Source organism: Halomonas sp. QHL1, assembly GCF_001882345.1.
GTDB lineage: Bacteria > Pseudomonadota > Gammaproteobacteria > Pseudomonadales > Halomonadaceae > Vreelandella.
Window position 1 is genome coordinate 313,944 of the sequence record NZ_MINL01000001.1, and the last position, 230,686, is coordinate 544,629.

General features: G+C 54.0%; 204 protein-coding genes, 1 tRNA gene, 1 other RNA gene and 5 pseudogenes (1 of these 211 running past the window's edge). 135 read left to right on the top strand and 76 right to left on the bottom strand.

Features of this window, described 5'->3' with window-relative positions:
* From QHL1GM_RS19600 to QHL1GM_RS01500, 12 genes are all read left to right on the top strand, one after another.
* A partial coding sequence (locus QHL1GM_RS19600) for an electron transfer flavoprotein subunit alpha/FixB family protein (RefSeq protein ID WP_254795235.1) occupies positions 1-208 on the top strand: 208 nt, incomplete at its 5' end.
* A gap of 200 nt (positions 209-408) precedes the next feature.
* Positions 409-1,020, top strand: a complete 612-nt coding sequence (locus QHL1GM_RS01450; protein ID WP_035578576.1) for a superoxide dismutase — start codon at positions 409-411, stop codon at positions 1,018-1,020.
* A 250-nt stretch (positions 1,021-1,270) separates the two neighbouring features.
* A complete protein-coding gene (nrdH, locus tag QHL1GM_RS01455) occupies positions 1,271-1,492 on the top strand; it encodes a glutaredoxin-like protein NrdH (protein WP_008956787.1) in 222 nt (73 codons plus the stop codon).
* Between the two features lie 9 nt (positions 1,493-1,501).
* A complete protein-coding gene (gene nrdI, locus QHL1GM_RS01460) occupies positions 1,502-1,936 on the top strand; it encodes a class Ib ribonucleoside-diphosphate reductase assembly flavoprotein NrdI (protein WP_071692893.1) in 435 nt (144 codons plus the stop codon).
* 98 nt (positions 1,937-2,034) lie between these two features.
* Positions 2,035-4,140 carry a class 1b ribonucleoside-diphosphate reductase subunit alpha gene (gene nrdE / locus QHL1GM_RS01465; RefSeq protein ID WP_217648556.1) on the top strand — a complete coding sequence of 702 codons (2,106 nt, stop codon included), beginning with the start codon at positions 2,035-2,037 and terminating at the stop codon, positions 4,138-4,140.
* A gap of 134 nt (positions 4,141-4,274) precedes the next feature.
* Positions 4,275-5,246 (top strand): class 1b ribonucleoside-diphosphate reductase subunit beta, encoded by a 972-nt coding sequence (gene nrdF, locus QHL1GM_RS01470; protein ID WP_007114779.1) that lies wholly within the window; start codon positions 4,275-4,277, stop codon positions 5,244-5,246.
* A 256-nt stretch (positions 5,247-5,502) separates the two neighbouring features.
* Positions 5,503-6,285 carry a DUF3450 domain-containing protein gene (locus QHL1GM_RS01475; RefSeq protein WP_071692895.1) on the top strand — a complete coding sequence of 261 codons (783 nt, stop codon included), beginning with the start codon at positions 5,503-5,505 and terminating at the stop codon, positions 6,283-6,285.
* Entirely contained in the window at positions 6,282-7,628 is a 1,347-nt protein-coding gene (locus tag QHL1GM_RS01480) for a MotA/TolQ/ExbB proton channel family protein (protein WP_071692896.1), read from the top strand. Before QHL1GM_RS01475 ends, QHL1GM_RS01480 begins: the two co-directional genes overlap by 4 nt.
* A gap of 1 nt (position 7,629) precedes the next feature.
* Entirely contained in the window at positions 7,630-8,172 is a 543-nt protein-coding gene (locus tag QHL1GM_RS01485) for a MotA/TolQ/ExbB proton channel family protein (RefSeq protein WP_071692897.1), read from the top strand.
* Positions 8,165-8,572 carry a biopolymer transporter ExbD gene (locus QHL1GM_RS01490; RefSeq protein ID WP_071692898.1) on the top strand — a complete coding sequence of 136 codons (408 nt, stop codon included), beginning with the start codon at positions 8,165-8,167 and terminating at the stop codon, positions 8,570-8,572. The genes QHL1GM_RS01485 and QHL1GM_RS01490 overlap by 8 nt, the downstream gene beginning before the upstream one ends.
* Entirely contained in the window at positions 8,569-9,330 is a 762-nt protein-coding gene (locus QHL1GM_RS01495) for an energy transducer TonB (RefSeq protein WP_071692899.1), read from the top strand. Before QHL1GM_RS01490 ends, QHL1GM_RS01495 begins: the two co-directional genes overlap by 4 nt.
* 4 nt (positions 9,331-9,334) lie before the next feature.
* The gene (locus QHL1GM_RS01500; protein WP_071692900.1) at positions 9,335-10,414 is read left to right on the top strand and encodes a hypothetical protein; all 1,080 of its coding nucleotides are present in this window, start codon (positions 9,335-9,337) and stop codon (positions 10,412-10,414) included.
* A 34-nt stretch (positions 10,415-10,448) separates the two neighbouring features.
* On the opposite strand, the gene xthA is transcribed toward QHL1GM_RS01500, so the two are convergent.
* Both xthA and QHL1GM_RS01510 read right to left on the bottom strand, forming a co-directional pair.
* A complete protein-coding gene (gene xthA, locus QHL1GM_RS01505) occupies positions 10,449-11,276 on the bottom strand; it encodes an exodeoxyribonuclease III (protein WP_071692901.1) in 828 nt (275 codons plus the stop codon).
* Positions 11,276-11,533, bottom strand: coding sequence for a hypothetical protein (locus QHL1GM_RS01510; RefSeq protein WP_071692902.1), 258 nt, complete (start codon positions 11,531-11,533; stop codon positions 11,276-11,278). Before QHL1GM_RS01510 ends, xthA begins: the two co-directional genes overlap by 1 nt.
* Before the next feature lie 144 nt (positions 11,534-11,677).
* Here QHL1GM_RS01510 and rhlB point away from each other — a divergent pair, with 144 nt between their 5' ends.
* The gene (rhlB, locus tag QHL1GM_RS01515; RefSeq protein WP_071692903.1) at positions 11,678-12,952 is read left to right on the top strand and encodes an ATP-dependent RNA helicase RhlB; all 1,275 of its coding nucleotides are present in this window, start codon (positions 11,678-11,680) and stop codon (positions 12,950-12,952) included.
* Between the two features lie 5 nt (positions 12,953-12,957).
* On the top strand, positions 12,958-15,087 hold the full coding sequence (dinG, locus tag QHL1GM_RS01520; RefSeq protein ID WP_071692904.1) for an ATP-dependent DNA helicase DinG: 2,130 nt from the start codon (positions 12,958-12,960) through the stop codon (positions 15,085-15,087).
* Positions 15,088-15,176: 89 nt separating this feature from the next.
* Here dinG and QHL1GM_RS01525 read toward each other — a convergent pair whose 3' ends face one another.
* On the bottom strand, positions 15,177-16,253 hold the full coding sequence (locus QHL1GM_RS01525) for a 3-deoxy-7-phosphoheptulonate synthase (RefSeq protein ID WP_071692905.1): 1,077 nt from the start codon (positions 16,251-16,253) through the stop codon (positions 15,177-15,179).
* 393 nt (positions 16,254-16,646) lie between these two features.
* Between QHL1GM_RS01525 and rpoE the strand changes: the two genes are divergently transcribed.
* The 12 genes from rpoE (at position 16,647) to acpS (ending at position 27,877) form a co-directional block, all read left to right on the top strand.
* Positions 16,647-17,246, top strand: coding sequence for an RNA polymerase sigma factor RpoE (gene rpoE / locus QHL1GM_RS01530; protein WP_071692906.1), 600 nt, complete (start codon positions 16,647-16,649; stop codon positions 17,244-17,246).
* Between the two features lie 313 nt (positions 17,247-17,559).
* The gene (locus QHL1GM_RS01535; protein WP_071692907.1) at positions 17,560-18,294 is read left to right on the top strand and encodes a sigma-E factor negative regulatory protein; all 735 of its coding nucleotides are present in this window, start codon (positions 17,560-17,562) and stop codon (positions 18,292-18,294) included.
* Positions 18,295-18,371: 77 nt separating this feature from the next.
* Positions 18,372-19,400 carry a MucB/RseB C-terminal domain-containing protein gene (locus QHL1GM_RS01540; RefSeq protein ID WP_071692908.1) on the top strand — a complete coding sequence of 343 codons (1,029 nt, stop codon included), beginning with the start codon at positions 18,372-18,374 and terminating at the stop codon, positions 19,398-19,400.
* A gap of 31 nt (positions 19,401-19,431) precedes the next feature.
* Entirely contained in the window at positions 19,432-19,899 is a 468-nt protein-coding gene (locus tag QHL1GM_RS01545; protein WP_071692909.1) for a SoxR reducing system RseC family protein, read from the top strand.
* Positions 19,900-19,971: 72 nt separating this feature from the next.
* Positions 19,972-21,384: a DegQ family serine endoprotease gene (locus QHL1GM_RS01550; RefSeq protein WP_071692910.1), complete on the top strand. Its 1,413-nt coding sequence runs from the start codon at positions 19,972-19,974 to the stop codon at positions 21,382-21,384.
* A gap of 195 nt (positions 21,385-21,579) precedes the next feature.
* Positions 21,580-23,397: a translation elongation factor 4 gene (gene lepA / locus QHL1GM_RS01555; RefSeq protein WP_071692911.1), complete on the top strand. Its 1,818-nt coding sequence runs from the start codon at positions 21,580-21,582 to the stop codon at positions 23,395-23,397.
* Positions 23,398-23,412: 15 nt separating this feature from the next.
* Positions 23,413-24,216 carry a signal peptidase I gene (gene lepB / locus QHL1GM_RS01560; protein ID WP_071692912.1) on the top strand — a complete coding sequence of 268 codons (804 nt, stop codon included), beginning with the start codon at positions 23,413-23,415 and terminating at the stop codon, positions 24,214-24,216.
* Between the two features lie 67 nt (positions 24,217-24,283).
* Positions 24,284-24,976 carry a ribonuclease III gene (rnc, locus tag QHL1GM_RS01565; RefSeq protein WP_071692913.1) on the top strand — a complete coding sequence of 231 codons (693 nt, stop codon included), beginning with the start codon at positions 24,284-24,286 and terminating at the stop codon, positions 24,974-24,976.
* Positions 24,973-25,872, top strand: coding sequence for a GTPase Era (gene era, locus QHL1GM_RS01570; protein WP_071692914.1), 900 nt, complete (start codon positions 24,973-24,975; stop codon positions 25,870-25,872). The genes rnc and era overlap by 4 nt, the downstream gene beginning before the upstream one ends.
* An 8-nt stretch (positions 25,873-25,880) precedes the next feature.
* Entirely contained in the window at positions 25,881-26,576 is a 696-nt protein-coding gene (gene recO, locus QHL1GM_RS01575) for a DNA repair protein RecO (protein WP_071692915.1), read from the top strand.
* Between the two features lie 54 nt (positions 26,577-26,630).
* The gene (pdxJ, locus tag QHL1GM_RS01580) at positions 26,631-27,455 is read left to right on the top strand and encodes a pyridoxine 5'-phosphate synthase (protein ID WP_071692916.1); all 825 of its coding nucleotides are present in this window, start codon (positions 26,631-26,633) and stop codon (positions 27,453-27,455) included.
* A 32-nt stretch (positions 27,456-27,487) separates the two neighbouring features.
* Entirely contained in the window at positions 27,488-27,877 is a 390-nt protein-coding gene (gene acpS / locus QHL1GM_RS01585) for a holo-ACP synthase (protein ID WP_071692917.1), read from the top strand.
* Positions 27,878-27,906: 29 nt separating this feature from the next.
* Here the strand turns inward: acpS and QHL1GM_RS01590 are convergent, their stop codons facing one another.
* Positions 27,907-30,675 carry an ATP-binding protein gene (locus tag QHL1GM_RS01590; protein WP_071692918.1) on the bottom strand — a complete coding sequence of 923 codons (2,769 nt, stop codon included), beginning with the start codon at positions 30,673-30,675 and terminating at the stop codon, positions 27,907-27,909.
* Positions 30,676-30,765: 90 nt separating this feature from the next.
* On the opposite strand from QHL1GM_RS01590, the gene cysM reads away from it, so the two are divergent.
* The 8 genes from cysM (at position 30,766) to QHL1GM_RS01630 (ending at position 40,927) form a co-directional block, all read left to right on the top strand.
* Positions 30,766-31,674, top strand: coding sequence for a cysteine synthase CysM (gene cysM, locus QHL1GM_RS01595; RefSeq protein ID WP_071692919.1), 909 nt, complete (start codon positions 30,766-30,768; stop codon positions 31,672-31,674).
* Positions 31,675-31,676: 2 nt separating this feature from the next.
* Positions 31,677-33,074: a TRAM domain-containing protein gene (locus QHL1GM_RS01600; RefSeq protein ID WP_071692920.1), complete on the top strand. Its 1,398-nt coding sequence runs from the start codon at positions 31,677-31,679 to the stop codon at positions 33,072-33,074.
* Positions 33,075-33,146: 72 nt separating this feature from the next.
* On the top strand, positions 33,147-35,423 hold the full coding sequence (relA, locus tag QHL1GM_RS01605) for a GTP diphosphokinase (RefSeq protein ID WP_071692921.1): 2,277 nt from the start codon (positions 33,147-33,149) through the stop codon (positions 35,421-35,423).
* Entirely contained in the window at positions 35,423-36,262 is an 840-nt protein-coding gene (gene mazG / locus QHL1GM_RS01610) for a nucleoside triphosphate pyrophosphohydrolase (RefSeq protein ID WP_071692922.1), read from the top strand. Before relA ends, mazG begins: the two co-directional genes overlap by 1 nt.
* Before the next feature lie 38 nt (positions 36,263-36,300).
* Positions 36,301-38,949, top strand: a complete 2,649-nt coding sequence (gene ppc, locus QHL1GM_RS01615) for a phosphoenolpyruvate carboxylase (protein ID WP_071692923.1) — start codon at positions 36,301-36,303, stop codon at positions 38,947-38,949.
* Positions 38,950-38,981: 32 nt separating this feature from the next.
* Complete coding sequence (locus QHL1GM_RS01620; protein WP_071692924.1) at positions 38,982-39,527, top strand: DUF924 family protein; 546 nt, start codon at positions 38,982-38,984, stop codon at positions 39,525-39,527.
* Positions 39,528-39,563: 36 nt separating this feature from the next.
* Entirely contained in the window at positions 39,564-40,625 is a 1,062-nt protein-coding gene (rluF, locus tag QHL1GM_RS01625) for a 23S rRNA pseudouridine(2604) synthase RluF (RefSeq protein ID WP_071692925.1), read from the top strand.
* A 26-nt stretch (positions 40,626-40,651) separates the two neighbouring features.
* On the top strand, positions 40,652-40,927 hold the full coding sequence (locus QHL1GM_RS01630) for a DUF1294 domain-containing protein (protein WP_071692926.1): 276 nt from the start codon (positions 40,652-40,654) through the stop codon (positions 40,925-40,927).
* A gap of 30 nt (positions 40,928-40,957) precedes the next feature.
* Here the strand turns inward: QHL1GM_RS01630 and QHL1GM_RS01635 are convergent, their stop codons facing one another.
* The 3 genes from QHL1GM_RS01635 to QHL1GM_RS01645 are packed head-to-tail and all read right to left on the bottom strand — an operon-like array spanning position 40,958 to position 43,331.
* Positions 40,958-41,638: an aminodeoxychorismate/anthranilate synthase component II gene (locus QHL1GM_RS01635; RefSeq protein WP_071692927.1), complete on the bottom strand. Its 681-nt coding sequence runs from the start codon at positions 41,636-41,638 to the stop codon at positions 40,958-40,960.
* On the bottom strand, positions 41,635-43,056 hold the full coding sequence (locus tag QHL1GM_RS01640) for an anthranilate synthase component I family protein (protein WP_071692928.1): 1,422 nt from the start codon (positions 43,054-43,056) through the stop codon (positions 41,635-41,637). The genes QHL1GM_RS01635 and QHL1GM_RS01640 overlap by 4 nt, the downstream gene beginning before the upstream one ends.
* Positions 43,053-43,331, bottom strand: a complete 279-nt coding sequence (locus QHL1GM_RS01645) for a Trp family transcriptional regulator (RefSeq protein ID WP_027959142.1) — start codon at positions 43,329-43,331, stop codon at positions 43,053-43,055. The genes QHL1GM_RS01640 and QHL1GM_RS01645 overlap by 4 nt, the downstream gene beginning before the upstream one ends.
* A gap of 97 nt (positions 43,332-43,428) precedes the next feature.
* On the opposite strand from QHL1GM_RS01645, the gene QHL1GM_RS01650 reads away from it, so the two are divergent.
* Positions 43,429-45,321, top strand: a complete 1,893-nt coding sequence (locus tag QHL1GM_RS01650; protein ID WP_071692929.1) for a monovalent cation:proton antiporter-2 (CPA2) family protein — start codon at positions 43,429-43,431, stop codon at positions 45,319-45,321.
* Here the strand turns inward: QHL1GM_RS01650 and QHL1GM_RS01655 are convergent.
* From QHL1GM_RS01655 to QHL1GM_RS01695, 9 genes are all read right to left on the bottom strand, one after another.
* Positions 45,318-45,881 carry a hypothetical protein gene (locus QHL1GM_RS01655; protein ID WP_071692930.1) on the bottom strand — a complete coding sequence of 188 codons (564 nt, stop codon included), beginning with the start codon at positions 45,879-45,881 and terminating at the stop codon, positions 45,318-45,320. The genes QHL1GM_RS01650 and QHL1GM_RS01655 overlap by 4 nt on opposite strands.
* A gap of 75 nt (positions 45,882-45,956) precedes the next feature.
* Positions 45,957-46,781 carry a class I SAM-dependent methyltransferase gene (locus QHL1GM_RS01660; RefSeq protein WP_071692931.1) on the bottom strand — a complete coding sequence of 275 codons (825 nt, stop codon included), beginning with the start codon at positions 46,779-46,781 and terminating at the stop codon, positions 45,957-45,959.
* A 6-nt stretch (positions 46,782-46,787) separates the two neighbouring features.
* Positions 46,788-48,491 (bottom strand): AMP-binding protein, encoded by a 1,704-nt coding sequence (locus tag QHL1GM_RS01665; protein WP_071692932.1) that lies wholly within the window; start codon positions 48,489-48,491, stop codon positions 46,788-46,790.
* 87 nt (positions 48,492-48,578) lie between these two features.
* A complete protein-coding gene (locus QHL1GM_RS01670; protein WP_071692933.1) occupies positions 48,579-49,484 on the bottom strand; it encodes a hydroxymethylglutaryl-CoA lyase in 906 nt (301 codons plus the stop codon).
* A gap of 12 nt (positions 49,485-49,496) precedes the next feature.
* Positions 49,497-51,578, bottom strand: a complete 2,082-nt coding sequence (locus QHL1GM_RS01675) for an acetyl/propionyl/methylcrotonyl-CoA carboxylase subunit alpha (protein WP_071692934.1) — start codon at positions 51,576-51,578, stop codon at positions 49,497-49,499.
* The gene (locus QHL1GM_RS01680) at positions 51,575-52,399 is read right to left on the bottom strand and encodes an enoyl-CoA hydratase/isomerase family protein (RefSeq protein WP_071692935.1); all 825 of its coding nucleotides are present in this window, start codon (positions 52,397-52,399) and stop codon (positions 51,575-51,577) included. The genes QHL1GM_RS01675 and QHL1GM_RS01680 overlap by 4 nt, the downstream gene beginning before the upstream one ends.
* A gap of 13 nt (positions 52,400-52,412) precedes the next feature.
* Positions 52,413-54,020, bottom strand: a complete 1,608-nt coding sequence (locus QHL1GM_RS01685) for a carboxyl transferase domain-containing protein (protein ID WP_071692936.1) — start codon at positions 54,018-54,020, stop codon at positions 52,413-52,415.
* Between the two features lie 22 nt (positions 54,021-54,042).
* The gene (locus QHL1GM_RS01690; RefSeq protein ID WP_071692937.1) at positions 54,043-55,212 is read right to left on the bottom strand and encodes an isovaleryl-CoA dehydrogenase; all 1,170 of its coding nucleotides are present in this window, start codon (positions 55,210-55,212) and stop codon (positions 54,043-54,045) included.
* A gap of 87 nt (positions 55,213-55,299) precedes the next feature.
* Positions 55,300-55,767, bottom strand: coding sequence for a MerR family DNA-binding transcriptional regulator (locus tag QHL1GM_RS01695; protein ID WP_071692938.1), 468 nt, complete (start codon positions 55,765-55,767; stop codon positions 55,300-55,302).
* Positions 55,768-56,093: 326 nt separating this feature from the next.
* Between QHL1GM_RS01695 and QHL1GM_RS01700 the strand changes: the two genes are divergently transcribed.
* The 9 genes from QHL1GM_RS01700 to QHL1GM_RS01740 all read left to right on the top strand — a co-directional run bounded on the left by QHL1GM_RS01700 (position 56,094) and on the right by QHL1GM_RS01740 (position 65,215).
* Positions 56,094-56,900, top strand: coding sequence for an ABC transporter ATP-binding protein (locus QHL1GM_RS01700; RefSeq protein ID WP_071692939.1), 807 nt, complete (start codon positions 56,094-56,096; stop codon positions 56,898-56,900).
* Positions 56,897-57,640, top strand: coding sequence for an ABC transporter ATP-binding protein (locus QHL1GM_RS01705; RefSeq protein ID WP_071692940.1), 744 nt, complete (start codon positions 56,897-56,899; stop codon positions 57,638-57,640). The genes QHL1GM_RS01700 and QHL1GM_RS01705 overlap by 4 nt, the downstream gene beginning before the upstream one ends.
* Positions 57,641-57,788: 148 nt before the next feature.
* Positions 57,789-59,012 (top strand): ABC transporter substrate-binding protein, encoded by a 1,224-nt coding sequence (locus tag QHL1GM_RS01710; RefSeq protein ID WP_071692941.1) that lies wholly within the window; start codon positions 57,789-57,791, stop codon positions 59,010-59,012.
* 100 nt (positions 59,013-59,112) lie between these two features.
* Positions 59,113-60,000: a branched-chain amino acid ABC transporter permease gene (locus tag QHL1GM_RS01715; RefSeq protein ID WP_071692942.1), complete on the top strand. Its 888-nt coding sequence runs from the start codon at positions 59,113-59,115 to the stop codon at positions 59,998-60,000.
* A 2-nt stretch (positions 60,001-60,002) separates the two neighbouring features.
* The gene (locus tag QHL1GM_RS01720) at positions 60,003-60,995 is read left to right on the top strand and encodes a branched-chain amino acid ABC transporter permease (protein WP_071692943.1); all 993 of its coding nucleotides are present in this window, start codon (positions 60,003-60,005) and stop codon (positions 60,993-60,995) included.
* A 224-nt stretch (positions 60,996-61,219) separates the two neighbouring features.
* Positions 61,220-62,374, top strand: coding sequence for an acyl-CoA dehydrogenase family protein (locus QHL1GM_RS01725; RefSeq protein ID WP_071692944.1), 1,155 nt, complete (start codon positions 61,220-61,222; stop codon positions 62,372-62,374).
* A 17-nt stretch (positions 62,375-62,391) separates the two neighbouring features.
* Positions 62,392-63,507 carry an enoyl-CoA hydratase/isomerase family protein gene (locus QHL1GM_RS01730; protein WP_071692945.1) on the top strand — a complete coding sequence of 372 codons (1,116 nt, stop codon included), beginning with the start codon at positions 62,392-62,394 and terminating at the stop codon, positions 63,505-63,507.
* A gap of 30 nt (positions 63,508-63,537) precedes the next feature.
* Positions 63,538-64,440, top strand: coding sequence for a 3-hydroxyisobutyrate dehydrogenase (gene mmsB / locus QHL1GM_RS01735; protein WP_302847890.1), 903 nt, complete (start codon positions 63,538-63,540; stop codon positions 64,438-64,440).
* 148 nt (positions 64,441-64,588) lie between these two features.
* The gene (locus QHL1GM_RS01740) at positions 64,589-65,215 is read left to right on the top strand and encodes a glutathione S-transferase family protein (RefSeq protein ID WP_071692947.1); all 627 of its coding nucleotides are present in this window, start codon (positions 64,589-64,591) and stop codon (positions 65,213-65,215) included.
* Here QHL1GM_RS01740 and QHL1GM_RS01745 read toward each other — a convergent pair.
* The gene (locus QHL1GM_RS01745; protein WP_071695872.1) at positions 65,212-66,138 is read right to left on the bottom strand and encodes a ketopantoate reductase family protein; all 927 of its coding nucleotides are present in this window, start codon (positions 66,136-66,138) and stop codon (positions 65,212-65,214) included. The genes QHL1GM_RS01740 and QHL1GM_RS01745 overlap by 4 nt on opposite strands.
* Positions 66,139-67,140: 1,002 nt before the next feature.
* Between QHL1GM_RS01745 and QHL1GM_RS01750 the strand changes: the two genes are divergently transcribed.
* The 5 genes from QHL1GM_RS01750 (at position 67,141) to QHL1GM_RS01770 (ending at position 74,458) form a co-directional block, all read left to right on the top strand.
* Positions 67,141-67,767: a LysE family translocator gene (locus QHL1GM_RS01750; RefSeq protein ID WP_071692948.1), complete on the top strand. Its 627-nt coding sequence runs from the start codon at positions 67,141-67,143 to the stop codon at positions 67,765-67,767.
* A gap of 53 nt (positions 67,768-67,820) precedes the next feature.
* Positions 67,821-68,411: an O-methyltransferase gene (locus QHL1GM_RS01755; RefSeq protein WP_071692949.1), complete on the top strand. Its 591-nt coding sequence runs from the start codon at positions 67,821-67,823 to the stop codon at positions 68,409-68,411.
* A 119-nt stretch (positions 68,412-68,530) separates the two neighbouring features.
* A complete protein-coding gene (locus QHL1GM_RS01760; RefSeq protein ID WP_071692950.1) occupies positions 68,531-69,022 on the top strand; it encodes an arsinothricin resistance N-acetyltransferase ArsN1 family B in 492 nt (163 codons plus the stop codon).
* A 331-nt stretch (positions 69,023-69,353) separates the two neighbouring features.
* Complete coding sequence (locus QHL1GM_RS01765; protein WP_071692951.1) at positions 69,354-69,848, top strand: hypothetical protein; 495 nt, start codon at positions 69,354-69,356, stop codon at positions 69,846-69,848.
* A 41-nt stretch (positions 69,849-69,889) separates the two neighbouring features.
* Positions 69,890-74,458, top strand: coding sequence for a hypothetical protein (locus tag QHL1GM_RS01770; RefSeq protein WP_071692952.1), 4,569 nt, complete (start codon positions 69,890-69,892; stop codon positions 74,456-74,458).
* A gap of 361 nt (positions 74,459-74,819) precedes the next feature.
* Here QHL1GM_RS01770 and QHL1GM_RS01775 read toward each other — a convergent pair whose 3' ends face one another.
* Positions 74,820-76,688 carry a bifunctional diguanylate cyclase/phosphodiesterase gene (locus tag QHL1GM_RS01775; protein ID WP_254795236.1) on the bottom strand — a complete coding sequence of 623 codons (1,869 nt, stop codon included), beginning with the start codon at positions 76,686-76,688 and terminating at the stop codon, positions 74,820-74,822.
* A gap of 263 nt (positions 76,689-76,951) precedes the next feature.
* Here QHL1GM_RS01775 and QHL1GM_RS01780 point away from each other — a divergent pair, with 263 nt between their 5' ends.
* The 4 genes from QHL1GM_RS01780 (at position 76,952) to QHL1GM_RS19495 (ending at position 79,006) form a co-directional block, all read left to right on the top strand.
* Complete coding sequence (locus QHL1GM_RS01780; protein ID WP_071692953.1) at positions 76,952-77,746, top strand: 2OG-Fe dioxygenase family protein; 795 nt, start codon at positions 76,952-76,954, stop codon at positions 77,744-77,746.
* A gap of 94 nt (positions 77,747-77,840) precedes the next feature.
* Positions 77,841-78,053, top strand: a complete 213-nt coding sequence (locus QHL1GM_RS01785; protein WP_083571069.1) for a group II intron maturase-specific domain-containing protein — start codon at positions 77,841-77,843, stop codon at positions 78,051-78,053.
* A gap of 152 nt (positions 78,054-78,205) precedes the next feature.
* The gene (locus tag QHL1GM_RS19490) at positions 78,206-78,505 is read left to right on the top strand and encodes a hypothetical protein (RefSeq protein ID WP_217648524.1); all 300 of its coding nucleotides are present in this window, start codon (positions 78,206-78,208) and stop codon (positions 78,503-78,505) included.
* 51 nt (positions 78,506-78,556) lie between these two features.
* Positions 78,557-79,006 carry a CPBP family glutamic-type intramembrane protease gene (locus QHL1GM_RS19495; protein WP_217648525.1) on the top strand — a complete coding sequence of 150 codons (450 nt, stop codon included), beginning with the start codon at positions 78,557-78,559 and terminating at the stop codon, positions 79,004-79,006.
* A gap of 129 nt (positions 79,007-79,135) precedes the next feature.
* Here the strand turns inward: QHL1GM_RS19495 and QHL1GM_RS01795 are convergent, their stop codons facing one another.
* The gene (locus QHL1GM_RS01795; RefSeq protein ID WP_139245590.1) at positions 79,136-79,858 is read right to left on the bottom strand and encodes a Crp/Fnr family transcriptional regulator; all 723 of its coding nucleotides are present in this window, start codon (positions 79,856-79,858) and stop codon (positions 79,136-79,138) included.
* A 519-nt stretch (positions 79,859-80,377) separates the two neighbouring features.
* Here QHL1GM_RS01795 and QHL1GM_RS01800 point away from each other — a divergent pair.
* Complete coding sequence (locus QHL1GM_RS01800) at positions 80,378-80,878, top strand: ferritin-like domain-containing protein (protein ID WP_071692954.1); 501 nt, start codon at positions 80,378-80,380, stop codon at positions 80,876-80,878.
* Between the two features lie 232 nt (positions 80,879-81,110).
* Here QHL1GM_RS01800 and QHL1GM_RS01805 read toward each other — a convergent pair whose 3' ends face one another.
* Entirely contained in the window at positions 81,111-82,235 is a 1,125-nt protein-coding gene (locus QHL1GM_RS01805; protein WP_071692955.1) for a patatin-like phospholipase family protein, read from the bottom strand.
* A gap of 185 nt (positions 82,236-82,420) precedes the next feature.
* Between QHL1GM_RS01805 and QHL1GM_RS01810 the strand changes: the two genes are divergently transcribed.
* From QHL1GM_RS01810 to QHL1GM_RS01835, 6 genes are all read left to right on the top strand, one after another.
* On the top strand, positions 82,421-82,906 hold the full coding sequence (locus QHL1GM_RS01810) for a DUF2243 domain-containing protein (RefSeq protein ID WP_071692956.1): 486 nt from the start codon (positions 82,421-82,423) through the stop codon (positions 82,904-82,906).
* A 1,022-nt stretch (positions 82,907-83,928) separates the two neighbouring features.
* A complete protein-coding gene (locus tag QHL1GM_RS01815; protein WP_071692957.1) occupies positions 83,929-84,384 on the top strand; it encodes a hemerythrin domain-containing protein in 456 nt (151 codons plus the stop codon).
* A 718-nt stretch (positions 84,385-85,102) separates the two neighbouring features.
* Entirely contained in the window at positions 85,103-86,479 is a 1,377-nt protein-coding gene (locus QHL1GM_RS01820) for a hemolysin family protein (RefSeq protein WP_071692958.1), read from the top strand.
* Entirely contained in the window at positions 86,476-87,504 is a 1,029-nt protein-coding gene (locus QHL1GM_RS01825) for a CNNM domain-containing protein (RefSeq protein ID WP_071692959.1), read from the top strand. Before QHL1GM_RS01820 ends, QHL1GM_RS01825 begins: the two co-directional genes overlap by 4 nt.
* A gap of 195 nt (positions 87,505-87,699) precedes the next feature.
* Complete coding sequence (locus tag QHL1GM_RS01830; RefSeq protein ID WP_071692960.1) at positions 87,700-88,182, top strand: AAA family ATPase; 483 nt, start codon at positions 87,700-87,702, stop codon at positions 88,180-88,182.
* Positions 88,183-88,794: 612 nt separating this feature from the next.
* Positions 88,795-89,367 (top strand): DUF4760 domain-containing protein, encoded by a 573-nt coding sequence (locus QHL1GM_RS01835; RefSeq protein WP_071692961.1) that lies wholly within the window; start codon positions 88,795-88,797, stop codon positions 89,365-89,367.
* A gap of 327 nt (positions 89,368-89,694) precedes the next feature.
* Here the strand turns inward: QHL1GM_RS01835 and QHL1GM_RS01840 are convergent, their stop codons facing one another.
* Together QHL1GM_RS01840 and QHL1GM_RS01845 are read right to left on the bottom strand one after the other, a co-directional pair.
* Positions 89,695-90,228: an invasion associated locus B family protein gene (locus tag QHL1GM_RS01840; RefSeq protein WP_071692962.1), complete on the bottom strand. Its 534-nt coding sequence runs from the start codon at positions 90,226-90,228 to the stop codon at positions 89,695-89,697.
* Positions 90,229-90,355: 127 nt separating this feature from the next.
* A complete protein-coding gene (locus QHL1GM_RS01845) occupies positions 90,356-91,111 on the bottom strand; it encodes a phosphatase PAP2 family protein (RefSeq protein ID WP_071692963.1) in 756 nt (251 codons plus the stop codon).
* Between the two features lie 397 nt (positions 91,112-91,508).
* Here QHL1GM_RS01845 and QHL1GM_RS01850 point away from each other — a divergent pair, with 397 nt between their 5' ends.
* Positions 91,509-92,261, top strand: a complete 753-nt coding sequence (locus QHL1GM_RS01850) for a Crp/Fnr family transcriptional regulator (protein WP_083570947.1) — start codon at positions 91,509-91,511, stop codon at positions 92,259-92,261.
* A gap of 26 nt (positions 92,262-92,287) precedes the next feature.
* Here QHL1GM_RS01850 and QHL1GM_RS01855 read toward each other — a convergent pair whose 3' ends face one another.
* Together QHL1GM_RS01855 and QHL1GM_RS01860 are read right to left on the bottom strand one after the other, a co-directional pair.
* Positions 92,288-92,887 carry a cysteine hydrolase family protein gene (locus QHL1GM_RS01855; RefSeq protein WP_071692964.1) on the bottom strand — a complete coding sequence of 200 codons (600 nt, stop codon included), beginning with the start codon at positions 92,885-92,887 and terminating at the stop codon, positions 92,288-92,290.
* 281 nt (positions 92,888-93,168) lie between these two features.
* Entirely contained in the window at positions 93,169-93,591 is a 423-nt protein-coding gene (locus QHL1GM_RS01860; protein WP_071692965.1) for a hypothetical protein, read from the bottom strand.
* Positions 93,592-94,130: 539 nt separating this feature from the next.
* On the opposite strand from QHL1GM_RS01860, the gene QHL1GM_RS01865 reads away from it, so the two are divergent.
* Positions 94,131-95,543, top strand: a complete 1,413-nt coding sequence (locus QHL1GM_RS01865; protein WP_175540333.1) for a hypothetical protein — start codon at positions 94,131-94,133, stop codon at positions 95,541-95,543.
* 112 nt (positions 95,544-95,655) lie between these two features.
* Here the strand turns inward: QHL1GM_RS01865 and QHL1GM_RS01870 are convergent, their stop codons facing one another.
* Positions 95,656-96,711: a pentapeptide repeat-containing protein gene (locus tag QHL1GM_RS01870; RefSeq protein WP_175540334.1), complete on the bottom strand. Its 1,056-nt coding sequence runs from the start codon at positions 96,709-96,711 to the stop codon at positions 95,656-95,658.
* Complete coding sequence (locus QHL1GM_RS01875; RefSeq protein ID WP_071692968.1) at positions 96,708-97,469, bottom strand: HAD family hydrolase; 762 nt, start codon at positions 97,467-97,469, stop codon at positions 96,708-96,710. Before QHL1GM_RS01875 ends, QHL1GM_RS01870 begins: the two co-directional genes overlap by 4 nt.
* A gap of 437 nt (positions 97,470-97,906) precedes the next feature.
* Here QHL1GM_RS01875 and QHL1GM_RS01880 point away from each other — a divergent pair, with 437 nt between their 5' ends.
* The 5 genes from QHL1GM_RS01880 (at position 97,907) to QHL1GM_RS19285 (ending at position 109,899) form a co-directional block, all read left to right on the top strand.
* Positions 97,907-103,891 (top strand): peroxidase family protein, encoded by a 5,985-nt coding sequence (locus tag QHL1GM_RS01880; RefSeq protein WP_071692969.1) that lies wholly within the window; start codon positions 97,907-97,909, stop codon positions 103,889-103,891.
* A gap of 95 nt (positions 103,892-103,986) precedes the next feature.
* Positions 103,987-105,735, top strand: coding sequence for a type I secretion system permease/ATPase (locus QHL1GM_RS01885; RefSeq protein WP_071692970.1), 1,749 nt, complete (start codon positions 103,987-103,989; stop codon positions 105,733-105,735).
* 2 nt (positions 105,736-105,737) lie between these two features.
* Complete coding sequence (locus tag QHL1GM_RS01890; protein ID WP_175540335.1) at positions 105,738-107,681, top strand: calcium-binding protein; 1,944 nt, start codon at positions 105,738-105,740, stop codon at positions 107,679-107,681.
* 9 nt (positions 107,682-107,690) lie between these two features.
* On the top strand, positions 107,691-109,034 hold the full coding sequence (locus QHL1GM_RS01895; RefSeq protein ID WP_071692972.1) for an HlyD family type I secretion periplasmic adaptor subunit: 1,344 nt from the start codon (positions 107,691-107,693) through the stop codon (positions 109,032-109,034).
* Positions 109,035-109,728: 694 nt separating this feature from the next.
* On the top strand, positions 109,729-109,899 hold the full coding sequence (locus QHL1GM_RS19285) for a hypothetical protein (RefSeq protein ID WP_175540336.1): 171 nt from the start codon (positions 109,729-109,731) through the stop codon (positions 109,897-109,899).
* Between the two features lie 283 nt (positions 109,900-110,182).
* On the opposite strand, the gene QHL1GM_RS01900 is transcribed toward QHL1GM_RS19285, so the two are convergent.
* On the bottom strand, positions 110,183-111,016 hold the full coding sequence (locus QHL1GM_RS01900) for an ion transporter (RefSeq protein WP_071692973.1): 834 nt from the start codon (positions 111,014-111,016) through the stop codon (positions 110,183-110,185).
* 438 nt (positions 111,017-111,454) lie between these two features.
* On the opposite strand from QHL1GM_RS01900, the gene QHL1GM_RS01905 reads away from it, so the two are divergent.
* The 13 genes from QHL1GM_RS01905 to QHL1GM_RS01965 all read left to right on the top strand — a co-directional run bounded on the left by QHL1GM_RS01905 (position 111,455) and on the right by QHL1GM_RS01965 (position 121,278).
* Positions 111,455-112,147, top strand: coding sequence for a hypothetical protein (locus QHL1GM_RS01905; protein ID WP_071692974.1), 693 nt, complete (start codon positions 111,455-111,457; stop codon positions 112,145-112,147).
* A gap of 154 nt (positions 112,148-112,301) precedes the next feature.
* Complete coding sequence (locus QHL1GM_RS01910; protein ID WP_071692975.1) at positions 112,302-113,099, top strand: M48 family metallopeptidase; 798 nt, start codon at positions 112,302-112,304, stop codon at positions 113,097-113,099.
* A 66-nt stretch (positions 113,100-113,165) separates the two neighbouring features.
* Positions 113,166-114,374 (top strand): GGDEF domain-containing protein, encoded by a 1,209-nt coding sequence (locus tag QHL1GM_RS01915; protein ID WP_071692976.1) that lies wholly within the window; start codon positions 113,166-113,168, stop codon positions 114,372-114,374.
* Positions 114,375-114,383: 9 nt separating this feature from the next.
* Positions 114,384-114,785, top strand: coding sequence for a DUF2784 domain-containing protein (locus QHL1GM_RS01920; RefSeq protein WP_071692977.1), 402 nt, complete (start codon positions 114,384-114,386; stop codon positions 114,783-114,785).
* A 52-nt stretch (positions 114,786-114,837) separates the two neighbouring features.
* The gene (locus QHL1GM_RS01925; protein WP_071692978.1) at positions 114,838-116,214 is read left to right on the top strand and encodes a CHAD domain-containing protein; all 1,377 of its coding nucleotides are present in this window, start codon (positions 114,838-114,840) and stop codon (positions 116,212-116,214) included.
* 72 nt (positions 116,215-116,286) lie between these two features.
* On the top strand, positions 116,287-116,493 hold the full coding sequence (locus QHL1GM_RS01930; RefSeq protein ID WP_071692979.1) for a ParD-like family protein: 207 nt from the start codon (positions 116,287-116,289) through the stop codon (positions 116,491-116,493).
* Complete coding sequence (gene map, locus QHL1GM_RS01935) at positions 116,486-117,277, top strand: type I methionyl aminopeptidase (RefSeq protein WP_071692980.1); 792 nt, start codon at positions 116,486-116,488, stop codon at positions 117,275-117,277. The genes QHL1GM_RS01930 and map overlap by 8 nt, the downstream gene beginning before the upstream one ends.
* Before the next feature lie 193 nt (positions 117,278-117,470).
* Positions 117,471-118,784: a S8 family serine peptidase gene (locus QHL1GM_RS01940; protein WP_071692981.1), complete on the top strand. Its 1,314-nt coding sequence runs from the start codon at positions 117,471-117,473 to the stop codon at positions 118,782-118,784.
* A gap of 71 nt (positions 118,785-118,855) precedes the next feature.
* The gene (locus QHL1GM_RS01945) at positions 118,856-119,095 is read left to right on the top strand and encodes a hypothetical protein (protein ID WP_071692982.1); all 240 of its coding nucleotides are present in this window, start codon (positions 118,856-118,858) and stop codon (positions 119,093-119,095) included.
* Positions 119,096-119,152: 57 nt separating this feature from the next.
* Positions 119,153-119,638: a VOC family protein gene (locus QHL1GM_RS01950; protein ID WP_071692983.1), complete on the top strand. Its 486-nt coding sequence runs from the start codon at positions 119,153-119,155 to the stop codon at positions 119,636-119,638.
* Between the two features lie 43 nt (positions 119,639-119,681).
* Positions 119,682-120,155, top strand: a complete 474-nt coding sequence (locus QHL1GM_RS01955; protein WP_071692984.1) for an AAC(3)-I family aminoglycoside N-acetyltransferase — start codon at positions 119,682-119,684, stop codon at positions 120,153-120,155.
* An 80-nt stretch (positions 120,156-120,235) separates the two neighbouring features.
* Positions 120,236-120,871, top strand: coding sequence for a LysE family translocator (locus QHL1GM_RS01960; RefSeq protein WP_071692985.1), 636 nt, complete (start codon positions 120,236-120,238; stop codon positions 120,869-120,871).
* Between the two features lie 86 nt (positions 120,872-120,957).
* A complete protein-coding gene (locus tag QHL1GM_RS01965) occupies positions 120,958-121,278 on the top strand; it encodes a DUF1330 domain-containing protein (protein WP_071692986.1) in 321 nt (106 codons plus the stop codon).
* Between the two features lie 53 nt (positions 121,279-121,331).
* Here QHL1GM_RS01965 and QHL1GM_RS01970 read toward each other — a convergent pair whose 3' ends face one another.
* Positions 121,332-122,033, bottom strand: a complete 702-nt coding sequence (locus tag QHL1GM_RS01970; RefSeq protein WP_071692987.1) for an FMN-dependent NADH-azoreductase — start codon at positions 122,031-122,033, stop codon at positions 121,332-121,334.
* Positions 122,034-122,151: 118 nt separating this feature from the next.
* Between QHL1GM_RS01970 and QHL1GM_RS01975 the strand changes: the two genes are divergently transcribed.
* Positions 122,152-123,057, top strand: a complete 906-nt coding sequence (locus QHL1GM_RS01975; protein WP_071692988.1) for a LysR substrate-binding domain-containing protein — start codon at positions 122,152-122,154, stop codon at positions 123,055-123,057.
* A 90-nt stretch (positions 123,058-123,147) separates the two neighbouring features.
* On the opposite strand, the gene QHL1GM_RS01980 is transcribed toward QHL1GM_RS01975, so the two are convergent.
* Positions 123,148-125,064: a DNA topoisomerase III gene (locus QHL1GM_RS01980; RefSeq protein WP_071692989.1), complete on the bottom strand. Its 1,917-nt coding sequence runs from the start codon at positions 125,062-125,064 to the stop codon at positions 123,148-123,150.
* A 190-nt stretch (positions 125,065-125,254) separates the two neighbouring features.
* Here QHL1GM_RS01980 and QHL1GM_RS01985 point away from each other — a divergent pair, with 190 nt between their 5' ends.
* Together QHL1GM_RS01985 and QHL1GM_RS01990 are read left to right on the top strand one after the other, a co-directional pair.
* Complete coding sequence (locus QHL1GM_RS01985; protein WP_071692990.1) at positions 125,255-126,496, top strand: AarF/ABC1/UbiB kinase family protein; 1,242 nt, start codon at positions 125,255-125,257, stop codon at positions 126,494-126,496.
* Between the two features lie 137 nt (positions 126,497-126,633).
* Positions 126,634-128,451, top strand: coding sequence for an SEC-C domain-containing protein (locus tag QHL1GM_RS01990; protein WP_071692991.1), 1,818 nt, complete (start codon positions 126,634-126,636; stop codon positions 128,449-128,451).
* A 16-nt stretch (positions 128,452-128,467) separates the two neighbouring features.
* On the opposite strand, the gene QHL1GM_RS01995 is transcribed toward QHL1GM_RS01990, so the two are convergent.
* Positions 128,468-129,829, bottom strand: coding sequence for an MFS transporter (locus QHL1GM_RS01995; protein ID WP_071692992.1), 1,362 nt, complete (start codon positions 129,827-129,829; stop codon positions 128,468-128,470).
* Between the two features lie 127 nt (positions 129,830-129,956).
* Between QHL1GM_RS01995 and QHL1GM_RS02000 the strand changes: the two genes are divergently transcribed.
* The 4 genes from QHL1GM_RS02000 to QHL1GM_RS02010 all read left to right on the top strand — a co-directional run bounded on the left by QHL1GM_RS02000 (position 129,957) and on the right by QHL1GM_RS02010 (position 132,603).
* A complete protein-coding gene (locus tag QHL1GM_RS02000; protein ID WP_071692993.1) occupies positions 129,957-130,475 on the top strand; it encodes a peptidylprolyl isomerase in 519 nt (172 codons plus the stop codon).
* Between the two features lie 109 nt (positions 130,476-130,584).
* Positions 130,585-130,740: a cytochrome c oxidase subunit CcoM gene (ccoM, locus tag QHL1GM_RS19290; protein WP_175540329.1), complete on the top strand. Its 156-nt coding sequence runs from the start codon at positions 130,585-130,587 to the stop codon at positions 130,738-130,740.
* A 217-nt stretch (positions 130,741-130,957) separates the two neighbouring features.
* On the top strand, positions 130,958-131,458 hold the full coding sequence (locus tag QHL1GM_RS02005; protein WP_071692994.1) for a hypothetical protein: 501 nt from the start codon (positions 130,958-130,960) through the stop codon (positions 131,456-131,458).
* Between the two features lie 92 nt (positions 131,459-131,550).
* Positions 131,551-132,603 (top strand): diguanylate cyclase, encoded by a 1,053-nt coding sequence (locus QHL1GM_RS02010; protein WP_071695876.1) that lies wholly within the window; start codon positions 131,551-131,553, stop codon positions 132,601-132,603.
* Here QHL1GM_RS02010 and QHL1GM_RS02015 read toward each other — a convergent pair.
* From QHL1GM_RS02015 to QHL1GM_RS02040, 6 genes are all read right to left on the bottom strand, one after another.
* Positions 132,587-133,048 (bottom strand): group 1 truncated hemoglobin, encoded by a 462-nt coding sequence (locus QHL1GM_RS02015; protein WP_083570949.1) that lies wholly within the window; start codon positions 133,046-133,048, stop codon positions 132,587-132,589. The genes QHL1GM_RS02010 and QHL1GM_RS02015 overlap by 17 nt on opposite strands.
* 10 nt (positions 133,049-133,058) lie before the next feature.
* Entirely contained in the window at positions 133,059-133,937 is an 879-nt protein-coding gene (locus QHL1GM_RS02020; protein ID WP_254795237.1) for a DUF3034 family protein, read from the bottom strand.
* Complete coding sequence (locus tag QHL1GM_RS02025) at positions 133,934-136,303, bottom strand: EAL domain-containing protein (RefSeq protein ID WP_071692995.1); 2,370 nt, start codon at positions 136,301-136,303, stop codon at positions 133,934-133,936. The genes QHL1GM_RS02020 and QHL1GM_RS02025 overlap by 4 nt, the downstream gene beginning before the upstream one ends.
* A gap of 50 nt (positions 136,304-136,353) precedes the next feature.
* Entirely contained in the window at positions 136,354-137,043 is a 690-nt protein-coding gene (locus tag QHL1GM_RS02030) for a Cupredoxin (protein WP_083570950.1), read from the bottom strand.
* A 188-nt stretch (positions 137,044-137,231) separates the two neighbouring features.
* A complete protein-coding gene (locus tag QHL1GM_RS02035; protein WP_254795238.1) occupies positions 137,232-137,762 on the bottom strand; it encodes a transglycosylase SLT domain-containing protein in 531 nt (176 codons plus the stop codon).
* Positions 137,763-137,808: 46 nt separating this feature from the next.
* Complete coding sequence (locus tag QHL1GM_RS02040; RefSeq protein ID WP_071692997.1) at positions 137,809-139,527, bottom strand: proline--tRNA ligase; 1,719 nt, start codon at positions 139,525-139,527, stop codon at positions 137,809-137,811.
* Between the two features lie 271 nt (positions 139,528-139,798).
* Here QHL1GM_RS02040 and QHL1GM_RS02045 point away from each other — a divergent pair, with 271 nt between their 5' ends.
* Complete coding sequence (locus tag QHL1GM_RS02045) at positions 139,799-140,233, top strand: hypothetical protein (RefSeq protein WP_071692998.1); 435 nt, start codon at positions 139,799-139,801, stop codon at positions 140,231-140,233.
* A 69-nt stretch (positions 140,234-140,302) separates the two neighbouring features.
* Here QHL1GM_RS02045 and QHL1GM_RS02050 read toward each other — a convergent pair whose 3' ends face one another.
* The 3 genes from QHL1GM_RS02050 to QHL1GM_RS02060 form a co-directional block, all read right to left on the bottom strand.
* Positions 140,303-141,718, bottom strand: a complete 1,416-nt coding sequence (locus QHL1GM_RS02050; protein ID WP_071692999.1) for an amidase — start codon at positions 141,716-141,718, stop codon at positions 140,303-140,305.
* A 111-nt stretch (positions 141,719-141,829) separates the two neighbouring features.
* Positions 141,830-142,672, bottom strand: coding sequence for a deoxyribonuclease IV (gene nfo / locus QHL1GM_RS02055; protein ID WP_071693000.1), 843 nt, complete (start codon positions 142,670-142,672; stop codon positions 141,830-141,832).
* A gap of 43 nt (positions 142,673-142,715) precedes the next feature.
* Entirely contained in the window at positions 142,716-143,474 is a 759-nt protein-coding gene (locus QHL1GM_RS02060; RefSeq protein WP_071693001.1) for a glycerophosphodiester phosphodiesterase family protein, read from the bottom strand.
* Positions 143,475-143,701: 227 nt separating this feature from the next.
* On the opposite strand from QHL1GM_RS02060, the gene QHL1GM_RS02065 reads away from it, so the two are divergent.
* From QHL1GM_RS02065 to glpK, 4 genes are all read left to right on the top strand, one after another.
* The gene (locus tag QHL1GM_RS02065) at positions 143,702-144,679 is read left to right on the top strand and encodes an NADPH:quinone reductase (RefSeq protein WP_071693002.1); all 978 of its coding nucleotides are present in this window, start codon (positions 143,702-143,704) and stop codon (positions 144,677-144,679) included.
* A 317-nt stretch (positions 144,680-144,996) separates the two neighbouring features.
* The gene (locus QHL1GM_RS02070) at positions 144,997-146,955 is read left to right on the top strand and encodes an SLC13 family permease (RefSeq protein WP_071693003.1); all 1,959 of its coding nucleotides are present in this window, start codon (positions 144,997-144,999) and stop codon (positions 146,953-146,955) included.
* Positions 146,956-147,080: 125 nt separating this feature from the next.
* The gene (locus QHL1GM_RS02075; RefSeq protein WP_071693004.1) at positions 147,081-147,839 is read left to right on the top strand and encodes a DeoR/GlpR family transcriptional regulator; all 759 of its coding nucleotides are present in this window, start codon (positions 147,081-147,083) and stop codon (positions 147,837-147,839) included.
* Positions 147,840-147,949: 110 nt separating this feature from the next.
* On the top strand, positions 147,950-149,434 hold the full coding sequence (gene glpK, locus QHL1GM_RS02080; RefSeq protein WP_071693005.1) for a glycerol kinase GlpK: 1,485 nt from the start codon (positions 147,950-147,952) through the stop codon (positions 149,432-149,434).
* Between the two features lie 73 nt (positions 149,435-149,507).
* Here the strand turns inward: glpK and QHL1GM_RS02085 are convergent, their stop codons facing one another.
* The 11 genes from QHL1GM_RS02085 to betI form a co-directional block, all read right to left on the bottom strand.
* Positions 149,508-151,151 (bottom strand): glycerol-3-phosphate dehydrogenase/oxidase, encoded by a 1,644-nt coding sequence (locus tag QHL1GM_RS02085; RefSeq protein WP_071693006.1) that lies wholly within the window; start codon positions 151,149-151,151, stop codon positions 149,508-149,510.
* 122 nt (positions 151,152-151,273) lie between these two features.
* Positions 151,274-153,040 carry an ABC transporter substrate-binding protein gene (locus tag QHL1GM_RS02090; RefSeq protein WP_071693007.1) on the bottom strand — a complete coding sequence of 589 codons (1,767 nt, stop codon included), beginning with the start codon at positions 153,038-153,040 and terminating at the stop codon, positions 151,274-151,276.
* A 91-nt stretch (positions 153,041-153,131) separates the two neighbouring features.
* Positions 153,132-153,404, bottom strand: coding sequence for a DUF2160 domain-containing protein (locus QHL1GM_RS02095; RefSeq protein ID WP_035578838.1), 273 nt, complete (start codon positions 153,402-153,404; stop codon positions 153,132-153,134).
* A gap of 12 nt (positions 153,405-153,416) precedes the next feature.
* Complete coding sequence (locus QHL1GM_RS02100; protein ID WP_071693008.1) at positions 153,417-154,313, bottom strand: carbohydrate ABC transporter permease; 897 nt, start codon at positions 154,311-154,313, stop codon at positions 153,417-153,419.
* 1 nt (position 154,314) lies between these two features.
* A complete protein-coding gene (locus QHL1GM_RS02105) occupies positions 154,315-155,202 on the bottom strand; it encodes a carbohydrate ABC transporter permease (protein WP_022523708.1) in 888 nt (295 codons plus the stop codon).
* Positions 155,195-156,295, bottom strand: coding sequence for an ABC transporter ATP-binding protein (locus tag QHL1GM_RS02110; protein WP_071693009.1), 1,101 nt, complete (start codon positions 156,293-156,295; stop codon positions 155,195-155,197). Before QHL1GM_RS02110 ends, QHL1GM_RS02105 begins: the two co-directional genes overlap by 8 nt.
* A complete protein-coding gene (locus tag QHL1GM_RS02115; RefSeq protein ID WP_071693010.1) occupies positions 156,288-157,385 on the bottom strand; it encodes an ABC transporter ATP-binding protein in 1,098 nt (365 codons plus the stop codon). Before QHL1GM_RS02115 ends, QHL1GM_RS02110 begins: the two co-directional genes overlap by 8 nt.
* Before the next feature lie 237 nt (positions 157,386-157,622).
* Positions 157,623-160,109, bottom strand: a complete 2,487-nt coding sequence (locus QHL1GM_RS02120) for an acyl-CoA dehydrogenase (RefSeq protein ID WP_071693011.1) — start codon at positions 160,107-160,109, stop codon at positions 157,623-157,625.
* Between the two features lie 227 nt (positions 160,110-160,336).
* On the bottom strand, positions 160,337-162,010 hold the full coding sequence (gene betA / locus QHL1GM_RS02125; protein WP_071693012.1) for a choline dehydrogenase: 1,674 nt from the start codon (positions 162,008-162,010) through the stop codon (positions 160,337-160,339).
* Between the two features lie 9 nt (positions 162,011-162,019).
* Positions 162,020-163,489 (bottom strand): betaine-aldehyde dehydrogenase, encoded by a 1,470-nt coding sequence (betB, locus tag QHL1GM_RS02130; protein WP_071693013.1) that lies wholly within the window; start codon positions 163,487-163,489, stop codon positions 162,020-162,022.
* 23 nt (positions 163,490-163,512) lie between these two features.
* Entirely contained in the window at positions 163,513-164,133 is a 621-nt protein-coding gene (gene betI / locus QHL1GM_RS02135; RefSeq protein ID WP_175540337.1) for a transcriptional regulator BetI, read from the bottom strand.
* Between the two features lie 203 nt (positions 164,134-164,336).
* Between betI and QHL1GM_RS02140 the strand changes: the two genes are divergently transcribed.
* From QHL1GM_RS02140 to ffs, 3 genes are all read left to right on the top strand, one after another.
* On the top strand, positions 164,337-165,275 hold the full coding sequence (locus QHL1GM_RS02140; RefSeq protein ID WP_083570951.1) for a choline ABC transporter substrate-binding protein: 939 nt from the start codon (positions 164,337-164,339) through the stop codon (positions 165,273-165,275).
* A gap of 100 nt (positions 165,276-165,375) precedes the next feature.
* Positions 165,376-165,452, top strand: a tRNA-Met gene (locus QHL1GM_RS02145).
* 52 nt (positions 165,453-165,504) lie between these two features.
* Positions 165,505-165,601: signal recognition particle sRNA small type (gene ffs / locus QHL1GM_RS02150), an RNA gene on the top strand.
* Positions 165,602-166,012: 411 nt separating this feature from the next.
* Here the strand turns inward: ffs and QHL1GM_RS02155 are convergent.
* The 4 genes from QHL1GM_RS02155 to QHL1GM_RS02170 form a co-directional block, all read right to left on the bottom strand.
* The gene (locus tag QHL1GM_RS02155) at positions 166,013-166,201 is read right to left on the bottom strand and encodes a DUF2892 domain-containing protein (RefSeq protein ID WP_071693015.1); all 189 of its coding nucleotides are present in this window, start codon (positions 166,199-166,201) and stop codon (positions 166,013-166,015) included.
* Between the two features lie 28 nt (positions 166,202-166,229).
* Positions 166,230-166,832, bottom strand: coding sequence for a hypothetical protein (locus QHL1GM_RS02160; protein ID WP_254795239.1), 603 nt, complete (start codon positions 166,830-166,832; stop codon positions 166,230-166,232).
* Positions 166,792-167,382, bottom strand: a complete 591-nt coding sequence (locus QHL1GM_RS02165) for a rhodanese-like domain-containing protein (protein ID WP_254795240.1) — start codon at positions 167,380-167,382, stop codon at positions 166,792-166,794. The genes QHL1GM_RS02160 and QHL1GM_RS02165 overlap by 41 nt, the downstream gene beginning before the upstream one ends.
* Before the next feature lie 438 nt (positions 167,383-167,820).
* Complete coding sequence (locus QHL1GM_RS02170; protein WP_071693016.1) at positions 167,821-168,306, bottom strand: Lrp/AsnC family transcriptional regulator; 486 nt, start codon at positions 168,304-168,306, stop codon at positions 167,821-167,823.
* Between the two features lie 142 nt (positions 168,307-168,448).
* Here QHL1GM_RS02170 and QHL1GM_RS02175 point away from each other — a divergent pair, with 142 nt between their 5' ends.
* Entirely contained in the window at positions 168,449-169,060 is a 612-nt protein-coding gene (locus QHL1GM_RS02175; protein WP_071693017.1) for a LysE family translocator, read from the top strand.
* A gap of 287 nt (positions 169,061-169,347) precedes the next feature.
* Here QHL1GM_RS02175 and QHL1GM_RS02180 read toward each other — a convergent pair whose 3' ends face one another.
* From QHL1GM_RS02180 to QHL1GM_RS19605, 6 genes and pseudogenes are all read right to left on the bottom strand, one after another.
* Positions 169,348-170,814: a dihydrolipoyl dehydrogenase gene (locus QHL1GM_RS02180; protein WP_071693018.1), complete on the bottom strand. Its 1,467-nt coding sequence runs from the start codon at positions 170,812-170,814 to the stop codon at positions 169,348-169,350.
* Positions 170,790-172,571, bottom strand: a complete 1,782-nt coding sequence (locus QHL1GM_RS02185; RefSeq protein WP_071693019.1) for a SulP family inorganic anion transporter — start codon at positions 172,569-172,571, stop codon at positions 170,790-170,792. The genes QHL1GM_RS02180 and QHL1GM_RS02185 overlap by 25 nt, the downstream gene beginning before the upstream one ends.
* 128 nt (positions 172,572-172,699) lie before the next feature.
* Complete coding sequence (locus QHL1GM_RS02190; protein WP_254795241.1) at positions 172,700-173,053, bottom strand: sulfur transferase domain-containing protein; 354 nt, start codon at positions 173,051-173,053, stop codon at positions 172,700-172,702.
* Positions 173,054-173,099: 46 nt separating this feature from the next.
* Positions 173,100-174,008 carry an MBL fold metallo-hydrolase gene (locus QHL1GM_RS02195; protein ID WP_071693020.1) on the bottom strand — a complete coding sequence of 303 codons (909 nt, stop codon included), beginning with the start codon at positions 174,006-174,008 and terminating at the stop codon, positions 173,100-173,102.
* An 83-nt stretch (positions 174,009-174,091) separates the two neighbouring features.
* Complete coding sequence (locus QHL1GM_RS19860; protein ID WP_217648526.1) at positions 174,092-174,193, bottom strand: hypothetical protein; 102 nt, start codon at positions 174,191-174,193, stop codon at positions 174,092-174,094.
* A 53-nt stretch (positions 174,194-174,246) separates the two neighbouring features.
* Positions 174,247-174,690 (bottom strand): annotated as a pseudogene (locus QHL1GM_RS19605) (redoxin domain-containing protein).
* Between the two features lie 577 nt (positions 174,691-175,267).
* Between QHL1GM_RS19605 and QHL1GM_RS02205 the strand changes: the two are divergent.
* The 3 genes from QHL1GM_RS02205 (at position 175,268) to QHL1GM_RS02215 (ending at position 177,766) form a co-directional block, all read left to right on the top strand.
* Positions 175,268-175,630, top strand: coding sequence for a hypothetical protein (locus tag QHL1GM_RS02205; protein WP_254795242.1), 363 nt, complete (start codon positions 175,268-175,270; stop codon positions 175,628-175,630).
* A 178-nt stretch (positions 175,631-175,808) separates the two neighbouring features.
* A complete protein-coding gene (locus QHL1GM_RS02210; protein WP_071693021.1) occupies positions 175,809-177,203 on the top strand; it encodes an ethylbenzene dehydrogenase-related protein in 1,395 nt (464 codons plus the stop codon).
* Complete coding sequence (locus tag QHL1GM_RS02215) at positions 177,200-177,766, top strand: DUF2231 domain-containing protein (protein WP_071693022.1); 567 nt, start codon at positions 177,200-177,202, stop codon at positions 177,764-177,766. Before QHL1GM_RS02210 ends, QHL1GM_RS02215 begins: the two co-directional genes overlap by 4 nt.
* 66 nt (positions 177,767-177,832) lie before the next feature.
* On the opposite strand, the gene QHL1GM_RS02220 is transcribed toward QHL1GM_RS02215, so the two are convergent.
* Entirely contained in the window at positions 177,833-178,585 is a 753-nt protein-coding gene (locus QHL1GM_RS02220; protein ID WP_071693023.1) for a VIT1/CCC1 transporter family protein, read from the bottom strand.
* Positions 178,586-179,025: 440 nt separating this feature from the next.
* On the opposite strand from QHL1GM_RS02220, the gene QHL1GM_RS02225 reads away from it, so the two are divergent.
* Positions 179,026-179,676 carry a BON domain-containing protein gene (locus tag QHL1GM_RS02225; protein ID WP_071693024.1) on the top strand — a complete coding sequence of 217 codons (651 nt, stop codon included), beginning with the start codon at positions 179,026-179,028 and terminating at the stop codon, positions 179,674-179,676.
* Positions 179,677-179,831: 155 nt separating this feature from the next.
* Here the strand turns inward: QHL1GM_RS02225 and QHL1GM_RS02230 are convergent, their stop codons facing one another.
* Positions 179,832-180,290, bottom strand: coding sequence for a hypothetical protein (locus tag QHL1GM_RS02230; protein WP_083570953.1), 459 nt, complete (start codon positions 180,288-180,290; stop codon positions 179,832-179,834).
* 556 nt (positions 180,291-180,846) lie between these two features.
* Between QHL1GM_RS02230 and QHL1GM_RS02235 the strand changes: the two genes are divergently transcribed.
* From QHL1GM_RS02235 to QHL1GM_RS02255, 6 genes are all read left to right on the top strand, one after another.
* Positions 180,847-181,350: an Hsp20/alpha crystallin family protein gene (locus QHL1GM_RS02235; RefSeq protein WP_071693025.1), complete on the top strand. Its 504-nt coding sequence runs from the start codon at positions 180,847-180,849 to the stop codon at positions 181,348-181,350.
* Between the two features lie 181 nt (positions 181,351-181,531).
* Positions 181,532-182,518, top strand: a complete 987-nt coding sequence (locus QHL1GM_RS02240) for a zinc-dependent alcohol dehydrogenase family protein (protein ID WP_071693026.1) — start codon at positions 181,532-181,534, stop codon at positions 182,516-182,518.
* Between the two features lie 113 nt (positions 182,519-182,631).
* Positions 182,632-182,778, top strand: coding sequence for a hypothetical protein (locus QHL1GM_RS19295; RefSeq protein ID WP_175540338.1), 147 nt, complete (start codon positions 182,632-182,634; stop codon positions 182,776-182,778).
* Positions 182,779-182,787: 9 nt separating this feature from the next.
* Positions 182,788-183,096, top strand: a complete 309-nt coding sequence (locus tag QHL1GM_RS02245) for a GNAT family N-acetyltransferase (protein WP_071693027.1) — start codon at positions 182,788-182,790, stop codon at positions 183,094-183,096.
* A gap of 46 nt (positions 183,097-183,142) precedes the next feature.
* A complete protein-coding gene (locus QHL1GM_RS02250) occupies positions 183,143-185,878 on the top strand; it encodes an HAD-IC family P-type ATPase (protein ID WP_083570954.1) in 2,736 nt (911 codons plus the stop codon).
* 16 nt (positions 185,879-185,894) lie between these two features.
* Positions 185,895-186,551, top strand: coding sequence for a DUF2238 domain-containing protein (locus QHL1GM_RS02255; RefSeq protein ID WP_071693028.1), 657 nt, complete (start codon positions 185,895-185,897; stop codon positions 186,549-186,551).
* Between the two features lie 66 nt (positions 186,552-186,617).
* Here QHL1GM_RS02255 and QHL1GM_RS02260 read toward each other — a convergent pair whose 3' ends face one another.
* Entirely contained in the window at positions 186,618-186,962 is a 345-nt protein-coding gene (locus tag QHL1GM_RS02260; protein WP_071693029.1) for a TraR/DksA family transcriptional regulator, read from the bottom strand.
* Between the two features lie 89 nt (positions 186,963-187,051).
* A complete protein-coding gene (locus tag QHL1GM_RS02265; RefSeq protein ID WP_071693030.1) occupies positions 187,052-188,779 on the bottom strand; it encodes an alpha/beta hydrolase in 1,728 nt (575 codons plus the stop codon).
* A 346-nt stretch (positions 188,780-189,125) separates the two neighbouring features.
* Between QHL1GM_RS02265 and QHL1GM_RS02270 the strand changes: the two genes are divergently transcribed.
* Together QHL1GM_RS02270 and QHL1GM_RS02275 are read left to right on the top strand one after the other, a co-directional pair.
* A complete protein-coding gene (locus tag QHL1GM_RS02270) occupies positions 189,126-190,067 on the top strand; it encodes a DnaJ C-terminal domain-containing protein (RefSeq protein ID WP_071693031.1) in 942 nt (313 codons plus the stop codon).
* 3 nt (positions 190,068-190,070) lie between these two features.
* Entirely contained in the window at positions 190,071-190,388 is a 318-nt protein-coding gene (locus QHL1GM_RS02275) for a chaperone modulator CbpM (protein WP_071693032.1), read from the top strand.
* Between the two features lie 1,573 nt (positions 190,389-191,961).
* Here the strand turns inward: QHL1GM_RS02275 and QHL1GM_RS02280 are convergent.
* Positions 191,962-193,197 carry a serine hydrolase gene (locus tag QHL1GM_RS02280; protein ID WP_071693033.1) on the bottom strand — a complete coding sequence of 412 codons (1,236 nt, stop codon included), beginning with the start codon at positions 193,195-193,197 and terminating at the stop codon, positions 191,962-191,964.
* Complete coding sequence (locus QHL1GM_RS02285; protein WP_071693034.1) at positions 193,190-193,633, bottom strand: transposase; 444 nt, start codon at positions 193,631-193,633, stop codon at positions 193,190-193,192. Before QHL1GM_RS02285 ends, QHL1GM_RS02280 begins: the two co-directional genes overlap by 8 nt.
* 182 nt (positions 193,634-193,815) lie before the next feature.
* On the opposite strand from QHL1GM_RS02285, the pseudogene QHL1GM_RS19865 reads away from it, so the two are divergent.
* The 6 genes and pseudogenes from QHL1GM_RS19865 to QHL1GM_RS02315 all read left to right on the top strand — a co-directional run.
* A pseudogene (locus QHL1GM_RS19865) lies at positions 193,816-193,929 on the top strand (mannonate dehydratase); the annotation flags it as partial.
* A gap of 90 nt (positions 193,930-194,019) precedes the next feature.
* Positions 194,020-195,216 (top strand): hypothetical protein, encoded by a 1,197-nt coding sequence (locus QHL1GM_RS02295; protein WP_071693035.1) that lies wholly within the window; start codon positions 194,020-194,022, stop codon positions 195,214-195,216.
* A 295-nt stretch (positions 195,217-195,511) separates the two neighbouring features.
* A complete protein-coding gene (locus tag QHL1GM_RS02300) occupies positions 195,512-196,405 on the top strand; it encodes a LysR substrate-binding domain-containing protein (RefSeq protein ID WP_254795244.1) in 894 nt (297 codons plus the stop codon).
* A 2-nt stretch (positions 196,406-196,407) separates the two neighbouring features.
* Positions 196,408-197,316 (top strand): LysR family transcriptional regulator, encoded by a 909-nt coding sequence (locus QHL1GM_RS02305; RefSeq protein ID WP_071693037.1) that lies wholly within the window; start codon positions 196,408-196,410, stop codon positions 197,314-197,316.
* Between the two features lie 127 nt (positions 197,317-197,443).
* Positions 197,444-198,067 carry a glutathione S-transferase family protein gene (locus QHL1GM_RS02310; RefSeq protein ID WP_071693038.1) on the top strand — a complete coding sequence of 208 codons (624 nt, stop codon included), beginning with the start codon at positions 197,444-197,446 and terminating at the stop codon, positions 198,065-198,067.
* A gap of 58 nt (positions 198,068-198,125) precedes the next feature.
* Positions 198,126-200,093, top strand: coding sequence for a 2Fe-2S iron-sulfur cluster-binding protein (locus QHL1GM_RS02315; RefSeq protein ID WP_071693039.1), 1,968 nt, complete (start codon positions 198,126-198,128; stop codon positions 200,091-200,093).
* 47 nt (positions 200,094-200,140) lie between these two features.
* On the opposite strand, the gene QHL1GM_RS02320 is transcribed toward QHL1GM_RS02315, so the two are convergent.
* Complete coding sequence (locus tag QHL1GM_RS02320; RefSeq protein ID WP_071693040.1) at positions 200,141-200,770, bottom strand: LysE family translocator; 630 nt, start codon at positions 200,768-200,770, stop codon at positions 200,141-200,143.
* Positions 200,771-200,871: 101 nt separating this feature from the next.
* On the opposite strand from QHL1GM_RS02320, the gene QHL1GM_RS02325 reads away from it, so the two are divergent.
* Positions 200,872-202,116, top strand: a complete 1,245-nt coding sequence (locus QHL1GM_RS02325; protein ID WP_083570956.1) for a PLP-dependent aminotransferase family protein — start codon at positions 200,872-200,874, stop codon at positions 202,114-202,116.
* A gap of 347 nt (positions 202,117-202,463) precedes the next feature.
* Here the strand turns inward: QHL1GM_RS02325 and QHL1GM_RS02330 are convergent, their stop codons facing one another.
* From QHL1GM_RS02330 to QHL1GM_RS02340, 3 genes are all read right to left on the bottom strand, one after another.
* A complete protein-coding gene (locus QHL1GM_RS02330; RefSeq protein WP_217648528.1) occupies positions 202,464-203,144 on the bottom strand; it encodes a hypothetical protein in 681 nt (226 codons plus the stop codon).
* Positions 203,141-203,668 (bottom strand): TetR/AcrR family transcriptional regulator, encoded by a 528-nt coding sequence (locus QHL1GM_RS02335; RefSeq protein ID WP_071693041.1) that lies wholly within the window; start codon positions 203,666-203,668, stop codon positions 203,141-203,143. Before QHL1GM_RS02335 ends, QHL1GM_RS02330 begins: the two co-directional genes overlap by 4 nt.
* Positions 203,669-203,735: 67 nt before the next feature.
* Positions 203,736-204,479 carry an SDR family oxidoreductase gene (locus tag QHL1GM_RS02340; RefSeq protein WP_071693042.1) on the bottom strand — a complete coding sequence of 248 codons (744 nt, stop codon included), beginning with the start codon at positions 204,477-204,479 and terminating at the stop codon, positions 203,736-203,738.
* A 166-nt stretch (positions 204,480-204,645) separates the two neighbouring features.
* Between QHL1GM_RS02340 and QHL1GM_RS02345 the strand changes: the two genes are divergently transcribed.
* From QHL1GM_RS02345 to QHL1GM_RS02385, 9 genes are all read left to right on the top strand, one after another.
* Positions 204,646-205,560 (top strand): AraC family transcriptional regulator, encoded by a 915-nt coding sequence (locus tag QHL1GM_RS02345; protein WP_071693043.1) that lies wholly within the window; start codon positions 204,646-204,648, stop codon positions 205,558-205,560.
* 233 nt (positions 205,561-205,793) lie between these two features.
* Entirely contained in the window at positions 205,794-206,615 is an 822-nt protein-coding gene (locus tag QHL1GM_RS02350) for an alpha/beta fold hydrolase (RefSeq protein ID WP_071693044.1), read from the top strand.
* A gap of 315 nt (positions 206,616-206,930) precedes the next feature.
* Positions 206,931-207,509, top strand: coding sequence for an antibiotic biosynthesis monooxygenase (locus QHL1GM_RS02355; RefSeq protein WP_139245592.1), 579 nt, complete (start codon positions 206,931-206,933; stop codon positions 207,507-207,509).
* 140 nt (positions 207,510-207,649) lie between these two features.
* Positions 207,650-208,426 (top strand): alpha/beta fold hydrolase, encoded by a 777-nt coding sequence (locus QHL1GM_RS02360; RefSeq protein ID WP_071695885.1) that lies wholly within the window; start codon positions 207,650-207,652, stop codon positions 208,424-208,426.
* Positions 208,427-208,602: 176 nt separating this feature from the next.
* Positions 208,603-211,500: a sensor histidine kinase gene (locus tag QHL1GM_RS02365; RefSeq protein WP_175540339.1), complete on the top strand. Its 2,898-nt coding sequence runs from the start codon at positions 208,603-208,605 to the stop codon at positions 211,498-211,500.
* Positions 211,451-212,140: a response regulator transcription factor gene (locus tag QHL1GM_RS02370; protein WP_254795245.1), complete on the top strand. Its 690-nt coding sequence runs from the start codon at positions 211,451-211,453 to the stop codon at positions 212,138-212,140. The genes QHL1GM_RS02365 and QHL1GM_RS02370 overlap by 50 nt, the downstream gene beginning before the upstream one ends.
* Positions 212,141-212,275: 135 nt before the next feature.
* Positions 212,276-212,890: an AraC family transcriptional regulator gene (locus QHL1GM_RS02375; protein ID WP_071693048.1), complete on the top strand. Its 615-nt coding sequence runs from the start codon at positions 212,276-212,278 to the stop codon at positions 212,888-212,890.
* 55 nt (positions 212,891-212,945) lie between these two features.
* Entirely contained in the window at positions 212,946-213,041 is a 96-nt protein-coding gene (locus tag QHL1GM_RS19870; protein ID WP_368087067.1) for a hypothetical protein, read from the top strand.
* Between the two features lie 187 nt (positions 213,042-213,228).
* Positions 213,229-214,824, top strand: coding sequence for an endo-1,4-beta-xylanase (locus QHL1GM_RS02385; RefSeq protein WP_071693049.1), 1,596 nt, complete (start codon positions 213,229-213,231; stop codon positions 214,822-214,824).
* A 46-nt stretch (positions 214,825-214,870) separates the two neighbouring features.
* Here QHL1GM_RS02385 and QHL1GM_RS02390 read toward each other — a convergent pair whose 3' ends face one another.
* The 3 genes and pseudogenes from QHL1GM_RS02390 to QHL1GM_RS19880 form a co-directional block, all read right to left on the bottom strand.
* Entirely contained in the window at positions 214,871-216,061 is a 1,191-nt protein-coding gene (locus QHL1GM_RS02390) for a low temperature requirement protein A (protein ID WP_071693050.1), read from the bottom strand.
* A gap of 92 nt (positions 216,062-216,153) precedes the next feature.
* Positions 216,154-216,288 (bottom strand): annotated as a pseudogene (locus QHL1GM_RS19875) (aldehyde dehydrogenase family protein); the annotation flags it as partial.
* A gap of 116 nt (positions 216,289-216,404) precedes the next feature.
* Positions 216,405-216,533: pseudogene (locus QHL1GM_RS19880) on the bottom strand (thiamine pyrophosphate-dependent enzyme); the annotation flags it as partial.
* A 508-nt stretch (positions 216,534-217,041) separates the two neighbouring features.
* Between QHL1GM_RS19880 and QHL1GM_RS02400 the strand changes: the two are divergent.
* The 3 genes from QHL1GM_RS02400 to QHL1GM_RS02410 all read left to right on the top strand — a co-directional run bounded on the left by QHL1GM_RS02400 (position 217,042) and on the right by QHL1GM_RS02410 (position 219,127).
* Complete coding sequence (locus tag QHL1GM_RS02400; RefSeq protein ID WP_071693051.1) at positions 217,042-217,251, top strand: hypothetical protein; 210 nt, start codon at positions 217,042-217,044, stop codon at positions 217,249-217,251.
* Between the two features lie 205 nt (positions 217,252-217,456).
* On the top strand, positions 217,457-218,833 hold the full coding sequence (locus QHL1GM_RS02405; protein ID WP_083570958.1) for an NAD(P)/FAD-dependent oxidoreductase: 1,377 nt from the start codon (positions 217,457-217,459) through the stop codon (positions 218,831-218,833).
* Between the two features lie 78 nt (positions 218,834-218,911).
* A complete protein-coding gene (locus QHL1GM_RS02410; RefSeq protein ID WP_071693052.1) occupies positions 218,912-219,127 on the top strand; it encodes a hypothetical protein in 216 nt (71 codons plus the stop codon).
* Between the two features lie 102 nt (positions 219,128-219,229).
* On the opposite strand, the gene QHL1GM_RS02415 is transcribed toward QHL1GM_RS02410, so the two are convergent.
* On the bottom strand, positions 219,230-220,156 hold the full coding sequence (locus QHL1GM_RS02415) for a LysR family transcriptional regulator (RefSeq protein ID WP_071693053.1): 927 nt from the start codon (positions 220,154-220,156) through the stop codon (positions 219,230-219,232).
* A gap of 436 nt (positions 220,157-220,592) precedes the next feature.
* Between QHL1GM_RS02415 and QHL1GM_RS02420 the strand changes: the two genes are divergently transcribed.
* The 7 genes from QHL1GM_RS02420 to QHL1GM_RS02450 all read left to right on the top strand — a co-directional run bounded on the left by QHL1GM_RS02420 (position 220,593) and on the right by QHL1GM_RS02450 (position 228,742).
* Entirely contained in the window at positions 220,593-221,246 is a 654-nt protein-coding gene (locus QHL1GM_RS02420; protein ID WP_071693054.1) for a hydrolase, read from the top strand.
* 253 nt (positions 221,247-221,499) lie between these two features.
* Positions 221,500-222,186, top strand: coding sequence for a hydrolase (locus QHL1GM_RS02425; RefSeq protein WP_071693055.1), 687 nt, complete (start codon positions 221,500-221,502; stop codon positions 222,184-222,186).
* A gap of 111 nt (positions 222,187-222,297) precedes the next feature.
* Entirely contained in the window at positions 222,298-224,193 is a 1,896-nt protein-coding gene (locus QHL1GM_RS02430; protein ID WP_071693056.1) for an amidohydrolase, read from the top strand.
* 69 nt (positions 224,194-224,262) lie between these two features.
* Positions 224,263-225,885: an MFS transporter gene (locus tag QHL1GM_RS02435; RefSeq protein WP_071693057.1), complete on the top strand. Its 1,623-nt coding sequence runs from the start codon at positions 224,263-224,265 to the stop codon at positions 225,883-225,885.
* Positions 225,886-226,015: 130 nt separating this feature from the next.
* A complete protein-coding gene (locus tag QHL1GM_RS02440) occupies positions 226,016-227,272 on the top strand; it encodes an ISL3 family transposase (protein WP_071693058.1) in 1,257 nt (418 codons plus the stop codon).
* A 175-nt stretch (positions 227,273-227,447) separates the two neighbouring features.
* On the top strand, positions 227,448-227,750 hold the full coding sequence (locus QHL1GM_RS02445; RefSeq protein WP_071693059.1) for a GNAT family N-acetyltransferase: 303 nt from the start codon (positions 227,448-227,450) through the stop codon (positions 227,748-227,750).
* 44 nt (positions 227,751-227,794) lie between these two features.
* A complete protein-coding gene (locus tag QHL1GM_RS02450; RefSeq protein WP_071693060.1) occupies positions 227,795-228,742 on the top strand; it encodes a pirin family protein in 948 nt (315 codons plus the stop codon).
* Between the two features lie 151 nt (positions 228,743-228,893).
* Here QHL1GM_RS02450 and QHL1GM_RS02455 read toward each other — a convergent pair whose 3' ends face one another.
* Positions 228,894-229,721: a hypothetical protein gene (locus tag QHL1GM_RS02455; protein ID WP_071693061.1), complete on the bottom strand. Its 828-nt coding sequence runs from the start codon at positions 229,719-229,721 to the stop codon at positions 228,894-228,896.
* A gap of 99 nt (positions 229,722-229,820) precedes the next feature.
* Between QHL1GM_RS02455 and QHL1GM_RS19615 the strand changes: the two are divergent.
* A pseudogene (locus QHL1GM_RS19615) lies at positions 229,821-229,978 on the top strand (transposase); the annotation flags it as partial.
* A gap of 79 nt (positions 229,979-230,057) precedes the next feature.
* Here the strand turns inward: QHL1GM_RS19615 and QHL1GM_RS02460 are convergent.
* Positions 230,058-230,686, bottom strand: partial view of an NAD(P)H-dependent oxidoreductase gene (locus tag QHL1GM_RS02460; protein WP_071693062.1) — the final stretch only. The gene runs 928 nt beyond the window's last position; 629 of the gene's 1,557 nt are visible here — the last part of the coding sequence; its start codon lies off the right edge, out of view; it ends in the stop codon at positions 230,058-230,060.

The window sequence follows — 230,686 nt, forward strand, 5'->3', positions numbered from 1 at the left end:
GGTCGGCCAGACCGGTAAGATCGTTGCGCCGGATCTGTATATCGCGGTGGGTATTTCTGGTGCCATCCAGCACCTGGCGGGCATGAAGGACTCCAAGGTGATCGTCGCGATCAACAAAGACGACGAAGCGCCGATCTTCCAGGTGGCGGACTACGGCCTGGTAGGGGATCTGTTTGAGATCCTGCCGGAGCTCGAGAGCAAGCTGTAAGCGGTTGAACAACTAAGTCCTAAAAGCCGACTTCGCCAGAAGTCGGCTTTTTTGTGCCGGGTCTATTAGGTAAACTGGCAATAGTTGACTAAAGTACTGGGGCAAAAGGTAAGAAAATCCACCCCGGTGGTTGAAAAAGCTGCGGGCCGACCGCACATAGGTAAGTGAAAGCAACGAAAGCCACTCAAGGAGATGATGATATGGCACATACATTACCCGAATTGCCGTACGCATATGATGCTCTCGAACCAAACATCGATGCGATGACGATGGAAATTCACCACTCTCGTCACCATCAAACCTACATCAACAACCTGAACGCCACGCTGGAAGGCACGGGTCTTGAAGATGTACCTGTTGAAGAGCTGGTCGCCAATCTAGATCGCGTTCCAGAAGCCAAGCGTCAAGCCGTTATCAATAACGGTGGCGGTCATGCCAACCACTCCATGTTTTGGCAAATGATGTCGCCTAACGGCGGTGGCAACCCTCAGGGCGATGTTGCAAAAGCGATCGATTCTGAGCTGGGCGGTCTGGAAGCCTTTAAAGAAGAGTTCAAAAAAGCCGCCGTTGGCCGTTTCGGCAGTGGTTGGGCATGGCTATCCATTACCCCTGAAAAGAAATTGGTGGTAGAAAATACCCTGAACCAAGATAGCCCGCTAATGCACGGCAACACGCCGTTGCTTGGTCTGGATGTGTGGGAGCATGCCTACTACCTGAAGTACCAGAATAAGCGTCCTGACTACATTGCAGCGTTCTTCAACGTTGTAAACTGGGAAGACGTTGAGCGTCGTTACCAAGCTGCGATTAGCTAAAATTGCTATGACCCGCTAGACGCGCCGGTTCATGGCGCTGTTAAAAACCGCCCACTTTTTAGTGGGCGGTTTTTTTGTTGCCTGGGATAGAGTGGGGCATTAGCTGTCAATATCCTGTGGATGAAAAATACCACATATGCTTGAATTGATTTTCACATGGTCTATATATAGTATGCGTTGTGTCTTCTAGAGGGGTCGGGCACTAGATGTGCTCTACCCGAAAAATGCCGCTATGAAAAGGGGATCATCCATGGAAATTCAAATTTATAGCAAACCAGCATGTGTTCAGTGCACCGCCACTTACCGTGCGCTAGACAAGCAGGGGCTCGATTACACCGTTATTGATATTACCGCTGAATCCGGCGCCCAAGAAGAAGTGGAAGCGCTGGGCTATCGGCAGCTTCCCGTCGTAGTCGTCGGCGAGGATCACTGGTCGGGTTTCCGCCCAGACCGCATTCAAGCGCTGGCGTAAGTCATCCAAATGCTGGCAAGTTGCGCACCTACACCCGTAGTCGGCACGTTGGTGTACTTCTCTACTAAATCAGGTAATACCCATCGTTTTGTAGAAAAGCTTGGTTTTACCGCAAAGCGACTGCCGCTGAATCGAGAAGAGCCTGTTCCACGTGTCACCCAGCCGTATATTTTAGTTACCCCCACTTACGGTGGGGGAAGTGAGCAGGGTGCGGTGCCCAAGCAGGTGATCCATTTTCTTAACGACACACATAATCGAAGCCTCCTGCGGGGGGTAATTGCAGCGGGAAATACCAATTTTGGCGAAGCGTATGGCCTTGCAGGCCGCATTATCGCGAAAAAGTGCAACGTGCCGCTGCTGTATCGATTCGAACTGTTTGGCACCGACGACGACGTGACCAACGTCCGCAAAGGAGTAGAAGAGTTTTGGAAACGACAAACCTAGCGCCGAAAGACTCAGCGCCGAAAGACTCAGTCTCGAACGACGTATCCACTAAAAGCGGCGAGGCCAAACGGCCAGCAGCGAAGACAGAAGCGCGCACGCTGGACTATCACGCTCTTAACGCCATGCTCAACCTGTACGGTGCCAATGGCGAGCTGCAGCTGGATAAAGATCGCGAAGCAGCACGCCAGTACTTTTTGCAGCACGTTAACCAGAACACGGTGTTTTTCCACTCGTTAGAAGAAAAGCTCGATTACCTGGTCGAAGAGCAGTATTACGAAGCCGAGATGCTGGCCCAGTACAGCTTCGCCTTTATCAAGGCGTTGTTCGAGCAGGCCTATGCGTATAAGTTTCGTTTCCCAAGCTTTTTGGGCGCCTTTAAGTACTACACCAGCTACACGCTGAAGACGTTCGACGGCAAACGCTATCTAGAGCGTTACGAAGACCGCGTCTGCATGGTCGCGCTAACCCTGGCGCGGGGCGACGAAACGCTGGCGAAGTCGCTGGTGGATGAAATCATTAGTGGCCGCTTTCAGCCTGCGACCCCCACCTTTTTGAACTGTGGCAAGCAGCAGCGCGGCGAGCTTGTGTCGTGCTTCCTGCTGCGTATCGAAGACAATATGGAGTCGATTGGGCGCTCCATTAATTCGGCTCTTCAGCTCTCCAAACGCGGCGGCGGCGTGGCGTTTCTGCTCAGTAATATTCGTGAGTCGGGTGCGCCCATCAAGCGTATCGAAAACCAGTCTTCGGGCATCATCCCGATTATGAAACTGCTGGAAGATGCCTTCTCCTATGCTAACCAGCTGGGGGCTCGCCAGGGGGCAGGGGCGGTGTATCTTAACGCTCACCACCCGGATATTCTGCGCTTTTTGGATACCAAGCGGGAAAACGCCGACGAGAAAATCCGTATCAAAACGCTCTCTCTGGGCGTGACGATTCCGGATATTACCTTTGAGCTTGCCAAGCGCAACGACGACATGTACCTGTTCTCGCCCTACGATGTAGAGCGTGTTTACGGCGTGCCATTTGGCGACATCAGCGTTACCGAGAAGTACCAAGAGATGGTCGCCGATGCACGCATCCGCAAGCACAAGATTAACGCCCGGGCGTTTTTCCAGGTGCTGGCCGAGCTGCAGTTTGAGTCGGGCTACCCATACATCATGTTCGAAGACACGGTTAATCGCGCCAACCCGATTGCTGGCCGTATCAACATGAGTAACCTGTGCTCTGAAATTCTTCAGGTCAATACGCCTACCGAGTATGACGACGACCTGGGTTATCGCCAAATCGGACAGGACATCTCCTGTAACCTGGGCTCCATGAACATTGCCAAGGTGATGGACGCAGGTGATATCGGTACCAGTGTGGAAATCGCTATTCGTGGTCTCACCGCTGTGTCTGAAATGAGTAACCTGCGCAGTGTGCCCTCTATTGCCGAAGGTAATGCCAAGTCGCGGGCGATTGGCTTGGGCCAGATGAACCTACACGGCTATCTGGCGCGGGAGCACATTTACTACGGCTCTGACGAAGGTTTGGATTTTACCAATCTCTACTTCTACTGCGTTGCCTTCCATGCGATTCGTGCGTCGAACCGTTTGGCGATTGAGCACAAAGAGTCGTTTGCGGGCTTTGCCGACTCTACCTACGCCTCGGGGACCTTCTTCGATAAGTACACCGACCAGGCGTGGCTGCCGCGCACCGATAAAGTACGCGGGCTGTTTGAGCGCAGCGGTATCGCGCTGCCGACCCAGGACGATTGGCGGGAACTGAAAGCGTCGGTGATGGCCCACGGTTTGTATAACCGTAACCTGCAGGCGGTACCGCCGACAGGGTCGATCTCTTACATCAATAACTCTACCTCCAGTATTCACCCGGTGGCGGCGAGAATCGAGATTCGTAAAGAGGGCAAGCTGGGGCGTGTTTATTACCCGGCGCCTTTCCTGGATGAAGCCAATTTTGACTACTTCCAGGACGCCTACGAAATCGGCCCAGAAAAGATCATCGATACCTACGCGGAAGCCTCGCAGCACGTTGACCAGGGCTTATCGCTAACGCTGTTCTTCCCAGACACCGCAAGCACACGCGATATCAATAAAGCGCAGATTTACGCCTGGCGCAAAGGCATCAAAACGCTTTACTACATTCGCCTGCGCCAGAGCGCGTTAGAAGGTACCGAGGTAGAAGGCTGCGTTTCCTGCACGCTGTAATGGGACTGCTTACTGCAGCTACGCCTTGTGTCTGTTATTGAGCATTCGTTTTTATAACCCAGCTTTTTATAAACAAGCTTTGCTAGCCCGGCTGTCATAGCCAGGCTCTCATAGCCGGGCTTTGAGAGAGTGATATGAACACCATGCAACGTTTATCGCGGGTTGATGCGATTAACTGGAACCGGCTTCAGGATGATAAAGACCTGGAAGTTTGGAACCGCTTGACCAGTAATTTCTGGCTGCCGGAAAAAGTCCCGCTGTCTAACGATATTCAGTCCTGGAACACTCTAACCGAAAAAGAAAAGCAGCTGACGATCCGCGTATTCACGGGCCTCACACTGCTGGACACCATCCAAAGCAGCGTGGGGGCACCGGTATTAATGGAGGATGCTCGTACTCCCCACGAAGAAGCGGTTTACACCAACATCGCCTTTATGGAATCGGTGCACGCGCGCTCCTACAGCTCGATTTTCTCGACGCTCTGTACCACCCGTGATGTGGACGATGCCTTTCGCTGGAGTGAAGAGAACCCCACGCTGCAGGCAAAATCCCAGCTGATTTTAGAGCGCTACCGCTCGGATGACCCGCTTATGCGCAAAGTCGCCAGCGTCTTCCTTGAGTCGTTTCTGTTCTACTCCGGCTTCTACCTGCCGATGTACTGGTCAAGCCATGCCAAATTGACCAATACCGCCGACCTGATTCGCTTGATCATTCGCGACGAAGCGGTACATGGCTACTACATCGGCTATAAATTCCAGCAGGCAATGGCGGAAGCGACGCCAGCGCGCCAGCAGGAGGTCAAAGATTATGCCTACGAGCTGCTGCTGGAGCTCTACGACAACGAAGTGCGCTACACCGAGTCACTGTATGACGAGGTAGGCCTAAGTGAAGACGTGAAAAAATTCCTTCACTACAACGCCAATAAAGCGCTGATGAACCTTGGCTTCGAGCCGCTGTTCCCCAGCAGCGTCACCGATGTGGATCCCACTATCATGGCGGCACTTTCACCCAACGCCGACGAGAACCACGACTTCTTCTCCGGCTCTGGCTCCTCTTATGTGATCGGCAAAGCCGTTGCCACCGAAGACGACGACTGGGCTTTCTAAAGAGAAGCTAATGCGGGTTTATGGCTAAGAAAGCAGTGCTGCTTGAAGCAGTCATTAAAAGCGGTAGTTCGAAAGAGCTGCCGCTTTTTTGTGTCTAAACGCGTACAGTTATATGAATCTTAATGATAAATATTGTCATTTATTATATTAGTGGTAGGCTAGGCAGCGTAAAAGTTAAACGCAAATCGTTCTAATACCCAATTAGTTTCTAGTAGGGCGGTGCCCGCCGCCCGCTACTCAGTGACGGAGAGTCGACGTGCTGAACAGGCCTTTCTTTGCCTTGCGTGGATGGTGGCTAGCGGGAGTGCTGGCCAGTGGCGCGCTGTTGGCAAGTGAACAAGCAGTGGCTCAAGCGGCCGAAAGTGTCGAAGCCCAGCAAACCCAAGCAGCGCTTCAGGAGCAGATTGATGCTGCTGATGAGCAGACCCGTGAACAGCTTGAAGAACTGCGCCGTCTGGAGCGTGAAACCCGCCAGCTGAAGGCTGATAACGCCTCACTTTCCGGGCGCTTGGCGGAAGAGGCCGAGCGTCAGCAGCGGTTGGCGACGGCGCTGGATACGCTGGAAGAGACCCGCGCAGCGCTGCCCGTGATCGAACAGAATATGGCCGAGCAGCTTAGCAGCTGGATTGAGCGTGACCTGCCGTTTTTACGTGAGGAGCGGTTGGCGCGGGTTGAGCGTCAACCCGATGAGCAGGGTCAAAACACCATTGAGCGTATTAATGGACTGCTAGAGGCTTGGCGCGTTGAGCTCGACTATGGGCAGGAGATGGATAGCTGGCGAGGGCGTTTAAGTCAGGATGGCCGCGAACGCGAAGTGGATTTCCTGCGCATCGGGCGTATCGGCTTTTATTACCTAACCCCCGATGGCCGTGAGGGCGGTGTGTGGAGCGCTGAGAACGGCGCATGGCAGCCGCTGGATGACGAGTACCTGCGTGAAGTGCGCAGTGGACTGCGTATGGCGGAAGATCAGCGCGCCCCGGATCTATTAACCTTGCCGCTCTCGATCAGTGCCAATGACCAGCAGGGGGAGCAACCATGAGTCGGCTAACACTTCGTCAATTGGGCTATGCCTGCGTTGTATTGGGACTGGTAGCGGTAAGTGGCGTATCAATGGCGCAAACCGAAAGCGCGACTTCTCTGCGTGAAGCCCGTGAGGCGGCTGAAGCGCGTGACCAGCAGCGGCTAATGAACTTTTTGGATGACCAGCAGGCGCTAGAGTCCGCGCTGGAAGAAGCGCGCGCCGAGCATGAAGATGCTCAGCAGCAGCATGAAGCACTACAGGCGCGGCAGGCAGAGCAAGCAGGTCAAGCCAGCGAGCTGAGCGAACGCCAGGCAGAGCAGGGCGAAGCGCTTTCGGGTCTGCTGGCCAATCTTGCCCGCCATAGCTCTGAGGTTCGCAACACGCTTGGCGAAGAGAGTCTATTAACCCTGGAGGAGGGTTCACTGCCGCCGCGTCTGGATGACGTGGAAGTGCTTGAGCGCCATCAGCTGGAATACGTGGTGGATCGCTTGGCAGCGTTAACCGCCCGCACCGGTCGTGCCGAGCGGCTTTCAATGCCAGTCGCCGATGCTAATGGCGAGGTGGCTGAACGTGAATTGATGCGGCTGGGCGATTTTGCGGCCTTTACCGAGAACGAGCTATTAGAGCGCGGTGAAAATGATGGCAACCTCGTGGTTCTACCGCGCACCCCCGATGCCATTGACGGGTTGCTGACGGATTACTACCAAGGCGAAAGCAGCGTCTTTGCCATTGATCCTACCCAGGGCAGCGTGCTCGAAGCCTTGGCCCAACAGCCCAGCCTTTGGGAGCGTTTCCAGCAGGGTGGCTATGTTGGCTACGTTGTCGTGGCGCTGGGTATTCTGGGCATGATCATCGGCCTAGGGCAGTATCTCTATCTAGTGCTGGTTAGTCTGCGCGTAAAACGTCAGCGGCAATCCCTTGATCAACTGCAGGACAATAACCCGCTTGGGCGGGTACTGCTACGCTTTGAAGGCATGGATAAACATCAAACCCCGGAGGCGCTGGAAGCGCGCTTGGATGAAGCGGTGTTGGCCGAGTTGCCCAGGTTAGAACGCAGCCAGCCGATGGTGAAGCTGCTTGCCGCGATTGCGCCGTTGCTCGGCTTGCTGGGCACGGTAACCGGCATGATCGTGACTTTTCAGGCGATTACCGTGTTTGGCACCGGCGACCCGCAGCTAATGGCGGGCGGCATCAGTCAGGCGCTAGTGACCACCGTACTGGGTCTGATTACCGCTGTGCCGCTGTTGTTTGTGCAGACCGCTCTGGCAGGCCGTAGCCGTTACCTAACCCATGTGATTGAAGGGCAGGCGAGCGCAACATTAGCAGATCATCTGGAATCTCACACACCCGTGGTGAATTGACATGTCCACTCTCCCTCTCTGGCTCGAACCCGTTGAGCGTTTAGTGGAGGCGGGTGGCGCGGTATTAGTGGTTCTCGCAATCGTGGCTGTATTGGTATTTGCCATGGCCATGGAGCGCTGGTGGTACTACCGGATTACTTGGCGTATAGCGCGTCGTCAGCTGCTGCGCCGCTGGGCGGCGCGCAGCGATCACACCAGTTGGAGTGCCCGAACACTGCGTCAAGTGTGGGCGGAGGCGCTGGTCGCCAGGCTGCGCAAACCCTTGCCATGGTTAAAACTATTAGTCGCGCTATGTCCGTTACTCGGGTTGTTAGGCACGGTGACGGGCATGATTAGCGTATTCGATAGCCTTTCATTAAGCGAGACCCATCAAGCCCGCGCCATGGCAGACGGCGTCGCCAGGGCGACGCTGCCGACCTTGACCGGCATGGCCATTGCCGTGGTGGGGCTGCTATTTATTAGTCGTTTAGAGCACGTCATCCGTCGTGAAGACCAGCGGCTGCATGATCGCTTGGCGCGGGCACTGGAGGAGAGTGATGCGTAGACGTCGTTCCATTGCTGCCACTGCTGAGAGTAATGAGGTGAATCTCACCCCCATGCTCGACGTGGTATTTATCATGCTGATTTTCTTTATCGTCACCACCAGCTTTGTCAAAGAGAGCGGTGTCGAGATTGAGCGGCCGGAATCCAGCGCCGCCACCCCGCGCCCGGACGCCCAGGTGCTTGTGGCGATTTCCCCGGAAGGCTCGGTGTGGGTAGATGGCAGTCCCGTGGATGCCCACCGGGTCGGCCAACAGGTCGCCGATATGCTGAGTGACGATGGTTCGGTGGTTATCCAGGCGGACCGTGAATCCACCACGGGCTTGCTGATCGAGGTAATGGATCGCCTGCGTGAGGCGGGCGTTGACCAAGTGGCGGTGGCGGCGAGTCGGAGCGGGTCATGATGCGCCACCTGCTGTCGTTGTTGGGAGGCGTGGTGCTAGCGGTGGGCTTGTTCTGGCTGCTGGCGCAGCTGGTTGCACCCCCCGAGCGGGAGCCCGAAGAGCTGACCATGAGCATGGCGATGACGATGGTTGAAGCGCCGGAGGTCGCCCCTGAACAGGAAGCGCCTACGCCTCAACCTGTAGAAGCCGCGCCACAGCAAGCGCCGCCGCCTATGCCCGCACCCGAGCCGCCTCCGGTAGCGGAAAGCACGATTAGTTTACCGGAAGCAGAACTGCCGGATGAGCCCGTTGAGCCTGTCGAAATGGACAGTGAGCTCCCCGAGCTTACCGAAGTTGAGCCGGAACCTGAGCCACAGCCTGAACCTGCTCCAGAACCAGCGCCGGAGCCTGCGCCGCGAGAGCCAGCGCCCGCCGCTACAACGGCTGAGCAGAGTCAAACTGCTGAGCGTGAAGCAGCCCCAGCGGCTGAGCCCTCTCCCTCTAACGAACCAGTGAGTGTTGGCCAAGCCACACCGACCAGTCGGGTGAATCCTAACTACCCTGCGCGCGCGCAACGGCGGGGTATGGAGGGTTTTGTGGAAGTGGCGTTTACGATTCGCCGCGATGGCAGTGTTGAGGCTTCCTCTATTCGCGTCACCAATGCGCAGCCGCGTCGTGTTTTTGACGATGCCGCACGGGATGCAATTAGCCAGTGGCAATTTGACCCCAGTGATCGGTTACGCAATGCCACCCAGCGGATCGAGTTTCAGTTGAGGTAGCGGAATGAAGCGTCTTTTATGCCTTTTATTATTAAGCATTTGGTCTCTCTCATCACAGGCCGCTCCTGCGCTGCAAGGCGATGTCATTGCTGACCTCAATGCATTGCAAAGCCAGTTAAAAGAGAGTCAGTCCCAAGAGGACGCGTTGGCTCAAGTCGTCGAGCGGGCCACTGCCCAGGCAGAGCGGTTGGCATCCGGCAATCAATCGGATCAATGGGCCAGCGCGCTCTATCAGCAGTTGGCGGCAGGTGCCTTGGCGCGTCAGGATCAGCACGCTGCGGCAGCGGATCGGCTGGCGATTGCCCGTGGCTTAAACGGTGTCGATAGTGCCCAAGCAGCCCGCTGGCTACGTGAGGAGGCCTCACTGCGCCGTGCTGCCGGTCAGCGTGATCAGGCCATTGAGTTGCTCAGTGAGTGGTTGTCCAATCAGCAGGACATTGATGCTGTTTGGCAGTTAACCCGCCTACTGGCACAGCAGGAGCGTTGGGAGGAAGCTGCCGATTGGCTTGAGCAGGCGCTTAATGAAACGCCAGCGCTAACTGAAGCGCAGCAGGCTCTGGCGCTTGCTGTGTTTCGCAATGCAGGGCAGGGTGATCAGGCATTGGGCTGGCTGCTGGGTGGTTTGAGTGCGCAAAGCGACGCCGCCGATTGGCGCCAAGCCGCCGGGCTTGCCCAGCAGGCTGGTCAGGCTGGGGTAGCTGCTGGCCTGTGGGAGACGGCGTGGCAATTAGGCAAGCTAACCGAACAGGAAGATTTCTGGCTGTTGATTCAGCTCCATCTAGCGGGCGGAACCCCCGCTAGAGCGGCAGAGCATTTAGAGCAGGCGCTGGATGAGGGTGATATTGTCAGCGATGAATCCCATCTGCGTTTGCTTGCCAACGCCTGGCGGCAGGCTAAAGATGTTGAAAAGGCCCTGAATGCCTGGCACACCTTAGCGCTGCATACTCAAGCTGCCGCCGACTGGCGAGCCTATGGCCAGCTCGCTTACGCCTGGGGTGAGGATGGGCAAGCGAAACAAGCCTTTGCCCGCGCCTCGTCGCTAGGTGACGAGGAGGCGGAGCAGTGGCTGTCCAGCTTTAACTAGAAAAGACTAGGTAGGTAGGGCTGTGTAGCAAGGACTACGGCTTAAGCGTGAGAGCGAAGTCGCTCCAGGTAGGCGCGTGATCAGAGGGTCGTTCCATGCCGCGCAGGTCGTAGTCGATGCCCGCGGCAGTAACCTGATCGGCTAGCGCTTTGGAGACTAAAATATAGTCGATACGCAGGCCGCGCTTGGGATCCTGGTTAAACCCTTTTGAGCGGTAGTCGAACCAGCTAAAGCGGTCATCGCTTTGTGGATAGCAGAGGCGATAGCTGTCGGTAAGCCCCCAGGCTTTAATGCCTTCGAGCCATTCGCGCTCAATGGGTTGAAAGCTGGTTTTGCCTTCGCGCAGCCAGCGCTTGCGGTTAGCGTCGCCAATGCCAATGTCCTGGTCTTCCGGCGAAATATTAAAATCGCCCATGATCGCCAGTCGCTCGTCAGGACGGTGCTGCTCGTTGAGCAATCGCGCTAGTTGGCCGTAAAAGCGCTCTTTATGGGGAAATTTGGTCGGGTGAGTAATGTTTTCTCCCTGAGGAAAGTAGCCGTTCCACACCGTTACTGGGTCGCCATCATCCGCCAGCAAGCGGACGCCAATCATGCGGCGCTGGGCGTCTTCCTCATCGTCGGGGAAGCCGTAAAAAACTTCAGTGGGCGCCTGGCGGCACATCAAGGCAACGCCGTAGTGGCCTTTTTGACCGTGATAAAAAACGTGGTAACCCATGGCTTCCACGTCGGCGATGGGGAACTCACTATCCTGCACCTTGGTTTCCTGAAGCCCAATCACGTCCGGCTGCTGAGTGTCGATCAACGCCTGTAACTGGTGAAGCCGTGCTCGGATGCCATTAATATTGAACGAAACCAAGCGCATTACGAGTCGTCCCCCTGAGGCTTGTTAGTGCCGCTATCAGTTTTATCAGGATGAATGGCAATATCCTGCCCGTTCTGCTGCCGGGCGAGTTTTCTCACCGCCTGAAGCTTGCGCTGCTGCTGTTTTTTAGCCACAAAACGGCGCGAAGGGGCGACTTGATCAGGGTTGTCATGGCGCCACTTTTTATAATCTTTACGCCGGCCGGTACGGATTGTCACCTTATCAGCCAGTGAACGAGTTTTTTTCTTACGCGTCATGTCGCGCTCCTTACGTCGATTTGACGGCTATTCTAACAGGCCTTGGGACTCCTTCGACAGCAGGACGCGCTCTTATCGCCAAGCCCTGGTACAATGCGCACTTCGTAATGCCAACTTCCACAGCAATGGACAGATAGACAGCCTATGAGCGAGTCGGAACAGACCACAGCACCGGCCCAGAACCGCAAGCCAAAACGCCGCCGTCGTAAACCGCGTCGTCGCCAGTCGAGCTGGGATCTTCGTCAGTTTCAGGTGCCCGCCGTGGCCGGCAAGTGGCGCTTTCATGACTTTGATCTGCCGCTGCCCTTAATGCGCGCTATTCATGCCCAAGGGTTTGAGTACTGTACGCCTATTCAAGCCGAGGCCCTGCGCCAAACGCTATTGGGTGGCGACATTGTCGGCAAAGCGCAAACGGGAACCGGTAAAACCGCAGCCTTTTTGATCTCTGTGATGGCCTACTTCCTGGAAGAGCCAACACCCAATGGTCAAAAGCCAGGCGCACCGCGAGCCTTGATTATTGCGCCCACCCGCGAGCTGGCACTGCAGATCGAAAAAGATGCTAAAGCTTTAGCACGCTTCACCCAGCTCAACGTGGCGAGTGTGGTCGGCGGTATGGACTACCAGAAGCAGCGTGAAAGCCTGGGCAGTAAGATCGATATTCTGGTGGCAACACCTGGGCGCCTGTTGGATTTTCATCAGAAGCGCGATATCGACCTCAATGAAGTCGAAGTATTGGTGTTAGATGAAGCCGACCGAATGTTGTCGATGGGCTTTATCCCCGACGTGAAGCGAATCATTCGCTACACGCCGAAGAAAGAGGAGCGTCAAACCTTCCTCTTCTCGGCCACCTTTACCGACGACATCTTGAATCTTGCCAGTCAGTGGACGCTGGATCCTGCCCACGTTGAGATCGAAGTGACCGTCGAAAATCAGGCGGACATCGATCAGCGCGTGTATTTGGTGTCTGATGACGACAAGCAGCGCTTGCTGGTTAATCTACTCCAGCAAGAGAGCTTTGAGCGTGTGATGGTCTTTGGTAACCGCCGTGATTTAGTGCGCAAGCTTGACGACCTGCTCAAAAAAGCCGGTGTCAGTGCTGCGATGTTGTCGGGGGATGTACCTCAGAATCAGCGTATCAAAACACTGGAAAGCTTTCGCGAAGGCGAAATTCAGGTGTTGGTCGCAACCGACGTTGCTGGCCGTGGGATCCACATTGAAGACGTCAGTCACGTCATCAACTACACCCTCCCGGAAGACCCGGAAGACTACGTGCACCGTATCGGTCGTACCGGTCGCGCTGGTGCCAAGGGTGTGTCGATTAGCTTCGTCGGTGAAGAGGATGCCTTCTCGCTGCCGGAAATCGAACGCTATATCAACGACAAGCTGCCCTGCGTACATCCGCCTGAAGGTATGCTCTAAGCCGCATGCTCGATACAGCCCTCAAAAGCGAGATTCAAGACGCTTACCGTCGCGTGGTGGACACACTTGAGCTGACCCCACGCTACGGACAGCGCATGATGATCGCCGAAATTGCCCGGACGCTGGGTAATATAGAGAGCGATGGCGAGGGTAAGCGAACCAGCGATACCCATGTCTGTGTACTCGAAGCAGGTACTGGTACCGGCAAAACGCTGGCTTATCTGATCGCCGCCTTGCCGATAGCGAAAGCGCGCGGCAAGCGGCTGATCATTTCCACGGCTACTGTTGCTCTTCAAGAGCAGGTGCTTAATCAGGATTTACCCTCTCTCGCAAGCCACAGCGGCATCGCCTTTCGCTATGCATTAGCCAAAGGGCGAGGTCGCTATGTGTGTGTGGCGCGTTTGGATCAGGCGCTCGAAGGTACTGAACCCAACCCGACGCTCTCGCTGTTTGAGCAGTCGCTGCAAACGCAAAGCAGTGACTTTACGGTCATTGCCAGCGATATGGCGCAAGCTTACGGCCAGGGCGAATGGGAAGGGGATCGTGATAACTGGCCAGAAGCGATTGACGATGCCCACTGGCGGCGGCTGACGGTTGATCATCGCCAATGCACGGGTAGGCGCTGCGGGCACTTTGGTGCCTGCGCGTTTTTTCGTTCCCGTCGTGAGCTTGAAAACGCTGATGTGATCGTCGCCAATCATGACCTTGTGTTGGCCGATCTAGCCTTGGGCGGTGGCGCTATTCTGCCTGACCCGGCGGACTGCATTTTTATCTTCGACGAAGGCCACCATCTGCCCGAGAAGGCGCTTTCCCATTTCGCCCACCGCTTTGCAGTACACGGCTGCTTGCGCTGGCTGAAAACGCTGAAAAGCAGTTTAACCGACCTTCACCAGGCGTTAGCCATTCAACCAACGGTGTCGCGGCTGTTAGTGAGCTTGCCGGAGCTGATTCATAACCTGGAACCCGCGCTGGGCGATGTGTTTAGCATGGGGCATCAACTGGCGGACCGGCCAAACGGCTTGGCCGACGAAGAGGCCACTCATCAATCGCGTTTTGAGAAGGGGCAAGTGCCCGATGCTCTTCGTGAGCAGGCGCAGCAGCTGTTGGTGATGTTTGCTTCACTGTCGCGCTGCTTGGAAAGCATTAGCGATATTCTGCGCGAAAGCCTTGATCCCGATAAGCAGACCGGCCTTGATCGAGAGCAGGCAGAAACCTGGCTGCCGCTCGTCGCGTTGCTTCATGGCCGAGCGCTAGAAGCGCATGCGTTGTGGCAGGCGTTTAGCGAACAGGATGTTGCTAACGAGGCGCCCAGCGCCCGTTGGATTACCCTAAGCCGTGTAGCGGGAGAGCCGGAAGTTGAGTTTTCGGCTAGCCCCGTTTCAGCCGCACATACCCTGGCCAAACATTTATGGGGTCGCTGTCACGGTGCGGTGGTTACTTCGGCTACCCTGACCGCTTTAGGACGCTTTGAGCGTCTACAGGAGCGTGCAGGTTTGGCGAATCGTTACCGCTATCAGGCGCTACCGAGCCCTTTTGATTACGCCAATGCGGTGCTGCGGGTTCCCAAAGAGGCCACCGACCCTGGTGACAGGGAGGCCCACGAGCGGGCGATTGTGACTTTTGTTTCGCAGTTGGCCGACAAAGAGGCGGCGCTGGTGCTGTTCTCTTCCCGCGCTCAGCTGCGGGCGGTCGATAAAGCCCTGCCCGCGAGTGTGAAGGAGCGCGTGCTCGCTCAGGATGCGCTACCTAAACGTGAGCTTATCGAGCGCCATCGGGCGGCGGTGGATAGGGGCGAGGGGAGTATCATTTTTGGTTTGGCGAGCTTTGCCGAGGGGATCGATCTTCCCGGCGACTATTTGACGCACGTGGTGATTACGCGGCTACCCTTTGCGGTACCCGATGACCCGGTGGGCGCTACGTTAGCGGAGTGGATAGAGAGCCAGGGCGGTAATGCGTTTATGCGCATTAGCGTGCCTGATGCGTCTATTAAGCTGGTGCAGGCCTGCGGGCGCTTGATTCGTAAAGAGAGTGATCGTGGGACAATCACCTTGCTGGATAAACGGGTGATTACCCGCCGTTACGGGCAAGCACTGCTGGACGCACTGCCGCCATTTCGGCGCGAAATTAGTCGCTAGCCGTTTACTCAATGTTCTGGGAAACAATCAAAAACCCCCGCCGAGGCGGGGATTTTATAGCAGCTTATATAGCTGCAACGGCGTAGGTGTTACTTAGCGATGCGCTTGGCCAGCGTGGCGGCAAGTTTGTCGTTCATCCGGTTAAACGTTTCCACCGTAGTATCCCAGTCGATGCAGGCATCGGTGATGGAAACGCCATACTGCAGTTGGCTAAGGTCTTGGGTCAGTTTTTGATTGCCCCAGCCAATGTTGGATTCAACCATCAGGCCAATAATGGAGGTGTTGCCTTCCAAAATCTGGTTGGTGACGTTCTCCAGCACCAACGGCTGTAGCGCGGCGTCTTTGTTGGAGTTGGCGTGGGAGCAGTCGATCATGATGTTGGGCGATAGCTTGGCTTTCTCAAGCTCTTTCTCCGACAGGGCAACGCTTACGCTGTCGTAGTTGGGCTTGCCGTTACCGCCGCGTAGAACGACATGGCCGTAAGCATTGCCGCGGGTGCGAATAATCGCCACCTGGCCCGCCTGGTTAATGCCCAGGAAGTTGTGCGGGCTGGCTACGGACTGAAGCGCGTTAATCGCCACGTCCAGGCTGCCGTCGGTACCGTTTTTAAAGCCGACCGGGCAGGAGAGTCCAGAAGCCATTTCCCGGTGGGTCTGGGACTCGGTGGTGCGGGCGCCAATCGCCGACCAGCTAATGCAGTCTTGCAGATACTGGGGCGAGATAGGGTCGAGGGCTTCGGTAGCAAGCGGTAAGCCCATTTCGGCCAGATCAACCAGCAATTTGCGGGCGATATGTAGGCCCTCATCGATCTCAAAGGAGTCATTGAGGTGCGGGTCGTTGATCAGGCCTTTCCAGCCGACCGTTGTGCGCGGCTTTTCAAAATAGACGCGCATCACGATATACAGGCTGTCGCTGACTTGGTCAGCCAGCGCACGCAGGCGGCGGGCGTAATCGAGGGCGGCTTCCACATCGTGGATTGAGCATGGACCGACTACTACCAGCAGTCGCGGGTCGTTACCATCCAGGATGTTCTGAATGGTTTGGCGGCCTTCGATCACGGTGCGCTCCGCCGCTTCGGTTAACGGCACGGCGTTCTTGAGCGCTTCTGGCGTGGTGAGAACGTCTTGAGCGAGGACGTTAAGGTTATTAACCTGCTGTTCTGACATCTTGCTACCTGTGCTTGCACTATTTGTGAGAAAAAGTGACGGGGCGATAAAAGTGGCACCTACTATCGCTTGCCGAGCAGGTAAAAATCAATTGTTGTGGAACTACGGCGGCATTAAAAGTGTCAGCCGCAGGGTTTTGCGAAAGGGGGTAAGCGCTTGATGCGCTGCGCGGAACGCGTAACACTGGGGCCTGTATTGTTAGAATTTAGGTCGTTAAAATTCAGTACCGTTATAAAATGCAGCAACATATTCGGGCGAGGTTTTCGCTCTTTTATTCACTCTATGATTAATCAATGCCCAAGGGACGCTATGCTGCTTGCTGTGAACGCCCACTTGTCAGGGCTAATAGGAATGGGGCTCGGCGCGCGCCGTACGAGCTGGAGGAGCGTGTGAATGGGCACTCGGGAAACAGACCAACAGCTTGTTGAACGTGCCCAAAAAGGTGATACGCGCGCTTTCGATCTGCTGGTAAAGAAATACCAGCACAAAATTATCGGCCTGATTGGTCGTTATGTTCATGATCACTCTGAAGTTCAGGATGTGGCCCAGGAGGCATTTATCAAGGCGTATCGCGCCTTGGGCAAGTTTCGCTCAGAAAGTGCGTTCTACACCTGGATGTATCGCATCGCGATTAACACGGCGAAAAATTATCTGGTCTCGCGGGGAAGGCGCCCGCCGGGAAGCGATATGGATATTGTCGACGCGGAAATCATTGATCAAAGCGGACGATTAGCTGACTCCGAGTCACCGGAAGCGGCCATTGCCAGAGACCAGCTCGAAGCCGCGGTTTATCAGGCGATCGAAAACCTGCCCGATGACCTGCGCACGGCAATTACTTTGCGCGAGCTGGACGGCCTTGCTTACGAAGATATTGCGCAGGTCATGCAGTGCCCTGTAGGCACCGTTCGGTCGCGAATTTTCCGTGCTCGTGAAGCGGTTGATGAACATATTCGCCCATTAGTATCGACGGCGCGGAACAGTCGCGATGAGTAGCGGTCAGTAGTGGAAGGCAATATTGTCGCCAAAGAATGCCAGTATAAAAAATGAAGGTTTTATTTTTTTTGTGAACTGTCTGGCATGTAAGGCGTCATAAAACCTGACTATCTTGATGAGCACGTGGGATATGTCATTCGGTGGCATATCAATGTGCGAAGCGTCATGAGCTTAGCATTGCAAACTAATTAGCTTTGTCAATTTAATTAGCTTGCAAAGGAGTCTTGGCCTTGGAAGTCGTCGGAATGATGGGTGCATATCACTACATGCCATCATCCCAGTACTTCTTTTAAACAGTGTGAGGGTGTGAAGTATGAGTCAAAACACACGGGAATCACTTTCGGTGTTAATGGATGGCGAGAGTGATGAGCTTGAGCTTCGCCGAGTGTTGAAGGCACTGCCAAATGATGAAGATGCCGCAGATACATGGCGCCGATATCATCTTGCCCGCAGTATGATGCAGCGCGAGCAGGGCGTAGATGTGAGCGTCGATCTTTCTGCGGGCATTATGGCCCGTCTGCGCGAAGAGCCTGCTCCAGTGGTGGAAGCTGCTGAACCTGTGGCTCATCGCTCAGGTGGCATATCGTTCGCCCGCGGTGCTGGCGTTGCCGCTGCGGTATCCCTAATGGTGATCACTGGCGTTCAGTTCTTCGGCAATGACTCATCCGTTCGCCAGGGCAGTAGTGACGTTGCGACGACTGCGCCCGGTGCAAACGGAGCTACCCAGGTGGAGCCCGTTAATTTAGCTTCTCAGTCTGCTTCTGCAGTAGCTACTCGATCTGACATGCCCATGTTTGAGCCTACGCCGTTTCGGCTTAGCGGCCAGTCGGGTCAGAGTGGTTTAATGAATATTAGCGAAGCTGGTTTTTCGGCCCAGACACCTCAGGGAGTGACCGCTTCCCAAGGTACTAATATTGATCTCGATCAGATTGGCTTATTGCAGTCTTATTTAGAGCAACATACTCAGAGCGCCGCTTACGGCAGTGGTGACAGCTGGATGCCGTTAATGCGTTCATCGACAGTCGCAGAGCCATTAGGCCAGCGTTAAAACGCTAAACTAAATGTCGTTCTTTTTTGATGGTGCATGTTAGGTAAGCTGGGTGTGCGCGGGATAGGGGGTGCAACATGATAAGTCCCCGGCGAGTTAAGCGCGCATGGGTATTGGCGGTAGGGGTGGTTACGCTCCCGCTTCAAGCATATGCGGAAATCGCCAATAGCTCTTCCGACGTTAGCCAACCGGATCGCCATGCAGGCTATGAGTGTGCGGTAGAATCTGAAGCAGCTCCTGACAGTGCAACGCAGTGGCTTGAGCGCGGTTTATGGGCTAGCCACTGTTATGCGTTTCAAGCTAGAGCGGTGGCTATTGATGCTGTCGATGTACGCACGCTAGCATTATCACACCGCATTCAGGACGGTATTCGGCAGCAGGTGGTGCAGTATTTAGATGGCCCCTCTGTCAGCATTGAGCGTCGCTCTCCGGTGGGCAGGTTGGCCTGGACTCAAGAACACAGCAACGGTGAGCTACCCTCACCTGCAAGATGGGCGGCTCATCTTGAGAAATATTACGCTCTTGAACTTGAGGATAATGCCCGGGTAGCTGGTCGCGATGCCGTTAAATTGATTTTTGAGCCCCTTGACCAATGGCGTTTTTCTCGTGAATGGTGGTTAGACCGAGATACCGGTTTGCTACTTAAGCATGTACTCAGTGATCAGCAGGATAGGATCATTGAAACCTTCCAAATTACCCAGCTCCAATCGCCTCAAAAGTACACCGGTAACGTGCGAGGGAGCACGCCTAGCGTTGTTATTAATACCCCTTGGCGCAGCACTTGGCTACCCGATGGTTTTGTAGCGCAACCGGTTACTTTCGCGGGTGATGATTTACACAAACGTGTCTACAGCGATGGTTTAGCCACCGTGAGTATCTTTGTGGAACCCTTAGCGTCTGGAGAAACAACTGCCTTGCAGGAAGGTGTTAAGCAGCTGGGCGTGTCAGCCGTGGCCATTGAACATACTATCACCGCTGAAGGGCGCTGGCAGATGGTGGCCATTGGTGAGCTGCCAGTAGCCACGCTGCAACGTATCGTTCGCTCAATTACTTTCGACTCTGCTGAAGGTCAAGTTCTTGAGAGTGGCGATGAGGTTGAGCCATAGTGTTAGACATGTGTGCATGGCAGGGCAATAAATGATGACTTCCGCTCCCTATCGCTCCTTACTTGGTATGCCACTACTTCGCTCTGGCAAGGTTGTCGACCATGTCCAACAGGGTCTTATCGTAGAAGTTTCAGCCCAACAGGGCTGCGAGCAGTGTGCTCAGGGGCGAGGTTGTGGGGTCGGGTTGTTGGCGCGCCAGCGCAGCCAGCGAATTGCCGTAGCGCTTCCCCCAAAAACGCACAGTGCTGAACGAAACTACCCGCTAGGAAGCCAAGTCAACATTAGCCTGCCGCGCGCCTCTGTCACGCTGCTGGCTTTTTTTGTTTATGGGCTGCCACTACTACTTGCACTATTGTTATCCGGACTTATTTCGCTCATCAGTACTACGATTTGGCTGGCGCCACTGGTCTTTTTTATCGCCTTGGTGAGCGGTGCGCTAAGTATTAAATGCCTAATGCGTGGGCGAGGGGAACGCTTTCGCCCACGTTTGGTCAATTAGTTCTCCGGCATCTCGCTGTGAGTTGTTGATCTGCCTTAGATTACTATCACATTAATAAGTAGGAGCTCTTGCATGAAGCGCTTGATTCTCCCTTCCACGCTATGGGTTTGTGTGGTGGCATTACTAACGTTTGGCCAGGCCGCCAGCGCACAGGGTTTACCTGATTTCACCGAGTTGGTTGAAGATGCCGCCCCTGGAGTGGTGAATATATCGACCAGCAGAACGGTTCAGCGTAACAGCGCGCCAGGGTTTGGCGGGTTCGGTGGTCAGGAAATCCCAGAGATTTTCCGTCACTTCTTCGGTGATAGTTTTCCAGCGCCACCTAGTAGTGGTCAGGGGCGAACGGAGGAGCGTCAGTCATTAGGCTCGGGTTTCGTCATCAGTGACGATGGCTATGTGATGACCAACGCGCATGTCGTGCAGGATGCTGACGAGATTCTTGTGCGGCTCAATGATCGGCGGGAATTGAGCGCGGAAGTGATTGGCAGTGATCCTCAAACCGATGTCGCGCTACTCAAAATCGATGCCAGTGACTTGCCCACGCTTACCTTGGGTAATTCTGATGAGCTCAAAGTAGGCGAGTGGGTGGCCGCCATTGGCTCTCCCTTCGGTTTTGATCACTCGGTCACCGCGGGTATCGTCAGCGCGATTAACCGTACTTTACCCCGCGATGCGTATGTGCCGTTTATTCAGACCGATGTGGCAATCAACCCTGGTAATTCCGGTGGCCCGCTATTTAACCTAGACGGTGAAGTGGTGGGTATCAACTCGCAAATCTTTACCCGCAGTGGCGGTTTTATGGGCGTCTCATTTGCCATTCCTATCAATGTTGCCATGGATGTTGCGGATCAGCTGCGTGAAGGCGGCCGGGTGGATCGCGGCTGGCTAGGCGTTATGATTCAGCCCGTGTCTGAAGATCTGGCCGAATCTTTTGGGATGGAAAATGCGATTGGCGCCTTGATTGCGGATCTTGATCCCGAAGGCCCTGCGGCCCAGGGAGGACTTCAGGCTGGCGATGTCATTCTTGAAGTCAATGGCGAAGAGGTTGAGCGTTCAAGCTCACTGCCGCGTCTGATTGGCAAAGGTGCGCCAGGCACCGAGGTAGAGCTCACCTTAATGCGTGATGGCGAAGAGCTGACCGAGTCAGTCGAATTGGGTAGTTGGCCAAATGCCGAGCAACCGCCGGACCAGCCCAGCAGCAATAATCAAGCCCGTCTTGGTGTGATGGTCGCTGAACTTGATGAGGCAATGCGCGAGCAACTGAATATTCCGGGCGGCGTGATCGTTCGCCAAGTAGAGTCTGGCAGCGTGGCCGCTGAAGCGGGTATTCGCTCTGGAGATGTGTTGGTGAGCATCGATCACCGCAGCGTTTCCTCTTCTGATGAGCTGGTAGAGATCGTCGAGGCGTTGCCAACTGACCGCGCTATCCCCGTGCGTCTTTTCCGCGACGGCCGTTCACTATTCGTCGCGCTGCGTCTGGAATAACCCGCCTATTTTCACTCCTGGTCCGGCGGTTCTCGCCGGACCGCTGTTCCTAGCCTGCGCATATCGCTACAATAGCGGATATCTTTTTGTCGGAAATGGCCCTTATTTGTAAACGGCAGCTGTTTTCGAGCTTTGAACTCTCGAAGCGGCCTGCCAATGCGGCCGCTTGCGTACCACTAAGGCAGAACAGACTCGATGTCCCAAGACGTTCCCAACGGAAAGCTTAAGCACATACGCAATTTCTCGATAATCGCCCACATTGACCACGGTAAATCGACGCTCTCTGATCGTCTGATCCAGACTTGCGAAGGGTTAACCGAGCGTGAGCTTAAAGAGCAAGTGCTCGACTCCATGGATATAGAGCGCGAGCGTGGCATTACCATCAAGGCGCAGTCGGTCACGCTGGATTACACGGCTGCCGACGGTCAGGTTTACCAGCTGAACTTTATCGATACGCCTGGCCATGTCGACTTTTCCTACGAAGTATCGCGCTCGCTCTACGCCTGTGAAGGTGCACTGCTGGTGGTCGATGCAGCGCAAGGCGTGGAAGCCCAGTCGGTCGCCAACTGCTATACCGCGATCGAACAAGGCCTGGAAGTTCTGCCGGTGCTTAACAAAATCGATTTACCCCAGGCTGACTGTGACAAGGTTTCTCAGGAAATCGAGGAGATCATCGGCCTGGATGCGACCGATGCCTGTCGAGTGTCGGCTAAAAGCGGTATTGGAATCGATGCCCTGCTTGAACGACTGGTGCGTGATATTCCGCCACCCAAAGGCGATCCGGATGCACCCTTACAAGCGCTTATTATCGACTCCTGGTTTGATAACTATCTCGGCGTAGTGTCGCTAGTGCGTCTATTTGATGGCACTCTGCGCAAAGGCGATAAGATCCGTATTAAATCGACGGGCCGCGATTGGGGTACCACGGAGGTGGGTATTTTTACCCCCCAGCGTAAACAGACCAATATCCTGCGTGCCGGTGAAGTCGGTTTTATTGTCGCTGGCATCAAGGAGATTCACGGGGCACCGGTGGGCGATACAATTACCCATACTAAAACCCCCGACGTAGCGCGTCTGCCCGGTTTCCAAAAAGTGAAGCCGCAGGTCTATGCCGGTATGTTCCCGGTCAGCGCGGATGATTACGAAGACTTCCGCGATGCGCTCGAAAAACTGGCGCTTAACGATGCCTCGCTTGAATATGTGCCAGAGAATTCCGACGCCCTTGGCTTCGGTTTCCGTGTGGGCTTTCTTGGCACGCTGCACATGGAGATTGTCCAGGAGCGCCTGGAGCGTGAGTATAATATTGACCTGCTCACCACCGCGCCTACGGTGGTTTACGAATTAGCGATGAAGAATGGCGAGGTTAACTACGTTTCCAACCCCTCCAAACTGCCCGATATGGCCGACGTAGATGAAATGCGCGAGCCGGTTGTCCGCGCCAGCATCCTGGTCCCCCAGGAGTATGTCGGCAACGTTATTACCGAGTGTGAACAGCGCCGCGGTACACAGCGGGATATGCAGTTCTTGGGCAACCAGATTCAACTGGCCTACGAACTGCCCATGTCGGAAGTGGTCATGGACTTCTTTGATCGCCTGAAGTCCATCTCGAAGGGGTATGCGTCGCTTGAGTACAACTTCGAACGCTTTGAAGAGGCCAAATTGGTGCGTTTAGACGTACTGATTAACGGCGATAAAGTCGATGCATTAGCCGTCATTATCCACCGCGACCATGCCCACACTCGCGGCCGTTTGCTGGTGGAAAAAATGAAGGAGCTGATCCCACGGCAGATGTTTGATGTAGCGATTCAGGCTGCCATCGGTGGCCAGGTGGTAGCTCGTTCCACCGTGAAGGCGCTGCGCAAGAACGTTACGGCTAAGTGTTACGGCGGCGATGTCAGCCGTAAGAAAAAACTGCTCGAGAAACAGAAAGCGGGTAAGAAACGCATGAAACAAGTGGGGCGTGTGGAAATTCCCCAAGATGCCTTCCTTGCTGTGCTCAAGGTTAACGACTAGGAAAGAACGCCACTCATGGATTTTTCATTATTACTGGTACTTGCCGTTGCGCTCTCGGGCATTATTTACCTGTTGGACGTGTGGTTATTAAAGCCCAAGCGCCGCCAACGCTTCGCCGCAGCGGAGGCCAATACCCAGGAGGGGCTGGATCCAGTTACCAGCGAAAAACTGCTTAAAGAGCCTTGGCCGGTCGACTACGCGCGCTCGTTTTTCCCAGTGCTACTGGTGGTGCTGGTGGTGCGTAGTTTTATCATTGAACCCTTTCAGATTCCTTCGGGTTCAATGCGGCCTACGCTTGAAGTGGGTGACTTTATCCTGGTCAACAAGTTTGCCTATGGCCTACGCTTGCCGGTGGTGAATACGCGCTTTATCGAAGTAGATGACCCAGAGCGTGGCGATGTAATGGTGTTTCGCTTTCCTGAAGAACCCTCGGTGAATTTCATCAAGCGTGTGGTCGGGATGCCTGGGGATCGTATCCGTTATGAGGGCAAGCAGCTCTATGTTAACGGTGAGCCAGTGACCAAAGAGCTGATCGAAGAGGGCCCAGAAGGTTCGCCCCAGCAGCTACTGTTAGAAGAACGCCTTGGCGACGCCGAGCACTTTATTTATAACAACCCGCGCGACCCTGGCCCGCAAATGCGTGAAGTGGAGGTCCCAGAAGGCCACTATTTCACGATGGGTGATAACCGTGACCATTCCAACGACAGCCGCTATTGGGGCTTCGTGCCCGAAGAGAATATTGTTGGTCGAGCGTTTGCAGTGTGGATGCATTGGGATGGCGGGTTGCCAAGTTTTACCAGCGTGCGGCGCATTGAATGAAGACGCCGCTTACGCTGAATTTAGTTAGTTATGTCACTTTAGTTAACGTCAATGACGTAGGAGAGCTGTGAGTAATTCCTTGAACGCTTTTTGCCGACGAATCGGCCATACCTTTGGCGATGATTCGCTATTGGAATTGGCCTTGACCCACCGTAGCTTCGGTGGTCGCAACAATGAGCGCCTGGAGTTTCTAGGTGACTCCATCGTCAACTTTGTCATTGCCGAGGCGCTGTTTCAGCGCTTTCCCCAGGCCCGAGAAGGGCAACTCTCACGCCTGCGTGCGCGCCTGGTAAAGGGGCAAACTCTGGCGGAGCTGGCCCGAGAAATGGAGTATGGCGAATGCTTGCGGTTAGGCTCTGGCGAGATGAAAAGCGGTGGACATCGGCGTGAATCTATCCTGGCGGATGCGGTAGAAGCCATTATTGGCGCCATCTATCTGGATGCTGGGATGGACGTGGTGCGTGAGCGTGTGTTGGATTGGTATGCAGAAAGGCTGGATAATATCTCGTTGCAAGATACTCAGAAAGACCCCAAAACGCGGCTGCAGGAATTTTTGCAGTCGCGCCAAGCCGCGTTGCCGCGGTATGAAGTTGTCTGCGTGAAGGGAGAGGCGCATGCCCAGACCTTTACCGTGGAGTGCTACATTGATCTTTTAGCAGAGCATACCACTGGTAAAGGTCCTAGCCGCCGCCATGCTGAACAGCAAGCGGCAGAAGAAGCGTTGTCGTACCTCGAAAAAAGCCCTGGAGATAAATCATGAGCCAAACCTGCGGATTCGTTGCCATTGTCGGCCGACCCAACGTGGGCAAATCGACCCTCATGAACCGTATTCTGGGGCAGAAAATATCGATTACCTCACGGCGCCCTCAAACCACGCGCCATAAGGTCATGGGTATTAAAACGGTCGATGAGACCCAGTTTATTTATGTAGATACTCCTGGCATGCATATTATGTCCAAGGATCGCAATAAAGCCATCAATCGCTTTATGAATCAGGCAGCTACGCAGGCGCTGCGCGACGTCGATTGTGTGGTGTTTATTATTGACCGCACCCGTTGGACAGAAGAGGACCAGGCCGTATTAAAGCGCCTGGAGCACGTTAAAGCGCCGGTAATTCTGGCGGTCAATAAAGTCGACCGTTTAGGTGAAAAGGGCGATTTATTGCCTTGGCTAGCGGAGGTCGGTGCTCGCCGGGACTTCGCCGCCATCGTGCCGATTTCAGCCAAACACGGCACTCAGGTAGATACCCTTGAAGAGGAGGTGGCCAAACATCTGCCTGAAAGCGTTCACTTCTTCCCTGAAGACCAAATTACCGATAAAAGCCTACGCTTTATGGCCGCCGAGCTGGTACGTGAAAAAGTCATGCGCCAGTTGGGCGATGAGTTGCCCTACCAGATGACCGTTGAAATTGAAGAGTTCCGCGAGACCGAACGTGTCACGCATATCAGTGCGCTCATTCTTGTTGAACGCCAGGGACAGAAAGTCATTTTGATTGGTGAAAATGGTGACCGCCTCAAGAGTATTGGCCGTGAAGCGCGCCTGGATATGGAGCGCGCGCTAGGCACGAAAGTGATGCTCAATTTATGGGTGAAAGTGAAGCGTGGCTGGTCAGATGACGAGCGCGCCCTGAAAAGCTTGGGTTACGACCTCGATTGAGTGTAGCGATGGCGCCAGAGCCGGCTTTTTTACTCCATCGTCGGCCATATCGCGAAACCAGTGCGCTGGTGGATCTATTAACGCTTGATTACGGCAGGGTACGAGCCGTTGCTCATGGAGGTCAGCGGCCTGGCTCAAAATCGCGACAGCGTCTCCAGCCGTTCACACCGCTATTCGTGAGTTGGCAGGGCAGTCGTGATTTAAAGCGGCTTACGCTTATGGAATCTCGCGGACAGACGGCGCTGCTGGCCGGTGAAGGTCTTTTATGTGGGCTCTATGCCAATGAGATCGCCACACGGCTACTGCCGTTAGAGCTTCCAGCCCCCGAGGTTTTCGCGTTTTATACCGCGCTACTCGAAGCACTACCAGTGCCCGCGGAACGCGCATTGGCACTGCGCCGCTATGAGTGGGCGCTGCTAGAAACGCTTGAGGCAACGCCGCAGTTTACGACGCCAGAGGGTGGCGTTCTGGATCCCCAGCTCCGCTACCGTTTTGACGCCGCCAGCCGCGCATTTATGCCTGCTGAGCGTGGGCTCGACGGCAGAACGCTGCGCTACATTGAGCAGGGTGATTGGCAGCATGAAGGCCTTGCCAACGCATTGAAGGCAGTAATGCGAGCGGCGCTGGCGCCCCATCTTGGCTCCACCGTTTTGCGTTCACGAGAGCTGATGCTCGATTTAGCGCGGCGTCGCCATCGTCCTTAATTTTTTGAATGTCCTGTTCACACACTCTTATTTTATCGTTGCGCTGGAGGCATTATGCACCCCCCTCGGATTCTGTTAGGCGTCAATATTGACCATATTGCGACACTTCGCCAAGCCCGAGGTACCCGCTATCCGGACCCCGTGCAAGCCGCGCTAATGGCCGAAGAGGCGGGTGCCGATGGTATTACGGTGCATCTGCGTGAAGACCGTCGCCATATTCAACCTCGGGATGTGCGCATTCTGGCCGAAGTACTTAATACGCGCATGAATCTGGAAATGGCGGTTACCGAAGAGATGCTGGCGCTGGCCGAAGAAGTGCGCCCAGCCCATGTCTGTTTAGTGCCGGAAAAACGCGAAGAGCTGACCACCGAAGGCGGTCTCGATGTTGTCGGCGGCTTCGACGCTATAGCCAGCGCCTGCCAGCGGCTAAGTGCGGCGGGTTGCGATGTGTCCTTGTTTATCGACCCAGATGTGGAGCAGATCGATGCTGCCCAGCGCGCCGGGGCACCAACTATTGAACTGCACACGGGCGCTTACGCAGAAGCTCGCCCCGGCAGCGATGCCGCGAACGCGGAGTATCACCGCTTAACCGCCGCCGCGACTCACGCTATTTCATTGGGGTTGGTCGTCAACGCCGGTCATGGCCTGCACTACCATAACGTTGAGGCGATTGCGGCGCTGCCAGGGGTTAACGAGCTCAATATCGGCCACGCCATTATTGCCCGTGCGCTGTTTGTTGGCCTGAAAGAGGCCGTGCAGGAGATGAAGCGCTTGATCATCGCAGGCCAGGAAGCAGGTTTAATGGCGGCACTAGACGCCCACGACCATGACCATGAAGACCACCCTGAGCATGTGCATAATGGCTGCTGTGGGCACTAATTAGAGGTTTCTATTCAGAGGTTTTTTAGGCGATGATTGTGGGAATTGGCTCGGATATTGCCCGCGTTGAGCGCTTTGCACGGGCCATGCAACGACACGGCCCGCGCTTTGCGCTTCGCATTTTAGGCCCTGAAGAGCATACGCTTTGGCAGCAGAAATCCCAACCCGCCGCGTTTCTAGCCAAACGCTTTGCCGCCAAAGAAGCGTTCGTTAAAGCGCTGGGGTTAGGCCTACGCCAGGGGTTGCAGTGGTGTGATATCCAGGTACTGAACGATGCCTTGGGTAAGCCCTATTTCCTGCTTAACGGGGAAGCTGAGCGGCTCCTGCAAGCTGCAGGAGTCACCGCCAGCCACGTTACTTTGAGCGATGAAGCCGAGTATGCGGTGGCTTTTGTTGTATTAGAGCGTGAAGCCCAAGACTAACGTTAAGTTTTGATTAATGCTCATTTAATTTAATGTCTGAGCAGCAGCGGGCGGTGCGAACGTAGCCTTGCCATTGCCCGATATAAATCTTCCAATAGCCCCTCAACATGGTCTAAGCCGCTGGTGCGTAGGCGGGTTTCCAGAGTCTCTACCAGCAAGGCGAGCTCTGGCGCACCGCAGTAGCGGCTGGCGCCATTGAGTCCATGTACCCAATCGAGCAGCGTGGGTAAGTTTTTTTGCGCAAAAGCAGTGCGCATATGCTGTTCACTCTCATCGAAACTGTCGATCAGGCGTTTTAGCTGCTCTCGCGCCAAATACTCTTTACCCCCCGCGAGGCGGGCGCCCATTTCAAGATCAACGACGGGTAGCGTGGCGGGTGCCGTGTGGCTAAAGCGTGGCTTATTGACGGTGTTACTGCCGCGCTGTGAATAAAACGTCGTTGCGCTACTTGTGGTCAGCCGATGGGTAACCCCCAAAAAGCGATTTAGCAACTGATCTAACTGTACCTCGTCAATCGGTTTTATCAGCACGTCATCAAGGCCTTCCGCGAGCCACTGCTGGCGCTCGCTGCTCAGCACGTGGGCGGTAACAGCAATAATGGGGCAGCGGGCCCAGGTACTGCTGAGTCGGCGCAGCGCCTGGGTGGTCTGCACGCCGTCCATCCCCGGCATACGTATGTCCATTAACACCATGTCAGCAGTATGGGAACGCGCGAATTCTAGCGCCTGATGCCCGCTATCTACCGTAATGACATGTAGCGTTGGGTCTTCAAGCATGTTTTTGAGCAGGTCTCGGTTCGGCGCATTATCGTCGACAATGAGTAGTTTGAGTGGTTGGGATAACGCAGGTGATGCTAATAGTTCCTGATCGCCTTTATATGGCATAAGTTCAGGTAGTAGCAGTTGTTTAAGCGATGCCAGCAGCTGAGCGCGGGAAAAGGGTTTGTAGAGTGTTTCACCGCCATGGGTTAAGTGCAGCGGCGGCAGGTCAAAGCTATTGCCGTTGGCTAAAATCAATGTGGGGCAGGGCGTTTGATCAATCACCGTTTGCCAGTGGGAGTGCCATTCAGGGGTAAAGTCGATGTGTTCTAACCCTAATATCATCAGTTTCGCTGGCTCAGAGGCGTCAAACGCGATCGGCTGTGCTTCCCAGCGCTCCAGTAGATGCTCAAGTACATGACGGGTAGGCGCGTGAGTTTCATATAAGCGAATAGTTGGGTTGGCCAGGCTGATTTCCGGTGGCCGTTCGTTCGCCTTGTGAGCAAGCATGGGCAGCGTGAAAGAGAAGGTGGTGCCTTTACCCAGCTCGCTTTCGACCTCAATCTCTCCGCCCATGCGCTCAATCAATTGTCGGCAGATTGTAAGACCCAGGCCGCTGCCACCAAATTGCCGCGAATGGCTGGGTTCTGCTTGGGAAAAGGCGCTGAAGAGGGCCTCCTGGTGGGCGTCGCTTAGGCCAATTCCCGTGTCACTGACACTGAGATTGAGCACCACATGCTGACCTTCCAGGTTGTCCAGCATGACGCGAACGATCACGTCGCCTTCATGGGTAAATTTGAGCGCATTGCCAATTAAGTTATTCAATACCTGATGAATACGTAGCGGGTCGCCGGTCAGCGGTGTAGGGACGTCGTCATACACCATAGCCACCAAATGTAGCTGCTTGCGCTGGGCTTCTGGAGCATGCAACCCAACAACTTCGTCAACCAGTGCGACAATATCGATATCGGCTTCTTCCAGGGTGAGGCGATTAGCTTCAAGCTTGGAAAAGTCGAGTACGTCGTTAACCAGCATGAGCAGATTGTCGCAAGCGCGGTGCACGTGCTGCAGCCATTCCTGCTGTCGTGTATCCATTGACGAGCGCCCCAGTAATCGGCAGAAGCCGATAATCCCGTTCAGCGGCGTGCGGATTTCATGGCTCATATTGGCTAAAAATTCAGACTTCACCGCGTTAGCTCGCAGCGCGCTGCGATGGGCCAAATCGAGCTTGATATTCTGCTCTTCAATGGTTTCCATTGACTCTTGCAGCTCGCTGGTGGCCTGTTCGATTTGCGTTTGCATATCCCGCTGGGCCTGCTGAAAGTGCTCGGCCAGGGCGTTAATATGGCTACTCAGATGGTGAAGCTCTGTCGCATTAGAGGGCGCCAAACGTAGTCGGTAATCACCGCGGGATAGGCGATAAAGCGCTTGGTTGGCTTCTTCGATAGGGCGGGTGGCATAGCGGCTGATGGCGAAAGCGACTAAAAACAGCAGCAGGCCTAGCAACATGCCGCCTAAACTGAGACTGGCAATCAGCTTATAGCGCACTAGGGTAAGTCCCCGGGGATCCATTTCGATGTCTAACCAGCCAACGCTACTATCGCTTGCTCGAACCTGGTCTGGGTTGGCTTGTCTTGTATTGATCTGGCTTGTACTGAACTGAGGCGTAACTAGCGGCAAACGCAGCCGCCAAACATCCTCCTTCATGATGAGTTGGTGATCAGTTGGGGCATCGAGCAGCGGTGAGTTGGAATGACCCAATAATAAGAGGCGATCGCCTTGTTGATTAAATAGCGCAACCGATCGCAGTCCTTTCGCATTGAGGAGTTGGCGAGCCAAGGCCTCCTGGCGCTGAGCATCAGCCGTTGCAACCGCGGTAGCAAGGCTTGGGGCTAATAACTCAACGGCACTTTCCAAGCGTGCTTGCTGTGCTGCGCGAGCTTCCGTATCACTCTGTATGACCAGCAGTACGGCCATCATGGCGTATACCAGCAGCGGAAAACCGAGTAAGGCAAAGAGAAGACGGGTGTTCAAAGACATGAAAAGAGCTCGTTGATTCAATGAGGTTGCCTGTCCAGCCCAAGGCAGCACCGATATAATGCAGCATAACGGTGACGATAAGGAACATTCATGAAAGATCTTAAGGGCTATCCCACGTTAGAAGATGTGGTTGGCAACACGCCCCTGGTACGTCTGAAGCGTATTAGCGCTGGGCGTAATAATACCCTATTGGCTAAGCTCGAAGGCAATAACCCCGCTGGCTCGGTCAAAGACCGCCCCGCGCTCTCCATGATCAATGAGGCAGAAGCCCGGGGTGATATTACCCCCGGCGATACGCTGATTGAGGCAACCTCAGGCAATACCGGTATTGCGCTAGCCATGGCGGCGGCGATTAAAGGCTATCAGATGGTGCTGGTAATGCCCGAAAATGCCTCGGAAGAGCGTAAGCAGGCGATGGCCGCCTATGGCGCTAAATTGATTTCTGCCAGCAAAGCGGGCGGCATGGAAGAGGCACGGGATATTGCGGATGGCATGATCGCCAGTGGGGAGGGTAAACCGCTGAATCAGTTCGCCAACCCAGATAACCCGTTAGCGCACTACCGCACCACAGGGCCAGAAGTGTGGCAACAAACCGGCGGCGAGGTGACGCACTTCGTCAGCTCCATGGGGACGACGGGTACCATCATGGGCGTGTCGCGCTATTTAAAAGAGCAAAACCCAGCCATTCAAATTGTCGGTTTACAGCCCGCTGATGGCGCCAGTATTCCCGGCATACGGCGTTGGCCAGAAGCGTACCTGCCGGCTATTTTCGAAGCACCACGGGTGGATGTCACCCTCGATATTGGTCAGCAAGAGGCCGAAGAGCATATGCGCCGTCTCGCCCGTGAAGAGGGTATTCTGGCTGGGGTTTCATCGGGGGGCAGCTTAGCCGGTGCGTTACGCATCGCTGAGCAAACCGAAAATGCGGTGATTGTGTTTATCGTCTGCGACCGTGGTGACCGCTATCTTTCCACTGGCCTATTTGCCCCAGGAGTATAACTATGGCCATGTTGGGAAAACGGCGGCCGCCTAGGCCCGCTTCAGGTCACTCTGGGCTAGCGCGTACGCTGGGTGGTAAGGCTCCGCATTCCGCTGTAGAGGATGCATCGCCGCTGGTCATTGAACGTTTGGCTCATGATGGGCGCGGCGTGGCCCACTCCGCCAATGGTAAAACGGTGTTTGTTGATCAGGCGCTGCCCGGTGAGCAAGTGGACGTGGCGATTCATACCACCCGCAAACGCTTTGACGAAGCGCATATCAAATCGCTGCTGACGACATCGGAGCAGCGCGTCACACCGCCTTGCCCGCATTTCGGCCACTGCGGCGGCTGTGATCTGCAGCACCTCAGTGTCGAAGCCCAGCGCGACCATAAACGTGAAGTGGTGCGCGATCTGTTTTCTCGCCAGGGTATAACGCTAGGCGAGATCGGCTCGATTCAAGGCAGCGATCAGGGCTATCGGCGCCGCGCGCGGCTGGGGGTCAAAGTCGACAGCCAGGGCACTACGCGCCTTGGCTTTCGTGCCGCCCATAGCCACCGCCTGGTAGATATTGAACGCTGCCTGGTGTTGGTTGATCCCTTACAGCGTCTGTTAACACCTCTGCGTGAGCTGCTGGGAACGTTAGAGGCGCCGCGCCAGGTAGGGCATATCGAACTATTGGCAACGGCGACTGCCCAGGTCGTGTTGGTTCGTCAGTTAAAAGAGCACGCCGGGGACGCCGAGCGCTGGCAAGCCTTTGCGCAGCAGCAGGGTGTGGCGCTGGGCACCTGGTTGGGGCGTGAAACCCCCACTCTGCACTGGCATGGCGCAGCGCCGGCGCTTGAAGAGTCGCTAACCGTTACCGGCCAACCACCGCTTAGCTTAAGTTTTGCACCGGGAGATTTTTTACAGGTCAACGCCCCGGTTAACCAGCAAATGGTCGACCAGGTCATCCAGTGGTTAGCGCCGAAGTCAGGACAAAAACTGCTCGATCTGTTTGCCGGTATCGGTAATTTCAGCCTACCCATAGCGGCAGCGGGTGCTGAGGTCCATGCAGTGGAAGGTAACCCCGCCATGGTGGCGCGGATTGCCATTAATGCTAAGCGTAACCAACTGATGGTCAGCGGCCAGCAGGCTGATTTAAGCAACGCTGTTGGCGTTAATGAGCTGTTAACTGTTCATGGTGATAGTGATGCGCTGGTGCTCGATCCGCCGCGTAGTGGCGCTGATATTATTTGTCAGGCGCTGGCGCATCATCCGGTGCCCAGGGTGGTCTATATTTCCTGTGATCCGGCGACGCTTGCCCGGGATGCGGCACACCTTGTGCATGCGGGGTACCGGGTCAAGCAAGTAGTAGTGGCGGATATGTTCCTTCACACTGCGCATATGGAAACGCTGATGCTGTTCGAGTACAGGGACTAGATATTTCCCATCGCATCAAGCCACGGTGACGGCCGTGTAGAGACCGTCTCCCTGAAAGGATGAGTGATTGTCATGGTGAAAGTGCGTGAAGACCAGCCGCTAACTGCGAGCGGAAAGGTGGACATACAACAATGGTTAACGCGCCTGCAGGAGGATGTGCGCTTACGTGAGCCGGAGCGTTTAGTCGACGCCTGTGAACTCGCCGAGAAGCTGGAGCTTGAGGCCCCGCGCACTCATCGCGTATGGCTATCGCCAGGTTCTAGCTTTCGCATGGGTCTGGAAATGGCCGATATACTTGGCGAGTTAAAGCTGGACCAAGCCACGCTTGAGGCCGCCGTTCTCTACCGCGCGGTGCGGGAAGGGCTGCTAAGCCTTGAGTCCGTGACAAAGCGCTTTGGCGAAGAAGTGGCCAGCCTGATTGATGGCGTGCTGCAAATGGCCGCTATCAGCTACCCGCTGGCACCAGACCACGGCATGGGCCAACACAATCAGCAGGAAAACCTGCGCAAGATGCTGGTCAATATGGTCGGCGATGTGCGCGTGGCGCTGATAAAAATTGCCGAACGCACCTGCGCACTACGCCAGGTAAAAGACGCTCCCCGGGAAAAAAGTTTACAGGTGGCTCGGGAAGTCGCCGATATTTACGCGCCGCTGGCCCACCGCTTGGGTATCGGTCAGCTCAAGTGGGAGCTGGAAGATCTATCGTTTCGCTACTTGCATGAAGATGAGTACAAAGCGATTGCCAAGCTGTTGGCAGAAAAGCGCCTTGACCGCGACCGCTATATCCACGATGTGGTCGAAACCATCAAAGGCTTGATGGAAGCCCAGCATATTCACCGCTACGACGTGGATGGGCGGGCCAAGCATATCTACTCGATCTGGCGCAAAATGAAGCGTAAGCGGATCGATTTTTCGCAAGTTCATGACGTGCGTGCGGTGCGTATTCTGGTGCCGGAAGTGGCGGACTGCTACACCGTGCTGGGGATTATTCACTCGCGCTGGCACCACGTGCCGAATGAGTTTGACGACTATATCGCCAACCCCAAAAAGAACGGCTATCAGTCGCTGCATACCGCCGTGATGGGTCCAGAGAACAAGGTGCTCGAAATTCAGATTCGCACCTTCGCCATGCACGACGAAGCGGAACTGGGCGTTTGCGCCCACTGGCGTTACAAAGGCCATGATACCAACGCCAAAAGCCGTAGCTACGAAGAGAAAATTGCCTGGTTGCGTCAGGTACTGGAGTGGCAGGACGAAGTGGGCGGCTTTGGCGATCTGCGCGAAGGGCTCTCTAGCGATGTGGCGCCTGACCGTATTTACGTCTTCACCCCCGACGGCCACGTGATCGATCTGCCGCGGATCGCGACCCCAATCGACTTCGCCTACCGGGTGCATACCGAAATTGGCCACCGCTGCCGAGGCGCCAAGATTAATGGGCGCATTGTGCCGCTCACCTACAAGTTAAAGACCGGCCAGCAGATAGAAATTCTTACCGCCACCAAGGGTGGGCCAAGCCGCGACTGGTTAAACCCCAGCCTGGGCTATGTGCGCACTTCGAGGGCGCGGGCCAAAATTCAGGCGTGGTTCAAACATCAGGCACGGGATCAAAACCTGGACGAGGGGCGTGTGCTGTTTGACCGTGAAATGCGCCGCCTGGATGTCGGGGGTCTCGATTTGCCCAAGCTGGCTAAGGCGGTCAACTACCAAAACGCCGAGGACATGTACGCCGCCATCGGCGCCGGTGACCTGCGTATCGGCCAGGTGCTGCACCAGGCTCAGCAGCTGTTTGGTGAAACCGATGACCAAGACCAGCTCGATCGCCTGCTCGCCAAGCCTAAGCGCCAATCCAGCAAAGCCACCAAAAGCGATATCACGGTGCTCGGCGTCGGCAACCTTAAAACCAGTATGGCCAACTGCTGCCGTCCGGTGCCCGGCGAGCCAATTATCGGCTTTATCACCCAGGGTCGTGGCGTCACCGTTCACCGCCAGGACTGCAGTAATATTCTGCAATTGCGCCTGGACGAACCCCAGCGCATTATCGAAGTGGAGTGGGGCGAGCGCGCACAAACCCGCTATCCGGTGACCATCGAGATTCAGGCCTGGGATCGCTCCGGGCTCCTGCGCGATGTTACGGGCCTGCTGGGTAATGAAAAAGTCAACGTGCTTGCTGTTAATACGCTCACCGATACCGATGAAGGCATTGCCCGGCTGCGTATTACTCTGGAAGTCGACGGCCTTGAGTCCCTGGGGCGGTTGTTCTCGCGCATCCAGCAGTTGCCCAACGTCACTGAAGTGCGCCGCTTGCGCAATGCCGACCCGGATCAACAAGCTCGCAAGGGAGGAGCATAATGCGCCATGGTATCGATGACCTGTTGACCCTGATGCAGGTGCTGCGCGACCGGGAGCAGGGCTGCCCCTGGGATCTCCGGCAGAATTGGGACAGCATTGTGCCCCATACCCTGGAAGAGGCCTACGAGGTGGCCGATGCCATTGAGCGACGCGCTTTTGACGAACTGCCCGGCGAGCTGGGCGATCTGCTCTTTCAAGTGGTCTACTACGCACAGTTCGGTGCGGAAGAGCAGCGCTTCGATTTTGCCGATATCGTCGATACGCTAACCGCCAAGATGCTGCGCCGCCATCCGCACGTCTTCCCAGATGGCACCCTGGCCTCGCGGCGCCCGCCGGGGGTGAGCGCCGAAGAAGTGCAAACCCAGCAGGTCAACAGCCGCTGGGAGGTTCTTAAAGCTGAAGAGCGTGCCGAAAGGGCAGTTGATACCCCATCAGTGCTCGACGATGTGCCGCGCACCTTGCCTGCGCTCAGCCGCGCCGCCAAGCTGTCCAAACGTGCGGCGCGGGTAGGCTTTGACTGGCCTGATGCTCGCGGCGTGGTGGCTAAAATTCGTGAAGAGCTGGCGGAAGTGGAAGAAGCGCTCGCCGCCGGTGATCAACAGCATGCCCAGGAAGAAGTTGGCGATCTGCTGTTTGCGGTGACCAACCTTGCCCGCACGCTAAATGCCGACCCTGAACAGTGCCTGCGCGCTACCAATGCCAAGTTCGAGCGCCGTTTTCGTTTTGTCGAGCGCGAGCTTAGCGCTGCCCAGCGACCATTAACAGAGGCTTCCCTAGACGAAATGGAAGCCCACTGGCAGGCAGCCAAAGCAGAAGAAAAACAATCTACCCATTCCTGACCTAATAATGATGCGACCCCTGCAAGGAGGCCATGCCAATGAGTCACGACCTACACGAATCTCTGCGCGATAACGTGCGTATTCTAGGCGACAGCCTGGGGCGAACCATTGCCGATGATTTGGGCCAAGCATTTGTCGATAAAATTGAAACCATTCGCGCCCACGCCAAGCGCGGGCGGCAAGGAGATTCGCTGCAGCAGCGCGAATTGATCGAGTACCTGCGTGAGCTGCCCGAGCAAGATCTACTGCCGGTCACCCGGGCATTTAACCAGTTTTTAAACCTCGCTAACATTGCCGAACAGCACTACCGGGCGCGCTTTCGCCGGGTAGAGGACTACAAGCCCGGCTCCCAGCCGGTACTGGGGGAGCTTCTTCAGCGCGCCGAGCAGGCGGGCAACTCACCGCGTAAACTGGTCGAGACCCTCGCCAATATGCGCGTCGAGCTGGTGCTAACCGCCCACCCCACCGAAGTTATCCGCCGCACCTTGATCCAAAAATATGACGCTATCGATGAGTGCTTAACCGCCATTGAGAGCTCCGAAGATTACCCGGAGCGTGGCACCCGTGCCCAGGGGCGCCTGGAAGAGCTGATTAGCCAGGCGTGGCATACCGACGAGATCCGCCACGAGCGGCCCACCCCGGTGGACGAGGCCAAGTGGGGCTTTGCGGTAATTGAAAACTCCCTGTGGCAGGCGGTGCCAGATTTCCATAGAGATTTGGATAACCTGCTGCTGGATACCGCCGGTGAACGCCTGCCCCTGGACGCCGCGCCGATACGCTACGCCTCCTGGATGGGCGGTGACCGCGACGGTAACCCCAACGTGACCGCCCGGGTGACCCGTGAAGTGTTGCTGCTTGGCCGCTGGATGGCCGCCGACCTCTATCTGCGTGATCTTGAACAGCTCAAAACCGAGCTCTCCATGTGGAAGGCCAATAGCGCGCTCAAGGCCGAAGCGGGCGATGTAGCGGAGCCGTACCGCGAAGTGCTGAAGCGGCTGCTGGCGAAGATGGAATCAACCCGTGATTGGGCCAAGGCCGAGCTTGAAGGGCGTAACTACGATGGCGGGCCGATTATTGAAACCCGCGATCAGCTCTACTCACCGCTGCTCGCCTGTTACCGCTCGCTGTGTGATGTGGGTCTCGACACCATTGCCAACGGCGCGCTGCTGGATACGCTGCGTCGGGTAGCGGTGTTTGGCGTTACGCTGACCAAGCTCGACCTACGCCAAGAAGCCAGCCGTCATGCCCAGGTCATTGAAGAGCTGACCAGCGCCCTGGGCCTGGGCCACTACCAGGAGTGGGACGAAGCCAAACGTCAGGAATTTCTACTTGCCGAACTGGCCTCACGCCGCCCGCTGATTCCGCGCCGCTGGGAGTGCTCTGCCGAGTCCCGCGAAGTGCTGGATACGTTTAAAGTCATCGCCCAGGAGCATTCCGAAGCACTGGGGACTTACATTATTTCCATGGCCGCTGAGCCCTCTGACGTGCTTACCGTGGCACTGCTAATGAAAGAGGTGGGAGGGCAGGTAACGCTACCTATCGCACCGCTGTTTGAAACCCTTAACGACCTGGATCACGCAGGCGATGTGGTGGATCAGCTGCTGGCGATACCGGGCTACCGTTCGCTGATCGATGACCGTCAGGAGGTCATGATTGGCTACTCGGATTCGGCAAAAGATGCCGGCCAGCTGGCCGCTGCCTGGGCGCAGTATCGCGCTCAGGAGTCGCTGGTGAATGTGTGTAACCGACACGGCGTCGATTTAACCCTATTCCACGGCCGCGGCGGCACCGTTGGCCGTGGCGGCGGCCCGGCCCACGCGGCGATACTCTCCCAGCCCCCCGGCTCGGTAAACGGCAGCCTGCGGGTGACCGAGCAGGGTGAGATGATTCGCTTCAAGTTTGGCCAGCCCGATATTGCTCTACGCTCCATGGAGATCTATGCCTGTGCGGTGCTGGAAGCCACGCTGCTGCCACCGCGTGCGCCAGAACCGCACTGGCGTGAAGAGATGGATCAGCTTGCCAAGGTAGCGCATGGTGCCTATGTGGGCGTGGTGCGTGAAGACCCGGACTTCGTGCCTTATTTCCGCGCGGTCACACCAGAAGGCGCATTGGGTAGGCTGCCGTTGGGTTCACGCCCCACCAAGCGGCGCCAGGATGGCGGGGTGGAAACCCTGCGCGCCATTCCATGGATTTTCGCCTGGACACAGATTCGCCTGATGCTACCCGCATGGCTGGGCAGCGGCGAAGCCTTCTCGCGGCGTTTAGAGCAGCCCGGCGGTCGCGATGTGCTGCAAGAGATGCGCAATGAATGGCCGTTCTTTGGCACCTACCTGGACATGCTGGAGATGCTGCTGGCCAAAGCCGATGTCGCCATTGCCGCTTACTACGAGCACCGCTTGGTCGACGAGCCCTCGCTGAAGGCATTGGGTAAAAAGTTACGCCAGCGCTTCGCGTCCCTAGAAGAAGCCGTGCTGGATATTCTTCAGCAGGAGAAGCTGCTGGAGAACACGCCGCTGATTCGCCAGGCAATCGATGTGCGCAACCCCTACATCGATCCGCTGCATGGTTTGCAGGCGGAGCTGCTGCAGCGAAACCGCGACGCCGATGGGGCGATCAGCGCCGATCTTTCCCGGGCGTTGATGGTGACCATGGCAGGCATTGCGGCGGGATTGCGTAATACCGGCTAGACATAACCATATTTAATGACTAGGAGGCGTCAATGTCCTCAGATGCTCAAGCGGTACTCGACTTTTGGTTTGAAGCCTTGACGCCTGCTCAGTGGTTTAAAAAAGACCCTGAAATGGATCGTACAATCTCGCAGCGGTTTGGCGCACTGCATGCCCAAGCCGCGCGGTGCGAATGTTACGCATGGCGTGAAACCGTCCAAGGGCGGCTTGCGGAAATCATTGTGCTGGATCAGTTCTCGCGCAACATCTACCGCGACGACGCCCGCGCCTTTGCCACCGATGCCTTAGCGCTAGTACTAGCCCAGGAGGCGGTGTCCGCTAGTGCTGACGCCGAACTAACTAGTCAGCAGCGGGCATTTGTGTATATGCCCTATATGCATAGCGAGTCAGCGGCCATCCATGAAGTGGCGATGGAGCTGTTTAACCAGCCGGGGTTAGAGAATAACTACGACTTTGAAGTGCGCCATAAGGCGATTATTGATCGCTTTGGGCGCTACCCGCACCGCAATGCTTTGTTGGGTCGGGACTCTACCGACGAGGAGCTGGCCTTCTTAAAGGAGCCCGGCTCCTCTTTTTAACTGTTTGCTTATCCTCTTTTAGCCACGTGGCGTTTTATGTCGTTTCGAAAATCTACCCGTATCAATAAATACATTAGCGAGAGCGGGATGTGCTCTCGTCGTGAAGCCGACCGTTTTGTGGAGCAGGGCAACGTGTGGATTAACGGTCGCCGCGCGACCACCGGTGATCAGGTGGTGGCGGGTGACTTAGTTAAGGTCAACGGTCAGGAGATCGAGCCTCAGGAAGAGGAAGATTTAGTTCTTATTGCGCTGAACAAACCGGTGGGCATTGTCAGTACCACCGAATCCAGCGAAAAGGACAATATCGTTGAGTTTGTGAAGCATGGCGTGCGTATTTTTCCCATTGGGCGGCTCGATAAAGACTCCCAGGGGCTGATTTTTTTAACCAATAACGGCGATCTGGTTAATAAGATTCTGCGCGCCAATAACAACCACGAAAAAGAGTACCAGGTGACGGTGAACAAGCCGATCACCGACGAATTTATTGACGGCATGCAGAGCGGCGTGCCGATTCTTGGCAAGGTGACCAAACGCTGCAAGGTACAAAAAGAGTCCACCTTTGTGTTCACCATCACGCTGGTGCAGGGGCTCAATCGGCAAATTCGCCGTATGTGCGAATACTTCGGCTACGAGGTTACCCAGCTTATTCGTACGCGCATTATGAATGTGCCGCTCAAAGGCTTGGCCCTGGGCGACTGGCGCGATCTGACTGCCAAAGAGATCGATACCATTATCGCGCTAACGGAACGCTCAGAGGCTGCACCCGAGAAGAAAAGTAAAGCTAAGCCGGAAAGACCCAACTACAGCTCGGGCGCAGGAAAGGCAAAGCCGCCCGCTGCGAAAGGGCGCCCGGCCAAAGTCGGCGCGAAGTCGGCTGGTGCCAAGGCCGCCGGAGCTAAACCGCTTCCCAAAGGTAAAAAAGCTGCCAGCGGAAAAGTCAGTACCGGCCCGAAGGGCAGTGCCGGTAAACCGCACCCCAAAGGTAAAGCCCCCGGCAAGCCCGGTGTTAAAAGCAAGCCTGGTGCTAAAGGTAAGCCCGTGGGTAAAGGCCGCGGCAAGCCAGCGGTGGGCGGCAAACCTTCTCAGCGACGCAAGTAGCTCCTAACCCTTCAAGAGTCTTCACTGTGATTCCAATCGTCGCCTTTTACGCTTTGATTAGCGTTATCGCTTATATCACTTACGCTATCGACAAAAAGGCGGCCATTAAAAACCGCCGTCGGGTAAGTGAAAAGTCGCTACATCTGCTTGGGTTAGTAGGGGGCTGGCCGGGTGCGCTACTGGCCCAACAGCAACTGCGGCATAAAACCCAGAAAACCGCCTTTCAAGTTACGTTCTGGCTGACGGTTGTCGTAAATCTGGCCTGTGCAGGGTGGCTAACGGTTTCATTGAGTCTCATTTAGCCACACGTTTAGCCACCCTATGCTTGGTGCCTACGCTGTGGTGTGATCGTTGGGCGCGAAAAGAAAATTAGCGATTAGCTCTTTACCGCCCTCGGTGGCAAACGATTCCGGGTGGAACTGGATGCCGTGAATCGGGTACTCCCGATGCTTAACCCCCATCAGTTCGAATTCACCCAACGCCTGCCAGCGGCTGCGCTGCTCAAAGTTATTCGCCTCAAGTGCGCCCACGGTAGCGGTCACTTCCAGGCAATCGGGCAGGGTGGTCGCATCGGCGATTAGCGAGTGGTAGCGCATGACCTCAAGCTGGTCGGGCACGCCATTAAACACCGATGCGTTATTATGGTTGATGGGGCTGATTTTGCCGTGCATCGGCAGCGGCGCCTTCACTACCTTGCCGCCAAACACATGCACAATGCCCTGCATACCCAGGCACACTCCCAGCAGCGGTGTGGTTTTGCCTAGCTTCTCGATGACTTCGGCACACACGCCAAAGTAGCGCGGGTCATCCGGCGAGCCGGGGCCGGGAGAGATAATAATGCGATCCGGTGCCATGGCTTCGATGGCGTTGAAATCGATCTGATTATTGCGCTTAACGATAATCTCAAAATTGGCCAGCCCGCCGCGATTCTTCTCCGTGGTCAGAATCTCACCAATAAACTGGTAGAGGTTATAAGTGAAGGAGTCGTAATTATCGATAATAAGTACCTTCATGCTGGGCTCTCCATGTCCGTCTCCATAAAGGGGGCAAGGGCTTTGCGCGTACCGGCAAACTTGCGGCGAATCTCTTCATACTCATCTTCAGCGTTGCTATCAAACACATTGCCACCACAGGTTTGCACATAGGCGCGCTCGCCATTCACAAACACGGTGCGAATGGGAATCGCAAAGGTGCAGTCGCCGTTAAACGAGAATTGGCCCACTGCGCCGCCGTAGGGGCCGCGGCCGTCGGTTTCAAGATCATCGATGATTTTCATCGCTTCGATTTTGGGTGCGCCGGTGAGGGTGCCCGCGGGGAAGTTGCTGGCCAGCGCGGTAAACATATCTTCGCCTTCTGCGATAATGCCGACGATCTCGCTGGAAATATGCTGCACGTGGCTAAAGCGCTTGATATCCATCAGGCTGCGCACTTTCACCGTGCCAAACTGCGCCACCCGGCCAATATCGTTGCGGTGTAGATCCACGATCATATTGTGCTCGGCGATCTCTTTGGGGTCGTTGAGCAGCGCCCGGGCGAGTTGGGTATCTTCTTGGGGCGTCTGACCCCGGGTAGTGGTACCCGCCAGAGGGAAGGTTTCCATCTCGCCCTGGCGTAGCCGGAACAAAAGCTCCGGGCTTGCGCCGATCAGCTTCTGTTCGCCAAATTTGACGTAGTACATCTGCGGCGACGGGTTGATGGTGCGTAGCTGGTCATAGAGCGCCAGGGAATCGCCTTTAATACTGAAGCGTTTTTTAAAGCCGACTTCGCACTGGAACACTTTGCCGTCGATAATATCCTGCTTCACCTTGGCCACCGCCTCAGCGTGTTCTGCCTGGCTCATGGTGTCGCCAAGGGCGGTTATCTGCAGTGGGCCTGCTGGCTCATCGTCGGCGTCGATCAGCGTCTGCAGAAACTCGTAGCGGCTGTTGTCGTAGTAGAAGTAGGTGACTTCCCCGGTCATCTTGTCGAGGATCAGGCCATCTTTGTAAAGCCCAAAGCGGAAGGTGTCGAAATCATCGCTGGCTTTTAAGGTAAGCGATGGCTCGAAGTACTGCATGGCATCGTAACCGAGATAACCGCTTAGCCCGCCAGCGTATTTACGCGAAATAATATTCTGCGGGATCAGGCTGCGTAGAAGCTCATAAGGGTTATCGCTCGGGTAATGGTTGGTATTCCCGTCGCGGTCTTCAATGGTCAGCGTGTTGCCGTTGGCGTAGAGCGTGTACTCGGGGTCGAAGCCAATGATCGAGTGGCGCGCCATATGGCTATCTTCGCCCAGAGACTCCAGCATGTAGCAGGTATCAAACCGACGCTCGATTTTTTGAAACAGGGCAAAGAAGTCGCAGTCCGCCGCCAAGGTCACATAGTGAGGTTTGCGTGGCAGCGTAAATGGCTGCGGGCCTGACGAGGCATGTGTATTGGCAGTGGTCATGATGCATCATTCCGTGAAGAAGGGCTTGAAGAGGGTAACGTGGTCAGCGCGCGGGAACCCCGCGAAACCGTAGCGATGCCCACGCCCAGGGTTTCGGCAATTTTGCGGTGGGGCACACCTTCACGCAGCAGCTTAAAAATTTGTAGGCGTTTACTGATTTCTTGGTACTCTGCTGGCGTTAGCAGGCTCGCCAGCGCTCTATCCATTGCTTCAGGTGAATCAATGGAGAGTAGGTGGTCGATTAGCTCAGCCTGATAGTGGCCGTTTGAAGGCATAGTTCGCTACCGAGTAATTAGTGATGTACTAACGTACTAGTACGCTACCTGATTGCTCTGGGAAGTCAAGCAGCGCCTGTCAATTTAAGGGAAACCGATGACTAGTTATTTCATTCAAGCCTTTATTTATCTTGTTGCCGCGGTGATCGCGGTACCTCTGGCCAAGCGTTTTGGCCTGGGGTCGGTGCTGGGTTACTTGGTCGCCGGGGTAGTGATTGGGCCAATCCTGGGGCTGGTGGGGCAGGAGACCACCACCATTCAGCACTTTGCCGAGTTTGGCGTAGTGATGATGCTATTTTTGGTTGGCATGGAGCTTGATCCCAAGGGGCTCTGGGCGATGCGGGTTCGGCTGATTGGGCTAGGTGGGCTTCAGGTTGTGCTAACGGCGGCCGCTGGTACTGCTATTGCCTGGTGGCTGGGGCTTGTGTGGCAAACCGCCCTGGCGGTGGGGCTGATTTTTGCGCTCTCTTCCACGGCGATTGTGCTGCAAACACTGAATGAAAAGGGGCTCGCCAAAACGGAGGGTGGGCGCAGCGCTTTCTCGGTGCTGCTGTTTCAGGATATTGCGGTGATCCCCATGCTGGCGCTGATCCCGCTGCTGGCGCTGCCTGAATTAATGGGGGCGGGCGGTGATGATGGCCACGCCAGCTTAAGCCTGGTAGCCCACTTGCCCGGCTGGGCGCACGCCTTAGTGGTCGTGGGTGCCATCGTGAGTGTTATCGCTGGCGGCTACTACTTAATGCCGCTGCTGTTTCGCTATGTAATTGGCTCTGGCCTGCGTGAAGTGTTTACCGCTACAGCGTTGATGCTGGTGATTGGCATCGCCGCCCTGATGAGTGTGGTCAATTTATCCCCCGCCCTGGGGGCCTTCCTGGCGGGCGTGGTGCTCGCCAACAGTGAATTTAAGCACGAGCTGGAAGCCAATATTGAGCCCTTTAAAGGACTGCTGCTGGGGCTGTTTTTTATTACCGTAGGGGCAGGTATCAACTTCTCGGTGTTAGCCGCGGAATGGGGCACGGTGCTATCGCTAGGCTTGGCGGTTATCGTTGTTAAAGGTGTGATTCTGCTGGGCTTAGCGCTGCTGTTTCGAGTGCATGGTAGTAACGGCTGGCTATTCACTTTAAGCCTTGCCCAAGCCGGTGAATTCGGCTTTGTGCTGCTGACCTACAGCGTTCAAAGCAATGTGATTCCTACCGATATCTCCCAGGTGCTTTCGTTAGTCGTGGCGCTATCGATGTTTTTAACCCCGCTGCTGTTTATAGCCTATGATCGGCTGGTTCTGCCGCGCTACCTTATTGCTAAAAACGATGATCGCGAAGCCGATGCTATTGAGGAGCAGGCACCCGTCATCGTTGCGGGCGTAGGGCGGTTTGGACAAATTATCTGCCGCTTGCTGCGCGCCAATAATATTCCCATCGTGGCGCTGGATCTGGAGATCGAGCAGATCGAGAACCTGCGCAAAATTAACATCAAAAGCTACTTTGGCGATGCCAGTCGCTCCGACTTGCTAGAGACCGCAGGGATCGAGCACGCCCGACTACTGGTTATCGCGCTAGACGACCGTGAGCGTGCCGTGCAGATGGTTAAGCATGTTAAGCATGCCTACCCACAAGTGTGGGTGCTGGCCCGTGCATTCGACCGTGGGCATGGCTATCAGCTACGTGACGCGGGTGCCGACGACGTGATCAGTGAAACCTATCATTCAGCGCTGGAGCTGGGCGGGCACGCGCTCACAGCCATGGGCGTGCACCCCATGCGAGCTAAGCAGATGACCTGGGCGTTTGTACAGAATGAAGATGCCCATGAGGATGAACTGTTTGAGGCCTGGAAAGAGATCGAAGAGGGCATCAGCTTCAGCCCACGCTACGGTGAGCTGTTTATGAAGCTGGAAGAGTCATTGAATAGCGCCATGCAGCAGGATTGGCCCGAGCCGCAACGGGAAGATGTGCCGATCTGGACACCGCCAGAGCAGGATCGCGATAACGTTTAAAAGGGAATATGCAACGAGGCGCTTAGCATATTGAGATGGCTAAGCGTTGGGGCGTCGATGCGTTCGTACTCTAGGCGGCTGACAAGTCGGTTGATCGTCACCGTGGCGCCGAAACCTTGCAGAAATGCAGTGCCACTCTCATCGGCGCCTTCCAGGTCGCTTTCACCACGCCATTCCGTGATGCCGGACTTCGCATAGACGCTGAAGGCGCCCATGCGAACACCTGCAACAAGGGCACCGCCCAAACTCAGCGTATCCATAATCAACGGATTGACACTGGAGGAAGTGGGAATTTCGTCGCTTTCCCGGTAGGCGATTTCAGCGCCGATATCGAGCTGGGGGAGTCGCCAGGGGCTGAATCCAGCGGTCACTCGAAAGCCGCTGGTATAGTTATCAAGGCTTTGGAGATCGCTGCCTTCCAGGATAACGCCGTTATCCAACTGCATGAGTTCGCTATTGGGTGCGGTATAGGCCATTACCGGCGGGGTATCGTCGGCGTAGCTGCTAAACCAAGGAACAGAGCAGCAGAGCAGGGTGCTTGCCAAGCGTTTGATTGGCATTTTGCATACACCTATTGTCGTCTACCCATAGATAGGGCGAACATGGATAGGGAGAAAAAAGCTATCCCATTCAGACTAGCAACTGGCTTGGATTTCCACCACTTTAATTGCGCCCTGAGCTAGGTTGTCGACTAAATTTTTACCCATGTTAATAAAGCGTTCGCCAAATACCCATTGGGGTGACAGCACCGCTTGTCGGGGCGTCTGCTCTTTTTGTCGCTGTCGCTGGCGCCACTCCAAAGCTATTTTGCTCCAGTCTTCCATGTGTTCAAGTCGAAAACCGGCTGTTTCCAGCAATCGAGTCAGCTCCGCAGTGGTCATTAGATGAGAGTGCTCGGAAGAGGATGCCCACGGCACCGGGTAGCGAAGTTGCGCCATGTTGGGGCCGCTGACGACTTCATGCATCACTAGCTGCCCACCAGGGCGCAGAACTCGGCGGCTCTCTGCGATGACCCTGGCAGCATCGGGCATATTGAGTAGGCTATGCTGAAATAGCACGGCATCAAAGCCGTTATCGGCAAAGGGCAGAGCGCTCGCGTTACCCGTTACCCAGGTTAGAGGTATCGAGTCAGGCTGGGTAACCCTTGAGCTCAGCGCTTTGTTCAGTGCACTGAAGCCGTGGGTAATATCCAGCCCTGTCATCTGAAAGCCAAGTGAGGCCCCCAGGCGCATCAGCCCACCTAGCCCAGCGCCGATATCAAGCACTTTGCAGTGGGCGTCAGGGTTAAGCCGTTCAAGCAGCCGACTGGAGGCCGCCACGCCGCCGATATGTAGCTGATCCAAGGGGGCCAGTTGATGCAGCGTGGGGCCAGCGGGGTAGTGGGCGTCAATTTGCGCCAATACTTCATCAGCGCGCAGGGCGCGCTGATAGTGATCCGCTAAACGGTTGGGGTTGGTCATTGTGCGTTATGACTCTTGATCTAAACCTAGCTCCTGAATGGAAATCTCGCGCATTTTGAATTTCTGAATTTTGCCGGTGACGGTCATCGGGAATTCGTCAACAAACTTAAAGTAACGCGGAATTTTGAAGTGAGTAATCTTGCCTTTGCAGTACTCGCGCAGCTCTTCACCCGTCACTTCACCCGCGGTGCTGTTGAGTTTTACCCAGGCAATCAGCTCTTCACCGTACTTCTTATCCGGCACGCCGGTGACCTGTACTTCTGAAATCGCCGGGTGGGCGTAAAGAAACTCCTCGATCTCCTTGGGATAAACGTTCTCACCACCGCGTATCACCATATCTTTAATCCGGCCCACTATCTGGATGTAGCCCTCTTCATCCATGGTGGCCAAGTCGCCGGTGTGCATCCAGCCCGCTTCATCAATGGCTTCAGCGGTAGCTTTATCGTTGTTCCAGTACTTCAGCATGACGCTATAGCCGCGGGTACACAGCTCGCCAATTTCACCGCGGGGGAGAATGCCGCCGTTGCCGGGGTCGACGATTTTATTTTCCAGATGCGGTTGGGTGCGACCCACGGTGGAAACGCGCTTCTCAATGCTGTCGTCGGCGCCGGTCTGGGTAGATACCGGGCTGGTTTCCGTCATGCCGTAGGCAATCTGCACGCCCTTCATGTTCATCTTACTGATGACCTGCTTCATGATTTCAGCGGGGCAGATCGAGCCCGCCATAATGCCGGTGCGCAGTGAAGAGAGATCGGTGCCAGGGAAATCTGGGTGATCAAGCTCGGCGATAAACATGGTGGGTACGCCGTAAAGCGAGGTGGCTTTCTGCTCGTGCACCGCCTTGAGCACTTTGCCGGGATCAAAGCCTTCATCCGGGTAGATCATGGTCGCGCCGTGGGTCATACAGCCCAGGTTTCCCATGACCATTCCAAAGCAGTGGTAAAGCGGCACTGGAATGACCAAACGGTCTTCGCTGGTAAAGCCCATGCTCTCCGCCACAAAAAAGCCGTTATTGAGAATATTGTGGTGGGAAAGGGTCGCGCCTTTAGGAAAGCCTGTGGTGCCAGAGGTGTACTGAATATTGATCGCGTCATCAAACTGCAGCGTTGCTTGCAAGTCATCAACGTCGGTTTGGCTAACCTTGCTGGCTTCGTTCATCAGGTCAGACCAGCGCCACATCCCGCTCAGTTTTTCACTGCTCAAGTTAATAATGCACTCAAGATCGGGCAGTTTTGGCGACTTGAGTTCGCCTTCAGTGCAAGTGTTAAGTTCTGGCGCCAATTCATACAGCATAGCGCTGTAATCGGAGCTTTTGAAACTATTAGCGGTGACCAGGAAACGCGCGCCGGATTGGTTTAGCGCGTACTCCAGCTCATGGGTACGGTAAGAGGGATTAATGTTGACCAGGATGGCACCGATTTTGGCGGTGGCAAACTGCGTTAACGTCCATTCGCTGCAGTTGGGAGCCCAAATGGCCACTCGGTCGCCTTTGTTAACGCCGATGGAGAGCAGGGCACGGGCGCAGCGGTTGACCTCTTCCTGGAGCTGACGATAGCTCCAGTGAATGTTCTGATGCAGCACAATTAACGCATCGTTATCGGCATATTGCGTCGCTATCTGGTCGAATTTATCGCCAATCGTCATGCCAAGAAGCGGCTTGTCCGCCATGCTGCTGGAGTAGCTGGGTTGGGTAAGAGCAGGTGATGCCATGGTGTATCTCTCCAATATTTTTTCTTGTCCGAGCGGGAAGGCAGAGGATAATTAGCTGTTTTTAATTTTTATTATTCACTTCTGATTTCAATGACTAGGGCCTTTTGCCAGGGCCACTTTGGAACTTGGCTTGCGGCCTAGCTCGTTGGTGATCCAGTAGCCGGTATCAATCACCGCCTGCAGGTCAATGCCCGTTTCAATGCCTAGCCCTTCAAGCAGATAGAGCACGTCTTCAGTGGCTACATTGCCGGAAGCGCCCTTGGCGTAGGGGCAGCCGCCCAAACCTGCGGCGGCAGCGTCGATAACGCTAACACCCTCTTCCATCACAGCGTATAAATTAGCCAGCGCCATGCCGTAGGTGTCATGGAAGTGGGCGGCCAAAAACTCAACGGGTACCTGCTGGCGAGTTGCCTCAATCATGCGTTTAGTGGCCAGCGGCGTGCCCACGCCAATGGTGTCGCCCAGGGACACCTCATAGCAGCCCATCTCATAAAGCGCCTTGGCCACTTCAGCCACTTTGGCTGGCGCGATTTCGCCTTCGTAGGGGCAGCCCAATACGCACGAAACATAGCCGCGCACGCGTACGCCGGCATCCCCGGCGCGCTTTAGCACAGGCTCAAAGCGAGCCAGTGACTCGGCAATCGAGCAATTGATGTTCTTTTGCGAGAAGGCTTCAGACGCCGCACCAAATACCGCGACCTCTTCAACCCCCACGGTTAGGGCGTTTTCCAGCCCTTTTAGATTGGGCGTTAATGCCGAATAGACCACGCCAGGCTGGCGGTTAATGCCACCCATTACCTCAACGGCGTCGCCCATTTGTGGCACCCACTTGGGTGATACAAAGCTGGCGGCTTCAATATAGCTGATACCCGCTTTGGCAAGCCGCTCAATCAGGGCAATTTTGGTCGCCGTGGGTACTATTCCCCCCGGCTCGTTTTGCAAGCCGTCGCGAGGGGCCATTTCAAACAGCTTAACGGAGCTAGGCAGTGGCATGAGCAGTGACTCCTATTCGTTGGCTGCAAAGTCGAGCAGTACGGCGCCTTGGCTAACGGTGTCGCCGGCCTGGAAGTGGAACGTCTCCACGCTGCCATCGGCGGGGGCGTTCATGGTGTGCTCCATTTTCATGGCTTCCATCACCATCAGCGGCATGCCTTTTTCGACGACAACCCCTGGCTCCACCAGCAGAGCAACCACCGTGCCGTTCATGGGGGCCGTGAGGGTCGACTCAGCTTCGTGGTGGCCGTGATCGATAGCATCTATGCGCCGCCAGAATAAGCGGGTTTCGCCGCTTGGGTCGGCCATTACGACCACATGACCATCGCGGCGCGCCTGCAGGCGGCGTCGGTGGCCATTCAAGGTAACGGCGACTGCATCGCCAGTAAGCGGCTGCAGGCTGGCGGTTAGCGTTTCGTCGCCAATGGTGAGGTTCCACAGCGATTCACCCGCGCTGCGTTTACCTTCAACGATCACTACCGCTTCATCGCTATCCGGCGCTTGCGCACTTGAAGGGTCGCAGAGCGCAATGCGAATGGTATGCGGCGCGTTGAGGCGGAAGCCGTCGTGGCGATCCCAGGGCGAGTCGCTTTCGCACTCCTGAGCAAGTTGATTCAGGCCAATCAGCGCGGCACTCGCGTACGCTTCCATGCTGTAAGTGCGGGCGGCAAACAGCGTCGCTTCGTTGCGCTCGATAAAGCGCGTATCCAGCTCCACGTTCTTAAAGCCGGGATGTGTTGCCAGTCGCATTAAGAAGGCGCGGTTGGTGACCACACCCTGTACATCCAACGCCGCTAAGGCACGGTTAAGCGTGGCCAGCGCTGCATCGCGGTCGGCACCGTGAACGATCAGCTTGGCGAGCATGGGGTCGTAGTGCATCGACACCGTGTCGCCGCTCTCCACGCCGCTGTCCAAGCGCACCTGATCGCCGCTTAGACCAGCACCTTCTAAGTCGAGTGCGAAGCGGGTGAGCAGGCCGGTAGCGGGTAGGAAATCCTGGTCCGGGTCTTCGGCGTAAATACGCGCTTCAAAGCTATGGCCGGTAATCGTCAGCTCATCTTGGGTGTAAGGGAGCGGTTCGCCCATGGCCACGCGTAGCTGCCACTCGACCAAATCCTGGCCAGTGATCATCTCGGTGACCGGGTGCTCGACCTGGAGGCGCGTGTTCATCTCCATAAAGTAGAACGAACCATCAATGTCTAAAAGAAACTCGACGGTTCCCGCGCCCACGTAGCCGATCTCCTGGGCGGCGCGTACCGCGGCATCGCCCATAGCGCTACGTAGCTCCGCCGTCATGCCGGGGGCGGGGGCTTCTTCAATGACTTTTTGGTGGCGGCGCTGAACGCTGCAATCCCGCTCAAACAAATAAACGCCGTTGCCGTGGCGGTCGCAGAATACCTGCACTTCCACATGGCGCGGCTGCACCAGGTATTTCTCGATCAGCATGCGATCGTCGCCGAAGGCGGCTTTAGACTCACGGCGGCAGCCGTCTAGCGCGGCCTGGAAACCATCACCTGATTCGACAACGCGCATGCCTTTACCACCGCCACCCGCGCTGGCTTTGAGCATGACCGGGTAGCCAATTTTGTCGGCTTCATCGCGGAGCAGAGCGTCGTCCTGATTATCACCGTGATAGCCAGGCACCAGCGGTACACCGGCGTTGGCCATACGCGCTTTGGCGGCGGATTTGTCGCCCATGGCGGCAATCGCCGACGCAGGCGGGCCGACAAAGGTAATGCCCGCTTCTTCAAGGGCTTTGACGAAGGTGCCGTTTTCGGAAAGAAAACCGTAGCCGGGGTGAATAGCGCCGGTGCCGGTACGCTTGGCAGCTTCGATCACCGCATCGATATTAAGATAGCTTTCCCGCGCGGCGGCAGGGCCTAGGCGCACGGCCTCGTCGGCTTCACGTACGTGGCGTGCACTGGCATCAGCGTCGGAGTAAACCGCGACGGTTTTCAGTCCCATGCGGCGGGCAGTGCGCATAACGCGGCAGGCGATTTCACCGCGGTTGGCGACCAGCAGGGTGTCAAAAGGCGTCGTGCGAGCGGCGTTTTCGGCTCTTTCGTTTTTTTCAATAGGGGGTGAATGACTCATGAGCGACGCTCCGAAGCGTGGGGTGTGTTATTAGAATCGGCCCAAACGGGGCGGCGCTTTTCAAAGAAGCTGGATAAACCCTCTTGGCCCTCTTGGCTTACCCGCAGCTTGGCGATAACTTGGCAGGTATGCTCGCGAGTGGCGTCACTGTCAGGGGCTTGAGCGACCGTGGCCATTAGCGACTTGGTGGTACGTTGGGCTTGGGGCGAGCCGGCTAATAGGGTAGCCAGCATGGCGTCCACCTCGTCGTCTAACTTATCGTGCTCCACCACCAGATGGACTAAACCCAGCGCGAGCGCTATTTCGGCGTCCATTACTTCAGCGGTTAACGCATAGCGGCGCATCTGTCTCTCGCCCAGGGCACGCTGCACGTAAGGGCTGATGACCGCGGGCGAAAGGCCAATTTTGACTTCCGAAAGGCAGAATTTGGCTTTACCCGAGGCGATTACCACATCGCAGCAAGCGGCCAAGCCCACTGCGCCGCCAAAGGCTGCGCCTTGCACACGGCAGACGGTAGGGCAGGGCAGCGTATCCAGGCCGTGCATCAGCGCGGCAAGCTTACGGGAATCGGCGAGGTTATCTTCCAGGTCGTAATCGACCATACGCTTCATCCAGTTTAAATCGGCACCCGCGGAGAAGCTCTTGCCTTCCGAACCCAGCACCACCACGCGCACGTCTCCCGCTTCAGCCAGGGTGTGCAACTGGTTGAGGTGTTCATTCAGCTCGGCGATCAAACTATCGTCAAAGGCGTTATGTACGTCGGGGCGGTTTAGCGTCAGACGCGCTACGCCCTCTTCTATCATCAGCGTTGAGTAAGCCATGGTGATTGCCCCCTTACATCCGGAACACGCCGAAGCGTGTCTCTTCAACTTCGGCATTCATCGCAGCGGCTAGAGAAAGCCCCAGCACATCGCGGGTTTGCAGCGGATCAATCACGCCGTCGTCCCACAAGCGGGCGCTGGCGTAGTAGGGGTGGCCCTGATGCTCGTACTGCTCGCGGGTGGGCTGCTTAAAGGCTTCTTCTTCCTCTTTACTCCACTCACGGCCCTCGCGCTCATGCTGCTCGCGCTTAACCTGGGCCAGAACGCCCGCCGCCTGTTCGCCACCCATGACGGAAATACGCGCGTTGGGCCACATAAACAGCAGGTTGGGATCATAAGCACGACCACACATACCGTAGTTGCCCGCGCCAAAGCTGCCGCCGATCAGTACGGTATATTTGGGCACCTTGGCACAGGCTACGGCGGTGACCAGTTTGGCGCCGTGCTTGGCAATGCCTTCGTGCTCGTACTTGGAGCCAACCATAAAGCCGGTGATGTTCTGCAGGAAGATCAGCGGAATCTTGCGCTGGGCGCATAGCTCAATAAAGTGTGCGCCTTTCACGGCACTTTCGGAAAACAGCACGCCGTTGTTGGCCACGATGCCCACTGGATAGCCATGAATATGGGCAAAGCCAGTGACCAGGGTTTCGCCGTAGTAGCGCTTAAATTCGTCAAAGTCGGAGTCGTCGACGATACGGCCGATGACTTCGCGCACGTCGTAGGGCTTTTTCAGGTCGGTGCCGACAATGCCATACAGCTCGGAAGGATCGAGTTTGGGCGGCTTAGGCGCCTGCATGGCGAGCTTCCCGCGCTTCTGCCAGTTCAGCCGCGATACGCAGGCGCGGGCAAGCTGGAGCGCATGAGCGTCATTTTCTGCGTAGTGGTCGGCAACGCCGCTGACTTTGGCATGCACATCCGCACCGCCCAGGTCTTCAGCGCTGATGCTTTCACCGGTGGCAGCTTTTACCAACGGCGGGCCACCGAGAAAAATCGTGCCCTGCTCTTTAACGATGATGGATTCATCCGCCATGGCAGGCACGTAGGCGCCGCCCGCGGTGCAGGAGCCCATCACCACGGCAATTTGCGGAATGCCTTCGGCCGACATGGTCGCCTGATTGTAGAAGATACGCCCGAAGTGATAACGGTCGGGAAACACGTCATCTTGCATAGGCAAAAAGGCGCCGCCGGAATCGACCAGATAAATGCACGGCAGACGATGCTTGCGGGCAATCTCCTGGGCGCGAATATGCTTTTTAACCGTTAGCGGAAAGTAAGTGCCGCCTTTGACCGTTGCATCGTTAGCGACAATCACGCACTCGACGCCGGACACGCGGCCAATGCCGGTGACCACGCCAGCGGCAGGGATCTCGCTATCGTATATGTTGTGGGCCGCAAGGGCGGAAAACTCTAAAAACGGCGAACCTTCATCGATCAAGTGATCGATGCGGTCGCGTACAAACAGCTTGCCGCGGCTTTCGTGGCGCTCGCGGGCTTTGCTGCCGCCGCCTTGGGCGACGGCAGCGGTCAGCTTACGCAGTTTGTTCACTTCACCCAGCATTGAGGCTTCATTGGCTTGAAACACATCGCTGCGCGGATTGACTTGGCTATTAACAGTGCTCATGGCGCGACCTTGCTGATTTTTGTTAAAGGGTTTCAGTGAACAGTTCGCGGCCAATCAGCATCCGCCGAATCTCGCTGGTGCCCGCGCCGATCTCATACAGCTTGGCGTCGCGCAGCAGGCGCCCGGTGGGGTATTCATTGATGTACCCGTTGCCGCCGAGCAGCTGAATGGAATCCAGCGCTACTTGAGTGGCTTTTTCGGCGCAGTAGAGAATCACACCGGCGGCGTCTTTACGTGAAGTTTGGCCACGATCACAGGCACCCGCCACAGCATAAAGATAGGCACGGCAAGCGTTCAGGGTGGTGTACATATCCGCCACTTTGCCCTGCACCAGTTGGAACTCACCAATCGACTGGTTGAACTGCTTACGCTCATGGATATAGGGCATCACCACATCCATGGCGGCCTGCATAATGCCGATTGGGCCAGCGGCTAGCACGGTGCGCTCGTAATCCAAGCCACTCATGAGTACGCGTACCCCTTTGCCTTCCCCACCGAGAATATTTTCAGCGGGAACGGCGCAATCCTGGAATACCAGTTCACAGGTGTTGGAACCGCGCATGCCGAGCTTGTCGAGCTTTTGGGCGGTAGAGAAACCGGGCATACCTTTTTCGATAATAAAGGCGGTGATGCCTTTGGAACCGGCGTCGGGATCGGTCTTGGCGTAGACCACCAGCACATCCGCATCCGGGCCGTTGGTGATCCACATTTTATTGCCGTTAAGAATGTAGTGGTCGCCATTCTGCTTGGCGCGCAGCTGCATCGAGACCACATCGGAGCCAGCGCCGGGCTCCGACATTGCCAAAGCGCCCACGTGGTCGCCGCTGATCAGCTTGGGGAGATACTTGGCTTTCTGTTCAGGAGTGGCGTTGATCTTGATCTGGTTAACACACAGATTGGAGTGGGCGCCGTAAGAGAGCGCTACCGATGCACTGGCCCGAGAGATCTCTTCCATGGCGATACAGTGGGCAAGATAGCCCATACCGCTGCCGCCATCCTCTTCAGAAACGGTAATGCCTAATAGACCCATATCGCCAAATTTCTTCCAAAGGTCGTTGGGGAATTCGTTGTTGCGGTCGATTTCGGCAGCGCGTGGGGCAATCTCGCTGGCCGCAAAGGCGTTGACCTGCTCACGCAGCATGTTCAGCTCGTCATCGAGGCCAAAATTAAGTTCTGAGTAGTGTGAAAACATGGTCAATCACCTGTTGCAGATTTTTGTATTAGCTTGTGTTAGCTATTTATGTCGGCGAGTCGAGCTGGCGGTAGGTCGCGCGACGCGTCAGTGCATAGTGGCGGAAGAGGCGGCAGAGGCTTTGTCGGTCGAACCTGCACGCTCCTCTTCGTCCTGTTTCTCTTGGGGCTCTTTTTCGAGTAGTTCTTCGAGCGCCTGGCGGCAGCGGATTTCAGCGCTTTCAAGCTCAAGCTGCACCATGGTGATGTCTTTCATTTGTTGATCTAGCGCTGCACGGCGCTCGCCAATTTTGCTCAGCATTAGATACAGCTGCTTTTTGCTGCCGCTGCGGGTTTCGTCCCAGAGCTCAAATAGCTCGCGAATTTCAGCCAGCGAAAACCCCAGCCGCTTGCCGCGAATGGTTAACTTAAGCCGCACCCGATCTTTGCTGCTATATACCCGGGTTTGACCGCGGCGGGTGGGATGAAGCAACTCCTGATCTTCATAAAAGCGGATGCTGCGGGTGGTTAAATCAAACTCGCTGGCCAGTTCACTGATCGAGTAAGTTTTGCTCATGGTGACGTTCTCTCACAAAGTCGTTGTTCCCAATATATGACGCCTATGGAACACTGCCACTGAGGCTAAAACAAGTTTACGTTAACGTAAAGCTATAGTTGTTGGCAGTTGAAAAGCGTTGAAATCAGCTAAGTGACTGATATTTATGTTTTGAATGCGGTTATTAATTCACGAAAAAATCATCAATAGACCAAAGTTGTAATTGTATTGCCATAGCGAGAGTTGCTAGTTTGCACATACACCTTACGTTCAGGTAAGGCATTAGCAGCCGCTTCTGCCATGCCTGTAAAGATTTAGCACAACAACAATAAGAGGCTTGCCACTCTATGAGTGCAAACGATGTCCTTCAGGGACCTGTCCTCGAAACCCGAGGGCTGACCAAAGAGTTTCGCGGCTTTACTGCCGTAGACGACGTCAATCTTCAGGTGCAGGAAGGGCACATTCACGCGCTGATAGGCCCTAACGGTGCCGGTAAAACCACCGTATTTAACTTATTGACCAAATTTCTGCCGCCTACCCACGGCGATATTTTGTATCGCGGCAAGTCGATTACCAGTAAAAAATCAAACGAAATTGCCCAGTTAGGATTAGTGCGCTCATTTCAGATTTCTGCAGTGTTTGCCCATATGACGGCGCTGGAGAATGTGCGGGTAGCGCTACAGCGAAAACTGGGCACCTCGTTTCATTTCTGGAAGTCCGAGAAATCCCTGGATCACCTTAATGAGCGTGCGCTTGAGCTGCTGGAAGAAGTGGGGCTACGCGAGTACGCCGATACGCTAACGGTAGAGATGCCCTACGGGCGTAAACGAGCGCTTGAACTGGCCACCACGCTAGCGCTTGATCCCACCATGATGCTGCTGGATGAACCTACCCAAGGTATGGGCGCAGAAGACGTTGACCGCATCGTGGCGCTTATTAAGCGTGTCTCCCAGGGGCGTACTGTATTAATGGTGGAACATAACCTAAGTGTTGTTAGTCGCCTGTGTGATCGCATCACCGTGTTGGCGCGAGGTGCTGTTTTGGCCGAGGGCGATTACGATGCTGTCTCTCGGAACCCATTGGTACGAGAAGCCTATATGGGCAGCGACGCCGCGGAAGAGGATGGTTCTGAAAAAGAGGGAGCTGCCGTATGAACATCGCTGAGACCGAAGCGCCTGTTGAAAACACTCAAAACCTGGAAATGCTGCGCGTGCAGGATCTGCATGCCTTTTATGGCGAGTCGCATATCCTGCACGGCGTCAATTTTGATGTGAAGCGTGGCGAGCTGGTAACGCTGCTGGGGCGCAACGGTGCAGGCCGTAGCACCACGTTGAAATCGATTATGAACATGGTGGGACGCCGCACCGGTTCTATCGTGATTAACGGCAATGAAACCCTGCATATGAAGCCGCACCATATTCCGCGGTTAGGGATTGGCTACTGCCCAGAAGAGCGCGGCATTTTTGCCAGCTTAGATGTGCATGAAAACCTACTGCTTCCTCCCACTGTGCGTTCCGGCGGCATGAGTCTCGATGAAATCTACGCCATGTTTCCGAACCTCTATGAGCGGCGTAAAAGCCAGGGTACGCGGCTTTCCGGGGGCGAGCAGCAGATGTTAGCCATGGCGCGCATCTTGCGTACCGGGGCACGCATGCTACTGCTGGATGAAATTACCGAAGGGCTCGCGCCCGTGATTGTGCAGAAACTTGCCGAAGTGCTGGTAAAGCTTAAGGAGCGGGGGATGACCATTGTGCTTGTGGAGCAGAACTTCCGTTTTGCGGCGCCGCTTGCGGATCGCCACTTCGTGATGGATCACGGTCAGATTGTCGAAGAAATCAGCGCCGCGCAGCTGCCATCGCGTCGGGAACATCTCAACTCAATGTTAGGGGTATAACACACGGTTTATAGACACTTAAATGTTCATTACGCCAACAGTTTCGCTGATCACAAAACAACAACATTAATCAGTAATTTGCAGTACGCACTTCCACAACAGCTCAAAGACTACACAACAACAAAGGCCTCCGGGCCAGGAGACGAATATGACCTTTATGAAAAAAACGCTGGCCGCCAGCATCGCCGTTGCAGCAGCTTCAAGCCTCGCTGTGTCCACTGCCCAGGCTGATATGAGCGATGGTGAAGTCCGCATTGGTTACCTGGCCGATATGTCAGGTACCTATCGTGACCTGGCTGGCCCAGGCGGGCAAACCGCGCTAGAAATGGCGGTTGAAGATTTTGGCGGCAGCGTTAACGGTAGCCCGATTGTAGTGTTCAGTGCGGATGACCGTAACAGCGCTGACGTCGGCGCTAATACCGTGCGTGGTTGGATCGACCAGGACAACGTCGATATGGTGGGCGGCCTGGTCGCGTCTTCTGTGTCCATTGCGGTGACCAAAGTGCTTGAAGAGAACAACGGCCTGGGCATCGTTTCCGGCTCGGCGGCTTCTAGCATTACCAACGAGCACTGCACCCCAAACCATATTCACTGGGTGTATGACACCTATCCGCTCGCTAACGGTACCGCCAAAGCAGTTGTAGAGCAGGGCGGCGATAGCTGGTTTATGCTGACCGCTGACTACGCTTTCGGCCACGCCCTGGAAGCCGACGTAACCAGCGTTGTGGAAGCTAGCGGCGGTGAAATTGTGGGCGGCGTTCGTCATCCATTCCCGACTAACGACTTCTCGTCTTACATTCTTCAGGCGCAAGGCTCCGGCGCGAAAATTGTTGGCTTGGCGAACGCCGGTGCTGACACCGTTAACGCGATTACCACGGCCAGCCAGTTTGGCTTGACTCAATCCGGCCAGCAGCTAGCAGGTCTGTTGATTTTCTTGAATGACGTTCACGCGCTTGGCCTGGAAGCTACCCAGAACCTGCTGCTAACTACCGGCTGGTACTGGGATATGGATGAGCAGTCCCGAGAATGGGCGCAGCGCTACTTTGATGAAGTGGGTCGCATGCCGACCATGGTTCAAGCGGGCATTTACTCCAGCACCATGCACTACCTGAAAGCCGTTGAAGCCGCTGGCACCGACGACCCTGAAACGGTGCGCGCGCAAATGGCCGAGATGCCTATTGAAGACTTCTTTGCCCGCAACGGCACCATTCGTGAAGATGGCCGCATGATCCACGATATGTACCTGGCCCAGGTGAAAACACCGGATGAGTCCACCGGTGAGTGGGATCTTTACGAAATCCTCAGCACCATTCCCGCCGAAGAAGCCTACCGCCCGCTATCTGAAAGCCAGTGCAAATTGGTGCAAAACTAATTTCCAAGCTGGCTTGGATCAGATAGCAATCGCAAGTGACGTGTAGAACCGGTTGGCGGCAAGTTGCCGCCAACTGCTTGACGGCGAGGAGAGTCGCGTTATGACGATGATATTCGGCGTGCCAATGGCCGTCTTCATGGGCCAGCTAACGCTGGGCCTTGTGAATGGCGCCTTTTACGCACTGCTTAGCCTGGGCCTGGCGGTCATCTTCGGCCTGTTGAAGATCGTCAACTTTGCCCATGGGGCGCAATACATGCTGGGGGCCTTCGCCGCGCTGTTAGGCTTTCGCTATTTAGGTATTAATTACTGGCTGGCGCTGCTGCTGGTGCCGATAGTCGTCGGTGGTTTTGGGGTGCTGCTGGAGCGCTTTTTACTGCGTCGTATTGCCCATTTAGACCACCTCTACGGGCTGTTGTTAACCTTCGGTTTAGCGCTGATTTTTGAGGGCACGCTGGTCAACTTCTTCGGTGTTTCCGGCGCGCGCTACGCTACGCCAGAAATCCTCCAGGGTGGTTTGAACCTGGGCTTTATGTTCCTACCCACTTACCGCGCCTGGGTGCTGGTGGCGGCACTGGCGATGTGCCTGTTTACCTGGTTTATGATCGAGCGAACGCGGTTGGGCGCTTACCTGCGCGCGGGCACTGAAAACTCGCAGCTAATGCAGGCGTTTGGCGTCAACGTGCCGCTGCTGATCACGCTCACCTATGGGTTTGGGGTTGGTCTGGCTGCCTTTGCCGGCGTGTTGGCAGCGCCGCTCTATCCGGTATCACCGACCATGGGTTCAAGCTTGCTGATCGTGGTATTTGCGGTGGTGGTCATTGGCGGTATGGGCTCTATTCTAGGCGCCATTATTACCGGTCTCTCCATGGGCATTATCGAAGGGCTAACTAAGGTGTACTACCCCGAAGCCTCTAATACGGTGATCTTCCTTGTCATGATCCTCGTGCTCATGTTGCGCCCCGTTGGGCTGTTCGGTAAGGAGGCATAAACATGGCAGAATCTCAAACAATGGCGGTGCCATCGGCGGTGCTGGAGCGTCAAAAGCGGGCGAAGTTTCGCCGCAATATGTTCTATCTGGCGCTGATTGTGGTGGGGCTGGTAGCGCCGTTTTTGGCCTACCCCGTGTTCTTGATGAAAGTGCTCTGTTTTGCGCTGTTTGCCTGCGCGTTTAACCTTTTGCTTGGCTATGCCGGGCTATTGTCTTTTGGCCATGCGGCATTCTTGGCCACCGGGGGCTACGTAACCGGCTACCTGTTGGCAAGCTACCCAGGATTAACCCCAGAGCTGGGTATTATCGCTGGTACTCTGTTGGCAACCCTGCTTGGGGTGGTGTTTGGGGTGCTGTCCATTCGTCGTCAGGGGATCTATTTTGCCATGGTGACGTTGGCGATCGCACAACTGGTCTACTTCATGTTTGTGCAGTCGCCGTTTACCGGCGGTGAGGATGGCCTGCACGGCGTCCCTCGCGGCGAGCTGTTTGGGGTCATCAGCCTGAGCAGCAATCTGGCGATGTACTATTTTGTGTTCGCGATTTTTATCTTCGGCTTCGCGCTGATTCAGCGCACGGTGCACTCGCCGTTTGGCCAGGTGCTAAAAGCGATTCGTGAAAACGAGCCTCGTGCGGTTTCGCTGGGCTACAACACCGACGCCTATAAACTCGTAGCGTTTGTAATCTCCGCTGGTTTGGCGGGCTTGGCGGGTTCGACCAAAACCGTGGTCTTCCAGTTGGCCTCGCTGACCGATGCGCATTGGCACATGTCGGGTGAGGTGATTTTGATGACCCTGCTGGGCGGCGTGGGCACCTTGCTGGGCCCGTTGATGGGCGCAGGTATTGTGGTCAGCTTGCAGCATATCCTGGCGCAGTCGCCGCTGGGTAACTGGGTTAGCGTTATTCTCGGCATCATCTTTGTGGTCTGTGTACTTAGCTTCCGTAGCGGAATAATCGGTGAACTGGACAAGATGTATCGCAAGAACTTTAAGTAGATCGTTTTTAAACAGCTTCTCTGTCCCATGCTTATTGTTCCTTACCGTTGGGCGCCGTTAGGCGCCCTTTTTTTCTATCTATTTATTTATCTATCAATCGCACGCCTACGCCTAAGGTCGCAAGCATGGGTATGTTGCTTGTGGTCGGGTAAATAGATAAGTTAACGTAAACGTCAATTACAACGACAACAGCCAGTGTGTACGCACATTAGCGGAGATACGCCATGAATTTTGAGCTCAACGAAGACCAGGTCGCCTTTGCCGATATGGCGCGGGCGTTTGCCCAAAACGAGCTAGAGCCCCACGCCGCCGAATGGGATCAAACCTCATTCTTCCCCGTCGATGTAATTCGTAAAGCCGGCGAGCTGGGCTTTTGCTCACTCTATGCGCCGGAAAGCGTGGGCGGGTTAGGCCTTTCGCGGTTGGATGCCAGCATCATTTTCGAACAGCTCTCCATGGGCTGTACCTCTACCACCGCCTATCTGACCATTCACAATATGGTTACCTGGATGCTGGCAGATTTTGGCACGCCGGAAGCAGTAGAGCAGTGGGGCGCAAGGTTGGCCACAGGCGAGCTGCTTGGCTCTTACTGTTTAACCGAGCCCAATTCAGGCTCTGATGCGGCCTCGCTCAAAACCACCGCCAAGTGCGATGGTGACGACTATGTCATCAATGGCAGCAAAATGTTTATCTCCGGCGCTGGCAGCACCGATTTTCTGGTTGTGATGGCGCGCACCGGTGGAGAGGGCGCCAGCGGCGTCTCGGCGTTTGCAGTGGATGCCAAGAGTGACGGCATTAGCTATGGGCGCAAGGAAGAGAAGATGGGCTGGAACAGCCAGCCAACCCGTATGATCACCTTTGAAGACGTCCGGGTGCCCGCCAATCATTTACTCGGCAATGAAGGCGACGGTTTTAAAATCGCTATGAAGGGCCTAGACGGCGGTCGAATCAACATTGCTACCTGCTCTATCGGCACCGCCCAGCAGGCAATCAACAAAGCGCGCGAATATATGCTCGAGCGTAAACAGTTTGGTAAACGTCTAGCCGAGTTTCAGGCGCTGCAGTTCCGCTTAGCCGATATGGTCACCGAGTTGGTCGCTGCGCGGCAGCTGGTGCGTATGGCTGCTACCAAGCTGGACGCTGGCCACGCCGACGCACCGACCTACTGTGCCATGGCCAAACGCTTTGCTACCGATGTGGGCTTCAAGGTGTGCGACGAAGCGCTTCAGTTTTACGGTGGCAATGGCTATATCAAGGAGTACCCCATGGAGCGCTATGTGCGCGATACCCGGGTACACCGGATTCTTGAAGGCACCAACGAAATCATGCGGCTGATCATCTCACGCCGGGTACTGGCAGATAGCGCCACCGAGCTGTAAGAGGATAAGGAATAACAATGAGCAGCGTAGTGTTTACCGAACACCCCACCCAAGATGGCCACGTTATTGCTGAGGTTAAGCTCAATGCCGAGCGCTCGCTCAATGCCTTAACGCTTGAGATGTGTGAAGAGATGTTGCCCCGCCTGCACGCCTGGGCCAGCGACGAACGGGTGGTGGCGATTGTGCTGGATAGCGCAGGCGAAAAAGCGTTTTGTGCCGGTGGTGATGTGGTGAATCTGTATAAAACGATTACCGGCGAAGGCGACCCCAGCTTTCCTGAGCGCTTTTTCGAGACCGAGTATCGGCTCGATTTCCTCTTGCACACCTACCCCAAACCGGTGATCTGCTGGGGCAATGGCATTGTGATGGGCGGTGGCATGGGGCTGTTAAGCGCCAGTAACCACCGCGTTGTGACCGAGACATCGCGCTTGGCAATGCCAGAAGTCACCATCGGCCTCTACCCGGATGTTGGCGCCAGCTGGTTTTTGAACCGCCTGCCCAACGGCGCGGGACGCTTTTTAGCCATGACCGGCTGTCAAATCAATGCGCCTGATGCCGTACACCTTGGCCTAGCTGACCGCTGTATCGCTAGCCACCACCGTGATTCCCTGCTGCAGCAATTAACCGACGCACAATGGGGCGCAGGTGAAAATACCGATGCCAACGGTGTGGTTAACCGCATCATGCGTGAGCTTGAGCAAACATCGCAGCCTGTATTCGCCGAGTTGGAAGCGCCCGTTTACCAGCACTCCCCATTGATTCGCGAGTTGATGGATCACGACAGCGTGGAGCAAATTGTCGCCGCTATTACGGCGGTAAAAAGCGACAATAAGTGGTTTAGCAAAGCGCAGAAAACGCTCGCTCACGGCAGCCCGGTGTCGGTCAAATTGATTGATGAGCAGCTAAAGCGCGCCAAACATATGTCGCTAGCGGAAGTGTTTCAGTCCGAAATGGCCCTGTCGGTGCAGTGCTGCCGCCACCGCGAGTTTCCCGAGGGCGTGCGTGCGCTACTGGTCGATAAAGATGGCCAACCGGCATGGACTTACCCGGATGTGGCCTCGGTGGAGGAGAGCTTTATCAACGAACTATTGGCCTCTCCCTGGTTGCAAAATCCCCTCTCGGATCTGCGCTAACTTAATTTCCCAAACACGCTAACAAGGACAATAAAGATGACGACTGTAGCATTTATCGGTTTAGGCAATATGGGTGGCCCAATGGCCGCCAACTTATCAAAAGCGGGTTTTAACGTTCGCGCTTTTGATCTCTCTCAAGAGGCACTGGAGACCGCCAAATCCAATGGCTGCGAAGTGGCTTTTTCAGCCCAAGAAGCCGCCACCGGTGCGGATTATGTCATCTCCATGTTACCAGCAGGCAAGCACGTGCGCGGGCTCTACGTAGAAGGCGATACACCGCTTTTTGAAGTGATCAAAAAAAGTGCTTTGGTGATCGACTGCTCCACCATTGATGCCGACACTGCTCGTAGCGTTGCCGCTGAAGGCGAGAAGCTAGGTATTGGCTTTGTGGATGCACCGGTTTCAGGTGGGGTTGGCGGCGCCCAAGCGGGCACGCTGACGTTTATCGTCGGTGGCTCAGAAGCCCAGTTCGAACAGGCCAAGTTGGTGCTGGACGTAATGGGCAAAAACATCTTCCACGCCGGTGACCACGGCGCAGGGCAAGTGGCCAAGGTTTGCAACAACATGCTGCTGTCTATCCTGATGGCGGGCAGCTGCGAAGCGATCAATATGGGCGTCAAAAACGGCCTGGACCCCGCGGTGCTGTCTGAAATCATGAAGCAGAGCTCGGGCGGTAATTGGGCGCTAAATGTTTATAACCCCTACCCAGGCGTAATGGAAAACGCACCGGCCTCCAAAAATTATCAGGGCGGTTTCCAAGTCGACCTGATGATCAAAGACCTTGGCCTTGCCATGGATGTCAGCCAGCAAAGCGCCTCCGCAGTACCCATGGGCTCCGCCGCTCGCTCACTGTTCACCCTGCATAAAGCCAAAGGCAACGGTAAACTCGACTTCTCAAGCCTGATGCAGTTTTACCAGGATAAAGAGGGGTAGTCTTAAATGGTAAATGGAGAGGATTGGGTGATTTTGTAGAGCGTGGTAAAGCGTTTCGCGATAGGGCGGTTCCGCCGCCCCATCTTGTCTCTGACCACAAGGGCGGGCAAACTCAACTTCCTCTCTGTGCGCAAACAAAAGGACTACCATGATTACGCTTTGGGGCCGCAACAACTCCACCAATGTCAAAAAAGTGCTGTGGGTGCTAGAAGAGCTGGAACTGCCTTTTGAGCAGATCCAGGCCGGTCTTCAACACGGGGTTAACAACACGCCGGACTACCTGGCCATGAACCCCAATGGCCTTGTGCCGCTACTTAAAGACGATGCCACTGATAGTCTATTGTGGGAGTCCAACGCCATTGTTCGCTACTTGGCCGCCCAATATGGCCAGAGCAAACTATGGATTGAAGAACCCGCCAAGCGCGCCCAAATGGAAAAGTGGATGGAGTGGGCCAACAGTACGCTGACCCCAAACCATCGCAAAATATTGATGGGGTTTGTCAGAACGCCGCCTGAAAAACGCGATAACGCCGCCATCGAAGCAGCGGTTAAAGAGAGCGAAGCACTCTTTGCAATAATGGATAACGCGCTGGGAGTTCAGACCTGGTTTTCCGGAGAGGCCTTTGGGCTGGCCGACATCGCCATTGCGCCTTTCGTTTACAACATGCTCAACAGCGGCCTAACCTGGCAAACCCACCCGAACCTGGAACGCTGGTACCAACAGCTCACCGAAATGCCCAGCTTCCAAAAGGTCGTGATGATCCCTGTGACTTAACGGTTAAAGCTCTTTTCCAGCGTCGCTAGCTCATCATCCAACCCGCGCAACACCTCGCACGCCAACCCGTGGCGCTGGGCGCTCTCAATCAACGGCCCTAAAATCGCTCCGCGCTCGGTAGGGCGATTGGCCTCCACGTCCTGCAGCATCGACGCCTTATTGTTCGCGGTGTTCTCCACCACTTGCCATACCAAGGCCAGCCACGCTTCCTCTCCCTGACCGTTATTGGGTGGCGTAATACCCTCGGCCAGCATAATCGCTGCAACTTCCTTTACCAGGGCTATCACACGACCCGTGTAAGCTTCTCTGCGCAACTCACCATTACGAACGCCATGTAACGCCACCAGTGGGTTAATAGCGGCGTTCACCGCCAGCTTTTGCCACAGGCGTTGGCGAATATCAGCCACCTGGGTGGCGGCAAGCCCAGCTTGGGTTAATGTCTGCGACAGTGTTTCCGTCAACTCGCCGTGTTGATTATTCAAATCTCCAACAAAGGTATGTCCGCGCCCCGCATGTACCACGCCATCATCACCGGTTAGGTAAGCCCCATCAGTAGTTGTTGCGCATAACACCGGCCCCGGCCACGACTGGGTAATACGCGGCTGCGCCAAAAATCCGTTTTGCCACAGCACCAGCGGAGTAGAGGCGGGAATCGCGTTAGCGAGACTTTCAAGCGCCGCCTCAGCGGCCATCGCTTTAGTGGTGATATGCACAAAGGCAGGGGGCTTATGCGTTTCAGAAGCCAGCTGGGTAACTGTGAGTACATTAAGAGGCAGCGTCCGTGGTTCGCCTTCAGGCGTGGTAAACGTTTGCCGCTCAGGCAGCGCTCGGCAACCGATTAGCGTGGTAGCCGCTATAGGTGCAAGCGAGTGCGCAAGCAAGCGGCCAATGGCACCAGGGCCGAGTATCCAGTGGGAAGCCATCATTGAGTACGTTAATCCTCAGTGGTATTGGCACCAAGCATACCGTGTTCACTAATGCTGGGTAAGATGACAAAGGCCAGTAGAACACTTTGCTACTTTGCGGTCTCGCAAAAAAAGGGAGGTATGCTTTTTTTCTAAAAGTGAGCCTGCATTAAACTGAAAGGCTAAAGCGGAAAGTAAAAGTTTAAAGTTGCTATAGGTGATGAAGTTGTTCGCTTATTAACATCGGTGCCTAGACAATGTCGTATTTTCGATATTAGGCTTGGCAGGGCACCGTAGTAATTTGCTAACTAGGCGTTGATTAATGCCCTAGCACATTGGTTTCATTTTTCTTTGTTGATTTTGCAGCTTTCTTTTCTTTTGCAGTTAGAAGTGGTTTTTTCTTGGTGTTTTTTTTACTGTCTTGACCTTTGCTCATGATATTTACCTTTATTAATCCACAGATTGACCAAAATTAAGCTGCTTAATGCCAGCTTTTGAGAATTGATATTAGCGCACAAATCGTCACTGCGCATTGTTATATAATGATGACCCTACTAAAAATAGATGAAAGAAATTGTTGAACCTGACAGGTACCTGGCCACATCAGTAATGTTGATCTATAAAATCCGATTCTGCGCATAAAAAAGCGTGGCCATACAATGCTTTCAAGGAAGAGTAGGTTATTGATTTACTGCCTTAATAATCACTTTTTTCTAACAGCCAAACGCTGTTGACCCTAAAGCAAAAAGTAGCGCATAAGTTTCAGAGCTTTGTCATGGGCATGCCATGAGCAGTGCGACCGGTTAGCGTGGTAAGCAGTTAGTGCAGAAAACGAGTCCGCAAGAAAACGGCCAATGGCACCAGGGCCGATAATCCAGTGTGAGGTCATTATGAGAGTTTTGATCTTGGTGATGGCAAAAAACAGAATGACAGAAAACGTTAGTAAACGACTAGTGGAATACTCCACCCGTGGTAAAGCTTATGCTAACTTAGCGTTAACCACTTGCTAGGAAGCGGCCCATGTCTATTGAAATCTGGTTTGCCTTTGCCCTCGCATCCGTGGCCTTACTCGCGATTCCTGGGCCTACAATATTAACCGTGGTCAGCTACTCCATTGCCCAAGGCAGGCGCGCCAATATTCCGCTTGTCGTTGCGGTGGCCTTGGGTGATTCAACGGCGCTGCTCTTTTCATTACTTGGCCTGGGTGCGGTGTTAGCTACCTCGGCCTTTTGGTTCACTGTTATCAAATGGATCGGCGGTTTATACCTGCTCTATATGGGCTTACAGCTGTTGCGTGCCGGTATATCGTCGGTGCAGCCGGTAACACCGGCCGTATCAGGTTCGCGCTGGAAGCTTTTCACCAATACCTACCTCGTTACAGCACTCAACCCGAAGGGCATTATCTTCTTCGTCGCCTTTTTACCGCAATTCGTCAGCCCGAACGCCGATGCGGGGCAGCAGCTATGGGTTCTTGCGGTCACGTTCGTAGCCTTGGCAACACTGAATGCCACCCTCTACGCCGTATTCGCGACATCGGTGCGCAAGATGCTTGCATCGCGCCGTGCCCAGCGGCGCTTTAACTTGGTTGGTGGAACGTTACTCTCTTCAGCGGGTATCTGGGCGCTACTGGCTAAGCGGCCCGCGTAAGCAAAGGGTGGTAAATTTGGCTACGGCAACACTGTTCGTATCGGGAGACAAATGTGAGTGAGCCCCTTCAAAAGCTGCTGACGGAACTGGAGCACTTTGGCCAACAAAACGATGCCGCCATTTCTGAACGCCCACGACGAATGTTGAATATCACCCGTGATACGGGGGAATTTCTATCGGTACTTGTTCAATCAACCAACGCGCAGCGAGTGCTGGAAATAGGCACATCGAATGGCTACTCAACCTTGTGGCTGGCCCAGGCGGCGCAGTTGATTGGTGGGCACGTTACTACGGTTGAACTTTCCGAATACAAGCTTGAGATGGCCGCGTGGAATTTCGAGCGCTCGGGCCTTTCTGATGTCATCACCCAGCATCCAGGGGAGGCGGGTGGTCTGCTTGAGAGGCTGGACGATGCCTGTTTTGATCTGGTCTTTTTAGACTCGAAACGCTCTGATTATGTGCACTGGTGGCCGAATATTCAGCGCGTTTTACGCAAGGGTGGGCTTCTTGTGGTGGATAACGCCACTTCCCATGCGAATGAAATGGCTGCATTTATAGCGCTGGTATCGGCCGACCCCAATTTCACCACGTGCACTGTACCCGTCGGTAATGGCGAGTTTCTGGCAACGCGGTGCGGTGGTTAAAGGGCAGCCTTTATTTCGGTTTGGCATAGTCTAGCAGGCACTCTAGCCGACCTCTCAAGCGTAGGCTGAATGTTGCTACTCGATAAACTTAACTCGTCAGAATATAAACGGAAATAACTATGATCAGAGATGCCGAAAAGGGCGATTCGGAAGCCATAGCGCACATATACAATTATTACATTGAAAATACCGCTATTTCATTTGAAGAAACGCCAGTGTCGGGTAGCGATATCGAGCGCAGGATAGAGAGTATTCAGGGGGTGGGTTTACCCTGGATGGTGGCAATGGAAGATGATGCCGTGGTGGGCTACGCCTACGCGACTAAATGGAAGGAGAGAAGCGCCTACCGGTTTTCAGTCGAAGCCAGCGTTTATCTTTCCCATCACATGCAAGGCAGGGGCTTAGGCGCAAAACTGTATGAAACGATCTTTTCCAAGCTCAAAGAGGGCGGGATCCATACGGTGATTGGCGGCATTACGCTTCCCAATTCCGCCAGTGTCGCGCTGCATGAAAAAATGGGCATGAGAAAAGTAGCCCATTTTGAAAAGGTAGGGTTCAAATTCAATCAGTGGCATGACGTAGGCTACTGGCAGCTAAGCTTGAATAGCTGATCGTAACGCAAACGCCTATTCATGGCGTTCTCAATCAACGACTCTGAAACCGCCCCGCTCTCCCAGCACGGTATGCGTGCAGGGGACGATGGTGAAAGCAGTACTGTAAGCGACTAATTTCTAATGACGGCAGTCAGCATAGTCTGGTAGCGTTGAAGCTAAGAAAATTTGGCCAATTACATGCGGATTGAAAAAATAAATGCAATCGATTACGGCTATGAGACTCCTTATCAGGAGTTCACTTTCGACCCAAAACTGACATGTCTTAAGTGTCATGTTTGCAACTTGGCCCTAAATTATATACAGCCCATTTACCCTGAAGAAGAAAATTATGTCAGACGGATATCAGGCTTTAAAAGGATTTGAATATCAAGCTACTGTTAACCTTGATCTTATTATTAAACACTTCAATCAATCAAACGAAAACATAAGCCTTCGCCCTGAAGGAGAAGATGATCTGGTCATCATTCCCGATAAAGAAGGCGTCTCACATTTTTTTCAAATTAAAAAGCCAAAAGAAAGCGAAGATGGTTTTTTGAAAAGTGAGCCTTGGACATTAACCGAGGCAATTAATGGTCTCCTGGTCGGTACTCTTGAAAGGTTGCGGAACAATCAACATAGACAAACATGGATACTTGGTGATGAAGTGGATGCTGATGTTTACAAGTTATTGTCTTACAAGTCTAAAGGAGATAGTAAAAATTCAGCTGAATATATCCGTGCCTTACATATTTTGGCTAAGAAACAATCAAAGGTAATTCCCCAAAAACATAGTGATAGTCGTAGTCTAAATCGATGGAAACCTGAATCGATAGTCGTAGTCTAAATCGATGGAAACCTGAATCGATAGTCACGCCGCTATCACTGATGGATGGCTTTCAAAAAAGATTGAAAATTTCAGGTATACCGGAACATAAAATCAACCAATATAAGAAAGAGGTAAATAGCCTACACGAAGATTTGCCTAGCATATTACTGAGAACTTCTGTTGAGGTGGTTTACGGTACAGACGAAGAAGTAAGGAATCGCATACAGCACGAACTTAAAGAGAAGTATAAGCTGGACTGGGAAGTATCTAAAAAAACTCTTCTTCCATGTTTAAGGAATTATGTCAGTACAGTTTCATCACAGCGAGAGAGGACAATAAGGAAATGTGAATTTGAGGCTGAAGTAAGAAATATATGGCCTCGAATGTCAATGGTATGTTGTCCACAAAGCTTACAAGAAACGGACATCCGAAGAACAAAATTGGTTGATGAGGTGCTCAATTCTGTCGAGTCAGGACCCCTTGAAATTACAGGCATTTCTGGCTCTGGAAAAACTACACTTGCAAGTGAAATTCTTGAACGAATTGAATCGACAAATACCCGAACAAAACCTATTTATATGGCCGTCAGGTCTGATAAAGATTTCCGAGACGTGATTTCTGGGGTCGCTTTTAATCTTCGTAGCTACGGGATAGATGATCTATTGCCAATAGCGGTAAATTATCGATCCTCTGATGAAAGTTCACTCTTGGATTCAGCAAAGTTTTTATCGTCTGTTGATATAGATTTGCTATGCATAATTGACCTTGTTGATGGACAATGCAGCAATACCTTTTCAAGAGAATTGGCAGGCTTTATTGAGAACCTTTCTGGCAATAAAAGTAAGTTTATAGTCATGGGGCAAAGTAGTTCATTTTATTACCTATCAGCCCTGCAAAAAAAGAAGCTAAAGCTACCAAGAACGATAAATATGGCAGGTTTCAGTTTTGATGATTTTTTAGAGCTTTCTGACAAGCTATGCCCTCATTTGAACGGTGAAAGAACTGCTTTGTTTGAGGTCTACAATACTCTTACAGCAAACCGATCCTCAATGCTCTATGCCCGACTAGCAAACTTGGTAGCAAGTTGCAGCTCTTTGGAAGAAATGCAGAGATTAGCCAAACTTCCAGCAGACGAAATTCTGCAGGAAGCAGACAGATCAAAATATAACCTTCTAAGTGATGACTTGAAACAGACTACTGATAAGCTATTTTGCTTCATGCTTCCTTTTCAGGTGGAGCAGGCATCAAGAGTTTTTAGTTCTGATAGAGTTAGAGAAGCCATCATTGAACTTGTAAAATGTGGGCTTTTAAGAAAATTGGAAAACAACCATTACGAGTTTCACGAAACCACTCGAAAAGGGATGGAGTCGCTTACGCCTGCTGATATTAAAATATCAACGCATAAAACCCTATCTGATTACTATGAAAGCATAGGTGATACCGTCGCAACTGTATATCATCTTGATCAGTCTTGCCAACATGAAAAGGCTGAAAAGTTAGCGAAAGAGGCATTCCTTTCAGGGAAAAGCAGGACAGGACTGGAAGCTTATGTGAAGAAGCATGCCCTTGTTTCTTCCTGTGAAATTATCAATCTAATATTTGAAACTACAGATGTAGGAAGCTCCTATATGCTTCCTAAGATGCTGGATGGTCTAGGGAATGAAGATGCCGCAGGTCTAATACTAGAACGGCTTAAAGAAGACCCTAATGTCCTGAGTTCTGAATTTCAAAAGACATGGCAGATAACAGAAGCTATTCAATTATGTGATCCTTTTAAAGTCTATGAGCTACTAAAAATTGCGCTCACACAGCCTATCTATACCGATAAGCCGGACGCTCTTGAGCATGTTGTCCAAGGTGTTCGCAACCCTAAAAAACCAATAATTTCTCCTGAGTTAAAAGAGCTTTTCAAAAACCAAAATGATGAGGTAAAGGCCAAGATACTTCCATTATTTCTGCTGGATAAGCGCCGTGAGATCTTGTCGGAAGCATTTTTATTTCTATACGCATATCAAGAACCCTTCAATACGAGAAGTAATGGCTTTCAATCTAGTGCAATAAGAAACCTCAATATTGATGATTTGGCCGATCTGAAAGAGTTTCTTGCCGCCATCCCTATACCTAATGATATTAACAAGATGTTCATGAATAGGTCGCCCAGTTTAGGTTTTTTGGAAAACTACATATGGAACTGTCGACATTCAATAAGACCTTTATGTGTAGAGTTTGCTCAAAGTGATTCTGATGACGAAAATGCGTTAATTAATGCGCTGAGGGTGCTTCTTTTTTTACAAGATGAAAATTCTCTACTTTTCCTTAATAAAACGTTATCAGGTAAAAGTAGACTTAATTCGTTGGTGCACATTATTCCTTCCATGTACTCAGACGGTATAAATCTATCTGAGTGCCAAGAAAAGATTCTAAGCACCAATATAGACCTCAAAGAACGGTTTTCTTATTTTTCTTTTTTTTACCAAGCAGGTGGTAATATTGAAAATATTTACGATCAGTTAATCAAACTTGATGCTGATAATTCTGAGGCCTGGAAGTTTCTAATCCTCATGGCTTCTATGATGATGCCTAGTAAAACCGCTATACAGATATTTGAAGAAAAGCTGGAAGGAAACTCTAGTGCACTGTTTTCACGAACTTTGGTTTCATTAGTTTCAAAACTGGGTGAATTACCTGGTGTTGAAGTTGATAATTTTTTAATACGCATATTAGATGCAGAAGAAGATGTGGCTGGCGCAGCTTGCCTAAGCTTGCAGACGCGTAGACTCAAGCGAGCCTTGCCAGCGTTGTTGAAAATATGCTTAGAAAGTGCAGGCTCACCTCTTGGTAAGAGGGCTTTAGTAGCGGCTATCGCAAGTTATCCTAGTGATATAGCTGAGTTTGAAGAAATTTGGCCTGTCTACCCAGATATGGAAATATGGCGTTGCATCCTTATTGCCCGATTAAGATCACTGTCCGAGGCTGATTGGCTCGTAAAAATCGCCACTGACACATCTAAGCACTGGCAGGTTCGTCGTGCCGCAATTTTGGCTTCGGGAAATCTCCCATTCGAAGCAGCCCTTGAGAAAATTTATGGACTTGTTTTAGAGGAGAAATCATCACTTTTAATAGATAACCATCCCTCTTTATTAATGCATAACGTGTTAGCTCCAATAATATTGGAGGAAAGGCAGGGATTATTACGTTTTTTCCTACAGGGAAGAGATTGTTTTGCAGAGTTCTGGGGTGATATATTTCAGCATCAGGCAGGAGGATCATTGTTTCCGGTAGAAGGTGATGCAGGTGTAGGATCAGCTCTGTGGTTGTATGAACGACTGGAGTACCATGGATGGCCAAATAATAGCAATGCTCAAGACAACATACTTAATGAACTTCATACCCCGATCCTTCAAGCAGCCGTGCTTCGTGGGCTTCGGTTATCTGGTCATGCTGACTTAATAGAAAACTTGTTGCCTTCGACTGAATCAGAGTGGCTGTTGATGAGGGCTTTGTGTGAACTTGGGAAAGTATCTGATAAGAAACAGGGCGATATTGATAGGTATAGTGAGTTTGTATCAAAAGGGATGCTAAAATACTCGGTATCGGCAAATAACTGTCTTAAAAATATGGGAGTAAGAAGAAGTCGAGTGACCAAGGACAATGAAGGTTTTCACAGTGTAAAAAATAATTTAGAAGTTTTAAATTACGATCAAATTTTGTCACAGATTTCATCTGAAAAACCTATAGACATCACATCTGTAAAAATTGGCGACTTATCACTGGATGAATTTTCGAATCTTGTCAGCGAGCTTGACCCAAAGAATGATTACGAAACAAATCTAACTACCACAACTCCACAATTAAGGCTGGTCGATAGTGGTCCTACGATACAAAGCAGTAAGCATAGTAGTGTGTACAAAAATCGAAATGTTCGAGAGGTGTTAAGACCTTTACTGGCTTCTAAGAATTATTTTGACTTAGAAATACATTGGCATTCCAGCCTTCTTAGTGGTGGCAGTGGGAATTATAGGCATGTTTCTCAGCAATATTGCTCGGCATTCATTAATGCCTTAGAGGTACATAACAACAGCGAATTGCTTTACCTAGAGCTAGAGAAAAGGTCAGATTTAATTCTTCCTGCTCTTGGAAAAATATCATACCAACCTCATGTAGCGAAACTTGTAGATAAAAGAATTATTCCCTATCTTCTTGCATATGCTAACTCAGGCTCTGATGAGATGCTTGAATCTCTTTGCAGTTTGGCTGCCTGTGTCAGTGGCTCACGCATAGATAGTATTTTAGAGAGGCTTTTTTTGCGGTGGGTTAATCGCTTTGAAAAAAATACTATCGATCTTCAGTATTATCACAATATTTCGATCTGGAGGGCATTTAATAACTTAAAAAAACACCCGAGATTTATTAAAATCCCCAATTATGAATTTCGTCTTATGGAGTTGCTCTCTTGTAATATTGCGTGGTTTAATCGAGACGATATAATAAAGGCTATGAGCGAAAGCCGTATGAGCTATATAAGGCTTGAGACAATATTGATGAAGTCGGCATCATTTGAGCATTATGGTTGGGATGAGGTTGATAGGTTGAGTGATGTAGTTGAAAGTCTATTTTCTGTAGCGTAAATATGAGTGAATAACATCCAGCGCATTTGGTTTTATATGGACTTCTAGCATTCTTGCATTTTGGCCGAATCTGGATATAACGATGATGGTGTAGAACACGTATAAAAAGTTGCTGCATGCGGATAAATTACTCGCTGCGCTCGCAATTTACCAGTCAGCAAAGCGTTAAACCGCTACAACAGAGACGCCTAAAAGTCTGCTCTTGGCCGAAACCAGCCTTCCAAGGCTCTCATGTGTCATTTCCAGAAAGTAACTTCTGACTCTAAACGCGGTTGCTACTGAAAAAGGGGTTACGTCGGGAGTTCACAAGGTCTCCAGGGTATGGCAGCCCTAGGGATTGCACGTCAAATCACGACGAAACTCAGCTCGACAGCCCTTCGTGACCAGGCACTAAACCGCCCAGCAGGCGGTCAATTTCCTTGGCAGGCATCGGACGGTAGAAGAAGAACCCCTGGACGAGGTCACAATGCATTTCGCGAAGCAATGACAACTGTTCGGCGTTCTCGACGCCTTCGGCCACCACCTCCAATCCCAACCGATGACCGATGAAGATGGCACCCTCCATGATGGCCCTATCCTTCGGCTGTGTGGCAGCGTCGTGGATGAAGGAGCGATCGATCTTCAGGGCGGTGACTGGAAAGTGCTTGAGATAGCTCAAGGAGGAATAACCGGTCCCGAAGTCGTCGATAGCAATGCGAATACCGCGATGATGGAGGCGCCGCAGGTCCTCGAGGACGGTCTCGTCGGCTTCGATCAGGACATTTTCGGTCAGTTCGATGCCGATATCCCGCGGACCTAAGCCGTGACGCTGCAGCGAGTCCTCGAAGCTCTTGAGGGCATCGGGACGCACCAGTTGACGACCCGAGACATTGATGTCGATGCGGTGCTCAAGAAATCCCTTGGCACGCCATTCCACCTGCTGGCGGCAAGCCTCTTCGATGACCCAGTCGCCCAGACGATGGATCACACCGGAACGCTCGGCCAGGGGGATAAACTCGGCAGGCGAGATCGGCGGTCCCTCGGCAGGCTCCCAGCGTATCAAGGCCTCGAGATTCTCTATTCGCCCATTGGCCGCCGAGACCTGGGGCTGGTAGTGGAGGGAGAATTCACCGTTATCCAGGGCTTCCTCGAGTCGCGCTGAGAGATAGTGCTGGCGAACCAGCTCATCATGGAGCTTCTGTTGGAAGAAACGTACAGCGCCCCGACCCTCCAATTTGGCACGATTCTTGGCAACATCGGCATTACGGATCAATTCGCGTGACGATTCACCATTCTCGGGAAAGAGCGCCACACCCAGGCAGGCCGTGACCTGACACTCCCGACCATCCAGGACGAAAGGTTCACGAAATACATTCTGGACATGACGCACGACCCGTCTGACATCGGGGGCCAAGTGGACGCCGGGAAAGGCCAGCACGAATTCATCGCTAGAGACACGGGAAACCAGGTCAGTGACTCGCTGGCACTCTCTCAGTCGCCGAGTCAGCTCAATGAGCAGGCGATCTCCCTGATCATAGCCAAGGGCATCATTGATCTCGACGAAGTGATCGATGTCCAGGTAGATGGTTGCCAGGCCATTGCCCTGGCATCGACAGGATTCCAACAGACTATCCATGTCGACCTCGAAGGTCTGGCGATTTGGGAGATGGGTGAGCCTGTCGAAACGGGTGGCGAATTCCAGGTCACGGTGGGCGCGCTTTTGATCGGAAAGATCGACATCTACGCAGAACATCAAGGGTGAGTCGGTATGCTCATTTAGCATCAGATGCTGCGAAAAGACCGATACCAGTTCACCGCTTTTGTGCTTGAGCTGGAGTTCATCGGCGGGTATATCGACCCCTTCTTTGATCCAGGCATCATGCGCCAGGATCACCCCGTCACGCATGAAGGCAGGAATGATCAGATCTTCCAGTAACTGACCCTGGGCTTCCTCAGCGGTATAGCCATAGAGACGAGTGCTACCCTCATTCCAGTAAATCACTCGCCGATCGCGATCATACCCCTGAACCGCCACCTTCGGCAGACTCTCCAGCAGGGCGCGGAACCGCTGCTCACTCTCCAGATACTGGCGGCGTACTAACTCGACTTCTTCCCTGCCGGCATCATGTGAATCGATGCCATTAGTTGGAGGTGTCTTAGACACCTCCAACTCGAGCGCACCGGAAAACTCCCTGCGGTTCTCCTTCAGGCGTTCCGGATCTCTGTGATGTCGGGAATCGCTGGCAGTCATGGAATCCACTTAAAGAAAAAACACTGTCAAGAGCCATCATAATGGCAACAATAGGCACTATGTTGTGATTATCCTACACCTATGTGTAGGAGGTAACCTACACTTATACGTCATCAGCGGTCTGATCCTGTTTTCAAAAAATCGCACTTCTTAGTACATTTCTTTGACATATACTTACAAATCTTTTCATTTATCTCCTGTTGACCGCGTTCTTACACCGGTAACAACGGGCAATTCCGCCCAGTTAACAGGAGAATACCAACATGAAACTCGATACTCTCAAGCATGGTTTCGACCTCACCTCCATGCCTGCCGATTCACTCGCCGATTATTGGCATCCGGGAGTGACCGAGGCGCTGAGGCATCATGATTGGGCGAAAACCGATATTCGGGAGCGAATCGATCTGACCGCCTGGCAGGGGTTTACCGCTGACCTGCCGCGCGATCCCTATGTTAACCAGCGGTGGAAGCGGATGTCCTGGCTCGCCCTGAACGACCAGGGAGATGTCGAGGACATGGGCCAATGCCCGATGGCCCAGGGGGGAGCCTTCAATGACGCGGAGAGCATGGCCGACCGCCTGCGTTTCTATGATCCGCTGACAACTGAATTCATGGCACGCCCGGATGTAAAGGCCTTCGTTCGCGCCTGGGCAAGGCTGTGGAGTATCGGTGCGCGTGAACCCATCCTGATGCAGATTACCGGGGTTCGCGGGGAAGGCAGCATCGACCCCCTTCAGGGTCAGGGGATTCATGCCGATGGCTGCAAGGCCCTGAGCATTCTGGTCCTCAATCGAGAAAACGTGGCGGGGGGTGAAAACCACCTCTACGGCGACAAGGCAGGAACGCAACCCTTGGTCGATATCACCCTGGATCCGGGTGATATCCTTCATCTGAGCGATGACCGGCTATTCCACAGTGTCGACGGGATCGAACAGCTCGACAGCAAGGCACCCTTCGAGCGGTTCATCATCATCATCAACAGCCGCTTCGTGGACGACTTCCAGAACCGGATGTTGCGTCGCCACTTCCCGGAAGCGGTCCTCAATGAGAGCTCCTGATACTCTCGGTAAATTGAGAACCTAGCAACACCCACGCCCCCGGAACTCCGGGGGCGTCTTGGTTGTGCGCCTGGCACATGGCGCGCAGCGCCTGATGAAGCGTGTCCGCGAGATCCTCAAGCGCGGCAGAAGGCGCAACATCCGACGAGTGCTCGAAGAACGGGCTCCAGTACTGCGTGGCTGGGCTAGCTACTTCAACCTCGTGGATGTGAAACGTCCCTTGGAAACACTGGACGGCTGGGTCCGGCCACCGCAGCGCTCCGCATTATCTCAGTGTCGCCTAAAAGACCGCTCTTGGCCGAAATAAGAATGCTCGTGCTTAGGTGCTTTCGACCCAAAGAGGCCTTCCCTGCAAACGCGGCATACTAGTTCAGCAGTGTTATGCATCCGGCACGATGATCGTTGTTGTGCTGCCGAGCTATATGATTTATTTAAGTTTCTATGCCGCAGGACGCGCCTATGACAACGATTGACGCGATCAGATTTCCGCGACTTAAGCTCGGCTTGTTCCTGTTCCTGTTCCTGTTCCTGTTCCTGTTCCTGTTCCTTGCAGGCATGCTCGGTGTGGTTGCCCTCACTGTCACGGTACTTCCCCAGGTATTGGGCGACGCGTCCCTCCCTGTACCCTCGTGGTTGGTTTTGGTGGCGAGCATCACCCAGAGCGGGCTCCTAGTGGCCCTCGTCGTGTGGTTGGGCGTGTCGCTTGCACCGAAGGTCGGCCTCACTGCTCCTGCGTTTGAGGCAGCGGTAACCCCCTAGTCGGTAGCGTCAGCACTCCGACCCCAACTGTTCCCAGGACTCCTTGGCGGTTTGCTGGGAGGGCTTGGGCTCTTTGCGATTGGCGGCTACCTCTCGCCTGCGGAGATTGCTGAGGTGGAGCAGCAGTTCACCGTGCCACTCCTCGCCCGCGTTCTATATGGCGGTATCACGGAGGAGTTGCTTTTACGGTGGGGGCTCATGGCGGTACTCGTTTGGATGGCGTGGCGACTCCTGCAACGTCGAAAAGGTACACCACAGATAGCCTATATCTGGCTCGCCATTGTCGTAAGCGCACTCTTATTCGGCACAGGTCACTTGCCAGCTGCTGCAGCGCAGGTAGGGGAGTTGACGGCTGATGTGGCAGTGCTCGTCGTCGGCGCGAACACTGCCTTCGGCGTACTTTTCGGCTACCTGTTCTGGCGATACGGCTTGGAAGCGGCGATTATCGCTCACGCGTTTGCGCATGTGGTGAGCTATGTCGTTAGCATTGTGGCGGCATAATAATGGCGATGCAGCGGACACCAGCAAGCGTCATCTACCGTATCGTTCAAGACTTAGACGCATGCTAGCGTACGCCGCTCGCCAATATTTTTTAAGATGAGGTTTGATGCCTTGGTTTAGGCGCTCAAATTACGTTTCCACCTGGTCGTGACTCAGCAGGCGGTCGTACTCTTCCTTAACTACCTCATAGCACTCACAGACACGCTCTTCTAGTCCAGCCCTGTCTATCACCGTGATTCGTCCACGGCTGTAAGAGATCAATCCGGATTTCTGAAGCTTGCCCGCTGACTCAGTTACCCCCTCGCGACGAAAGCCGAGCATATTGGAGATCAATTCATGGGTCATGTTTAATGTATTGTTGGGTAACCGGTCGATACTGAGCAGTAGCCAGCGACATAACTGCTGATCGAGGGAGTGATGACGATTGCAAACCGCTGTTTGTGCCATTTGCGTTAGCAAGGCTTGGGTATAGCGCAAGAGCAGTCGCTGCATCGGGCCTGCGCGGTTGAATTCGTTAATGAGCAGTTGAGCCTTAAGGCGATAAGCCTGTCCAGCGCTTTGGACGACTGCTCGGTTGGGCGTGGACCCACCGCCCATGAAAAGCGACACGCCCACAACCCCTTCATGGCCTACAACAGCAATCTCCGTCGAGGTACCGCTCTCCATCACGTAGAGCAAAGAGACGATCGAATCGAGCGGAAAGTAGGCATGGCTCATCTGCTCTCCAGATTCCCCTAGCGATTGGCCCAATGTCAGTGTCACCATTTCAAGATCAGGCACTAGACGATTAAATTCTTCTTCCGGAAGTAAGCCAAACAACGCATTTTGTTGAAAATGGCGTAGCTCAATCATCAAACACCCCCTGTCATCCTTAATAGTTGCGTAGCTCTAGCTAAAACTTTCCCTGTAAGGCGCGCGTTAAAGGTTTTGTGGACGGCGAATTCACGTCGACCAATATCCTTTGGTGAAGTATAGAATATTGGGGGTTCAGTACTGTACGGTATCGCACATGAGGCTGTTCGGGCAGGATTTGGAACCGTCAGTAACTTTAAGAAAGTGTCCAAAGAGGGTGAATTTTTTTCACGCTGTGTTCGCCAACGCACGGTCAGGTGGTTATTTAACGTCTAGTCTCATGCTTAGTGCGGCGAGGGATTCGCCTAAACAGGATGTTGCATTTATTCACTGTAGGGAATGCAGTGTGGCTAAGGAAAGATATACAAGGTCGGTGCCGCAAGGAATGCGGCACAACTCTTATTATTTTCTCTAGCCCAGGACAGGCTTACACGGACGTATAGAAGATTCGCCATTTTATGATTGCGCACAGACTTGAGCTTGCGGACCTTAATGTTGGTGGAACAAGGAGAGTATTCGATGGATAACAAACATCTGGAAGATTGGTTGCGCGACGCGCATGCCATGGAAAAGCAAGCTGAGAAAATGTTGAAGTCTCAAGCAAGTCGGCTTGAGCATTATCCGGCGTTACAACGGCGTATTGAAGAGCATGTTACAGAGACCCAAAATCAGTCCATAAAATTAGAGCAGTGCCTATCTTTATTAGGTTCTGATGCCTCTGCCATGAAAGATATGGGTGGTCAATTAAGCGCGTTTGGCCAGGCTGTTGGTGGCATGATGGCTGAAGATGAAGTCGTTAAAGGCGGCCTCGCTTCTTATGCCTTCGAGCATTTTGAGATTGCCAGTTACAAAGCAATCATTAAAGCTTCTGAAATGGCCTCGCAACCTGAAATTGCTCATCTGTGTAATGAGATTCTTCAGGAAGAGATTGCTATGGCCGATTGGCTTAGTCAGAATTTGAATGATACGACTCGAACGTTTTTAGAGCGCGATAGTGAAAATCTTCGAGCTAAAACTTAACGATTTTAAACTGTACTCCAGTTAGCAAAGCCCATTCCCCAGTCCCTCGCTGGGGTTTTTTGTGGCAGTTATGTCGCGCAATAATTAGCTATTGGTAATGCTAACTTACCCATTAGTGGTGAGGTTGGCATTGTTGGGTTAAGGACTTGCGAAAAGAGGAATCACACGGCCTCTTACATGAATCGCAACATTTCTCCGAACCTAAAATATCCCTTCCCTGACGGAGCATGGTCTACCGTGAGTCTATATCGGCATCATGTATCGCCTCGCTTCCATTGAAAGCATGAATGGTGAACTCACCTGGTTGAGCACGTTTAGAGCCCAGAGCTTCCAGGGCGTGAGTCATATCCGAGCGACCCACATCCCATCGCTCGGTTAGGGAGGGCCGAGAGAAGTCGAAGGCTCTCATTTCGGAGTCGTGTGATACGCCAGCATGGCAGAGCATGAGCAGTGTGGTGGCTCTCTCAGTTTTTGATCCTTCCGCCAGGGCTGATGCTAGGGTAGGGTCCCCGCGCTGCTGTTTCGGTATCTGGTTGCCAAGTAGCCGTAACTGACGACGTAACTCGTGGCATTGCCGAAGATTCTTCAATGCCCTCCAACTCTGGGTCGAAAGAAGCAGCTCCATTTGCCGATCCATCGCTTGCCCAACGGTATTGAAGTCGGGGGCAATGCGTCTAAAAAGGTCTAGCGCAATGCACAGACGGTCATCCGTCGCTGGCTCATTCAAGGCAACTTCCAGGGGGAGATTAGACGTCATTCCGCCGTCTACCATGACTCGATCATCGATCTGTGTCGGGGGAAAAAAGGGTATAAATCCACAGCTTGCCAGAAGGTGTTCGACTGTGATGGTTACCAGGTTACTATCGAAGCGTACCTCCTCCCCGCTATTCGCATCCACGGCTACGATTACCACTCTCATCTCACCGTTATTCAATCGCTCAAAATCGACCAGCTGATCTAATCTCGCGCGCAAGGGAGAGAATTCAACGAGACCAGTATCGGTGGGCATTCCCGGTAGCATTGATAAAATGCCTGGAAAGCGCGCGCGAAAGAAAGCCGGGCTGCCGAGAAGAAGGCTTTGCAGCGCGTGCCCCCGTTTGTTATCCCATACCGTTGACCCGAAAGGGCTAAACGCCCAGGCCCCATCTTGCACAGCGGTATTCCAAAAGCTGCGAAGGACGCTGATTCGCTTCTCGGGAGGGTTGCCGGCAATTAGAGCCGCGTTGACCGCGCCGGAAGAGACGGCGAAGATTTGATCGGGGTGAAAGCCTTGCTCAACGAGCGTTTCATAAGCGCCGCCCTGATAAGCGCCCAGTGCGCTCCCCCCGGCCAGAATGAGTGTACTTTGCTCAGCCATGTCATCTCCTAATCTGGTCCGGGGCATGCCCAAAGCGGGCGATTCGGGAAATTCAGAATCCACATTCATCTAACAGCATAGCGTGCTGCAAAATACCTGCTATACCCAACATCAGCCTTTGGAGAAGTGCTGTTAACTAATATGAAGCAAGATTGGCTCATTTCCTCGTCCGCTAGGAGAATGCTATGAATCACCACACATCCTCAAAACAGACACGAACTGCGGGTGTATTGCTTGGCGTTGGGTTGGGAGGCTTTGTTGACGGTATCGCTTTGCATCAAATCGCGCAGTGGCACAACATGCTTTCTGCCAAGGTCCCGCCCAATACCATGGATGCAATGATGCTCAATATGCGGGCCGATGGTTGGTTTCACGCGGTGGTCTTCATGTTCACCCTTGTGGGGTTAATGCTCCTATATCGTGCAGCGCGACAAGGTGCATCGTTTCCATCCGAGCGTTGGTTCATTGGGCTGCTTATTATCGGCTGGGGTGTGTTCAACCTTGTGGAAGGGGTAATCAATCACCATTTGCTTCAATTGCACCACGTGCGCGACTTGCCCGTGCATCTGCCAGTCTATGATTACGCCTTCTTACTCATCGGTGGCGTTGGCTTAATTGCACTGGGGTGGCTACTCACCCGTGGGCAGGTAGCGTCTGGATCTGATCAGTGACTACCCAGAGTGTCATCTAACCAAGCCTTTCACGGGGACGGCACATTGCAGCTTTGCCTCTATACCAAAACCGTGCTTGCTTAGGGGGGTTAGATCAGAATTAACTGAAATATCGCTTTTGGCCAACAGCAGACAAAGGTCTCTTAGCACTAAAATTTGCACACATAAAAAAGGACTGCTATTACTCGCAGGCCCATGTTTACAATTTGGTATGTACTATATGGTTTAAATGTAATTAACCCCAACCTGGGAAATCCCCGAAAAAATAGAGTGATCGAGGTTAGAGTTTTCTGTATGCTAAAAGTTGGGTGATTCTGCATTAAAAAATACTATTTCTAATAACTAAATAATGGTAAATATTGATCATTATTAGCGCCGAGTTCCGACTTGCGTATATTATTATTTATAAAGGCCTTTGTAATAAATTATTATTTAAATGGCGAATAGAGGGGTCTTTTAGAATGCTCCTCGATTGTCGAATAATATTTGAGTGTAAGTTGTCGTAAGTTTTTTTGCTTGTTATTACGCTTATGTCGCTCGGGTATACTCAGGAATCGTACGTGTTTTAAGTGAAGCTGTGACTGTGTGCGGATTTTATAACCTTATGTTCGCTAACGCACGGTCAGTTTGTTCTTTATCCTCTACTATCATTCTCAGTGCGGCAAAGGATTTGCCAATACAGGAAGATGCACTTATTTTGCTGCAAGGAATGCAGTGTTGCTAACGTAAGAGATCTAGGGTCGGCGTCGCAAGGAATGCGGCGGCACCCTTATTAATTTTTCCAGTTATTGGTTGGCGATACATTGCCAGCTATAAAGCGGTTATTAAACTTCTGGAAGGGCCGCAAAACCTGAAATTACGAAAGTGTGCAATGACATACTTCAAGAAGAGATTGCGATGGCCGATTGGCTTAGCCAAAACTTAACGTTTTAAATCGTACACCATTAGACCAGTCCTCAGTCTGTCACCATGGTTTTGTGGCGGCTGAGTAAAGGAATAATCAGGTAACAGGAGTGTGCAATATGAATGCCCTGGAATTGCTCAAGCAGGACCATGACAAGGTGCGCGATCTATTGACCCAGCTTGTCAATACTACCGAGCAGGCCGCGAAAAAGCGCCCGGAGTTGCTGGCAAAGATCGAAAAAGAGCTCCATGTACACACGCAAATCGAAGAAGAAATATTCTATCCAGCCTTCTTGAAAGCGGCCAAGAAAAAGGAAGACGAAAGGCTTTATCACGAAGCACTAGAAGAACATCGCGCTGTCGAAGACCAGGTAATGCCTGACCTGAAGAAGGCCGATCCAGGCAGCACCGAGTTTTCCGGCCAGGCCAAAGTCTTGAAAGAACTGGTCGAACACCATGCGACCGAGGAAGAAGACGAAATGTTTGAGCACGCCAGTAAGCTGATCTCGGAAAATGAGCTTGAAAAGCTTGGCGAGCAAATGGCAGAGCGCAAAGCGCAATTGATGGCTGAGTAACTTCTCGCGTTACACCTTCTGAACGTCAATGATCGAGCCGGGCACAAGTCCGGCTCGATCATTGACGTTTTACGCCTTGCAGATGCCGCTAAGACTTGCGCGACGACCGGGTGCTGAACTGGCCCTTATCCGGATCGCTGTCGGGGCGACCGAGTGTATTTAGCTCCGTGTGTAGATAAATTTCCAGGCACCCTAAGGTGTCAGCTCCTGGCCGAAACAGGAATGCTCGTGCCTAGGAGCTATCGACCCATACCGGCCATTCCGACATAGGCGACAGTGCGTCGATCTGTATCGTGCGGCATTTATGATCACAGCTACGCTCTCGCCATATCCCCTTCTGTGAATGATTCTGTCAGTGTTTAAAAGCAAATAAATGGCTAGTGAGCCGTGTTGAACTGGCACATTGGTCGAATGCGAGCTGAGTCTTTAATCGTGCACCAATGGCAATGGGCTAATAAAACCCCTTGACACGTCACATCAAGCTAGCCGGGCAGATGCGTGTTAGGAGAGTGATCAATAGGAACGTGAAATGCGGTTGGTTAGATTTTACAAAATATGAGAACACTGAAAAGCAGTCACCAGTAAAAAATCTAACGCTAGACGGCGCTAGATAAATATATCTATAGTTCCACTGTCTTCACTACATGGAACCCTTTGTGGACATAACCTCGGCACTATCCCGCTTCACCCTCTCCTCAGATATTGGTTGGATACTCCTATGATCGAACCAATTCTCACGCTCTTATTGGGCATTGTCGTTATCCTGGCGATTATTGCTGTGAATGGCTACTTTGTTGCTCAAGAGTTTGCCTACATGGCAGTTGATCGCACCCGGCTTGCAGCTCTAGCCGCTAAAGGGGATGAGTCAGCTGTTCGAGCTCTGAACGTCACGAAACGTACAAGCTTTATGCTATCGGGCGCTCAGCTTGGCATCACCGTAACAGGTCTTCTCGTGGGTTATGTCGCTGAACCGCTTGTCGGTGAGTCACTCGGTGAATTATTAGGAGGCACAGGAGTCCCCATTGCTACCGGGATAGCCGTCGGAACGGGGTTAACGCTCATTGTTGCCACCATTATACAAATGGTCTTAGGTGAGCTTTATCCAAAAAACCTCGCCATCGCTAACCCCGAGCCACTGTCGCTTAGGCTTGCCCGCTCAACACTCTTTTATATGTCGGCCTTTGGCTGGCTCATTAGCTTTTTCGACAAGTCGGCCAACCTATTTTTGAAATTGCTGCGTATTGAGCCTGTCCACGACCTGGACGTAAGCGCATCCGCTAGCGATCTCCCGCATATCATTGCTGATTCGCGAGACAGTGGAGATTTGCCACGCGAGCTCTCGCTCATGATGGACCGTATTCTCGATTTCCCCCAGCGCAATGTTGAGCATGCCATGGTGCCAAGGTCACAGGTCGACTGGGTAACCCCCGAGACGAAGCTCGACGAGCTCATCGGCCTGATGGCACGTGCCCACACACGCTACCCAGTGATTGATGACGAAGATGCCCCGGTGGGTGTTGTACACCTTGCTGACGTGCTTGAACGTATCGCAGCAGGGCATAGTAATGAGCCCGTATCCTCACTGATGAGACCGGCTACGGTGCTGCCAACACTGATGCTTTTACCGGGTGCGCTTGACCAGTTAGTACACACGACGAATCAACTTGCTTGCGTGATTGATGAGTACGGTGGTTTTACTGGGGTGCTCACTATAGAAGATCTCGCCATGGAGATCGTCGGCGAGATCACCGATGAACATGATGCTGAAACCAGTGACGCTATCGTGCCTGAAAACGATACGACCTGGATCATGGAAGGCGACGTACATCTTGATGAAGTCAGGCGCGTTATTGACCATGACCTCCCTCGTGGCGATGTTGAGACGGTGGCAGGCATGCTCATCGCTGAGCTCGGTGCATTACCGAAGGAAGGTGATACGGTGACCATTGACTTGCCTGTTGATCCTGCTGAGCTGGTTGCCGAGGAACCTATGCGGCATCGTCTCGAGGTCGATGTACTGCGAATTGAACGGCATGTTCCTACAGTGGTTCGTGTTCGGTTAATTGAGCTACCCATGACAGGTGAGAATCAATGAACGATCCTCTGTTTGTCTTTATCGCCACGGTTGCTCTCATCGCCCTTAGTGCTTTATTTGTCATTATCGAGTTCGCGTTACTGGGCGCTCGCCGTCATCGTCTTGAAGAGTTAGCTGCCAACAGTTCCTCTGCACGAGCTGCGCTTCGCGGTATGAATGACTTAACGTTGATGCTGGCGGGTGCTCAGTTAGGGATTACCCTCTGCACGTTTGCGCTAGGTGCTGTAACGAAGCCTGCCGTCGATGTGTGGCTTGGCCCTATCCTCACAGCATGGGGATTACCCGACTGGGCTGCCGGTGGCACAGCGTTTGGACTCGCGCTATTTGTGGTGACCTTTCTACACTTGGTGGTCGGTGAAATGGCACCTAAATCTTGGGCCATTGCACACCCGGAGAAGTCGGCTCTAGCCATTGGTATTATCTCACGGGTATACATCTGGCCATTGCGTTCACTGTTAGGCTGGGTAAACCGTCTCGCCAACCGTCTGGTTAAAGCGTCCGGTGTCGAGCCTGTCGAAAGCGCCGCCGTGGGTGGTCAAGATATTGAAACGATTCGGCAGTTGGTTGAGCACTCAGCAAAAGTGGGAACACTGCAGCCAGAGATGCAGCAGCAGATTTCTGGCTTGATCGATTTAGGCACGCTACCAGTTGCGTCCTTGGTAACAGAGAGGGACGTGTCAGTACACGTTACAAGGGCCGCCACAGTAGCTGATGTGCGCACCGCAGCGATCCAGTCAGGTCATCTTCGCATTCTCGTATTGGGTGAGGAGGGCATTCCGCCAACGGTGGTGCACGTGCGCGACACACTGCTTGAACCCGCTGATCGGCCTGCCCACGAGCTTGCTCGGGAAGCGTTTGTGCTTGACGCTAACACACCAGTCTATGAAGCATTGGCTCGCATGCGCAAATCAAGCGTTCAACTCGCTATAATCATGACCGATGATAGCCTGCGTGGCGTTATTACCCTGGCTGATATCCTCAAACGTGTGCTCCCCTCGGAGCGTATACCTAGTGGGCACAGCTAGCCTGTGTGGGGCCTTGAAGCTGATACTAGGCCACTGGTGTATTAAAAGGCTGGGCTAAGCCCAGCCTTTGTCGACAAACGTTCGAGTTTGTCCCCATCAAGCGGCTCCGCAGGCGAATGCTGGGTTCTCTTTCGCCCAATTTCAGAGCGTGCAGTTTAGAACCTGATTTACCGAGAAGGAGATAGTGTTTTGAGAATGATACTTATTGGGAACGCTGGGTCTGGTAAGAGCACTCTCTCCAGGGAACTTATTGCTAAGCAACCAGCTGCTCGCCTGTCTTTGGACGAAGTGGCATTCTTGGCTGGAACCACTAAGAGACGACGTATCAAAGATAGCATTGCCGATGTAATGCGCTTTATTTCCGATAATGAGAGTTGGATAATCGAAGGTTGTTACTCAGATATTATTGAGTCGATACTCTCAGATTGTGAAGAGCTCATATTTCTTAACCCAGGGGTTGAAGCATGTGTTGCGAACTGCCGCGCGCGACCATGGGAACCTGAAAAGTTCAGCTCGAAAGAGGAGCAAGATAAAAACCTCGAAAAGTTAATAGAATGGGTGAGCGCCTATGAAACTCGCTCTGACGAGTATGGCCTCAGCCGACATCGAGTACTCTTCGAATCTTTCAATGGAAAAAAACGTGAGCTCAAGCATCCAAGCGAGTACGAAGTATTATAACAAGGCGTATCTGTACGCGTGAGCTAGCAACCTGGCGCTTCTGTCGGCCGACGCTTAGCTCGTCGTTTGTCCATATAAAACTTCTTTCTGTTCTGCCATTTCCAAAGCATCATCTTCTTCAATCCCAATATATCGGGCGTTGCTTTCCAGCTTCGTGTGGCCCAGAAGCAGTTGCACTGTCCTTAATTTTGCAAAGCGTATCTCGCAGGTGAGGTTTATTTAAATAATTTTCAAAATATTAAAGCTAAATATTTAAGCGTTGATTATAAGGAAATACGTATGCACGATAATAAAGTGTTATGCAATTTTCACTAGGAAGGTTTCATGGCTACGATAAGAGCACTTTATAAAGAGGATGAGCGCCAGTACATGGAGTTTAGGGTGCAGCTCACAACCGACAATAGGATAAACGAAAACAACAGGATTACTGGAATCGCAATAGAATGGGAGGAGTCATAGAATAGTTATACTAGATGGCCTTTTGTTGTTTCCCCAGCCGATGGGCATCAGGCATTCGTGGAATGGAATGGGAATAATCAGCTCACCACTGCTGGAGACGGCGAAGACAAATTGTACTCTTTGCTAAAAGCTAGCCAAACATGAGGACCTTTTATGGGTACCTACTTTGGTGACTCATCGTGGTGGGGAGCATTTCTCACCGAGTGGAAACCTACGGCTGACTTTCTCTCATCCGTATCAAGTGTCTTGCTGCTAGGGGGAGTCGTGGTGGCCTTCCTGACTTATCGTTCAGCCACCAAATCCACTCGCTTACGCAACACTCTCGATAAGATCTCCAGCTATCGACATGATGCCGAGCATTTTCAGCGCGCCATTCAGATATCGAGGCAGCACTCCTTGAGTGACGAGGAGGCCTTTGAGGCGCTGAGCCAGGATGAGCAGCGGCTTGTAATCTACCTGATCAATGAATGGGACGAGCTTGCTCTTTATATTAGACACGGGGTTCTTGATGAGAAGCTTCTTTTCCAAAATTACGGTGCAATAGCACTTGAGGTTTGGTCTCAAACACGGGGTGTCATCCGCTTCTATCAAAGAGACGATCCAAACAACTGGAAGGCATTCGACTGGCTAGCAATTCGCTGGATGGTTAAGAGAGATAGCCGTGATAAAGCGGCAAGAACAGCAGAACTTCGCGAGTTACAGCGAAGGTTGGACGATCTTCTATAAGTGGCTCCGCGTATCCTGCCACCTAACAAGGATGCAGCTGATCGCCGATGTTATATCAAGCTCATTTGAAGGGCTGCTCTTGGCCGGGTAACGTCGACTTAGCCCAGGCCGTCGTTTGTCCGTGTCAAACTTCTGTTTGCTCTGCTATTTCCAAGCGTCATCTCCCGTATCGTTCGAGACTCAGACAATCGTGCCGGAATGCTACGTGGTAGAGGGTAGTTTGTGCATTGACTCCACTGCAGCAGGCGGAAATGCAAGCCAGCTGACAGCGGGTGGGTAGACTTACCGGCCCTTGTGGGCCGGCTTTGTCGTGGAAGGCCCCTAAGTTCAGGGAGCGATGCGGGTACTGGCGTCGGTAAAGCCGGTCAGCGAAATATCCAGGTCCATGCGCTCACCGCGTGGATCAATCATGCTGAGGGTTGCCGTATTGCCACTGCGGAGTTGCTGCAACATCGACGCTTCAATGGGGACGTCAGCACGGCACCCTTGCTCCTGGCAGACCTGATAAGGGAACTGGACTGGCTCACCGTTATCCACGACCAATTGCAAGCCCGGGGCCAAGCGTACTCCCAGCGGCACGAAGAAGCTCATCACTGGGTTATCGATCTGCGGGGGGTGTTCGATAATTACCTGCATCAAAGGCTGGTCGCTACCAGGTTCAGTGATCAATTGCGCCATCGCACAAGGGGCCGGGCCCTCGGCATTACTTTGACAGCGGACTTCCCAATCCTGGAACGACTCGGTGGTGACATCATTACCGGAAGCCGCCCCCGGCTGTTGTTGGCTGAAGGCGCTGGGAGACAACGCTAAGAGCGATAATAGCCCCATCCTGCATAAGTTTTGAGTCAGATTGTGTGGCATTGGCGTACCCTCCTGTTGGTTCGCTGATGGTGAATAATAATACCTACCATGCCTGCTTGTTCGCTTGAGGTCGAGCCCCTTGGTTTACGAAAGCATGGTTGGGTGGCTCAAATCCGCTTGAGCCAGATTATTCGGTGTCCGACAAGCTCTCTTCCGTCTCTACCTGTCCGCGTCGCTGCATCCAGCGCATCACGATCCAGCACATTGCTGCCCAGCTCGCCCCAGCCGTCCAGCCGGCAAGCACATCAGTTGGCCAATGCACTCCCAGATACACGCGGCTCATGCCCACTAACAGCGTCAGCAATATCGCCAGTATCAGAAGGTAAGCCTTCAGCCTCAGCGCGGGCTGAACGCGGGTGAGTAGCGCAGCCAGGGTGAGGTAGGTCACGGCAGACATCATTGAGTGGCCGCTGGGAAAGCTCGCGGTGTAGACCATTGCTTCATGAGGTACGAGATCCGGGCGAGGGCGGTCAAAGCCGATCTTCAACACTGTACTGAGTAGTATGCCGCCGGGCACTGCAATCGAGGCAAAGAGGGCCGCTCGATAGCGTCTGGCAAGTAACAAGTAACCCAAGGCGCCTAGCGTGATGAGTACCAGCACGCCGACACCGCCAAGCGCGGTAAAGTCCCGCCCCATTTCCTCAACCCAGCCCGGCCCAATCGGGTCGCTAAGATCCGCGGGGTTGCGAAGGGCGAGCAGCAGGCTCTCATCGATGCTATGGGTCTCCCCCTCGATAACTTCTTCGGCCAGCGCGACGAACCCCCAAATCCCTCCGGAGAGAACCGCGACGCATAGCAGCATCGCTAGTTCGTAGCGGCCGAGCCGAGCCAGCAGGGAAAAGCTTTTGCGCCCAAATTGTCCAAGTTTTTCATAGTGCTTCATTGGCAACTCCTTTGCTTTGTTCCTGAATCCAACTAATAAATGATACGCAGCGTCGGTTCTAACGGTTCTAGTATGCCTGTGTTATCAATCAGCGCGGAAAACTGCGTTAACGCAAGCTCAGCAGACGGAAAACTGATTGTGGCTTTTCGTGTAAAAACAATCGCGCAAATATTTCTATGTACAGAAATGGGGTATTCACTATCCGTTATGACTGCTCAACGACAGTCACGCTGGCCTAGCAACGAAGGCGGACTAAAACGCTATTTTCTAACAGCGCTCAGTAAGGATTCACGCAACCTATTGATAATAATGGCTATCCATAACCTATGTTAAGTTAGCAGGGTAGGCATATGTTTTAGAATGACGCTAAGAAATCATTTGCCTGTGAGGAAGCCGAGTGGCTCTCATCGATTCAGTAGTGATGCGGGGCCTTAGTACCCAAGGTGTGTTGTCTTCTGAAGACAAAGCGCTATTGTTGGGCCTTGAGCTCAGCCCTCGGTATATGTCAGCAAACGAGGTGCTATGGCAGGAGAGCGCGGAGGCTGATCTGTTCTGCATGGTCAAGGAGGGCTGGGCATACTCCTATCGCAACTTGAAAAATGGTTCGAAGCAGATCCTCAAGTTCTACCTCCCCGGCGATATCATCGGCATTCGCGATTTTGGCTTCACCCGCCGTCTGTCAGGTGCGGCGATGATTAATAAAGGTGTGGTCTATCCGTTCTCATATCAGCAGCTTTTTGAACTCTTTGGGCGTTCTAACCTCGCTGTCGGCATCATGGCAACAGCGATGCGTCAGCAGGCGCAACTCTCTGAACGGTTGATTTACCTCGGCAAGTACGCAGCCCACGAGCAGCTGGCCCACTTTCTCTACGAAATTTTTCTGCGACTCAAACGGATCAACGCCGTGGAGGACAACAGCTTCCTCATGCCGCTCACTCAGGAGTTAATTAGCGACGCGCTGGGAATGAGCCCGGTACACGTGAGTCGGACCTTCTCGATGCTGCGTGAGAGGGGACTGGTGATCCGAGAGCGCCAGCACGTGATGTTGCCCGACCCTGAGGCGCTGGCGCGGCTAGTCGAGTTCAATGACAGCTACATCGATGAACTATTACCTCCCTCCTTTTCAGAACTTCTAAGAGCTAGCCCATAAAGCGACGATTGGAAAAGCGCTGTTAATTAAACGGGGAGGTCGTCCACGGTATCTACCACTGCGGCATACAGGTCTCTCGTTGAGGCTAACGCTCCCTCATGAACCGCTTGAGCAGATAACGCCTTGCCTTGGTCAGCCTGTAGCGAGCGGGTTGCCGTCGCGCTGGCGACTACGGTCACATCGAACCCCAGGTTGAAAGCCCCGTGTGCGGTTGAATTGACGCACATATGGGTCATGAAACCACCTAGCACTAGTTTGTTGCAGCCCACCTTTTTCAACTGCGCTTCAAGGTCGGTTTGAACAAAGGCGTTGGGAAACTCTTTAGTGATGACTGGCTCACCGTCTATCGGATTCACCATATCGGCGATCTGCCCGATGGGCGCCTTGATATCGTAAGGCGTTCCTTCCCCTGTGTTATGTTGAATATGAATGATCGGAATACCGGCCTGGCGTGCTTTTTCGAGAAGTTTTTGGGCTTCTACCAAGGCTTCTTCCACGCACTCCAACTGCATTACTCCTTCCCGGTAGGTATTTTGGCAGTCGATGAGTATCAATGCAGACTCAGAAAGCTTGTTAGGGGTGTGACCAATCTCTAAAAGTTCGCGTAGCGTGACGGACGTAGTCATCGATAACTCCTTGTTGTCATTAATTAATCGATTGTTAAATGTCAATTACGTCACCGCGATAGAGTCAGGTAATTTGGCCGCCGCGAATGACGCATTCCCCCAGCGTACATGTTTTAGCTAGCCCATTTCGCGTATTTTTATTAACGCATTTTCCGACTGCGAGAGCGGGTAGCGCTCAATCGCGACCAGGCGTTCGCGACGGCTTCGCCTTCTATCAAGATGGACCCATCTAACAGGAAGCCCACACGGGCTACCCTGATGTTAATTGGTTAGCAGGGTGGCTATTTCATTCGCTCTATAAGGCGCAAAACCTCATGGTTCTGGGTTCTGGCGTTGGCATAGTAGATCGCTTGCATGAGCAGGTTATCGGCCTCGTTGATGGCGATAGGGCTGGGCACTAATAACGTAATGAGGTCGCGTCCAAGCTCATCAACATCAACTTCCACCGTGATGGCAGATTGTTGGCTGCTGGGCTGGCGAATAGCGTCGCGCAAATCCGTTAGGCTTCGCAGCGTGGTCAACAACCCAGTGACCACAATGGGGTCCGGCGCATAGTCAATGTCACTAGGCGGATGATCATCCATCCCTAACGGGGGCAGACCTCCATTCATCCGGGTTGCCGCTTCACGATATACGGCAATGGCCGTGTCGACGGCCTGGACAAACAACTGGCTATCGTCGGCGTTTAGCGTTATTTGGGTCATGCGTCGCACCTTTATTCAGCTTTGGGTGGTCCGGCAGGGTTAGGCGTTCCTAGGAGGGTAGTCCCGAGACGGAACTTTGTCGCTACATTAAAAGAATCATGTAGCACTTCACAAATAGAGCGACTAGCTTTATTCAGCACAGTTAAAAGCCTGGTAAAGAACCAGACCGGCAACTGCGAGGTCATCATGCAATTCAGTTCTTGTGCCGTCACCGCATGAAACGGGACGTCCATGGAATAACCATGAGGCTGAGTGGAGAGAGGCCAATGAAAACAAACCATCACATGTTGATACCGGCAAGCCTGGTGCTGGGGTTAAGTCTCGGGCTCTGTTCGCTGACCCACGCCGCAGAGCCGCACCATGGTGCAGACCATCACGCAGCTGCCGACGACGGAACAATCCCGCTATTCGACGGGCTGGGCGATCACCATTTTCCGATAACGACGGGCGAGGAGGAAGCGCAGGAGTATTTCAACCAGGGCCTGATGTTCATATACGGGTTCAACCACTTCGAAGCGGCCCGTTCGTTTGAGGAGGCGGTGAAGCGGGACTCTGAGTGCGCCATGTGCTACTGGGGGCTCTCACTGGCGCTCGGACCGCACATCAATGCGCCGATGCACCCCGCCGCAGTCGAGCCCGCCTATCGGGCACTGCTTCAGGCGCAGGAGCATGCCACCGGCGCTACGGCGCGGGAGCAGGCCTATATCCAGGCATTGGAAGCACGCTACGTTGAGGAGCCAGGTGAGGATCGCAGCGAGTTGGACCGTGCCTACTCCGAGGCCATGCGTGCGCTGGCGGCAGACTACCCCGATGATTTGGACGCTGCCACTCTGTTCGCCGAGTCGCTGATGAACTTGGTGCCCTGGAATTACTGGGACGAGTCTGGCGAACCGCGCACGGAGACGGTGGAGCTAGTTGAGGCACTGGAATCGGTACTAGAGCGCGAACCCTACCATGCCGGCGCGTTGCACTATTACATCCATACCATCGAGGACTCGCCCAATCCGGAGCGGGCCGAGGGTGCGGCGGACCGCCTAAGTGAACTGAACATCCCTATCGGCCATATGATTCACATGCCGGCGCATATCTATGCCCTCGTCGGCCGGTGGCACGATGCATCGGCGGCGAACGAAGGTGCCCTGGTTGAGGACGAGTCTTATCTGGCGCAGCACGACGTGGAGGGAATGATCCCGCTGTTGTACCACCCGCACAATTTCCACTTCCTCGCCTGGACCGCCAGCATGGAAGGGCGCTTCGAGGTCGCATACAAAGCTGCCAATGAGCTGGTGCAGGCGACACAGAAGGAGTTAGCGGGAGACTTGCCCTTCCTGAACAACTTCCTCACCGCGCCGACGCTAACGTTGGTGCGCTTCGGCAAATGGGACGACATCCTCGCCCTGTCGGGACCATCGACAGAAGGGGTGTATGGCCGGGCCATTCATCACTATGCGCGTGGCCTGGCGTTAGCCGCCGACGGGCAACTGGTAGAGGCCGGCGAAGAGGCAGATCAGCTGTCGGCAATAGCAGTAAGCGAGGAAGCGGAGGCTCTGGAAATGCCCGAGGCGTTCTTTCCCGGCGCAACAATGCTTGCCATTGCCGACCATGTGCTACAGGCACGGTTAGCACTGCTGAATGACGATGGTGACCGTGCCATTTCGCTGTTGGAGGAGGCGGTGACTCTGCAGGGCACCTTGCCATACATGGAACCGCCGTACTGGTTCGCTTCGGCCCGGCTGAATTTGGGCGACGCACTGCTTGCTCTCGACCGGCCGGAAAAGGCGGAAGCGGTATACCGTGCCGATCTGGAGGAGTATCCGAACAACGGCTGGGCTCTGTTCGGACTGGCAGAAAGCCTGCGCACCCAGGGTGACCAGGAAGCGGCAGAAGAGATTGCCGTGCAGTTTGAAGAGGTGTGGCAGCACGCAGATGAGCAGTTGACGGCCGGTCGTTGATTCGCCACGGCGATTCTTGACTGTGATAGCCGTCGCCCTTGCCCAAGGGCGACGCCGCACTTACATATTTTCCAGGAAGATTTTGTAAAGGTGGGGGGGCGTTTCAGTTACGTCACGCGTTGCGCAAACGATTCCCCAGGCAGAAACCCAACAGCCCTAACAACGTGATGCCAGCGGTGGTCTGGAGCGTCGCCGCCCAGCGCAGCCAGCGTTGGGTCACATCGGTATCAAGCGATGCGGTCATTGCCTGGGTACTGAACAGCAACGCATCCGTGACGCGTAGCCAAAGTGGATCGGTTGAGCCGCCTGCAACACCAAGTGCTAGGTACGCCATGGCGAAAGCCACTACCACCGCCAGCGTCGCCGCTACTACGCGCAGCGGACTTTCGCCATAACCGGCCACTAAGCCGGCCATGGCGCCGTTAAGCCAACGCAGGGTGCCCAGCACGATGCCCGGCGAAGTGAGCTCGCTCGGTCCTTGGTTTCGTTCGCAACGCCGCCGGTGCAGCACGTTGTCAGGACGCTGCGCCTGGGTTTCTAGTCGTCGTGCTTGATAATAGGCCCAACCGGCGTCGCGGGTCGCGCCATTGGACGCCCAGTGCGCAGACAACGCGCGATAGATATCGGCTGCCTCACGATGCCGTCGTGACAGGTGCAGCGGCGTGCGGGCGGGGTCGTCGCCGCTCCTCAGCTCGGTCAGCTTGAGATGGAACTTCTGAAAATCGGCTTTTCGCTCCTGTAGCAGACCTGGATACAGGCCGTCGGCAATCGCGCTGCGGGGCAGCACGACGCCGTCGAAGCGTGCCAGGTTTAGCGAGCAATCGCTGATATCGGCGGCCTCGAAGATACAGCTCGGGCCTAGCCGGGCACGATACAGATCGCAGCCTTTCAGCTGTGCGCGCTTGAAGGAGGTTCGCTCAATGTCGGTATAACGCAGATCGCAGTCGATCAGTCGCGCCTCTTGGCATTTGACATCGCGCAGGTAGCCGTTGGTGAAGGTGCAGCGAATCAGTGTTGCGCCACGCAGGTCGAAACGCTCGAGCGCGGTGGCATTATGAGCATGGCCGAAGTCCACGTCGGCGATCTCGCAGCCAGCCAGGTCGACCCACTCCTCAGGGCCACGGATAGCGATGCGCTGGGCCACCTCTGCAGCGTTCAATGGCGTCACGCCTGCCACCCGAAATGCGCTCGGGCCAATCGTACTACGGCACCCGGATCACCATCTGCGACGCGGGCCAACGGCGTCGGAAGCTCGACATTTGGCGGTACTGGCGTGCCACGCTCGAGCAAGATCGCGGGAATTCCTAGCCGCCCAGCGCCGAGCACATCGTCGTAGGGGTTATCACCGATGTACAGCACTTGGTTGGGCGTGACGTCGAGCTCCACCAGTGCGCGCTGAAAGATCGCGGTATCGGGCTTGCAGGCCTTGACGTCGGAGCTGAATATCACTCGTTCGAAATAGCCCCACAGCCCAAACATGCGTAGTTCCGGCTCGGTGTAGGCACGCTGGGTATTCGAGGCGATCGCCAGGCGAAAGCCGCGACAGGCGTCGAGCATCTCGAAGGTGCCGGGCCAGACGTCGATCTGCCGGGTGGTGATTTGACGATAGACCAGTGCCAACTCGACGGCTAGTTCCCAGCGTTGTACCTGGGGAACGCTGAGTTCGGCCAATACGGCATCCCAGACAATGAGTACGTCCACATCCGGTGGCTGACCGGGGGCGGCCGCAAGCTGTGCCTGCGTGATCGCAAAGTAGCGTCGCTGCAGTGCCTGTGGGGTGATGGCTATCTGGCGATAGCGCAGCCAACTGGCGAGGTGCGCGAAAGTGGCATCGTCGACGTGATCGCCGTCGAACAGCAACAGCGTCTTGAATACGTCGAACAGCAATACGGGTGGGCTTGAGACATCATCGTCAACGACGGGCATCGGTAAACTCGGTGACTAAATTTGGCTGGGGCAGTGTATCAGCCATCGGTGGCTTCAGCGTAACGGTAAACGTAATGGTGCGTTCCAAGATATGGAAGCCAGAAAACGCCCTTCCACCGCCGCACCGTCACGAAATAATACGTTGTCTCAACATAAAAAACTCATCTCTTTAAGTAAGTGGCTCGGTCTTTATGGATTAGATGACCCAACAATAATTAATGGTGATTTTGAGGAGGTAATAAATCTTTCTTAGTGTAATCTTTTGTAAGTGAGGGGTGTTTAAATGTTGCCGAAATGGTGAGTCCGTCGAGGTGCAGTGACATGGATGTCGGCTTTGAAAGATTGAAAACAGCAGCCCGCTGCTGAAGTTTAGGGGCCACTCACTAACGTTTCGTTAAAAAAAAAGTAGCAGAGCCCTATGGGGCCTGGAGGGGAACATGGCTGTCAAACTGAACCAACATGATCTGCAATTCATCCTTGACCAGATCAAGATCGCGGAAGCGCATTCCGCGGGAACGCCGCTTGCGGAGCTCATCGATAGTCCGCTTCTGCCATCGGGCCTGCGCACTGTGGATGGTAGCTACAACAACTTCGGGATCGGCCGCGAGCAGTGGGGATCTGCGGGCGAACCTTTCGGGCCCATTGCCGAGGGGTCGTTGGGGCAGGGGAGCGGTGCCTTTCCATTTCCCGGCTATCCGACCAACAACGATTACGGCGTGGATGGTGACGTGGTCGATGCCGAGCCGCGCCTGATCTCTAACCTGATCGTCGATCAGACGCTGGACAATCCGGCGGCGATTGCAACGGCACTTCAGCATGCCGGAATGAACGGCCAGCCAATGCTCGATGCCATGGGCGAGATCCGCTCGCAGCACGACCTCGTGCGGGCGCTGAGCGATGCCGGTCTCGAGGAGACGCCCATCTATGTGGCGCAGAAGGAGGAGCTCGACACGCTGCTCGCCTCGTACGGGATCGAGATGGATGGCGTCACCGTCATGTTGCCCAACGTCGCGCCGGACGAGGGCCTCTCGGCCTCCTATAACTCCGTCTTCACGCTTTTCGGCCAGTTCTTCGACCACGGGCTCGATCTGGTAGCGAAAGGGGGCAACGGCACTGTCTACATGCCGCTGTCGCCGGACGACCCTCTCTACAACCCGGATAGCCCGCATACCAACTTCATGGTAATGACGCGTGCCGCCACCGACGATGCAGCGGGCAACGTCACCACGCCGTGGGTGGATCAGAACCAGACCTACACGTCGCATCCATCGCATCAGGTCTTCCTGCGCGAATACGAGATGGTCGATGGCCGCCCCGTGGCGACCGGTCACCTGCTCGACGGCGCGCGCGGCCTGCCGACTTGGGCTGACATCAAGGCCCAGGCGCGCACGCTGCTCGGCATCGAGCTGACCGACAAGGATGTGGGCGCCGTTCCGCTGGTCGCGGTGGATCCCTACGGTGAATTTCTCCGCGGCGAGAATGGGCTGCCCCAACTGATCACCGGCTTCGACGAGGAAGGGAATCCCATCCTGACCGAGGGCGATCTGGTTAACCCGGTCGACCCGTCGGAGGTTGGTGCCGGACGCGCCGGCGTGGCTTTCCTCGACGACATCGCTCATGCCGCCGTCCCCGTTCTTGCCGACGGCGAACTGCAACCGGACGACGATGCGGAGGTGGGCTACAGCGGCGACTTCGGCCCGCGCGGCACTCAGACCGCCTATGACAACGAGCTGCTGGACGCGCACTACATCAACGGCGACGGCCGCGGGAATGAGAACATCGGCCTGACCTCGATCCACCATATCTTCCACTCGGAGCACAACCGTATTGCCGAGCAGGTGAAGGAGGTGGCGCTCGAGAGCGGCGACCTCGACTTCCTGAACCAGTGGCTGACTGGCCCGGAACTCACCTCTTGGCCCGACGCGTCCGAGATCGAGGAGCTATCCTGGGACGGCGAGCGGATTTTCCAAGCGGCGCGCTTTACCACCGAGATGGAGTACCAGCACCTCGTCTTCGAGGAGTTCGCGCGGAAGATCCAGCCGGATATCGACATCTTTATGGTGCAGCCCGACGTTGAGCTGAACCCGGTCATCTTTTCCGAGTTCGCCCACGTGGTCTATCGGTTCGGGCACTCGATGCTCAACGAGACCGTGGACCGCGTCAACGCGGACGGCACTCGCGATGACATGAGCCTGTTCGACGCGTTCCTGAACCCGCTGGCTTTCGGCTCGGAGACCGTGAACCATGATGAGGCGGCGGGCGCCATCCTGCGTGGCATGACGGCGCAGACTGGCAACGAGATCGACGAGTTTGTCACCAACACGCTGCGGAACCAGCTCCTGGGCATTCCGCTCGACCTCCCCGCTATCAACATCGCCCGCGGCCGCGAAACCGGCATGCCCACCCTCAACGAGGCGCGCGCGCAGTTTATGGAGATGGCGGATGGCGACACGCAGCTCAGGCCCTACACGAGCTGGGCCGACTTCGCTGAGAACATGAAGAACCCCGCCTCGGTCATCAACTTCATCGCGGCCTACGGCACGCATGAGTCGATAACCTCTGTCGATACCATCGCCGGCAAGCGCGCGGCGGCCACCGATCTCGTCCTGGGTGCCCCGGATGAGAGCGACGCCGCGCGGGCGGCGCGTCTCGAATGGCTCAATGCGCCGGCCGAGCAGACGGGCGTGAACGACATCGACCTGTGGATGGGAGGCCTCGCCGAGAAGAAGATGCCTTTCGGCGGCATGCTCGGCTCCACCTTCGCCTTCGTCTTCGAAATGCAAATCGAGAACCTGCAGGACGCCGACCGGTTCTACTACCTGTCGCGGACCCAGGGGCTGAACCTTCTTACAGAGCTGGAGAACAACTCTCTCGCCAAGATGGCCCTGGCAAACACCGACCTCGGGGAGACCGGCTTTGCCCTCCCGGCCGACATCTTCTCGACACCGGATCACATTCTCTATCTCGATCTCGCCAAGCAGATGCAGATGACCGGGGTGGACGATCCCCAGCACGAGGATCCGTTCCTCCAATCCGCCTCTCAGCTGGTCGAGCGCGGGACGCCCGACGCGGAAGGTAACGGCGCCTATCTGCGCTATAACGGCGCCGACCATGTCGTCATCCAGGGTACGGACGGCGACGACCACATCGTCGCTGGCGGCGGCGATGACACGGTCTGGGGCGGCGCGGGTAACGATCGGATCGAGGCCGGGTACGGCGTCGACATGATCGATGGCGGAGACGGTGACGACATCATCACCAATGCCGGGACCGATATCGGCGAAGTCGATATGCTCAAGGGAGGCGACGGCAACGACGTCATCCACGGCGGCAGCGGCATGGCGCTGATCTTCGGCGGCCGTGGCAAGGACTTCCTGATCACCGGCCCGGACGGGTCAGAGATCCGCGCCGGCATGGGGGACGACTTCCTCCTTGGGGGCGCCGGCTCGGACATTCTCTTCGGCAACGAAGGGCATGACTGGATCGAGGGCAAGGGCCGCTTCGATTACATCGCTGGCGACAACGGCGAACTCTTCTTCAACTCCACGGTGATCGGCCACGACGTCCTCAACGGCGGGAATGGCGACACGGACTACGATGCCGACTCGGGCGACGACATCATGGTGGCGGGAGAAGGCATCCAGAAATTCATCGGCATGTGGGGTCACGACTGGGTCATCCACAAAGGTCAAAGCGTGGCGGCTGACGCCGACATGAACGTGGAGGTGTTCACGACCCTGCCGCTGGAAGTGCTGCGAGACCGTTTCAGCCAGGTAGAGGCGATGTCGGGCTGGGTGCACGACGACATCCTGCGCGGCGACGATCGGAGCGACGAAGAGGAGGAGGTCACTCCGCTCATCGCCGACCCGACGCCCGAGGGCAACTTCGTCCACAACGAGCTCGACCAGGCGGGCATCGACCGGATCGACGGCCTCGACCGGCTGATCACCCCGGACATGATGCGCAACGCAGAGTATTGGGCCGATGGCTCGGGGACTGAGAAGTTGGTGTTCACCGGGGGCAATATTCTGCTTGGCGGTGGCGGCAGCGACACGATCGAGGGGCGTGGCGGCGACGATGTCATCGACGGCGACGCGTGGCTAAACGTGCGCATTGCTATCATGGCGAACCGTGATGGAACCGGTGGCGAGATCGCTACTGTCGACAGCATGGATGGGCCGGTGACACTCAACATCGACGGCACGGAGGTCACCCGTCCGCTGTCAGTCTGGATGGTCGAGGGCCGGATCAACCCGGGGCAATTGCAGATCGTCCGCGAGATCCTCGAAGACGATTCCGGTATCGACACAGCCGTCTATTGGGGCGATCGCGACGCCTACGAGATCGCGGTGGACGAAGATACCGGCCGGCTCACGGTTGCGCATGTCGACGTGGATGATGGGGCGGTGAATCCAGAGACCGGGAAGAATCGTGTCTCGGACGGCACCGACCTCGTCAGCAACATCGAAGTGCTGTCCTTCGGCGATGGCGACGTGCGGGTTATTACCGGAACTAGCGGAAACGACGTTGGCGCGACGCGCCTCAATGGCACCGAGGGGGACGACATCCTAATCGGCCTCGCCGGTGACGACAACCTGCTCGCGGGCGGCGGAGATGATCTTGTCTTTGGCGGTGCCGGCAATGATCGCTTGATCGGTGGCGACGGCGACGACACCCTCTACGGCGGCGAAGGGGATGACTTCCTCAACGGCGGGGCTGGCGACGATACGTTACTGGGCGGCGCCGGTGCGGACGACCTTCGCGGTGGTGCCGGAGACGACTTTCTCGACGGCGGGGAAGGCGACGATATCCTCTTCGGGCACGCTGGCGATGACATCCTCGAAGGTGGCGCCGGCAATGACGTTCTCAACGGTGGCGGTGGCAACGACGTCCTGAATGGGGGCGCTGGCGATGACGTCCTGTTCGGCAGCGCTGGCGATGATCTGCTGATCACCGAAGCCGATGGCGGGCGCGACATTCTTGATGGCGGCAACCAATTCGATACCGCAGAAATCCGCGGAAAAGCTGACGAAGCCGAAACCTTCGCGGTTCTTGATCGGGCCAATGCACTGGCGCAGGGCTTTACTGACCTCGATGCTGGAACGGAGATCGTCATCGTCCGGAACGGCGAGGTGATGGCGGAACTCACCAACATCGAGGAAATCGTCATCGATGGCCAGGGAGGCGGCGACACGTTTACGATTGCTGGCGACTTCACCGGGACCAGCCTGGCGATGAGCACCATCCACGTGATGGGTTCGGAGGACGACGATGTCTTGGACATCTCGGCACTGAGTTCCGCGCATCGGGTGGTTTTCAAGACCAAGGGCGGCCACGACACGGTCGTGGGCGAGCTCAGGGAGCAGGATGTCGTCGAACTTGCCGACGGCACGACGCTCGCTGAGATGTCCGAAGGGCTCGACGGCGACGGCGAGCAGAGGGTGGGCGACGACGAGAACTCCGTCAGCTTCGAGATCCCCACCGAGTCGCAGCAGCCTGGAGAGGACGATACTGGCGATGGCGATGATACCGAGGAAGAGGCTGAAACCGTCGACGAGTCGGAGATCGAGGAAGACGAGGAGGATGTCGTCACACCAATCCCGGTAGCTGCTATGGTCGGCAGTGAAGGCGCTGATGCGCTGGTCGGGACGGCGGACGGAGATACGATCATGGGCTTGGGCGGTCGAGACGTCATCTTCGGCCATGACGGCAACGACGACATCTTCGGCGGTGATGGCGATGACATGCTCTACGGCGATGGCGGCGACGACCGGATTCTTGGCGGGGACGGTAACGACTTTATCAATGCCGGCTCCGGCAATGACACGGTCTTCGGCGGCAATGGGGACGATATTTTCGTGGCCGAAGCCGGGGATGGCGATGACACCTACTATGGCGACGACATGGTGGGGGGCAGCGGCAACGACACGCTGGACATGTCGGCGATCACGGCAGCGATCACGGCGGATCTTGGCACCGGGTTCATGGGACGAGGCAGCGTCTCGAGCGCCGAGACCGGCAATGATGTGCTGTGGAGTGTCGAGAACATCGTCACGGGATCGGGAGACGACACGATCACGGCGAGCCGAGCGGTCAACGTGATGGACGGGGGGGCGGGAAACGATACTTTCCGCTTCCTCTCTGCGGCGGATGCGGACGGCGATACCATCATGGGATTTCAGCCGGGCGACCGTATCGATCTCAGCAGTATGGACGCGAATGGATGTGCACCGGGGAACCAGAGCTTCACGTTGGTAACGGAGGCCTTCACCGGCGCTGGTCAGCTTATGTTCAGCCATCAAACGCTCGACGGCGAGGACTACACCGTCGTTCAGGGCAACACGACCGGAGACGATAATGCCGATTTCTCAATCAACATCAAGGGTCGGCATGAACTGACAGTGAGCGACTTCAACCTCTAAACGAACGACAACGACAATAATAGCGTTCCCTGCGGGCCGGGCGTGCCCGACCGCAGGGAACGCCCGTTCAACTTAGGGTGCAAGGGGGAGTTCACATGCGCAAAAGAGACGCTAGTACGTCGGCGAAGCGCAAGAGCGCAGAACAGCTGACCAAAGGTTTCCGAGGAATCTTTTTCTTTCTATTCGGCATGTCGGGGATCATCAACATCCTCGCACTGACCGGTGCCTTCTACATGCTGCAGATCTACGACCGGGCGCTGACCAGCGGGAGCATTTCGACGCTGATTGCCATCTCCGTTCTGGCGCTCGGCCTGTATTGTTTTCAGGGGATGTTCGACACCATCCGCTCCCAAATACTTGTTCGCGTCGGCGCGCGCCTCGACAAAAAGATCGCGCCAATGGCCCATCGGGTCGCTATCGACATGCCGCGCTTCGGGTTTTCGACCGCTGAGTCACTGGAGCGCGGCCGCGACGTGGATACGGTGCGCGGCTTCCTGGGAAGCCAGGGCCCCGTGGCGCTGCTGGATCTTCCATGGATGCCGCTTTTTCTCTTGTTTGTCTACATACTGCACCCCTACCTTGGCGCGCTGGTTTTTCTTGGCGGATTCATCCTGGCCATGCTCGCGATCGTCACGGAACTGAAGACGTCCAAGATGAGCAGCGCCATGCAGCAGGCTGCCGTTACCCGTAACACTATCGCCGATTCCAATGCTCGCAATGCAGAGATCATCAAGGCGATGGGCTTTGCCGGTCGCGCGGTGGCGCGCTTCAATCGGGCGAACGACGATCATCTGGAGTTGCAGACGCGAACGAACGATGTCAGCGGCACCTTCGGAGCGATCTCTCGGGTCCTGCGGATGGTCCTGCAGTCGGCCGTTCTTGGCCTTGGAGCGCTGCTCACTATTCAGGGAGAGCTTAGCGCTGGCGCGATCATCGCTGCTTCCATTGCATCCGCACGGGCGCTCGCACCCATCGATCTTGCGATCGGCAACTGGAAGAACGTCGTCGCTGCGCGTACCGCTTTTGCACGGCTGAAGGAAACCGTCATGGCACTGGCGGAGACTGACGAACCGATGGAACTGCCCAGCCCGACTTCATCCCTCAAGATTGAGAACATCACCGTCGCAGCACCCGATTCCGGACAAGTCCTGCTCAGCGAGATGAGCTTCGAACTCAAGGCCGGTCAGGCTATAGGGATCATCGGTCCTAGCGGTGGTGGCAAGACCACGTTACTGCGCGCGTTGACAGGCATCTGGCCCGTGCTGCGTGGAAGCGTGCGGCTCGACGACGCGGAGCTCTCGCAATGGCACGACGAAGCTCTCGGTCAGTTCATCGGCTATCTGCCCCAGGAGGTCGCGCTACTTAATGGCACGATCGAAGAGAACATTTCACGGTTTCAGGAAACACCGGATTCCCAGGCAATCGTGGCGGCGGCGATGGCTGCAAGCGTCCACGAGATGATCGTGCGCTTGCCAAACGGCTATCGAACGCAGCTCGGTTCGCTCGGTACCTCCCTGTCAGGCGGCCAGCGGCAGCGGATCGGACTCGCCCGCGCACTATTCGGCAATCCCTTTATCGTCGTCCTGGACGAGCCCAATTCCAACCTCGACGCCGAAGGCGAAGCAGCGCTGACGGCGGCCATTCAAGGCGTGAGGGAGCGAGGCGGTATCGCCATCGTGGCTGCCCATCGCCCAAGCGCTCTGGCTGCCGTCGATCTCGTGGCGGTTATTCAGAATGGCCGGTTGGCCGCTTTCGGGCCGAAGGACGAAGTCATCGGCAAGTCCAACATACGCGAAGTGCATTCTGCCGGGTCGCCGAAGAAAGAGGCAGTCGCTCGAACATGAACATGATTAACGTCAAAGGCACGAAGAACGCCTTACCGGAATCTGACACCTCGCAGCGCTACGTTCTGAAGAGTGGGGACGAGGTCTCTCGGACGCCTTTGGTTCTCGGCGGTCTACTGATGGGGATCGCTGCTTACCTTGGCTCGATCTTTTCCTGGGGCCGGGAGCCCGAGCCGCCACCGCAGACGAAGAGCGGGGACTTAGACGAGGAGTTGTTACAGGCGGTGGAGCCAGCCGCCACTGCAGCGGAGATCCAAGCGCCGGAAGAGGTGGACCAAAGAACCGCCACCCCGCGCATGTCCCAGGACGACCTATCGGGACCCAAAAGCTTCAGCGCCGCAACGCCTCCAGTCGACGATGCTCCGCGATCAATGCCACTTCGTAATTCGGGCGACAGCGGAAACATGCCGTGGGTAGCCGGACGGGCAAGCGAAAACGTGGGCGGTGAAAGGATGGGCCGAATCGCTAGCGGCGCTGGCACATCGTCTGCCGACATTGCTAATCCCGCCGGTAATCGTCCCCCACTTGATGGCGACGATCCCACCGGTACCGAATCAACGCCGGATGACGACCCGTCCGCCGCAGACGATGATCCTACGGACGTCGGTGACCCTGGGTACTGCGATCCTCTCGAACCCGAAAGTGACGATGATGACGTCGAGATTCGTCCCGACGGCAATCGTGCTCCTCGTGTGTCCGGTCCCGTCTATCTGCTGGACGTGGCGCCTTGCGCGGCACTCCTAATCGCCTTCGACGATCTGCTGCGCAAGGCAGAGGATCCCGATGGCGACGTCCTCTCGGTTCAAAACCTGTCCGTGACCTCCGGCGAGCTTACTGAAGTGGAAGGCGGGTGGGTGTTCCAGAGTGGCACCGGGCAACCGGGGCCGGTGACCCTCAGCTATGAGATCACAGACGGCGAGCTTACCATCGATGCCATCGCCCATTTTTCCGTTGTCAAGCAGCCCGTTATCGCAGGAACCGCGGCAAACGACACGCTTCTCGGCAGTATGTGTGCTGATGAGATCGACGGCGCAGGTGGCGATGACAACATTGATGGGCGGGCTGGCAACGACGTCATCAATGGAGGAGCGGGAGACGACCACATCGTCGCTGGAGACGGTGACGACGTGGTGTTCGGCGGCGATGGCAATGACATTATTTTCGGCGGCGCGGGAAATGACCATCTTTTCGGCGGGGCTGGCGACGACAGGCTATTCGGCGGTGACGGCGATGACGTGATCTTCGGCAACGCCGGTGAGGATTTTCTGAGCGGCGGAGATGGCGACGATCTTCTGCTCGGGGGCGATGGTAACGATGTGATTATGGATGGTGCGGGTCGCGACCGGGTTTTCGGCGGCATGGGAAACGATCGGATCGTGGCGGCGCTCGACGCGGACGATGACGTGTATGACGGCGGCGGGGGCACGGACACCCTCGACTACAGCCACGCGACGGAAAGACTCGTGGTCGATCTCGTCAACGGCGTCGTCAGTGGGGTGGAAATCGGCCATGACTTCATCACTGGATTCGAAAAAGTGCTTGGTGGCCGAGGAGCCGATCAGTTCATTTTCGGCGCTGAATCAGTTGCGCTCACTGGCGGCGCTGGTGATGACGTTTTTGTGGTAACCAGCGCCGGTGGGGATCGACCGAACGCCGTTTCGCACGTGATCATGGACTTTGGGGTCGGAGACCGTATCCGTATATCTGAATACGATATTTTCTGGAAGGCCGACGAGCCGGAAGACCGTTTCGAACAAATCTACCGCGATGATGACGGTGACGATTTGCCGATACGCTATCGCCACGATCGGGACGATGGAAGCGAGTGGACTGTGATCGAGACCAACTTCGACGACGATATGTGGGCGACGGCCGTCACGCTGCAGGGAACGCACAAGCTGTCGTGGTCTACAGAACGTAACGATAGTCACGAGTGGCTATCATAGGAGCACAGAATGAGCACATATGATCCTTCCGGCACGCCTCTTTTAGAGGAAAAAGCCAAGCTCTTGCCGAATCCAGAAAACGCTTTTCGACTCGGCCCGCGTGTATTTGTTGGCACGGCTCTCGCGCTGTTTCTGCTGCTTGGAGCCGGCGGCTGGGCCGCGAGCGCTCAACTCAGTGGGGCCGTCATCGCGCAAGGATCCGTGACTGTGGATCAGAACCTTAAGTCGATACAGCATCGTGACGGCGGTATCGTCGGCGAGATTGCCATCAGGGAAGGGGACTTTGTTCGAGCTGGAGACGTGCTGCTACGGCTCGAAGACACACAGACGAAAGCGGAGCTTTCGATCGTGCGTTCTAAACTCGTGGAATTGGCCATTAGGAGAGCGCGCCTTCTGGCAGAGCGGGACGGGCTTGCGGCAATCGAGTTCCCGTCCGATTTGGACGCAGACGACTCTCCGGATGTCTTCCTCGGCGAAACTCGCCTCTTTGATGGCAATCACACAAGTCGCCAAAGTAAGAAGCAGCAGCTTGAGCTCAGCGTTGAGCAAATCGAAGAGGAGATAAAGGGGCTGGAAGCGCAGCGGCTATCGAAAGACGAGGAATTCCGTCTAGTTCAGACTGAATACGAGGGGAATAGAGGCCTCGCCGAGAGAGGGCTGATCGCTCGAACACTCCTCGTTCCGATGGCGCGTGACAGAGCACGAATTTCGGGTGAACGCGGTGAGATCCACGCATCCATCGCCAGAGCGAGAACCCGCATGAGTGAAATTCGCCTCCAGATTATTGCGATCGATGAGGACGCTCGTACCGAGGCGCAGCGGGAATTAAGTGCCGTGGATGCGGAATTTTCGGAGCTACGTGACCGGCACATCGCCATTGAGGATCGGCTGGCGCGAACGGACATTCGCGCTCCGATTTCTGGAACCGTTAATGAGCTGAACATCCACACGGTAGGAGGGGTGATCACACCGGCCGAAGAGCTTGTCACCATCGTTCCGGAAGACGCCGAACTGAAGGTCGAGGTGAAACTTGCGCCGGTAACCATCGACCAAGTTTGGGTCGGCCAGCCAGTCAGGCTCCGTTTTACTGCCTTCAACCAGAGAACGACACCTGAGCTCAAAGGTGAGATCGTCTATGTCTCCGCAGCGACGGCACGCGACGACACGACTGGCGAGATCTACTACCTTGGCGATGTCGACGTTTCTGCAGAAGAGCTTGAGAAGCTTGGCGTTACCACGCTGCTGCCTGGTATGCCAGTTGAAGTCTTTATCACGACCGAGGAGCGCACCGCACTGACGTATTTTGTTAAGCCTATTACCGACCAGTTCAGCAGGGCTTTCCGAGAAGAGTAAAGCAGAGTCCTTCGCCTTTGGAGCTGGTCTTGTCCTGGCGACAAGGTGAAGGACTGTGGCCACCCGTATCGATAAACAACATGTGAATCTTAATCTTCAGCCCGCCTCGACCCCATCCTGGGGCATGGTCTACGGGGGGCTGCCCCCTTTTTGAAATTTGGCGCGCCCGGCAGAATTTGAACATGCGCCCCCTCAGCTTCAGAGTCCGTTTAATTGTTAGCTCAGCATTATTACCAACATGGTGAAAATCAAAGTAATAAAAAATTCTTTTTAATGGTCTAAGTTCACAGAGTAGCTACAGTGCTTAAACCCTTAATTAAATATCTTCAAATAACGCCTCAATTAAAATAAAAAATAATGACTACCAGATAGTTAGGTAAAGTATCTGCTTTTATATGTATTACCTTAAGATAAGCAGCACCGAGCCTGCATTCCTGAAATGCCACAACGCTACGTTCGCAAGCGCACAGTGAATGCGTGCTTTAAAGGGCATCCTAAGAGTGAGCGTGGCAAAGGATATGCCTAAACAAGGACGTTGCGCGATGCGCTGCAGGAGATGCAGCGCTCATTTTCATAGTAGACCGGTTCGATTCTACGTCCTGCGCTTTATTCTTAGCATCGGGAACTGTCACCTGTCGCTATTCTCGACGACATGAAGACTCAGCATTAAATCGATCCATTGGAAGGAAATATTATGAAAACCATCTTTGCCCTAACGCTTGGAACGATAACCTTGCTCTTGGCTGTCACCGCAAGTGATTCGCTAAGCGCGCGGGTCTTCCTAGCGGCGGTAGGACTTGCGTTATTTGCAGTGGCGCTGAGCCCGGTGTCTGATAGAGGTGAAAAAAACCTCCTGGACCCGTAAGCCGAGCGAACCAAAGATGAACGAATTCAGCGGCCTAACCCAGGCTAGCTGGGCCGAAAGAGACTCCTTAAATCAATCGACACTGACTTTTAGCCCTATCGCCTCGCGCTCAGAATCCCCGCTTAACTACCATTCATCTATGCCCCCACAATGCAGCCGAGTGCTGTTATTGCAGATGGGGAGAAACTGTAGAGGCCCTACAGACAACCGTTCAGGGCTGTCCAGCTTCAACTGGTTCAAGTCTGGCGACACCTGGCGTGGTGACGGCGAACCACTCTTCGTTTCACAACTCCGGAGGTTGGCGCGACAGGGCGCGGATTTCATCGCGCAAAGCGCTCACCTCATCTCGGACCGCGGCCAGTTGCTTGGCCCCTGCCACTTCGGCATCGTTATCGTCGGCGTCGCGACCGACAAAGAAGGTGGCAAGCGCTGCTGTTACGTAGCCGAAAACCCCGAAAGCGTACAGCGCCAGAAAAACACATAGTACACGCCCTTCGGCCGTCTGCGGCCAGTATTCAGAGCCCATCGTTGCCATAATCATGGCCGTCCACCACAGCGCCTCGCCGTAGCTGTCAATGCCGCCGGGCACCTCGTTCTCGAATGCGTACATACCGGCCGCGCCGGCGAACGTGACTAGCACGGTAAGGGCGATCACATAGCCGAAGCCTCGTCGGCTTAAGCTCGCGCCCAGAGCCTTCATTCCGCGGTTCAGTGAACTAACGACGCGAACCAGCCGCAACCCCCGGCCTGCCCTGGCCAGACGAAGCAGCCGGAACACGCGGGCGACGCGGAAAATCCGCAGTGCGGGGAGCAGTAGAGCAATGGCGGTCAGCCAGTTGCCCTTGAGGTAGCCGAGCTTGTCCGGAGCCAGGACCAACTTCACAGCAAAATCGATAATGAAGACGACCCAGATAGTCGTACCGAGAAAATAAAACAGCAAACTCTCGCCCCGGACCAGCTCTATTATTAATAGAACCAACCATACGAACGCGAGAATTAACATCGGTGTTTCCAGCCAACCTTCCAAACGCTGGAGCAGCTCGTATCGCTCCCGTTTCAGTTGCTCCGTGTCCGTGGGTTTCGCATCAGCATTTTTGTCCGTTCCGTCGTTGCTCATCGAGTGCCCCCATTTATCTGGCTGTGTATCGCCAGTATGCAAGCATTGAGGCAAATAATGCCTTTACGTGCTGTAAAAAGAGCGAAGAGTTCGCCGAGAATGCAGCGCTCGGCTTCTATGAGAGCTGGCAAAATCTACCGGATAGTTTAGGTGTTGCACCTGATCATTGAGACCGCCGTGGTTAAGGCATGAAAGATCGGAACCCTAGTGTTTTTTACGAATGTGATCTAACGAATAGTTGAACCCAATAAATTCTTCCCGGCTGTGTCTTGCAGAATTATCAGGTTAACTAGGTGTTATATCAGGATGTATCGACGCCCGCTCCTAGCCGAACCAGGAACTTTCCTCCATATTAACAACGGGTCAGATGACGTCTCGTGGATTTACATACGTTAGCCACCATAATAGCGATAACGCTTAAGCAAGAGGGTTGCACCAATGACACGGACTAATAAACCATCAACGATGGGATTGTTGCGCGATAACCGCGTAAAGGTGATCTTGGTCATCGCGATTATTGCGATGGTCTGGGCCGTTGTGGCGCACACCATTGCTGGGTCGCGGCAAGACAATTTGGAAGCACTCGAAACACAACTGGCTGAAACCGAGCGTGAGCATCAACAGATTCAGGCGCAGATGTCAGAGGTTGAAGCCGCGGAGCTGGACTTAGCAACATTGCAGCAGAGAATGAACGCCCTTGAGGCTGAACAAGCCGAGGCGGAAGCCTCTCTTGCTTCAACGCGAGCAGATGTTGCCAATGCTAAAGAAGATTTGTCCGCGTTACGGGGTGAGCGTGAAACCCGCGAAGAAGAAGTGGAAACCCTCAATGAGCAGGTAGACGAACGAGAGAGCCGCCTTGAAGAGCTGAATGAGACCTACGCCGAGGTAGAAAAAGAGAAAGAAGAGGCCGAAGCTGCTCGCGATGCTGCTCAACAGTCTCGTCAAGACGCAGAAGACGCACGCAGTGAGGTTGAAGCAAACCTTGAAGCGCTCAACGCCGAGATTGAAGAGGCCAATACCCAACTTGCCACAGTGGGTGAACAGGTAAGCGATTTAGAAGCAACGCGTGATGCGCTCACCATTGAAATCAACTCACTCAGAGTGATGCGCGACGAAGCGCAGACGCCTTAAGACTCGCTAGAGCTTCGTAGCGAGCTGGATTATGATCGCCTGTTTGCGGCCTACGATAACGACCGGCGCTAGCGTTGATGAGCGCGACGAGCGCTATGGCTGCGAAGCGCCTTACACTTTACTGAACGTTTCTTGATCCAGGCGATACTATCCGATGCAGCGGCGATTTCTGTTACCTCTTTTCCTTCTGGGGCTGCTGGCCTCGCTGGCTGGCTGCGGGGAAACGCCCACCGGGCGCTCCCAGCTGGCGTTAGTGCCGAACTCGTTAATGGCTGACATGGGGGAAGACGCCTTTAATCAGCTACGCAATAGCCAGCCGCTCAATCGCGATACGCAGGCTAATCAATTGGTGCAGTGCGTGACCGAAAAAGTGGTGGCTGGTGCTGAGGAAAGTTACCCAGGGCTCGCTTTCCCCGAGCGCTGGGAAGTGGTGGTGTTTGAGGATGCTTCCCCCAATGCGTTTGCGCTGCCTGGAGGACGCATCGGGGTGCATAGCGGCCTACTGCGAGTGGCCGAGACGCCAGCCCAGCTAGCGGCGGTGATTGGGCACGAGGTGGGGCATGTGCTAGCGGATCATGGCAATGAGCGGCTTACGCAGCAACTTGGCATTAAAGCTGTGTTATTGGTGGTGGGGTTATTAGGGGAAGAGGAATTTGGCAACCAGCAATTAATGCAGGCTTTGGGTATCGGTGCCCAGTTGGGCATTAGCCTGCCTTTTAGCCGTACCCATGAGGAAGAGGCCGATTTGATGGGCCTCGAGATTATGGCCCGTGCGGGGTTTGACCCGCAGCAGAGCGTGACCCTGTGGCGCAACATGGCTGCTGCCGGTGGTGGTCAGCCGCCTGAATTTCTCTCTACGCACCCTGCCCATGAATCTCGCATTCGGGCATTACAGCAAGGGTTGGAAAAGGCTACGACCACCTATCGCACGGTTACGCCTGCGGAATGTTGAGGTGAGGGATATCGCGTTATTGATAAAATAAGAAAAATTGCCACGTCGTGTCGGGAGTGTGGGGCTGTGCCATTACAGAAACAACAGTATCAGGTGCATGGGTTAATCGGGCAGTTTTGTGATGCTGGCCGTGAGTTGATATATCGCCGCTATATACAGGAAAGTGTGAAGCTTGAGTTCAGCCTTGCCGTGAGCGTTGCGGCATGTGTCTTTGGCATGTTCGCGATTTCGGATTTCTACCTGCTGGGCCTTACCAGTGAGTTCTACCTGCTGCTTACCATGCGAATAGTGGTGGTGAGCGTATGTCTACTGGTGGCGTTCGCGGTGCGGCGTTGGGGTGGAAACGAATACCGCCCCTGGTTGTACGCCTTGCCGCTATGGGTATTTGCCACGGGTATTATTTTGATTGTACCCCTACGACCTGAAAGCCTACCCACACAAATGACCGCGGTGGTGGTGGCTACCATGGCGTTTTATCTTCTGATTCCCAATTTGCTAACAGTCGTGACAGCTGCCAGCCTCTATTTAAATATAGGCTTTTTAGTGGCTGCAGTGCTGTACGCGGAGCTTGCCCCGGTAGCGACGCTGCTGGTCGCACTTTTGCTGTTGATGGGCAACGTTGTAGGTTTTTTCTCCCTGTTGCGCTTGGAAAGCCTGCAGCGCAAGCAATATGCGTTGCTTCACGAAGAGCGTGATCAAAATCACCAGTTGCACAAGGAAATAGCCCATCGCAAATCACTGGAAGAGCAGTTGAGGATAGTCGCTGAGCGGGATGAGCTGACAAGCCTCAATAATCGGGGCCATTTTATGAAGCTGGCCCATGAGTTGTTGCAACGCTCTCAATCCGAAAAGGTGCCGTTTAGCCTGTTTATGATCGATGTGGATCACTTCAAGAGCATTAACGATACTTGGGGGCATAGTCACGGGGATTGGGTGCTGACCAAGATTGCAGAAGCCTGCGCAGAATCGCTGCGCCCAACGGATGTGATAGGGCGTTTTGGTGGTGAAGAATTTGTAGTGGCCTTGCCAAACACCAGCCCAAGCGAAGCGCAAATGGTCGCGGAACGCTTGAAAATGAAGGTCGCCGAGCTGCCTTTAAATGAAGAAATGAGCAAACTGAGCCCAAGTATCACCATTGGTGTGGCTGCAACGAATACGGATGCGGTCGATCTTGAGTCTCTTATTACGCGTGCGGACCAGATGCTCTATGTTGGCAAGCGCGGCGGAAGGAACCAAGTAGTGGTATGTCGTGATGCACGCTCCGACAGTAGGTAATCGCTCCCTATGACCCCATTTCTGCTCATCCTGCTCGCCGATGCCCTCTTAATTCTCCACGTACTGTTTGTGGCCTTCGTGGTACTGGGCTTATTCGCGGTGTATGTGGGCTATTTCCTGAACTGGCAGTGGGTGCGCAATCGCGTCTTTCGCATCGTGCACCTGTGCGCCATTGGTTATGTGGTGGTTCAGGCGTGGTTAGGCGTGGTTTGCCCGTTAACCATCTGGGAAATGGCGCTAAGGGCTAAGGCGGGAACCGCTACCTATTCGGGCTCGTTTATTCAGCATTGGCTGCACAGCCTGCTTTATTACAGCGCTCCTGAGTGGGTGTTTGTCGTGGTTTACACCCTGTTCGGCACCTTAGTGTTGGCAAGCTGGTTTGTGGTGAAGCCTCGTCAGCGCGCTCCCTAGAATAGGGTGTGTACTAAACTTGGCATAACTTACCGTAATTGGGAGCAAACCCATGCGGCACCTATATGTGATGCGCCACGCCAAGGCCAAACAGCCCAGCGGTAATATGACTGACCATCAACGGCCATTGCGTAAGCGGGGTAGGCATCAGGCCGCCGCCATGGCGCCTGTGCTTCAGCGCTGGCAGGCGTTGGCAGGGGAGGTCTACGTCAGCACGACGGTTCGCACGCGGGAGACATTCGATGAGATCCTAAAGCAGCTACCTGAAGCTAATTTGGTTAAACACGTTCACTTCGATGAAGCCCTTTACACCTTCGATGGCGAAGCGCTAATGGCGTGGCTCAAAACGCTGCCCAACAAGGCCAACAGAGTGTTGGTGATTGGCCACAATCCGGCCTTGCTCGATCTAGCCAGTTGGCTCTGCGAAGAGGCGCCTCACTCGCTGCCTACCGGCAGCATGCTGCATTTCTCCCTACCAGATACTCTTTGGGCAGCCATGGAACAGGGCTGTGCCGAGTTAGTAGATAGCCTGACACCCAAGGAAGCCAGCTATCCATTTTTCCAGCGCCTTGATGCCCCGAAGCCGCCTGACCAGTGCAACGCAGAGACAGCTAGTCATATTCGTGTTCAGTTGGAGCATCAATATCTGACCGTCAGGGCTTTAGAGGCTGGGGTAATTGCGGGCGTCGACCCTGAGTTTCTGCATCAGTACCGCGTAAATCTGCGCCGCAGCCGAGCCGTTGGCGAAGCGGTACTATCTACCACCAAGGTCCCCGGCCTTAAGAAGATGCTTAAGCGGCTCAAGCATCGAGCTAACGCCACCAGTGACCTCCGCGACCTTGATGTGTTTCTGAAACACCTCAGTAAGTCTCCACCGCAGCTTTCAGCGCGCGCCCGCCAGGGCCTTAAGCAATGGCTACAGGGTTGTCGGCAGGAGCAGCATGAAGCACTCTGCCAGCAGCTAAACTCGCTGGAGTACGCCGAAGAGTTGCAGGGCTGGCAGACCTTTCTCGCTTCCAATGACTTTGGAAAGGCGCTCTCTAAGCTCACGCCAAAGCGTATCAATGCGGTGTTGAGCGAGCGCATGGCTGACCATGATAACGATCTGGCAGCACTCTCGTTAGACGCCGGTGATACCCCCTTTCATACGTTACGCAAACGCGTAAAACGCATCCGCTACCTGGCCGATCTGAACCCAGCCACCACCCAGCTATTTCTATCCGAATTAAAGCGTCGCCAGAGCCTGCTCGGTAACTATCAAGACCTGTGTACGCGTCAGGCCTGGATTGAGGCCTTCGCTGAAAGCCCCGATAGCGATGCAGAGCAGAAGCTGGAGTGCGATGCATGGCGCGCCTCTTTAGAGGCGCAGAAGCAGCGTCTTCGCGAAGATGTATTGGCGTTGAAACCACTGGCCAATGATGAGAAGTAGCCTTGCCGCCAAAAGATAACTTATATATGATGCGTATACGTTTTGTATTCGTTTCATATATTGGGTGGTGTGATGGGTATCGTAAAAATTAATGATCAGCTACATGAAGACATTCGCAAAGCCAGCTCGGTGATGGTGCGTTCTATCAATGCGCAAGCGGAGTATTGGATAAAAATAGGCATGCTCGCTGAGGCCAATCCCGGAATGACATTCTCCGAGATTATGCGTGAGCAAATGAAGCAAGCCGATGTCGATCTAAGGAAAGTGATCGGTGGCTAAGGTAACGCTTAAAAGCGAAGAAGAGCTGCGTGTAATGCGTGAATCCGGACGGCTACTCGCTTTGGTTTTTAGCCATCTTGATAAGCTAATTATGCCCGGTATAACTACCATGGATATCAATAATTGGGCCGAACGCTATATCGTTGATGATCTGCAGGCTCGCCCAGCCAGTAAGGGGCAATACGATTATCAATTTGTGCTGAATGCGTCAGTCAACCATGTGGTCTGTCATGGTATTCCCTCTGCAACGCAAAAGCTCAAGATAGGCGATATCGTTAATGTCGATATTACCCTTGAGAAGGGAGGCTTTATCGCCGACTCAAGCAAGATGTACCTGCTTGGGGATGTAAAACCCTATGCCAAACGGCTGGTTGATAAAACCTACGTGGCCATGTGGCAAGGGATAAAAGCGGTTAAGCCTGGCGCAACGTTAGGCGATGTGGGCTACGCCATTCAGCAATATGCTGAAAAACACGGGTACTCTATTGTGCGTGAGTACTGCGGCCATGGAATAGGCCGAGAAATGCATGAAGAGCCCCAGGTGTTGCATTATGGGAGTAGGGGTAAAGGGTTGGTTTTAGAAGAGGGTATGGTGTTTACCATCGAGCCAATGGTTAACCAGGGCAAGGCCAAAATAAAAAACAAGAAAGATGGCTGGACGGTGGTTACCAGCGACAAAAAATTGTCTGCCCAGTGGGAGCATACGGTTGCGGTCACATCCTCCGGTTTCGAAGTGCTGACACTGCGTGATGACGAGTGCATCCCTAGTGAGATTAACCAATAACTAACGTGTCCCTTCCTTCGTTTAATCGCCCGGTATGTTAAGGGTCGTAGACTGAAATCCTTCTGGCGAAGCGCATTAGGTGCATTAAGCTCAAATCGTGGGCGCTGCATAGTCAGGCATGCTTTCTCTCGTATGGTGACTATGATTCATCTATCCCATATCGCTTAACAGCTAAACGAAAAGGAAGTCTACGATGGCGAAAAAACCGACAGGTCATGGAAACGGCAGCACGCCAGCGGGTGCGTCACTCGCCACTGTCTCATGCGGCGTCGAAAAATTGCTCTTGGCAGCCTTAGAGCGGGGTGGCAGCTGCCTGGAGACTGGGCGATTTCTGATTAGCTATCGTGAGGGGCGAGTGGAAGAGGGGATTAAATCGCTTAAAGCTCAGAACTTCCGCGTGGCCGATGCGCGGGACTTCACCGACCAAGCCGTTAGCCTGGAGGATTCTGGTGACGCTGAGGCGATGGTATTTCCAGAGCTTGGAGTGGCGCTGGTAGGCGGCGATGCCCTACAGCAGCACGGCATGAGTGCGATGGGCAAGTTAGCCCCGGATAGCCCCATCGAAATTATCGAACCAGAGTATTTCGCCTTTTCTGAAAATTCTGAATATCTGCGGGGATTTTTGCGGGCAGCCAGCACCATCGCTCGTGACCTCGGTGTTGACCTTGATATGGAGGAAGGCGAAGAGAACCTTGAAGAGGACGCCCTTCGGCCAACTTGGGGGCTAAACCGCTGTAAGGTGCCGCAAAGTAGCTGGAGTGGTGCGGGTATAAAAGTCGCCGTGCTGGATACCGGGATGGATCTTGGCCATCCAGATTTCTCGGGTAGAGAGTTCAATACGCGCTCATTTGTTGGGGAGCCAGTTCAGGATATCAACGGCCACGGAACACACTGTATTGGTACGGCCTGTGGTCCACAAACGCCTACCGGAAACACGCCGCGTTACGGAATAGCGTTCGGCTCTCAAGTGCTGGTCGGCAAGGTGCTGACAAATTCAGGTAGTAGCACGGGAGCGGGAGTGCTGGCGGGGATGAATTGGGCCATTGCCAATCGGTGCGAAGTTATCTCGATGTCGCTTGGCAGTCAGAGCCCAGTGCAAGTAGCCTACACCCACGCTGGCGCTGCGGCACTTCGTAATGGATGCTTAATTATCGCTGCTGCAGGCAATTCCTCTGCCAACACGGGCGCTCCGGCCAATTCACCCACCATCATGTCCGTTGCTTCGATTGATGCCAGCTTGAAGCCCTCAAGCTTTTCAAACGCTGGCAAGATCGAAATTGCAGCGCCTGGGGGCGATATTTTTTCGGCGTGGCCCCGGCCAATCCACTATAAAACAATTAGTGGCACCAGCATGGCCACACCACACGTGGCAGGCTGTGCCGCACTCTGGGCAGAGTCCGACTCCTCTCTGCGAGGAATGAAGCTTTGGGAGCAGCTATTGGCCTCAGCCCAGCGCCTGCCATTTGCCGACTCCAAGGTAGGGGCTGGGCTGGTACAAGCACCCTAATGTGAGCAGGTTCTCACTGGCAGGTATTTCATGGGGCCCTGTCCAGGGTACAGACTTCGAAGGTGAGATCGATGGCGAAAATAGAGCTCTGGATAGTAACGATTTCAAGCGAACAACCGATCGAGGAAATAGCCACACGCCTTAGTGCAGAAGGGTTAACCATCAGGGATGTACTAGAGGAGATTGGCTGTATTACCGGATCGGCCGATGATGTCACGGTGGAACGTTTGAAGCATATCCAAGGTGTGGTGGATATTGCGCCTGATATTCAGATCGATATGGGGCCTCCAGGCTCAGAGGAGACTTGGTAAGCACCATTAATATTTCGCTCGGTGTTATGTGAATTATGGCTTCAATGGAGAAGTGACATGACAACCCCCGCTAAAAACACCATTTGCCTTTGGTACGATGGTAGCGCAGAAGAGGCAGCACGCTTTTACGCTAATACCTTTCCTGATTCTTTTATCAGGGCCGTTCATCATGCGCCGGGAGACTTTCCATCCGGTAAGCAAGGGGATGTATTGACCGTCGAGTTTACCGTGATGGGCATTCCATGCCTTGGGCTCAACGGCGGGCCTGCGTTCAAACACAATGAGTCGTTCTCTTTTCAGGTCTCAACGAACGATCAAGCCGAAACGGATTACTATTGGAATGCCATTGTTAACAACGGTGGCGAGGAAAGTGCCTGTGGCTGGTGCAAGGACAAATGGGGAGTGTCTTGGCAGATAACGCCGGTAGTACTGATTAACGCCATTACCAATCCCGATCCTGCCGCCGCTAAGCGCGCATTCGACGCGATGATGCAAATGAGGAAAATCAACATCGCCGACATTGAGGCAGCGCTGCACGGGTGAAGGGTGAGCTGCGTATTGCATGATTTAGGAGTCGCCCCAACTGATGAGCGCCGACTACCAGATAAAACAAATCACCCAGAATGATTTGGGTCTAATGGGTGCTTTATCGGAAACCTTTGGGGAGGTTTTCGATGAAATGGACACCTATACCGGAAATCGGCCTGCCCTTGACTACTTGTGGCAGCTTCTTGGCAGCGACAACTTTATTGCACTCGTAGCCTTAAAAGAGGAACAAGTTGTGGCAGGTCTTGCTGCCTACGAACTAAAAAAATTCGAGCAGCAGCGAAGTGAAATCTATATATACGACCTCGCCGTTTCTGCATTACACCGGCAGCAAGGCATTGCGACTGCGTTAATACACTATCTTGGGGAGTTAGCGGCGAAACGTGGAGCGTATGTCATCTTTGTTCAAGCTGATACAGGGCCAGAAGATGAAGCAGCGATTGCTTTATATTCCAAACTTGGAAGCAAAGAAAATGTTCTGCATTTTGATATTCCCGTGAGACGTCTTTCCTAATAGCCAAGCCTCGCGATAGCTTTTGCGTTGTGTGGCTTCACTACCAAGCCGCTATAGCAGAGCAATAAGGGAGAGCAGTTGTGTTTGAGTACACGTTGTTTCACTGGATGACATTTCTATCTGCGGCTGTACTTCTGAATCTATCGCCGGGGCCAGATATTGCCTACATATTGGGGCAAACATTACGTAGTGGGCGACGGCAAGGGTTTGCCGCTATGTTTGGGATTTGGACAGGAGCAGCGCTACATGTAGTGATGGCCGCGGTTGGCCTTTCGGCTATTTTGGCCACCTCTGCACTAGCGTTTTCGATTGTTAAATGGGTAGGGGCGGCTTACCTAATATGGCTTGGCGTTAAAATGTTGCTGTCTAGAGGCGATCAATTTGTTGCAGCGGAAAAGCAAAGTCACAAGAGTTTATCTGCCGTTTATTGGCAGGGCATGCTGGTGTCAGCGCTCAATCCGAAAGTGGCAGTATTCTTTCTGGCTTTCTTGCCGCAATTTATCGTGAAAGGCGCGGGCCCTGCCGAAGCACAGCTTTTATTGCATGGCAGCCTTATTATCGTGGTTGCTGCCGTCATAGAACCCCCTTTGGTACTGGCTGGAGCTAAGCTAGGTGCTTTCCTAAAGAGAAAACCACGCGTTGGTTTGTGGATGGATAGAAGCTTAGGAGCACTCTTTGTAGCTTTAGGTGCACGGCTCGCTGTTAGTGCTAAGTAAGTGCTAGGAGAGGGCGTTACTGACACAATTGCTCTAGACTTTCGTTGTTCAAGAATCTGTTCTCGCTTAACCAACGGGAGGTGAGGATGTCCGCCTACGCTGTTGCTCTCATTCGAGAAACCCGGTTCGACCCCGAAGTTAAATACTATTTAGAGCGTATCGATGCGACGCTTGCACCTTTCTCGGGTAAATACCTTATACATGGTGGGCCATACATTCCGCTTGAGGGAGCATGGGAAGGCGATATGGTGGTTATTGAGTTTCCTACGATGGAGCAAGCTCAAGGTTGGTATGACTCGGCTGCTTATAAAGAGATTCGCCCATTGCGCACCCAACATACTGAGGGCGACGTGCTTTTAGTTCAGGGCGTACCAGAAGGGCATAAAGGTGCGGATATCCTGGGCTAGCGATCTCCGCACTAAACAAAAGACAGTTTAGATCTAGGTTTTGAATCCTTTTATTAGGCCGATTCAGCTACTGCCGTCTCCATTAACGCCCCCTGTAAGTTTGCAACCAGAGCTTCAACTTTGCGTAAAGCCTCAGCAACCGACTTAGCCAACAACTCCCCACCAACCTCTTGCCCTTCAATGGCAATGTAGTGAATCCGGGTGATCCCGATAAACTCCAGCGCCGTGGTTAGGTTGGGTTCTAAATGGTTCATGTGCGCCATTTCACCGCCAGGATCAAAGCCGATACCACCCCGGGCAGTAAGAATGACCGCATGCCTTGGCCGATCTGTTAGTTTCGGAACGTAAGGGTCGGTGGGATTGCTCTCATCGATCCCCACTGTTCGGCCAGCGCGCACCACCTGGTCGACCCAAGCTTTAAGGGGTGCTGGCATGCCGAAATTGTAGAGTGGTGTGCCGATCACGAGAATGTCTGATGCAATCAGTTCGTCTACCAGCTGATCGCTTTCTGCTAGCGCATTTTTCATCCAGGGCTCGAGATGCTCTTCAGGCGTAAAGGCAGACGCAATCCAGTCGTGGTTGATAAAAGAGGGTGGATGTTGACCTATATCCCGGTAGGTGACGGTGTCTTGCGGTCGGCTGAATTGCCACCGAGTTATAAAGTGGTGAGTCAGGTGACGGCTGTGTGAACCGTGCTCGTCTTTTCCCGCAATACCGGGGCGGGCACTAGCGTCTAGTTGCAGAATGTGCGTCATGGGTAATCTCCTTTTGAGCTAAACTCATCTATGTTTAATAACAGACTTAGCGTAGGCCGTGATTAATGGCCCAAACAAACGATCTTTTCTTGCTATAACAGATGAGAAAAACTCATTCATGAGCACTCGACGATTACCTTCTCTTTCGTCACTACGCGCTTTCGAAGCGGCTGCCCGTCATGAAAGCGCCAAGCAGGCCGCACAAGAGTTGTCGGTCACCGCTACCGCTATTAGCCACCAAGTCCGAGGGCTTGAAGAGGCGCTGGGTGTCTCTCTCTTTCTGCGAAAACCCCGTCAATTGAAATTGACACCTCAGGGCCGCGAACTGCAGCAGGTGTTGGAAACGGCCTTTGATAGCATCAGCCATGTCGTCGAGCGGCTAAGCGATGTGCCTGTTCGCCAGACAGTTACGCTCTCTACAACGCCCGCTGTCGCGGTGCGCTGGTTGCTACCATGGGTATGTCTGCTGCGTGACTCTCATCCAGATATTGATCTGCGCGTTCACGCCTCTCATGCGCCGGTTGCGCTGGATGGGATAATTGCGGACGTGGCTATTCGCTATGGTGATGGCCACTGGCCAGGGCTGGTAGCGGAGAAGCTGTTTGATAACACCTTTATCCCCACCTGTAGCCCGCGCCTTGGCTTGCATGAGGTAACGCAGCTACCGTCACACTCATTGATTCACTTCAGCAGTCAGGGCGCCATATCATCGCCACTGGATTGGGCTGCGTGGCAGAAACAGGCAAAGGTGCCTGGGCTAGATGTGAGTGCCGGGCTGGTGTTCTCCGACGAGACCCACGCTATCTCGGCCGCCGTAGGCGAGCAGGGCGTAGCGTTGATGAGCCGCCAGTTGATTAAGGATGAGCTGGAGGAAGGGCGCTTGGTGCAGCCTTTCGGGCCGGAATTTGAAGGCAAACCGTTTTATCTGGTCTACCCAGAAAGCCGACAGCAAGATCCAGTGATTCTGGCTATTCGCGATTGGGTGCTGTCGGTGCCGGGCGGGCTGTGCACATTATCGAGCTGAGAATACGGAGTGATTTTTATACCGTTATATTACGAGTTTTGCAGTTAAGCCACAGCACACGTTTAGCAGGGCGCATTCGATGAGTTCTCTTCAACTCGTCTTCTTCCTAGCTGCGGTACTTTTTCTTTTCGGATAACTCTTTCGCGATTTACCTGACCGTTTCGCAGGCGCACCGGCTTCGCCTTGGGCGGCTTGCAGGCTCTGCCTTAGTTTTCCTGCATCACTATGAGTGAGCAGACCGCGTAAATCTTCCAATAGCGCCTGCTGAAAGGCTCCGGGGTCGTCCTGCTGTTCGGCAATCGCTCGCAGGCGCTGCTCCCACAGCGCGGTGCGTTCAGGCGTGCTCACGGCGCTGGGCAGGGCGGCGATTAGTGCAGTGCCAAGCTTGGTGGCGCGCAGGGCTTTTTGCTGGCGGACCAGGTAGCCGCGTTGTACCAGGGTTTCGATAATGCCCGCTCGAGTGGCTTCGGTGCCCAGGCCGTCTGTGTCGCGCAGGGTGCGGCGTACTTCGGGGTCGTCTACGTAGCGGCCGATGTTCATCATTGCTTTGATCAGGCTGGCGTCGGTGAAAGGCTCCGGCGGTCGGGTCTCTTTCACTTCAACACCTGCGCCCAGTGCCTGGCAGGGTTCGCCTTGGGTCAGCGGCGGCAGCGGTGGTGTCTCATCGCGGGTAGTGAATAGCGGTTTCCAGCCGGGGTCGAGAATGCTTTGCCCGCGGGCGCGGAAGGCTTCATTGAGCAGGGTAAACTCCGCTTTTACTTCGAAGGTGCGCAGCGGACGGTAGAACTGCGCCATCACGTTGCGCACGATCAACCGAAACACATGGCCTTCGGTAGCGGAGAGCTGGCTGAAATCAGCGGGCTTGCCGGTAGGGGCGATGGCGTGGTGGGCACCGACCTGCTTATCGTTCCACGCCTTGGAGCGCAGCGTAAAGTCTGCTCCATTCAGCCACTGCTGTAGCGTATCATCGTTTTGGCAGGCGCTGGTTAAGCTCCGTTTGGCAAGTTGAAGATGCTCTTCGGGTAGGTAGCGGCAGTCTGAACGCGGGTAGGTAATCAGTTTGTGGCGTTCATAAAGCCGCTGGCATATATCCAACACCATCTGCGCGGAAAGGCCGTGGCGCCGGGCGGCGTCGACCTGCAGGGCAGATAGCGAGTAGGGCAGCGGCGGTGCCTGGCGTTTCTCCTGCTGATCGAGCTTGGTGAGTTGCCCTGAAGCGCCAGGCAACTGCGCCGCGAGGGCGTCGGCAGGGGAGCGGTCAATCAAACGGCCTTGATCATCGAGAGGCTGGTGCTCTTTGGGCGCCCACCAGGCCCGTAGTTGACCCTGGGCAACCTTGAGATCCACCCATAGCGGATAAAACGGGTGAGGGACAAAGTCACGGATGGCGTTATCGCGGCGCACGATTAACCCCAGTACCGGGGTTTGCACACGGCCAACAGAGAGCACGCCGTCGTGTCCCGCTTGGCGGCCAGTGAGTGTCCAGGCCCGGGTTAGGTTAATGCCGTACAGCCAGTCGGCGCGGGAGCGGGACTGGGCCGCCTGAAACAGCGGCTGGTATTCGGCGTTGGATCGTAGCTTGGCAAGCGCCCGGCTTACAGCAGGTTTATTAAGGTCGCTGATCAGCAACCGTTGCACCGGGCCGCGATACTTCATGTACTCAATCACCTCCTGCACCAGTAGCTGGCCTTCGCGGTCAGGGTCGCCGGCGTGAACTACATCTGTGGCTTGTTTGATCAGCTTGCGAATTACCGCCAGTTGGCCCCGGGCCTTGGGGCGCGGCATCAGTTTCCACTGCTGGGGCACGATGGGCAGGCGGTCTAGTCGCCACTGCTTGTCGGCGGGGTCGTAGGCTTCCGGCGGCGCTTGCTCTAATAAGTGCCCCAGGCACCAGGTGACCGTGGTGTCACCACACACCATCGCCCCATCCTGGCGTTTGCTAGTGCCCGGTAACGCCTCGGCAATGGCTTGGGCGAGGCTGGGTTTTTCGGCAATTATCAGGCGCATAGCAGCGAAGCCTTCATCGTATCCTTGGATGGCGCCTATGATAGCAGACACATTGATCTATATAGAGCAAGGAGTCGTAGGGGGATGTATAGTGATGCTAACTATTTCCAAAGCATTTTTCTTGTATATAGTTTGTATAAATAATTTGACCTAGTTAAGTGGTGAGTTGAGTAACCAGGAGAGACAGCAAATGCGTGATCGCGGCAGAACACGGCGTTTAATGGGATTGGGTGCACGCACCGGTGGGGCGCTGCTGAAAACCCGCTTAGGTGGCCAAGCGGATTGGCGTGCCCTGGGTGAAGCGCTGTTTGAGGGGCTTTCAGAGCTTAAAGGCCCGGCCATGAAGCTTGCCCAAATCATGTCCCAGTGGGATGACCTGCTGCCGCCCGATCTCGCCGAGGAGCTTGCCCGCCTGCAGCGGCAGGCAGAGCCGATGCCCTGGCCGCGTATTCGTGAAGCGCTGGTGCAGCAATATGGCGATATTGACCACTATTTTAGCGAAGTCGAGGAGCTTCCCTTTGCCAGCGCCTCCATGGGGCAGGTGCACCGCGTGACCACTCATGAGGGCGAAACGGTCGTGCTCAAGGTGCAGTACCCCGGCCTTGCCGAGGTGTTGGAGAGCGATTTGATCCAGGTGCGGCGCATAATGCGTTTAGGCCGCTGGTTTAAAGTGCCCCAGGCGCGGTTGGATGCCTTGTTTGAAGAGCTCGCCGAAAGCCTGCGTGGGGAGCTGGATTACCACGCCGAAGCCGATGCGCTAGCCCGTTACCGTGAGCGTTATAAGGATGACCCGCGGCTCGTGATTCCCGAGCCTTTGCCAGCACTTTCCGGCCCTCATGTGCTGGCGATGCGGTACGTGGAAGGCACTCCGATGCGCGAATTAGCCGATGCAGATGACGCGACGCGCCAGGGCATTGCCGAGACATTAGCGGACTGGATTACCCAAGAGCTGTTTACCTATGGCGAACTGCACGCCGACCCCCATGCGGGTAATTTCGCTGCCGATGCTCAAGGACGGCTGGTGATTTACGATTTAGGCGCGGTAATAGCAGTACCCGATGCGCGCATAAAGGCGATGATGCAGCTGCTGGATGCCACCTTGAAACATGATGCGATGGGCATGGACGAAGCCTTGATGCAAATGGGCGGGCGTCAGGGGCAGGGCGCGCCACTATCGCTCTATCGTGAATCCGCTGAATGTATTGCGCCGCTGTTTGAACCGGGGGAGCAGGATTTCAGCGATGTGCGGGTGCACCGTCGTCTGCGCGAGCTAACCCCTAAAGTGTGGGCGGCGATGGATCGCCTGCAGCCTCCCGCGGATACGCTACTGCTTTCACGAGCATTGAACGGCCACTACTGGAATCTAGTGCGGTTGGGGGCGCGTCTGAATATGCACGAGCGCACGCTTCCGCTACTAAAATGGGCCCACTAACGATCAACCGATTGCCGCTGCGACGATGTCGGCCTTCATGCTAAACTATGCCGCTTTTAAACAGGTCATTGTTTAATTCGATATCGTTGAACGCGACATCGTTTAACAAGCCATCCTGTCACAACATGGAGACGGCAATGCTGGCGGTATGGGTCGATCAGCTGCTGGGATTCGCCTCCGGGGCACTCTCGGCAATCAGGCAACAAGAACACTATCCGGATTTTATGACCTGGGTGCGCGCCAAAGGCGCGGACTCCTTTGAAGGCGATGTGGCCATGGCTCAAGCGCTGGCGCCGGTGCTATGGTCACAAACACCGCTGGAGCGGCTCAGCTTTGCCTGTGAGCCACTCGCCACACCTGGGCGTAACGAACCCTGCTGGTGCGACTCAGGGCGCAAATTCAAGCAGTGCTGCTACCAGATTGAGTTTCCCACCGAAATCCCCGATCAGATGATGTGGATGCTGTCGCTGCGCGAATGGAAAGGCGCGACCCTGAAAGCAGCGCTAGATAGCCAGCAAGCACCCCCTCAAGCGCTGCTCGAAGCCGGGTTGATTGCCGCTGAAAGTGGCCAGACGGGTCGCTCAATGCAAATCCTTGAATCGCTGTTCGATGGCAGCGACTGGTCGCGCCTGCCCGAGCAGGCCGAACCCGCCTTTGAAATTCTGCTGGACATCTATCAAGAGCGCGGCTTTAGCCGTAAACGCGCCGACCTGCTTGACGATGTGATGGAGCGCGGGCCGCTGTTTTTACGCGGCGTGGCCCTTGAGCGCCTGTGTTTGATGCACCTGGATAACGATGACCTGGATAGTGCCCGCGGGGCCTTTGTAAAGGCCCAGCAGGCGCTGCCCGATTCACCTACGTTGGCCTACATCGAAGCCATGCTGTTGCTGCATGAAGGCCACGAACAGGAAGCCAAAGAGCGCGCTAACTTCTGGTACCGCCGTCTGGTTCGCCAGGGTGAGCTGGATGAAGATCAGCTGGATTTTTTAGCCGCGTTGGCGGATAACCCCGGCGCGACGCTTGCCGACCAGTTGCTCAGTGCGGAAGAGGATCTGGCCACGCCGCTGGTATCGCTTCAGGCACTGCTGGCTGCGCTGCCCACCGCCCCCAAAATTGATGTAAGCGCCGACCCTGAAAGTGGGCGATTGCTCTATAACACCAGTGCTCGTGAAGCAACGCTGTTTGCCGCTTGGCATGAGCATTTTCAGGTGCTGGTGGATGAAGACGTAGCGCTGGGCTTCCGCGATGACCCCTGGGGCAACGCCATTGAGTGGATGTCGGCACTCTGCGCGCATCCCGAGTGGCTGGACGCCCCGCAGGTAGTGCAAGACTTGACCTTGGCGCTCACCAGCCGTTTCGGCAGCCTGCCGTGGATGGCCCCAAGCCTGCTGGAGCCACTGGCGCTGCGCCTTTCACGCTGGTTAGAGCAAGCCCGCGCCGAAGGCGACGGCAACCTGTGCTGGGACGATGCCAACAACGCCATGTTGCTACGCACGGGGCTAGCGCTGGTAGTCGGTATGGAGCGCGGCGCGCGTCAGCACTCCAGGGAGCTCGCCGAAGAGCTACTGCTGATTGATCAGGAGGATAGCTTGGGCCTGCGCGAGCTCGTGCTCGATCAACTGCTGCGTGATGATCGCAACGAAGAAGCGCTGGCGTTAGCCGAAGAGAGTAACGACGACGGCTCGCTGGTGCTCGGGCTGCTGATGGGCAAAACCCTGGCGCTCTATCGATTAGAGCAGCATGAAGCGGCTGAGAACGCGCTTGGAGATGTGCTTGGCCATAACCGCTACGCGCTAGAGCTGATTTGTGCCGAAAATCCCCGGCCCTCCATGCCCCACCCGGATGGCCAGGTTGACCCCGGCACCCGGGCGGAAGCATGGCAGTACCGCACCTTGATGCGTGATCAGTGGCGCACTACGCCAGGGGCCTTGGATTGGTTAGAAGCCCATCGCTAATAGCCTTCAAGCCTGCTCAAGCAGGCTTGGGGGTTGGCACTAACTGCTTGTCTCGGCTGATCCAGACTGCCAAGATAATGGCGGGCATGCCCAGCAGGGTGGCGATGACAAAAAAGCTCGGGTAGCCTTGAGAGGTAACGACCAGTCCGCCAAAACCACTTAAAAATTTTCCCGGCAGCGTCATTAATGATGAGAACAGCGCGTACTGGGTGGCGGTGTAGGCGCGTGAAGTGAGGCTGGAGAGAAAGGCGATAAACACCGCGCTGGCTAAGCCGTTGGCGAGGTTGTCGCCGATAATCGTGACCACCAGCATGGGCAGTTGATTACCCACCACGGCAAGAACGGCAAACAGTAGATTAGTCACCATCACCAGCCCCGCGCCGAAGATCAGCAGCGGGCCGATGCCGTAGCGTGCTACGCATAGCCCGCCTAAAATCCCCCCGGTAATACTCATCGCAATGCCAAATATATTGGTCACATTAGCAATCTCTGCCAGCGAAAAACCCAGGTCGATATACAGCGGGTTGGCCATAGAGGCCATGGCTAAATCGCTGATTCTAAACACTGCAATAAACACCAAAATCCACAGCGCTTTCACCCCATAGCGCCTAAAGAAATCGGTAAACGGGCAGACGAGTGCACCAATGCTCCAGGCACCAAGGCGGCGTAAAATTTTGGGTTTGCCCCGGCTGGCACGAATAAACGCCCGCACCTTAGGCTCGTGGATAAGTTGAATAGAGAGCGAGGCGCGCTTAGGTTCAGGGCGCAGCAGCACGGTGAGAACGCCAATGCCCATGAGCGCCGCCATGCTCATATATGCAACATCCCAAGAGGCAGACGCCGCGATATACAGCGCGCCAGCACCGGCGGCAAGTAGGCCACCGCGATAGCCAATAATATAGGTCGAGGCCATAGCGGCCTGAACATCGTCATCGGCGGACTCAATACGGTAGGCGTCGATAGCAATATCCTGCGTCGCTGAGCCAAACGCCACTAGCAGTGCAAAGAGAGCCACCCAGCCTAGATTACCCACCGGGCTCAAACCGGCGAGGCCCAATAACCCCGCAACGATCAACCCCTGGGCTAACAGCATCCAGCCGCGGCGCTGACCAAAGGCGCGGGTTAACAGCGGTAGTGCCAACCGGTCCACCACCGGTGCCCAGAAAAACTTGATCGAGTAGAGCATGCCGATCCAGGCAAAAAAACCAATTGCCGCGACCTCAACACCATCGCTGCGCAGCCAGGCGGAGAGCGTTGAGAACACCAGCAGAAATGGTAGGCCTGCGGAAAACCCCAAAAACAGCATGGTAATAACGGGCGCACGACAATAAACAGCCAGCGCAGCAAGCCAACTGCGCTGGGGGGTGGGGCTTAACATTAAACGCTACTCCTAGTGGAAAGACGCTGGCAACGGCCAAGTGATAAACTGAAGCAGTGTTCTATCACAAAAGTACTATCGCAAAGTTCTATCACAAAACCGACAGCTTACCGGAGAGGAGTTTTCCATGTCGATTACGGCGCATCAGGTCGTTACCTTGCACTATGTTCTTAGCGACGTGCTCAACGATGGCAGCAAGCAGGTATTGGACGACTCCCCGGCGCGCAATAAGCCGCTAGAGTACTTGCATGGTCACGACAACATCGTGCCAGGGTTGGAAAGTGCACTAGTAGGCCAAGCGGCTGGAGCCGAGCTGAGCGTTCAGCTAATGCCCGCCGATGCCTACGGTGTACGCAATGAAGCCCTGGTTCAAGAAGTCAGCCGCGGCTCTTTTGGTAACGCCGAGTTGGAACCGGGCAGCCGCTTTCAAACCGAAGGTGAAGCCGGGCCGCAAATCGTCACGGTACTGGAAGTCGATGGCGACCGCGTCACCGTCGATACCAACCACCCCCTGGCGGGGCGCACGCTTAACTATAAAGTGACCATTTTAGACGTGCGCGAAGCTACCCGTGCAGAATTAGCCAAAGGCCACCCGCTACCGCCGGGCACCGAACACAGCAAAGTTGAGGACCGCAAGGTTCTCTAGCCTTAATAGCACTCAAAAATTGATCAGTATCAATTTCCTGTTCACCCGCTTTCCCCCGCCTACCGTAATTTGACCTAGGTCAGCATTCTTCCGCCGTTGAGTAGCTAGTATGAGCGCATACACCACGGCGGGAGGATTCACCATGTATTGGGATGACACAATTATTTTTGGCTTAACCACCGTCGCTTTAGTTATCGCATTTATGGTGGGTTGGGTGGGCTTCGTGATTCGCGATCATCTACGTAAAGATAAGCGCAAGAAGTAGCTTTCCTAGCTCATGTAAACCTTGTCAGGGGAGGGGGTTTGCTAGCTTAGTTTTACTAGCGTAGTAAGCCTCCTGTTGCCAGCCCATTTTGGGCTGGCTTTTTTTTTGAAATCTAATAAACGAGTGAGTTGAAAGCACATGGGTTGCGTTGAGGAGCAATGCAGGGCGTGCTCTGGTAAAGTTCGATGAAGGAATGAACAGACCAGGAAGCCATGCCATGAACGCAGTTGCCTTACACCGCAGCCCATGGGGCCGTGCACGTGATCGGTTAGCGTGCGTGTTAATTGTCTTGGGTATAACGCTCCCCGGGACTGCCGTTGCCCAGGCATTAAATATGATCAACGGCGATGTCACCCAAAAGGTTGCCCTAAGTGATTTGCGCGCTAGGTCTGACACAGCGTTTACGCTCTACGATCCCTTCCAAGGGCGTGATGTGGTGATGCGTGGCGTGGCGTTTCGAACCTTTCTAATTGATCAGTTTGGCGAAGTGCCCCCGGCGCTTCACTTTACCGCCTGGGATGACTACGAAGTTACCCTCGAGGGGTGGGACGATCCCAACTGGTATCTGATTAGCACAGAGGACGGCGACCCGCTTACCATCCGTTCGCGAGGCCCGGTGCGATTAGTAGAGCGCGACTATGGCGATCGCGACGTTGAAAACCTTCGTGAGTTCAACGACTGGATCTGGATGATCCGAAGCATCGAGGCGAAGTGGTGATATCCAAAACCAAGCCCGCTGCGAAATTATTAATACAACCACGCCCTTTAGCTCGCCAGCATCGCTACATTACGTGGTTGTCGTTGAGCTTGATGAGCTTTTTGGCGCTAATGGTACTGATTGTTTATGAGTCGCGCTGGGTGTATCCCGAAATACAGGCTTACTTCAGCCAAACGGGCAATTTAACAGGCCAACAGTTGGCGACCCGGTCGCGTGTCTATCTACAAAATACCCAATCCGAGCTGCTGACTGATCAGCCTGAGCAAGCGGCCTTCGATGCAGCCATCCTCAACATTGAGCTCGCATATGGCCTATTCGACGTGCACGTTTATCGGCAAGAGTATGAATGCGCTGAGCCTAACCTGATGATTTTAAATCGCGTATTGGCCCAGCTGGAGTTGCGCGAACTTGATCGTGTCGCTGCCGTGGGCGAGTTGCTTGAACCCATACAGTGCCTGACTCACATTGAGATGAACCAATTAGACCAGCGTGGGGCGGCGATTAATGATTTCTCTGGAAGCACGCGCCAGCATAATCAGGTGCTGACTTACTCCAGTTTATTAATCTTTGTGATGGGTTTGGTGTTTTGGTCGCTCCACGAGCGTCAGCTACGACGAACCGATCGCGCTACCCAAGAAACGTTTGAGTGGATGCAGCGGGCAATGCGCGACCCGCTCACCGGGATCGGCAATCGCAGCGCTTTGCATCAAGATGTGTTGGCGAAGCAGCATCAGTCGCTGGGGCTGATTCTGGTCGATATCGACTTTTTTAAACAGTACAACGATGCCTATGGGCACCCGCAAGGCGATACCCTGCTGCGCCAGCTGGCCACATTGATTGGTGAAACGCTAAATGATGAAGCGCAGCTCTACCGCTTGGGAGGAGACGAGTTTGCGGCACTACTTCGCTGTTCAGATACTGACACGCTGAAGAGCTACTGCCGTCAGTTAATTGAAGGGATTCGCGAAGCTAACTTTGCGCACCCTGCCCATCCGGATAAGAAAGGCGTTACCTTCAGCGTTGGCGGGTGCCGTTTTGTGGCCGATGAAGCAACGTTTGCCTACGCCTACGAAGCCGCTGACAAAGCACTCTACCGGGTTAAAACGGCGGGGCGTGATGGCTGGCAGGTTACTGAAGACGCATAATGTCTGCATACATGGGGGCGAGGCGGCCTAGTAGTTCATTGCGCGCGCCAAGGGCAATACCTTCCTCCTGCATAGCAGCGTCGAGATGTTCCACTAATCGATTAAAATGCCCATCCGTCAGGCCCATATGTTGATGAGCACGATCCATTGGCGGGCCTTCATAGCGGCAGGGGCCGTCACTTACATCACACAGCTGGCTGGCTAGCGACTCGGCAAATAAATCGATGTTTGTATTAGCAAAAAACACCACCACCTCGGGATCATCCGCAATCCGGTATAACAGGTTCTCAACCACCGCATCAATCGTGGCTTCCCCACCCAGGCGCTGATACAGCGGCGTATTTGTTGATTGATGAGCACAGCCTGCGAGCGAGAACGCGACCGTTGTAAAAATAACCGCTATTAAACAGCGGCGCATGGGATTGTGTTTGCGTTGATAGCTCATAACGCTCCGCTTAAAAAGCTGCCTGAAGTGAAAGATAGCCGCCGCGCTGTGAAGGGAGTCCGGCAATGTCGCCTAAGTCCAGCCAAGCGCCGGTGAGTGATAAGTGCTTATTGAAGAAGTAGGCAATGTAGAGACTTTGCCAATCATCCTCTTCAGCCACGCTCAGGTTATCGGGTTTCTGACGATACTCGGCGCCGACAATCCATTGCGGGGTAATAAAAACTCCCACGCTGCCTTCGGCTACCCACGAGCGGCTACCCTGATCGCCGCCAAAACCGAGTAGGCCGCCTTGGTTGGCGTCGGTATTGCGCAGGGTGGCGTTGAGCAACACATTGCGCCCAGCAACAGTACTAAACAGCAGCTTGCTGGTGCTGAGGTACACATCGGTGCCGCTTGTTTCATCGGCGCCGAGGGCAGTGGGAATGGTGCCATCAACCAGCCGTTTATGTTGTACACCAACACTCCAAATGCCCCACGGGTGATAGAGCACATCGCCGAGTAAGCGCACCTTGGCGCCGTAGATATCCTGGCCTAGCTCGCCACCCAGAGTCTCCAAATCAAGCGTTTGACGCGCCACAGAGACTTCAGCCCGATCATAAATATTCAGGCTGGCGCCGGTCACCGTTAGTCGATAATCGTCCACCCAGGCACGGGTAGCGGCGGCCGTGACGCCTATTTCCTGTTCGCTAGCGGTGCTTGAAAGCACAGCCCAAGGCGATAAACCGCCTCCCGCGGCCCCTTCAATAGCACTCACTCCACCGGTTCCTAGAATACGGCTACCGGCAAAAGAGGGCGCGGCCGCAAGCGCCAAACAGAGCGCTAGACTGGTGAAAAGGGCGTGGCGAAAGAGCGAGCTGGGCGGTGTAAAGATGGATTGAAATAGCATCATGGCTTTCTCTGGAGAGTCTTTAACAGGGAAGGCATTGGGTGGGGCAATGACAGCGACGTAAAACTATCCAACCAAGCGGGTAGCTCGTCAGCAGGCATCGGTTTAGCAATCCAATACCCCTGTAAATAGTCGCAGCCGAGCTTGCTCAGCAGTTCGGCGCTGGCGCGATTCTCAACCCCCTCGGCCACTAAGCGTAGACCCAGGCTATGACCCATTTCGATGGTCGAGCTGACAATGGTTAAGTCATCTTTTTGGGAATCAATTGCCAGCACAAAAGATTTATCGATCTTGAGCTCATCCACGGGTAGGCGTTTTATTTGCGCCAGGGAGGAGTAGCCAGTGCCGTAATCGTCAATGGCGATACGCAGCCCCAGCTGGTTGAGTTCTGTCAGTGTGGCCATGGCGGCATCAACGTCCTGCATAACGGCACTTTCAGTGACTTCGATACTCAGCCGGGCAGGGGCCAGCCGATAGCGTTCAAGTAAACTAGCCAAATAAGTAGCTAATTGGCGATCCATCACATCACTGGCGGAGAGGTTAACGGCTACTGATAGGTGGTAACCCCGCTGTTGCCAGGTATGCAGTTGAGCGCAGACATTGGCCAACATCCAGTGGCTAAGCATGCCGATACTTCCCGAGCGCTCGGCCAAGCTAATAAATTCATCGGGCGGTACAAATCCCAGCGAGGGGTGACGCCAGCGCATCAACGCTTCGCACTGATCGACACGGCCGTTACGTGTGTCTACTTTTGGCTGGTAAGCCATCCACAGCTCACCATTACCCACCGCGTCCTGTAGGTCGCGAATCAATGTGAGCTGGCGCAGATGGTGCTCATCCTGGCCCTCTAGATAGCGTTGGTGGGGGTGTCGGTGGCGGCGCGCCATATCCAGTGCTATATCCGATCGCCGCAGCAGCAGTTGCGGGCTGTCGCCATGGTCGGGGTAGTTGGTTTCACCGGCTGAAAGTGAGGGGGTAATGGGAGATTTATCGAGATCGATAGGGTGATGCAGCGTCGTGAACAGTCGGGTTCGCCAGGCAAAGTCGCTTCTTGACTGCTTGACGAGAAGCAGTAGCTCATCACTATCAAGCCGGTAGGCAGTGCTCTCAGTGTCATCAAAATGCTGCAAGCGTTTGGCCAGTGTGACCAGTACATGATCCCCCAGCGCGTAGCCGAAGGTGTCGTTAATGTCGCGCAAGTTATTAATCGCAAGCCGAAGCAGGGTAAATGGCTCGCCGCGTTGAATCAAAAGGCTTATGTCTTCCTGGGCACTGATGCGATTCGGCAGGTCGGTGAGTAAATCGTGACGGGACTGGTGATGAAGTGTGGCCTCGCGCTGAGCGATGCCCTCCTGCATGGCGAGTAGTGTCGACGCCAAAAGGCCGGTTTCGCTGCGCTCGGTGCCTATCGGTAATTCGGTAAAACGCTCGCCGCGTCCAATGCGCTGTGCCGCCTGGGAAAGCTCCATTAACGGTTTGCTCATGCTCCGTGCACTCCACATGGCAATGAGCACGGTAAATAGCAGAATCAGGGCAATGATTCCCAGCAGTTGCCACTGCAAGGAGCGGTAAGCGCCGAGTAGCTCGTTGCGGGATATTTGGAGTAGCGCATAGGTGTGATTAGCATCGTCGGAATTGAGTTGACTCGCATAGGAGAGATACTCCGCATCCGGTGTCATCTGGCTGTGTAAGGAGTATTCGCCATTGATTAACGCATCACCTCGCCCGCTCATTAACTGCTGTGCTAACTGCTCATCATGAGTGCTTTCAAGGTAACTGATCTCACTGTTATCAAGGAAGTTAACAATGCTGATATCAAGCCCCGTTAGCGCGTTAATCTCTTCCGTCACCGCCTCATTAATTAAAAAGCCCATGCCGACCCAGCCAATTAGATTGGGGGCACGAACGGGCAGCAGCGCAAACTCATAAGGCTGACCGTCGGCGATGACAACGCTAACCGCTTCGCCCTCTTGGCGAGCCCGCTCGAATAGTTGCGGAAAAGGCATCGGGCTATTTTGCGCGTGATGGCTGCTGGCTAAAATATGGCCATCTAGGCCGCTGAGTAACACGATGTCTGCCTTGGCTCGATCACCATGGTTGGCCAGGACAGAGTAGAGCGTCTCGGTATCCTGGGTGGAAACGGCGCTTTTAAAACCGAAGTCATCAGCGAGAATGGCGACATTGTTGGCTAACTGCTCACCGCGAGCGTCTAGCAGTTGTTCCAATACCTTGGCGCCCACTTCTAAACGTTGGGAACCTTTTGCAATGACGTCGTTTTGGGTCGCGCGAAGAAACGCCACCCCGGTGGCGAGTTGCGAGACAATCACCACTGTCAGTAGCACGAGCATCAGGCGCGTTCTAAAGCGCATAGCAACCTCACTAAGTGGCGGACCGCCATCTCCTTAACACTGGTAGGAACTTAAGTGGCATCTTTAAAGCGTTGCTGAAGCGGTGAAAGGGTTGGCTCTGGCGGTGGTAGCGCATTGAGTTCCAAGTTGACGTCCAGTTGGTCCATATCTGAAATCACACCGTCCCACCAGACTTGCTGGCTATCATCCAGTAGCGGGTGCCAAATGCGCACTCGGTGCTGACCAGGCGGCAGCGTCGGCAGGTTAAGCATGCCTTCGGCACCCGTTGTTGCTGCAAAAGGGGCGTCGCTGACGACAATAAATGCCTGCATATGATCGTGAATATTGCACCCTAAAACGACAATGCCGGGTTGATCGAAGTGAACCGGCGGAGGCGTTTCTTGTAGGTAGAGATTTAAATCGAAGGTTTTGGCCGGTGAAAAAGAGTAGACGTGATGACGGGTTGTATCTTGGTTGGGAAATGCCACGTAGCTGCCGGTAGGGACGGTTAGTACCTTGGGGTGAAAGGCGGCATCACGCTGATAGATGTTCTTTTCTTGAGGCGGATTGCCCTCCGCCGAATCGTAGTAAACCTCAACGACTGCATCCTCAAGCGGTTGGCCCTCAGCACTGCTGATGTTTATCTGTGCGGCATTAGCGGTTGAGCCAAGTAGGGTTATTATCACCAGTGCAAATAGCGGGGCTGCGTAGGCACTGATAAAACCCATAAAAGGGCGCTGTTGTAGTGTTGGCTCTGGCATTTAGATCGGCATCCGGCATTAAGCTGACAAATCGTTAAGTTTAATAGTGGATGGATTATGCAAGAAAGTCATGCGTTTGGCTTAACGGTAAGCCAACACTTTTACTTTGTCCTTAACCCATAGCTAAGCACTGGCACTGGTGACCAAGTTAGCTTGTACCGATGAGGCGAGGTGAGGAGATGCGTTGTTTAACGCAATGTTGGCTGGCGCCAAGTATTCCGCCAGGCGTGCATGACCCGCTCCGGGTACCAGGTTTCGCCCAAGCTGCCGTTATAGCGCGCTAGCGCGCGGGTAAAGTCGCCATTCTCGATAGCGAGGTAGTGCGCCAAAATGGTACAGCCATAGCGCAGATTGCGCGGCGGGTAGGTTAAGTCGTCAATCGGTAGCCCAAGTTCGCTGACCCAAAAAGGCATGATTTGCATCAGGCCAACGGCGCCTGCCGAGGAAATAGCATCCGCTTTGAAGGCACTTTCCACCTGAATCAGTGCTAACACCAAATCAGGTGGTAAGCCTGCCAGTCTGGCTTCTTGGTAGATACGTGTTAGCAGTGTCTGGCGATGTGCCGCATCATCAATAAAGCGCACTAGCGGCGTGTCCATGCGTTCACGCCACTGACGCGCTATCCACTGCTGTTGAGCCGTTTGATGCTGCTGATTGGCAGACTCAAGCGTAGGCCGCAGCGTTTGAGGTAGCGGCTGAGCCGCAGCTGGGCTTGTCATTACTAGCCCAGCGCCGCTCAGCAATAGCCCGCTAAGCGTTACGGCCTTAGCTAGCTTTCTCACGCAAAAAGTCGATGATTTGATCCGCAGGCACCATGGTGGCTTCGCTATCCTGGCGTCCTTTATATTCCAGTTCGCCGTTGTCCAGGCCTCGGTCACCGATTACCAGGCGATGAGGAACGCCCATCAGCTCCAAATCAGCAAATTTAACCCCAGGACGGGTGTCGCGGTCATCCAGCAAGACATCTAAGCCGGCTGCGGTGAGCGCTTGGTAAAGACGCTCAGACTCTTCGCGAACACGTTGGGATTTGTGTGCATTCATCGGCACCAGCGCCACCTGGAAGGGGGCAATGGCGTTGGGCCAGATAATGCCGGATTCGTCGTGGTTCTGCTCAATGGCGGCAGCAACCACGCGGGTCACGCCGATGCCGTAGCAACCCATCCACGGGTGGCTGGTTTTGCCGTTGTCGCCCAGCACATTGGCGTTCATCGCCTGGGAGTACTTTTGGCCAAGCTGGAAAACGTGTCCGACTTCAATGCCGCGCTTGATGGAAAGCGTACCTTGGCCATCGGGAGACGGATCGCCTTCAACCACATTACGCAGATCGGCAACCTCGGGCAGGGCAACATCGCGCTCCCAGTTAATGCCGAAGTAGTGCTTGTCATCCACATTGGCACCGGCGCCGAAGTCGCTCATCAGCGCGACGCTGCGGTCAATAATCACCGGCATATTCAAGCCCACCGGGCCGAGCGAACCGGGCCCAGCACCCACCGCAGCGCGAATCTCCTCTTCGCTGCCCATGGTCAGCGGCGCAGCAACTTGTGGAAGGTTCTCTGCTTTTACCTCGTTCAGCTCATGATCGCCGCGCACCAATAGGGCAATAAGGCCACCTTCGGCGGCACGTACGATTAGGGTCTTGACCGTTTTCTCGATCGGTAGCTCGAACTGCTCGACCAATGCGGCGATGGTTTTGGCGTTAGGCGTATCTACCAGATGCATCTCTTGGGTAGGTGCTTCGCGCTGGATGTCGCTGCCCAGCGGAGCAGGCAGCGCTTCGGCTTTTTCCATGTTCGCAGCGTAGTCGGAGGCGTTAGAGAACACGATGTCATCTTCGCCCGAACCCGCCAGTACGTGGAACTCATGGGAGCCAGTGCCGCCAATAGAACCGTTGTCGGCGATTACCGAGCGGAAGTCGAGGCCCAGTCGCGTGAAAATGCGTGTGTAGGCGTCGTACATATCCTGGTAAGTCTGTTTCAGCGAAGCTTCATCTAGGTGAAAGGAGTAAGCGTCCTTCATAATGAACTCGCGGGAGCGCATTACCCCAAAGCGTGGGCGAATCTCGTCACGGAACTTGGTCTGAATCTGGTAGAAATTAACCGGCAGCTGTTTATAGCTGGCGATCTCTTTGCGGACCAGGTCGGTAATCACTTCTTCGTGGGTCGGGCCGACGCAGTAGTCGCGGTCGTGGCGATCTTTCAGTCGTAACAGTTCAGGGCCATACTGCTCCCAACGGCCAGACTCCTGCCAAAGCTCGGCGGGCTGCACGGCGGGCATCAGTACTTCTTGGGCACCTGCACGGTTCATCTCTTCGCGCACAATGGCTTCCACTTTGCGCAGGGTGCGCAGGCCAAGTGGCAGCCAAGTGTATAGCCCTGAGGTTAAGCGGCGAATCATGCCGGCACGAAGCATTAGCTGATGGCTAATGACTTCGGCGTCAGCCGGGGTTTCTTTAAGAGTGGCAATCAGTAGTTGGCTGGCGCGCATGGGCGTAAGCATTCCTTGGTTTTTGAAAACTGGATTCTTGAAAACGAGATTTTTGAAAACCTGGTTCTTGAAATAGTACTTGGAAGCGTTGAATGGGGACATTGTACGGTCTAGCGGTTAAAGCGGCAAAATAGTGCTTATGTTCAAATGATCTATGCTTTTGGATGGCTGTGCTAAACTGATCGAGTTTTACGGCACGATAGTCGGCACAAAACCAAAGCACAGTTTGCTATATCGACTATCGTTACTATTTCTGTTTGAGGGAACCTTCATGCACCAAGCAGTTCGTCGCTGGTTGACTGGCGCCGTGGTTGGCGTTTCCATCGTGTCATTGAGTGGTTGTGGTACGCTTTTTCACCCAGAGCGTAAGGGCCAAATGAGCGGCGATATTGACCCAGTCATTGCTGTCGCTAATGGGGTGGGTTTACTGTTCTTCATCGTACCCGGAGTGATTGCTTACGCCGTGGATTTCTCAAATGGCACTATCTATTTGCCGGGCCGCAGCAGCACCTCAATAGATGTTCACCACTTAGACGACGCTATGGATGTAGCTTCCCTGGAAAAACTGCTCTCGGAGAAAGCCGGTCAACCGGTGAGCTTAGAGAGCGAATTGGTCATGATTGAAGAGATGAGCAGCTTGGACGAAGCGCTGGCGATGGTGCGCATGTCGGGCGTGCTAGACCAAGAAAAGCTTTCGGCGATGTAACGTCCCTGTCGACCGCTAAAACCCAGCCAAGCATTACGCTTTGCTGGGTTTTTTTATGCTGATCAGCTGTTAAGCATACTGGGCGGGGTTGGGCACGCTGGGAAAACGTGGTGGGTGCGCTTCCATGTAAGCGTGGCAGGCACGCAGAACCCGTACATCATCAAATTTACCGCCCGCAAGCTGAAAACCTACCGGTAAGCCGTTATCGGTAAAACCGCAAGGCACCGATGCCGCAGGCTGCTGGCTCAGGTTGAACGGGTAGCTAAAGGGCGCCCACTCTTCCCAGTCCCGCATATCACTGCCCGGGGGAACTTCCTGGTTAATTTCAAACGGCGGAATAGCCACCGAGGGCGTCATCAGCAGGTGGTACTCTTGGTTAAAGTGCTCCAAGCACTGGGTTAATTCCGCACGATCCGCCAAGGCACGAAACAGCTCAACAGCTTTCCAGGGTTCGGCTTCACTGGCATTAGCCACCATGCCTGAATCCAGCAGCGTACGTTGATGGCCATCCATTTGTGACCACTGCTCTAAAGAGGCGGTAAACCAAAGCTTGCGAAAGGTATCCAATGGTGACGAAAAGCCGGGATGCACTTCGACAACTTCCGCGCCTAACGCCTCCAGCCTGCTGGCAGCCTCGCGCACGCGTTCGGCAACCTGGGGATCTACCTTGGCGTAGCCAAGATCGGCGGAGTAACCAATCCGCAGCCCGGTTAAGCCTTTATCCAAATCTACGCCCCAGCATTCTGGCTGACCGCGGGTGGCATATGGGTCACGGTAGTCGTATCGCCCCATCACATTGAGCATGCTGACGGCGTCGCGCACCGTGCGGGTTAGCGGCCCCAGGTGCGATAGGCTGGGCTCTTTAGCTGGCGGCCACTGGGGCGTCCAGCCAAATGTGGGTTTGAAGCCAAAGACACCGGTGAAAGCAGCGGGGATACGGATGGAGCCGCCGGAGTCGCCGCCCTGGTGCAGCACGCCCATATTGAGCGCGGCGGCCGCGGCGGCCCCGCCGGAAGAGCCGCCGGGCGTTAACCGCGTATCCCAGGGGTTAGCCGTGGCGCCAAAGACACGGTTATCGGTAACTGCTTTCCAGCCAAATTCGGGTGTGTTGGTTTTACCTAATATGATGGCGCCCGCTTCACGCAGCATGCGCGCGGGTGGCGCGTCGGTGTCGCATAATGCTTCGGAAGAGGTGAGCGAGCCTTCACGGCAGGGCATGCCCGCCACTTGGGTCAGGTCTTTAAGCGATACCGGCACCCCGTCGATGGGGCTTAGCGGCTTGCCTTGGCCCCAGCGCCGTGCCGAGGCTTTGGCCGCCGATTCTGCACCTTCAGCATCCACATACACATAGGCGTTAACATCTGGATTGAAGCGCTCGATCCGCTCAAGGGCGGCACGGGTCGCTTCTAGCGGGGAGGCCTCTCGGCTTTCAAACAAGTGAGCTAGGGTCTGGGCATCTAAACTGCCAAGATCTGTATCGCTCATTGCACACTCCTTACGTAGGCTGGGGCTTGGGTAAAGGAGTTTAAGCGTAGGCAAGCATTGCCGGGCGTGCAAAAACCGCTGCACCGCAGGATGACACTATGCACCCATCGCTCAGGCGTTTTGAGCGCGCAGCCAGGCTATTTCATCAGCCCATATCTCGGGTTCGATGGTCTCTAGGATCATGGGAATAGCGTTAATCCTTGGTTCCTGCATGATGGCGGTAAAGGCGGGCAGGCCGATGTTGCCTTTGCCCAGGCTATGGTGACGGTCCACGCGGCTGGCAAGGTTGCTTTTGGCATCGTTTAAATGCATGCCGCGCAGATACTCAAAGCCGACAACGCTGCCTAGCTCATCAAGCGTTGCCTGGGTAGCCTCTGACGTGCGCAAATCATAGCCCGCCGCGAAGGCGTGGCAGGTGTCAATACACACTCCCACGCGAGTTTTATCGTCCACGTGGGCAATGATTTCGGCTAAATGCTCGAAGCGCCAGCCCAGGTTAGTGCCTTGGCCAGCGGTATTTTCAATCACCGCCGTGACGCCCTGGGTATGCGTTAGCGCTTCATTGACGGATTCAGCGATACGCTTCAAGCAGTCGCTTTCGCTGATTTTGTTCAAATGGCTGCCAGGGTGGAAATTAAGCAGCGTCAGTCCCAGCTGCTCGCAGCGCTGCATCTCATCCAGAAACGCATCCCGGGATTTGCGCAGGCCTTCCTGCTCGGGGTGACCCAGATTAATCAGATAGCTGTCGTGGGGCAAAATCTGCTCAGGGGCGAAGTTGTGCTCGGCGCAGGCATCGCGAAAGGCTTGAATTGCCTCATCGGTTAGCGGCTTGCCTTTCCATTGACGCTGATTTTTGGTGAATAGCGCAAAGGCATCCGCGCCAATTTCCACCGCTCGGTGCACGGCTTGGTCTGCGCCGCCAGCGGCGCTAACATGGGCTCCTAGGTACTTCACGGTGGACTCCTTGTCAGTGTGTGAACTTATAAGTTGTTAGAGTTTATCTATGGCTGTCTAAAAAGCGCTTGAACGCGGCGGGTTCATCGGTGATGACACTGCCGATACCCCACTCCCAGCGGTTATGAAAGGCGCTGGGGTCATTGGCGGTATAGCACAATATTTGATAGCCATCGCGTTGCATAGCGTCGGCTTGGGCGCGCTTCAAACGCGGCCAGTGAGGGTGCACGCTGAAAGCTTCAATGGCCTCGCACTGCTCACGCCAGCTTTTGGGCACGCTACCGAACAGCACGCCCAGGGCCAGTCGCTCTTTACTGGCAAATTGACGGCAGTGGCTAAGGGCGCTGGCATTGAAGGAGGAGATAATCAAACGCTCGGCGGGAAGAGTATCGAGCATTTCCGGCAACGCGCGATCAACCAGCGCGATGGGGTCGCGGCCTTTGTTGACCTTGATTTCCATATTGACGCCCATTTCCAGCTCGTTAAGCAGTGCCAACATCTCGCTGAGGCTAGGCATCTTCTCACCCGTAAACCGATCGTCAAACCATCCCCCTGCATCCAGGGTTTGCGTCTTGGCCCAGCTCATGGAGGCGAGCCCGCCACGTCCGTTTGAGCAGCGTGCGACATCGCCGTCGTGCCAAATCACCGGGGTGCCGTCACCCAGTAGCTGCACATCCAGCTCTACCCATGTGGCTCCCGCTTGGTGGGCAGCGCGCACCGCCGCTAGGGTGTTTTCAGGGGCGGCGGCGGAGTAGCCGCGGTGGGCAATCAGCGCAGGGAGTTGAATAGCGGGATGCGTCATGACAAATCTCTAAGCCTTAGACGATAAAAGAGCGCTAATACTAACATGGGCGCATGACAGCGGGATTGCAGTGCCTTGCGCACTGAGTGGGTAAAAATACGCTAGCGTGCTAGCTTGATTTAAACGCCGCGACGCGCTTGTATAGCAGGACCTGATGTCGTGCTGTCCATTATTGAGAGATGGCGTATCAACCGAATAATAAGCGAATTACACAATAAGGAGTCCTAATGTCTCAGCGTATTCAGTTTGCCCACACCGGCGGTTCTGAAGTGCTTGAACTGGTCGACGTTTCCCCCGCTGAACCCGGCCAGGGTGAAGTGCGTATCGCCAATAAAGCTGTCGGCCTTAATTTTATCGATATCTATTTTCGTACTGGGCTTTACCCAGCGCCCTCTATGCCTTCGGGGCTAGGCACCGAAGGCGCTGGCGTAGTCGATGCGGTAGGTGAAGGGGTGACCCACTTAAACGTTGGTGATCGCGTGGCCTATGCCCAAGGCCCTTTGGGCGCCTATGCAGAGCTGCATGTGTTGCCTGCGGCTAAAGTGGTCAAGCTCCCCGACTTCGTTGATTTCGAAACCGCAGCGGCGAGTATGCTCAAGGGTCTGACCGTGCAGTATCTGCTGCGCCAAACCTATGAACTTAAAGGTGGCGAAACCATTCTGTTTCACGCCGCGGCGGGTGGGGTAGGGTCGATTGCCTGCCAGTGGGCGAAGTCACTAGGCGTTAAACTGATCGGCACTGTGAGCTCACAGGAAAAAGCGGATTTAGCCATGGCCAACGGTGCCTGGGCGACAATTAATTACAGCGAAGAGAACGTGGTGGAGCGCGTACGCGAGCTTACCAATGGCGGCATGTGCGATGTGGTATACGACTCGGTGGGTAAAGACACCTGGGAAATGTCACTGGACTGCTTAAAACCTCGTGGGCTGATGGTCAGCTTTGGCAACGCTTCTGGCCCGGTGGATGGCGTTAATATCGGTATTCTTAACCAGAAGGGCGCGCTCTACGTGACGCGCCCCAGCCTTAATGGCTACGCCGACACCCGCGAGCGTTTGGAAATGATGTGCGAAGAGTTTTTCGCCATGATTGAAAGCGGTAAGGTCAAAATCGATATCGCCAACCGCTACCCACTGGCAGAAGCGGGCAAAGCTCAAGACGCTCTGCAAAGCCGCAAAACCACCGGGTCTACTGTTCTGTTGCCGTAGCGAGTTCGTTTTAGCCGACGCTAGAGCTTTGAGAGGAGGAACAGATTCAGCCTGAAGCGGTTGCTTTCGCCAGGGCCAGGAAGTGTTCTAGACCTCGAAGGCTGCCCGCTTTGTTCTTTATTGCATTAACGTTATGCAGCTCGGCTTTGCCGGGCTTTTTTGTGTCTGAACCATGTGTTTACAGGCTATGCGTATGCAGGGGCTATACCTCTGTATAGTAAACGTCTAATGTGCAGGAGAAATGGCCATGTTGAAAGCGTGGCGCGCATCAATCGTAGGCTGCCCTTATCAAGCGGTGGCAAGGGAGTAGTAAAAGGATGTCGGCTGAGGACATAAGTGTCGAGAGTTCAGGTGCTGAGGGCTCAGGTGTTGAGAACCTAGGATTAGAAGCCTTAGGGCTTGAGTGGTTAGCGCTCGCTCCCAGCACGCTGGTGTTTATCGTGCTGGGACTCACCCTGGTCGCTTTTATATGGGGTCGATTTCGCTATGACTTAGTGGCGTTGGCGGCGTTGCTGGGCTCGGTCATGTTGGGGCTCGTACCGGCTGATAACGCGTTCACAGGTTTCGGCCACCCAGCGGTAATTACCGTAGCTGCCGTGCTGGTGCTTAGCCGCGGCTTTGAGCGCTCGGGTGTGGTCGATATTATTGCCAATCAGGTGCTGAAAGTAGGTGAAAATCTGCTCCTCCAACTATTGGTACTGGTGGGTACCATTGTTTTGCTATCGGGGATTATGAATAACGTGGGTGCCCTGGCGCTGTTGCTACCAGTGGCCATGCGGCTTGCTCGCGAACACAATACCTCGCCTTCTTTACTGCTTATGCCCCTGGCGTTTGGGTCTTTGCTCGGCGGCCTGACAACGTTGATTGGTACCCCGCCCAACATCATTATTTCCAGTTATCGCCGGGATGTAACGGGCGAGGCGTTTAGCATGTTTAGCTTTTCACCCGTTGGCATTGCAGTGGCGCTGGCGGGGTTGGCGTTTATCGTTCTGGTGGGCTGGCGCTTGACGCCTAAGCGTAGCGGCCAAGCTTCCACGGATGAAATGTTCGATACCGCCAACTATTTAGTCGAGTTGAAAGTGGGCGAAGAGTCGAAAGCCAAAGGCTTAACGCTACAGCAGTTGCGCGACGAACTGGACGAAACCATCCCCGTGTTAGCGGTGGTGCGCGATGACAACCGTCGGGCAGGCTACAACTTCCACGGCGCCTTGGAAGAGGGCGATATTCTGTTGTTAGAGGCAGGGCCTGATGAGCTCCAGATGCTGGAAGACAAGGTGGGGCTTAGCGCGATCGCTGAACTGGAGGAAGAATCCGAGGACGATCCAGAAGTGAATGATGCTGAGCATCCAGCTAGTCACAAAGATGCAGATAAGGCAAAAAATAAAGACGCCGCACAGGATCAACAGCCGGTGGATACCGAAGGCCTGCAGTTGATCGAGGCCGTCGTTCGCAATGACTCGATGATGATTAACCGCAGCGTACGCCAGCTACGTTTGAACCATCAGTTTGGTCTCCATCTGGTAGCGGTTGCCCGTGATGGTGGACGTCTGAAACAGCGGTTGCGGGATATTCGTTTTAAAAACGGCGACGTTTTGCTGCTCCAAGGCAGTGAAAATGAACTTGCGGATAGCTTAGCCTCGCTGGGCTGTCTGCCACTAGCGAGCCGTGAGTTGCATCTGGGCCAGCCTCGCAAGCTGGCTATATCCATTGCCATTTTTGCTTTGGCGATCGTTGCCATGCTGTTTGATCTACTCCCGGCCGCTGTGGCCATGAGTACTGCTGCACTGATTTCGCTACTGATTGGCGTATTACCGTTACGCGAGGGGTATCAAGCTATTGATGGCCCCGTCATAGTGCTGTTAGCCGCGATGATACCCGTAGGTGAGGCATTAGAAACTAGCGGCGGCGCGGATTTGATTGCCAATGCGCTGCTGGGCTTTGGCAGCGACTGGCCGGTGGTCGTCACGATGATTATCCTGTTTTTACTCTCTATGCTGCTCTCTAACGTGGTCAACAATGCGGCGGCTGCGCTGTTGATGGCGCCTATTGCGGTGAGCTTAGCCAATGGCTTTGATGTCTCACTCGATCCGTTCCTGATGGTGGTAGCCGTTAGCGCTTCCTGTGCGTTTTTAACCCCTATCGGGCACCAATCCAATACGCTGGTGCTAGGGCCTGGCGGCTACCGCTTTGGTGATTATTGGAAGCTGGGCTTACCGCTTTCATTGGTCGTGCTGGTGGTGGCTATCCCCATGATTTTATTGATATGGCCTCTATAATAAGCGATATCACCGCTCGGTCTGTCAGCTCGGTGTTAGCCGAATTGCTTGAAGAAAGCTATTAGGTTTCGAAAATTTTGCTAGATTATGTTCAGATATTAATAAAAATCGAACAGGCCGGGCTTATGAATCAACAATTTCGTCAGGATGCCATTGTCGAGCTGGTTCGTCAGCACGGCTATATGAGTATCGAGCAGCTCACCGATCATTTCGCTGTGACACCGCAAACCATCCGGCGTGATTTGAATACCCTGGCTGATGAAGGTCGTGTTCGGCGAGTTCATGGCGGGGTGGGAATCGAGTCGAGTACGGTGAATACCGCCTATAGCACGCGCAAGACACTGCATCTGGAAGAGAAAGAGCGCATAGCCCGCTGTTTAGCCCAGCACATCCCTAATCACTCCTCACTATTTATTAACATTGGCACAAGCAATGAAGTGATTGCTCAAGCGCTGCTGGAGCACCAGGGCCTTGAGATTATTACCAATAATCTTAACGTTGCCGCCATCCTGCAGCATAAAGAGGATTTCACCGTGATTATTGCCGGTGGGCAGGTGCGCTCCCGGGACGGTGGTATTATCGGTGAAGCCACTATCGACTTCATAAATCAGTTCAAAGTGGACTACGGCATTATCGGCATCAGCGGTATCGATGAGGATGGCTCGCTGCTGGAATTTGACTACCAGGAAGTGCGCGTTGCTCAGGCGATTATTGCCAATTCGCGGCGTATTTATTTGGCGGCAGATTACTCTAAATTCCATCGTAACCCGGTCGTGCGGCAAGGCAATCTGGAACAGCTGGATGCGCTATTTACCGACCGCAAGCCGCCAGAAGCAATTCAGCGCTTGCTGACGCAACACGATGTGGCGCTGTATCTTGCTTAATGAGCCAGTTTCAGCCTTGAGCATTTTAGGCGGCTAGAGTAGCCTTGAATCATAATAAAGCGAAAGCAAGTATACAAAATCGAAAGACAATACAACAAAGTGAACTCGATATGTCCTCTTTTATACTCGCCATTGATCAAGGTACCACCAGCTCCCGCGCCATTCTGTTTGACCGCCAAGGCCAGGTGGCCGCTGTTGCCCAGCAGGAATTCACGCAGCACTTTCCCCACGATGGATGGATTGAGCACAACCCTGAAGATATTTGGGACACAGTGGTAGCGACCTGCCGGGATGTGATGCACAACGCAGAGATTACCGCCGACCAGATAGCGGGAATCGGCATTACCAACCAGCGGGAAACCGCTATTCTGTGGGATCGGAAAACGGGTAAACCCCTCTATAACGCCATCGTTTGGCAGGATCGTCGCACCTCTGATTTGTGCCAATCGCTGCGTGATAAAGGTCACACCGATGTCGTTCAGGCTAAAACGGGCCTGTTGATTGATCCGTACTTTTCAGCCACCAAGCTTGCCTGGATATTGGATAACGTTGGGGGCGCTCGGCAGCTTGCAGAGCAGGGCGAGCTGGCGTTCGGGACGGTAGATAGCTTTTTAATCTGGCGGCTGACCGGTGGTAAGCAGCACGTTACCGATGCCACCAACGCTTCCCGTACGGCGCTGTTTAATATCCATACCCAGGAGTGGGATGAAGAGCTGCTGACGCTATTTAATATCCCCGCGAATCTTTTGCCGGAAGTGAAAGACTCCAGCGATGATTTTGGCAACACCGAAGCGCACTGGCTGGGTGCTGCGCTGCCCATTGCTGGCGTAGCGGGGGACCAGCAGGCTGCTTTAGTGGGGCAGGCGTGCTTTCAACCGGGGATGGGTAAAAGCACCTACGGCACCGGCTGTTTTATGATTGTGAATACCGGCGAAACGCCGTCGCTGTCGCGCAATCGCCTGCTGACCACCATTGGCTACCGGCTTAACGGCAAGCCGACCTACGCCATGGAGGGCAGCATTTTCGTGGCGGGGGCGACGGTGCAGTGGTTACGTGACGGTTTGAACCTGTTTGCCGACGCCTCGGAAACGGAAGCTTTGGCTCAGGAGACCCGCAGCGGCCACAGCGTTTATCTGGTGCCCGCCTTTACCGGCCTAGGAGCCCCGCACTGGGACCCCAAAGCGCGCGGCGCAATTTTTGGGTTAACCCGCGATACCGGTATTGCTGAAATAGTCGCCGCTGGCCTGCAGGCGGTGTGCTATCAAACCCGCGACCTGCAGCACTGCATGAACGACGATATGGAGGCCCCACCGGGCACTTTACGTGTCGACGGCGGCATGGTGAAGAACAGCTGGGTGATGCAGTTTCTTGCCGATATGCTGGGAGTCCAGGTAGATCGTCCCACCATCCTGGAAACCACCGCGCTGGGGGCAGCTTACTTGGCTGGGCTGCGTCTCGGCTGGTATCAAACACTGGAAGAGATTGAGCAGCTGTGGCGCTGCGAGAAAAGCTTTATGCCTGCGATGGAGGAGACCACTCGCGAGCAGCTCTATCAGGGCTGGCTTGATGCCGTTTCACGCGTGCGCTCTACCTAGGTCACATGATCAATAGCAAATTTGCCCCTTCATTCAGCTGAGGGGGCTTTTTTATGTTTAGTCACTGATAATGTCAAACCAAAGATGAAGAAGTAGGCGGCAGCGCGGTATCGCGGTTTTGTTCAAAATAGCGGTTAAAACGCTCGTCCGCATCGTCGCCAAACAGCACGCGACACGCCTCTTTTAAGCCTGTGGACTGGCGTAACTGCTCGTGAGGTACCACCAGTGAGACTTTGGCACGGCGGCGCAGGAAATCTTCAAGCTGGGTGATCATCTCGTGATCACGGGCATGCTCAATCTCACAGCGGATATATTCAGTGCCTTCAATTAAAATTTCGCTCTGAGCGGGATCCTGACGAATTTTCTCAAGCATCTGGATGGCTTGATCAGCGTAGCGCCGCCACAACCGAGTGGAGAGCAGCTCCGATGAGGTAGAAGCGGTCATGGCATCCAGGTTCATACGCTTGGCTTGATCCATAAACTGCTGTTTCACTGGCTTGGGCGGTTCGCCGTACCACTGAAAGTTGGGGTCAGATAGAGAAACGCCCAGTCGGCCCATCTCTTCGGCAATCTCATCGCCAACGTTCAAACAGTCGGTAAGCTTGCCGCCAAAAATGCTGATATGGGCACTTTCGGTATTGGTATCGACCACGTGCTTGCGCGAGAGCTGTAGGAAGTCGCGGTCATTACCCTGATCATCTTTGATGGCTAATGGCCGTACGCCGCAGCGCGTTGAGATAATGTCATCCCGGGTGAGCGGTTTAGCTAAGGTTAGGCGCTTATTGATATTTTCCAGCACAAAGGCGATATCTTCAGCGGTAACGTCCACGTCAGGGTGCTCCATATGGGTATCGGTGGTGCCAATACAGGTGCGATTGCCCATAGGTATCACAAAAAACAGTCTTCCATCGTCGGCAAAAAATGCCAGTACCCGCTGAGAGTCGGTTAGCTGCGGAACGATGAGGTGAATGCCCTTGGAGTAGAGGTGATGATGAGTGGTTTTTTGGCCCGTCAGCTCGTTGTGCTGGTCCACCCAGGGTCCTGCGGCATTGATCAACACCTTGGCACGGATATCGAAGGTGTTGCCATCCATCACGTTGCGCGCTTTGGTCACCCATAGGTCGCCGTCACGCTCGGCGCCGAGTGATTCGACGTAGTTGGCGGCAATCGCCCCATAATTGAGCGCGTGGCGGACAAAGTTGAACACAAATCGGGCGTCGTTATCGTGAAGGTAGGCGTCGGAGTATTCAAAGCCTCCTACCGAGCCCTCAACATCAATAATCGGCTCTTGCTGCTTAATCTTGTTCGGCGAGAGCAGGCGCGGCAGTTTAGTGAAGCCGTTGCCCATTAGCCAGTAAAGCCAGGTGCCCGCCCACAGGTAGCGCGGTGAATGACGGAAACCTTTTGAAATAGTGGTCAGGAAGCGAATCTCCTGCACCGTAGAAGGATAACTCTTTATCAAGTGATTACGGCTTTTGCACAGTTTGCGAACGAGTGCAAAGTCCTTACTTTCCATGTATTTAATGCCTCCCCACACTAAGTTGGAGGAGTGCATGCTGGTGCTGCCAGCGAAGTCGCCGCGATCAATCAGGGCAACTTTAGCGCCTTTACCCGCCAGTGCCGCTGCGGTGGCTGCGCCATTAATACCGCCCCCGATAATGAGGGCATCAAAGGTCTCGGTAGGTAGTTTTTCAATGTTTCGATTTCGCAGTTTCATAGCGGATCCAATTAACCAATAAATAGCCCCGTCTAAGTGGGTGTTCTCTTGTGCTCTGGCATACCGCCAATGAAACCCCTAGCAGGGCGAGCGGTAGCCCGCCCTGCTAGCGTTACGCGTCGTTACTCTTGGCGTGTACCAGCTGCCATCCAGGCTTCCATCATTTCATCGTAAGGAACGGTGGTGCCCTGCGGCATTTCATTATCTAGCTTGGCTTTCGGAGAGCCTTCCTGATCGAGCCAAATCTGAGGATCTTGCTCTTCGTTAAGTACCGGTGCATAGCTGTCGAAGACGTTGGCGCGGGCCAGACGATTCATGGTGTTATCCATATCCGCCGCCAGCTTGTCGAGACCTTCCTGTGGCGTAACTTCACCGCTCATAACGGGCGCTAGGTTTTGCCACCATAGCGGCGCCATGCGTGGGTAGTCAGGTACGTTGGTGCCGGTAGGCGTCCAGTTCGACTCGTTGGGGCTGCGGTAAAACTCAACTAAGCCGCCCAGCTTCGGCGCCATTTCGGTCATCTGCTCAGAGAAAATGTCAGATTCACGAATCGGCGTTAAACCGTGCATGAGTTTTTCCAGTGAGGTGGTTTTTGCCACGGTGAACTGGGCAAATAGCCATGCAGCAGTGCGGCGATCTTCCGGGGTTGAGTCAAAGAACGTCCATGCACCCACGTCCTGATAACCAACTTTCATACCTTCTTCCCAGTAAGGGCCGGTGGGGGAAGGTGCCATGCGCCACAGTGGATTGCCCTCGTCATCGGTCACCGCAACGGCGGGATCAGTCATGTCGGCAGTAAACGCGGTATACCAGAAGATCTGCTGGGCGATGTGCCCTTGCGCAGGTACCGGCCCGGCTTCACCAAAGGTCATACCCTGCGCTTCGGGTGGGGCAAAGTCACGTAGCCAATCAACGGCTTTTTGCATCGCAAACACTGAGGCCGGTGAGTTGGTAGCACCGCCGCGGCTAACGCTGGCGCCTACCGGCTGGCTATCTTCATTGACGCGGATACCCCAGTCATCCACCGGGTTGCCTGAAGGTACGCCGGGGCTACCCATGCCCGCCATCGAGAGCCAGGAGTCGTGGAAGCGCCAGCCCAGTGACGGGTCGCGGCGGCCATAATCCATGTGGCCATACACCTTGGTGCCGTCAATTTCTCCAACGTGTTCGGAAAAGAACTCGGCAATGTCTTCATAGGCTGTCCAGTTGGTGGGCACCCCTAAGTCATAGCCGTAAATTTCCCGGAACTGCTCCTGTAAGTCTTCGCGCTGGAACCAGTCATGGCGGAACCAGTAGAGGTTAGCAAACTGCTGGGTGGGCAGTTGGAAGAGGCTGCCATCCGGCCCGGTGCCGTACTGCAGGCCAATAAAATCATCTAAATCCAGAGTGGGCAGTGTGTAGTCGGCCCACTCGTTCTCCATCGCTTCAGAAAGGTTGATGGTGGTGCCATAGCGAATATGCGTGCCGATGGAGTCGGTATCGTTGACGAAGCCGTCGTAGATACTGTTACCCGACTGCATCTGGTTTTGCATGGTATCCACTACATCACCTTCACCGATGATGTTGTGGGTTATGTTGATGCCGGTGAGTTCGCTGAATGCTTCTGCCAGAACCTCGCTCTCATAAACGTGAGTGGTGAGACCTTCTGCCACGGTTTGGATATCCATGTCGCGGAAAGGCTCAGCGGCTTTGGCAAACCACATCAGTTCTTCGATCTGCTCTTCGCGGCTCAGGGTTGAGTTTTGGAAGTGCTCATCGACCAAGCGTTCAGCGATGGCGCGGGTATCCTCTTCCTGCGCTGACAGCGTACCCGATGCCAGCAACAAGCCAGCGGCGAGGGTTGTCAGTTTGAACTTAGTCAGTCTGGACTTGTTGTAGTGCTTTTGCATGGTGACCTCGTTTTGTTGTGTTCTTCCTTGATGGCTTGGCCGTCCTTGATACCGATTAAACGCTGGCGAGCTTTTAAAAACCTGTTAAGGGCTATCCCCAGCGCATTAAAACCAGCAGCCATACGGCTGATACTGCTAGTGCAATCCAAATGGATAGTGAGGTGAAGCCAATCACACCCAGGTGGATAAAGGCCGCCGAGAGCAGGCCGATAAACAGCCGATCCCCGCGAGTGGTGGCAATGGGTAAAAACCCTTTGCGCTCAATAGTGGGCGACAAAATTTCCCAAACCGTCATACCGGCCAGCATGGCGGCAATTGATGAAAAGAATATGGCGGTGGGCACTGTCCATACCATCCAAGACATAGCGAGATCTCCTCAGGTACGGCCCAGGGCAAAGCCCTTGGCGATATGGTTACGAACGAAGTAGACCACCAGAATGCCAGGAATAATGGTGAGTACACCGGCGGCGGCCAGGGTGCCCCAATCGATCCCGGAGGCTGTTGAAGTACGCGTCATGATCATGCCAATGGGCTGGGCGTCGGTGGCGGTCAATGTGCGGGCCAGCAGCAACTCCACCCAGGAGAACATGAACAGGAAGAACAGCGTGACGCCGATACCGGAGCGGATCATGGGGATAAAAATCTTGACGAAAAAGCGCGGAAAACTATAGCCGTCGATATAGGCGGTTTCATCGATCTCCTTGGGCACGCTGCTCATAAAACCCTCCAAAATCCAGATAGCCAGCGGGATATTGAACAGGCAGTGAGCCAGCGCTACGGCGATGTGGGTATCGAACAGGCCCACAGAGTAGTAGAGCTGGAAGTAGGGCAGCAGAAATACCGCAGGTGGCGCCATTAAGTTGGTCAGCAGCCAGAAAAACAGGTGCTTGTCGCCAATAAAGGTGTAGCGGCTGAAGGCGTATGCGGCCGGTAGCGCCACGCAGATGGTGATGAGCATATTCATCGCCACATAGAGCATCGAGTTGACGTAGCCCATGTACCAACTTGAGTTGGTGAAGATGCCGATGTAGTTATCAAAGGTAAGGTTCTGGGGCCACAGCGTCATGGAGCCAAGAATTTCGCTATTGGTCTGGAGCGACATATTGATCAGCCAGTAAATGGGCAGAATCATCAGCGCCAGATAAAGACCAAGCAGAAGACGCGAGCGCCAGTGCGAACGGGCAGTACGGTTACGCCGCTTGGCCGATGAAACCTTGCTAAAAATGCTGTTGTACTTTTCACCGCGCTGGGTGTTTTCGAGTTGATAGCTCATGTTAGGCACCTCCATGCGGCGGTTTGTCTTTCTGCATATTCATAATGGTGGTGTAGAACACCCAGCTCACCAGCAGAATGACCAGGAAGTAGATCAGCGAGAACGCTGCAGAAGGGCCTAAATCCTGTTGGCCGACCGCCATAGTGGTTAGCGATTGGCTTAAGAAGGTGGTTGCGCTGCCCGGCCCGCCGCCTGTCAGTACAAAGGGTTCTGCGTAGATCATGAAGGAGTGCATAAAGCGCAGCAGCACAGCGATTACCAACACGTTGGTTAGCTTGGGCAGCTGGATATAGCGGAAAACTGCCCATTTTGAGGCACGGTCAATGCGTGCTGCCTGATAATAGGCTTCGGGGATCGAGCGCAGGCCGCTGTAACAGAGCATTGCCACCAGCGGGGTCCAGTGCCACACGTCCATTAAAATGATCGTTACCCAGGCGTCGCCTGCATTGCGGGTGATATTGTATTCAATGCCCAGCTCGCGCAGCCCCCAGCCCATTAAGCCGATATCGCCGCGGGTAAAGATTTGCCAGATGCTGCCCACTACGTTCCAGGGAATCAGCAACGGCAGGGTGATTAAGATCAGCACCGCCGAAGCCTGCCAGCCGCGTTTGGGCATAATGAGCGCAATGCCAATCCCCAGCGGAATCTGAATGGCGAGAATAATCAGCGAGAATGAAATTTGGCGCAGAAACGCTGCCTGCAGCGCGTCGTCGTTGAGCATGCTTTGAAACCACTCAGTACCGGTAAAAAAGCGTGCGTTCGGCCCGAGCACATCCTGCACCGAGTAGTTAACCACGGTCATGAGTGGAATGATGGCGGAGAAGGCCACCAACACCAGCATGGGAAGCACCAGTAGCCAGGCTCTGTTATTAGGTACTTTGTTATTCATGGCCAGCCTCCACTAGGTATTCATCGATATACAGCGCAACGTGAGCATCGTCGAAGTGGGCAAACGCCGTTTCACTTACCGGCGTATGGCCTTCAGGTAGGCGTGCTTTAAACGTTTGCTCGTTGAGCTTGAAGGTGAGTAGCGAGTAGGTACCCAGATCCTGAACGCTGATTACCTGAATCGGCACGCTATCAGCCACTTCGCTCGAGGAAATGGCGATAAACTCGGGGCGTATACCGAGCTTAATGTTGTCAGAGCTAGCGTTGGCGACTGCGTGTTTCATCTGATCGCTAACCGGCAGCGGCTGGGAGCCGAACATCACTTGTCCGTCACGGTATTCCACGGCCATAAAGTTCATGCCGGGGCTACCAATAAAGTAACCCACAAAGGTATGTGCGGGGCGCTCGAACAGCTCTCTCGGCGTGCCGAATTGAACCACCTGACCCTCATACATCACGGCAATTTTATCCGCGAAGGTCGAGGCCTCGAGCTGATCGTGGGTCACGTAGATCATGGTGATGTTAAAGCGCTCGTGAATCTCTTTGAGCTTGCGGCGCAGTTTCCACTTTAGCTGCGGGTCGATAACGGTGAGCGGTTCATCAAACAGGATGGCCGTGACGTCGTCGCGCACCAGTCCACGACCCATGGAGACTTTCTGCTTCTCATCGGCGGTTAGGTTCTTGGCTTTACGATCCAACAGCGGCGTCAATTCAAGAATATCGGCGACTTCGAGTACCTTGGGTTTTACCCGGTACTCGGGGGTGTTCATATTGCGCAGGGGAAAGGCGAGGTTGTCGAACACCGTCATGGTGTCGTAGATCACCGGGAACTGGAATACCTGGGCAATATTGCGCTCTTCAGGAGGTAGCTCATTGACCCGATGACCGTCGAAAAGCACGTCACCCTCTGAAGGTTCAAGCAGGCCCGAAATAATGTTCAGAAGGGTAGATTTACCGCACCCCGAAGGGCCCAGTAGGGCATAGGCGCCGCCCTGGTGCCAGACATGCTCCATATGGCGAATGGCGTAATCTGCCGCACCCTTGGGTGTTTTTTCGTAGGAGTGCGCCAGACCTTTTAAAGTGATCTCAGCCATGGGCAGCTCCTCCCTGACGCGCAGGAATATGTACCGTGTGGCCCTGTTTATCGAAGGCGTAAAGTTGGTGGGTAGGGAAGTAAACTTTCAAAGGTTCATTAACACTAAACTGGTGAATGCCCGCTAAGTGCAGTACTAAGGGGAAGCGTTCATGGTGAACATGCAGGAAGGTTTCAGAGCCACTAATTTCTGCTACATCCACGTGCACATCTAAAGCCATGTCATCGGCCTGCTGGGGTTGCAGAGTGAGGTGCGAAGCGCGGACGCCAAAGTCGTAATCACCCGGTTCAAGACGCTTTAGCTGGTCATCGCAGGGAAAGTGCAGCGATTGATCGAAGGTGATCTCGCTATCGGTCAATTGGCCGGGGACGATATTGATCGGAGGTTCAGAGAACATTTCTGCGCTAAAGCGGCCATTCGGTTCGCGATAGACCTGCTCGGTAGGGCCGTATTGAAGAAGCTTGCCTTCATGTAGTACCGCTGTGTTGCCGCCCAGCGCTAACGCTTCATTGGGTTCGGTGGTGGCATATACCGCAATGCAGTTACGCGCTTTAAACAGGTCACGCAATTCATCGCGTAGCTCTTCACGTAGTTTGTAATCCAGGTTGACCAGCGGCTCATCAAACAGGATTAAGTCAGCATCCTTGACCAGTGCGCGGCCCATGGCGGTGCGCTGCTGTTGGCCGCCGGAGAGTTCCTGCGGGTAGCGTTTAAGCAGATGTTCGATATGCAGCATTTCAGCAATTTCGCCTACCCGCTTATCAATTTCGCTTTTAGGATGCTTGGCCAGTTTAAGCGGCGAGGCAATGTTGTCGTAAACGGTGAGGCTGGGATAGTTGATAAACTGCTGGTAGACCATGGAGACATTTCTTTTACGCACGGAGACGTTCGTTACGTCTTTGCCGTCCATGATGATCTTGCCGCGAGTGGGTGGCTCGAGCCCTGCCATTAGGCGCATCAAAGTGGTTTTTCCGGCGAGCGTTCGCCCAAGCAGCACGTTGAAGGAGCCTGGCTCGAGGGCTAAGTCGATCCCACTGATATGCGGCACACCGTTAACGATGTGATCAATATTTTGCAAATGTAAGGACATGCCGATCTCGCTAGCGTCATTGTTTTTGGAAATAGCGATTGGAGAGTGCTATTTAAAACGCGATTTTTAGGGTTAATCGCTTTCGTTTACGAAAGGCTAGTTGATCGTTTACGAACTTGCAACGCGTTTTTGATTCGTTGGTCTACGCTTTTAGGCGTAGAAAGTGAACACAAAAAAGCCGACTCCTGCATGCCAGGAGTCGGCTATCGTTACAGCTAACGCTTTGAAAAGATGGTATTACTTAACGTTTTCTTCCTCCTGCTTAGGCGCTGGCGCAGGTTTTGCGTTGTGATCGATCAAGGTGGACTTATTCTTGGCAAAGGCATCGTAGGCAAAATCGTCCACAGTGAGCATTTCCAGAACCTCGGCCTCGAAGGTGCGCATGAACTCCGCGTCCTCGGCACTGATCAGGCCTTTTTCCAAACCGGCCTCAACGCGTGCTTCAGGGTGGAGTGCCGTCTGCGGTAGCTCGCCTTTGGCATAAGCCTTGTTCACCGTGCGGTAGATCGCTTCGGCGCGATCATAGTCGATCAGCAGGGCGTTGTAGCGTGCCAGCGGGTTGCGCTGCTCACCGTCGTCCGCATCCCAGGTGTTTTCCAGCAGCTTGGTACGCAGGGCACTGTGCGTAGAAACACGCTTAGCGATATCGCGCGCCAGGTCATCGTGGGGTTTATTCCAGCGGCGGCCGGTGGGCATCACTACGGCGTTGAGGGTTTTACCCAGGGCGCGGTTGGGTAGATTATCGAAAATCTCCACGAACGCCTGTTCGGCACGCTGAAGCAGGAAACGACAGCTGTAATGGAGCAGCGCTTCTTCGCCTTCTACTTTACTGCCCGCTTGCCACTGCTTGAGCACCATGGAAGTCAGGTAGAGGTTAGAAAGTACATCCCCTAGCCGCGCGGAGATCATTTCGCGTTTCTTCAGCGCTGAGCCCAGGCTTGCCATGGCGGCGTCGGCACATAGGCCAAAGCCTGCGGAAAGGCGGGCAATATCCTGAGCATAGATGGCGGCAGAGCCATCGAAGGGTACGCTGGCTTTACCGATGCCAAAGCCCAGGGTGAAGGCGCGCGCGGCGTTACCAAAGATCAGGCCTGCGTGACCGAAGAAGGCTTTATCGAACGCCTTGATATCGTTGGCATCTTTGGCTGCTAGCTCTTCAAGTACGTAAGGATGGCAACGGATCGCGCCCTGACCGAAGATCATCAGGTTGCGGGTCATGATGTTGGCACCTTCCACGGTGATCGCCACCGGGTTGGCGCTGTAACCGATGCCGAGGTAGTTGCGTGGGCCAAGAGTAACCGCCTTGCCGCCGTGAACATCCATGGCATCGCTAAGTAGTAAGCGCTGGAACTCGGTTAGCTGGCTTTTCAGGATGGCCGAGGGCACCGCAGGCTTTTCGCCGTGGTCGATCATGTTGGCGGTTTGATACACGGTGGCCTGGGAGATATAGGCAAGCGCCGCCATGCGGGCGAGGGGCTCTTGCACACCTTCCATTTCTGCCACCGGCACGTTGAACTGGCGACGCACGCGAGTGAAACCGCCGCTCCAGCCTAGGGCGTAACGGGCGGTTCCGGTAGCGCCTGAGGGCAGCGTGATGCAGCGGCCAATCGAGAGACACTCCACCAGCATACGCCAGCCTTGGCCAATCATGTCCGGGCCACCAATGATGGTATCCAGCGGTACAAAGACATCTTTACCAATGATCGGCCCGTTCATAAACGGGCTGCCGATGGGGTGGTGGCGGCGGCCGATTTCCATACCGTCGGTATCGCGGGGGATCAACGCCAGGGTAATGCCGCGATCTTCTTCGTCACCGAGCAATTTTTCCGGGTCAAACAGACGGAAGGCAAGGCCAACCACAGTGGCGATAGGCGCCAGGGTGATCCAGCGTTTTTCGAAGTTTAGGCGCAGGCCAAGCACCTCTTCGCCGTTAATGGTTTGCTTGCACACTACGCCGGTATCGGGCAGCGAAGTGGCATCAGAGCCTGCGCGAGGGCCGGTGAGGCCAAAGCAGGGAATCTCACGGCCATCGGATAAGCGCGGTAGGTAGTGATCTTTCTGCTCTTGAGTACCGTATTTAAGCAGCAGCTCGCCAGGGCCGAGGGAGTTGGGTACGCCCACGGTCACCATCAGGGTTTCGTTGGCAGAGAGCTTTTGCAGCACCATGGACTGCGCTTTGGCTGAGAAGCCAAGGCCGCCGTACTCCTTCGGAATAATCATGCCGAAGAAGCCCTCTGCTTTCAGGAAGTCCCACAGCTGCTGGGGCAGGTCAGCGCGCTCTTGGGCGATATCCCAGGCGTTGCACATGCCAGCGGCTTTGGCACACTGATTGGCTAAGAAGGCTTTTTCATCGTCGCGCAGGCCGTCATCTTTAAAGGCGAGCAGCTTTTCCCACTGGGGTTTGCCTGAAAATAGCTCGCCGTCCCAAGAGACGCTGCCCGCTTCCAGGGCCGTGCGCTCGGTGGCGGAAACCTTGGGGGCGACTTTCTTAAAGGTGGCGAATAGGCGCGGTGTGAGCCACTTGCGACGCAGTGCGGGCAGGCCGGCCACTGCCACGGCAGCTGCGCCAATCAGCAGCAGTACGCCAATGACTTCTGCGTCAAACAGCAGGCCAACAAGGCCCAATACGCCAAGCACCGCTAGTGCCGCTGGAGCACCTGCTTCGCGACGCATTACGACGAGCAAGCCAGCAATGGCGAGCACGATAAGGAGTAGGGTGAGCATAGAGTCTCTCTCTGTTGTTGGCCTTTATTGCTGGCCAGCTGTTGTTAGATAAATCTGAGTCAGGAACGGCAACAAAACCGTCAATCGAACACTTGTTTGAATATTGGCAGATGGAAGCCGCCTCGTGCAAGTATTTAGGCATGTTTAACGCTGCAAATGCGAGGCGCTCATAAAAAAACGCCATGGCGTCAGGCCATGGCGTTTGGAGTGGTAAACGGAGTAAATGTTCAGGCGCGTTTGGCCGGTGCACCGTTAGCTATATAGTAGTCAACGCTGGCGCGGGGGAGCGGCTCGTGACCTTTTATACGGTCGGCGATTTTCTCCGCCAGCATAATGGTGGGCGCGTTCAGGTTGCCGGTAGGAATCACCGGGAAGAGTGAAGCGTCTACGACGCGAAGACCTTCAATTCCATGGACGCGACCCTGGCCATCGGTGACGGCCATTTCACCCTCGCCCATACGGCAACTACCGCAGGGGTGGTAGGCGGTTTCGGCGTGTTGCTTGACGAAGGCATCGAGTTCGGCATCGGACTGCACGTCAGGGCCGGGAGCTATCTCACGGCCACGGTATTTATCAAACGCTGGCTGGGCGATGATATCGCGGGTGAGGCGTATGGCATCGCGGAACTCTTGCCAATCTTTGTCTTTGGCCATGTAGTTGAACAGAATGCTAGGCGCGGCGTGTGGATCTTTCGAGGTGAGTCGAATACGCCCACGGCTTTCTGAACGCATTGAGCCAACGTGGGCCTGGAAGCCATGGGCCTGCACCGCGCTTTTACCGTTGTAGCTAATCGCGATGGGCAGGAAGTGGTACTGAAGATTTGGCCACTCCTCTTCATCGCGGCTGCGGATAAAGCCACAGGATTCAAACTGGTTGCTGGCGCCCACGCCGGTACCATTAAACAGCCACTCGGCGCCAATCTTGGGCTGGTTGTACCACTTCAGCGCGGGGTAGAGCGAAATCGGCTTTTTGCACTCGTACTGAATGTACATCTCCAGGTGATCCTGGAGGTTTTCACCCACGCCGGGCAGGGCGTGAACCGTCTCGATATTCAGTTCGTTTAGCAGTTCCGGATCACCAATACCTGACCGCTGCAAAATCTGCGGCGAGGCGATGGCGCCGCCACACAAGATTACTTCGCGGCGTACATAGGCCTGCTGTTTTTCGCCTTTCTGTTTATAGCGAACACCCACCGCACGTTTACCTTCAAACTCAATCACGTCGGTAACGGCATGAGTTTCTATGGTGAGGTTGTGGCGCTGTTTGGCGGTATCCAGGTAGCCTCGAGCAGTAGACGCACGGCGGCCTTTGGGTGTGACGAAGCGGTCCATGGGGCCGAAACCCTCTTGCTGGTAACCGTTAACGTCTTCGGTTTCCGGATAGCCTGCCTGCTTTCCTGCCTCGATAAAGATGCGATATAGCGGGTTGTTGGTGAATTTTGGCGTAGCAACGCTCACCGGGCCATCACTACCGTGGTAGCTGTTGGGGCCAATATCGCGGGTTTCGCACTTTTTGAAGTAGGGCAGACAGCTTAGGTAGTCCCAATCTTCCAGCCCTGGCTGTTTGGCCCAGTTGTCGTAATCGAGTGCGTTGCCGCGGATATAGCACATGCCGTTAATCAGTGAGGAGCCACCCAGGCCTTTGCCGCGGCCACACTCCATGCGGCGACCATCCATATACGGCTCGGGGTCGGTTTCGAACGCCCAGTTGTAGCGCTTACCCTGCAGCGGAAATGCTAGAGCGGCGGGCATTTGGGTGCGGAAATCGAAGCGATAATCCGGCCCACCCGCTTCTAGCAACAGTACGCTGACGCTGCTGTCTTCGGTGAGGCGAGTAGCAAGCACATTGCCCGCCGAGCCTGCGCCGATAATGATGTAATCAAATTCGCGTGGTTGAGACATAAAAACTCCTTAAAACACCGACTCAAACGGGCCCATTTCAATCTGTACGGACTTGGTTTGGGTATAGTGATTAAGCGTCTCGATACCGTTTTCGCGACCAATGCCAGACTCTTTGTAACCGCCTACCGGCATTTCGGAAGGTGACTCACCCCAGGTGTTAATCCAGCAGATACCCGCTTCCAGCTGGTGAATCACGCGGTGGGCACGGTTCAAGCTTTCACTGAAAACACCGGCAGCAAGGCCATAGGTGGTGTCATTGGCGCGGCGAATGACTTCTGCTTCGTCATCAAAGGCGAGCACCGACATCACTGGGCCGAAGATCTCTTCACGCACGATACGCATCTCGTCGGTGCAGTCGGTGAACACGGTAGGCGCTGCCCAGGCGCCATCGGCAAAGCTGCCAGTGTTCCAGTCGTCGCCACCCACGAGCAGGCGAGCGCCTTGCTCTTTGCCCAGGGCAATATAGGAGAGCACTTTCTCTTGATGCTCGAAGCTGACCAGCGGGCCAAAGTTAACGCTTGGGTCCATGGGGTCGCCTGCCTTGATACGCTTGACGCGCTCTACCAACTTGGCTTCAAAGGCGTCTTTAACGCTGCATTCAACAAACACCCGCGTGCCGTTGGTGCAGATTTGGCCGCTGGAGTAGAAGTTGGCCATCATGGCGGCATCCGCAGCGCGATCAAGGTCGGCATCTGCGAAGACCAGAAGCGGTGATTTGCCGCCCAGCTCCATGGTGACGTCTTTTAGCGTCGAGCTTGCGGCGGCGGCCATGACTTTTTTTCCGGTGCCCGCTTCGCCGGTGAACGAGACTTTGGCGATACCTGGGTGCTCGGTGAGCATGGCGCCCACGCGGCCGTCGCCCTGCACCACGTTAAAAACGCCGTTGGGCAAGCCTGCCTCAGTGAAGATTTCCGCTAGTTTCATAACGGTAAGCGGGGTCACTTCGCTGGGCTTGAATACCACTGCGTTGCCTGCCGCCAGCGCCGGTGCGGCTTTCCAGCAAGCAATTTGGATCGGGTAGTTCCAGGCGCCAATGGCGCCAATTACGCCCAGCGGTTCGCGGCGGGTGTAGACAAAAGAGCTATCGCGCAGGGGAATCTGGCTGCCTTCAATAGCAGGCGCCAAGCCAGCGTAATACTCCAGCGCATCCGCGCCGGTAACGATATCGACACTGGCGGTTTCGCTGATCGGCTTACCGGTGTTGCGGGTTTCCAGCTCGGCAAGCTGATCATTGCGTTCTCTTAGCAGCGCTACGGCGCGCAGCAGAATACGCGAGCGCTCCATGCCAGTCATCGCGGCCCACTCGCGCTGGCCCCGCTGAGCAGCGGCGACCGCTGTGTCGACATCGGTTTGGCTAGCTTGACCAATAGTGGCCAGCAGGCTGCCATCAAACGGGTTGGTAACGGTAAAAGTATCGCCTGAGGTGGCGGCTACCTGGCGACCATCAATATAAAGAGGCTGTACGTCTTGAGCGGCCATGTCGGTCTCCTTAAATATAAAAATTAACTGTTCGTGTGGGATGCAGGCGTTGTGCATCCATAATGAGCAAAAAGCTGATCGAGATAGGTGTGGGCAAGAAGGCGAGCTTCGTCAGCATCTAATCCTTCTGGAGTAAGGGCGCCACGTAGCCACAGGCCGTCGATCATGGCAGCCAAACCACGCGCTGCGTTACGGGCTTCTGCGCGGGGCATAACGCGTCGAAACTGGTGACATAAGTTGCTGTAAAGACGACGATCATTGACGTTTTGCAGCCGCTGCAGCATAGGTTTATGCATGCTGCTGGCCCAGAACGCTAACCACGTCTTGGCGGCGGGACCGGTGACCTGGGTGCGGTCAAAGTTACCCTCAATAATGGCGCCAATATGAGCATGGGGAGAGCCGTCTTCCAACGCATGGCGGCGCACCGCAACGGCCCCGGTCAGGTCGGTCAGGATTTGCCGCATTGTCGCTTCCAGCAAGCCATCTTTACCGCCAAAGTAGTGACTGATAATGCCGGCTGAAACACCCGCATGGCGTGCAATGCGCATCACGGTAGTTTCGGCTAGGCCGACCTCATCAATGGCTGCCATGGTTGCGGTAATTAACTGCTGGCGGCGTATCGGTTCCATTCCCACCTTTGGCACAGCGCTCTCCTAATTCGTTGAATGCCTAACAGGGCCACTGCTTGAAACCCAGGCGTAGACATGATTACCTAACAATGATGGCATTTTTTTATTGAACGTTCAATCAATAAAAAGACGCCGAATATTTCTACGCACTGCGACCACGGCAGCAACTGAGTGTTCGTATCTATGTAATTAGCAATAAGCTTATAAAGGGGACAACGATGATGAGCAGAACTTCTTCACGCTACGCAGGTGCTTTATTGCTGGCAGCGGGCCTGCCAGCGGCGGCTTTTGCAAACGAGTGCAGCAGCGTGCGCTTTGCCGAAGTGGGTTGGACGGATATTACCGCCACCACTGCGCTCGCCAGCGAAGTTCTCGAAGGGCTTGGCTATGAACCAAGCGTCGATACAGTTTCCGTGCCGATTGCCTACGCCGGTATGCGAAACAACGATTTCGATGTCTTCCTGGGTAACTGGATGCCCTCGATGGCTTCTATTAGCGACCCCTACATCGAGCGCGGTGAAGTTGAGCGCTTGGTGGCCAATCTGGAAGGGGCCAAGTACACCTTGGCAGTGCCCCAATACGTTTATGATGCAGGTGTGACGTCGGTTAACGATTTGGCTGAGCATGCGGATCAGTTTGATCGCAGCGTGCACGGTATCGAAGCGGGCAACGACGGCAACGAGCTAATCGAGCAGATGATCGATGACGACGCTTACGGGTTAGGCGATTGGCAGGTTATTGATTCTAGTGAAGCGGGAATGCTCGCCGAACTGCGCGCTAGAGTGCCCAATGAGCAGTGGATGGTGTTTTTAGGCTGGGAGCCGCACCCCATGAATTCTAACTTCGAGATGGCCTATCTGTCGGATGCCGATGACTATTTCGGCCCAGATTTAGGTGGCGCGACCGTGCACACCAATACTCGTGCAGGGTTCGTGGATGAGTGCCCGAACGTAGGTACTTTGCTGCGCAATATGACCTTTACGCTGGAAATGGAAAATCAGCTAATGAGCTCGATCATGGATGATGGTGAAGATCCCCGTGATGCCGCGCGTGACTACTTGAAGGCCAATGATAGTGTGCTGGACGAGTGGTTAGACGGCGTGACAACACGCGACGGCGAGCCCAGTTTAGAGGCCGTACGCGCCGCTATTCAGTAAGCCAGTTTCGATACGCTTTGTTGGCTAGCAGGGCAAGCCGGGATCCGGCTTGCCTTTCGTTATCAAGGTAGGCATAATCTGCACCCGTTGATGAGGGAAAGGCTACGTAGCTCAGCTGGTTAGAGCACATCACTCATAATGATGGGGTCCCCTGTTCAAATCAGGGCGTAGCCACCACATCAGCATTAGCACACTCAAGTAATAACAGAGTGTGCCGCTATGGTGGCCCCTTAGGTCCTCCCGCAACGCTAAACTGCGAACCCCGCCAGGCCCGGAAGGGAGCAACGGTAGTGGTGGCTGCGTGTGCCGGGATGTGGCTTTTGGGGCCGCCTCCATTTTTGTAGTCTCTCCTTCAAAGTGGCACAAATTGTCCTGCTGCTGTCATTTTTTGCCTTTCCTCTTGGCATAACCTACTTTTGTAGTAATAAAACAAAAATAGGTGTACTGCCATGTATACCCGTACCTTGCGTCCTTCCCCTATCAAGCACATCTATAAATTTGCTAGTCACAAGAATGGCAATGTCCAGACTGTTGAGTCCTCACTCGAATTTAATGCATGCATTCATTTTGAATATGCCAACGAGGCAAGGTCCTTCGTTGCTGTCGTTTTCACTTCAATTTGGCATAAAGTTCCTTTTAACGTGACATAACTTTATTTTAGCGCACATATATAAAAAAGCGCTTGCTCTAATAAACATCGCAAGCGCTTTTCTGTGATCTTGTTTACTTAATAGACACTATTTAGTTTTGCAGGTATTAAAGCCTATTAATTTATAAGCTGGGCAGAAGTTAAATAGCCCGGTGGCCAGCGGCAATACGCCGATCCAGCCCCACACCCCGATAGTACCTGTTAGGGCCAGTGCGATCAGTGCAATCCCAATCAGGAAGCGTAAGATTTTATCGATACCACCGACATTGCGACTCATAATTGACTCCTTAATTTCAGTTGGGAGCTCAAAAACTGTAAACAGGAATGGACGGATCGCGCATCATTTCCGCTATGGGGCCAGGTGCCGCAACACCCACGCCTTCAAGAAGGTCGCCTTCTTCGTTTTCGCTGTTGGGCAGGTAAATGGCACACACATCCACGCTGGCGCCATTCTCTAAAAGCATATTAAGCATGCCTTCCGGTTTGACTTGGCCTGCCGGGTTGCTCGGTGGCGTGTTGATAGCGTCAGCACTTGCGTATCCACCGATGGCCAAATCACCAGCAGCATCACACAGCAGTATATGCAGGTGGGTGCCTTGCTGCTGCATGGCGTTGGATAGAATCATGGCCATGCCTTGTGTCTGCAGTGAGTCGCTAGTAAGGATAACTAAGGCCTGATCTTCAGCTCCGTTGCTACCATTGCTTTCAGCCATTGAGAAGCTAGAGAAACCGATGGCAGCAGTAGCAACTGCCAGTGTCAAGATCGTATTGCTGGTCTTATGTGTAATAGTCATGCGGTCACCTCGTTGGTTTTGATCAATATCTTGGCCCTGCTGCTGATCAAGCAGTGGCCCATTTATCTGAAGCTTAGTGGGCAGGGCGCCATGCCACATCAGGGTTAATGTCATAGCTCCATGGAAGGCCCGAATTGCGCCAACCATCCAGCGCTCTTACGCCCTGGGAATTACCCTCCTTGAGCTTTTCACCCTCGAAACCGTCGGTCATGGAATAGACTTCGCTGTATCTCATCTCGGCGATCACATCGGCAGCGGGAGCGCTGCGGGTGGCTCCGGAGCGACACATGACAATGATCGGATCTTCTTCGTTTACGCCTAGAGCGTCTATTTTTGCTCTTAATTGCTCTTCGAAGTCAGCGTTTTTGACCATTGGCCAAGTCTTCGCTTCTTCATCGAAGTTATCGCGCTCGGCTAGCACCCAGGGCACATGGATATCGGTGGGCTCGGCGAAGCCAGTAAACTTGATCTCAATGGGGTCGCGTACGTCGATGAGTACAGCACGATCGTTATCTTGCATGAGGTCATGAGCCTCAATGGCCGTGACATAGAGACCTAATGTTGTTTCCCGGTAGGCCTCGACTTCGTCTGCAATAGAGGGTGTGGCTCCTAAGGCCAACGTGATTCCGATGACGGTAGCCATTGGCACTATAGAACTTTTCATAACTATATACTCTAACGTAATAACTTAAATATCTTCGTTTGAGGATAGACCTCTTTCTGCTTAAAAACACGAGGCATATGGCCGCAGCTTGATCCATATCAAGCCCATATGAATTTTCGTGGTCGTGAAATGACGTAACGATGAGGAAGTCTTTTTTCTCAACGCCCAGCATCAGCATTGCCCCATTGTCTAGAGGAAACAGTTAGGCCTGGTTGATTCAGTAGGAAGAGGCTTAAAATGAAAATAGAGAAAGACAGCTTGGATATCTTAAGGTGGGCTCACAGTACCCAAATCAAGCGCCGCTTTAGGCTGACTTTATGCGGCTACTGGTGTCGGGGAATAGCCAGGCTTTAGCTAATCACCTTTTTCATACGGGTATTCGTGGGTTTAGCGTTAAATTGCATCAAACGAGCACGCCACAATCAACAAGTTTCACAACTAGGTCTTATTGTTGTTAGCTAATGGTAGGGTGCCGTACTCTTTCACCGGCTGGATAGCAAAGTTACTGCGAATATCACTCACCCCAGGTAGGCGAAGCAGTGTCCCCGTTAGAAACGCCTCATAAGCCGCCAAACTAGGTACCACCACCTGCAGTAAAAAATCAGACTCCCCAGAGACTAAGTGCGCAGTGACGACTTCTGGCAGTTTGACCATTGCTTCACGGAAGGCATTAGCCTGCTCTTCATGGTGACGTTCAACCTTGATACCCACAAACACCGTTAGCTCAAGCCCGACCCCTCGCCGATCAAGCTCAGCGTGGTAACCACGGATAATACCGCTAGCTTCCAAGCGTCGCACTCGGCGTAAACAGGGAGATGGCGACAAGTTTACTTTCTCCGCGAGTTCCACATTCGTTAAACGGGCATCACCTTGGAGCAATGCAAGAATGCGGCGATCGATAGCGTCTAACTGACCAATTAGCATGAGTGATTATTTTCCTATTAAAAATTGACACAAAATACCAATAAATATCATTTTTAAAGTCAAAATGGCAAGAAAATGCTCATCTTTTTAAAGGTACCATAGCGCTTGCGAAGACACTATTTGTGACCTTAAGGAAGCAGCGATGGAAATTGGTCTTTTTATTAGTGCATTAGCCATTGTTTACCTAATTCCTGGTCCCGATATGTTACTTGTGTTGCATACCAGTAGCTCTCAGGGGCGTGGTCATGGGCTAGCCACAGCGCTAGGGCTAGGCATAGCCCGAGGGCTGCATGTGGCATTAGCAGGGTTGGGTCTAGCGGCGCTATTTACCGCCGCCCCGTGGCTATTTGATGTGGTTCGTTACTTGGGCGCAGCTTACTTGGTTTGGGTAGGTGTGCAACTTATCCGTAGTCGGCATAGCTCTGATAGTAATCATCACCAAGCAACACTCAATGGCAGCTATTATCTAGCTTGGCGTCGAGGGTTTCTAACTAATTTGCTGAACCCGAAATCGCTGCTTTTTTGTTCGGTGTTACTGCCCCAATTTATACATACCCAGCAAGGTGCCGTCGCACTTCAGTTCACTTTATTGGGGGCGGTGCTAGTGGGGGTGGGGCTGCTCTATGATGTGCTATATGCTTGCCTGGGAGCGCAGATGCAACGCTGGTTTGCCAGCCAGCACAAACGGCAAATATTTCAGCGATGGGTGTTTGGAACGCTGCTTATTGGCTTTGCACTGCGGTTAGCCGCTTAAAATTGCTATCCTGCGATGTAGAACCCTTTACATAATGGATTCAATATATCAATTGCATTTTCAAAGCGCGCAATACCCACGACGCGTTCAGGAAGCCGATAGCTTGACTAGTCATGTGTCTCCCGATTGTAAAATGTGCCAATAAGACGAAAGCTCGACTCTATGCAGTTAGATCACCTAATCGGCTCGATGAAAGTGTAATAAAGCCCCGCAAGTACACGCAGGACTTGGCCGCCTAGATGAATGAGGCTGATTAGGGAGGGAGGTTAGTTATTTTAGTCATTTCCTTAATCGCCTGGGCCACACTCCATACAGCGCTCAGTAATGGCAGGCCCTTGTTGAAGATTTGCCTGTAAATCGCGTAACCCTGACCTTAAACCCTCTTCAAGTACCGGATGGTAAAAGGGCATAGAGAGCATCTGGCTGACGGTTAGCTTTTGCTCCAGTGCCCAGGCAAGCAAGTGGGCGATGTGCTCAACCTGGGGTCCGAATAACTCCGCGCCTAAAAACTGTCCACTGCCGTGCTCCGCATAAAGCTCGAAATAACCTTTATTTTCCCCCATGACCAGTGCACGGCCTTGATCAGCAAAGGAAACTCCGCCTTCAGCGATGCAGCCACAGCCGCCGTAACGAGTGTCTAACGTAGCGCGACTCTCACCCACAATTGCCATCTGGGGTTCGGTAAATACAATCGCCAGGGGGACGTTACGCTGACCTACTTGCACATCATCCAAATGGGCGGCGTTTCGTCCTGCAATTTTGCCTTCTGTGATGCCTTCGTGCAGTAGCGGTACCGATTGATTTGCATCACCTGCGATAAAAATATGGCTTGGGGTGTTTTGTGTACTAAGGCATTGCAAAGTAAAGCGATTAAATTCAGGTACGCCGTGTTTATCCAGCTTGAGTCCGGCCTGCTCGATGGCTAGCTGATCCACGTTGGGCCGACGCCCTGTTGCGGCAAGGACATACTCGAATGTTTCGGTGAGTTTTTGCCCCCGGTCACGTTCGAAAAACGTAATGGCAACGGCGTTATCGGTATGTTCAATCTTCTCGAGATTGGCATCAGGATCCAGATACAGCTCGCGATTGAATGTCTCGTCCGACAGTTGGCGGAGTTTTTCAGATTGAAAAGGCCCAATCGCACCCCCCACGCCAAACGTACGAGTTCTCACACCTAATCGGCTAAGCGCCTGACCAAGCTCCATGCCAATAACGCCAGGTCCGATCACAGCGACTGATGCAGGCAACGTTTCCCAGTTGAACACGTCATCATTAATGATTAACCGGTCGCCAGCGCCTTCCAGCAGCTTTGGCCATGTGGGCCGCGAACCCGTGGCAATGATGATGGCCTCGGCGGTGAGCCGGGTATGCTCATCTATGACCAATGTATGTGGATCAATAAAACGCGTGTGGCCACGCAGCAGGTTGGATTCAGGAATCGTTTTCATCGATTTCATTACATTACTGACGAAGCCATCGCGCTCATGTTTGACTCTTGCCATCACAGCTTCGCCATTGATCACTACCTGATTGACAGTGATACCAAACATCTCCGCTTTGCGCGCGTTGTGTGCTGCATTGGCAGCGGCGATGAGTAGCTTAGAGGGCATGCAACCCACGCGGGCGCAGGTCGTGCCATAGGTGCCCGCTTCTATCAGTACTACCTCGTCGGTATGCTTGCGTGCGGCGTGCCACGCGCTAAGGCCAGCGCTACCTGCACCAATAATGGCTATCTTGGCGTGTCGCTGTTGCATGACGTTGTCTCCTCTCGTTGTGTTGGCAAGAGTGGTGAGTTGGCTTCGGCGGGATGGGCCAGTGCCTGCCAAGCATCAAAAGTCGTAAAAAACACCTGTCCGGTTAGCTCGCGGCAGAAGTCAGTGTGTTGTAACCGATCCATCACTGGCCCTTTTACTTCCGCTAGGTGAAGTTTGGCGTCTGCATCGCTTAACCGCTCGTTTATCGCCTCTAAGCTTTCGAGCGCAGACGCATCAATCACGTTAACTGCTTGGCAAGTCAGCACAATATGTTTAAGCGAGGGTGAGCGGGCGGCCAACGCCATGACGGTGTCTTCCAAATAACGGGCATTGGCGAAGTATAGGCTTTCATCGATGCGCAGCATCGCTAAGTGCTCATTGGTTTCGACTTGATGGCGCTTGATGTTACGAAAGTGCTCGGTTCCCGGCACGCGGCCAACCACCGCGCTGTGGGGCTGGCTGGTACGGTATAGATGCAGCCCCAGCGAGAGCACCACGCCGCTGATAATGCCTAGCTCCACGCTGTGCAGTAGAGTAAGCAGTAGGGTGGTCACCATGGCCAAGCCATCGCTACGGGAGTATTGCCAAGTACGTTTCACCGCCGGTAGGTCAATCAGCATGCCGACTGCCACAATAATGGTGGCCGCCAGGGTCGCTGTGGGTAAGAATGCCAGTAGGTCGGTTAGCAATAGTGTGGAAAGCATAATGCCCAGCGCCGTGAATGCTCCGGCCAGCGGTGTTGCCGCGCCTGCTTCAAAGTTGACTACCGAGCGGGAAAATCCCCCAGATACCGGCGAACCGCCGCTGACGCCAGCGCCCAGATTAGCCATGCCGAGCGCAATTAACTCTTGATTAGGATCTATACGCTGGCGGCGTTTGGCAGCCAGTGTTTGCGCCACCGATACCGATTCCACAAAGCCCACCAGGCTAATCAGCAGTGCCGCGGGTAATAGGCTAAGCCACAGCGATTGATCTAGGTTGGGCAGTGCAAGGGCAGGTAGACCGCTGGGTACCACACCAATTAATGCTACTCCACGCTGCTCTAGGTTTAGCCCCCAGGCCAGAAATGTGGTGGCAATCACCGCCGAGATTGGAGCGGCTTTCACGATGAGCCCGGCAATGCTGGCAGAAACGCCGATAGCCGTCAGCCACGTATTTAACCGCTTGCGGCACATCAGCAGAAAGCCCCATACCCCTAGTCCGATCAGCAGCGTCGTTATATTGACCTGCTGCCACTGACTCAGCAGCTCTCCCAGAAGGTCAATGACGTTGTGGCCAGACGCTTCTACGCCAAAGATATGTTTCAGCTGGCTAATCGCAATCAGAATGCCCGAGGCTGTTATAAATCCTGAAATTACCGGATGGCTCAAGAAATTAACTAAAATGCCCAGCCGCAGCACACCCATAGCGATCAATATCAGGCCTGAAAGCGCCGCCAACAACAACGCTGCTCCAATGTATTCCGGGCTGCCAGGGGAAGCAAAATTACTCAGCGCTGAAGCGGTCATTAGTGCCGCTACGGCGACAGGCCCCACCGCTAAGCTAGCGCTGGTACCAAAAATGGCATACAGAACCAGTGGCAGCATGCTGGCATAGAGGCCCATTTCCGGCGGTAGCCCCGCCAAAAGAGCGTAGGCCAGCGCCTGCGGCACCAGCATTAGCGTAACAATTATCGCAGCCAGAGCATCCCGAGAGAGCAGCTTCCGGTTATAGCTGCGTAGCCAGCCGAACAGTGGCACCCAACGCTCAATGCTCATGTGACGTACTCACCTGATGATATAGCGTCATCACGACTAATGTCGTCGCACTGTTAGGTTTGTTGATCTTCAAGCCCTTGTCGGTGCTCTTCCAAATCGAAGCCTGCTGCTTTTGCAGCGTCAAATAGTTAAGCCAGGTCGCACTGCTCCGTTTGACGCTTAGCGTAGGCCCATAGATGGGTAGCCCGCTTACCGGTGCGGCAGAAAGCCAAAATTGGCCGGGGAAGTTGCTGTAACGCCTCAGCAAAGGCGGCAATATCCGCTTGGCTATAGTCACCGGGTGTGACAGGAATGTGCACCCACTGAAGGCCAATGTCTGCTGCTTTTCGGCGGTAGGCATCTTCACCCGGAAACTCAGCGCTTTCACCTGGCTTGCAGTTACAAATAACCGCCTTGAAGCCTTTGGCTTTTACTTGCTCAAGCTCTTCAACCGTGAGCGCCGAGGTAATCTCGACATCCGTTTCTAAAGGCTGCGTCTGCATGGTCAGGCTCCTTTTTTATCAAAGAGGTTTTAAAATCAGTGGTTTACTAATCAAAAGCGGCACCGCCCAGGACATCCAGCGGAATTTTTAGGTAGCGCTTACCATTAGCTTCCGGCTCAGGCAGTCGCCCTCCACGAGTGTTGACCTGTAGGGCGTGCAAAATAAGTTTGGGCATGGGCAATTCACTATCGCGCTTGTGGCGTAGAACAATGTAATCCGCTTCGCTCATGTTGACTAAGTGTGGGTTATGTTCACGCTGCTCGGCGACTGTACTTTCCCACTGGGGCTCGCGGTCATCTGGCATATAGTCGTGGCCAGTAAACAGCCGGGTGTTAGCGGGCAGAGACAGAATCTGTTGAATGGAATGCCACAGCTCCTTGGCATTGCCACCGGGGAAATCTGCCCGTGCGGTACCATAGTCTGGCTGGAATAGGGTGTCGTGCACGAAGGCTGTATCGCCAATCACGTAGGTGATCGAAGCCAACGTATGGCCGGGCGAGTAAAGTACGCGAGCGTTGAGCTCACCGATGTTAAAGGTGGCATCTTCACTAAACAGAGTGTCCCACTGGCGGCCCCCGGTAGGCATTCCCGGCCAATGATAGATCTCCTTCCAAAGCGCCTGTACTTTGGTGACATGCTGGCCAATAGCCGTGGGAGCACCGGTTTTTTCTTTCAAATAGTGCGCTGCAGAGAAGTGGTCGGCGTGGGGATGTGTATCGAGAATCCACACCACCGACAGCCCCTCTTTTTCGATATAGTTCAGCAGTTCATCGGCGCAGTGGGTCGCCGTCGCGCCGGACTTTTCGTCAAAATCCAACACGGGATCGATAATCGCACACTTTTTGGTAACGGGGTCGCTCATCACGTATTGGATGCTGAAGGTACGCGGGTCAAAAAAACCGGCGACATCGGGTGTGCCTGCGCCAGTGTGCTTTGAAAGCGCAAAAGTGTTCATGCGTCGTCCTCCTCAGATATGAGGCATATAAAGATGATGTGCTTCCAGCATTAAAGAGTCTTTCTGCAGAAGTCCTCATCTGTTTATTGATAACCTTCTGATTGATGAGTTTCCGCATCTTGTGAGGTATTGGACGACGGAACGATCACCGGTTGGCCGGGCAACCAGGCTTCCGGTGTTGCCACCCCATACTCATCGCTGGTTGTAACGACTTAACTAGGTGAAGCACTTCTTCCACTCATTGGTCGTAGGCCAATGAGTGGTATAACATGGCACTCTGCATTCCTTCTGGGTCAATCACAAAAGTAGCGCGAACCGCAGCGGTGTCACTGGCATCGGGCTGAATCATTCCGTATGGATTCGACACCTCTATATTGATAACAGCAATAATCGGGTAGGTACTTTCATCGCCGAAGTTATAATTAATGCTGAGTGTCCAGGCGATGTGCGAGTAAATGCTTTCGATGGAAATTCTCAGTGGCTACATGTTGACCTCTGTGAACTGTTCTGCGTATTTCGCCGAGGTGCACACCGGGGTAAAGTCTGGCGTGTGGGCAAACAGAACCAACCACTTACCCTGGTAGTCGCTGCGCGAGTTTTCACCGTGAGTCGTTTTCGCTTTGAACGCTGGGGCCGGGTGGTTAGTTGGAGGCATCACGGGCTGTAAGATTTCGTTATGCATGTTGAACTCTTGAGGAATTAATCATCCATCAGAAATAACGATAGCCTATTTTGTTATAAGTGGCGAGTGGCATGACGTATTGGGTCGATAAGTTAAGTGTTTGTATGCTTATTCCAACACGTGAAGTACAGCCAGGATGTTCCCTTCACCGGGTGGCAGCTCATGCGTGAATACAGTATTGCGACGCGCGAGCCTGACTGCCAGAAACAGCTCCATCACATCTGCGGGCAATTTGGCTAACGGAAAGTGGCTATCGATAATGGGCGTGTTACGCCATAGGTCGCACGCGACGTACCCCTGGATTTATTCGCATTTACCTTTGAGTAGTGGCATAACCAACTTTCTTTAATTTGCTATTTGTTAATAAAGCACCAGAAGAGCCTTCATAACACCAACGAATGTTTCAGTTAATGCTATATTTTTATTGGTAAGCTCAGAAACGCTTTGTGCTGTCGGGTGTTGTCGGCGTGCAACTGATTTTAAACTTTGACTAATGACTGGGTTGGGTCTTAGTCAGGAGATGAGAAATGAATCCCGTCTTTATAAATAGCATTGTTTCTGCTGTCCCTGACTTTGAGTGACGGGTTTTATTCGCCGTAATACCGCACGCAACCCGATGTACCTGTATTGGGGTGGGCGCAATCCACAGTCGGATTTTCTCTATCAACCCGAGCTGGGAAATTATCTTAACGACCATCGATTGACCGGACTCAGCACGGCATTCTCTCAATCTGATCAACGCGCTTACGTTCAGGACAAGCTCAGGCAAGATAAAATAGCGGTACGTCGAATGGTCGACGCAGGCGCTCAGATTCTGGTTTGTGGTGGCAGAGGGATGGCGGCAGGGGTTAAGCAGGCTATTGAGGATATTCTCAGGCCCTTAGCTATCGACGTTGCAACGCTAATGGCCCAAGGACGATACCTTGAAGACGTTTATTAAAATAAAGTGTTCTTTAAAAGAGCGGGTTTAGAATTGACTCATTGGTTCCGGTTAACTTGGCTGGGTTCAAATCTTCGATAATGCAGCCAATAGCTGAATCCAGCATAAGGCATATTATTTAAGTTGATCCATACTCATAGAGAATAAGAAAAAAAGGCTCACTTAAGCGGGGTGCCACATGATCACTCACAATAAGGGAACAAGTCCTTGGTTGGTGCTCGGCCTCCCCGTTGCGCTGGGGCTGGCTTGGATCACCCAGGGTACAGGGGTGATCGAGAATGATCCTGAGCGCAATATCTCGATACCGGAAACGCTGACTATGCCGCTGCAGGTGCAGGCTGCCTACAACGACGATGAGGTTTTCTTTCGTTACCGCTGGCCTGCCGAGCGCCCTGGCATCCATCACGATGTACTGGTTCGAGAAGGCGACCAGTGGGTTCGCAAGGGCCGCGCCGTGCCTGGCTCAGAACCCGATGGCCTCCACGAAGATCGTGTGACGATGCTCATGGATGATGGCAGCGTACCTCAGTTTGGCCGCTACGGGGGCTATCTTGCGGTGGGAGCCGGTGCCGCTGGCTTTACTGATGAGGCGCCTGAGGAGGTCACCAAATCCTTACCAGCAACCCGTATGGATCTGGGCGACTGGGCCAGTCGACAGGATCCTGCAGTGATCAATGCTCAGCGGGAGGCGGGTTACTTTCTTGACCTATGGCATTGGCGCGCTCACCGCTCCAATCCCCTAGGGGTCTCCGACGACCAGTGGGTGGGCGAGTCGCGCAGTAGCGACGAGGGCCGTAGCCCCTACGACACCAACTGGGACGAGGATGCTGGCGAGCCGCTGTGGATGTTTTCGCCTGAGCTCACCGATATGACGGCCATGCGCTGGGAGGACATCGAATCCGGTGCTCTCGACTTTGATAGCTATTATTACCTATCTGAGACTTTCGCCATCCCTTTCGATCCGGATCATGATTGGCAAGAGGGTGACACTATTCCCTACCGATTGCTGCAAGCCCCATCGGACTCCCGGGGCGACATTCATGTTCACGGCGAAGGCCGCTGGGTGAATGGTTACTGGTACGTGACGCTGGTTCGTTCTCTGGACACCGGCAACCCGCTTGACGATAAGATATTACACGATCAAGGGCTCTATTCGGTGGCCTTTGCAGTGCACCGTAATGCAACAGGGGGACGCTGGCATCATGTCTCGCTCCCATACTCCCTGGGGCTTGGGCGCAACGATGCCGATCTAACTGCTACCTATTTCCAAGGCAACTCGCCTGACTGGGCGGAAGAATGGAAAGAAGTGACGCTCTTTTATCCGGGGCAAGTCAACTGGCCATTACTGGTCAGCGACGCACACGCTGGCGCCGAGGACATCGCCGAAGGCACTCCGGTGCGGGCACGCCACAGCGAGAAGCAGCTTGCCCTCTACGGGATAGAGATGGAATTCAATGACGCCATCACCTTACGCTGGTTGATGACACTAATAGCAGGCCTGGTCGCCATGTTTGGCGTGACTCTCGCTCTGCTGCCCGCCTTCCGCTCGACTAGAAAAGGAGACCGCTCATGAACGGCACTCATGCCATGCTTGTTCATTTCCCTCTGGGCTTCTGGGCGCTCGCCACCCTGATGATTCTGGTAGGTGCCTTTGTCCCAGGTCGGATAGCGGAACTCAGCCGCGCCGCTCTGCTACCGGTACTCGTTCTCAGCTTGCTGGGAGCACTTGCTGCCATGGTCATCGGATTCATTGTCTGGCCGATGGCAGCCAATCTAGCTAGTCCACTGACGCGCAACCATATTCTGATGGCCTTTTGGTCACTGGGTATCTTCACAATGATCACTATACTGGTGTGGCGGGCAGGGGCCTCGGCCTTCGACGGCACACGCCGCTGGGCACTGGTTATCCTGGCCCTGATCGGCGGACTGTTCTTCGCCAGTACAGGCACTTTAGGTGGCCATCTTGCAGGCTCAACCACTCCCTTTTCACAGGTTCTCGGCCTGATGGGATGGGAGATCTACACTACATTTTACAGCCCGCTCTGGGCCATTGCCCTCATGGTGATCATCGGACTGCTCTGTGCGTTATGGGGCTTTCGAAACCGCCAATCCTCCAAAATCCGTGGGCAATACTAAAGCGTAGCCATTGACACCTTTTTAGCGTGTTTTAGATAGGCTCAAGGTACTAACAAGGAGTTAAAATTACCCGCCCAGCATGCCCTGCGCGAAATACCCAGTGGCAAAAGCCAGCCCGGCTGCTGCAGTGCCCATAAGCAATGTACGCAACCCTGAGCGCCAAGCCGGTAGGCCATATACAGCGCTTTTAAGCATCCCAATACCGAGGAACACGCCCCCCGCTAGACCAAGACTTGCAAGAAATTGTGAGGTGGCTCCAAGTCCAGGTAACGCATAGGGCAGTAGGGGCAAAGTACCCACCGTCAAGAAAGCAACGAAAGTAGCTAACGCTGCGCGGAGGGGGTTGAGCCCAACGACTGAAAGTCCATGTTCCTCTCGCAGCATTGTTTCCACCCACACATCTGGATTGCGGCAAAGCGTCTCAACAACCTGCTCAAGCAACTCCCCTTCAAATCCCTTCGCCTGAAACAGCTGCCGGATCTCTTCGCGCTCGCCTTCAGGCACCATATCAATATGCTGACGTTCGGTGCGTTCTGTGCTTTTGATTTGAGCCAATTGCGCTTGACCAGCCTCATAATTGCTCACTGCCATACTGAATCCATCAGCTAGCAGGTTAGCGAACCCCAGTACTAACGCCACTTGCGGCGAGAAACCCGCGCCGAAAGCGCCAGATACGACTGCAAACGTGGTGACACAGCCGTCAATACCTCCAAGGACTGCATCTGGCAACGTCGATGCTTTTACTGGAGTGGCCAGCCGGTTGTGGACAGCTTTAGGTAGGTGGTCATCCAGTAGACGCTCTCTATTTCGGATTGGCATGATGGGGCCTCAACAAGTCTTTTAAGAATCTTCTTCAGAGTAAACTCAAATTTCTTACTTTGAGTTTTTGAGCTTAGCTTGCACCCTAGCTATTTAGGCTCATTATTATTAATTAGTTCTTTGGGTTAGATGGGGGTAAGAGGTTTGTAGCACATAGACTAGTGAAGAGATGAGTGCTTGAGGGTTTTAAACTACTGCAAATTGTTCTATATCAATTTTTTTACAAATTAATACTTTTTTATCAATTTAGTCATCTTTCCAAAGAAGGCAGTTGCACTATAACTATAAAGAAATTGTTTGGTCAACAAGTACTGCTTGGATAGGGGCGATTTTTTAGATGTGACATTATTTGTTAATAAATAGTTGTTTATTAACAAAGTAGGAGTGTTTCGCATTAATTTATGAAAATATATCATCCATAAAAAATAGGAGTTATAACCATGTCAAAATCAGATGAACAAATTCAAAAAGATGTACTTGCTGAGCTAAAATATGAACCTTCTGTTCGAGCTTCAGATATAGGTGTAGAGGTTAAGGATGGCATTGTAACGCTGGCAGGGCATGTCGATAGTTATGCTGAAAAGTGGCACGCGGAAGATGCCGCGCAGCGAGTAAGTGGTGTTAAAGGGATTGCTGTAGAAATTTACGTAAAACTACCGGGTGATTTTAAGCGCACCGATGCTGAGGTCGCTCGTGCGGTTAAAAACACATTGGAGTGGAATATATTTGTTCCCGATGATCCGGTGAAAGTGATGGTTGAGGATGGCTGGGTGACTCTAACCGGCACAGTCCCTTGGGAGTATCAACGTCGCCTAGCCGCTACTTCAATTCGTTACTTGGCAGGTGTTACAGGCGTCAGTAATCAAATAGTCATTAAGCCTAATCCTACGGCTGCTGCAGTTAAGTCTGAAATAGAAGATTCGCTTAAGAGAAGGGCCATTCAGGATGCTAACGCTATCAAAGTAGAAGTTCACGGTCATGAAGTGACTTTGAGTGGAAAAGTACATAGCTTTGCAGAAAAAAACTTAATACATCATGCTGTATGGAATTCGCCAGGCGTGTTAAAAATTATTGATAATATAATAGTTTAAAATAGTGTTACTAAGCTATAATTATTTAAAATTAGTCATCGAATGGGGGTGATGGTTCGATGACTTTTCTTATTTTTTGCTAAAAGTATAGACTGACCGATTATTATTTAAATTTTAACTGGGCTTGTTTAGTATAGATGTCACCATGTATGTGATTACATATCTTCTAACCTTTCTGCATCTCGCATCATCCGCATTACTTCGTGCTGTTCCAGTTTAAGGAGATTACTAAGCATTTCTTCGATAGAAGGTGTTTCAGCACGTTCTGATAAATAGCGATATAGATCAATGATCTTCTCATGTATAGAAAGAAGCGAAATCATAATCTCGACGGCATTCATATGCGAAAAATCGATACTGTCAACTTTTTCTTTTGCAAAAGAATATTTGTCAAAATACTCCGTGCACCAAGTGTTAAGAATTGCACTATGGGCGTCGCGCTCAGTTAATGCAACCACACGACCGAGCTCCCGCTCGTGTTGTGAAAGGTAATCCAGTAGCATTTTAAGTTTTTGATGTTGTACATCTAAGGAGGCATGTTGAAGCGCATTTTCTAAATTAGTATGTAGCCGTTGCGTTAGTTCGAGGATGTCTTTGATAGTTTCGATAGCCATCGCTTTAAATCACCCTTGGTGAATAATAATTATTTTTCCGGACTTGCTTTGTAATTACCGTTAATTATTTTTTGAATTCTTTTATGAGATTCTCGAATGTCTAGTTTTGAGCTAGAGGCACTATAGAGTTGCTAGTGTAATGCATATTCTTCGTTATAACATTTTAATTTTTTGAGTTATTTTATCGAATAATATAGTGTAAAAGTGTGGAGGGTTGTAATATTATTAATGATGTGACCGGGTAATTATATTTTATCAAAATATTCATACTAAAGTGCAGGTTTTGGCCGTTTTTATTTGATGACTTTTTCTAATTTAGAATAAATTATTTTAATGATTATTAAAAATTTTTTAAAATAAAAAATTAATTGCTCTGGATCATTTTTCCTACTCATTGTGCTTTTCTTTACTTCAGAAAGGTTTTCAGGAAAAGGCTTTACGCTATAATTATACATACCGTGAGGCTATGTTTCGGTTAAAGCATATGCACCACGGTAATGCGGATTTTCAAACCATATTGCCACCTTACCCGTATACGAGGAAAAGGAGTGCTGCCGTGAACAAATCTGCCTCTCAACCTGTAAAAGCTAGCGAGCAGTCTGCTTCAGTGCAGGAAAATCAATCATTGAAGCCTTTGGAAGAATTTGATCGTATGATTGAAGGATTCTTTGAGCGAAGTTGGTTGAAACCCTTCTTCAAAGATGAGCTGTTAAAGGAGCGTTTAGGCTTTTTCGGACAACCTACCCCCAAAATTGACATCATTGATCGTGATAAAGAAATCATCGTACGTGCAGAAATGCCGGGAGTAGACCGAAAGGAGTTAGATATTGAAATCTCCGACCACTCTTTGCTGCTCAAAGGGCATCGCTCCGGCGAAACTAAGGAGGAAAAGGACAAATACTACCATTCGGAAATGTGGCATGGCTCATTCACCCGAACCATTGCCCTACCTGTTGATGTCGATACGAAACATGCTGATGCTACGTTTAAGGATGGCATATTGACTATCGTATTGCCAAAGGCGAAACAGGATCAGCGGCGCAAACTAGAGGTTAAGTAGAGACATGGCGTCGGTGAAGACAAGGGTGCCGACGCCAATTTGAAAATGAATAGCATTAGCCAATGTCATTGCCATGGACGGCTATTCGATATTGATGGTTCTCCTGGAAAGTAGGCGACTAATGACCTGCTAAGGCTTAGCGCTAGATGATACAAAGACTACCAGGGTTCAGGGAAAACGCATGAAGGTCATGGTGCTTGAAAACCGAGATGGTCCATTGCAAGAGCGGCAACGGCCTATTCCTATGCCTGGGCCGGGGCAAGTATTGCTTAAGGTTGAAGCCTGCGCTGTATGTCGCATTGACCTGCATTTACTTGATGGTGAACTACCGGAAACTCGTTACCCCATTGTTCCAGGACATGAAATCATTGGTCGCGTGGTTGATTGTGGCCCTGGCGTTACATTAATGCATGGAATGCGTCTGGGCGTGCCATGGTTGGGATATAGCTGTGGCGTATGTAGATATTGCTTAGAGGGGCAGGAAAACCTATGTGATCAGGCTCGTTTTACGGGTTATCAGATAGATGGTGGTTTTGCAGAGTATACTTTAGCGGATCATCGTTTTTGCTTTTCTATTAGTCCCACCTATAGCGCAGCGCACGCAGCACCTCTTATGTGTGCAGGTTTAATTGGTTATCGCTCATTGCGTATGTGTGGCGATAATCTGCACCGACTGGGTATCTACGGCTTTGGCGCTGCCGCTCATATAGTTGCTCAAGTGGCACTGGGGCAGGGTGCCGAGCTGTACGCTTTTACTCGTCCGGGAGACGAACAAGCCCAGCAGTTTGCGCGTCAACTAGGGGCAACGTGGGCAGGAAGCTCCAATCAGCTTCCTGATGTGTCGTTGGATGCAGCCATTATCTTTGCTCCCGCCGGTGAACTTGTACCCGCTGCACTACGTTCAGTGTGTAAAGGCGGCGTGGTGGTCTGCGGCGGCATTCATATGAGCGATATCCCTTCTTTTCCTTATTCGTTGCTCTGGGGCGAGCGCCAACTGCGCACGGTTGCCAACCTTACCCGTAAGGACGGCAAGGAATTTTTGGAGCTAGTTTCCAAGATGGCAGTTAGCACCAAGGTGAAGTGCTATCCACTTAGTGCCGCTAATGAAGCACTCATGCATCTTCGTGAAGGTAAGCTGACGGGGGCTGCTGTATTAGTTATGTCTTAAAAAAATAACTGTAAAGGAATTACACTTTTCTAGAACCCACTCCCTAGAGCGATCATGGTGAAACAGCGAACAGATTGGGTGTTCTGAAGCCGGAAGATGATCGGAGATGTTTGATGTCGATTCGAAACCTAAATGCACCGTTTACTCCTACCACGATTGCTTTGATCGGTGCCAGCAATCGACCTGGCTCAATCCTGGCGCGCAATCTCCTTGAAGGTGACCTGCTGGCTATCCTTACCAAAGGCGTGGTCGCATGCTAACCCGTCGATATGCTCGGCGATGCCCCCGGCCAACGTTACGCAGACACACTTGGCGTATTACTTGATGAGCGCGAAGCGGATGCAATTTTAGTCTTGAATTGTCCCACTGCGGTTGCCGATAGTATGAAGGGAACTGGGCTTGGCTACTGTCTCATGCAGCAGATACTCGACTATGCCCGTGATAACGGCATTCATCAGGTGTTCGCGGATATATTGCGAGAAAATCAGGCGATGCGAAAAATGGCGAAGGAGTTTGGCTTCGTTACACAACCAGCCAATGACGAAGTGGACACCGTGACGGTAATACTCAACCTGTAACGGTAATGTGTTGTTACCCTCTTATTCCGATTGCCAAGGAGCAGGTATGGAGTCATCCACTGCCGATATCGGTTTCTCATCAGATAGCCCTCCCGAGGGCGTCCATGCTTGGCATAGCGATGAGGTCATTGCGGCTCTGGAGACGTCACTATCGGGGCTAACGGCAGACGAAGCAAATAAGCGTCTAGCTAGTTACGGGCGTAACCAGTTACCGGCAGTGGTTGGCCGCCACCCGCTGTCTCGCTTTTTCGCTCATTTTCACAACGCATTGATCTATTTTCTTTTGGCGGCGGCCCTGGCTGCGTCGTTATTGGGGCACTTTGTTGATGCGACGGTCATTGTTGCGGTGGTGTTAGTCAATGCCGTGGTTGGTTTTGTTCAGGAAGGTAAGGCGGAAAAGGCACTTGATGCTATTCGCAGCCTAATAGCGCCCCATGCACAGCTTTTAAGAGATGGACGGCGTGTCAAAGTGCCTGTCGAGGAAATCGTTCTCGGCGACATCGTATCGCTGGAGGCGGGGGATAGAGTGCCTGCTGATCTTCGGCTTATCCGTACCAGCTCATTGCGCATTGAGGAGGCCATCCTAACCGGTGAATCGATGGCTGCTGAAAAGCAGGCGTTGCCAGTGCCGATAGAGGCAACGCTCGGTGATCGCCACTCAATGGCGTACTCGGGGACGTTGGTAGCCACTGGGCAGGCGACAGGGGTGGTGGTGGCCACCGGCAGCGATACCGAAATCGGACGAATTAGTACCTTGCTGCGCGAAGTTCAACCATTGACCACGCCACTTCTGCAGCAGATCAATCGCTTTGGAACGCAGTTTACCTGGATCACGTTAGGTATAGCGGCCTTACTGTTCGCTTTTGCAGTGTTAGTACGCGGCTATATCTGGACAGAGGCGCTAGTTGCCGTGGTGGCGTTAGCGGTAGGGGCCATTCCTGAAGGGTTGCCGGCGGTTATCACTATCACGCTGGCCATCGGGGTGCAGCGGATGGCGCGGCGTAACGCCGCAATCCGGCAGTTGCCCGCGGTGGAAACGTTGGGGGCTACCTCGGTCATCTGTTCCGACAAAACCGGTACGCTGACGCGCAACGAAATGACCGTGCGAAGGCTGGAAATCCCTAGCGGCCGAGTCAAGGTGACCGGATCTGGCTATGTACCGGAAGGGCGGCTGGAAATAGAGCCAGCCGGTAATGCACCAGATGATAAGCAACTAATGGAAAGCGATAGTCTGATTCTGACAGGACTGCTGTGTAACGATGCCCAATTGCATCAAGCAGATGGAGATTGGCATGTTATCGGTGATCCGATGGAAGGTGCGCTGGTGGCGTTGGCCATCAAAGCTGGCTTGAATCCGGAGCGCAAACGGCATGAGTGGCCACGCCTTGATGAGATCCCGTTCGATGCCCAGCATCGATTGATGGTCACGCTCAACTTCAATGTGAGTGGTGGGTATCAGATTTTCGTCAAGGGCGCACCTGACGAACTGCTGCTTTTATGCTCCACCCAGGCTTATGGCGATGCAACTGTGCCTTTGGATCGAGAGGCTTGGACGGCTCGGATTACGGCGGCCGCCGCTCAGGGTGAACGCGTGCTTGGCTTCGCCGTCAAGTCAGCACAGCCGGACGCGAATCAAGTGGATTTCGCTGATCTCAAGGACGGGTTGGTTTTCGTTGGCCTAGTTGGGTTCATTGATCCGCCTAGGGAGGAGGCCATGGCTGCTATTGAGGAGTGCCACTCCGCCGGTATCGAAGTGAAGATGATTACCGGCGACCATGCGGAAACGGCAGCGGCTATTGCCCGCCAATTGGGGCTTGGTGAAAATCCGAGTGTACTCACCGGGCATGAGCTTGACGACATTACCGATAGTGACCTGCCTAGCATGGTTGCTGAGACCAGTGTTTTTGCCCGAACCAATCCGGAACACAAGCTGCGCATTGTTCGAGCGCTGCAATCGACAGGCGCCATCGTGGCGATGACTGGAGATGGCGTTAATGACGCGCCGTCGTTGAAGCAAGCGAATGTCGGGGTTGGCATGGGGCACAAGGGTACCGATGCAGCGAAAGAAGCGTCGCAGATGGTTCTGCTAGACGACAATTTCGCCTCTATCGTGGCGGCCGTTCATGAAGGCCGAGTGGTCTATGACAATATCCGCAAAGTGGTGGCCTGGACGCTGCCAACAAATGGTGGCGAGGTATTGGCCGTCATTACCGCAATTCTTTTCAATTTCGCCATGCCTATGTCAGCCGTTCAGATTTTATGGGTCAATCTTGTCACGGCGGGTACGCTCGGTCTGGCTCTGGCGTTTGAACCAGCCGAGCCCAACGTAATGCATCGCCGACCCCGGCCTGCTAAGCAAGGATTGCTGACCTCTTTTCTAATCTGGCGCGTTTTGTTGGTGTCATTTTTATTTTTAGCAGCGGCGCTGGGTATTTTCTTTTACTCGCTTAGTCGAGGCGATGAGCTTGCACTAGCCCGCACTCTGGTGGTCAATGTCATCGTGGTACTAGAGGTTTTTTATCTATTTAACGTGCGTTACCTAAACATGAGTTCATTTAACTTGCGTGGCGTGCTGGGGACCCCCGCTGTGTTGATAGCAGTCACTGTGGTCTTGATTGCTCAACTGGCATTCACTTATCTGCCGGTCATGCATAGCCTGTTCGATACTCGACCGCTAGATTTTATGGATGGTTTATTAGTGATCAGCATGGGGGTCGCCATGATGTTTGTGCTGGAGGCCGAGAAATACCTAGTGCGAAGGGGCGGTTGGTTCGACCATTGAATAGGGAGAGGATAGTGTGTCTAAGAGTGAGCAAATAAAGCCTCAGCGCTTAAAGCGTGACCCTTATCCTCTTTTGCTCTTCTTCGGCTTCGTGATCATCTGGGGATGGTTAGCGCTTGACCCCTATTACCGTTCTGATTGGTTACTTGAGAATATTTTGGTTTTTATGGCAGTGCCTGTGTTGGGATGGATCTGGTATTGGAGAAATATCTCACGTCTAGCCTGGAGTTGTATTTTTCTCTTCTTGGTATTCCATGAAATCGGTTCACATTACACTTATTCCGAGGTGCCATATGATATTTGGTGGCAAAAACTGTTTGGTTTCTCTTTAGATCATAGCCTTGGCTTCGAGCGTAATCAGTATGATCGATGGGTGCATTTCCTCTATGGTTTATTAATATTGCCACTTGTGGCGGAGCTGATGGAAAGGCTTTTTCCCATAGATTCCTGCCTGCGATGTCTTATTCCGGTGATGATTATTATGTCTCATTCATCGCTCTATGAACTTGTTGAATGGCTTTCAGTAGAAGTATTTGGCGGCGAGTTAGGCCAAGCCTATCTGGGTGCGCAGGGAGATATCTGGGATGCTCAAAAAGATATGGCACTGGCACTTATGGGAGCACTAATAGCGTGTGTGATTTATTATATGAAACGGCAATTTGAAAAGCCCTAATTAATTCAACAATCACCCCTTAACTTAAGTAATCGAAAAGTATCGGTCAGAGGGCGAACCCTATTTTTATATAATACTGCATCCTTTGCAGCGTGTGGCATAGGGCAGTGCTTTCAGGCGCTCTGGCGCAATTAAACTTCCGCATTCCTCGCAGTAATCACCCAGTTGCGCCTCAATACGCGCTAAGGCGAGTTCTACCTGGGTGAGCTCTGACGTAGCTTCATCTTCAAGTTGCTCAACCACTTCGTCATTCTGAGCTTGCGTTGCCTGCTCTTCAAGGTCTTTCTCCAGGGCGCCACTGATTCGATGCTGATGATCGTTGTAGCGCTGAAGCCGCTCTTGAAGTTCTGTCCTCAGGCCTTCTAGCAGGGCCTTTCTATTTTGCGTACTGTCTTGTGTACTATCTTGCATAGCTATATAGCCTCCAGCGATGTGAGTTAGTCATTAATTTATAATAGATCATTTTCGAAGCACGTCTCTTGATACTGCTCACACTTGGCTCACTCTTGATGTACATAGCTACCTGGGGCGTCCGCGAGAGAGGGATAGCTCTTAGATCCGACGTTGGGCGACTGAGCAAATGGCCCTGAGCGTTCAGCTAGCCATGATTGCCATGCAGGCCACCATGAACCAGGTTGGCGGGGCGTGCGTTCCAGCCAGGTATCTGGGTCAATATAGGTATCGCCCTGGATGGCGGTGGCCATACGGTAATGCCGATGAGAATACTCTGGGGGACTGATGATACCCGCGTTATGGCCACCATTGGTTAGTAGAAAAGTGATTTCTGGTGCGTCCGAAAGTAGGTTCAGACGGTAAGTAGATCGCCATGGTGCGACATGATCCCACTCGGTGCCAACGCAGAAAATCGGCACTTGAATATTGCTGACCGTCACCGGCCGGTGATCCACCCGTAAACGGCCCTCAGCCAGATCATTGTTCAGAAAGAGATTGCGCAGGTATTCCGAATGCATTCGGTAGGGCATGCGTGTCGCATCGCTGTTCCAAGCTATTAGATCGTTAATAGGTTGTCGAGTGCCAAGTAGGTACTCATTGACAAGTCTCGACCAAATTAAATCGTTGGAACGCAATAATTGGAACACCCCCGACATTTGCTTGGTATCAAGAATACCCTGAGCCCACATCAAATCCTCAAGGAAAGTGAGCTGCTTCTCATCGATAAACATCATCAGCTCACCGGCCTCCCGAAAATCGGTCTGGGCGGCAAGTAGTGTTAACGAAGCCAAACGATCATCACCATCACGCGCCATGGCCGAGGCGGTGATAGCCAACAGGGTCCCTCCCAGGCAATAGCCTACGGCATGAATCTTCTGATGAGGCACGATGTCTCCAATAACATCGAGACTCTCTAGAATACCCTGCCGTCGATAGTCATCCATTCCAAGGTCACGATCTTCTACCGTAGGGTTACGCCAGGAGATCATGAAAACGGTATGGCCTCGTTCGACCAAGTACTTAACCAGAGAGTTGTGAGGCGAAAGGTCCAGAATGTAATACTTCATGATCCAAGCTGGCACAATCAGCAAAGGTGTCGAGTAAACCTTCTCGGAGCCAGGTGAGTACTGAATTAGCTCAATCAGATGATTACGGTATACGACCTTGCCTGGTGTGACCGCAACATCGCGCCCGACCACATAATTTTCAGTACCCTTTGGCTTCTTACCAAGAGTGTGATTCTGAATATCTTCGCACCAGTACTGCATTCCATTGAGTAAATTGGCACCGCCGCTCTTCAAGGTTTTTCTGATGACGACAGGGTTGGTAAGCAGATAGTTAGAAGGCGAGAACACATCAAGCCATTGGCGCGCACCGAACTCAACTGCTTGTTCGTGATGAGGTGATAGTCCGCGTAGACCGGTTGTGGCGTTATACCACCACTGCTGTTTGAGTAAAAAACTTTGGTAAATTATGTTGTAAGGGAAGAGTCGCCAAGCAGGATCCCGAAAACGTCGGTCTTGAGGTAATGGCTCTATACAGGGTTCAGCGTCAGGGTTGAGTGCTGAATGGCTTGCCCAAGAAATTAAACGTAGCTGTTTCTTCATGGCTTTAAGCACAAGGTGGGTCTGAGTCCCAGGCGACAGTGCTAGGCTAGATAGCCAATCCAGGTAAGTAAGTATGACTGAGGCGGGCGAAATGCCAAGGGTCAAGCCCGCCAACGAAGCACGTACAAGCCTATCTTGGTCTTCGTGCTGAGTATCGTCGAAGAACATTCGTATGTGGCCTCAAAGCTAGTGGTATTCTGTTTCTAACTATCCCTCTTTAATCATATTGCTTTTATAAAAACAATTTTACCTTATGTATAGTCAATAGCAGTAATATTGATCAATCAAGTTGTTGGGATTTTTTTAAATTAATTGCGTTATCTCAATTTTTTCGCATTTTAATGCTTTTTTACTATATTAAATTTTTATAATCTGAAAAATTACGCTATACCTACCCATAAGATGTTGCTTTTGGTCGGCCACAATAAACTGCGGACGCAGAAAGAAAAATAACTAACAACCTTCTTCATATGAGTATGGTCGTTTATACGGACCTTTGCCGGAGCTTTCATAAGTGGAATTTAAGGATTACTACCAAGTGTTGGGGGTGGGGAAGACCGCGACGGCCGAGGAGATCAAGAAGGCTTATCGTAAGTTGGCGCGTAAGTTTCATCCCGATGTCAGTAAAGAACAAGATGCTGAACAGCGCATGCAAGAGGTTAACGAAGCCAAGGCGGTGCTATCGGATCCGGAGAAACGTCTCGCCTATGACCAGCTGGCCCAGCAGTATCGATCGGGGCAGGATTTCCAGCCATCTCCAGAATGGGATGCGGGCTTTGAGTTCAGTGGACGTGGTTTCGAGGAGGCTGATCTCGGTGAGTTCAGTGATTTCTTTGCCAACCTGTTTGGTCAAGGCGGCCGGCACAGGCAAAAGGGCCGTAGCTATCAGATGCGGGGCGAAGACCGTCATGCCAAGATCAATATCGATTTGAAAGATGCTTTCCACGGCGCTAGCCGTACGATCACTCTGCAAGTGCCGCAGGTGGATTCTCAGGGCCGTGTGGCCTCTCGGGAGCACACTCTCAGTGTTCAGATACCCAAGGGTATCAAGGCAGGCCAACATATTCGTCTTATGGGACAGGGCAGTCCTGGTGTTGGGGGCGGCCCATCGGGTGACCTTTATTTAGAGATTCACTTCTCGCTAGACTCGCAATATCGGGTCGAGGGGCGGGATGTATATCAAACGGTGCCAATAACTCCTTGGGAAGCCGCTCTAGGAGCGAGCATCGAAACGTCAACACCGTCAGGAATGGTGAGATTCAAGGTGCCTGCTGGGTCTCAAACCGGTCGTAAGCTGCGCCTCAAGGGGCGTGGAATTCCAGGTAAGGAGCCGGGTGATCTTTATGTGGAACTTAAAGTGGTCCTACCCCCGGCTGATACCGATAAGGCACGAGAACTATATAAAACCATGGCACGTGAATTCGCTTTTGATCCGCGCCAACGAAAGGGAGGCTAGCACATGGCACAGCAGCATACCGTTAGCGGCGAATTGATTGATGAGGCGACCCTTACGCTTGAGGATCTAGCTCGCGCCTGTTCGGTGAAACCTGATTGGGTCGTCGAACGCATTGAGAGCGGCTTGTTAGCCGATGGTTCGCCCTATGTTGCGAACTGGCGTTTTACAAGCCGCGACCTGACCCGTGCCCGACGGATGTGCCAGTTGGAGCGTGACTTCGAGGCAGCGCCCGAGCTAGCAGCCCTGGCGACTGACCTGATAGAGGAGAACCAGCGTCTAAAGGGTAGGTTGCGAGCTGCTGGACTCGTTGATGACGAGTAATAAACGCCATTCACCTTTTATGAACCTCGCCGATCATTACACCTTTAACAGCTTCAGGATCTCCTCTGCGATGGCGACTTTACCCTAGAACACTACTTGGACGCCGATGGCCCTAGCCAACTCTAGTTCCATGCCCAGTACTTTCCGGTGGCTACAATGGTCATTGATCTTTCCCCTGAATTAGCACCACTCGCTAAAAGAGATACTTATCATTATGCAGCTCGTGAGTATACTTATCGAGTAACGAAAATTCGTCGTTAAGCTACGTCATTTGGCAACTTTAGCATACGATCGTTTGACTTTATGCCAATATATAGTGGAAATATTATGCCACAATGAGGTGGAATTGTGGTTGCGAGTCACTGTTTTCCCGTTACGCTTATGCCAAGATGAAGTGCAAACGACAATTTTTGTCGTTTGCAATGGAAAATGACAAATTTTGCAATAAATAATGGCAAATTTTTTTCCTACGTAAATTTCCTACATATATTCGTTGATAGTATTCCTACGCTCTAGATAGATCAAATCCAAGGCATCAAATTTTTGATTGGATCTCTGTATAAGAAGAACACTTCTGGTCATTTACTAAGCTACGATTAAATTTGTAATTCATCATCCATCGACTGGATTCAAGTCGTTAATTTTATTTTCTTAACGTATATAGTGTTATTGTTCCGTCACTCGCAAGCCGCTGTTCAAGCTTTTACTTTAGGCTTGTCTTAGTATTTAGCACACTATAAGCCATATTATTATAAGGCAAGTTGATAGTGATTTATTTCGATTTAATGAAGGCATTTATTTTATATGAAGTGATTATGAACGGCCTGTAAAATAATTTTCAGTTATAGAGTTAATTTATAATTTGTAAAAAATTATCTTAAGTGAGAAAGCTAGCCAAGCAATTAAACTTATAGCTTTAGCATTAGAGTACTTTTAAGAATTGAAGGGTGTGACCGTAATAATAGATTCATATTATGACTAAGTAAATCGTATCAGATAAATGCTAGTTCAATTTCGAAGCTATTTTGTCACCGACCGCCGAGGCTGCGTCGCGGGCGACCTCGCACATCTAATCTCGAAGCTCATACAGGTATCCTGCTTATACTGCGCTCGGGCCTACCTTAGTAAATGCTCCCCATTAGGTGATGACTTAGGGCGTCACTTGCTGACGCCTTCAGCGCTATCTGTGTGGCTGACAGTAGGCTGGCATTTCAGAGTGATTGCTTCGGACTCTACTGGTCATCTGTATTATGCGAATAGGCACGGCTGGGAGCGAACAGCGCCTCCATACAGGCAAAAAAGAGACTCGCCTATTGGTCCTAATCCTGCGGACAGGGGGCATCAAACGTTACCTTCTCACAAACGACAGGGGGAGTCTGGACTTCCGCTATCGTGAGCCAACATAAACGACTATCTGCCATTGTCAGATTTGCTCAATAACACTCCACCTGGATCAGTAGGGTGGCCCATATGCCTTTACACTGAATGCATAATATTAAGAGGAGATATTCAAAAAAGCTATGGCATCTACTAGGCGTGGAAAGTGAATGTCGATATTCAGAGCAGCAAGCCCCTACTTTGCAGCTTCATTCAATAATCTCTTTGGCAAATCCAGATAAAAAGTTTTTCCACCTATGACTGTATTGGGGGGAGAGTTTACAAAAACAACTGCTGCCGTTTTTTGCTCAGGATCAAACGATACTACAGAAGCTACTCCCGGATCACTTCCGGTATGAGATGGAAGGCGACGCATGAACAAATAATACATCCAGTCTTCGAATTCATTATAATTAAACGATATCGCCTGGTACTGGTGCACCGAAGGATATTGAATCGTGTGATATTGCTTAATAAGGTCTTCGGAAATGAATTGATTTCCGTTTATGCGTCCACCGTCGACAATGAGTTTTATAAATTTCAGATAGTCTTTCGTAGTTGTTCGCAGCTGTCCGTCTGGAAAAGCCGGATAACCGTAATGAGGTAGCATTTTAGGTGTAATATCTTTGTCCTCTTCAACGGGCAGCTGGTGAGGTCGCGCAATATTTTGGTGAGGGATATTGTTGAGAAACCAATATGAATTCATCATTTCCAGCGGTTCGAAGATTTCCTGGTTCATATATTCAGAAAAACTCAACCCTGAAATCTCTTCGACCGCATACCCAAGCAGTGCGTAACCCATATTGCTGTAGGACCAATATTGTCCGGGAGTTTCTTTGTAAAAGTTTTTCTTTGGATAATAATAGTCCCCCGATATAGTGAAATAATCCTGTACAAAATCCGAAAGTACAAGCGGCGAATCACCACCTTCTTCAATGGTATAAAGAGGATCAAGCACCTCCCAGTTGTCCTGGATGGTGGAGGTGTGGGACAAAAGCATTCGAAAAGTTATGGAGTTACTAGGACTATGAGGATTGACAACGGAGAAGGGGATATAACGGTTAATGTTATCGTCTAAATTTAACTTGCCCTCATCATGTAGCTTTAAGATAGCCAATGCCGTTACAGGTTTGGCAGAGGAGGCTATCATAAAGAGCGTACTATCATTGACGGCTTCGCCTGTTTTATAATTTCTGAAGCCGTAACTGCCGTGCCACTCATTTCCATTTGGACCTACGTACCCCGCCTGTATCCCAATAATTCCGGCCTGATTTTTCTTATCTGTTATGTACTGATCCAGAGGCGTTGAGTTGCACGAGATCATAGTTACGGTAACCAACAGCGATAGTAAAGCTATTGAGATCGCATTTCGCATAATTAATTTATTTTGGTGATTGTCTGTTTGGAGGGATTTATTGACCTGATTACGCATAAGAGTCAGCCATCTTCAGGAACCGGTGCGGCATCGGCGGCGTTCTTGCCGCCACCGTCAGAAAGCGCGGGATAATGGCCTTGAGGTCATAGCGTCGATTGAACCGATACTCGAACTCGGCCAGGTAGCGTAGGGCATGCTGCCCGCGGATGGCATGGTAAGTGCCGGTGATCGCATTCTTGACGTTGCCCAGCAGGGTGTTGACCCAGTTGAACTCGGGGTTCTCCACACTGGCACGCCCACCCCCTGTGATGTGGCAGTCATGGACGATGCCGCTCTTGCGCTGGGTCAGCAGATAGATGGCCAGAAACCAGGTGGTCAACGGCAGGTGCGTGGCATGGAGGAGGGCTGCTTGGCATTGCGCTTCCGTGCCGAAATGCTCGAGAAATGCCGGCAATGACAGGCCGGACTGAAACTGGATTGGGTTGCGTGCCATCACGTTACCTCCTCTATTAGAGATAACATAGTCTAGGAGAGACTGACGGGATGGTGCCTGATTAACATGAGTAATCAGCCCACCTCATTCATCAGGGTGCCGAATGAGGGGGTTGAACCGAGTGATTCCCGGTACCGACCCACTTCACACCGTATGCGCGCGGGAATACTCGATTCCGACCCCAAACCGGCTATTTCCTGCGCGCCATCATTCCGGTGGCCGAGGAGATGGGCATTCGCATGGCGATCCATCCTGACGTTCCGCCTCGCCCGCTGCTGCGAAGGTGTGGTTCGTAAACACATGTCGATCGTAAAGCCTGGCATTTTACTCGAGACGAAGTAAAATTAAAGTGCAAAAAAAGCAACAATAAGAGCGGAGGTATCGGCATGCAGACGTTCGGCAAGCTGCGGTTCTCTGTGCTTTCACTATCGTTTTCCGCTATCGCTCACGCTGGTCCGCCATGTTTTCCGGACATCGATTCGCTGCCGGAGGAGTGGCGACCGGGAGCTGAGGTGGCCGAGAGCCTGGATCCCGAGCCGTGGTCCCCGAGCGAGGCGCAGGACGCTGTGCGCTCGATTTGGCTCGGGGTGGAGGAGATGATCGCTCTCTACGAACGGAACCCGGCCGCGGCGGAAGACCTCTGGGAGGATTCGGTCGCCTCCCTGATCGAGGTGACCTATTCCAGCGCCAACGATCCCGAACTGGACAGGAGCGCGCGCGAGGCCGCGCTGAGGAACCTGTCCCGGCTGATTTCGCCCTATCTCGATCGCACGCTGGACTCCATGGATTGCGACGAGTTTAAGGACGTGGTGCCGCTCGCGGTCTACGCACACACGCAGCTCGGACCGGATGACCCGCATACGGGCAAGATTGTCGATCTGACCAACGCCGCGCTTCGGGATTGTGGACCGTCTCTGGAAGCAGTGATGGGAATCGATTACCAGCCGGTCTTGGACGGGACCGACGAGACGGACGACGAGGAGGTCTTCGACCTCGTCATCTGGAGTCTGCTCTTCATCGAGGTGCAGACGGTTCCCGGCCTGGAGACAACGGAGGAGATGAGGGCCTTCGCGCCTGCCCTCTGGGAGTATCTGAAGACCTACCCGCTTGACGAGGTGGAGACCTTCGAGGACGGCGCGGAGGACGAGGACTTTATCGACCAGGCCTATCTCGCCACCCATATCGCCTACATCCCCACCGGAAATCATCGCTTCCCTCTCTATGTCGAGGACTCCCCAAGGCTCTTCGACTACCACCGTCGGCACTTCTATCCGGTGCTTGAGATGGGCGAGCTCGACCTCGTCGCGGAATTCGTCGACTCGCTCCGACAGTACGGCTGCACCCCGGAGAACGATGTACAGGTGCGCGACGGCACGCGCTACCTGCTCGACGTCTTTCATGCGGGAGACGATAGCTGGATGGCATATCGCGAGCCCGGCGAAACCGACGACGACGTCGACAGTTACGACCTCATCCACAAAGCATGGACCGGGGTCCTCGGCGTCAGAGGCCGGGCCATCGAGCCCGCCGAACCGGGAACCTATGGCGGCGTCGTCCGGAGCTGGCTTCCCGCCCCGCACTGAGAGGGCCCCCGCCGGACACTCCCCGACACCCTCGGGCAGCGTATGCCGGCGAACGGCCACAGCAACAGGCAGAATCCCGCTTGCATCCGACTGCCGTTTGTCTACTTTCAACTCCGTCTGGGCGACTGGCTACTACGCTTGGCGGCAACGCGAGGGAGCATCGTCTCCAAAACGCAGCCAGCAAGCCATATAAAAATACCAATATACAAACTGCCTTGGCACCTAGGGGGTGTGTAGAATGTTGAGAGTGCTTTCTACCACTGTTCATGGAGCTGCTTTGGATAGATTCGAAGAGATGCGCGTTTTCGCAGCGGTGGCTCAGCTAGAAAGCTTTTCGGTCGCCGCGCGGCAGCTTGAAATGTCGCCTCCTCGCGTTACCCGGGCGGTGGCAGCGCTTGAAGTGCGTTTGGGCGTTGCCTTATTGCAGCGCACCACCCGGCAAGTGCGTGTAACAGAGGCGGGACGCCGTTATCTTGAGGATGTTCAACAGGTGCTTGCGCAGCTTTCAGAGGCTGAGGCCGCAGCAACCGGTAGTTACCTCACTCCACGCGGCCTTATACACGTAACCGCGCCGGTGCTGTTTGGCGAGTACTTTGTCACCCCGCAAATCGTCGATTATCTGGATCAGTACCCCGATGTGCAGGTTCGCGCCGAACTGATCGATCGGCCGGTTAATCTGCAGGAAGAGGGCATCGATGTGGCGGTACGCATCGGTTACGTGCCTGCGGATTGCCAGCACTTGACCGTGCCTGTTGGCGAGGTTCGGCAGGTGGTCTGCGCTAGCCCCGAGTGGTTAGTACAGCACGGCGAGCCAAAGCACCCACATGAGTTGGAAGCGTTGCCCACGGTGGTGGCTGAAGGGGGCAATTTCGGCAACCATTGGTGGTTTGAGGATAAGGGTAAACGTATCGAGGTTACGCCATCGCCTCGGCTGCGCATTAGTGCGATTCACGCGGCGTTAACCGCGGTCGAGTCGGGCGCTGGGCTTACTCGGCTGTTGTCTTACCAGGTAGCCGCCAGCGAAGCAGAAGGTAGAGTTCGGCGAGTGCTAACGCGCTTTGAACCACCGGCCATTCCCATTAATATTTGGGTGACGGCGGGCCGTGGGCGCGCCGCCAGCGTGCGTACCTTTGTTGATTTCCTTGCTGAGCGGCTACGTGCCGACTCGGCACTCGGATATTGCGCCTGACTATGTCGCTCTCGCCTGAGTCACCGCTGCGTTTTGAGTCTTTGACGGCGCTATCTGCCATTGCCAAGCACGGCAGTGTGCAAGCCGCGACTGAGGCGAGCAACTTCTCGGCACCTAAACTCCATCGCCTGCTTCGCACTCAGGAGCAGCGCCTGGGCGTCGCGTTAGTCACTAGCTCAACTAGAGGCAGCACGTTAACGTCGGCGGGCGAGCGATTGCGCGCGCACGCCGACGCGCTGGTTCACGCCGTCGCCGTCGCCGAAACCAGCGCCCGCCAGGAGCACAGAAAACTCAGCGGCACGCTGCGCTTGCAGGCACCCCAGGCGTTGATAGAGCCACTACTGTTGCCGTTGGTGCTAAGGTTGCAAGCGGCGCATCCGACGTTGCGGGTCTGTCTGCTTATTGATGAGCATCCCCACCGGATAGACTCAGCGGCTCCGCCTCACATTCGCCTGATGCCGGGGTCGCTTCCTAACGCTGTTTACGCCAGGTCCCTTGGCGACTTGCGCATTGGCCTGTTTGCCAGCTCTCGCTATCTGAACACGGCAGGACGCCCTGAAAACTTAAATAGCTTGGCCCGGCATGCGCTTATTCACTGCCCATGGGAAGGGAAGGTGCCTATTTGGTCGCTGGCACAAGGCCAATCCTTTCGCTTTGAACCCAGGCTTAGCATTAGCGCAAGTGCCGCAGCGCTGCGAGCGGCTATGGAAGGCGCGGGCATCGTGCGCTGCTACGAGCTAGAAGCGCGTCGCGCTTGCGCGCAGGGGCTGCTTGAGCCCGTCGCCGAACCACTCTGGCCAACGGCTGATTCTCTGGCCCTAACCTATGCACTGGGCATGCGTGCGCCCGCCAGCGTTATGGCTTTCTTGGAGCTAGCGACCCCCTGGTTGCGCGAACAGTTGGCAGATTGATTATTTCATTTTACGCAATTTTCTATTGATTGAAATCGCTATTCTTGCCGTTCCTGTTTTGGCTCAGGATTAGGTGGCGTCGCTTGAACCCACCTGTTCTTGACGGAGCTTATTGAAGGAGCCAAGTATGTCCAACGCTATCAAAGTTTATCGCCACGCACTTTCCGGCCATTGCCACCGCATCGAGCTAATGCTTTCTCTGCTCGGTTTGCCCGCCACCTTTATCGATGTCGATCTCGCCGGAGGCGAGCACAAGGCACCGGCTTTCTTGAACCTGAACGCCTTCGCTCAGGTGCCTGTGCTCAATGACCAAGGAGTTATCCTGTCGGATTCCAATGCCATTTTGGTGTATCTCGAGCGTCGCTATGGTTCTGGCCGCTGGTTGACTGATGACCCGTTGAAACAAGCCCAGGTGCAGCGCTGGTTGTCTGTTGCTGCTGGGCCGTTGGCAAATTCGGCCATGAAGGCTCGATTGGTCACGGTCTTTAATGCACCTTTCGATCCTGAACCGCTAATTGCCGATGCGCATGAGCTATTCACAATTGTGGATGCTCATTTGGCGCAACAGCCTTTCCTAGCAGGCGATCAAGCCACCCTTGCTGAGGTTTCTCTCTACAGCTACATCGCTCACGCGCCTGAAGGGAATGTATCGCTTAAACCTTACCCTAATATTCGCGACTGGTTGCTGCGTATCGAAGCGCTGGAAGGCTTCGTACCAATGGGAGTGACAAAGGTAGGACTGGTGAGCTAAGACAACTGATACAGCGTCTCAAATCGGTATGGGCGATCGGCCCGTCAGGGAGTCGAGAATGAATAATGCCGTGAGCAGGAGTCCGTGGCATGAAGGCGAGCTTGCTCTACAACGTGTGGTCGGGGTAGAGCAACAGATGTCAGAAGTTGGCAGCAAGGTGATGCGGCCCTTTCTAACACCTCAATTGCAGAGTTTTTTTCCTCAACTGCCTTTTGTGGCGGCAGCGGCGGTAGATAGTGACGGTTGGCCCTGGGTCACTCTGCTGGAGGGAATGCCGGGTTTTGTTCATGCGCCTGATGAGAGTCGGCTCGAACTAAACGCAGCGCCGCCTTCGGGTGATCCCCTTGCACCGCTGCTGAGCAGCGGCACCAGTCTGGGGCTACTGGGTATCGAACTGCACACACGCCGCCGTAACCGGGTCAACGGCGTGTTGCTGGGCTCAAACGGCCAATGGCATCTTGAGGTAACTCACGCCTTTGGCAATTGCCCGCAGTATATTCATGACTGGTCAGCGATGAAGTCGGTGCAGCCCCAGCCTGGCACTGTGGTAGCCATGCGCGACTCGACACTCGATCAGTTGCCAGAGTCGGTGCTGGCGCATATCGATCGGGCACTAACGGCTTTCGTCGGCAGCTATGCGCATACCGAAAAGGGCGTTCAGGTGGATGCTTCTCATCGTGGTGGGCAAGCGGGATTTATTCGTCGTCAGGGGGCAGACCTGATCCTGCCAGATTTTGCAGGCAACCGGTTCTTCAACACGCTGGGCAATGTATTGGCTAGTGGGCGCGCTGCCTTGGTAATACCTGATTTCGTTAGCGGAGATCTTCTGCACCTATCCGGCGAGGCCAAACTCGTGGGCGAGGAGACTGCGGGGGCGCATTACCCTGGTGCAGAGCGCTATTGGTGCCTGACCCCGCGGCATATCGTATGGAGGCCAGGAATGATGCGCTGGCGTAGCCATGCCAGTGCAGTGGCCGTTGAAGCGGACCCTCTTGGACCTTGGCAGGCGATTGCTCCTTCCGCTCATCAACGAGTTCAGGTGGCGGCCGTGATGCAGGAGACACCGGAGATTCGTTCCTTCTATTTGAAGAGTTACCAGCAAGGCAAAGCGCTGGCTCCGTTTAAAGCGGGGCAGTTCATCACGCTGCGTGTGCCGCGCTTGGATGGAACTCTGCTGGTGCGCAGCTACACGCTGTCAGCAAATAGCCGCCAAACGACCTACCGCATCAGTATCAAGGCCGAAGGAGAAGGCTCGCGTTACTTACACGAGGCTCTGAAGGTTGGCTCGGAGCTGACCATCAGTAAGCCAACGGGTTCGTTTACAGCGGAGGCCAGCGGCACGGGTCGCGCCCATTGGGTGCTACTGGGTGGTGGCATCGGCATTACGCCTTTAGTAAGCCTTGCCCATGAGCTAACCGATACAGGTCGTGGCCCGGTTACGTTGATTCAGAGCGTGCGCGATGTTGCCGAAGCCCCTTTCGGTAAGGAATTGCTCGACCTCCAGGCGCGAGGGCTGCATTTGCGGCGAAAAGTTACGGGCTCAGTGGCTGCCCCGAATGGCTGGATTCCAGGCCGGGTTTCGCTGGCACAGGTTCTTGCTGATCAAGAGCTGTCGGAGTTGCAACTGTATCTTTGTGGCCCAGCCGCCTTTGTTCAGCGCTACCATCAGGAGGCGCTAGAGCTTGGGTTGTCGACTGGGCAAATACATACAGAAGCGTTTGGCCCTTCGGCGCTAACGCAGGCATACGCAGTACCACCCGCTGAACAAGCGGTAGAAGTAAGCTTTGCCAATTCTAGCGTAGTAACCCACTGGCAGCCGGGTGAAACCCTTTTGGAAACCGCTGAAAAAGCGGGACTACAACCCGCCTATGGGTGCCGCAGCGGTAGCTGTGGAGAGTGCGCTTGCACAATGACAGCGGGTGAAGTGACCTACCCAGAGGGAATATCACCACCAGAGGGGAAGGTTTTACTATGCAGCGCCCGTCCAGCAGCGCACTCCGGGAAGGTTGCGATACATCTTTCGTAGGGTATTTCTAGTGGTGGAAGTGGTCCTTTTTTCCAACACCTGGGTGCTTAGTAAAAAGCAGTGAAGCCCATTACGATCCCAAAAGCCATTAACACTCCTCCTGCCGCGCGCTTACCCCAAACGGCGGCACCTGGTTTAGCCAGTCGCATTGCCATTGTTTGTGCTGCTAATGCGTAAGCGCTCGACACGATCAGTTTGATAAACACAAATAGCAGAATTAGTGGAAGCAATGCAGCAATGTGCGAGTCCTGTTGGGCACTTACAAATTGTGGTAACAGCGATGAGAAAAATAGAATCGCCTTGGGGTTGCTGAGCCCAACCACGAACGATTGTCGCCAAAGGACGGGTATGCTGTGCAGCGTTGTAGGCTGCTCCGTGGTCATGCGCACCCTTTGTGCCAGGCGAAACTGCTGCATACCTAGCCATAACAGATACATGGCACCGGCAACTTTGACGGCCATAAACACGGTTGGATTTGCCTCCAGTAGCGCACCGACTCCTAGTAGTGAGCCAGCGGCGAGCCCGGAGATAGCCAACAAATCCCCAGTGAGTATCAAGATGGCCCGGCAGGGGCCATGCACCAGCGCGTTGTTTACCAAAAGAATAGTTGAGGGGCCAGGCGAGCCAACTTGCATCGCCGCAATCATGGCGAATAACAAATAGTCAGTGAGCAACATAGTGAACACTCCTTAACCAATGATGCATGAATATGTTGCTATGCTAGAAATAAAGTGGCTCATATAAGAGAGCCATATAAACTAGATTGCTACGAACCATTATGGTTAAAGGAAAAAACACCGCTGGTTTAGACCTACCCCTTCCCACCAGCCCCGTCGGTGTCACGAAATCTGAGCTGGCCTACCAAGCCATGCGCGATGGGATTGTGAATGGGTTGCTACAGGCGGGTGACCGATTGCCATCCACACGCGTGCTCTCGCAACGTTGGGGGGTAGGGCGTGGCACGTTGGAAAGTGTCTTTGAGCGTTTGCAGCTCGAGGGTTACATCACCCGTAAAGTGGGGTCTGGAAGCCGAGTCAGTGCCACTATCCCAGACCGATATTTGAAAGCGGTTAGCACAGCGCAAACAACGGTGACCCGCCATAAAGAACCAGCGATGGTCGAAGCGGCGCCCGTTAGCGTAAGAAAGCACTACCAAGCCCAGGTGGGTGTACCTTTTGTTGCCCGGCTTGCCAGCCCGTTGCTTATTTCACCTGCAGAGTGGGCCGCGCATTTGCAGCGGGCCATGGCGGCTATGCAACCCGAGCAGATGTGTAGCGTTGAGCCGCAAGGTGCTTGGGTATTGCGTGAACAGATTGCCAAGTACTTGCGAAACCACCGGGGAATCGACTGTCTGGCAGATCAGATACTCATCACTAACGGCATTCGCCATAGCATCGACCTGCTCGCGCGCTGTGTAGTAAAACCTGGTGATCATGTGTGTGTCGAAGACCCTGGCTATCCAGCCGTACACCACATATTTGAACAGGCTGGCGCGAACCTGCTTTACGGGCCTATTGATCAGGATGGGCTTAATTTAGGTGGCATATCAAACGAAATTGAGTGTCGTATTGCCTATGTGACACCGGCGCACCAGTCACCGCTTGGCGTCATCATGTCGGCTACACGCCGTATGACGCTTCTGGACTGGGCCCAGCGCAACAACACCTGGATCATCGAGGATGATTACGATAGCGAGTTCAATTATCAAAGCGCGCCATTACCAGCGCTAAAATCCATCGACACGATGAATCGAGTTGTCTATTGCGGGAGTTTTAATCAGGCGCTTTTTTCCAACTTGAGACTTGGTTATATGCTGGCTCCGCCAGCGCTGCAACGAAAAGTGCTCGACTTGTGGCACACGGTTGGTCGTAGTGTTGGAGTGTCGGAGCAACTGGGATTGGCGGCGTTTATGCAAGGCCCTGCTTTCTTGCGGCATTTACGCCGTTCTCGGCAGGAGTATCAGACGTTGCGTGACATCGTGCTTGAAACCTTGAGGGCCGAAGCCGGGACGCTATCGCATTAGTGGCGAGCATGCAGGCTTCCACCTGATTCTGTGGTTATCGCCGGATCAAGACGAAAACATGTTAATCCATGCAGCGGAACAGCAGGGAGTTGTGCTACAGCCGCTTCGGCTCTGCTGCCGTGAGATTGAATTAGCGCCTGCCATTGTGTTGGGCTTCGCAGCGCTAACACGTGCACAGGCAAAATATGCCGCTCGTAAGCTTGGCCAGCTACTTTATTCCTGACGCAATCGGCGCCTCGGGGGGAGAACGCCACGTTTGCCGATAGCAAGTGATTACGACTCGTCTGGGTGGCCGTTAACGTTCAGGTTTATTTAATTCAAAAGCCGAAGTATTGAGTGCCCCACGTTTAAGCAGGCTCGAGCTGCGCGTTTCCAGCCCTCGCCAATCCGGCTGTAAACGCGAGGCACGCGAAGATGGTCACGGCGTAATCGATGTTCAACTGTTCCATTAGCAGCCCGAATATCGGCGCGCCTGAAGTCTGGACGATAGCGATGGTCAAAAAGCCAATCATCAGACCTGTTGCTGGTCGATCAGACAGTGCAGAAACGCCCCATATCAGATAGACACCGGTGAGCATGATGTAAGCCGCACCGAAGAGCATGCCGCCGCAGAGTGCCAATAGAGGCGTAGTGATACTGGTGCCGACCAACATAATGCCGGCCGCCAATGCCGCAAGGAAAAGCCAATGCGTGCGGTCGATCCCGAAACTCGCGACTAACGTACCTGCACCTGCACCTGCACCTGCACCAGCGATACCGGCTGCCCCAATAGCAATCCAGAGAAGCCCGCACCTGTCGTGCTCCAACCCAGCTGAAGGGTGACGAGCTGACCACCGAAAGACCAAAGAGCGGTACTGGACGCACCCATCAAAAATGCGGCCGTGATCAGGCGAACAATTGACGGTGGAAGATAAGGAAACGTCGGCATCGATTTGGGGGAGAAATAGCCCGAAGGCGAAGCGAGCAAAACCATAGCACACGGCGATCAGGCCAAAGCCTGTAGCGCCCAGATAAAGGCTGGGGCTCATGCGCGTGCCTGCTGGATGAGCACTGAAGCAGCGATACGCGCTGACGTTATCGACTCCGCCCCGCGATAGACGGCGGCCGCCGTCGCGCCTTCGAACAGGATAAGGATCTGCTCGGCCAGTTCAGGATTATGTTTGCCGCCGGTCTCTAGCGATACGATTTCCTGAATTTTCTCATACAGACTCGCCTTGTGTGCCAGCACGGCATCTGCAATTTTCGGTATATCGCCACCGGTTTCACCATGAGCGCGCAGGAAAAGACACCCTCGACAGCCCTCGACCCTTACCCACTCTTCCAGTGCGCCAAACAGCGCCTCAACGCTATCTACTTCGGTGCGCTGCTGAAACCGTCGATGCCGCTCTGCGAGCACGTAAGTTATCAGCGCCATTTTGCTGCCAGCATGCTTGTAGAGCGTGCGGCTCGACATGCCTGCAGCCTGGGTTAGTTTGTCCATTCCGGTGGCGGTAAAACCGTGCCGATCGAAAAGATGTTCAGCTGCAGAAATAAGCTTTGTCTTAGTATCCATTTCTACAGTGTAAAACGATCATTTTACATCGTCAATCGGTACCTTTCCGCTGGGGATGCATGGGAACTTACATTTTACTGAGTAGCTCCACCGCTTCATCGAAGTGCCCGTCACGCTCCGCAAAGCGCAGGAAATTTACGTTCTCCACCAGAATTTCCTTGGGTGTCGGTTGTTTGCTAAACAGTGTCATGACTTCTTGGATGTAATCATCAAGTGGCATATAGCCTTCGCGAGTCGACTGGCCTGGCGTCAGCTCTGTCTGCACCGCTGGGGGTACAAGCTCGATGAGCTCGACCTTGCCCTTGAGCTGTTCGCGGAGGGAGATTGTGTAGGAGTGGATGGCTGCCTTGGTGGCGTTATAGGTGGGCGTGCCGCTTAGCGGCACAAACGCCAACCCGGAGGAGACGTTCACAATCGCCGCGTCTGGCTGACTTACCAGGTGGTCGGTCAGTGCGTTGGTGAGCCGGATCGGCCCGAGCAGGTTGGCGGCAACCGTCTGCTCGGCATCGCTTAAGTCTCGGGTGCTGGACAAGTCCTCGCGCCGCATAATGCCCGCATTATTGATCAGCACGTTGAGGTTGGGGTGCTCGGCGACGACACGCTCTGCAAAGGCAGTAATGGCTTTGGGGTCCTCGACATCGACGACCATCGCGTGCATATCGCGCTGACCAGCAATGGTCTCCTCCAACGTCTCCATGCGCCGACCGGCGACGATGACGGTGTTGCCAAGCGCATTGAAGCGAAGGGCAAGTTCACGACCAATCCCGGAGCCGCCACCGGTGATAAGAATAGTATTTCCTGATGTTTTCATGGTTTCACTCTCCGTCTATTTTTAGGACTCAATGCCACTCACTTTTTAACAATTCGCTGGCTGCGTGGCTTGCCCGCACCTGTGCAAAACTTGCCTTATTCTGTAGGAGTGGAGAAACGCCTGTTATGCCGTGCTAAATTTGAGCTGAAAGGCGGGAGGAAAACAGATGACGTCGCTCAAACAAGCTGTGCAGACTTACGCCAAGCACCATGCCAATAGCGATGGTTTGGCGTTAACCCCAGTGCCGGGCCTGCGAATGATGTGCCTCGAGGCGCCTGCGGGCGACCTGTATTCGGTTTATAAACCATTGGTTTGCTTGGTCCTGCAGGGCGCAAAACGCATTCTTGTGGGGAACCAGCAGAGGGTTTTGTCCGCCGGGCAGTCGGCGATCGTAAGTGCGGATATGCCCGTCGTTGGGCGGATCGTACAAGCCAGCCAGCGCGAGCCGTACCTCGCCGTTGCAATTGAGCTAGACAGGGTGATACTACGTGAGCTTGTCGCTCATATGGGAAGTGCCCGTGCCCAGCGCTCATCCGAGATGCAGACGCTATTCGCCGAAGACACCGAAGCCGAGGTGATGGAATGTGCGTCACGGCTAATGAAACTCCTGGATCGCCCCGATTCCGCGCCGCTCCTTCGCCCCGGTATCATGCAGGAACTGCATTATTGGCTGCTGTCTGGCCCACATGGCACCGCCTTGCGCACTATTGCAGACCCCGATAGCTACGCGAGCCGCCTTGCCGCTGCCATTGCAATCTTGAGAGCCGAGTACCGTTCGCGCATGCCGGTGGAGCAACTGGCGGCTGAAGCAGGCATGAGTCTCAGCGCGTTTCACAAGCACTTCAAGCACATGACGTCGCTAACGCCAGGTCAATACCAGCAGCGGCTTCGTTTGATCGAAGCGCGCCGCTTAATGCTCGACGAAGGTTATTCGGCGAGCAATGCCGCCTTCGAGGTGGGTTACGAGAGTGTCTCGCAGTTTACTCGCGAATATGGCCGCCTTTTCCAGGTACCGCCGAAGCGCGATGCTCTGCGCTATCAAAAACCTTTCTTGGTTGCCACCAGAAGCGCTGCTACGTAGCAGCGATTAGGATTTTGAGAAGTGTTCCTGATTACTTGGGTAGCTTGGCAATGACCTTGTCAAAGTCGAACTGCTACAGGAGAACACCACGCTTCGCTTTGTACATGCTTGTCTGACTACATGAGCTAGTTCGCTAAACCTGTATTCATTCAAACGCGACATTCTTGTTCTATAGCAGTTTTGACTAGCGCTGTACCGTTCCTGTGGCATTCACCCCCACAGGAGCCATATCCATGACTACGTTCACTACCAGCGATAACGTCATACTCTTCTATAAAGACTGGGGCTCGGGCCAGCCAGTCTTTTTCTCCCACGGTTGGCCGCTTTCCTCAGACGCCTGGGATAACCAGATGCTGTTCTTCGGCCAGCAGGGCTATCGGGTTATTGCGCATGATCGCCGGGGCCATGGGCGATCGGAGCAGACCTGGGATGACAACAATATGGATCGTTATGCGGACGATCTAGCCGAGCTGTTTGAGCATCTGGATCTTCGCAATATCATCATGATCGGTCATTCCACTGGCGGCGGTGAGGTGGCGCACTATATCGGACGCCATGGTTCTGCGCGGGTGGCTAAAGCCGTATTGGTTGGCGCAGTGCCGCCTTTGATGCTGAAAACCGACAGCAACCCTAACGGTACCCCAATGGACGCCTTTGACGGCATTCGTGCGGGGACTGCCACGAATCGCTCACAGTTTTTCCGCGACCTGACCGTCCCGTTCTACGGTTTCAATCGGGAAGGGGCCACGGTCAATGAAGGGCTTCAGGATGCGTTCTGGTTGCAGGGTATGCAGGGCGGGATCAAGGCGCACTATGACTGCATTCACGAGTTCTCCGAAGTTGATTATACCGCTGACCTGAAAGCCATCGACAAGCCCGTATTGTTCATCCACGGCGATGATGATCAGATCGTCCCGCTCGCGGCTTCTGCTGAATTGGCTGCTGAGATCGTCAATGACGGCATTCTGAAAGTTTACCCCGGTGGTTCGCATGGGCTGGCGCAGATTGATGCCGATAAGTTCAACGCCGACGTGCTGGCGTTTATCCGTAGTTGATATTTGAGGACGCTCGAAGTTTGTTCGGGCGTCCTCATCTCACTCTTATCCCAACCTAAGACAGCCATTCAAGAATCAGCGGCAGAGCTTTGCAATAGTCAAAAGACTTATTACGACACCCATTGCACTTGTAAAGGTGAGCCCTATGCAGAACCCAAAGCTTGAAGTCTTAACCCCCAGCAGCTCTTAGCTGTTCTTCATCGACCAACAGCTTTTTGGGTCACACCTATCCCGAACTGCTGGGATTGTTTCCTGATGCGCTCTCGGCGATGCACGATGCCGGGTACGAAATCTATGATTCTGGAGTTAACTGTCATGGTTCAACAGTTGCCCGAAATTGTGACGCTGGTCGTTCGCCACCGTGTGCGCACCGCACAGCTTAATTCTTATGAAGCATGGCTACGCCGGATCATGGATGTCGCCAAGCAGTTCGAGGGTCACCTGGGTGTGAATGTGATGCGCAGCCGAAGCGCAAAATTGACGCTTTTCACCATCGTTTTGCGATTCAGTTGTACTCAGCGGTTGCAGGTATGGCTCGACTCGGTTGAACGCAAACAGTTGATCAATGAGGCGCAGTCGCTGCTGGTTGATGGCGACCAAACAGAAGCCAGTACTGTGAACGAGTTCTGGTTTACTCCAACGGAGACAAATACCAAGCCGCCGCGCTGGAAGCAGGCATGCGTAACTTTTCTAGTGATTTTACCGCTTAGCCTGCTGGTGCCGTTAGCTTGGCGCCTGGTATTCGCGAACCTGCCTTGGCTGAGTGGATACTTTACTAGCGGCCTATTAATCACGGCCACCATCGTCCTGCTGGTGGTTTACGTTTTTATGCCGATGGTCACCGGCTGGTTTGAAGGCTGGCTACAAGGTAACGATGACGGAGCTACGTCATGACAAATAAGCATGGCGATCTGCACACGGTAGATCGAAAAAAGCCCCGAGCAAACGCAGATGCGCGACGCTTTCATCAGCAGGACGTGGAGCTTGTGATAAAGCACCCTTCAATGCATGTAGCAGGCTACTGATTGCCGATCGTGGACTACCATATCTGTTTTATTCAAGGCGACTGGCTAAACCCAACGGCATGGGAAAAGTTCGAGCGCCACTTCAAGGCCTGCGGTTACGCCTGCAGTGTCCTGTCGCTGCCAGCCCCAGGCGAGCAGGGTTGGTATCAAGTTCTGCATTGCAAAAACGGCAGATCGTCGCCTCTTAAACGTTTGGTGGATTTCTACGCGGAGCAGATTGCCGCCTTTCCGGTGCCGTCTATTCTGATTGGCCATGCGATGGGCGGGTTGGTGGTTCAACTGCTGATGGATCGTGGTCTGGGCGTGGCTGGCATCGCGATTGCTCCCCGGCCGCCACAGCAGGTCTTTTCAGGCATTCTTTCGTTGCTACAGATACTTACCGCCAGAGTTGAGCGGCTAGATGGAATGCGCTTTCTGCGCATGTCGCCCAGTGAGTTTTCACGACGGGTTGCCTATCCAGGAGCCCAGCATGCAACCGAGCAGCTATATGAAAAATTTGTAGGCAGAGTCCCGCAAACACTGATGATAACGGCAGCACTGGGCGTGGGCGCTAAGCTACTTTTCACTCAGGAGCGAGGGCCGCTATTACTGATCTCGGCTGCTGATGATCGAATGGTTGCCAGTTCTGTGGTTTTAGCCAACTATTTCTATCAGAGACGGTCCTTGGCGCCGACAGACTACATCTCGTTTCCTGGGCACGGTCATCTGTTGATTACGCAGCCAGGCTGGGAGCGTGTCGCCGATCGAATTATCGAATGGCTCCAGCAGCAGTTGGGCTGGTTTTAAAAGCTCGCAACGGCCTTGGTGCTTAAAAGACGCTGTAGGTGTATTCCTTGCGAACATACGTGATTTTGATGCTGAGCCTCGTGCTTGGCTGTCTTGCGTGCTCAAGTGCTGTGGCGCGCATCTCGAACGAAATGGACCATCGCCGCTGGACCGCCAGCGACCAGGGCCCGAGTGCAGTGGGAGCGCTTTCGCAAACCGCAGATGGGTACCTTTGGCTGGGTACCCGTGGTTCCCTGTATCGCTTCGATGGTTTTGAGTTCGAGAAATTCGAGCCTGCTGATGGTGAGCCGCTAGGCGTGGTCTCTGCGCTTGCCAGCACGGCGGAAGGGCTGTGGGTGGGGTTTCGTATCGGTGGAGCCCGCTTGATCAACGCAAATGGCATGATGCAACCGGTTGATCCAGGTCTTCCGGACGGGGTGGTATACAGCATTGCCGAGGATCAGCAGGGGCAAGTCTGGGTCGCGGCGGATGAGGGGCTAGCGCGCCATGATGGCACGGGATGGCGCCAGATTGGCAAGGAAATGGGCTTTATTGGCCTCCATGCTCGAGCGGTACATGTGGATGTAGATGGATATATCTGGGCAGCGAGCGAAGAAGAGCTGTATATGCTTCCCCCGGATGCATCTTCGTTCATGGGAACGGGCATTAGGAGTCAATCAATCAGCGAAATAGCATCATCTCCCTTAGGCGATGTGTGGATAACTGATCGTTCCAGGGAGCGTGTACTTCGTGTGATAAAAATAGGCTCTGCCAGCATCAAGTTTGAAGAGATACCGACATCAAGCGCGAACAGTATCGTTCTGGATGAGCAGGGAGACGCCTGGCTGGGTACGCTTGGATCCGGTTTGCACTACCTTACTGCCGGACAGATGCATGAGCCTGCAGAGGGTAGAGATGTAATTAGCTCGTACACCGCTCGTGACGGACTTAGCTCCGATTATGTATTGGCTCAGCTCATCGACCGTGATGGCACTCTATGGGTAGGTACGGATGCAGGCCTGGATCGACTCCAGCGTAAATCCCTGGCTCCCCTCGCTTTATCTACAGGCGTGGGCAGTACTGCACTGGCAGTAGATGGTGATGGTTCACTCTGGGTCGGCTCCAACAACGGTCAACTGACGGGCTTCCGGAATGCTAGCCATTCCACCTTTGAATTAGACATGCCGATCAACTCATTGGTGAACAGTCAGCAACACGGCTTGTTGATTGGTGGGCATCAGGGCGTTTTCTCACTTTCGGGCGATAAGCTGGTACGCGTCGCAGCATTACCTGTCGAATCCACACCGGAATCTGCCATTAGGACAATGGCGGTAGGAAAAAATGGCGATATATGGGTCTCCGTCAACAGAGAAGGTCTATTCGTCTGGGCTGATCAGCAATGGCATAACATTGACCCATTAAGTGATTCGGAGCGCCAGGTAATGCCTGTGAGCGCCTCCCGAGACCCATCAGGGAAACTGTGGTTCGGCTACCGGGACAACCTTTTGGTGTCCTTTGCAGAGCATAAGTTCGAGCGCTGGAGCTACGAGGAAGGACTGGACATTGGCCATGTCACAGCCATGCTGCATCTGCCTGAACGCACTTGGGTAGGTGGTCAACATGGTCTGGCCTACCTAAAGGATGGACGCTTTCATCGTCTAGATGTGCCGGCTGCCGGATCATTTCAGAATATCTACGCCTTAATCGCCGTGCCGGCCAATAAGAACGCTGGAGAATCCGGGATGGATATCTGGGTTCATAGCCGCAGTGGCATCTTTAAGTTGCCTGCAGCGGAGATTGATCGTGTGATAGCTGGCGGTGAAACACTGTTGTACAGCTCTCACGATCACATTGGCCGACTACCCATGGATCCCCACAAAGTATTGCCACTGCCTACTGGGGTCTCTACGCCTGAAGGCTCGCTATGGTTTGCTACCGGACAAGGCGTCGTCCGTGTTGATCCCCATAAACCAAGTGATATGACACATCCACCTGTCATTACCATCGAGGCGCTTATAGCCGATGGTGTCGACATTGATATCTCCGCCGCACCTGTTCGTTTATCAGCACCACCGCAAAGGCTGGTTATTGGCTATTCAGCGTTAAACCTCACCGCACCAGAGACCATGCGCTTTCAATATCGTCTTAGTGGTCATGATTCAGAATGGGTCGATGCAGGGCGTGCCAGGCAAGCGGTTTTCTCACGCCTTCGACCAGATGATTACGAATTCCATGTTCGTGTGCTTGACGAGAGAGGGCAATTTCATCGTCCTAAGGAAGCTTTGATTGTCAACGTTCCCCAGGTTTTCTATCTACGTCCATGGTTTTTACTGCTCTTTTCAGGGGCGTTGCTAGCGCTCGTATTCTGGATATCCCGTGTTTATACGCAAAGGGAAAAAGCAGTCCTTCGAACACGCCTGGAAGAGCGCTTTCATGAGCGTGAGCGCATCGCACGCGAGTTGCATGACACCTTACTGCAAAGCGTGCAGGGCATGATGCTCAGCTTCCAGGCGGTTGCCGACAGTCTGCCTAAAGAGTCTCTTGCCCGCCATGCGATGGAACGTGCGTTGGACCGGGCTGATCAAGTGATGGCCGAGGGCAGGGAACGAATTACGGGGTTGCGCGGCGAAATAGCTCCCGCGGAAGATCTGGCTGTCGCATTCCAACTGTTACAGCAGGAGACCGACGCTTCGGATTCTGTGACCTATCGCGTCAGCAATGTGGGTCAGCCGTTGCCGCTGCGCAATGAGGTTCGCGATGTTTTCTATCAGGTGGGTAGAGAAGCGGTTTTCAATGCATTGCTTCATGCAAAGGCTACGCAGATTTCCGTTACCTTTACCTACGCTAAGGACAGGTTCGAGATGCTTGTTGTCGATGACGGAGTTGGCATTGATCCACTCTACCAACGAATGCGCGGGAGACCTGGGCACGGCGGTTTGAGGGGCATATATGAGCTTGCCGAAAGAATTGAGGCAACTCTGATGATCGTGAGCAGCGCCCGGAGCGGTACGCGTATTAGATTGTCACTATCAGGCGCAATTGCCTATGAAAATACAAACGATGACAAACACAAGCGTTCAATCAGGGCAGGGTAAACCTATGGTCGTTCATCAGAAGCCCATCACTGTATTGGTAGTCGACGACCATCCTCTGATACGCGAGGGTATTGCGGCAGTAGTGGGCAATTATGAAGACATAAATGTGGTGGGTGAAGCATCCAACGGGCTGGAGGCAATCCGGTTGTACCGGACAACGCAACCGGACGTTACGCTTATGGATGTTCAGATGCCTGAGCTCAATGGCATTTGTGCCATTAGCGCTATCATGGCGGAGTTTCCGCAAGCACACATCGCGGTACTCACCACCTACCGAGGCGATGTAAGGGCGTTGCAAGCGATCAAGGCGGGTGCGCGCGGCTACCTTTTAAAAAGTATGCTGCGCCGTGAGCTCATTGACACAATACGCGCTCTGGCAGCCGGTAAACGGCGTTTCCCACCGGAGATTGCGGCTGAGCTGGCGGCCCATATTGATCAGGAAGGTCTGACCGGCAGGGAGCTTGAGGTACTGGAATGTGTCGCTCGCGGCTTGTCGAACAAGGAGACTGCTGTCGCTCTGGCGATAGGTGAGGAAACAGTAAAAGGGCATCTCCGCAATATCATGGACAAACTCGGAGCCAACAATAGAACACATGCGGTGACTATTAGCATTCAGCGCGGAATTATCGATCTTGAGTAACGCCCCCCTTTAGTGTTGTTTTATGCCTCCCCATTTGGGGCTGTGTGAGGCCCCGCGCTAACGCCATCCTGTGCTACTCATGGTGACGAATTAAGCAAGTTATCAGAGTTTGCCCTTGGCCAAGGAGCGTGAGCTATGAACGGGAGTGCCAGCACATGTTACCCAGTGAGCAGTACCTCTTCTTTTAGTCACGAGTGCTTGAAACAGAATAGGCAACTGCTGACGTTGCTAACAGAAGCGGAGCGAGCGATTGATCACGATCACGACATCGCTTCGACTTATTTGAATCAGGCGATCGCCTTGCTAGCGATTGAGAATCACAGCGAAGGGTCGCAGCGCATACACAAGGGAGGATTGGCACGATGGCAGATCTCACGTGTCGATGAATTCATAAATGAGCATCTTGACCACTGCATTCGTACAACCGAATTGGCTGCGTTATTGGGTTTGAGCGTCAGCCATTTTTCGCATGCGTTCAAGCAGACGACCGGAATGACGCCATTAATGTATGTGGCGGCTAAGCGAGTGGAGGCAGCAGAGCGATATATGCTCTGTTCCGCGCACCCATTAAGCGAAATTGCGCTTAGTCTCGGTTTTTGTGACCAGTCACACTTTTGTCGAGTATTTAGACGCGAAACAGGCTTGTCACCGCAAACCTGGCGAAAGCTGCACACGGCTAATACATCTCCTCAGGCGGAGTTAACTGCCACTTCAACCCCTCAATCTGCTCTTGTGGGGAGTACATTATGATTAGCGTTCGAGCAGCAGCACAAAGAGGTCAAGTTGATCATGGTGGGCTCTGATCCTGTCGCCCGGCGGTGATGAGCAGTCGCTGGTCATCAATCAAGACGTACGGGTTAATGTTGGGGAGTTTGATGGAAACGAGTCAGCGAATCAGTAGACGACGAGGGCAACTATGGTAGCGGCAATAATTCCGTGGCGAACACCCCAGATGGGGATCTCAGGAATTATGTTGAATAGCGGCTGATACAGCGCTGGCACTATTATAGTTAGAGGCCATATTACAGCGGTTGTTATAAGCTATTGTTTCCATCTACGCACTGGTACATTTCTTTGGAGGTATTCCCGTGACTTCTTCTCCATTCTCTTTGTGGGAAGGTTTTTCTGGGGCCACCGTGAAATCTAGTGGTGTGCTGTTTGAAGGCCTCGACCGGAAGCTGTCGCCGTTGCCTGACTCAGGGGATGCACCGGTACACAACCCGTCCCTTAACCTTGCGATGCGCTTTCAGGTGGCGGGGGACTTTGAGATCAATATCACCGCTACGTTGACCGCTGCCAACGCTACTTACTTCATGTTCCACGGGGATATCCCGATGGTGCAGGATGAGTGGTACTACGCGCTGAATACCTTCAAAGCCCAGATCGTCAATGGTGACTGGTGTTACTGGACAATGTATCACCCTGACAATACCGAGGGGGGAAATGCTGCTGCCAGTGTAGGCACCAATGTGATTTACACCTTCAAGCGTGAGGGCACCGAGCTTGTGTTCCTGACCAACGGTGTGGAAGTTACCCGTCAGGCGGATCTGGGGCTGTTTGACGATGGGGTGGTTTATCTAAGCCTGGATGAAGCGAACGTGGGTGCGACGTTCCTAATCACCCAAATCACCACTACCGGTACCGTGGAAGAGACTTCAGTGCGCAGTGTGCCTAAGACAGCGGGCACCTTGCGTGACAAGGCCGGTAAGTTCCGCATGGGTACCGCGGTGGCCACCTACCCGATGGTGTTCGATAAGCAGTACCGCGCGATTCTGGGCAATGAGTTTAACCAGATCACCCCTGAGAACTGCATGAAGTTCCAGTTTATCCAGCCTGCCCGTGGAGTCTACGACTTCTATGAGTCGGATAAGCTGATTGACTATGCCGAGCGTAATGGGATGGACGTGCATGGTCACACCGTGGCCTGGAACGAGGCGACCCCGCAGTGGCTGTGGAATGGCTGGAACGATGGCACCATTACGGCAACCGAGGTGGGAGAGATCCTCGACGAGCATATTGAGACGCTGTTTGGTCGCTATAAGGGTCGCATGGTGTCATTCGATTTGATCAACGAGCCATTTCTGGGCTGGACCGATCAGCTACGTGATTCCGTCTGGTTCCAGGCATTAGGACGTGATTACATTGAACGGGCATTACGTAAAGCCCATAAAGTGGATCCGGACGTACTGCTGTTCATTAATGAGTGGGGCTGTGAAGAAGCGGGTGACAAACAGGACTTTCTGTTCAACCTGGTGGTCGAGTTGCAAACCGCTGGCGTGCCCATTCATGGCATTGGCTTGCAGATGCACGAGGACGTGAACGCTGAGTACCAGGCGACCTGGCCAACCAATACTCCGTCTGTGACCAAGGCACACTTGAAGTCGGCCATTGCTCGCTTCAAGTCGCTGGGTGTCGAGGTGCGGGTGTCGGAGCTGGACATTAACCAGCACCAGATCTTCGCAACCACTCCGGAAGCTGTAGCGGCTTGGTACGCGACCTACTTGGAAGCGTGCATTGAAGAGGGTGCGCACTCGTTTACCATGTGGGGCTTCACCGATCGTTGGTCGTCACTCAATGAGTGGTACGACTATTACAACCATGGTAACGGGCTGATCTATGATGCCCAGTACCGACCCAAGTTGTCCTACCAAGCGCTTTCCAATAAATTGGACGAGTTCAAGTAATCGTACCCGCTCCGAATCACTGTAGATAGTGGTAAGAGTTCATTGCTTAAACTCCATGAAGAGTTACTTGCTTGACGGATTTGCATGCGTATTGATTTCGTATCGAAACTCCCATTATCAATAATGCAGCGATGCCCTCGATAGGTAGCACTAGAGGTGAGAAAAGAAGCACGACTGATGTTAATAACAATATGTAGCGTCCGGCTCCCGCCAGTGCGAACCGGTCTCTCACTACCCAAAGCCCGAATAAATACCTACTGATCGCAACAGCGATGGTGTATAAACCAACGGCCTCGGGCAAACTGGAATGACCGGAGATTGAGTCTATCAGTACCGCGACACCTACACCGACGGCGGCCCCGGACATGTAGATCAGAAGATGGCCGTATCCCCAGAATAATGCTAACGATAAACGCTTTTGGGCAATTTGCTCTTCTTTCGAGAAATAAACCCACCAGAGTGCGAACATCAGGACTAACGAAGAGATGGCAACGCCAACTAGTTCTTTGTCTATGTTAATGCTTGCTGCGCGTTGAATGGCTAGGCTTCCTGCAAGTAGAGTTTCTCCCAGCACAATAATATTCAATAAACCATACCGCTCGATCAAATGATGCCGATGCCAAGGAGTGGTGTAGTTGCTCTCTGCGTACGCCGGAACTACTAACTCTAACAATGCACCAACAGCATAAAAAATCACTAAAAGATTGTCAGCTATTGGCTGTGAGAACATCAATCCCACCCAATAAATCTGAACGATTGCTATGCCGATTGCATACCGGTAAGTCGTAAGTCGGCGTTCAGGGTCGTGCATGGCCGCCCTCAACCAAAAGCAAACCATTGCAGTGCGCATCACTACAAAACCAGTGACGATCATATCTATGTTGTTTGTCTGAAAGAATCGGTCGATACCAGCGGCCATAATAAGCGAACCGGCCATGGCCACTATTGTTAATACTCTATGTAGACTGTCATTGTTGTCGTAAGCAGAGGCGTACCAGGTGAAATTCATCCACGCCCACCAAATGGCAAAGAAAGACGCTGAGAATTTCAGTAGTCCCTCGGTTATGTGGGCAGCTGAAATGGCATGATGAAGACCTACCGCTGCAGAGGCGATTGCAATGACCGAAACCAAATCAAACAGCAGCTCAAGCGGTGTTGCCCCTCGGTGAGGTTCAGCAGGATCTCTGGGCACAAGAGGTAAAATGCCGAGTCTGCTTAGTATTGGTTTACTTTCCATTAGTGCCTGTTACCGAATAAATGCGTGGATTAAAGGAGTTATTGCGGTCATTGATAAGTTTTCGTGAACACCGCTTTACTACTTTGAGAGCCTCATACGCTCAGGCACATGCATTTGATCTCTAGGTAATCTTCAATACCGTATTTAGAGCCTTCACGACCCAAACCCTAGGCCTTGATGCCGCCGAACGGCGCGACTTCATTGGAGACAAGACCGGTGTTGACGCCCGGCTCGCTGGTGCAACGTTGCAGCAGTGGCAGGAAGCCGTCGGCGCTTTCCACTCATGACCCTTGGGGCCGTAGCTTTGCGCATACATGACGAAGTCAGGGGTATCGTAGACCAGGCCAAAATCGGTGAAGCCCATATTCGCCTGCTTCCAGTGAATCATGCCGTAGCCGTCGTTGCGCAGAATGATGACCGTTAGATTTATCTTCAGGTGTAACGCTGTCTCCAACTCCTGGTTGTTCATCATGCAGCCACCGTCACCACATATCTGTGAGCGCTTACGAGCAATGGTTTCTGCACGTCGGAGTCGAGCATGTTTCAGCGTAGGAGTCAGAAACAGGTCGTAGGCCGCTCCCTTTCTTATTTCTGCAGTCGAGTAGATCAGATGAGATTTGCCGAGCGGCCATAACGGGTATTGGACCAACCTGTGGTTTTGGAATCAGCCTGCGACCATAAAAGGCATAGGCGGTAAGAAGTGCCTGCAGAAACTGAATGACGTACAGCAATCCATTGACCGCATAAATGTTCCAGATTCGTACGCCTGTCCAATTTTCAGAGACCCGTTTTGGAGAGACTAGCGATTACTTTCAGCAGGATTGAAAGACAGAGGATTAACTAAAAATTGGCTTCTCTCTTTACGACATCGCCAAGATGACAGCTCCGTGTTTACGCCATGGCGATCATCAGTATTCACGCGGGAGTGACCATAGTGATGTGCTTCCCGATACCCCTTTTTGTCTAGGCGAGAATCTACAATGAAAGCACAGATACTTAACTCATTTGGCGGCCCGGAATCGTTCGAGCTTAGCGAAGTAGCCAAGCCAGTGCCGCACGCGGGACAAGTGCTGGTGCGGGTACACGCAACCTCCATCAACCCGCTGGATTACCAGGTTCGACGTGGCGACTCCCAGTCGCTCATGCTCGACTGGAGAGCCGCAACAACGGTCTCCAGGGAAAAATCGTGATTGCTGTCGAGCCATCCCTCATCCCGTGAGTGCGTACGTTTAACCGTTCACGTCAATTTGAGGGTATGCCCCATGGTTAAAGTCGAGGCGCAAGTTGGTAGTTTAGTTTTGGGGAGTGGATGTTCTTTATTTTCTGTTTGCTATTTATTACCTTTATTTTTAGGCGCTCGACGTGTCGGGCCGCTCAGTAACGCGGGGATGAACCATGGCTGCGATTGAGCACTACGACGTGATCTGCATCGGCGGCGGTTCTGGTCTGACTGCCGCCTATTACGGGCAGCAGGACGGCAAGTCGGTCGCACTGGTCGATAATCGTCCCGACCAGCTTGGCGGCACTTGCGTGAACCGCGGCTGTATCCCGACGAAGGGCCTGATTCAGGCTGCCGAGGTGATGCAGACAATTCGGCACGCCGCGGACTTTGGTATCCACCTGGATCAGTCGTCGGTTCGCGTCGATTTCCAGGCCGTTCTCGACACGGTTCGCCGGCGGCGCGAGAACGACGCCGCTGACGTGCGCCGCTGGGTGGAGAGCGCCTTCACCCCCTACTATGGCCGGGCGCGTTTTGTGGGCGAAAAGCTGATTGAGATGGAGGACGGGCGCCGTCTCACCGGCGAGCGGATCTTCATCGCGGCAGGCGCGCGCCCCGCTATCCCGCCGATCCCCGGGCTGGCGGAGAGCGGCTACCTTACCAACGAGTCTGTCATCTTCGACCTCAATGAACAGCCCGAACACCTGATCATCCTTGGCGGCGGCTACATCGGCTGCGAGTTTGCCCATTTTTTCTCCGCTTTGGGCACCCGCGTAACGATAATCGACCATTCCGAATGCCTGCTGGCCGAAGACGACGACGTGCGGGCGCTGTTCACGCAGGAGCTTGCCAAGCGGGTGGAGCTCGTGCTGCAAGCGGAGGTGCGTCAGGCGCTGGTGCGCGATGGGCAGTGTTGCTTGATCGTTGCCACCGGCGATGGAGAACGTAGTGTGCTGGGCGATCGGCTCCTGCTGGCCACCGGTCGGCGTCCCAACACCGATGGGCTCTCACTGGAGAAGACGGGAGTCGAGCTTAATGACCGCGGCTTCGTGGTGGTCGACGAAGGGCTGCGGACCACGCACCCTGACATCTATGCCTATGGCGACGTCATCGGGCTAGGGATGTTCAAGCACACCTCGAGCTACGAAGGTGAGCTTGCCTACCGCAACGCACACGGTGCCTCCCTTACTGTCGACTACACCGCCAACCCGCACGCCGTGTTCAGCAATCCGCAGATCGGCTCGGTCGGTCTGACCGAGCGTGCCTGTCGCGACCAGGGCCTCGATTACACCGTGGTCCAGAAGCATTACGCCGATTTCGCCAAGGGCAAAATCGTCGGTTCACCACCGGGCTTTGCGAAACTCCTGGTCGAGAAGGGCAGCGACCGGATCCTGGGCTTCCATATGATCGGCCCCCAGGCAGCCGACTTACTTCACGAAGTGGTGGTCGCCATGAACACTCCGGGGGCCAAGGCGCAACTTGTGCGCGACAGTATCCACGTCCACCCGACGCTCGCCGAGTTGGTCAAGCAGGTGTTCGATGCCACCGCCTAGGGGCCGATGTGAAGCGGATATTTCGTAAGAGACGGCGTTCAGCGGGAAGCCGGATGATCACCACCATCGAGGACTTGCTTGCCGAAGATTGACGAGATTGTCGAATTTAGTTCGTTTCGCCTGCACGTGGCGGGGCGGTTGCTGCAGAGGAAGGGGGTGGCCGTCAAAATCGGCAGCCGCTCGCTCGACCTGCTGATTGCGTTGGTTGAGCGGCCTGGAGAGGTGCTTTCCCGGCGGGAATTGATGGCGCGACGCCGGGTCAATGGCGGCGGGAATATGTCAGCGGGTCATTAGCCAACCCTAAGGTCAAAGCGGTGTTTCCTCGCGAACCCGTTATCAGACTGTGAATCATGAATGTTAAAGGTCAATCAACGGTCGAAGTTGCCATGACTTTCGCTAGACCGGGATAAGGTTTCGCCCCGCCGTGCGTATGTGTCCGAGGTTCCATAGGTGCGAGGCCTGTTCGAAGTGCTCGATCATAATGTCGGTGAGGATCCGGATCTTCCGTGCAGGATGCTGACTTGGTGGACGGATTACATACGCACCTGCTGGAGGTAGTGGATAACGGGTCATAATGGGAACAAGTGCGCCGGAGGCCATATCTTCATGGGTGAGGCAATCGGGGAGCCAAGCGATGCCAAGACCTGCGACAGCGGCGGCAGCTAGAGCAGTGCCGCTGTCGGCCTTAAAACGTCCCCGCGGATGTACCGTAATGATCTTATCGCCGTCCATAAATTGCCAGGCTTCTGTGCCATGCATAAGAGCCTGATGAGCAAGGATTTCATCTGGTGTCTCCGGCGCCCCATGCGCCTTGATATAACTTGGACTCGCGACGAGCTTCCCATAAATCGGGCCGACACGCCTTGCGATCATGTTGGAGTCCTGAAGTAAGCCAACTCGTATCGCACAATCATAACCTTCTGTGATCAGATCCACTAAGCGATCGCTGTAGCGGGTATGAATATGGAGGTGGGGGTGCCGACGGGCCATTTCCGCGAGTGCGGGAGCGAAATGAGTTGGACCCAAAGTCAATGGGGCAGCAATTCGCAGGCGGCCACGAAGCTCTCCGGACGGAAGAATCGCTTCTCTGGCTACGTCGGTTTCGGCGCAGACTTTGGCTGCATAGTCTCTGATGGTAGCCCCCGCTTCAGTGAGGGCGGCCCCACGGGTGGATCGTGTAAGCAGTTGGACGCCAAGTTCGGCTTCTAGCCGGACGAGCCGACGACTGACGGTCGACTTGGTTACGCCAAGCCGGAGAGCAGCAGGCGAAATTCCCCCAGCGTAAGCAACTTCCACGAATGTCTGTAGCTCTTCAATGTCCATTTTGGTGTTCCCCATCCAGCGACAAAGGTTTCCACAAAATGCTACTGACAGATAAAGAGCAGGAATAGGACGAGACTGCTACGAATAGGCGTCACTACAGCAGAGAGCAACAAATGGCAGTTGCAGCTGGTGTGCAGGGGTTACTTACAGGTATACGCGTCATCGTAATCGAATCATGGGGCGGACTCTATTCGGAGGGGTTACGAAGGCGATGGACTTTCAGTAGCCCTATTTGCAGACGCTGCTGGGCTTTATCGGGATCACTGATGTCCCCGGTCATTGTTCCCCATTCTGCGACACAGCTTAGCTTCAAACGGGCCTACTACGTCGAGCATAAGTGCAGCAGTATCTAATTACGGGCAATGTCGCCGCTGGCGCATTGCTCACAGGATACCAAACTCGCAAATGTTGACGACAACCGACTGAGGATATTTTCATGACTTTTCGTAATGGCCTTGCGTCTCTTCTTCGTCCCGAAGACTCGGTGTTGGTGATGATTGACCACCAGCCTTACCAGCTCGCGAATCTGAACAGCCACGAACCAACGATGGTAATTAACAATTCGGCGGCCCTTGCGAAGGCTGCCAAAGCCTTCAATGTTCCTACCATCCTGACGAGTGTGGTCGCTGCCCAAGGCGGCAACATCTTTCCTCAGATTACTGATGTATTCCCAGGCCAGGAGGTGATCAACCGCACGTTAATCAACACTTGGGAAGACAAGCCGACAGTTGACGCGGTCAAGGCGACGGGCCGTAAGCAGCTGATCATCGCAGGACTGTGGACCGAAATATGTGTTGCCATGCCGGCTATCCAGGCTGCTGGCGAGGGCTGGGATGTCACTGTCATCACGGATGCGTCTGGCGGCACGTCAGTGGAGGCCCATGAAGTCGGCATACAGCGCATGATTGCGGCCGGCGTGAATATGATGACCTGGATGGAATTGGCGTCCGAATGGCAGCGAGACTGGGCGCGGACCGAACACATTGTCGAGGTGCTCGAGGTCATGAGGCAGCATGGCGGTGGCAGCAGTATTGCGTACATGTGGGAGCAGCAGTTGCTCAATACGCCGGTCCCTGGCAGCGCAAAATAAACTGAGCGGGGATGACGAGACTTTTCAGCGATGCTTCGCGAGAAAGGTAATGGTTGTTCGACTCTCGTCATCCTTTTTACAACAAGCCGTCGCGCCATACTTGCACCGAAGCAGCCGATAGTTGGACCGTTCATATATAGAGGATCACACAATCATCCCAAGCCAAGATTGTAGTCCAATTATAAGCGGGGATGGCTTGGGATAGTGAATGGCCGTTTCAAGACATCCATCACATTTGTCAAAGGTGATCCCAATGCAGAACCCCAAGCTTGAAGTATTAACCCCCAGCAATTCGCAGTTGATCTTCATCGATCAACAGCCTCAGATGGCTTTCGGCGTTCAGTCTATCGACCGGCAAGCGCTGAAGAACAATGTTGTTGGCTTGGCCAAGGCTGCGAAAGTGTTCGGTATCCCGACAATCATTACCACCGTCGAAACCGAAAGCTTTTCGGGTCATACCTATCCCGAACTGCTGGAAGTGTTCCCTGATGCGCCCATCCTCGAACGCACGTCGATGAACTCCTGGGATGACCAGAAAGTACGCGATGCGCTCAAGGACAACGGCCGAAACAAAGTCATTGTTTCGGGCCTTTGGACAGAAGTCTGCAATACCACTTTCGCGCTCTCGGCGATGCACGATGCCGGATACGAAATCTACATGGTGGCTGACGCCTCCGGCGGCACCAGTCAGGCGGCCCACGATTACGCGATGCAGCGGATGGTACAAGCTGGGGTGGTGCCGGTGACCTGGCAACAAGTGTTGCTGGAGTGGCAGCGTGATTGGAAGAACCGCGATACCTACGACGCGGTCATGGCCGTGGCGAAAGAGCATTCTGGCGCCTACGGCATGGGCGTTGATTATGCCTACACCATGGTGCACAAGGCGGAAGAGCGAGTTAAGCATGGCCCCACGTTAGCTCCCGTTCACGCTGAGATATAGGCCGTTATGGGGCGGCTCTGGCCGCCCTCATCCTAATATTACGTTATGTTTGCACCCAGCGGTTGGGAGCCTAGCACCTATACAGCACGCCTTAACGATGGAGTATCCACTATGTCCGATTCTGCTCCCGACATTATCTTTCATAATGGTCAGATCACGACGCTTGATAGGGCGAACCCCAACGCCACCGCCGTTGCGATCAAAAATGGCAGGTTCCTGGCCGTCGGCTTAGATCAGGAGGTCATTGCCTTGGCCAGCCCAGGCACCCAGGTCGTTAATCTCCAGCGGCGTAGCGTACTGCCCGGCCTGTTCGACAACCATACCCACGTGGTGCGCGGCGGCTTGAATTACAACCTCGAACTGCGCTGGGACGGCGTACGCTCGCTGGCTGACGCAATGGACATGCTCAAACGCCAAGTCGCCATTACCCCCGCACCGCAATGGGTGCGCGTGATAGGCGGCTTTACCGAGCACCAGTTCGTGGAAAAACGCCTGCCGACCCTGGCAGAAATCAATGCGATCGCCCCTGACACCCCCGTGTTCCTGATGCACCTGTATGACCGTGCTTTACTTAATGGTGCTGCCTTGCGTGCCGCTGGCTATACCAGGAATACACCCGAACCGCCTGGTGGTCAGATCATTCGCGATGCTAACGGCAACCCCACCGGACTACTGCTGGCCAAACCCAACGCGATGATTCTCTACTCCACGCTCGCCAAGGGCCCAAAGCTGCCGTTCGACTACCAGGTTAACTCCACTCGCCACTTCATGCGTGAGTTGAATCGTCTCGGCGTGACCGGCGTGATTGATGCAGGTGGCGGCTTCCAGAATTACCCAGAAGGCTATGAAGTTATCCAGAAGCTTTCTGATGAAGGGCAGATAACCGTTCGTCTGGCCTACAACCTGTTTACGCAGAAACCTAAGGAAGAAAAGGAAGACTTTCTGAAATGGACGTCAAGCGTAAAGTACAAGCAGGGCGATGACTATTTCCGCCACAACGGCGCTGGCGAGATGCTTGTTTACTCGGCTGCCGATTTCGAGGATTTCCGTGTAGAGCGTCCCGACATGCCACCAGAAATGGAGGGCGAGTTGGAAGAAGTCGTGCGTGTGCTAGCAGAAAACAAGTGGCCCTGGCGGTTGCACGCCACCTACGACGAAACCATTACTCGCGCGCTGGACGTGTTTGAAAAGGTTAATCAGGATATCCCGCTAGACGGTATTAACTGGTTTTTCGACCACGCTGAGACTATTTCTGACAAATCCATTGACCGCATCGCTGCGCTGGGTGGCGGCATCGCTGTTCAGCATCGTATGGCCTACCAGGGCGAATATTTTGTCGAACGTTATGGAGCCCGTGCCGCCGAGGCGACCCCACCCGTCAAACGCATGCTAGAGAAGGGCGTTAAAGTCTCCGCTGGAACCGATGCTACCCGGGTGGCCTCGTATAACCCCTGGGTGTCGCTATCGTGGATGATCACCGGCAAAACGGTCGGCGGTCTCGGCTTGTATCCGCGAGATAACCTGCTCGACCGCGAGACGGCGCTGCGCATGTGGACCGAGAAAGTGGCTTGGTTCTCCAACGAGGAAGGCAAGCGGGGCTGCATTAAGGCCGGCCAGTTCGCTGATTTTATCGTACCGAGTAGAGATTTCTTCAGCGTGCCTGAAGATGAGATCTCCTTCCTGACCTCCGACCTGACGGTAGTGGGTGGGCGCATTGTCTATGGTGACAATGATTTTGCGACACTGGACGACAATTTGCTGCCGCCTGCCATGCCTGACTGGTCGCCGACACGCACCTTTAAGGGCTACGGTGCCTGGGGCGAGCCCGAAGGTGCGGGTAAACATTCTCTGGCACCGTTACAGGCTCAAGCGATGGCCAGCTGTGGCTGTGCTAGCGCGTGTGGCCTACACGGCCATGATCATGCCCGGGCCTGGGCATCTAATGCGCCGACGTCGGATCTTAAAGGTTTTTTCGGTGCTCTCGGCTGTTCCTGCTGGGCCGTGTGAAGGTGCACACCTAATGCATACGTACACTGCTTTGGAGCAAAGACCCCTTGGGTTGCAGGAGCTAGAGACATGAGTAAGGCCCAATCCACTAATCTTCCCACATCTCCGGACAGTGCTTTTGCTCCGTTGCGGCAGACCCTATTCGCCGTACTCTGGGCGGCCACCATTATCGGCAGCATTGGCAGTTTCGTGCGTGATGTGACCAGTGCCTGGCTGGTGACGGATCTATCCTCTTCGCCAGCGGCCGTCGCTATGGTGCAGGCTGCCGCTACGCTGCCGGTTTTTCTTTTGGCGATACCGGCAGGTGTGCTTTCCGATATGCTCGACCGGCGTAAGCTGCTGATCTGCGTTCAGCTTATGCTGGCTTGTGTCAGCGTTTGCCTCGTTATTCTTTCGCTTACGGATCAGCATTCTGTGGCATCACTGATAATGCTTACTTTTATAGGGGGCATAGGCGTTGCTCTGATGGGCCCCACTTGGCAGGCCATCGTCCCCGAGCTGGTAGACAAGAAAGACTTCAAGAACGCAGTGGGACTTAACTCGCTGGGGATCAACATTGCCCGTGCCGTAGGTCCTGCTTTGGGCGGGCTGCTGTTGGCCAGCATGGGTGCAGCGTTTACCTATGGAGTAGACGTTCTGAGTTATGCAGTTGTCATCGCTGCGCTGATTTGGTGGAAACGACCAGCAACACAACGGGATGCCCTATCCGAACGCTTCCCAGGTGCTTTCCGAGCCGGGCTGCGCTATGCCCGCGGCAGTCATGAGCTGCATGTTGTCCTGCTGCGCGCTTTTCTCTTCTTTGCGATGGCCAGTTCAGTCTGGGCGCTGTTGCCTTTAGTCGCACGTCAGCTACTGGAAGGCGGCCCTGGATTCTATGGCATATTGCTTGGCGCAGTTGGCCTGGGCGCAATCGGAGGGGCTGTTATTATGCCCCGTTTGCGCACGTACCTTAGCGCCGACGGCCTACTTCTAACGTCGGCATTGGTCACTTCGGCCGTCATGGCTTTGCTATCCCTGTCGCCGCCTAAATGGCTCGCAGTATCCTCTCTATTGATTCTTGGTGCAGGGTGGATTACAGCGTTGACGACGCTCAATGGCGTAGCGCAGGCAATTCTTCCCAACTGGGTGCGTGGCCGCTCCCTAGCTGTATATCTGACGGTGTTCAATGGCGCCATGGCCGCGGGCAGTTTGGCATGGGGGGTAATCGCTCAAGGAATTGGCGTGCCCTTGGCGTTCCTATCTGGCGCGGTCGGGCTAGCAGCGATCGGATGTATTGCACACCGTATCAAGTTGCCCAAAGGCGAATCCGACTTAATGCCGTCAAATCACTGGCCTGAGCCACTGACAGCCACTCCCGTCGAGTATGACCGCGGCCCGGTGCTTATCCAGATAGAGTACCGAATAGCCCTCGAAGATCGTTCAGCATATCTGAAAATATTGGCTAGGCTCTCGGCTGAAAGACGGCGTGATGGCGCCTATGCGTGGGGGATTACTGAGGATTCAGCCGATCCCACCTTGATGTTGGAATGGTTCCAGGTTGAATCCTGGGCAGAGCATCTGCGTCAGCATAAGCGCGTTTCTAAATCAGCCGCCGATATCCAAGAAGAAGTCCTGCGTTTCCACCAAGGGGAGGAACGCCCGGTCGTGCGCCATTTTCTGACTTTCAATCATCCCCATGAAGGTCGAGCGTAAGGTTTGATTCAATTCAAGGGGCTGAGTACTGAGCTTAGTACTAATTTTAAGTGGCTCTTCGACGTTGTGTGTGGAATTTGTCTCCTGAGCTGGGCCAGAATAGGGACTCCACAACGGCAGTAGGTATGGCATGGACGGCACCCAGATTCTAACTCTCGGCCTGGGCTTAGAAGCGCCCTGGATCCTCAAGAACCAGCACCTGGATACCTCTGTGTCGCCCCACCGTCTGGATCTCTATGTCGAGGCGGAGCGAGGCAGTCTCTATCCCTGTCCGGAGTGCGGTAAGACCTGCCAGGCCCACGACTTTGCCGACAAAACCTGGCGGCATCTGAACTTCTTTCAGCATCACTGTTACCTGCATGCTCGCGTGCCTCGCACGAAGTGTCCTGAACATGGCGTCAAACGCATAGAGGTGCCCTGGGCGCGGCCGGGCAGCGACTTCACCCTGCTGTTTGAGCAAGCGGCCATGTCACTGGTCAAGGAGATGCCGGTGCTGGCCGTCTCCCGCCAGTTGGAGATTTCCGACAAACGACTATGGCGCATCGTGCATCACTACGTGGGCCGAATGCTGGGGGAACTGGATCTGTCCAAGGTGGCGGCGGTCGGCGTGGACGAAACCGCGTCCCGGCGCGGCCATCGCTATGTCACGGTATTCCTCGACATGAAGCGCAAGCAGGAACCGGTGATCTTCGCTGTTCAAGGCTGCGGCAAGGATGCCATCCAAGCATTTAGTGCCTTCCTGACAACCCATGGCGGCAATACGGACAATGTGGTCGAGGTCGTCTGCGACATGTCACCCGCCTTCCTTAGCGGCATCACCGAGCACCTTCCCAAGGCCGAGGTAACGGTCGACTGGTTCCATATTGTGCAGACCTTTACCAAGCGGCTGGACGAGGTACGCAAGAAAGAGCGCCGCGAGCAGGAACACCCTAAGTCGCTGCGCTGGGCACTGCTGAAGAACCTGGACAACGAGAATCTGAAACCTCCACAGTTGGCGGCGCTCCAGGAGTTGGTAGCCGATCAGAGCGCCACGGCCGACGCCTGGATAATCAAGGAAAAGCTGCGCTGGATCCAGAAGGCCCCAACGCCCAGAGCGGCTCGGTGGCGCATCACGAACTACCTCAAAGTCATGCAAACGGCGGTGTCTAAAAAGCCACTACTGAAGCCGATGGGAAAGGCCTTGGCGACACTTGAGCGGCACGCGGAAGCCGTGGTTAGGCGCTGGCACTCGGGACTGACGAACGCAAGACTGGAAGGGATGAACGGTCTGTTTCAGGCGGCTCGGTCACGCGCACGTGGCTATCGGAACGAGACTAACTTCATCGCCATGATCTACCTGATTGGCAGCCCGGTGGGCCGCCTGTTCGATCAGGCTAAATCCACATGAAGTGACGAAGAACCTTTTAAGTACAGGTCTTAAGTACAGGTCTTAAGTACAGGTCTTAAGTACAGCTCTTAAGTACTGGTTTTAAGTGCTAAAGAAATAAAAGACTCACGATAACTATTAACTTATAGAAACAAATGCTGAGTTGTTTGTTCGTTAATACAACAAGGAGAAAGCAATGTCTGGAACACCTGAAGCCTATTTTGCCATTAAGCATGAAACTAGCGATACCAAAGGGCGCTATGTAGTTGAAATTAATGGTGCCAAAGCAGAGATGACCTATTCGAAAGCGGGTGATTCGATGATCATCATTGATAGCACTGAAGTGCCTGATGCCATGCGCGGACAAAAAGTGGGCGTTGCATTAGTGACTCAAGCGGTGGGAGACGCCCGTTCTTCGGGTAAAAAAATCATCCCGTTATGCCCATTTGCAAAAGCACAGTTTGCACGCCACTCAGAGTGGCACGATGTGCTGTTGTAAGGTACGCGCCTCATTTGCCTACCTCTTACATCTGGAGAATACCTATGAGTTGGATGCCTGATTTAGAGCCAAAATGCCCATCCGCCGGTAGCTTGAATGATATAGAGACACTGATTGTTCCACGCGCTCGGGATTTGGGTGGTTTCGAGGTGCGACGTGCACTACCTGCCCCGAAACGGCAGATGGTAGGGCCGTTCATTTTTTTTGATCAGATGGGACCCGTTGAGTTTCTTGAGGATGAGGGCATTGATGTACGCCCACATCCCCATATTGGGCTTGCCACAGTGACTTATCTATATCAGGGGGAGTTTCAGCACCGTGATAGCCTGGGGACTAATCAAATAATTCGTCCTGGCGCGGTTAATTGGATGGTGGCGGGCAATGGGGTCACCCATTCAGAGCGCACCAGTGCAATCACTCGTCAGAACAAGCACTCGGTGTTGGGGATACAGACCTGGGTGGCACTTCCCGAAGCTTATGAAGACCAGCCTGCCAGCTTTGAGCATCATAGCGAGGAGTCGCTACCGATGCTGGAAGGTGAGGGTAAAGAAGTGCGTCTGATTCTAGGCACGGCCTGGGGAGAACGGGCACCGGTACAAACCTTCTCTGAAATGTTCTATGCGGATGCCGTACTGCAACCAGGTGCAAAGCTCCCATTACCGGATGGCCATGAGGATCGAGGTATTTATGTTATGTCCGGTAGTGTCATTATTGCAGGCGAGACCTTCGAGTCCGGTCGCATGATGGTATTCCGGCCAGGCGATCCGATAACGGTGGTAGCGGGCGAAATCGGCACCCGACTGATGCTGCTGGGCGGTGAAACTCTGAATGGCCCCCGCTATATTTCCTGGAACTTCGTCGCTTCATCCCGAGAAAAGCTAGAAGCCGCCAAACAGGCTTGGGTAGAAGCGGATTTTGAGAATGGTCGCTTTCGCCTTCCCCCTGGAGACGATGCTGAGTTCATTCCTTTTCCTGGAGAACCTGCTAAATAACACCCATAAAAAGCTGGCTGCCTCAGGCAGTCAGCTAACCCACTCAATGATTTAATAACGCTTAGCGGTTTGGTAGTTCTGAACCATGGGGAAACCTCAAATCTCGGGTAACAAAAAGCCACTGCTGGTGGTTTTTGCTAGCTGTTCTTTGTTACTTTTCAAACTGAATATGAAGAGGGCCGGGTTTCATGTTTCTAAAATTTACCCGATGAGCCCCTTTTGAGTTAATAAACTCAATTTTGTTTTCGCCATTCACTACTGCTTTAGCTGCATCCATTTCTGATAACGCTAGCTGATCATTGATGCTTAGTAGCACATAGTTCGGATGTAGCATGCCCTCAAGCTGTGAAGCTGAATGTATACTGACAATTTTCAGACCATCATCGGTGTTCTTATAAGACCGAAGTTGATCCGCCTCTCCTTGAATGCCATGAAAAGACGTACGATTAAGGAATAAAGTATCTGTTTTTTCTTCCCCTTCAAGCGTCAAAAAAGTAATTGAATTTTCACCGGTAACGATACGATCAACGACATCATTTTCTAATGATGTGACTGGCTGGCCGTTAAAGGTAATAATCATGTCCCCGGTGGAAAGGGTTTTAGAAAGAGAGCTTGTTGCGGGCACCGATGTTAACCTGAGAGCACTGTTTTTTAGGGTGTTCGGCTGTTCTGCGTCAGGCTTAGATAAATCCATTCCCACCAACTGATCACATGTGTTCTGATAAATACTATTAATCATGCTGAAAATGGCTGCTAGCATGGTGGCGCTTACTGCTTGCCCTATTGCAATCGCCCATATAAATACGTTCGGCTCTGTAGATGTTTCTGTCTGGCCAACACTATTAAGGCGTGGCACTTCAATAAATCCAGCGGTAGCAATAACTGCAATACCGCCCACAATTGCGAGCAGTGCAAGAATCCACGCAAGTGCGACCCAGCCGTTCCAGCGCGTTCTATCCGGTATATTTTGTGCTGACATAAAAATCCCCTGTTGAGTTACCCCAATAGGAAACGTACCGCACTTCGTTAATTATGACGAGGCTTCTAGTGTCAACGGAAACAGCCTTCTTTCGCGCCAACACTTGAGCCCGATGCGCGTCACGCGCTGCGTGAACAGAAGAGCCGCCCGCTAATCGATTAACTTCAGGCCTGGCTCGACAAGCCGTGGCCCAGGTGCTGACTAAAAGTGCGCTGGGTAAAGCCCTGCACTACCTGAACAACCAGTGGCCACGCCTGAATGAACGGTCAAGTCTCGCGAAACTCGGCGCGTGAGGTTAAGCAAGCTTTACTTGGCCGTCCTTCGCCTGCCGATGCTTTATAGTGCCAGCCTTAGCAATGGAACCAGCCCAAACCACACTACGTAGCCCAGCGAAGCAACCACCAGCCCATCAATGCGGCCGGGGTCGCGATCGATTCGGATCTGCCGATACAATAGCCAGGTCAGTAGAACAGCGTGGGGGACAACCAGCCAGGCAATGCCGCTGTAGGCGCCATTAGCCAGTCCTAACACCTGCCATGTCAGCGCGGCTGCAGCGGAGAGCAGGACGAAGAATAGCGCGATACGCAGCGCGTTTTTGAATCCAAATCGTACCGCCAGGGTGCGCTTGGACACTAGGGCATCCGCCTGGAGATCCGGTATGCCCGCCAGCGTGATAGAGGGCAATATTCCCAGGAGCATCGGCACGCTCAGGAGCCATGGCGTGGGGTCGTTCCAGGTCCCGCCAAGGAACACGTATCCACACAGCAGCACGCCGAGACTGTGGGTGACTGCAACATCTACCTCTCCTAGCCCGCGATAGCTCAGCTTCAGTGGCGGCGCCGTATAGCCGATGGCGAGCACGGTCAGAACGCCAAGTACCGCGATAATAGCAATCGGTGCCCCCGTGGATAGCGATAGCAGCCAAATCGTGCTGGTCAACAGGCCCAATAGCGCAACGCCAATCC

Bases quoted from the DNA above. Each gene is read 5' to 3' on its own strand.
- QHL1GM_RS02140 (WP_083570951.1), top strand. From the start codon at position 164,337: ATGATGAGCAGAACTTCTTCACGCTACGCAGGTGCTTTATTGCTGGCA.
- QHL1GM_RS01690 (WP_071692937.1), bottom strand. From the start codon at position 55,212: ATGTTTTCACACTACTCAGAACTTAATTTTGGCCTCGATGACGAGCTG.
- lepB (WP_071692912.1), top strand. From the start codon at position 23,413: ATGGATTTTTCATTATTACTGGTACTTGCCGTTGCGCTCTCGGGCATT.
- QHL1GM_RS02030 (WP_083570950.1), bottom strand. From the start codon at position 137,043: ATGCCAGAGCCAACACTACAACAGCGCCCTTTTATGGGTTTTATCAGT.
- QHL1GM_RS01680 (WP_071692935.1), bottom strand. From the start codon at position 52,399: ATGGCTTACTCAACGCTGATGATAGAAGAGGGCGTAGCGCGTCTGACG.
- QHL1GM_RS01650 (WP_071692929.1), top strand. From the start codon at position 43,429: ATGACTAGTTATTTCATTCAAGCCTTTATTTATCTTGTTGCCGCGGTG.
- QHL1GM_RS02010 (WP_071695876.1), top strand. From the start codon at position 131,551: ATGAGCTTTTTGGCGCTAATGGTACTGATTGTTTATGAGTCGCGCTGG.
- QHL1GM_RS19490 (WP_217648524.1), top strand. From the start codon at position 78,206: ATGACAACGATTGACGCGATCAGATTTCCGCGACTTAAGCTCGGCTTG.
- QHL1GM_RS02300 (WP_254795244.1), top strand. From the start codon at position 195,512: ATGCGCGTTTTCGCAGCGGTGGCTCAGCTAGAAAGCTTTTCGGTCGCC.
- QHL1GM_RS02070 (WP_071693003.1), top strand. From the start codon at position 144,997: ATGTCGGCTGAGGACATAAGTGTCGAGAGTTCAGGTGCTGAGGGCTCA.
- QHL1GM_RS01720 (WP_071692943.1), top strand. From the start codon at position 60,003: ATGGCAGAATCTCAAACAATGGCGGTGCCATCGGCGGTGCTGGAGCGT.
- QHL1GM_RS01925 (WP_071692978.1), top strand. From the start codon at position 114,838: ATGCGGCACCTATATGTGATGCGCCACGCCAAGGCCAAACAGCCCAGC.
- QHL1GM_RS01710 (WP_071692941.1), top strand. From the start codon at position 57,789: ATGACCTTTATGAAAAAAACGCTGGCCGCCAGCATCGCCGTTGCAGCA.
- mazG (WP_071692922.1), top strand. From the start codon at position 35,423: ATGCGCCATGGTATCGATGACCTGTTGACCCTGATGCAGGTGCTGCGC.
- QHL1GM_RS01975 (WP_071692988.1), top strand. From the start codon at position 122,152: ATGAGCACTCGACGATTACCTTCTCTTTCGTCACTACGCGCTTTCGAA.
- QHL1GM_RS01715 (WP_071692942.1), top strand. From the start codon at position 59,113: ATGACGATGATATTCGGCGTGCCAATGGCCGTCTTCATGGGCCAGCTA.
- QHL1GM_RS01510 (WP_071692902.1), bottom strand. From the start codon at position 11,533: ATGACGCGTAAGAAAAAAACTCGTTCACTGGCTGATAAGGTGACAATC.
- QHL1GM_RS01885 (WP_071692970.1), top strand. From the start codon at position 103,987: ATGCGCAAAAGAGACGCTAGTACGTCGGCGAAGCGCAAGAGCGCAGAA.
- rhlB (WP_071692903.1), top strand. From the start codon at position 11,678: ATGAGCGAGTCGGAACAGACCACAGCACCGGCCCAGAACCGCAAGCCA.
- QHL1GM_RS02105 (WP_022523708.1), bottom strand. From the start codon at position 155,202: ATGAATAACAAAGTACCTAATAACAGAGCCTGGCTACTGGTGCTTCCC.
- QHL1GM_RS02050 (WP_071692999.1), bottom strand. From the start codon at position 141,718: ATGAGCGATACAGATCTTGGCAGTTTAGATGCCCAGACCCTAGCTCAC.
- QHL1GM_RS01810 (WP_071692956.1), top strand. From the start codon at position 82,421: ATGAATCACCACACATCCTCAAAACAGACACGAACTGCGGGTGTATTG.
- QHL1GM_RS02040 (WP_071692997.1), bottom strand. From the start codon at position 139,527: ATGCGCGCCAGCCAACTACTGATTGCCACTCTTAAAGAAACCCCGGCT.
- QHL1GM_RS02060 (WP_071693001.1), bottom strand. From the start codon at position 143,474: ATGACGCATCCCGCTATTCAACTCCCTGCGCTGATTGCCCACCGCGGC.
- QHL1GM_RS02375 (WP_071693048.1), top strand. From the start codon at position 212,276: ATGAACGGGAGTGCCAGCACATGTTACCCAGTGAGCAGTACCTCTTCT.
- QHL1GM_RS01695 (WP_071692938.1), bottom strand. From the start codon at position 55,767: ATGAGCAAAACTTACTCGATCAGTGAACTGGCCAGCGAGTTTGATTTA.
- nrdI (WP_071692893.1), top strand. From the start codon at position 1,502: ATGCTGGCAAGTTGCGCACCTACACCCGTAGTCGGCACGTTGGTGTAC.
- era (WP_071692914.1), top strand. From the start codon at position 24,973: ATGAGCCAAACCTGCGGATTCGTTGCCATTGTCGGCCGACCCAACGTG.
- acpS (WP_071692917.1), top strand. From the start codon at position 27,488: ATGATTGTGGGAATTGGCTCGGATATTGCCCGCGTTGAGCGCTTTGCA.
- QHL1GM_RS02320 (WP_071693040.1), bottom strand. From the start codon at position 200,770: ATGTTGCTCACTGACTATTTGTTATTCGCCATGATTGCGGCGATGCAA.
- QHL1GM_RS01910 (WP_071692975.1), top strand. From the start codon at position 112,302: ATGCAGCGGCGATTTCTGTTACCTCTTTTCCTTCTGGGGCTGCTGGCC.
- QHL1GM_RS02430 (WP_071693056.1), top strand. From the start codon at position 222,298: ATGTCCGATTCTGCTCCCGACATTATCTTTCATAATGGTCAGATCACG.
- QHL1GM_RS01760 (WP_071692950.1), top strand. From the start codon at position 68,531: ATGATCAGAGATGCCGAAAAGGGCGATTCGGAAGCCATAGCGCACATA.
- QHL1GM_RS01895 (WP_071692972.1), top strand. From the start codon at position 107,691: ATGAGCACATATGATCCTTCCGGCACGCCTCTTTTAGAGGAAAAAGCC.
- QHL1GM_RS01550 (WP_071692910.1), top strand. From the start codon at position 19,972: ATGAAGCGCTTGATTCTCCCTTCCACGCTATGGGTTTGTGTGGTGGCA.
- QHL1GM_RS02335 (WP_071693041.1), bottom strand. From the start codon at position 203,668: ATGGATACTAAGACAAAGCTTATTTCTGCAGCTGAACATCTTTTCGAT.
- QHL1GM_RS01825 (WP_071692959.1), top strand. From the start codon at position 86,476: ATGAACGATCCTCTGTTTGTCTTTATCGCCACGGTTGCTCTCATCGCC.
- QHL1GM_RS02390 (WP_071693050.1), bottom strand. From the start codon at position 216,061: ATGGAAAGTAAACCAATACTAAGCAGACTCGGCATTTTACCTCTTGTG.
- QHL1GM_RS02120 (WP_071693011.1), bottom strand. From the start codon at position 160,109: ATGCTCACCCTACTCCTTATCGTGCTCGCCATTGCTGGCTTGCTCGTC.
- QHL1GM_RS02275 (WP_071693032.1), top strand. From the start codon at position 190,071: ATGGCACAGCAGCATACCGTTAGCGGCGAATTGATTGATGAGGCGACC.
- QHL1GM_RS01705 (WP_071692940.1), top strand. From the start codon at position 56,897: ATGAACATCGCTGAGACCGAAGCGCCTGTTGAAAACACTCAAAACCTG.
- ppc (WP_071692923.1), top strand. From the start codon at position 36,301: ATGAGTCACGACCTACACGAATCTCTGCGCGATAACGTGCGTATTCTA.
- QHL1GM_RS02065 (WP_071693002.1), top strand. From the start codon at position 143,702: ATGTCTCAGCGTATTCAGTTTGCCCACACCGGCGGTTCTGAAGTGCTT.
- betB (WP_071693013.1), bottom strand. From the start codon at position 163,489: ATGGCCGCTCAAGACGTACAGCCTCTTTATATTGATGGTCGCCAGGTA.
- ccoM (WP_175540329.1), top strand. From the start codon at position 130,585: ATGAGCGCATACACCACGGCGGGAGGATTCACCATGTATTGGGATGAC.
- QHL1GM_RS01770 (WP_071692952.1), top strand. From the start codon at position 69,890: ATGGATGGCTTTCAAAAAAGATTGAAAATTTCAGGTATACCGGAACAT.
- QHL1GM_RS01495 (WP_071692899.1), top strand. From the start codon at position 8,569: ATGATGCGCCACCTGCTGTCGTTGTTGGGAGGCGTGGTGCTAGCGGTG.
- QHL1GM_RS01620 (WP_071692924.1), top strand. From the start codon at position 38,982: ATGTCCTCAGATGCTCAAGCGGTACTCGACTTTTGGTTTGAAGCCTTG.
- QHL1GM_RS19285 (WP_175540336.1), top strand. From the start codon at position 109,729: ATGAAAACCATCTTTGCCCTAACGCTTGGAACGATAACCTTGCTCTTG.
- QHL1GM_RS01900 (WP_071692973.1), bottom strand. From the start codon at position 111,016: ATGAGCAACGACGGAACGGACAAAAATGCTGATGCGAAACCCACGGAC.
- QHL1GM_RS01700 (WP_071692939.1), top strand. From the start codon at position 56,094: ATGAGTGCAAACGATGTCCTTCAGGGACCTGTCCTCGAAACCCGAGGG.
- QHL1GM_RS01845 (WP_071692963.1), bottom strand. From the start codon at position 91,111: ATGAAGCACTATGAAAAACTTGGACAATTTGGGCGCAAAAGCTTTTCC.
- QHL1GM_RS01490 (WP_071692898.1), top strand. From the start codon at position 8,165: ATGCGTAGACGTCGTTCCATTGCTGCCACTGCTGAGAGTAATGAGGTG.
- QHL1GM_RS02045 (WP_071692998.1), top strand. From the start codon at position 139,799: ATGCACCAAGCAGTTCGTCGCTGGTTGACTGGCGCCGTGGTTGGCGTT.
- nrdH (WP_008956787.1), top strand. From the start codon at position 1,271: ATGGAAATTCAAATTTATAGCAAACCAGCATGTGTTCAGTGCACCGCC.
- QHL1GM_RS02155 (WP_071693015.1), bottom strand. From the start codon at position 166,201: ATGAGTCGCAATGTCGGTGGTATCGATAAAATCTTACGCTTCCTGATT.
- QHL1GM_RS02260 (WP_071693029.1), bottom strand. From the start codon at position 186,962: ATGCAAGATAGTACACAAGACAGTACGCAAAATAGAAAGGCCCTGCTA.
- QHL1GM_RS02250 (WP_083570954.1), top strand. From the start codon at position 183,143: ATGGAGTCATCCACTGCCGATATCGGTTTCTCATCAGATAGCCCTCCC.
- QHL1GM_RS02440 (WP_071693058.1), top strand. From the start codon at position 226,016: ATGGACGGCACCCAGATTCTAACTCTCGGCCTGGGCTTAGAAGCGCCC.
- QHL1GM_RS02350 (WP_071693044.1), top strand. From the start codon at position 205,794: ATGACTACGTTCACTACCAGCGATAACGTCATACTCTTCTATAAAGAC.
- nrdF (WP_007114779.1), top strand. From the start codon at position 4,275: ATGAACACCATGCAACGTTTATCGCGGGTTGATGCGATTAACTGGAAC.
- QHL1GM_RS01450 (WP_035578576.1), top strand. From the start codon at position 409: ATGGCACATACATTACCCGAATTGCCGTACGCATATGATGCTCTCGAA.
- QHL1GM_RS02025 (WP_071692995.1), bottom strand. From the start codon at position 136,303: ATGCGCTTTAGAACGCGCCTGATGCTCGTGCTACTGACAGTGGTGATT.
- QHL1GM_RS02265 (WP_071693030.1), bottom strand. From the start codon at position 188,779: ATGTTCTTCGACGATACTCAGCACGAAGACCAAGATAGGCTTGTACGT.
- QHL1GM_RS01950 (WP_071692983.1), top strand. From the start codon at position 119,153: ATGACAACCCCCGCTAAAAACACCATTTGCCTTTGGTACGATGGTAGC.
- QHL1GM_RS02220 (WP_071693023.1), bottom strand. From the start codon at position 178,585: ATGCCAATCCGAAATAGAGAGCGTCTACTGGATGACCACCTACCTAAA.
- QHL1GM_RS01750 (WP_071692948.1), top strand. From the start codon at position 67,141: ATGTCTATTGAAATCTGGTTTGCCTTTGCCCTCGCATCCGTGGCCTTA.
- QHL1GM_RS01540 (WP_071692908.1), top strand. From the start codon at position 18,372: ATGATAAGTCCCCGGCGAGTTAAGCGCGCATGGGTATTGGCGGTAGGG.
- betA (WP_071693012.1), bottom strand. From the start codon at position 162,010: ATGTCTCAACCACGCGAATTTGATTACATCATTATCGGCGCAGGCTCG.
- QHL1GM_RS01765 (WP_071692951.1), top strand. From the start codon at position 69,354: ATGTCAGACGGATATCAGGCTTTAAAAGGATTTGAATATCAAGCTACT.
- QHL1GM_RS01855 (WP_071692964.1), bottom strand. From the start codon at position 92,887: ATGACTACGTCCGTCACGCTACGCGAACTTTTAGAGATTGGTCACACC.
- QHL1GM_RS02225 (WP_071693024.1), top strand. From the start codon at position 179,026: ATGTCAAAATCAGATGAACAAATTCAAAAAGATGTACTTGCTGAGCTA.
- QHL1GM_RS01875 (WP_071692968.1), bottom strand. From the start codon at position 97,469: ATGCCCGTCGTTGACGATGATGTCTCAAGCCCACCCGTATTGCTGTTC.
- QHL1GM_RS01600 (WP_071692920.1), top strand. From the start codon at position 31,677: ATGGCCATGTTGGGAAAACGGCGGCCGCCTAGGCCCGCTTCAGGTCAC.
- QHL1GM_RS01995 (WP_071692992.1), bottom strand. From the start codon at position 129,829: ATGTTAAGCCCCACCCCCCAGCGCAGTTGGCTTGCTGCGCTGGCTGTT.
- QHL1GM_RS02405 (WP_083570958.1), top strand. From the start codon at position 217,457: ATGGCTGCGATTGAGCACTACGACGTGATCTGCATCGGCGGCGGTTCT.
- QHL1GM_RS02090 (WP_071693007.1), bottom strand. From the start codon at position 153,040: ATGCAAAAGCACTACAACAAGTCCAGACTGACTAAGTTCAAACTGACA.
- QHL1GM_RS02280 (WP_071693033.1), bottom strand. From the start codon at position 193,197: ATGCGTAATCAGGTCAATAAATCCCTCCAAACAGACAATCACCAAAAT.
- QHL1GM_RS02425 (WP_071693055.1), top strand. From the start codon at position 221,500: ATGCAGAACCCCAAGCTTGAAGTATTAACCCCCAGCAATTCGCAGTTG.
- QHL1GM_RS02005 (WP_071692994.1), top strand. From the start codon at position 130,958: ATGAACGCAGTTGCCTTACACCGCAGCCCATGGGGCCGTGCACGTGAT.
- QHL1GM_RS02230 (WP_083570953.1), bottom strand. From the start codon at position 180,290: ATGGCTATCGAAACTATCAAAGACATCCTCGAACTAACGCAACGGCTA.
- QHL1GM_RS01795 (WP_139245590.1), bottom strand. From the start codon at position 79,858: ATGATTGAGCTACGCCATTTTCAACAAAATGCGTTGTTTGGCTTACTT.
- QHL1GM_RS02240 (WP_071693026.1), top strand. From the start codon at position 181,532: ATGAAGGTCATGGTGCTTGAAAACCGAGATGGTCCATTGCAAGAGCGG.
- QHL1GM_RS01525 (WP_071692905.1), bottom strand. From the start codon at position 16,253: ATGTCAGAACAGCAGGTTAATAACCTTAACGTCCTCGCTCAAGACGTT.
- QHL1GM_RS02330 (WP_217648528.1), bottom strand. From the start codon at position 203,144: ATGAGCCCCAGCCTTTATCTGGGCGCTACAGGCTTTGGCCTGATCGCC.
- recO (WP_071692915.1), top strand. From the start codon at position 25,881: ATGGCGCCAGAGCCGGCTTTTTTACTCCATCGTCGGCCATATCGCGAA.
- QHL1GM_RS01880 (WP_071692969.1), top strand. From the start codon at position 97,907: ATGGCTGTCAAACTGAACCAACATGATCTGCAATTCATCCTTGACCAG.
- QHL1GM_RS02020 (WP_254795237.1), bottom strand. From the start codon at position 133,937: ATGATGCTATTTCAATCCATCTTTACACCGCCCAGCTCGCTCTTTCGC.
- QHL1GM_RS01985 (WP_071692990.1), top strand. From the start codon at position 125,255: ATGCGTGATCGCGGCAGAACACGGCGTTTAATGGGATTGGGTGCACGC.
- QHL1GM_RS02160 (WP_254795239.1), bottom strand. From the start codon at position 166,832: ATGACATTAACCCTGATGTGGCATGGCGCCCTGCCCACTAAGCTTCAG.
- QHL1GM_RS02420 (WP_071693054.1), top strand. From the start codon at position 220,593: ATGACTTTTCGTAATGGCCTTGCGTCTCTTCTTCGTCCCGAAGACTCG.
- QHL1GM_RS02195 (WP_071693020.1), bottom strand. From the start codon at position 174,008: ATGAACACTTTTGCGCTTTCAAAGCACACTGGCGCAGGCACACCCGAT.
- QHL1GM_RS02000 (WP_071692993.1), top strand. From the start codon at position 129,957: ATGTCGATTACGGCGCATCAGGTCGTTACCTTGCACTATGTTCTTAGC.
- QHL1GM_RS01905 (WP_071692974.1), top strand. From the start codon at position 111,455: ATGACACGGACTAATAAACCATCAACGATGGGATTGTTGCGCGATAAC.
- QHL1GM_RS01955 (WP_071692984.1), top strand. From the start codon at position 119,682: ATGAGCGCCGACTACCAGATAAAACAAATCACCCAGAATGATTTGGGT.
- QHL1GM_RS01920 (WP_071692977.1), top strand. From the start codon at position 114,384: ATGACCCCATTTCTGCTCATCCTGCTCGCCGATGCCCTCTTAATTCTC.
- QHL1GM_RS02015 (WP_083570949.1), bottom strand. From the start codon at position 133,048: ATGAGCTATCAACGCAAACACAATCCCATGCGCCGCTGTTTAATAGCG.
- QHL1GM_RS02170 (WP_071693016.1), bottom strand. From the start codon at position 168,306: ATGCTAATTGGTCAGTTAGACGCTATCGATCGCCGCATTCTTGCATTG.
- QHL1GM_RS01660 (WP_071692931.1), bottom strand. From the start codon at position 46,781: ATGACCAACCCCAACCGTTTAGCGGATCACTATCAGCGCGCCCTGCGC.
- QHL1GM_RS01685 (WP_071692936.1), bottom strand. From the start codon at position 54,020: ATGAGCACTGTTAATAGCCAAGTCAATCCGCGCAGCGATGTGTTTCAA.
- QHL1GM_RS01965 (WP_071692986.1), top strand. From the start codon at position 120,958: ATGTCCGCCTACGCTGTTGCTCTCATTCGAGAAACCCGGTTCGACCCC.
- QHL1GM_RS02115 (WP_071693010.1), bottom strand. From the start codon at position 157,385: ATGTCCTTACATTTGCAAAATATTGATCACATCGTTAACGGTGTGCCG.
- QHL1GM_RS02110 (WP_071693009.1), bottom strand. From the start codon at position 156,295: ATGGCTGAGATCACTTTAAAAGGTCTGGCGCACTCCTACGAAAAAACA.
- QHL1GM_RS01970 (WP_071692987.1), bottom strand. From the start codon at position 122,033: ATGACGCACATTCTGCAACTAGACGCTAGTGCCCGCCCCGGTATTGCG.
- QHL1GM_RS02400 (WP_071693051.1), top strand. From the start codon at position 217,042: ATGAAAGCACAGATACTTAACTCATTTGGCGGCCCGGAATCGTTCGAG.
- QHL1GM_RS01500 (WP_071692900.1), top strand. From the start codon at position 9,335: ATGAAGCGTCTTTTATGCCTTTTATTATTAAGCATTTGGTCTCTCTCA.
- QHL1GM_RS01645 (WP_027959142.1), bottom strand. From the start codon at position 43,331: ATGCCTTCAAACGGCCACTATCAGGCTGAGCTAATCGACCACCTACTC.
- QHL1GM_RS01725 (WP_071692944.1), top strand. From the start codon at position 61,220: ATGAATTTTGAGCTCAACGAAGACCAGGTCGCCTTTGCCGATATGGCG.
- QHL1GM_RS01675 (WP_071692934.1), bottom strand. From the start codon at position 51,578: ATGAGTCATTCACCCCCTATTGAAAAAAACGAAAGAGCCGAAAACGCC.
- QHL1GM_RS01815 (WP_071692957.1), top strand. From the start codon at position 83,929: ATGAATGCCCTGGAATTGCTCAAGCAGGACCATGACAAGGTGCGCGAT.
- QHL1GM_RS02245 (WP_071693027.1), top strand. From the start codon at position 182,788: ATGCTCGGCGATGCCCCCGGCCAACGTTACGCAGACACACTTGGCGTA.
- cysM (WP_071692919.1), top strand. From the start codon at position 30,766: ATGAAAGATCTTAAGGGCTATCCCACGTTAGAAGATGTGGTTGGCAAC.
- QHL1GM_RS01740 (WP_071692947.1), top strand. From the start codon at position 64,589: ATGATTACGCTTTGGGGCCGCAACAACTCCACCAATGTCAAAAAAGTG.
- QHL1GM_RS02345 (WP_071693043.1), top strand. From the start codon at position 204,646: ATGACGTCGCTCAAACAAGCTGTGCAGACTTACGCCAAGCACCATGCC.
- QHL1GM_RS02315 (WP_071693039.1), top strand. From the start codon at position 198,126: ATGAATAATGCCGTGAGCAGGAGTCCGTGGCATGAAGGCGAGCTTGCT.
- QHL1GM_RS01890 (WP_175540335.1), top strand. From the start codon at position 105,738: ATGATTAACGTCAAAGGCACGAAGAACGCCTTACCGGAATCTGACACC.
- QHL1GM_RS02035 (WP_254795238.1), bottom strand. From the start codon at position 137,762: ATGACAAGCCCAGCTGCGGCTCAGCCGCTACCTCAAACGCTGCGGCCT.
- pdxJ (WP_071692916.1), top strand. From the start codon at position 26,631: ATGCACCCCCCTCGGATTCTGTTAGGCGTCAATATTGACCATATTGCG.
- QHL1GM_RS01670 (WP_071692933.1), bottom strand. From the start codon at position 49,484: ATGCCACTGCCTAGCTCCGTTAAGCTGTTTGAAATGGCCCCTCGCGAC.
- QHL1GM_RS02455 (WP_071693061.1), bottom strand. From the start codon at position 229,721: ATGTCAGCACAAAATATACCGGATAGAACGCGCTGGAACGGCTGGGTC.
- QHL1GM_RS01940 (WP_071692981.1), top strand. From the start codon at position 117,471: ATGGCGAAAAAACCGACAGGTCATGGAAACGGCAGCACGCCAGCGGGT.
- xthA (WP_071692901.1), bottom strand. From the start codon at position 11,276: ATGCGCTTGGTTTCGTTCAATATTAATGGCATCCGAGCACGGCTTCAC.
- QHL1GM_RS02325 (WP_083570956.1), top strand. From the start codon at position 200,872: ATGGTTAAAGGAAAAAACACCGCTGGTTTAGACCTACCCCTTCCCACC.
- QHL1GM_RS02450 (WP_071693060.1), top strand. From the start codon at position 227,795: ATGAGTTGGATGCCTGATTTAGAGCCAAAATGCCCATCCGCCGGTAGC.
- lepA (WP_071692911.1), top strand. From the start codon at position 21,580: ATGTCCCAAGACGTTCCCAACGGAAAGCTTAAGCACATACGCAATTTC.
- rpoE (WP_071692906.1), top strand. From the start codon at position 16,647: ATGGGCACTCGGGAAACAGACCAACAGCTTGTTGAACGTGCCCAAAAA.
- QHL1GM_RS02295 (WP_071693035.1), top strand. From the start codon at position 194,020: ATGCAGACGTTCGGCAAGCTGCGGTTCTCTGTGCTTTCACTATCGTTT.
- QHL1GM_RS01980 (WP_071692989.1), bottom strand. From the start codon at position 125,064: ATGCGCCTGATAATTGCCGAAAAACCCAGCCTCGCCCAAGCCATTGCC.
- QHL1GM_RS01745 (WP_071695872.1), bottom strand. From the start codon at position 66,138: ATGGCTTCCCACTGGATACTCGGCCCTGGTGCCATTGGCCGCTTGCTT.
- rluF (WP_071692925.1), top strand. From the start codon at position 39,564: ATGTCGTTTCGAAAATCTACCCGTATCAATAAATACATTAGCGAGAGC.
- dinG (WP_071692904.1), top strand. From the start codon at position 12,958: ATGCTCGATACAGCCCTCAAAAGCGAGATTCAAGACGCTTACCGTCGC.
- QHL1GM_RS01635 (WP_071692927.1), bottom strand. From the start codon at position 41,638: ATGAAGGTACTTATTATCGATAATTACGACTCCTTCACTTATAACCTC.
- QHL1GM_RS19295 (WP_175540338.1), top strand. From the start codon at position 182,632: ATGTCGATTCGAAACCTAAATGCACCGTTTACTCCTACCACGATTGCT.
- QHL1GM_RS01640 (WP_071692928.1), bottom strand. From the start codon at position 43,056: ATGACCACTGCCAATACACATGCCTCGTCAGGCCCGCAGCCATTTACG.
- QHL1GM_RS02075 (WP_071693004.1), top strand. From the start codon at position 147,081: ATGAATCAACAATTTCGTCAGGATGCCATTGTCGAGCTGGTTCGTCAG.
- QHL1GM_RS02190 (WP_254795241.1), bottom strand. From the start codon at position 173,053: ATGCAGACGCAGCCTTTAGAAACGGATGTCGAGATTACCTCGGCGCTC.
- QHL1GM_RS02085 (WP_071693006.1), bottom strand. From the start codon at position 151,151: ATGAAACTGCGAAATCGAAACATTGAAAAACTACCTACCGAGACCTTT.
- QHL1GM_RS01990 (WP_071692991.1), top strand. From the start codon at position 126,634: ATGCTGGCGGTATGGGTCGATCAGCTGCTGGGATTCGCCTCCGGGGCA.
- relA (WP_071692921.1), top strand. From the start codon at position 33,147: ATGGTGAAAGTGCGTGAAGACCAGCCGCTAACTGCGAGCGGAAAGGTG.
- QHL1GM_RS02415 (WP_071693053.1), bottom strand. From the start codon at position 220,156: ATGGACATTGAAGAGCTACAGACATTCGTGGAAGTTGCTTACGCTGGG.
- QHL1GM_RS02215 (WP_071693022.1), top strand. From the start codon at position 177,200: ATGAACGGCACTCATGCCATGCTTGTTCATTTCCCTCTGGGCTTCTGG.
- QHL1GM_RS01665 (WP_071692932.1), bottom strand. From the start codon at position 48,491: ATGGCATCACCTGCTCTTACCCAACCCAGCTACTCCAGCAGCATGGCG.
- QHL1GM_RS01930 (WP_071692979.1), top strand. From the start codon at position 116,287: ATGGGTATCGTAAAAATTAATGATCAGCTACATGAAGACATTCGCAAA.
- QHL1GM_RS01840 (WP_071692962.1), bottom strand. From the start codon at position 90,228: ATGCCACACAATCTGACTCAAAACTTATGCAGGATGGGGCTATTATCG.
- QHL1GM_RS02305 (WP_071693037.1), top strand. From the start codon at position 196,408: ATGTCGCTCTCGCCTGAGTCACCGCTGCGTTTTGAGTCTTTGACGGCG.
- QHL1GM_RS01785 (WP_083571069.1), top strand. From the start codon at position 77,841: ATGAAGCGTGTCCGCGAGATCCTCAAGCGCGGCAGAAGGCGCAACATC.
- QHL1GM_RS01655 (WP_071692930.1), bottom strand. From the start codon at position 45,881: ATGCCAATCAAACGCTTGGCAAGCACCCTGCTCTGCTGCTCTGTTCCT.
- QHL1GM_RS01775 (WP_254795236.1), bottom strand. From the start codon at position 76,688: ATGACTGCCAGCGATTCCCGACATCACAGAGATCCGGAACGCCTGAAG.
- QHL1GM_RS01830 (WP_071692960.1), top strand. From the start codon at position 87,700: ATGATACTTATTGGGAACGCTGGGTCTGGTAAGAGCACTCTCTCCAGG.
- QHL1GM_RS01535 (WP_071692907.1), top strand. From the start codon at position 17,560: ATGAGTCAAAACACACGGGAATCACTTTCGGTGTTAATGGATGGCGAG.
- glpK (WP_071693005.1), top strand. From the start codon at position 147,950: ATGTCCTCTTTTATACTCGCCATTGATCAAGGTACCACCAGCTCCCGC.
- QHL1GM_RS02175 (WP_071693017.1), top strand. From the start codon at position 168,449: ATGGAAATTGGTCTTTTTATTAGTGCATTAGCCATTGTTTACCTAATT.
- QHL1GM_RS02355 (WP_139245592.1), top strand. From the start codon at position 206,931: ATGGTTCAACAGTTGCCCGAAATTGTGACGCTGGTCGTTCGCCACCGT.
- QHL1GM_RS02340 (WP_071693042.1), bottom strand. From the start codon at position 204,479: ATGAAAACATCAGGAAATACTATTCTTATCACCGGTGGCGGCTCCGGG.
- QHL1GM_RS02435 (WP_071693057.1), top strand. From the start codon at position 224,263: ATGAGTAAGGCCCAATCCACTAATCTTCCCACATCTCCGGACAGTGCT.
- QHL1GM_RS02185 (WP_071693019.1), bottom strand. From the start codon at position 172,571: ATGAGCATTGAGCGTTGGGTGCCACTGTTCGGCTGGCTACGCAGCTAT.
- QHL1GM_RS02180 (WP_071693018.1), bottom strand. From the start codon at position 170,814: ATGCAACAGCGACACGCCAAGATAGCCATTATTGGTGCAGGTAGCGCT.
- QHL1GM_RS02095 (WP_035578838.1), bottom strand. From the start codon at position 153,404: ATGTCTTGGATGGTATGGACAGTGCCCACCGCCATATTCTTTTCATCA.
- QHL1GM_RS01835 (WP_071692961.1), top strand. From the start codon at position 88,795: ATGGGTACCTACTTTGGTGACTCATCGTGGTGGGGAGCATTTCTCACC.
- QHL1GM_RS01730 (WP_071692945.1), top strand. From the start codon at position 62,392: ATGAGCAGCGTAGTGTTTACCGAACACCCCACCCAAGATGGCCACGTT.
- QHL1GM_RS01780 (WP_071692953.1), top strand. From the start codon at position 76,952: ATGAAACTCGATACTCTCAAGCATGGTTTCGACCTCACCTCCATGCCT.
- QHL1GM_RS01820 (WP_071692958.1), top strand. From the start codon at position 85,103: ATGATCGAACCAATTCTCACGCTCTTATTGGGCATTGTCGTTATCCTG.
- QHL1GM_RS01805 (WP_071692955.1), bottom strand. From the start codon at position 82,235: ATGGCTGAGCAAAGTACACTCATTCTGGCCGGGGGGAGCGCACTGGGC.
- QHL1GM_RS01480 (WP_071692896.1), top strand. From the start codon at position 6,282: ATGAGTCGGCTAACACTTCGTCAATTGGGCTATGCCTGCGTTGTATTG.
- QHL1GM_RS02100 (WP_071693008.1), bottom strand. From the start codon at position 154,313: ATGAGCTATCAACTCGAAAACACCCAGCGCGGTGAAAAGTACAACAGC.
- QHL1GM_RS01590 (WP_071692918.1), bottom strand. From the start codon at position 30,675: ATGTCTTTGAACACCCGTCTTCTCTTTGCCTTACTCGGTTTTCCGCTG.
- QHL1GM_RS01485 (WP_071692897.1), top strand. From the start codon at position 7,630: ATGTCCACTCTCCCTCTCTGGCTCGAACCCGTTGAGCGTTTAGTGGAG.
- QHL1GM_RS02210 (WP_071693021.1), top strand. From the start codon at position 175,809: ATGATCACTCACAATAAGGGAACAAGTCCTTGGTTGGTGCTCGGCCTC.
- QHL1GM_RS02370 (WP_254795245.1), top strand. From the start codon at position 211,451: ATGAAAATACAAACGATGACAAACACAAGCGTTCAATCAGGGCAGGGT.
- QHL1GM_RS01800 (WP_071692954.1), top strand. From the start codon at position 80,378: ATGGATAACAAACATCTGGAAGATTGGTTGCGCGACGCGCATGCCATG.
- QHL1GM_RS01860 (WP_071692965.1), bottom strand. From the start codon at position 93,591: ATGACCCAAATAACGCTAAACGCCGACGATAGCCAGTTGTTTGTCCAG.
- QHL1GM_RS02310 (WP_071693038.1), top strand. From the start codon at position 197,444: ATGTCCAACGCTATCAAAGTTTATCGCCACGCACTTTCCGGCCATTGC.
- QHL1GM_RS02285 (WP_071693034.1), bottom strand. From the start codon at position 193,633: ATGGCACGCAACCCAATCCAGTTTCAGTCCGGCCTGTCATTGCCGGCA.
- QHL1GM_RS01945 (WP_071692982.1), top strand. From the start codon at position 118,856: ATGGCGAAAATAGAGCTCTGGATAGTAACGATTTCAAGCGAACAACCG.
- QHL1GM_RS01545 (WP_071692909.1), top strand. From the start codon at position 19,432: ATGATGACTTCCGCTCCCTATCGCTCCTTACTTGGTATGCCACTACTT.
- QHL1GM_RS02445 (WP_071693059.1), top strand. From the start codon at position 227,448: ATGTCTGGAACACCTGAAGCCTATTTTGCCATTAAGCATGAAACTAGC.
- QHL1GM_RS02165 (WP_254795240.1), bottom strand. From the start codon at position 167,382: ATGAAAAGTTCTATAGTGCCAATGGCTACCGTCATCGGAATCACGTTG.